The organism is Vreelandella janggokensis (assembly GCF_031451615.1).
GTDB classification, from domain to species: Bacteria; Pseudomonadota; Gammaproteobacteria; order Pseudomonadales; family Halomonadaceae; genus Vreelandella; species Vreelandella janggokensis.
Map to the genome: position 1 here is coordinate 342,437 of NZ_JARWAJ010000002.1, position 230,686 is coordinate 573,122.

Sequence of the window (230,686 nt, forward strand, 5' to 3'; positions counted from 1 at the left end):
GGCGTCGCGACACTCGATGGCACAGTGCTTGAATTGCCCCGCCGTGAGCTGCGCCTGCTTGAGGGGCTGCTGTTACACGCGGGCAATATCGCCCCGCGTGAGATGCTTGAAGGGCGAGTGTTCAGCTTCGGGGACGTTGGCTCCAACGCACTGGAAGTTTACGTGAGTCGGTTGCGCAAGCGACTTCAAGGAAGCTGTCTGCGTATCCGAACCTTTCGTGGCCTGGGCTATCGCCTTGAGGAAGCGCCCAGGTGATTCACGTTCAGGGCACGCTAAAAGCGCGTCTGGCTATCTGGCTGCTCGTCATGGTCTCGGGGCTCGGTACGCTACTGCTGATGGAGGCTTATTATTCCACCCAGCGCGCGGCCGAACGCGCCTATGACAGTCAGCTTGAAGCGGCTGCACTGACGACCGCCGAGTCGGTGCAATGGGAAGGCAGCGAACCTGTCGTCAGGATTCCGCCCGCTGCCCTGCAAATTCTGGCAACCTCTCATCAGGAACGGGTCTTCTACGCCGTGCTCGACCCTGACGGACGACGTATCTCGGCCAACCTCGATATCCCCATCCCCAGGGCAGGGCGTGACAAGGCGGCCATCGAGCCCACCTGGCTTGATCTGACGCAGGCGGGTACCCGCTGGCGGTTGCACGGGAGGGAATACGACTCAGCGGGATGGGACATTCAGGATCCCGTGCAGATCTGGGTGGGGCACACGGTCAATGGGCGTCAGGCATTGGCAAAAGAGCTGTTTGATCGAGCGGTCATTCGATTTATCGCCATGGTGCTGCTGGCAGGCATCCTGATGCTGTTGGCAATGCGAGTGGCATTGAAACCGATGCGCCAGTTGCGCCATCAATTGCGACAACGCACCGCCGATGACACGCGGCCACTCAATGGCAATGTGCCGGAAGAATTGCGTGAAACGGTCGAGGCGCTTGATACGCTGTTTGCCCGCCAGCGCGAGAGCCGCGACAACCTGTTGCGCTTCACGGCGGACGCCAGCCATCAGCTCAAGACCCCGCTAGCGGGCCTGCAGAGTACCAGCGAGCTGGCTCTGCATAGCCGCGACCCTGATGAGTGGTATCGAGCCCTGTCGGATGTGCACGACGGGGCGAAACGCACCAGCCGCCTTGCCAGCCAGCTGTTGAGCCTTGCGCGCCTGCGCCATATTGAAGAAGCTGACGAGCTCAAGCCGCTCGACCTGAAAACGACGCTCCATGACACCGTGCTGGAATGGGCCCAGCGCGAGGTGGCGATGCACCACGACCTGGGGCTGGACGAGCTGCCTGCCGGGCCTGCCATGATACGGGGTCAAGCCTGGGCCCTCAGCGAGCTGCTGGGCAACCTGATCGACAACGCGCTGCGCTATACCCCCGCCGGTAGTGAGATTACCCTGGGACTCAAGACCAGCGACGATCACATCGTGCTCTATATCGAGGATAATGGCCCGGGGGTGGAGCCCGACGTTCGTCAACGGATGTTTCAGCCCTTTGAACGCGGCGGACGCCAGGATACGCAGGGGTCAGGCCTCGGTCTGGCGATTGTGGATTCCATTGCGCAACGCCATGAGGCCGATTTGCAGGTCAAAGAGAGGCAACCGCATGGGCTTCGGATTGAGTTGCACTTCCTGGCGATAAGAGGGGAACCCTGATGCACCGCCTTTGGCTGACGACGGCCCTGCTGGTTGTCTTTTTATCATCCTCTCAGCGTTTGCAAGCGATGCCGCTGGTGGTGGAAGCCGCCTTGGATCGGCAGGTCGTCGCGCCTCTTTTGGCGGCTTTCGAGCAGGCCCACCCCGCTATCGAGCTCATCTACCGTGATCGTTCCACATTGGAAGTCAATGACTTGATAGCGACAGCGGACCCACCGCCCGACGTGGTGATCAGCTCCGCCATGCCCTGGCAGATGAACCGGGTGAACCAGGGCTATGCCCAACAGCTGGATTCGGCACAGGCCAGTGAATGGCCCGACTGGGCCAAATGGCGGAATGAGCTGTTCGGCTTCACCTTCGAGCCGATCGTCATGGCTTACCGGCTTGATCTGGCGCGCCACATCCTGCCACCGCAAACGCATGCAGACCTTCACACACTGCTAAGCGAACAGCGTGAGGTGTTACAGGGTAAGGTAACCACCTATTCCCCGTCAGAAAGCGGTATCGGTTATACCCTGTTCCAGCAGGATGCCCGTTATACCGAGAGGTTCTGGGATCTGGTGACGGTACTGGGGGATGCCGACGCCCAGCTCGAAGCCAATACCCGCTCGATGCTGGAGGGACTGACGGAGGGACGCTACTGGCTGGGTTATAACCTGCTGGGTTCCTATGCCATGGTGTGGGCTCAGGAAAATCCCGAGGTGATTGTGCAGGTACCTCAGGACTATGCCCTGGTGATGATGCGAACCGGGTTCATCCACCGTGATGCGCCGAATCTGCGGGCAGCTCAAGCCTTTATGAACTTTCTGCTCAGCCGGGATGGTCAGCGTGTATTGGCGGCGCAAACACCGCTGTTCAGCGTGCGGCCCGATGTGGTCGGGCCTTACACCGCTCAACGCTTGCGCGATCAGGTCGGCGATCGTCTCTATCCCATCACCCTTAACGCCTCGGTGCTTGCCTTTGTCGATGCCCTACGCCGGGATGCGTTTATGGCACGGTGGCAGCGTGAGTTTAGTCGCTATCAGCGCGGCGATGATTAATGCACTGTTATGCCGTTTTTGTTAACGCTAACCTAGCAGCAGTTCTTTATCGATATGTATAAAACTATTTGCCTCGTTTATCAGTGAGGCGGCTGTAAACTGAGGGACGCCGTAAACCTCAACGGTTTTACCATGTTGAGTGCGGATTTTATTGACGAGTAGGTCAAAGTCCCCATCACCGGTTACCAGCACGATAATATCGGCCTGTTCGGCGTACTCTATTGCATCAAGGGCAATGCCAACATCCCAATCACCCTTGGCGGAGCCGTCCGAGCGTTGAATGAAGGGCTTTAGCTTCACTTCAAACCCAATGGCCCTTAGTATCGTTTGAAACTCGCGTTGTTTTTTATCGCCTTTGTCGATGGCATAACAAACGGCTTTCACAACGTCTCTTCCTGTCGTTGCTTGAGCCCAAAACTTATTGTAATCAAAGTTTTTCCCGTATGCTGATCGCACCGTGTAATAGATGTTTTGAATATCCACAAATATGGCGACTTTTTTCATAAAATATAACTTTTATCCCGTGAGTGGTATTCAGTTCAAGCCGAACAGTTGGCTGATCAGCGGAATCAGCACGGAGCTGAATATCCCCGTCATGCCCATCGCCAGGCCGGCAAAGGCGCCCGCGAGGGTGTTGCGTTGCATGGCATAGGCCGTTCCGAACCCGTGTGCGGCCAGGCCGAGTGCGAAGCCGCTTGACGTATGTGAACGCACCTTGAGAACGCGAAATACCAACGGGGCTAGCAGGCAGCCCATCACGCCGGTGGTCAACGATAAACCGGCGGATAGGGATGGGAATCCGCCTATCTGTTCCGAGATGCCAATGGCGATGGGAGAGGTGACCGATTTAGGGGCCATTGATAGCAACAGCGCATCGCTGGCGCCAAAAAGCTGGCCAATCAGCAAGGTGGTCACGACGGCCGTCAGGCTGCCGCTTAGGCAAACGACCAGCAACGGCAGCAGCATTTGGCGGATACGTGCACGGTGGTCATAAAGGGGCACGGCCAGCGCCACGGTGGCGGGACCCAGCAGAAAATGAATAAACTGCGCCCCTTCAAAGTAGGTGTCGTAGTCGGTGCCGCTAAGGGTCAGCAGCAGGATGATCATCAACATCGCAACCAGCACCGGATGCAGCAGCGCAGTGCCACCTGCCTTACGATTAAGCATGCTGGCTGACAGGTAAGCCCCCAGCGTAATCACAATCCAGAACAAAGGCCGAGCGTTGAAGTAAACCCAAAAAGTGGTGAGCTCCATCGCTTATTCCTTATGCTTGTATTGACGTCTTTCAAACGCCTGCAGCATCCAGCCGGTTAGCGACAAGGTAATGAGGGTGCTCAGTAGCAGCGATGCCAGAATCGTGAGCCACTGCTGGGCGAGTGTCTCTGCAAATAGCATCAAACCGACGCCTGCCGGGACAAACAGCAACGATAAATGCCGAACCAAACCCTCGGCAGGTAAACGCAGGCTATCGGGCACGCGGCCATGGAACATCAGCCCAATCAGCAGGAGTAGCATTCCCGCTACCGGGCCTGGAATTGGCCAGCCGAACCATACCATCAGCCACTCGCCCATTAATTGGCAAATCAGCAGTATCAAAAAACCCTTAACCATATGGATGACCTCGCCAGTTGTTCGGAAAGGGTCAAGCGTTGTATGTCCCTGTGGCGAGTTCACCATATCAGGGATAGTGTTGATACTCAGGAATAGTGTTGATACATGCTATGAGATGACGGACAAAACGTAAGGCGCGCCTACCAGCGTCAGGAATTTGAGTATTCCAGAGACTGATAGACGCGCCCATCGTGATACATATGGCGTTAAAGGAACGCTAGACGTAGAAGTCCAGATCCTCCTGCGCTTTCAGTAGATCCCGCATCTTGATGGGATCGTCGCCAAAGAAGAAGAGCAGGCCCCAGTGCGTCCCGAAGGCCGACCGGTCTGGCACGGTCTCTTCCGTCGGCGCGACCAGTTCATGGGACTCGAAATAGGGATGCTCGATCGTTTCTTTGGGCATCTCCAGCTTGCTGACCACGCGGCGCCTTGGGTACACACCGAAGCAGCCTGCGTAGCCTTTTGCGTCGACCACCTCGCGTGGGAAGAAGGCGGCCACTTCCTCTTTAGTACTTTTCGGGTCGAACACCAGCATTGAGGCCTGGTACGCATTGAACCCGTAGGCTTTTTCGATAAGCTCGAACGCCTTGAAGCCGGGCGGACGATAGGCAACCTCGCCAAAGTACATCTCGCCGTCAGCGGTGACGAAGTACTCGGGGTGAATCAGGCCGAACTGGATGTCGAACGTTTTAATCAGCAATTCGATCTGCTTGGTAATCGCGTTGCGCCAGCTTTCGAGTTCTTGCGTGGCGGGCACGAAGACCGAATAGCCCAGCGTCACGTATTCCGAGATGTTAAGGAACTGGATCTTGCCATCGTGTATCCAGGCTTCAACGGCAAATTCCCATCCATCCAGGTGACTTTCCATCAGCAGCGGATATTCTTCGTCGGGAATGTGTTCAATTTCTTCCACCGTACGGATCATGCGGTGGCCGAGGCAGCCAGCTTTATCGAATGCCTTGACGTGAATCGGGTCGTCCGGGTCACCATCGAGCTTGAGCAGTGTCTGGTTGACGCGCTTCATGAAGCGGATAACGTCTTCTTTCTCGTGGGCTTCCTCGAAAATCCCCACGCGAATACCGCCAAGCTGAGCACGACGTTTCATGAGGGCCTTGTCGCGGAACAGGATGGATTGCCCATACATGCGTGGACTGTCCAGAAGGACAGAGTTTATCGCACCGGACCACTCAACGGTTTCTTCAAACAGTGGGATCGCAACGTCGACGCCTTCGGCTTTCAACCTTTCGGCGATTTCCATGGACCGGTCATTCAGCCGGATAAAATCCCAGGCGATGAAGGGGATATTGTTAGCGGTGCAGAAATCTTCGGCCCATTCCGGGGCCACTACGACATAACGGCGGTCAAATTTTTGCGCCGCCTTGATCGCGTTGACACTCCAGCCGAGCAGGGCGATGTAGCCCTTGTTAGGGTCCTTCGGGGTCTCGGTACCTTTAACCGAATCCATTTCGGGGTCGCGCCAAGCGGTTACCGATTCGGGTAACTGCTTTTCTGATGTTATCGACATTCGATGTTCTCCTTTGCGGGTTAACCGAGACAGACTGCGACAACATAGGGGTGTACAAGATGAAGCAAGACGCAGTCAGTGTGTTTAGAGATGATCGACCATGTCAGCAGTAGGAACTTTTCAACACATCTACTCTAACCCTAACCTAGTCGATTCCCATGTGGATGGCAATTTGATTGTAGTATTTTCGGAAAAAGGTTGTATAAGTTTTCCTGAATCAAGGCAGGCTGGTCGAGGCGGCAGGATGGTAATGCTATGTTGCTAACGTACCACCGACACGGAGTTTGATGAAAGCGGTATTGGTGGCTAACCTTGTAAAGGTTGTGTCAAATTAATCGCATTTCATTCAACAGGAGGTTGACGTTATGTCCAGCCCTGAGCATAAGCAGAAAATATGGAAGATGATCAAAGACATTAAAGTCGGCATGCTAGTAACGCTGGATGACGATGTCCCGCGAGCCAGGCCGATGCACCTGGTGCAGGATGACTATGACGGTACTCTGTGGTTCTTTACCCGGCGCAGTGCTGAAAAGGTAACCGAAACCGAGCGTGATCATGATGTATGCCTTAGCTTCTCTGATCAGGAAGAGGGTATCTACGTGTCGCTATCGGGCAAGGCCAACCTCACCGATAGCCGCGACCTGATTGAAAGATACTGGAACCCTTTCATCGCGGCCTGGTTCCCGGAAGGCAAAGACGATCCTGACGTGGCCCTGCTGGAAGTCAAGGTGCAAATGGGTGAGCACTGGAAAGCCAAGGAAAGCAAGGCGTTCCAGCTATATGAGGTAGCCAAAGCCAACGTCAAAAAAGACACGACACCAAACCTTGGCGAAAACGAAAAGTTCGGTGGCTAGTGCAGCCGGGCGGCAACCAAGCCGTCCGTCTGGTATTAGAGCTTGACGGTGGGGTCGCCAAAGCCTTGAGGCACATACAGGTTGTGCTCACCAAGGTTGCGGGTATCGGTTTCACCGCAAAGTGCCATGGTGGTGTCCAACTCCTTGTGGATGATCTCCAGCGCCCGAGTGACGCCGGCCTCGCCCGCAGCGCCTAGCCCATAGGTGTAGGCTCTACCGATGTAGGTGCCCTTGGCACCCAGCGCAAGCGCCTTGAGGACATCCTGGCCCGAGCGAATCCCCGAATCGAGATGCACCTCCACCTTGTCGCCCACGGCGTCCATGATGGCGGGCAGCATACGGATAGAGCTCATGGCACCATCCAGTTGGCGCCCCCCGTGGTTGGAAACGATGATGGCATCCACGCCGATTTCGGCGGCACGACGCGCATCTTCTGGCGCCATGATGCCCTTGACGATCAGTTTGCCGCCCCACCACTCCTTGAATTGAGCAATTCGATTCCAGTCCAGCGATACATCAAACGCTTCCGCCGTCCAGGTTGATAATGACGAAGGGTCCGTCACCCCTTTGGCATGGCCGACGATATTGCCAAATGAGCGCCGCTTGGTTTGCAGCATTTCAAGCCCCCAGGGAATCTTGGTGGCCATGTTGGCGATTGAGCGAGGGGTCAATTTGGGGGGCGCTGACAGCCCATTCTTGATGTCTTTATGGCGTTGGCCAAGCACCTGCAGATCCACCGTCACCACAATCGCGGAACACTTCGCCGCTCTGGCGCGTTCGATCAGACGGCGCATGAAATCGTCATCTTTGAGCGTGTATACCTGGAACCAAAACGGCTTGGTGGTGTGCTCGGCAACGTCTTCAATCGAACAGATCGACATGGTCGACAGGGTGTATGGCACGCCGAATTTCTCGGCTGCCCGCGCCGCCTTGATCTCACCGTCAGCGGACTGCATGCCGGTCAGCCCCACTGGCGCCAGGGCCACCGGCATGGCCACGTCTTCGCCGATCATCTGGTTGCGCGTGGTACGCCCCGACATGTCGACCGCCACTCGCTGCTTGAGGTGGATGTGCTGAAAGTCGCTGGTGTTTTCGCGAAAGGTCTGCTCTGTCCAACTGCCCGACTCAGCATAGTCATAGAACATCTTGGGCGTGCGGCGGACATAACGACGACGGAGATCTTCGATATTGGTATAGACCGGCATGTGTAATCCTATGAAGTGTAAGAATGGCAGCAGACGTTCTCGGCAGCAGACCCAGACCACCACCAATGACTTTTTTAACAGAATACCGCCTTGAATACATAGCCCGGCATAAAATTAAACGGCAGGATGATAAGGCGTCATCGCACTCCGGTTTTTTCGTTCGCGCTGTTGACGTGTGGGTTATGAAAGCGCAAGGTGGTGGCAGTTGGATAGCAAGTTGAACGTAGTCAGTAGCATCGAAGCATCTTTAGTGTTTGAGCCTGGTGAAAGTTTCTTGTTCTACCCATCGCAACTCGGGTATTTCCCCGGCATACATTTCGCTAAATCGAGGATTTCGATCATGGCAACTGGCACAGTAAAATGGTTTAACGACGCAAAAGGCTACGGCTTCATTTCTACATCAGAAGGCGGCGACGACCTGTTTGCGCATTTCTCCGAAATTCAGGCTGAAGGCTTCAAATCCCTGCAAGACGGTCAAGAGGTTTCTTTTGACGTCACTCAGGGTCAAAAAGGCCTTCAAGCTTCCAACATTAAAGTACTGTCGTGAACGACATGCTATAACGTTGGTTACCGACGCGTCGGTAAGCTTAAAACCCCGCCATGTGCGGGGTTTTTGCGTATCTACCCCGGCGTTTTTGTGTTGAAAAGTGTGCGTGCCGACCGCTCCAGCATGTATCAAAGCGTCACTTTACCCCGCAGATTCTTGGTTTTGCCTTTACGCGTTTTGGCATCCACCCGTTTGCGCTTGGCGGAACGGGTGGGTCTTGTCGGCTTGCGCGTTTTTTGCTGCTTGACCGCTGCGCGAATCAATTCGCGTAGCCTTGCCAGGGCATCTTCGCGGTTTTGCTCCTGGGTGCGATAGCGCTGGGCCTTGATGATGATCACGCCTTCCTGGGTGATGCGCTGATCAGTCAGCGCCAGAAGCCGCTCTTTGTAGAAGGGCGGCAAACTCGAGCGATGAATGTCGAAACGCAGATGGATGGCCGAGGCCACCTTGTTGACGTTCTGGCCGCCAGCTCCCTGCGCACGAATGGGGTGTAGCTCGATTTCCCATTCAGCCAGCTCCACATTGTTGGAAATACGTAGCATAGGACTCCTTGGCATACTGGGTTGATCGTAAAATGTCATAAATGGTTTGACTGGCGACGAGCGTCGCAATCCGTTTAGGGCCTTTTGACGTTTCATCGCGGTGCGAATGAAACGTCAAAAGATCCTATATGTTTATAATAGGTAGTTTTTTTATGCCATGGAGAAGCCGATGAACGACGTTATCAAGCTGCTGACCTCGCACCGTTCGATCCGCAAGTTTGAGTCGCGCGAGATGCCCGACGGATTATTAACTGAACTGATCCGCGCTGGGCAGGGCGCCGCGACGTCCAGCCATATTCAAGCCTACAGTGTGATGCGTGTCACCGATATGGCGAAACGTGAACAGTTGGTCGAGCTAACCGGCGGCCAGGGCTACGTGGCAAGCTGCAGCGAGTTTTTGGTCTTCTGTGCCGACATGAAGCGCCCGCTTGAAGCCGCCGAGCGCACTGGGGAGGAGGACGTCATCAGCGGCATGACCGAACAGTTGCTGGTCGCCACGGTGGATGTATCGCTTGTCGCGCAAAACGTGGCCATTGCGGCGGAGTCGGAAGGGCTCGGCATCTGCTATATCGGCGGGATACGCAATAATCCCCAGGCGGTCAGTGACCTGCTGGACCTGCCGACGCATGTCTACCCGGTATTTGGTATGTGCATCGGCTATCCCGCTCATGACCCCGATGTTAAACCACGTCTACCGGTTGAGGCGGTGCTCAAGGAAAATCATTACAGCGATGACTCTGAGCAAGTCGCAGCCTTCGACCAAACCATGCAAACCTACTATCAGGGCCGTAAAGGTGGCAACAAAGACACGGATTGGTCGCACAACCTGACGCCGTTATTTACCCAAAAGCTGCGTCCGCATATGCGTGAATTTCTGATTGAGAAAGGATTCAAGATGAAGTGAGGCGATCTACATACAAACAGCACCGTCGTGGATACGGATGTTGATTCGCTTCAAGCCCTGCGAACAAACTCGTTGGGCTTTTTGTTTTTATAAGAGCGACGTAGCCTTCGCTGCGATTCGCCACTGTTACCATCAGCTTCTTCCTATATACCTCAAGCGATCATCTTATGACTCGCCAAGTATCTGAGCCATCACATCATAGTGAGGTTTACGCTGAGTAATGGTGAGCATTTACTATCCCTCCCTTCGCCTAATAATACCTTGGATGATGCCGGGCTGAGCGAGTTCCACCATGCTTAACTTTGCGATAAGTCATGAATGGTGAAAACTCGAGAAGCCTCTTGCACTATTCATTACGACTAATGGCTAAGAGGAAAATCATTGATATGCAGCTATCTATTTTGTACAAATGTACAAAATATTGGTACAACTGCCTAAATTGAGGCGTGTAAATTAAGTGAAAACTGTAAACGTAAAAGAAAGAGTGCTTGAGGCCGCGCAAATGTTGTTCTCGAAAAACGGCTATAACGCCGTATCAATGAGAGCGATTGCCAAGGCTGCAGATGCCAATGTTGGCAGCTTGACCTATCACTTTGGTTCGAAGGCGAATTTGCTTCGTGAGATCTACTTGCGACACACCGGACCGATGAATCAGCGAAGAATGGAACTGTTGGGTGAGGCCCTTCGAATCGAAAATAAAGAGACACGGCTGGTTGCCATCCTGCGTGCCTACGTACTGCCTGCGTTCTCGATGTCAGAAAACGGTGTTGGTGGGGGGGCTGAATTTACGCGTATGCGTGCCGTAATGACCGCGGAAGGCAATGAGGACGCCAGTGCCATTATTGCCGATACCTTTGACGAGACCAGTCGTGCTTTTTTACGCGCTATTTCAGGCTGTGTGCCTGATGCAAGTACCGAAGGGCTCTTATGGTGCAGCCAGTTCCTCCTAGGGTCGCTTTATTACGCACTCATCAACCCAGGGCGTGTAACGCGGTTATCCGATGGCGAAGTCGACGGTTCCAACCGAGATGTTGCGATCGACCAACTTGTTGAAGCCAGTTTCGCTAGCTTCAGCAACCTTGCGTCCAAGGAGGACGTAAATCAGTAGCAAACGGAATCAATACAATAACCGGAGTACGACATGAAAATTTATAAAACGCTGCTCAGTGTCGCTGTATGCGCCACCCTTACGACAGGTGCTGCTCACGCCGAGGAACGCATCACGATCGGAACGGGTGGGACCGGTGGTCTTTTCTACGTGATTGGGGCTGGTATTGCCGAAACCCTTAACAATCACATGGAAGGTGCCACCGCACGTGCTGAGGTTACCGGCGCGTCAGTCGAGAATAATCGCCGCGTGTCGATTGGCCAAATGACGATGGGGCTTTCCTCGTCTTCGACACTTTATGAAGCCAAGAATGGTGAAGGTCCGTTTGCGGATAACCCGCAGAATGTGAGTGCCATGGCGTACCTCTATCCTGCCGTGCTTCAGATTGCCACGATCGACGGGACTGACGTCACCGATATCGCCGACTTGGCTGATAAACGCGTCAGCCTGGGCCCCCCGGGGAGCAATGCGTCAGTACTCGCGAAACGGGTTCTGGAAGCCTACGGGGTTTTCGATAGCATTAGCCCTCAGTTTCTCTCCTACAACGAAGGCGTCGGCGCGCTGATGGACAATCAGGTGGACGCGACGATGGTACTGGCGGGAGCACCGACTGCTGCGATCATTGACCTTGATGCACAGCGGAATATGCGCCTGCTGCCCGTCGAAGAGGCTAAGTTGACGGAGATGCTGGAGGATTATCCCTACTACCAGCTATATGACATCCCCGCAGGGACTTATTCAGACCAGACCGAGCCAGTTACGGCTATCAACGATCCGGCCATTCTATTCACCTCAGGCGATGCGTCCGAAGATACTATTTACGGCATCAGCGAAGCGATTTTTGAGCATCTGGATGAGCTAGGTGAAGTGCATCGTCAGGCTAAAGCTATTTCCCTCGAAAACGCTGGCAATACTCCTATCGATCTCCATCCGGGAGCCGAGCGCTTCTTTAACGAAGCCAGCGAATAGGCTTGAGAGAGACCATTATGTTTAACCAGGTGACAGAGAAACTCCTGCTTGACGTTGATGGAGCAGGAAGGCGGGAAAGCGTATTCGTCTCACTGCTTTTTTCCGCGATGGCTATCGCGGTCACAGCCCTGGTCGTATATGGCGCCTATTTTGGTGGTATTACGGCGCTCATCCTGCGTGCCATCTTTCTCTCGATCGTGGCAGGGGCCGGGCTACTCTATGCCGGCCTCCGGTCCAATAATTTGCTGGCCAAGCTAGCATTTTATAGTTTGGCTGCCATTGCATTGATACCAGGTCCCTACATTTGGCAGACCTATATGGACATCATCATGCGTGGTGCCTTATCCACGCTGGTAGATGAGTACATCTTTTTAGGTCTGTTAGTTGCTGTAATTGTACTGGTGCGTGCCTATGTCGGTTGGGCGCTGGTCATTCTGATTGCCGCTGCCTTGGCCTATGCCTGGTTTGGTGATGTTATTCCGGGGAAATACGGCCACAGTGGCTATGACCTTCCCCGGCTGACATCGACACTGCTGCTTTCGACTGAAGGCTTCTACGGCGTTCCCATGGGGGTGGCAGCAGAGTATATCTTCCTGTTTGCCCTATTCGGCGCGTTGTTGACCAAAATTGGTACTGGTGAGGTGTTCGTCGATATTGCCCGCGGCGTAACAGGGCGCATACAGGGCGGCCCGGGTCTCTCTGCCGCGTTATCGAGTACTTTGCTCGGTTCGCTGAACGGTAGCGCCGTCGCCAATGTTGTAACTACCGGCACCTTTACCATCCCGTTGATGAAGCGGGTCGGTTATAGCCCCAAGCTAGCAGCAGCGATCGAGGCGGCAGCCTCGTCCGCCGGCCAGATCATGCCGCCGGTTATGGGCGCCGCCGCCTTTCTGATGGCAGAGATCATTGGGGTACCTTATGCCGAGATCGCCTTGGCTGCCTTGATCCCTGCCTTGCTGTATGTATTTTCCCTCATGGTCGCGGTTTATCTCGAAGCCGGCCGCCTGGGGCTTGCCCGGGATGCCACCGGGGGCTTGAGATATCTAGGTAAGACACTGACGCAGCGTGGCTATTTATTGTTGCCGCTGGTGGCGTTGATTGTCCTTATGGTTCAGGGGCGTTCCCCTACGCAGGCGGCGGTCATTGCCATTGTTGTTGGTCTGCTCATCAGTCCATGGAAAAAACTCACCCGTGTTGGCCTGGTGGATCTTGTCGAGGTATGCAAAAGCACGCTTGAGGCTACTCTGCCCATCGTTGCGGCAGTGGCAGCTGCCGGTACCGTCATCGGTGTTCTTAACCTGACCGGCATGGGCCTAATGGTCTCCAGCTTGATCGTCGAAGTGGGTGGCCAGAATCTTTGGGGAGTTTTGCTGTTAACGGCCTTGGCTTCTTTCGTGCTGGGCATGGGGTTGCCGACATCGGCGGCTTATCTACTGCTCGCTGTTCTGGTTGCTCCGGCCTTGACTCGTCTGGGGATGCCTGCCATTTCAGCGCACATGTTTATCTTCTATTTCGGTCTGGTATCGGCGATTACGCCACCCGTAGCGCTTGCCGCCTATGCCGCAGCGAGTATCGCAGGCGCGCCAGCCAATGCCACAGCAGTTGAATCAATGCGTCTTGGGTTTGTGAAACTGCTGGTGCCTTTCCTGTTCGTCAATATGCCCGGCCTGTTGCTAATCGGCGGTCCTCTGGATGTCGCCATGGCCATCACGCTGGCGTTTCCGGCTGCCTTGGGCATTACAGTCGGCTTTGCTGGCTGGCTGACGCGACCTCTGCTGAGTATCGAGCGGGTGCTGTTGATTCTGGCGTCACTGATGTTGGCCTGGCCGGCCCCCGCGACGAGTTTCGACAGCCTGATTGTTGCCATTCGCCTGATGGGCGCATTGGTCATGGTCGCCGTTCTTGTGCGCATCTTTATGACGCGTTTATCCATTAAGCCCGAGCAACCTGAAGTTGAAGGGTCTCAACAGCCACCGTTAGCAGGGAGAAAATCATGAGTGTCGTCGTCCAGCATATTGAGCGTGTCGACCCTGAAATCATCGCCGGGCTTGCAGAGTGTGGTGTTGCCACGGTGCATGAGGCTCAAGGTCGCAAAGGCCTATTGGCCGCTTATATGCGACCCATCTATTCGAGCACCCGCCTGGCAGCCTCGGCGGTGACGATATCCGCCGCGCCAGCCGACAACTGGATGGTGCATGTCGCCATCGAGCAAGTAAAACCCGGCGACATTCTGGTCCTGGCGCCGACGTCGCCCTCGGACGCCGGTTACTTTGGCGACCTGCTGGCTACCTCAATGCAGGCGCGCGGTGGGAAGGGGTTGATTATCGATGCGGGGGTGCGCGACATCCATGACCTGACGCAGATGCAGTTTCCGGTCTGGTCGAAGGCGATTTTCGCGCAGGGTACCATCAAGGAAACCCTGGGCTCGGTTAATGTGCCGGTGGTGTGTGCCGGAGCGCTGGTCCATCCGGGCGACGTCATCGTGGCCGACGATGATGGCGTCTGCGTGGTGCGTCGCGAGGAGGCAGCTGAGGTATTGAAGAAATCCCGCGAGCGGGAGGCCAAGGAGGAGGAGAAGCGTCAGCGGCTGGCGGATGGCGAGTTAGGCCTGGATATCTATCAGATGCGCGAGCGTCTGAAAGAGAAAGGGCTGCGCTATGTCTGAGGGGACTATGTCTAAGAGGACTGTGTCTGAGGAGACCATCGGCGCTGAAGGCGTTGTATGCATGTGGATGCGGGGAGGCACGTCCAAAGGAGGATTTTTTCTCGCTGAAGATCTGCCCAGCGATAGCCAAGCGCGCGACGCCGTGTTGTTGGCCATCATGGGCTCGCCGGATGCGCGCCAGATTGACGGTATGGGCGGGGGCGATCCGCTAACTTCGAAGGTGGCGGTCGTCACTCGCTCCTCGCGTCCTGACGCCGATGTGGAATACCTGTTCTTGCAAGTCTATGTCGATCAGGCGTTGGTCAGCGATGCACAGAACTGCGGCAATATGTTAGCCGGCGTGGCCCCGTTCGCCCTTGAGCGGGGGTTGGTCCCGTCGCAGGACGGGCATACCGATGTGCGTATCTACATGGCCAATACCGACAAGGTGGCCAAGGCGCGGGTCGCCACGCCTGGCGGTGCGGCCACCTACCGGGGCGATAGCCAAATAGATGGGGTGCCGGGCAGCGCCAGCGCCGTGCTGATCACCTTTGAGGATACCGCTGGTTCGAGCTGCGGTGCATTGCTGCCCACCGGCCACGTGGTTGACGAGATTGAGGGCGTGGAGGTGACCTGTATCGACGATGGGATGCCTACCGTGCTGCTACGCGCAGAGGATTTCGGACTCAGTGGGCAGGAGTCGAGGGCTGATCTGGACGCTGACACAGCGCTCAAAGCCCGCTTGGAGAGCATTCGTCTAACCGCCGGGCCGATGATGAATCTGGGGGATGTCCGCGACAAGACCGTTCCCAAAATGACCCTTATCAGCCCGCCCCAAAGCGATGAAGGGTGCGTTTCTACCCGCACCTTCATTCCTCATGGCTGCCACGCCTCGATCGGTGTTCTGGGGGCTGTGTCGGTGGCCACGGCATGTGCTTTGCCGGGCTCGGTGGCCGACGCGTATGCCCGAGCGCCAAGCGATTCCAATCACCCCCTTCAAATAGAGCATCCCAGCGGCCAGACGGCGGTCGTTTTGCACCGAGACGGCGACGGCAACGTGACGTCCGCGGCTATCGTGCGTACGGCGCGCAAACTGTTCGACGGTCGGGTTTTTCCGTATTGACGTTATGTGTAATGGAGTTTTTATGAGTCCCGACTATCTACCTTTCCACCCGACCCCCCGGAAACCGTCGTTCCGGGCTCCCTGCGGAGCCGTGGATGCGCACTGTCATGTGTTTGGGCCGGAGAAAGAATTTCCCTATTCGCCACTGCGCAAATATACCCCGTGCGATGCAGGCAAAGAATATCTGTTCGCCTTGCGTGACCATCTCGGCTTTTCGCGCAACGTGATCGTCCAGGCCTCGTGTCATGGTACCGATAATCGGGCACTTATCGATGCGCTGAAAGCCGCGGGTGATCGGGCGCGCGGTGTTGCAGTGGTGGATGTTGATGTGGATGAGGGGAGTCTACGCGAAATGCACGAAGCGGGCGTGCGTGCTGTGCGGTTGAACTTCGTCAAACGTCTGGTCGATAGCCTCTCCTGGGATGACTGCTTGAACATAGTCGAAAAAATCAAACCGCTAGGCTGGCATGTGGTGGTTTATTTCGAGGCACCGGACCTTGAAGAACTCAAGCCGCTATTGCAGCAAATAGAGACCATCATCGTGATCGACCATATGGGCCGTCCGGATGTTGCTCGTGGTGTGGAGCATCCTGACTTCCTCAACTTCATCAAGCTCCTCGACGAGAACGACAACATCTGGACCAAGGTCAGCTGTCCCGAGCGGCTCACTCAGCAGGCGCCCGACTACAGCGATGTGGTGCCTTTTGCGCGGGCGCTGGTCGAACGCTTTCCCGATAGGGTGCTGTGGGGGACCGACTGGCCTCACCCAAATATGGCCTCCCATGTCCCTGACGATGGAGCGCTGGTCGATGTGATTCCAAACATCGCGGTTAGCGAACAGCAGCAGCGCTCCCTGCTGGTCGATAATCCAACCCGCCTTTATTGGCAAGGGCGATCATCGGGAAAGCCAACGTAAGCATTTAAAACGGATTGCTATTAAGGCGTCGTGATACGAGTGACGACGCCATGGGTGCCCCTTGGCCAAAAACAAGGTCAGCCTCTTTAAAACACTGGAGAAATGTCATGATCATCGACTGTCATGGGCACTACACAACGGCCCCCGATAAACTCGGCGAGTTCCGCGATGGACAGCGCAGCGCACTTTCGCAAGATCCGAATCACCAAGCCGCTAAAGGTAAGCTTGATATCAGTGATGACGAGATCCGTGAAAGCATCGAGAACAACCAGCTTAAGCTGCAGCGCGGGCGCGGGACCGATCTGACGATCTTTTCACCTCGGGCTAGCTGGATGGGCCACCATCTTGGCAATGTCAGCACCAGTATCGCCTGGACAGAGCATTGTAACGACCTGATCAAGCGAGTGGTTGATCTCTTCCCTGCCAATTTCGCCCCGGTTTGTCAGCTGCCGCAAAGCCCATGTGTGACACCGGAAGCGTGCGTGGCTGAGCTCGAGCGTACCGTTAATCAAATGGGGTTTATTGGCTGCAATCTGAACCCAGATCCGTCCGGCGGATTCTGGAGGGATAAGCCGCTGCATGACCGCTTCTGGTATCCCATTTATGAAAAAATGGTGGAGCTTGATATTCCCGCCATGATTCATGTCAGCGGTGCCTGCCATGACTGCTTCCACACCACCAGTTCGTACTATTTGAGCGCCGATACCACCGCCTTTGTACAGCTGATGATGTCGGATTTGTTCAAAGACTTCCCCGATCTTAAATTCATTATTCCACATGGCGGCGGCGCCGTTCCCTACCACTGGGGGCGTTTTCGCGGTATGGCCCAGGACATGAAACTGGGTGATCTCGAAGACAGGGTGCTTAACAACATCTATTTCGACACCTGTGTCTACCACCAGGAAGGCATCGATCTGCTGTTGGATGTTATCCCCACCAAGAACATCTTGTTTGCTTCAGAAATGATTGGCGCCGTACGTGGTATCGACCCAAGGACCGGGCACTATTTCGATGATACCAAGCGTTATATCGACGCCAACCAAGCGTTAAGCGACGCACAGAAGGAAATGATCTTCGAGAAAAATATACGTCGTGTTTTTCCGCGGCTAAGTAACGCGCTAAACAAGGCTACCTAAGAGAAGCCAGGGTTAACCTGTCTTTTAATATCAATTTTATATAGGGGGAGTGCTCATACCGATAAATAAACGCTAACGATGTGTCTTGCTAATCATTAATTTAAATACAACTACGTATAACAAAAGGGGCATGCAATGCTTCAGACAATTTGTAATAAAAAAATCCTATCAAGCGCTAGTTTACTGGCATCCGGACTGTTCTTTTCAGCAGGGGCTGCTGCCATAGATTTTCAGGCGGGTGAAACCAATGTCTCGGTGTACGGCTTTGCCAAGCTCGATATGCTTTATGACACTGGGGATGTTAGCGCAGGGGCTAAGGGCATGGGCGACTCTGTCAACTTCAGTAACATTGCCCTTAACGGTCAAGCCTCCAGAAGCGGTCACTCGAATCTACATGCCAACGAATCCAGGCTGGGTGTTAAAACACGCACGCCAACAGAGCGTGGCGATTTGTTGGTTAATATTGAAGGTGATTTTTGGACAGGTAATTTACGTTTACGCCACGCCTATGGCTCGTGGAATGGTATAACGGCAGGCCAAACGTGGAGTAACTTCCATACCTTCGCCAGCACGACACCAACACTCGACTTCACCGGGCCAGCGGGGCGGGATTCATTTCTACGTCAGGCCCAGCTGCGCTATAGCTGGGACAATGTGCATGTTGCTTTGGAAGACCCTAGTGGCGCTATGTCAGGTAGCTCCTTCGATGGTGGCTATCGCGGCGAATCAGGCGGGCGTTCCATTGCGGGAACCGATGTGGACCGGAAAGATAGCCTTCCTGATCTGACGCTTCGCTATGAGTCGGGCTTTGACAACGTCAAATACTCAACGGCTGCTCTATTACGCCAAGTGGCGCTAGACGATGGGCAAACGGATGATTCGGCTACTGGCTGGGGTGCGTTCTTGGCTGGGAGTATTGAGGTCGCTCCGGGCACGACACTGCGAGGCCAAGTCACCGCTGGGGATGGTCTGGGCGCGTATATGAAGCTGAACCCTTCGCCTGCAGCCTATCGCGTGGGTGATGATCTGGAGACTATCTTCTCGTGGGGCGGTACGCTGGGTATCAGTCATGATGTTGGCCCAGGCACACTGAACTTGGCCTACTCCTATGTTGAGGCAGATTGGGATGACGCTATTGAAGACGGTGTCTCGCTGTCAAACGGCCCTAATGGAAGTGCATATGATAGCGAACGTGACCTGATTCACCTCAATTATATGTGGAACCCCACCGAACGGGTTACTTATGGAGTTGAGCTATCGCACGCCATGCGCGAATCAGTGGATAACCGCGAGGGCGACATCACCCGCCTGCAAGGTAGCGTAATTTATCGCTTCTAACATGCCTGTTGTTGGACACCCCTGGCTTGTTTTAAGCGTGTTGGGGCATGCAGTTGGCAGCGTAAAACTACTCCAAAAGGCCCTGCGATGCGCAGGGCCTCATTGTTGTGGTGCGCCAGGCTTGGCGCGCGGCGCCTTGACTGGCGCTGTTCCCTCAGGATGACTTGGGGGTGAAAGTCCCGCTGCACGCCCGGCAAGGGGAAGTGCTAGCCGACGTCAAGGGTGTCCCTCGCGAGAGGGAATCTGAAGGAAACCCAAGCCAAAACGCTGGCCTGACGAACAGGAGGCGGATACGAGGCGTCATGGCGGGGTGAGATGGCCACAATCATCAAAGCCCAGTACTTGCACGGAACGCCATGACGTAGATCCGACAGACATAAGCGGGAAAATCGTGCGTCTTACCCTGGGAGGCCTGGTGGTCTGCAACAGTGCTGCCAGCGTCGAGAGGCGACGGGATGGACCACCATACATCAGCCTAAGCCACTGCTTCTGCTACTACGCCGATGACGTATAAGTGTATGTCAAAAGTCAGAGAGCAGGTGAGCGTGTCATGGACAGCTTGAGTGAGTATCTGGAGAACTCACTTCGGCTGACGGTCAATCGCAGCAAGAGTGCGTTGGACCGCCCATAGCGACGCGGCTACCTGAACTATAGTCTCACTTGGCACAAAAAGTCGAGACTGACGCTTGCCAAAGCCCGTCCTGCGAGGATGGCCCCACTACTTCAGCCCGTCTGATGTTCAGGCTCACCGCTAAACTCTGCATTGAGGCGAAAGAGCGCCAGGAGCAGCAAGAGCACCATTATCGCAAAGCGCGCTGGGAATAAGGCGTTATACATGACCCCTCATCTATTCCACCCGCTTGTGCTCCTGCCAGCCAGCAGTGTGGGAGACCGCATATCACGCTTTGTGTTTATTACCCAAAACGTGGCGCACGACACCGTGGCCGAGCTTTACAACTTCTTCAACTCATCTCAAGAGGTAGCTCAATGACCGTTTTAACCTTACCCGATATCGCCAGCCAAACTACTCGCTTACCGAGTACCTTGACCTGGGTGGGCATGGAGGGCATTGCGCTACCTGCACAGTTGGGTACTCGCATCGTGATAGTCAAACTGGACGCAGGGGTGAGCCTTGATGATAGCGAAGCGCGCGGTATCCATATGTCGCGGCTGTATTTGGCGCTGTCACCGCTTGAGGACGCACCGCTTACCTTGCCAGCCGTGAAAGACATATTGAGCGCGTTTTTAACTAGCCAGGAGGGGTTATCCCAGCATGCGTACCTGAATGTGGAAGGTGAACTGCCGCTCAAGCGGCAAGCCCTTATTAGTCCGCTCGCCGGGTGGAAAAGCTACCCCTTTTCACTGTGCTGCCAATTAACGCCTGATGGTTTTCAGGCTGAGCTAGGGGTGACGGTGGGCTATTCATCCACATGCCCCTGCTCGGCGGCGCTGGCGCGGCAGTCTATCCAGCAAGCCTTTAAGGAGGATTTTTCGGAAATTCCGTTAACCCAATCGGCGGTACTGGCATGGCTGGGCAGCGAAGAGGGTATATTAGCCACGCCCCACAGTCAGCGCAGCTTTGTCGAGTGTTCGCTGCGTTTAGCAGAAGGCGAAAACGATGAATTGCCCATTGCAGACTGGTTGGAGGGTACGATTGATCGTATCGAAACGGCGCTAGGCACCGCACTGCAAACCGCGGTGAAACGTATCGACGAGCAGGCCTTCGCCCTCGCCAACGGGCAAAACCTGATGTTCTGCGAAGACGCGGCACGGCGGGTCGATAAAGCCCTGCGGCAAGCACCGGGTGTAAGCGGTTTTCAGCTCAAGGTCGTGCATGCCGAGAGCCTCCACGCCCACAATGCGGTGGCACGCAGCGAGTGGAATGGGTAAATGTGACCGGGCGCTTGCTACTAGACGCTAAACGATTATTGGCCTTCCGTGCGGTGCTTGTTTAGGATCAGTAACGAACCTCAATAAAAAATAGCGAGCCGTCCTCATGAAGCCAGAAACCATTGCTCTCCACCATGGCTATTCGCCCGATTCCCAAAACGCCGTGGCGGTGCCGATTCATCAAACCACGTCGTTTTCCTTTGACAATGCGCAGCACGCGGCGGATCTGTTTGATCTTAAAGTGGAAGGCAACATCTACTCGCGCATCATGAACCCCACCTGTGCCGTGTTGGAACAGCGGGTCGCTGCGCTGGAGGGCGGTATCGCCGGGCTGGCGGTGGCGTCGGGGATGGCGGCGATCACCTATGCGATCCAGACCATCGCCGAAGCGGGCGATAACATTGTTTCGATCAGCGAGCTGTATGGCGGCACCTACAATCTGTTCGCCCACACCTTGCCACGCCAGGGTATTCAGGTGCGTTTTGCCGACAAGGACGATATCCAAGGCATCGAAGCACTGATCGACGAGCGAACCAAAGCGGTTTTCTGCGAAAGTATTGGTAACCCCTCGGGGGGAGTGGTCGACCTGGCGAAGCTCGCCGAGGCGGCTCATCGTCACGGGGTGCCGGTGATGGTCGATAACACCACCGCGACGCCGTTCCTGTGTCGGCCGATTGAACACGGGGCGGATATCGTCATCCATTCCGCCACCAAATATATCGGTGGCCACGGCACCACCGTGGGCGGCGTGATCGTGGATTCGGGCACCTTCCCCTGGGCCGCGAACGCCAATCGCTTTCCTCTACTCACTGAGCCCGATGTCTCCTATCACGGCGTGAGCTATACCCGCGATGTGGGCGATGCGGCCTTTATTGCGAGGGCCCGTGTCGTGCCTTTGCGCAATATGGGCGCGGCGCTTTCTGCCCAGGCGGCCTGGAACCTGCTTCAGGGGCTAGAAACCCTGTCACTTCGCATCGAACGCATCTGTGCGAATGCCCTGGCCGTTGCCAAGCACCTGGAAAGTCACCCATTGGTCACCTGGGTGCATTATGCCGGCTTGGAAAATCACCCCGATCACGCGCTGGCCAAGCAGTACATGAACGGCCACGCCTCGGGGATTCTCAGTTTCGGCATTGAAGGGGGCCAGGCCGCCGGTGAGCGCTTCTACGATGCCCTGGCGCTCATTCTGCGGCTGGTCAATATCGGCGATGCCAAGAGCTGTTCTTCCATTCCGGCGTCGACCACGCACCGCCAACTGAATGAGGAAGAGCTCAAAACCGCTGGTGTCACACCGGATATGGTGCGCCTGTCGATCGGTATTGAGCATATCGACGACCTGCTGGCGGATATTGATCAAGCGTTGGCGGCCTCACAAGGGTCGTGACGCTAATGGAAGCGAGCATGACGCTCCCACGTCAAATGGCTGTACCCTAAGCTTTATGCTGATAGGTGGCTTGATCAGAGTTTTGTGAGCTTGCTAACGAATTTAGACGTTGTCGGGGCCATCATGCACACTGGTCTGGGTCCATGTTGTAATTAAACAACGCAGTTGAATCAAAGGTTGAATAGTATCTGGCGATGATGGCGTTAGATCCTAGGCGGCTGAGAAGCGCTTTGACTAACGTCGAAAATGGACAGTGCCCAACGTTTGACCCGCGGCACTGCAGGAAGGTAAAGCTTACGTCATACAATAAAGGAGAATGCGAGTGAAAATAGGCGCACCGAAAGAAAGTGCCCGGGGGGAGGCGCGCGTCGCGCTCACCCCCGAGAGCGCCCAACATATTCAGAAGCTGGGCCATGAGTGCCTGATTGAAGCTGGCGCCGGTGAGGCGGCGGGCTTTAGTGACGCCGCGTATCGCGACGCGGGCGTGAGCGTTGTAGACGGCGCTGATGCGCTGTGGCGCGACGCCGAGGTGGTCATTAAAGTCCGCGAGCCTTCCGATGACGAAGTCAAGCAGCTGCACGAAGGTCAAACCCTGATTACCTTCTTCTGGCCAGCGCAAAACGAAGCGCTGCTGGAAGCCTGCAAGGCGCAGGGTGCCACCGTGGTGGCGATGGACATGGTGCCGCGTATTTCCCGGGCACAGAAGATGGACGCGCTATCGTCCATGGCCAATATTGCGGGTTACCGTGCCGTCATTGAGGCAGGCAACAACTTCGGCCGCTTCTTTACCGGTCAGGTCACCGCCGCCGGCAAGGTCCCGCCTGCCAAAGTGCTGGTGGTCGGCGCTGGCGTGGCGGGCTTGGCGGCGATCGGTACGGCAACTAGCCTGGGCGCCGTTGTGCGCGCCTTTGACGTGCGCCCCGAAGTGTCTGAACAGATTGAATCCATGGGCGCCGAGTTCCTGTTCCTCGAATTTGACGAAAGCCAGGACGGTTCCGAAAGCGGTGGTTACGCGGCACCTTCCAGCCCCGAGTTCCGCGAAAAACAGCTTGAGTGTTTCCGCGAGCAGGCGCCGGATGTGGATATCGTGATTACCACCGCGCTGATTCCCGGTAAGCCAGCTCCCAAGCTGTGGCTTGAGGATATGGTTGCCGCGATGAAGCCCGGCTCGGTGATTATCGACCTGGCAGCCGAGAAAGGCGGCAACTGTGACCTGACCAAGCCCGACGAGCGTGTGGTGAGTGATAACGGCGTGGTCGTGGTGGGTTACACCGATTTCCCCTCGCGCATGGCCACCCAGGCGTCGCTGCTGTACGCCACCAATATCCGTCATATGCTGACCGATCTCACCCCCGAGAAAGACGGTGTGATCAATCACAACATGGATGACGACGTGATCCGTGGTGCCACCGTCGCGCATCAAGGCGAGATCACCTTCCCGCCGCCGCCGCCCAAAGTGAAAGCGATTGGCGCGGCTCCGCCGAAGAAGAAAGAAAAGGAACCGACGCCGGAGGAGAAAAAAGCCGCCGAGCATGCGGCGTTCAAGGCTCAGACCAAGCGACAGGCAGGCTTGTTGGCGATAGGTGGTGCCCTCATGCTGCTGCTTGGCCAGGTGGCGCCCGTCTCGTTCATGCAGCACTTCATTGTGTTTGTATTGGCCTGCTTTATCGGTTTCCAGGTGATCTGGAACGTCAGCCACTCGCTGCACACGCCACTCATGGCGGTGACCAACGCAATCTCGGGCATCATCATTCTCGGCGCTATCCTGCAGATCGGCACGAGTAGCGTGATCGTCGGCATATTAGCCGCCATTTCGGTGCTGATTGCGACCATTAATATCGTGGGTGGCTTCCTGGTGACACGCCGGATGCTCGCCATGTTCCAGAAATCCTAAGCAGCGGAGAAACGATATGTTAGGTCAAGGATTCGTATCTGCTGCGGCGATCGCGGCAAGTGTTTTGTTTATCCTCTCATTGGGGGGGTTGAGTAACCAGGAGAAAGCCAAGCGAGCGGTGTGGTACGGCATCGTCGGCATGGCGGTAGCGGTGTTCTTCACTGCCTTTGGCCCCGGTATCGGTGGCTACTGGTGGCTGATTCCGATGATGATTATCGGCGCCGCCATCGGGGTATACCTGGCTAAAAAGGTCGAGATGACCGAAATGCCCCAGCTGGTGGCCGCACTGCATAGTTTTGTCGGTCTGGCCGCGGTGTTTGTTGCCTGGAGCGCGGATCTGGAGCGCCGCCGGGTGATGGCGGCACAGGCCGCCGATGGCGCGATGCAGGAGTTTTCCGCCTTTGCCGCGCTGGTGGCGACCAAAGCCCCCGATGAGCTGATGTTCCTGCAGATCGAGGTGGTGCTGGGGATCTTCATCGGCGCGGTGACCTTTACCGGCTCGGTAATCGCCTTTGGCAAGCTGGCTGGCAAGGTTGACGGTAAGCCGAAGCAGCTGCCGGGTGGGCATATGCTCAACGCCGGGGCAGCGGCGCTGTCGCTTCTGCTGGCGATCATGTACCTCAACGGCGCGGGCTTCTGGACGCTGATCCTGCTGGCAGCGCTGGCTTTCTTTATCGGCTATCACCTGATCATGGGCATCGGCGGGGCGGACATGCCGGTCGTGGTCTCCATGCTCAACAGCTACTCGGGCTGGGCGGCAGCTGCCATCGGTTTCACGCTATCCAACGACCTGCTGATCGTCACCGGCGCACTGGTGGGCTCATCGGGTGCCATTCTCTCGTATATCATGTGCAAGGCGATGAACCGTAACTTCATCAGCGTGATCCTGGGCGGCTTTGGCGGCACCCAAGGGCCGGCCGCCGAGATCGAAGGCGAGCAGGTGGCGATTGATGCAAACGGAGTAGCCAGTGCCTTGAACGACGCCGACAGCGTCATTATCGTGCCGGGTTACGGCATGGCAGTGGCGCAGGCGCAAACCGCCGTCAGCGACCTGGTACGCAAGCTTCGTGCGGCGGGTAAGGAAGTCCGCTTCGGTATTCACCCCGTGGCGGGACGTCTGCCGGGGCATATGAACGTGCTGCTCGCCGAGGCCAAGGTGCCGTACGATATCGTGTTGGAAATGGATGAAATCAATGATGATTTTGCCACCACCGACGTCGTCATCGTTATCGGTTCCAACGACATCGTCAATCCGGCTGCCGAGGAAGACCCCAACAGCCCGATCGCTGGCATGCCCGTGTTGAAGGTCTGGGAAGCCAAGCAGGTGTTCATCTGCAAGCGTGGCCAGGGCACCGGCTACTCGGGGATCGAGAACCCGCTGTTCTTCAAGGAAAACAGCCGCATGTTCTACGGCGACGCCCGCGACAGCATCAACTCGCTACTGCCGATGGTCGAATAGGTCGACCCACGCAGATAACGATTCAGAACGAAGCCCGCGAGCCATCGCGGGCTTTTTTATGCTGTGCAGGCCCTCGATACGCCTGCTATGGTCATTGACCGCCTTCTTTTTCGAGCACTCGCTACCATGAACCAACGCCCTGACCCCCGCGTGCTGCTGCGCCTGCTGGGGCTGCTTCGCCCCTATCGGGTGCGGCTGGCCCTGGCAGGCCTGGCGCTTTTGTTGGCCTCGGGGAGCGTTCTGCTGCTGGGCAACGGACTGCGTCTGGTGATCGATCGTGGGTTTCTGGCTGCGAATCAGCAGGCGCTGGCCCAATCGCTGGCGCTGATGCTGGCCGTGGTGACGGTACTGGCGCTGGCGTCCGCGCTACGCTACTACCAGGTGACCTGGATCGGCGAACGGCTGGCGGCCGACTTGCGCCAGCGCGTGTTTGACCATTTGCTGACCCTGGAGCCGAGCTTTTTCGAGAGCGCAAGCGACGGCCGCGCCGCTGGTGAGATCGCCTCGAGGCTGACGGCGGATACCAGCGTCCTGCAAAGCCTGTTCGGCTCGTCGGTGTCGCTGGCGCTGCGTAACCTGGTCATGCTGGTAGGCGCCGTGGTGCTCATGCTGGTGACCCAGCCGTGGCTGTCGGCGATGGTGCTGATCGGCATTCCGGCGACGCTGTTACCTATTGTGTGGTACGGCCAGCGTGTCAGGCGGCTGTCGCGCACCAGTCAGGATCGGGTGGCCGAGCTTGGCCGCTATGCCGAAGAAGCGCTGAGTGGCATCCAGACGCTTCAGGCGTTTACCCACGAGCCGGTGGATAAGACGCATTATAGCGAGCGTGTAGAGCAAGCTTTCTCCAGTGCCGTTGAACGCACCCAGCAGCGCGCCTGGCTGACCGGCATCGCCATGCTGGTGGTATTCACCGCCGTGGGCTTGATGCTCTGGCAGGGCGGTCAGGCCGTATTGGCCGGCACCATGAGCCCCGGTGAGCTCTCGGCGTTCATCTTCTACGCGGTGCTGGCGGCAGGAGCGATTGCCACCCTGGCCGAAGTGGCAGGCGACGTGCAGCGTGCGGCGGGGGCGGCGGAACGCCTGCTGGAGTTGCTCGATACCCAACCCAGGATCCAGTCCCCCGTGCCGCCGCAAGCCCTGCCCAGACCATCGCAGGGCGATATTGCGCTGGAAAACTTAAGCTTCACCTATCCTGGCCGCGAAACCCCGGCGCTGGTTGACGTTGACCTGCATATTCAGCCGGGCGAACGGGTCGCCGTGGTGGGACCCTCGGGGGCCGGTAAAAGTACCTTGCTGGCCCTGTTGCTGCGTTTTTACGATCCAAGTCAGGGGCAAGTCACCCTGGATGGCTACGATATCCGCACCCTGGATCTGGAGGCCTTGCGCCGTGTCATGGGGCTTGTGGCGCAGGCGCCGGTGCTGTTCAGTGGTACGGTGGCCGAGAATCTACGCTATGGTGACGCTGAAGCGAGTAATGAAAGGCTACGCATGGCAGCCCAGGATGCCAGCGCTCTGGACTTTATCGATGCGCTTCCGCAAGGTTTCGATACGCCCCTTGGCCCTGGAGGCGTGCAGCTTTCCGGCGGTCAACGTCAGCGCCTTGCCATCGCCCGGGCGCTGCTCAAAGATCCTGCCGTGCTGTTGCTGGATGAAGCCACCAGCGCGCTGGATGCGGAAAGCGAGCGCCTTGTCCAGCAGGCGCTGGATCGGCTGATGGTCGGGCGCACCAGCATCGTCATTGCCCACCGGCTGGCCACAGTGATCGCCGCGGATCGCCTGCTGGTGTTCGACGGCGGGCGGTTGGTGGCGGCGGGAACGCACCGCGAGCTGATCACGACCAGTGGGCTCTATCGCCATTTGGTCGCGTTGCAGTTTGGTGGTGAAACGTTATAAAACAGTTGCGTGATCAATACGGGAATTGCCATGTCGAGTTTTCTTCAACGCCTCCGCGCCGTCCGCGCCCCTTCGATCGGGCTTGGCTGCATGAACCTTTCCCACGGCTACGGTCAGCAAGTGCCCGAGCCGGAGGCGCTGCGCGCCCTCGATTCAGCGTTCGATATGGGCTATCGCCACTTTGATACCGCCACGCTCTACGGCGCCACGGCCAACGAAACGCTGCTTGGCCGCGCGCTGAAGGGGAAGCGTGAGCAGGTGCTACTGGCCAGCAAGTGCGGCATGGCGATTGGCCCCGAGACAAACAAGCGGGTGATCAATGGGCACCCCGACACGCTGCGTCGCCAGTGCGAGGCCAGCCTTAAACGTCTGCAAACCGATCACATCGATATCTATTACCTGCACCGCCTCGACCGCCAGGTGCCGATCGAGGAAAGCGTCGGGGCGCTGGGCCGTCTGGTGGATGCGGGCAAGATCGGCGGGGTGGGGCTTTCCGAAATTTCCGCGGCGACGCTGCGCCGTGCAGTGACGGAATACCCCATTGCCGCCGTGCAGTCTGAATACTCGCTGTGGACGCGCAATCCCGAGATTGCCCTGCTAGAGGCCTGCCGGGAGACGAACACGGCCTTGGTGGCGTTCAGCCCGCTGGGGCGCGGGTTCCTGGCCGAGGCGATCAGTGACCCGGCGAGCTTGCCCGAGGGCGACATGCGCCGTCATATGCCGCGCTTCAGCCCGGATAACTTTGCCCATAACCGGGAGTTGCTCGATGACGTCACACGGCTTGCCAAGCGTCTAGGTGTTACCTCTGCTCAGCTGGCGTTGGCGTGGGTCAATGCCCAGGGCGCCGACGTCATTCCGATCCCCGGTTCCACCTCGATGGCCCATATGCGCGATAATCTCTCGGCCGAGACGCTCTATCTGGATGCCGCCACCTGTCAGCAACTCACCGCGATGCTGACGCCCGAGCAGGTCGCTGGCGGGCGCTACAGCGACGCCCAGCAGGCCGACATCGACACCGAAGAGTTTACCGTCAACCGCTAGGCGAGTGTGCTTGACGGGTGAGTCATATTGCTTATAGGTCAAGGCTATTAAATCATTGGTTAAATGCAAATTGAGACTATGGCGATAGTGGTCTAAAACATTAACAAGACAAATGCGGTGTTGGCGGGGTCATATACGACTAGCGAGCACCCATCGATGGTTGTGCTGGTACTTGCCAGCGACAAAAGCAATTGAGGGGAGAGCAATATGAGCGGCAAATGTCCGGTAATGCACGGGGGCAACACCTCCACAGGTACGTCCAACAAGGATTGGTGGCCGGAAGGCATCAACCTGGAGATCCTGCATCAGCAAGATCGCAAATCCAATCCGATGAGCCCTGATTTCAACTATCGGGAAGAAGTCAGAAAGCTCGATTTTGATGCGCTCAAGCAGGATGTTCACGCCCTGATGACCGATAGCCAATCGTGGTGGCCGGCAGACTGGGGCCATTACGGCGGTTTGATGATCCGTATGGCATGGCACTCGGCAGGTACCTACCGTATTGCCGATGGTCGTGGCGGCGGCGGTACCGGCAGCCAGCGCTTCGCGCCGCTCAACTCCTGGCCCGATAACACCAGCCTTGATAAGGCGCGTCGTCTGTTGTGGCCGATCAAGAAAAAATACGGCAACAAGATCAGCTGGGCCGATCTGATGATCCTGGCCGGTACTGTTGCCTATGAATCCATGGGGCTGCCGTCCTACGGGTTCTCGTTCGGCCGTGAAGATATCTGGGAACCGGAAAAAGATATCTATTGGGGCGATGAGAAAGAGTGGTTGGCGCCTTCAGATGAGCGTTATGAAGATGTCGATAGCCCCGAGACCATGGAAAACCCGCTGGCAGCCGTCCAGATGGGCCTTATCTACGTTAACCCCGAAGGTGTTAACGGCCAGTCGGATCCGCTGAAGACCGGTCAGCAGATACGCGAAACCTTCGCCCGTATGGCGATGAACGACGAAGAAACCGCCGCGCTGACTGCTGGTGGTCACACTGTGGGCAAGTGTCACGGTAATGGCGATGCCTCTGTGCTGGATGCCGAGCCTGAAGCCTCAGACGTTGAGAATCAGGGTTTCGGTTGGGGCAATCCCAACATGGACGGCAAGGCCAGCAATGCCGTTACATCGGGTATCGAAGGCGCATGGACGACGAACCCAACCCAGTTCGACATGGGTTACTTTGACCTGCTGTTTGGCTACGAATGGGAACTCAGGAAGAGCCCTGCTGGCGCAAATCAGTGGGAGCCGGTGAACATCAAGGAAGAAGACAAGCCGGTCGATGCCAGTGACCCGTCGATACGTCATAACCCGATCATGACCGATGCGGACATGGCGATGAAGATGGATCCGACCTACCGGGCGTACTGCGAAAAATTCATGGCTGACCCGGAGTACTTCAAGACGACGTTCGCCAAGGCGTGGTTCAAGCTGACCCACCGCGACCTGGGGCCGAAAGCACGCTACATTGGCCCGGAAGTACCCGACGAAGACCTGATCTGGCAGGACCCCATTCCGGCGGGTAACACCAACTACTCCGTCGAGAAGGTCAAAAAGCAGATTGCTGAAAGTGGTCTCAGCCAGAGCGACATGATCACCACTGCCTGGGATAGCGCACGGACCTATCGCGGTTCCGACATGCGCGGCGGTGCCAACGGCGCGCGTATTCGTCTTGCCCCGCAGAAAGACTGGGCGGGTAACGAGCCTGAGCGGTTGGCCAAGGTGCTGGCAGTGTACGAAAAAATCTCTGCCGACTCGGGTGCCAGCATCGCCGATGTGATCGTGCTGGGCGGCAGCGTAGGCATCGAGAAAGCGGCTAAAGCGGCGGGTTACGAGGCGCTTGTACCCTTCACACCGGGTCGCGGTGACGCCACTGACGAGATGACCGACGCCGATTCCTTCGCGCCGCTCGAGCCGCTGGCCGATGGTTTCCGTAACTGGCAGAAGAAAGATTACGTGGTCAAGCCGGAAGAAATGCTCCTCGACCGCGCGCAGTTGATGGGCCTGACCGGGCCGGAATTAACGGTTCTGCTCGGTGGTATGCGTGTCCTGGGCACCAACTTCGGTGGCACCAAGCATGGCGTATTCACCGACCGTGAAGGCCAGTTGACCAATGACTTCTTCGTTAACCTGACCGACATGAGTTACGCCTGGAAGTCAGCAGGTAACAACACTTACGAAATTCGTGACCGCAAAACGGATGCCGTCAAGTGGACCGCCACGCGCGTTGACCTGGTGTTCGGTTCCAACTCTCTGCTGCGTTCCTACGCGGAAGTTTATGCCCAGGATGACAATGGCGAGAAGTTTGTGAACGACTTTATCGCCGCCTGGACGAAAGTGATGAACGCGGATCGCTTCGACGTTTAAGCGCGACGCCGCCATCGACAAGGCGCTGCCCTCGGGCAGCGCCTTTTTTTTGCCACTAGTGCCGGCTCTTTTCTGTGGTTTAGGTCGTCACGTTCAGCGCTGGAATGCGCAGTAGCTGGCGTAGCTGCGGCAAACGCTCTTCCAGCAGATCTGCCAGGGTGTAGCGATCGAGCACCGCAAAAAACGCTTCCAATGCCTCATTCAGTACAGGCGGCAGACGACAGGCGGGGGTGATAACGCAGGCGTTTTTGTCGCGAAAGCATTCCACCAAGCCAAATTCAGACTCGGTATCGCGCACCAGGGCACCGAGTTTGATGCTGGCAGGGTCGCGCTTCAGCCACAGGCCGCCGTGCTTGCCGCGTAGGGCGGTGAGGTAACCTTTTTGGTTGAGCTCCTGGACGATCTTCATCACGTGATGGCGCGATACGTTATACGTCGAGGCGATCTCGTCGATCGTTGCGCGCTCCTCGCCTTTTACCGCCAGATAGAGCAGCACGCGAATGGAATAATCGGTAAAGCTGGTCAGGTGCATAGACAGTCCGCGACGGGTCGAAGGGCGATCGCTCAAACCTCCATTATACGGTGAATTGGGGACAAGGCGAAGCGCGCTCAAGGACAGCGTCCAGGCCGGGTAGCCGGGTGATGTGGCAGATTGTCGCTGAAGGTTGGCGGCAACGCTTAAAGATGTATTATAGATACTACTTTAATAAAAAACGTCGCCCTATCACTCAATCAGCGAGGCTCACCATGCTTACCCAAGACCAAGAAGCGTTAATTGCTGTCACCGCGCCCGTCGTGGCGGAACACTTGAATACCATCACCCAGCGTTTTTACCCGCTGATGTTCGAGCGTTACCCCAGCGTGAAGCCGCTTTTCAATCAGGTTCATCAGCAAAACGGCGCCCAGCCCCGGGCATTGGCAGGCGCCGTATTGGCCTATGTAGGCTTGCGCGAAGACCCAATGAAAGCCCGTCAAACGCTCGAAACGGTGGTCAACAAACACGTATCGCTGGGCATTTTGCCGGAGCAGTATCCGATTGTGGGCGAGTGCCTGATGATGGCGATTGGCGAGGTGTTGGGCGATGCGGTTACCCCTGAGATCGCTGATGCCTGGGGAGCGCTCTACCAGGAGCTTGCCGATTTATTGATCGAGCTGGAAGAAAACCGCTATCAGGAGTTTGAGCAACGTGAAGGCGGCTGGCGCGGCACGCGGCGTTTCCGCGTGGCGGATAGCCAGCAGGAAAGCGCGGTGATTCGGTCGTTCATCCTTGAGCCCGAAGACGGCGGCCCGGTGGCGGCGCATGCGCCCGGCCAGTACATCGGCGTCAAGGTGACCATCGACGGCGAGCCGGTGCACCGCCACTATAGCCTGTCGGCAACACCCAACGGCCGCGCCTACCGGGTGTCGATCAAGCGCGAGAGCGATGGTCGCGTGAGTCGTTACTTCCACGATCAGTTAGCCAATGGCGGGGTTGTCGAGTTACTCCCTCCGGCGGGTGAGATGACGCTGGTACCCGGTGACGCACCACTGATGCTGATCAGCGGCGGTGTGGGGCAGACCCCGCTGCTGCCGATCGCCAAACAGGCACTTGGCCAGTGCCGCCGGGTGGTCTATCTGCACGCGGCACAAAGCCCTGAATATTGGGCCTTTGCCGATGAGCTACGCGCGCTTGAAAAGGCCTATCCGGCACAGTTCACGCTGGTGACCGTGTTTGAGCAAGGCGACGAAGGCGACCATCAAGGGCGTCTCCACCAGGCGCTGCTGGCCGATTATTTACCCGAAGGCGCGCACTGCTACTTCGTTGGCCCCCATGGCATGATGGAAGGTGTCGAGCAGGCGCTGAAGCAACTGGGCGTGGCGGATTCACATCGCCACTATGAGCACTTCGGTCCCGCCATGCCGCTTAACGCGGCCTAATCGGCGATCCAGTGGGCGAACTGTCGACGGTAGGCGGCTTGGGCCTGGCTGACGCTGACCGGCGTCAGCCATACCTGGGTGCCCGGCAGGCACTGGGCAAGCGTGGCACAGGCGATTGGTGTCAACGCCCCCAGGCGTGGGTAGCCGCCAATGGTCTGGCGGTCGTTCATCAGCACAATGGGCTGGCCGTCGGGGGGGACCTGTACGGCGCCCAGCGGTATACCCTCCGAAACGATGCCCTTTAGCGTGCCGCCAAGCACCGGCCCGGTCAGGCGAATGCCCATGCGGTCGGCGCGGTTATCGACCTGCCAGGGCGTATTAAACGCCTGATACAGGCTGTTGCCGGAAAAACTGGCTACCTGGGAGCCAAGCACGATGGGCAGGCGGCAGCCGGACGTTGGCATGAGCGGGGTCAGGTTTTCAGGCAGCGTGCGTGGTGGTTGAGAGCTTCCCCGCCACGTCAGGCGCTCGCCCGCCATGAGCGGCTGACCGTTCTCCTGCAGGCCGCCTAATTGCTCGCGGACCGTGCACGAACGGCTGCCAAGCACCTCGGGCGCATCCAGGCCCCCGGGAAAAGCCAGGTAAGCGCGTAACCCCTGACGTGGCTGCTTAAAGGCCAACTCCTGTCCTGAGCGCAAGCTGAAGCTGGCGTTGGGTGCGAGTGGTTTGCCGTCAAGGGTGGCAGCCAGGTCGGCACCGGCCAGTGCCAGCGTTACCTCGTCCTCGGCTTCCAGCGTCAGGCCACCTCCCATGACAATTTCAAGGGCAGCGCTGTTGAGCGGGTTGCCCAGTAGCCAGTTGGCCCAATGAAATGCGATCCAGTCGGCAGCCCCGCCCTGGGTGACACCCAGATGACCCACGCCAAAGCGTCCTGCGTCTTGAACCAATGCCAGCGGCCCTGCCTTTTTTACCACTAATCCTGCCTGGCTCACGAGCGTTCCTCCATTGGCGTGGTATCGCCACCCTGGGCCTCAAAGTCGGCGCGGGAGATAGACCGGAAGCGTACGCTGTCGCCTGGACGCAATAGCGGTTCCCCGCGTTTGGCGTGTTCGAATAGCGGCACTGCCGTGCGGCCCAACACGTTCCATCCGCCGGGAGAGGGGAGTGGGTAAATGGCCGTTTGACGATCGGCGATGCCGACGCTACCGGCGGCCACGTGCCGCCTGGGAGTGGTCAGGCGTGGTGTCGCAATGGTGTCATTCACCAAGCCCATGAAGCCGTACCCCGGCGCAAAGCCCAGCGCGAACACGCAGTAGTCGTCTTGGCAGTGCTGATCAACCAGCTCGGCAATGCTGATGCCCGCGCGCTTGGCCACCCGCTCAAGATCCGGCCCGACGCTCTCGTCGTACCAGACGGGGATCTCATGGTGCTGGCCTTGCTGGGTATCGGCGGGCGACAGGCCCGTCAGGGCGTCCTGCACGCGTGCCTGGGCGTCGAGGTGGCTAAGCGTTCGGCAGTCATAATGCAGTAACAGCGTCGTATAGGACGGCAGCAAATCGACCAGCGCCTCGCCAAAAGCATCGCGCAGCGCCTGGTCAGCCGCCAGAATCCAGGCCATGTTGCTGACGTCGATGGTATCGAAAAGGCGTACCATCAAGGCTTCCATCCCGGCGGTTTCGATACGCAGCTTCACGCTGCCCCCAGATTATTAAATGCATCGCGGATGGCGCGCACGGCGGCGACAGACTCGGGGTTGTCGCCGTGAACGCAAAGCGTATCGCAGGGTAACGACAGCGAGGTTCCGTCGCGGGCGGTGAGGGGTTCGCCTTTGGCCAGCATGACGGCCTGGTCGACGATCGTGGCCTGGTCATGGTGGACCGCATCGGGCAGCCGCCGTGAGGCCAGGTGGCCGTTGGCTTCATAGGCCCGGTCGGCAAAGGTCTCGAACCACAGGTTGACCCTCAGCTTGGCGGCTAACTCGCGGTGCGGCTCGGGGTTGGCAGTGGCCATGATCATGAGCGGCAGGCCGGGATCATAGGCATGCACTGCGCGCATCACGCCTTCAAGCAGTTCAGGGTTGGCCGCCATATCGTTGTAGAGCGCGCCATGGGGTTTGATGTAGCTCAACTGAGTGCCCTCCGCCTGGCAGATACCCGCCAGAGCGCCAATCTGGTAGAGCACCATATCCTCGACCTCGCTTTGTGAACAGGCCATGGAGCGGCGACCAAAGCCCATCAGGTCAGGGTAGCCGGGGTGCGCGCCAATACGCACACCGTGTCGAGCCGCGAGTTTGACCGTGCGGCGCATGACGTGGGGGTCGGAGGCATGATAGCCGCAGGCAATGTTGGCGCAGTCAACAAAGGGCATCACCTCGTCGTCCAGGCCAATCGACCAGTTGCCAAAGCTTTCACCCATGTCGCAGTTGAGAAGCGGAAGGGGCATAGGGCCTCCTGTAGTTATCAAAGAGCTATGGTCATCAAAGAGCTATTCTCATCAAAGAACTATGGTCATCAAAGAGCCATGGTCATTAAAAAAAGCGATCAAGCATTTATTCAATATATGAAGTCGTTGGCGGCACTGCCAAGCTTTTAGCTGGCGTTACGCCTTGATGCGCTATCTATCGTGCTGTTATTTCGTGGAAAAAAGGTTGACGACGAAATCTCATAAGATTATCAACGGCACTAGGCTATAGGCTTGAAGGTGATGAAAAGCACCGCCTACGTCAAGCGTGCAGTAACACCACAAGGTACTAACCTATCGACACGAGGGCTTAATCATGCGTACCCGCATTGCAACGCCGCTGCTTCTGGTCACGGCATGTAGCATCGCCGCGACCGCTCAGGCCGCCGAATGGACCATGGCAACGCCTTACGGCGATGCCAGTTTTCATACTCAAAACACCAAGCAGTTCGCCGAAGACGTTGCCGAGGCAACGGATGGGGACCTGACCATTAACGTGCAAAGCGGTGGTGCCCTCGTTTCTCACGGCGAAATCAAGCCATCGGTACGCCGTGGCACCATTGCCGCAGGGGAGATATTCCTCTCGGTACTCTCCAATGAAAACCCGATTTTTGAGGTGGATACCCTACCCGGTGTGGCCGGAGGCTATGAAGAAGCTTATGCGCTTTGGGAAGCCACCAAGCCAATCATCAGTGATCTGTTTGAGGAAGAAGGCCTGATTCCGCTTTACGCGGTACCCTGGCCTGCTCAGGGTATCTATACCGCTGAAGAGCTGACCGACCCGGATCAATTTGACGGCTTGCGTGTGCGGGCGCCCAATATCAATACTCAGCGGTTTATCGAAAACCTGGGGGGCAGCCCGACCGAAACGGAAGAGTCCGATATCCCCACAGCGTTCAGCACCGGCCGGGTAGATGCCATGATCACCTCGAGTTCCACGGGCAATTCGATGGCTGCCTGGGATTACGTCTCGCATTACACCGATGCCAACCTCTGGCTACCCAAGAACATCGTGTTCATCAACCAGCGCAGCTTTGACCAGCTGGACGAAGACACCCAGGATGCCTTGATGGAAGCGGCCGAGAAAGCCGAAGAGCGCGGCTGGGAAATGAGCCGCGAAGATAACCAGGAAAGCCTGGCGATATTGAAAGAAAACGGCATCACCGTTTCCGAACCCAACGAGGATGTGGGGGAGGCACTGCAGGAAGCGGGTGATGAACTGTTTGCCGATTGGGAATCCCGGGCTGACGATCAAGCCAAGGAAGCGCTGCAGTCATACCGTGATCAACTTGAGGATTGATGACCTGTGTTGAGCGGCGCAGATACTGCGCCGCTTTGCGCGCAAGAGGCCAAACCGATGACGTTCAAATTCGATAAGCTTTATCGCCTGGGTGCCTGGGGCGCTGCGCTTTGCATGATCGCGATTTGCGCGCTGGTCTCGACCCAGGTGTTTTCTAGGTTGGTCGATGCGCTACTGGTCATGGTCGGTAGCGCGCGACTAAACATCAGCATCACCGGCGTCTCTGAAATGGCATCTTATCTGCTGGTTGGTGCCACCTTTCTAGGCTTGGCGTATACCTTCGTCCACCACGCCCATATCCGGGTAACCTTGCTGATTACCCGGCTTCCCTCGACGCTCCGAGTCTGGTTCGAGGTGTTTGGCTTGATGGTGGCGATGACGCTTAGCCTGCTGCTCTGCTACGGGTTGATTGCGTTGATCCGCGAAAGCATCGCCTATAACGATGTTTCCTCAGGCTTTTTGTCGATTCCGCTGTGGATTCCCCAAGCCGTGTTGGTGACCGGCGTTGCCTTGCTGTGTTTGGCGCTGGGCGAGGCGCTGGTGATGGCGCTGCGCCTGGCATTCAAGGACCCATCACGTTTTCGCGAAGTCATGGCCAGCGAAGAAAACAACGACCCCTGAACCTTGTGGGAGATGCCCTGTGCTGCTACTTAGTGTCGTCACCATCCTGACCCTGCTGGTGCTGTTGGGCAGCGGCGTTTGGATAGCCTTTGCGTTGATTGGTACCGCCTGGATAGCGCTCTCACTGTTCAGCTCGTTTGAACCAGGCCCGGTGCTGGCGTCTGATTTCTGGGGGGCGAGTTACGGTTGGGATCTCACCGCGCTGCCGATGTTCATCTGGATGGGCGAGATCCTGTTCCGCTCGGGGCTGGCCGACAACATGTTTCGTGGGCTTTCGCCCTGGTTAAACCGGTTCCCCGGGCGTTTGCTACACACCAATATCATCGGCAGTGGCATGTTCGCGGCGGTGTGTGGCTCGTCGGCGGCCACCTGTGCCACGGTGGGCAAGATGACCTTACCGGAGCTGGAACGCCGGGGTTACGACCCGCAGATGGCGATCGGCACTCTGGCTAGTGCCTCGACACTGGGGTTGTTGATTCCTCCCTCCATCGTGCTGATTGTCTATGGCGTCGTGACCGAGCAATCCATCTCGCGGCTGTTCATGGCGGGTATTGGTCCTGGCCTCATGATTCTTTCGATGTTCATGGGCTATCTGGTGCTTTGGTCGCTGCTCAAGGGCAACCGTGCCGGGCTGACCGGCAATGACGAGTCGGGAATGAGCTTTGCCGAAAAGCTGCGTAATACCTGGTCGCTGATCCCCATCCTGTTGTTGATTGGCGGGATTATTGTGTCGATCTACGGCGGCTTGGCGTCGCCCACCGAGGCGGCGGCGGTCGGGGTGGTGCTATCGATGTTGATTGCTCGTTCGAATGGGCATTTCAACCGCGAGATATTTCAATCCTCGCTTTTCGCAGCGGTGCGCACGGCGTGCATGATCGCTTTTATCATCGCCGGGGCATCGTTTCTTACCTCGGCCATGGGCTTTACCCAGGTCCCGATGAAGCTGGCGCAAGCGATTGGGGAAATGGGCCTGTCGCCCACCATGCTGCTATTGGCGCTAACGGTGCTGTTGCTGGTGATGGGGTGCTTTCTGGACGGCATTTCGCTGATTCTGCTGGTCACCTCGATTATCATGCCGCTGGTCAGCGCTGCCGGGTTTGACCTTATCTGGTTTGGGATTTATCTGGTGATTGTGGTCGAGATGTCGCAAATCACGCCGCCCGTGGGCTTTAATCTCTTCGTGATACAAGGCCTCACCGGGAAGGATATCCTGACCATCACCAAAGCAACGCTGCCGTTCTTTCTCTTGATGCTGGTAGCGGTTGCCTTGCTGCATCTTTTCCCGAGTATTGCGCTGTACCTGCCCTATGCGATGAATCGCTAACCCCGGGCCCTGCGCAATGCATCGTTAGTGCCCATAAAGCGAAATGCCGCCGCGCCCATTGCGTTTGATGTAGTACATGCTCTGGTCGGCGGCATCGATAAGTTCTCTGCCGTTGCCAAAGCCGCCGTCGCTAAGGCAGGCAATGCCGATGGAAACCGATACGAAAAGGGGCTTGCCATCAACCGTTTCCATGGGCGTTTCGGCAAGGCGCTTGGCAATCCGCTTGGCGAAACGTTGTGCTCCCTTGGCCGACTCATCGGGCAGAATGATCAAAAATTCCTCGCCCCCGTAGCGGCCGGCTAAATCCCCCTCGCGAACCAGCGAGCCGAGTACGCGGCCGAAGCGCTCCAGTACGCGGTCACCGGTCTGGTGGCCAAAGCGGTCATTGAGCTTCTTGAAATGGTCCAGATCGATAAACACCACTGACATGGTGTGGTCGTGCGTTTGGCAATATTCAAAACGTTTGTGCAGCTGTTCTTCCAGCCAGGCGCGATTGGAAAGTCCGGTGAGCGGATCCCGTCGGCTACGTTCTTCCAGTTCCGTCTGGCGTTGCTGGAGCTCATCGAGCTCCTGCTGTTGGGCATTCAACCGGGCGTTGAGCACAAATGTCTGCTGAAAGAGTAACTGCTGTGCCTGGATGATCAACGCCTCGGTATCGTGCGAGGAAGGGACGGTAAGTTCGAAGAGATTGGTTAAAAGGGGCAGTTGGGATTGGACGTTTTTTAGCAAGTCGCTTAGTGAGATAGCAGGCGTCGTCACCACCGGACTCAACTGACGCAATAGGGTCGCCAACGCTTGACTGGGGTTGGCCGACAGCCACGTATCGGCGATAGGGCCTGAAAGACGCAGGCACAGTAAGTAAGTCTCTTTCTGAGTTCCAATCTCATCGTGGCTGGCGCTGATGGCTTGGGCCAGCGAAACCGGCACCCCCCACTTGGCGGCGAGCCAACTGCCAACCGATGAGTGGTCACAGCCGAAGCGCAGGTGTTCGCCACGACTGAGTTGCGCATGGGAAAAGGTGGTGTTTGCGTACAGGTCATGGGCGTCTTTGGGGTAAACCGCTAGCAATGCCAGCATGCCGATGTCCTGGAGCAGTGCCGCGGTAAATACAAAGCTGGCCTCCTCGGGGCACAGCTGTTCTGCAAGGGAGCGGGCCGCCAGGGCCGACACAATGGAGCGCCCCCAAATACGCTGAATCAGGTCACCTGACTGGCGGTCACGCCATAAGCTAAAACTCAGCACCGCGGCCAGCGTGGCGTCCAGCCCGAGTCGCGACGTAGCTTCCCGACACGAATGCGTTTCTGTTTGTTGACGGGCATAAAAAGCGCTATTGGCCAATGAAATCAACCGCAAGGTCAGTGCCGGATCCTGCTCGATGGCATTGGCATAATCATTCAGGGTCGCATCGGGGTAGCCCGCCACCTCCAGGACGCGAATGGCCACCGTGGGCAGCGATGGTAGCCTGGCGCATTGGTCTAGGTCGCTCTGCAGAAAACCCGGCAGAGCCGGTATGGCGAGGTGATGTGTGTTGTCGCTACTTATGATGCCCGTCATATCGGCTCCTTTGCTCATGCTAGCTTAAAGGGCCAATTGATTTTTTTCATCTTATATCGTTGGAAAGCAAGCTAATACCTTCGGTAGGTGTAGCCTATATTAGCCAAGCGTTTAGTGTCAGGGCTTCACCGTCAAGACGGTTCACTATAAGCTTGATTCAAACTGGGCAGCGAGACAACCAATGCAGACGGGGATTGAAGCGGCCGATATCTTTCGGCAGTTGGCTGAAGGTATGGGGCAAACGGGTACTCCTCAGTTTTACCCAACGCTAGTGGAGCGGCTGGCCACCTTGCTGGGCGTGGATCATGCATTGGTGGCCCACGTTAATACTGAAAATGGCACACAGGCGAGTGTCGTCGAAACACTGGCGGTTTGGTCCAACGGAATGCATATGCCCAATGTCGTCTACCCATTGGCTGGTACACCCTGTGAGACCGTCGTGGGGCGCGAACCGTGCTTATATCCCTGTGATGTGCAACAGCGCTTTCCTGATGATCATCTGCTGGCGGCGCTGGGAGCCGATAGTTACATGGGCCTGCCGTTGTTGGCAGCGGACGGGAGAACGATCGGACTACTGGCGCTATTAAAAAATGCCCCCATGGCGCTGGATGACCTCGCCAGGGAAGTGCTACGCATTGCGGCGGCGCAAGCCGGTGCCGAGCTTGGCCGCCAGCAGGCGGAGGAGGCGCTCAAGGCCAGCGAGGCCGTGGCAAGGGAAAGCGAGCGGCGCCTGGATACGCTGCTCAATCACCTGCCGGGGATGGCATACCGTTGCCTGAATGATGATCATTGGACCATGGAGTTGGTCAGCCAGGGCGCTCAAGAGCTAACGGGTTATCACCCCCATGAACTGGTAGGCAACCACCTCATCAGCTTCGCTGAATTGATCAATGAGCAAGATGCATCGCGATTGTTTGATGAGGTGCAGGCGGCGATTCGCGACAGGCGCCCTTACCAGGTAGTTTATCGGCTGCATCATCGCGATGGCCGAATCCGCTGGATGTGGGAGCAAGGACAAGCGGTTCTTGATGCGGCGGACAAGGTTGTCTGCCTGGAAGGGTTTATCACTGATGTGACTGATAATCAGGAAGCCCAGCGCGTTCAGCAGGCGGTGATGCAGGTGGCCTCAACGGTCACGTCACACGTGGGTGACGATTACTTTCAACAGTTGATCAGCACATTGGTGGAATTGTTGGAAGCTGACGGCGGCTTTATCGCACTGCTCAATCGGTCTCCCCATGAGGTTGGCGAGCGTTATCCCTCGGCGGGCACGGTCACCACGGTAAGCCTCATCGCAGACGGCACACCGCTAAGCAACCAGACCTTTCTGCTGAGTGGTTCACCCTGCGAACAGGTGGCAATTGAACGCGAGGCCGTTTCGCATAATGGCGATTACACGCCCCTACCCGGCAATGCCATCAAGGCCCAGGCCTGGATAGGCCGACGTCTCGATAACGCTCACGGTGAAGCGATTGGCGTGATGATGGTTTTCTACCGTGAGCCGCTTACGACCAATGCCTTCGCGACCTCAGTGCTCCGTATTTTGTCGACCGGCGCCGCGGCAGAATTAGAGCGCCGACGTGATCAGCGCCGTATGCACCAGCTGGCATATACTGACGGCACAACGGGGCTTGCGAACCGCGTTCGCTTCCTGGAGGTTCAAACCCGGATGCTGCGCGAAGCAGCCAGGCACCATCAGTCACTAAGCTTGATTCTGCTCGATATCCGCCGTTTCAAGGAGGTCAACGATACCCATGGCCATCAGGTGGGCGACCAGCTGTTGGCGACGATCGCAGGGCGCCTGCAGGATGCCATACCTGATAGCAGTACTCTGGCGCGTTTATCCGGCGATGAATTCGCAATACTGATGGATAACCCTGACGAGGCCGAATTGGCCGAAACGCTGGACAACCTTCGTGAGGCCGTCGCTGAAACCATCCGATTGGGGCATAACGCGTTCAATCTGGAAGTGAGCGTGGGTTTCTCCCGTTACCCTGCGGATGCGACGGTGGCGAGCGAACTGTTCAAGGCGGCCAGTATTGCCTTGCACCACGCCAAGCGTGATGGCAGCGTCTGCCCATTCAGCTACGACATGATGCGTCAACAGCGCCGCCGTCAGAAAATGACCGAGCGGCTCCACCAAGCGCTGATGGAAAACCGCTTGGCGCTTTACTACCAACCCCAAGTCAATCTGAAGACTGGCCAACTGGCGGGCGCGGAGGCGTTGTGTCGCTGGTACGAGCCCGACTGGGGGTGGATCAGCCCGGGGGAATTCATCCCATTGGCGGAGGAGCGCGGGCTGATTAGCGCGTTGGGTGATTGGGTGCTGGCGGAGGCTGCCAGGCAGCTCCTTGAATGGCAATCACAAGGGATGGCAGCACTGCCAGGGCGCTTGTCGATTAATATCGCCGCGCAACAGTTTGCCGATCCACAGTTGGCTCAGCATATTGCTGAACTGACACAAGGCGTGCCAGCGTCGGCGTTGGCCCTGGAGCTCACCGAGAGCGACTTCATGCGCGACCCCGACCAGGCGGTCGAGATTACCCAGAGGATGCGCGATGCTGGGTATGTCCTGTTTATCGATGATTTTGGCACCGGGTATTCATCGCTTGCCTATCTACGACGCTTTGCCGCCGACGCGCTGAAAATCGATATCTCCTTTGTACGCGAGATGCTCGACAATCAGCATGACCGCGCCATTGTGAAAACCATCATTGCAATGGCCGATGCCCTGGGAATGAAAACCCTGGCGGAAGGGGTCGAGCATCAGGCGCAGGCCGAGCTGCTGGCCGAAATGGGATGCCTCGAAGCGCAAGGGTTTTTGTTCGGTCGGCCCAAACCGGCCGATGAGTTTGCAGCGGTGTGGTTGGGCCGCTAGCCCAACGCTTGCCAAATCAGATTAAAACCGACTAAAAACATCGCCAGAATAACCAAGCGGTAGAACAACACTTCGTTGACGCGACTTTGCAGCCACAGGCCGTTGCGCACGCCGATCCAGGCAATGGGCACCAGTACCAGCGAGGCCCAGGCACTGGTCACGTTAATCTCACCAAGCCACATGTACGGGGCCAGCTTGATCACGTTTACCACGGCAAAGGTGACGGCGCAGGTGGCGATAAAGGTCTCTTTCGACAGCTTGCGCGGCAGCAGGTACACGTTGAGCGGTGGTGCACCTGCGTGAGCCATGAAGCTGGTAAACCCGCAGATGCTCGCCGCCGGTAATGCCCATCGGGAGGAAATGGGCTTTTTGGCGACGGGCTTGAGTAGCATGTAAGCGGCAAACACCAAGGTGATCACGCCGAGGGTCAGGCGCAAGCCCTGTTCGCTCAGGCTGTCGAACAGCAGCGTCCCTACTGCCACGCCGATGAACAGCCCCGGCACAAAACGCCATACCTCGGCTACCGCCTGCCTGCCCCACCACGCCTTCACCGCAAACACATCCATCACCAGTAACAGCGGTAATAAAAGGCCCGCTGCCTGAGCCGGGCTGATCGCCAGCGCCATCAGCGGCACCGACAGCGTGCCGAAACCACCCGCAAAGCCGCCTTTGGAAACGCCGGTCAGGTACACGGAAAATACGATTAACAGCCAGGCGATCACGGAGTAGTCGGGGAGCATACGCTTCTCTCGGTTATCAGTTCTCGGGTATCAGTGGTCAATAAAAAGCCCCGCAGAAGCGGGGCACCACAGTTTAGCATTAGATGAACGTTAGCGGGCGAAGCGTCACTCCATCAAGTTTTCATTAGCCACTCGTGGTCGGGGTCGTTGTGGAATTTCCACACCCGTTTGGGGCCGGCCATCACGTTTAAGTAATAAAGCGAGTAGCCATGGGCAGCACCAACAGGGTGATAGCCCTTGGGTACCAGTACACAGCAGCCGTTTTCTACCGCCATGGTGTCATCAAGGCTGCGGTCATCGGTGTAGACGCGCTGAAAGGCAAAGCCCTGAGCGGGATTAATGCGGTGGTAGTAAGTCTCTTCCAACTGTGACTCGTGGGGTAAGTTATCCACATCGTGTTTATGGGGCGGGTAGCTCGACCAGTTACCTGCGGGGGTGAATACTTCGACCACCAGCAGGCTATCGGCGGGCTCCGTCTCCGGCAAAATGTCGTGCACATGGCGGGTGTTCGTGCCCTGGCCACGGGTGCTCTGCTTGATGTTGTCCGGTGCAATCAAGCGTGGCGCATGATTGCCATGCCCTGGGGCCGCACACACCGCTAGCTCAAGATCGGTGGTCGCTTCCACCGCGTAGCTAACCCCATTGGGTAGGTACACCGCGTAGGGTGGAATCTGTTCAAAGATATCCATGCGCTTGCCGATATCATCAAAGCGATGCTCACCGCAGGTCACATTGGCGCGCCCTGTGAGCAGCACCAGGCAGACTTCCTGATCATCGCTGCTGGCTTCCAGACGCTGCCCCTTGGCGAGTTTATGCACCCGAAAGCCGACATGCGTCCAGCCAGCGGAGGCGGGGGTAACGTCAATCACGGTGCCTTGTGCGTCTGGGGCGGTGGGGCGTACCAGTAGTGAAGTCATTCTTCGCTCCTCTTGACGGTTCGGCGACGGTCTAGTCAGCCAAGCGTCTTGAAAATATAATCTGATGTGGCTGCTTAAACCGCAGCATCGAGCATAATTTTGCGGCCTTCACGTAGTGAGCGCTCCGCTGCATCGGCCAATCGCAATGCCTCTAACCCGTCCTGGGCGCCCGCAAGAGGCGTGCGCTTTTCCTGCCACGCATCGACGAAATCAAGAATCTCTAATCGATAAGCCTCGGCATAACGCTCTAAAAAGAACCATTTGGGTTTTTCTTCCACTTGCCCCGTCTCGCCGGTAAAGCGCAGCCGGGTATCAGACTCGTTCTGGGCCTGCAGCATGCCTTGGCTGCCAAAGGCTTCGATACGCTGATCATAGCCGTAGCACGCACGCCGTGAGTTGCTGATTTGACAAAGTTTTCCACTGGCGGTGGTAAGCGTGACCATGGCGGTATCTACATCGCCCGCTTCGCCAATGGCTGGATCGATGATGCTACTGCCGACGGCAAAAATGCTTTCAATCGGCTCATCAAGTAGCCAGCGCGCCATGTCCAGATCATGAATCATCATGTCCCGGAACAGCCCACCTGAGTCGCTGACATACTCGGCAGGTGGGGGAGACGGATCGCGGCTGATAATGGTCAGGGTTTCCAGTGCCCCAATACGCCCTTGGGTAATGGCCTTTTTAAGTGCAGAAAACTGAGGATCGTGGCGACGGTTAAAACCTAACGCGCAGGTCACCGGGTGTTCGCTAAGTACCTGCAGGGCATCGCGGGTGCGCGCTAAATCCAAGGCGATGGGTTTTTCGCAGAGAACCGCCTTGCCTGCGCGAGCGGCGCGCTCCAGATACTCCGCGTGGGTAGGCGTGCTGGAGGCAATCAGGACGGCGTCAATGTCGCCATCCGTAAAAATCTCATCAACGGAGGTCGCTTTGCTGCCGTACTGCTCGGCCAGCGCTTCTGCGGCAGGCTGATGAAAATCGGCCACGGCGGCCAGGGTAACATTTGGGTGTAAATGAATGGCTTGGGCATGCACCTTGCCGATGCGTCCAGCGCCGATCAGTGCGAGTTTCATGAGCTCTCCTGTTTTATTGTTGGTGTTGGCTTGTTTTGGTGTTTAGGTCTTACGCTTTTTTGTCGTTGTCCTTTCCTTTGTCACGAGTTTTGTCTTGCCGTACCCCTAGGGCAATGGCCAAGGTCTGGGCCAGGCAGAGCGATGCGGTCAAACTGCGGAAGCTTTTTACTTCAGCTTCATTGACAACGAAGGCAACATCCGCAAAGCGAGCCAGCGGGCTGAGGGTCGAGTCGGTAATCACCACAATAGGCAGACCACGCTGATAGGCGTCTTCGCAGGCTTTTTGGCTCTCTTCGGCATAGGGCGAGAAACTGATGGTCAGTAGAGCGTCATGTTGGCTCATGGCGCGCAGTTGCTCGCCGTACATCCCACCCAAACCATTGACCAGCAGCGCAGGTTTATCCACATGCGCCAAGGCATAGGTCATGTAGCTGGCCACCATAAAGCTCCGTCGGGCACCCATCACATGAATGGCATGGGCCCGCTCAAAAATATCCAGCGCGTTTTCAAGGTTCTCTGGGTCAATGCGGCTAGGCAGTTGCTCCAAGACGGCGCGATTAGCGTCGGCGAACTCCCATAGCAGCTGGGTACTGTCCGGTGTTTCCCCGGTGGCACTGCGCACCGCTCGAATTCGCTCGGTGTAGTTAGGCAGCTCATCGACCAGGCGGCTGCGAAACAGCTGCTGCATTTCAGAAAAGCCCTTAAATCCCAAACTATTGGCCAGGCGAATCAAGGTGGAGGGAGTAACATCCGCCTGCTCGGCAATTTTGGCCACGGTCGCCAGAGCCACCTCCTGAGGGTGATCAAGCATAAACCGCGCGGTTTGCTGCAAACGTTTGCTTAGCGTGGCGTACTCTGCGGTGATCAGCGTTTCCAACTCACGGTAGCTTTGAGGTGGCTGCGGCATACAATTTCCTTAGCGTTAACGCGTGTACCACTTAGCTGAGAGAAAACTAAGCAAAGGGACTGATTGTTGAGCAGTCTAGTTGATTGAAATAAATATTCCATTTATACCAAAGTATAGAATAAATAATTTGCCTGTATTGCTATTTGGAATCTATATTCCATAGCGCCAAGGAATTTAATGCCACTTCCCTACCAACAACGATAACGTTATGAGGAATTATTTATGGCACGTCTATCTCAATGGCTTCTAGCCTCCGTCGCCACCACGGCGCTCATGGCGGGTGCCGCACAAGCACAGGAAACAGCACAAGAAGAGAATCGCTTCGTCATGGTGACCCATGGCGTTCCCTCGGATCCTTTCTGGTCGGTGGTCAAAAATGGCGCTGAGGCAGCGGCTGACCTTGTAGGCGCGGAGCTTGAGTACCGCGCACCTTCCACCTTTGACATGGCCAAGATGCAGCAACTCGTCCAGGCGGCAGTGGCCTCTCAACCAGACGGTTTGATTCTCTCATTCACCGATGAAAATGCCCTGGGCAGCGTTGTGCAAGACGCAGTCGATAACGGCATTCCCGTCATCACCATCAACTCCGGTGGCGATGTGGCGCGGGATTATGGCGCCCGCTTGCACGTTGGGCAGAGTGAGTACGAAGCGGGCAAGCAGGCCGCCGAGCGCATGCAGGAAATGGGCGTTGAGAAAGGCGTTTGCGTCAACCATGAACAGGGCAACCAGGGCCTTGACCAGCGCTGTGATGGCTTTGTTGAGGGCTTCGACGGCAATGCTGAGCAGCTAGCGACCACCTACGACCCCACCAATATTCGCAATGCCATTATCGCTTACCTTAACGAGAACAGTGATGTGCGTGGTGTGTTGACCTTGGGTGCATTGGCCGCTGATCCGATGATTCAGGCCATGCGCGAGCAGGGGGCTACCGATATGTTCACCCTCGGTACCTTTGATCTTTCACCCGACATTTTGGAAGCCTTGGATGCGGGTGAACTGGACTTTGCGATCGACCAACAGCAGTACATGCAGGGGTACTTACCTGTCATGTTCCTCGACCAGTTCGTCAAGAACGGGCTGCTACCCGCTGGGGATGTTGCTACCGGTCCGGGGTTTGTCACTCAAGAAAACGCAGCGCAGGTTATTGAGCTGAGTAGCCAGGGTATCCGTTGATAACGACCTAATCGGAAAAGGCTCGGCGGTGCCGAGCCTTGGGAGTCGATCGCCATGAATTCCAATGAAAATAACCAAGCGGCTGCGCCAGCAGCGGCTGATCAAGACGAACGGATCCAGAAAGTCTCGTTTTGGAAGAAAGCGCTCAATCGTCCTGAGTTGGGGGCGCTGGCCGGTACCGTGCTGGTGCTTGCCTTTTTTATCGCTGCCTCCAGCGGCACCGGGATGTTTACCCCCGCGGGTATTATTAATTTTCTGGAAGTTTCAGCCCAGCTCGGCATTATCGCCACGGCGGCAGCACTACTGATGATCGGCGGGGAGTTTGATCTCTCGATTGGGTCGATGATCGGCCTGGCTGGCATTTTGATTGCGATCCCCGCCGTAGAGTATGGCTGGCCGCTATGGGCCGCTATCTTATTGGCATTCGCTTGTGCCGGGTTAGTGGGCTGGATTAACGGCAATCTGGTTAATCGCACTGGCTTGCCGTCCTTTATCGTCACGCTGGGTTTTCTGTTTATTCTGCGCGGCCTAGCGATTGGCGTCAGCCGGTTGTTGACGGGGCGAACCCAGGTGGGTGGCGTTGAAGAGCATATCCCCGGCGATTGGTTCGCGTCGCTGTTTTCCGGTGAGGTCGCCACGGGCCTGTTCTCTTGGATGGCCACGCAAGGCTGGATCGGCACTAATTTTGCGGGCAACCCCACCGTTTCGGGTATTCCGGTCTCCATCGTCTGGTGGTTGGGCTTAACGGCCGTGGCGACCTGGGTGCTGCTGTGCACGCCCTATGGCAACTGGATCTTCGCCAGCGGCGGCGACGCTAATGCCGCGCGCAATTCGGGCGTGCCGGTACGTCGGGTCAAGATTTCACTGTTCATGTTCACTGCCTTCTCCGCCACCATTTTTGCCTGCATTCAGGTAATGGATACCGGTTCGGCGGACACCATTCGTGGCTTGTTAAAAGAGCTGGAGGCCATTATCGCGGTGGTGATTGGCGGCGCTTTGCTGACCGGCGGCTATGGGTCTGCCATCGGCGCAGCGCTGGGGGCGCTGATCTTTGGCATGGTGCAAATGGGTATCTTCTACACCGGTGTTAATACGGACTGGTTCCAGGTCTTTTTGGGCGTGATGCTGCTGGTGGCCGTGCTGTTCAATAACTACATGCGCAAGAAGGCGATGGAGGCCAAGTAACATGACAACTCAAACGCCAATGATCGAAATGCGCAGCGTCAGCAAGCACTTCGGCAGTGTGATCGCCTTGAGCGATATTTCCATGCAGGTCTATGCCGGTGAAGTGATGTGCCTGCTCGGTGATAACGGCGCGGGCAAGTCGACGCTGATCAAAACCCTCTCGGGCGTTCATCAGCCCACCCATGGCGAGATGCTGCTGGATGGCGAACCCGCTCGCTTCAAGTCACCGGCTTACGCACTAGACGCAGGTATCGCGACGGTTTTCCAGGACTTGGCGATGGTGCCGTTGATGTCGATTACCCGGAACTTCTTTATGGGGCGCGAGCCGACGGTGGGCTGGGGGCTGTTCAAGCGCATCGATTGGAAATACGCCGACCGCATTGCCAAGCAGGAAATGGCCAAAATCGGCATTGATGTGCGCGACCCGAGTCAGCCGGTGGGCACGCTTTCCGGCGGCGAACGCCAGTGCGTGGCGATTGCCCGAGCCGTCTATTTTGGCGCCAAGGTGCTGATTCTGGATGAGCCAACGTCCGCCCTCGGGGTCAAGCAGGCCTCGGTAGTACTGCGCTATATCGCCAAGGCGCGGGCCGATGGACTGGCGGTCATCTTTATTACCCATAACGTCCACCACGCCTTCCCGGTAGCCGATGCGTTCACCCTATTGTCACGCGGTGGCAGCCTGGGGTCCTTCCGCAAAGAAGACGTCACCCGCGAAGAAGTACTCAACATGATGGCCGGTGGTGCCGAGCTGGAGAGCTTGGATGCAGAACTCGCTGAGTTCCAGCGCAGCGACCGCGAAAAAAAAGCCAATAGCGCTGCTGGCAACCAGACTACTCCGAAGGCCGCTGGCGGGAAGATTGATGAGCCCGCTGAAAACGTTTAGCGAACAGCTACCAAAGAGCCAATATGACTATGTCAGCATCTACTTTCTCATCGCCGTTTACGTTGGCCGTTTGTGCAGAAATGGTTTTTCGCGACCTACCGATGAATGAACGCGTTAAGCGTATTGATGCGTTGGGTTTTCAAGTGGAAATCTGGGACTGGACCCGGCACGACATTGAATCCCTGGCCAATAGCGGCGCGACGTTTTCATCCATGACCGGCTATGTCACCGGTACCCTGGCGGATGCCGCTGGGGCCGATGAGTTATTGCACACCGCCTCAGAGTCGGTTGACGTCGCCAAGCGCTTGGGCATTCCACGCCTTAACCTGCACGGAACGGGGCTGGATAGACAAGGCCTTCCTGTGAAACCTTGCCAGCAATTGACCGGCTCTATGTGGCTCAAAGCCCGCGACACACTTAATAGGCTTGCGGACTTAGGCGAGCTTAACGATGTCACTTTCGTGCTTGAAAACCTCAATACTGATGTTGACCACCCCGGCGTGCCGTTTGCCCGATTGGCAGACGTATTGGCGCTTGTAGAAAGTGTTGATCGCCCTGGCTTGCGCATAATGCTGGACGTTTATCACGCCCAGATTGGCGAAGGTAATCTGATAGAGCTGATTCACCGCTGTGCGCCCTACATTGGCGAAGTGCAGGTGGCTGATGTCCCCGGTCGCTGTGAGCCGGGAACAGGCGAGATTAATTACTCGGCCATTGCCAAAGCGCTGAGCGACATAGGTTATCGCGGCACAGTGGGTCTGGAAGGTTGGGCCTCGGGTGATGATGAGCTTGCGCTCGACCGATTCCGTGCGGCCTTTTCACTTTAAGCGCTGTTGGCTTCTTATTGATGAGCGCCTGCCGCTGGCCACCCAAGAAGCCCATATGTTCGAGCTACCTTATTGCCCAGTACCACGAACCTGTTACGTGGGGAGAACTTTATGCTAAACAACAATATGCAACACCGACCGCTTGACCTGATTTGCTTGGGGCGTGTAGCGGTTGACCTTTACGCTGAGCAAATCGGTAGCCGCCTGGAAGATGTTGCCAGCTTCGCCAAATACCTGGGCGGTAGCTCCGGCAATATGGCCTACGGTACCGCGCGACTAGGGTTGAAGTCAGCCATGCTCTCGCGAGTCGGCGATGAGCAGATGGGCAACTTTGTACGCGAGGAACTTGAGCGGGTAGGCGTGGATACCACGGCACTGCAAACCGATCCTGAACGCCACACCGGCTTGGTGCTGCTGGCACTGAAAGACCGCGAAAGCTTTCCGCTGCTGTTTTACCGTCGCGACTGCGCCGATATGGCCATCGACGCTGACACCATCGACCCTGAGTTTATTGCCCGCTCAAAGGCATTGGCGATTACCGGCACCCACCTTTCAACGGATACCACTCGGCGAGCATGTCGCAAAGCGCTGGACGCCGCTGCTCATTATGGCGTGAAGCGGGTGCTGGACATCGACTACCGTCCCGTACTGTGGGGGCTGACCAATCCGGGTGATGGCGAAACCCGCTTTATCGCCGACGAAACCGTCACCACCGATCTGCAGCGCTGGCTACCTGATTTCGACCTGATTGTGGGCACCGAAGAGGAGTTTCACATTGCCGGTGGCAGTACGGACACCTTAGCGGCCCTGCGTGCGGTGCGCGAAGTTAGCGAAGCCACCCTGGTATGCAAGCTGGGGCCCATGGGTTGCGTGGTGTTTGAAGGCGCTATTCCTGACCGCATCGAAGACGGTATTTTGGTCAAGGGCGTACAGGTTGAGGTGCTCAACGTGCTGGGTGCCGGTGATGCCTTTATGAGTGGGCTACTGCGTGGCTGGTTACGCGGTGAACCCTGGCAGACCAGTGCCGGTTATGCCAACGCCTGTGGCGCGTTGGTGGTCTCCCGCCACGGCTGTGCCCCGGCCATGCCCACCGAGGATGAGTTATTCGATTACCTGCAACGCCGCGATGAGGTACCCCGTCCGGATATCGATCAGCGCCTAAACCATTTACACCGCGTCACTACCCGAGTGCCAGCCCAATGGCCCGAAGTGCTAGGTCTGGCTTTTGACCACCGTCGCCAGCTCACCGATATGGCCCGCGAAGAGTATGCCGACAGCGCGCGGCTGCCTAAGCTTAAGAAGCTGTTGGTGTCGGCTGCCGAGGAGGGCGCAAAGCTGGGTGGTATTACCACGCCCGCGATTCTGGTAGACGACGTGCTGGGTCAGGAAGCGCTCAACCAAGCCAGCGGCAAAGGCTGGTGGATTGGCCGCCCGGTGGAACTGCCGGGCTCACGTCCGCTGCGCTTCCAGCATGGCGATGATTTAGGTGCCTGCCTGCGCCAATGGCCGCGGGAGCAAATCATCAAATGCCTGGTGTTTTACCACCCCGACGACGAGATTGCGTTGCGCCTGGAGCAGGAAGAGCGGCTGCGCCAGCTCTATCAGGCGGCCTGTGCTTATGGGTTGGAGTTGTTGGTTGAAGTCATTCCCCCTGTGAACATGCTCAATGACGACACCACCTTGCCGCGCAGTCTTCAGCGCCTCTACAACCTGGGTATCCGCCCTGACTGGTGGAAACTACCTGCCATGTCAGATGCAGCCTGGAAGGCGGTGGGCGAGACGATCGAACGGGAGGATGCCTACTGTCGTGGGGTCGTACTGCTTGGGCTAGACGCCCCCATGGACGATATGAAGCGCGGATTCGAAGCCGCAGCCAATCATGCCTGCTGTAAAGGTTTTACCGTCGGGCGCACGCTGTTTGCCAGTGCGAGCCGTGATTGGCTTGCCGGGCGTATCGACGACGCCAGCTTGGTAGAGCGGGTCGCCCAGAACTATGCCGAGCTTATAAAGGCGTGGCGGCAATTAAGGCAGTCGCTGCCGCAAACCCTGGCTCACACGGAGGAGGCGTAAGATGAGCACCATTCGACTCACCATGGCCCAAGCGCTGGTCAAGTACCTCGCTGCCCAGCGTATCGAAATAGATGGCCAAGAAGTGGCGTTGTTCGAAGGCGTGTTTGCGATTTTTGGTCATGGCAATGTGGCGGGGTTAGGTGAAGCGCTTTACCACGTGCAGGACACGCTGCCCACCTTTCGCGCTCATAATGAGCAAGCCATGGCACACGCGGCGATTGCCTTTGCTAAAGCCAATGGCCGTAAGCGGTTAATGGCCGCCACCAGCTCGATTGGTCCAGGGGCGACCAATATGGTCACTGCGGCGGCGCTGGCCCATGCCAACCGACTGCCCATTTTGTTGTTGCCGGGAGACACTTTTGCCACCCGCGAGCCTGACCCGGTTCTCCAGCAGGTGGAGCATTTCGGTGACCCTACCATTAGCGTCAACGACTGTTTTCGTCCCGTGTCGCGCTACTTTGACCGTATCAGCCGCCCGGAACAGCTACTCACCAGCTTGCCCCAGGCGATTGCCACCCTGCTTGACCCGGAACACTGCGGCCCCGCGACCCTGGCGATGCCTCAGGATGTACAAACCTTTGCTTACGACTACCCACAAGCCTTTTTTGCCCCCAGGGTGCATCGCATTCGGCGCTCGCCACCAGAGGCTTATGAGCTACGCCAAGCAATCGGCGCGCTACAACGGGCCAAGCGCCCGCTGATCATTGCCGGCGGCGGCGTGCATTACGCCACTGCTTGCGACGCCTTGGCCGATTTTGCCAAGGCAAGAGGCATTCCAGTAGCCGAAACCCAGGCGGGTAAAGGCGCGCTGGCGGATAGCCACCCCTGTGCGGTGGGGGCTATTGGCGTCACCGGCAGCGCAGCCGCCAATCAGTTGGCGGAGCAGGCGGATGTCATCCTCGCCATAGGCACTCGGCTCCAGGACTTTACCACTGGCTCCCGAGCGCTATTTGAAAACAATCATAAAACGCTCATCGCCCTTAATGTTGGGCGTTTCGATAGCGTTAAGCATCTGGCACTGCCGTTGACCTGTGATGCGTTGGCAGGACTTGAGCAACTTGATGACGCATTAGGCGATGGGTGCGGCAGCAATGAATGGCGCGAGCAGACCGATACGCTCAAGCGTGAATGGGCGAAGACAGTACACCAAGTGACGGCTGACCAAGGGGCCGCGTTGCCCACCGATGCCCAGGTGATCGGCGCGGTCAACCGCCAGGCCGGGAGCGATACCACTGTGGTATGCGCGGCGGGTGGTTTGCCCGGCGAGCTGCATAAGCTCTGGCAGTGCTCAGGCCCTGGCAGCTACCACGTAGAGTACGGTTTCTCCTGCATGGGCTATGAAATTGCCGGTGGTATGGGCGTCAAGATGGCCAAGCCGGAGCGAGAAGTGGTGGTGATGGTGGGCGATGGTAGCTACCTGATGCACAACTCGGAGCTGGCGACCTCGGTGATGCTGGGCCACAAGCTGATCGTCGTGGTGTTGGATAACCGCGGCTATGGCTGTATCAACCGCTTGCAACATGCCACCGGCGGCGCCGGATTCAACAACCTGCTGCAAGATTGCCGCACTGTGGAGGCGGGCGCTCCGAAAACCGATTTTGCCGCCCATGCCAAAGCCCTGGGCTGTGAGTCCGAATCGGTGAGTGGCATTGCCGAACTGGAACAAGCGCTGGTGCGAGCTCGTAGCGCCACCTCGACTTATGTGATTGCCCTGGATACCGACCCGTTACCCAGCACCGAGGAAGGCGGCGCCTGGTGGGACGTGGCCGTGCCCGAGGTCTCCGAGCGTGAGCAGGTTAATACTGCCTATCAAAGCTATCGCGAGGCCAAACAGCGCCAACACCATTAGGACTAATAAACAAAATATTGAGGAGCCACGCTATGCCATCGGTCACATTAGGTATTAATCCGCTCACCTGGACGAACGACGACTTGCCCAGCCTGGGTGGCGATACGCCACTGGAAACCTGCCTGCAAGAAGGGCGCGAAGCGGGGTTTAGCGGCTTTGAGCTGGGCAACAAATTCCCCCGCACGCCTGCCGCCTTGAGCCAGGCGCTGGGCGCTCATGATCTGGCGCTGATTTCAGGCTGGTACTCCGCACGCCTGCTTGAGCGTAGCCCAGAAGAAGAGATTGAGGCTGTGCAGGATCACATGAACCTGCTCAAGCAGTGTGGCGCCAAGGTCATGGTGTTGTGCGAAGTTACCCACTGTGTACACGGCGATCAGCAACGCCCACTCTCCCAGCGTCCGCATCTTTCTGATGAAGAGTGGCAGCGCCTGCAGCATGGCCTGGATGTGGTCGGCGACTATCTGAAATCACAGGGCATTCAACTGGTGTACCACCACCACTTGGGAACGGTGATCGAGAGCCAAGCCGACGTTGAGCGCTTAATGGACAACACCGGCGAAGGCGTTGGTCTGCTGCTTGATTTTGGTCATCTGCGCGGCGCTGGCGGTGACCCGCTCGCCATCGCCAAACGCTACAGCCAGCGTATCCACCATGTGCACTGCAAAGACTTGCGCTTCCCGGTGCTGGACGCCGTGCGCAACCGCGACAAAAGCTTTTTAAACGGCGTGCTGGACGGCCTGTTTACTGTGCCCGGGGATGGCGATGTGGAGTTTCTTCCCGCCTTAACTCACCTGTGTGAGCAGGGTTATCAAGGCTGGTTAGTGGTTGAAGCCGAACAAGACCCCGAAGTCGCCCATCCGCTGACTTACGCCCGCCTGGGTTATCGCAACCTTTGCCAACTTGCCGAGCAGGCGGGTTTTAACATTGCCAGCTAAACAGCGCCAGAGATGCCTTTAAATCAGGAGCTTGTATGAAGACGCTATCCCACTATCTCAATGGTCAGCTCTCTGCCGGTCAGAGCCAGCGCACTTCGCCGGTTTATAACCCGGCCACCGGTCAGCAGAGCGCTCAGGTAGCACTAGCTACCGCCGATGAAACCCGCGAAGCAGTGCGCATTGCCGATGAGGCCTTTGTCGCTTGGTCAAAAACCTCGCCGCTGAAGCGCTCGCGCATCCTGTTTAAGTTTAAAGCGCTGGTCGAGGAGCACACCGATGAGCTGGCGCGGCTGATATCCAGCGAACACGGCAAGGTGTTTTCTGACGCTAAAGGCGAAGTCACCCGCGGCCTGGAAGTGGTCGAATTTGCCTGCGGCATTCCCCACCTGCAGAAGGGCGAGCACTCCATGAACGTGGGTAGCGGGGTGGATAGCTACTCGATGATGCAACCGCTGGGCGTCTGTGCGGGTATCTCGCCGTTCAACTTCCCTGCCATGGTGCCCATGTGGATGTTTCCCATCGCCCTGGCCTGTGGCAACACCTTTGTAATGAAGCCTTCGGAAAAAGATCCCTCCACGCCGTTGCGCCTGGCTGAACTGCTTAAAGAGGCGGGTCTGCCAGATGGCGTCTTCAACGTCGTCAACGGCGATAAAGAAGCCGTGGATGTACTGCTCACCGATGAGCGAGTCCAGGCGGTAAGCTTTGTCGGCTCCACGCCCATCGCCGAGTACATCTACGCCACTGCTTCCGCCCATGGTAAGCGCGTCCAGGCTCTCGGCGGGGCCAAAAACCATATGGTGATCATGCCCGATGCGGATATTGACCAAGCCGTGGGGGCGCTAATGGGCGCCGCCTATGGCTCGGCGGGCGAGCGCTGCATGGCAATTTCCGTCGCGGTGCCCGTGGGTGAAGAAACCGCCAAACGCCTGCGCGAAAAGCTGGTAGCTGAACTGGAGAAATTGACGGTTGGGCCTGGTCTGGTCGATGGCCCGGATAACGATATGGGCCCGCTCATCACCCGCGAACATCGCGATAAAGTGGCGGGCTACATTCAAACCGGCGTGGATGAAGGCGCCGAGCTAGTGGTGGATGGCCGCCAGACAACGATAGAGGGGGCGGGCGATGGCTATTTTATGGGTGGAACACTATTTGATCATGTGACGCCAGACATGCGCATTCACTCTGAAGAAATCTTCGGCCCAGTGCTGGCGATTGCTCGAGTGGAAAGCTTCGACGAAGCCGTCAGCATGGTCAATGCTCACGAGTACGGCAACGGTACGGCGATCTTTACCCGGGATGGCGATGCGGCGCGTCAGTACTGCGAGCAGATCCAGGTCGGCATGGTTGGCGTTAACGTGCCGATTCCGGTGCCCATGGCGTTCCACAGCTTCGGCGGTTGGAAGCGCTCGCTGTTCGGCCCGCTGCATATGCATGGCCCAGACGGTGTGCGTTTCTACACACGCATGAAAACTATCACCCAACGCTGGCCCAGCGGCATTCGTGAAGAGACCAACCACTTCACCATGCCGACCATGTAAACAGTCTACTGGGCACGACACTATTCAACGCCGGGCCCAGCCCGGCGTTATTGTTTTAAAACAGGGATAATCACAATGAAAACCCTCAAGATTGGCCTGATCGGCACCGGTTTTATGGGTAAAGCCCACGCCGTCGCCTTTAATTCAGCGTCCAGCGTTTTTGATCTGCCCGCCAAGCCCGTTTGCGAACTGCTGGCGGACGTTAACCTTGCCACCGCGGAGAGCCGGGCGCGTGCCTGGGGCTTTACCCGCGCCACCGATGATTGGTGTGCCCTGGTGGCAGACAGTGACGTGGACGTGGTGGATATCTGCGCACCCAACTTTCTGCATAAAGAGATGGCCCTGGCCGCCATTGCCGCGGGCAAGCATGTTTACGCCGAAAAACCGCTGGCGCTGAGCACGGCAGACGCCGACGAGATGGTCGTTGCGGCTGAAAAGGCGGGTGTTAAAACCCTGGTAGGCTTTAACTATATTCGCAATTCAGCCACCCAGTTGGCCCGACAAATTGTCGCTAGCGGTGAGATTGGTTAGTTGATCCACTTTCGTGGACGGCACAACGAGGATTACCTGCTCGACCCGCAAAAGCCCCACGATTGGCATACACAGCGGGCAACAGCGGGTGCCGGTGCGTTAGGCGATGTAGGGTCGCATATTCTCAATATGGCCGAGTTCTTGACCGGGCAGCGTATTACAGAGGTATGCGGTCAGCTACAGATTGTTATCGCATCGCGGCCCAAGGTCGACGGCAGCGGCATGGCGGCAGTGGAAAACGACGACCAGGCCCAGGCCATGCTGAGCTTTGACCAGGGGTTAATGGGTAATATTGAAACTTCTCGGGTAGCCGCTGGGCGCAAAATGGGGCTGGCCTACACCCTTACTGGCACAAAAGGCGCTATCGTGTTTGACCAGGAGCGCATGAGCGAACTGCAGCTTTACCGCCACGGCGATGCCCCAGGGAGACGTGGCTTTACCACCTTGTTCGCTGGCCCTGAGCACCCTGATTATGCTTCATTTAGCCCTGCCCCCGGCCATGGCTTGGGCTATAACGATCAGAAAATTATCGAGGTTAGGGATCTTGTCGAAGGCATCATCAACCACCGCCCTCTCTATCCTGATTTTCGCGAAGCGGCCCGGGTCAATCGACTGATCGATGCCATCGAAAGGTCAGATCAGATAGGGCGGTGGGTGAGGTTATAGCCGTTCTAAGACACCAAGTAAACCAAGCGCTGGGGATGCTTTTAGAAGGCCCCGGCGCCTGCCTTGAAGAAGGGCGTCACAGAATAATCAGCGTCGCCAGCCCCAGAAAGGATAGAAAGCCAACCACATCGGTGACGGTGGTTAAAATGACTGCGCCGGACAGCGCTGGATCAATCTGCAGCCTTTTCAACACTAGCGGAATCAGCACGCCTGACAAGTTGGCGAGGCTCATGTTGATAAAAATGGCCAGGGTGATGACCAGCGTGATCAGTAAGTCACTGAACCACAGATAGGAAATGAACCCGACGACGAGGGCCCACACCAGACCGTTGCTCATGCCTACCCAGAGTTCCTTGTTATACAGCCACTGTTTGTTGTTACCGGCAAGTTGGCCCAACGCGAGGCCGCGGATCACGACCGTCAGGGTTTGGCTACCGGCAATGCCGCCCATGCTGGCAACGACAGGCATCAGGATGGCTAATGCCACGATTTGATCGAGCACTGCTTCGAACTGACCGATCACAAAAGCGGCTAAAAAAGCGGTCAACAGGTTAATACCCAGCCAAATGCCGCGGCTTTTAGCACTGCGCATGATGGGGGTGAATACTTCTTCTTCGTCACTGACGCCTGACATGTGCTTCAGGGTCATATCAGCGTCATCTTGGGTGATTTCTAATACATCGGCGGAGTTCAACTGCCCAACCAGCAATCCATCGCTATCGCACACGGGCACAAAGGGCAGCTCTTTGGAGCGCAATAACGCCGCTGCATCACTGACTTTCATTTGATCATTCAGGGTAAAAAAATCATCCATATAATCATCAACCACGGCACTTTGTGGTTGTTTGATCAAATCAATCAGCGTCAGTGTGCCGAGCAATCGCTTATCTTTATCCGTGATCATGATCTGCTGGGATTCATCGTCGAGCAGCTGGTGGATGCGTATATAGCGTTGCACGGCTTCTAACGAGACACCCTGCTTTACATTGACCGTCTCGGGGTCCATGTATCGCCCCACCACATCATCTTCATAGGCATGCAGGTTTTCGACCTGGGCGCGAATTTCCTGGTCCAGGCTGGCATAAACGCTGGTCTTGATGGCTTCGTCAGCAACGTCCAGTACTTCAGCCACTTCCTGGGCATCCAGGCCCTTGACGATCTGCTCAACATCGCTTGCCGATAAATCTTCGATATAGTCAGCACGGATGTCTTCATCGACTTCTGCCAATACCTCGCCGATGAGTTCGCCAGGGATGTACTCCCAAAGCCGATCGCGGGTTTTAGCGGGAAAAGATTCAAGGGTGCGCGCAATGGCCAGGATGTCCAGCTCGGCAAATAGCGCTTCCAGAGCGGTGCTATCTTCTTCATCCAGGCTTTTTTGAAGATAAAGCAACTGCTCTTCGGTATTGGTATATTTTTCATCATCGCGCATAGCGTCCATCCTTAGGCAAATTGATCGTCAACACAGCTACTTGAAAGCTCTTGATGGCGCTCTATCAATTTTATAGACAGGTCTGGTTAAAAGCTACGCGAACACCATGGGCCATGCGCTGCTGAGCAGACACAGGGGGTACATCGGTGCCGATCATTTCATCGGCGGCGTCGGCCCAGGTCAGCGTGCCGTGGGTGAAACCCAGCGGCGCCAAGGCACGGCCAATCCATTGCGTGCCGGTAAAACGTTGCGTTTCGCCATTCTCATCGGTGAGCAAACTGACAGCGTTGTCCCGATGCAAGCGAACGATATACCAGCCCATATCAAGTCCGTGAACTTCTACATCGGGCAGCGGTGTAGGCCATTGCGCAAGGTCTTCAAGGGTGACGTGAGCGGGAAGGGTAGAAGGCATGGCGTATCCTCATGTGTGAATATCCGATATGCCAAGACTAAAGACTGTACTTTATTTGTACAGCAGTAACCGCCAGATCCGCTCGTTCATGGGGCTGCGCCAGGTGGTGTCGACCCATAAGGTGGTAATTTAGGCGGTTTTAAGGTGAGGAAGAAGGCTCTGGTCGGGTAGCCAGCCAAAGGGCAATCAGCGCCAGTAGCGCTATTACCCCCCAGCGACTCCAACCGGGGCCGAGTGACCAGCCGGTAATCAGCGCGCTCAACGCGATCGTGCTAACGGCCGCCAATTTACCCCGCCTTGAGATGGCCCGCTCCTGCTCCCAGGTTACCAGCAGCGGTCCGACATAGTGGCGAGAGCGGATCCAGGCCTCAAAGCGCGGTGAGCCTTTGGAGGCGCAGTAAACCGCCATTAGCATAAAGACGGTGGTAGGCAGCAGGGGCAGAAAAATGCCGAGGACACCGATACTAAAACTCAACCCTGCCAGCACGATCCACATGAGGCGGATCAATCTCATTCTTGCTCCCGGTAGGCACGCTTCAATAAAGTCATCGTGCTGATTGTTAAATAAGTATGGACTTATGTCACTGCTTTGCCACTCCAGCAACTTTCATATAAATGCAGCCACGCCGTCATCGTCTTGTCATTCAGCTTCTCTAGTGTCTCCTAACGTTCAATCGTTGGTTTAAAAACGATCAGGGGGGAGACCAGAATGAGTAAAGAGATCGAAGATCATCGTCTGTTTAACCACAGTGGCAACCAACCTTTTGCCGAAGTATTGGCACGCCACGTATCCCGTCGCGATGTAATGCGCGGTGGTTTGAGCATGGCGGCTGCCTCGATGCTTAGCTTTGGCGGTACTGCTCAAGCGCTTGCCTCAAACGGCGCGCAAAAAAAGCCCCTGACGCTGGCATTTGAGGCGGTTCATGGGTCGCTGACCGATGCCGTGGTGGTGCCGGAAGGTTACGTGGCCCAAGTCTTAGTGCCCTGGGGGACGCCGTTAAGTGCTGGCGACAGCTGGCAGCCCGACCAGCCGATGACTGCCGAGCGCCAAGCCTCTAGTGTGGGAATGCATCACGATGGTATGGCCGGTTTTGCCCTGGATGCCAACAATGCTTCGCGTCGTTTTGTGCTGGCACTCAACAACGAATATATCGACCAGGCAGCGCTATGGGCGCCTCAAGGCGGACCCACCAATGCGGATGAGGGGCAACGGCCTGCGGATGAGTCGCGCACTGAAATCAATGCTCATGGCGTCACCATGGTTGAGATTGAAAAAGATGCCAACGGCCACTGGGCACATGTGCCGGGGTCGCGCTATAACCGCCGTTTGACGAGCGCAACGGTGATGGATTTGGCTGGTCCAGTGGCGGGCAGTGACTATGTCAAGACGCAGTTCTCACCGACAGGCATGCAAACACGCGGCACGAACAATAACTGCGGTAACGGCGTAACGCCCTGGGGCACCTATATTGCCTGCGAAGAGAACTGGCCCGATATCTTTGTGAACCGCGGCGAGCGCTTCCAGGACGATGCGCGGATTGGTATTCCCACCGATAAGAGCCGCTATGGCTGGGATACCTCAGCAGGTGATGTCTCTGAGCAGGACGACGAGTTCGCTCGCTTCGATATTACGCCGCGCGGCGAAAATGCTGAAGATGATTACCGCAATGAAGCACGCACGTTCGGTTATCAGGTGGAAGTCGACCCCTACAGCGATGCCCTCGCGATCAAGCGCACGGCACTTGGGCGTTTCCGCCATGAAGGGTGCTGGTTGGGCAAGCTGGAAGCCGGTCAGCCAGTGGTCTATTACTCCGGCCATGATGCCCGTAACGAGTACGTATACAAGTACGTCTCCGATGCCGCCTGGGATCCCGCCGATGCCAACCGCCCCGGCGAAGCGTATGACCGCCTCGCCATCGGTCATAAATATTTGGATAACGGCACTCTCTACGTGGCCCGCTTTCACGCCGACGGCAGTGGTGAGTGGCTGCCGCTGACACCTGATGCGCAAACACAGGACGGCCGAACGCTGGCAGCGGCGCTTGGTCTAGCCGACGACGATGCGGCAGGTATCATCATCAATACCTGCGATGCAGCGGATTTATTGGGCGCCACGCCAATGGATCGCCCTGAGTGGGCGTCTGTTGATCCCGCCTCGGGCGAGGTGTATCTCACCCTGACCAATAACTCACAGCGCATCGCTGAAGATACACAGCCAACCTATACCAACAGCGGTGAGCGCTTGGAACAGGTAGGCGTTGGTTATGACTTAGCGCCCACCAATGCCGCCAATCCTCGTGCCAATAATGAAGCGGGGCATATTATTCGCTGGCGTGAAAGCCGCTTGCCCAACGCCTTTACCTGGGAAGTGTTTGTATTTGGCGCCGCCGCTGACGATACAGATAACCATTCGGGCTTGACCGAAATGAACCAGTTCGCCAGTCCCGATGGGCTCTGGTTCGACGAGCGCGACGACGGGCAGGGCATTCTTTGGATTCAGACTGATAACGGTTATGAGGGGGTAACCGAGTACACCAACGATCAGTTGCTTGCCGTGGTTCCCAATGGGCTGGATGATATTCAGGGTACCGGACCGGTGATCAACAACAGCAACCAGCAACAGCTCAAGCGCTTTGCGGTGGGGCCGAATGGCTGCGAAGTCACTGGTATTTTTGCGACGCCGGATAAAACCGCGCTGTTCATCAATATTCAGCATCCCGGTAACTGGCCGGCCGATGGTAGCGCGTTGACCCAAGATGCCACCGTTGCCGCCAGCGGCCAGGTACGCCCTCGGGCATCAACCGTGGTGATTCAAAAGCGCGATGGTGGGCCGGTAGGCGTTTAAAAGCAAAATTTCAAAAGTTGCTAGCGGGTCTTACCAAGAGCTTCGAACCTATCAAGGTTCGACGCTCTTTTTGATGCTGGGTTTACTGTACACGATATTTCTCTTGTCGAGCTTATAACGCCTGAAGACCTCTGTGCTGGTCAGAAAGCCGCCATGCTGGCCGATTTAGCCGTGACGGCTTTCCCTAAAAGCTTGATCCGCCCGCCGCTCAAGCGCCTCCACAACGAATCGTTGCCCCCACTTGGTGATTATCAAGTGTCACTTGTGAAGCGCCCAGGCAGTGGTGACGCCAGCGAGGTGTTGGCCGAACGGGTGATCGAGGCGTTTCGGGAGGGGTGAGCCCGAATGGTTAATAAACGGTCATTATTTTAGTGGGCACGTTGAGAAATGCGCTGGCGCAAAGCAGGCAGAATTAACCGATTTCTCCTACGCTGAGTAAGTGCTTTGTAAATTTTTTATAGGGCTATCCAAAAATTAGCGCAATATATCTCTGCATTTGGCGCTGGATAACCCAGGTTATGTTAACAGCTGGTAAATGATTATATCGTCAGTGTAAATAAAGTGATTTTAATGTCTCCACTGTTTTCAATAGCACGGAGGCCACACCGAGTGAACCTTTCAACGTGGGTCAGTGCCGCTACGCATGTTGAGCAATACAAGCTCAAGGATGAGTAAATAGTATGTATCAGCACTATGCGCGACCAGGACCTGAAGAGGGTGGTGAGGCGACTGGCCATGCGGTGGCTATCTTCAACATGACCAGGGACTCGCGCAGTGCCCAAGTCATGGACATCAATACCGACTATCAGCGCTTATGGGGTGGGGCCCGGGAGGAGTGGGTGGGCGCCACCCCCAACGTGGTTGAGCAAGAAGCGGCCAATCAGCAAATTCTTGCCCAACTGCACGATGTGCTGAACACCAGTGTCGAGCACGCCTTCGAGGGTATCGGTGGGCGTGAGGTCTCACGCCGGCATGATGGGTCGTGCCGACACATCGAGTGGCGCATCACGGCAATGGGAGCCCATCAGCACGATGCCATCACGCTGGTGCTTACACAGCGTGATGTGACCGATCAGGTGGAAAATGAGGCTCAACTGAAGCGGCTTGCCACCACCGATATGCTGACAGGGCTTGTTAACAGATCGCAATTCGATACGATGTTGAAAAGCGAACTCAGCCGTCAGGATCGCTACGCACGCCCCCTCTCTTTGATCATGCTGGATATCGATTACTTTAAAGATATCAATGATCGCTACGGCCACGATGTAGGCGATCAGGTATTGGTCGAAATAGCCAATTTGCTGAAAGGCAATTTACGTCAAGTAGACTACTGCGCAAGGTGGGGTGGCGAGGAGTTCATGCTTCTGGCACCCGAAACACCCCTGGAACACGCGGTGCTTCTCGCCGATAAGATACGGTGCGTGATTAACACTGCGAGTTTACCCACATCAGGCCCCATCACCGCCAGCTTTGGTGTGGTTGAGGCACAGCCTCAAGAAGCGGTCAAAAGTATCATGAAGCGAGTGGATGACGCCCTTTATGTCGCTAAAGAGAAAGGGCGTGATCAAGTCTCACCTATCGAGTTAGTGACATCGACGAGGTTTGCCTAAGCAGGATCGCGATCAATCGCAAACGGCGCCCATGCCTGGCGCACCGGCATGATTTCAAGCCGATTGATATTGATGTGTGGCGGTAGAGTGGCCAGGTAATAAAGCTGTTCGGCAATGTCTTCGGCCTGCAGGGGCGTGGTGCCTTTATAAAGCGCATCGGAAGCCGCCTGATTGCCTTTGGTGCGAACCAGCGTGAACTCGGTTTCGGCCATGCCGGGAGCCAGATCGGTCACGCGGACCCCAGTACCCTGCAGGTCGCAGCGCAGGTTGTAACTGAACTGTTGAACAAAGGCTTTCGAGGCCCCGTAGACATGTCCGCCTGGATATGGCCACTGTCCCGCCACCGATCCCAGGTTGAGGATGCTGGCACCCTTGCCGGTAGCTAACAGGTGAGGCATGGCGGCGTGCGTCACGTTGACCAGTCCCGTGATGTTGGTGTCGATCATGGTGTGCCAGTCTTCCAGCGCCACTTTTTGTGCGGGTTCGGGCGCAAGTGCCAACCCGGCATTATTAATCAGGCAAGTGAGTGGCAGCAGCGTATCGGGGAGTTGGCTTAGCGCTTGTGAAACCGCGTCACTATCGCGCACGTCCAGAGGGATCGTCAGTACGGTGACGTGAGGTGCCAGTTCACTTTCCAGTTCAGCCAGTCGCTCCTCACGGCGCCCCGTCAGAATCAGCGACCAACCTGCCTTGGCAAATCGCCGTGCGGCGGCTTTACCAAACCCTGAGGTTGCCCCGGTAATCAATACGCTTGGCATGATGCTTCTCCTTCGAATCAAATCAAAATTGACGTCATCCTATAATGCTCGAAGCGACGCGCTTAGAGCCAGTTCATTTGGTCGTCTGTGACATTGGCTGTCCTGCGCGCATGCTATCTCAAACGCTATAGAATAGCGGGAACGTATCGCCAGGCGGGTATCTATTAGCGGATATCAATGTGTTCTCGATGAGGGGTTGAGGCTTGGAAAAACGAGTCGCTAGTGGCGAGGTTAGACAGTTACCCTAGCTGTCTGCGCCAGCGGTTCTCGATGGTATCCAACTCGGCAGCCCCGTAAAGCGCATTATCATGTTGCCCATAGTAGGCCCATAATTGATCGCCATAATCGAAGTGCCACCACTCGCTGGGCAGGTTGGTGAAGCCATGCTCGCTCATGATGTGATATAGCAGACGGCGGTGATCCCGCGCCTTATGTTGCTGAGGGGTCAGCGATTCCAGATGCTCGAAATAGTCGCTATGAGAGGCCGGTAATGCCTCGTCAAACAGGGTGCCCATATCCAGCGGCAAGCCATCGGCATCGCACAGCGTGACGTCGACAGCTCCGCCCGTCAGGTGTGGGCTGGGGGCGAGCGGGTCACGGCTGGGTACCGAGACAAACTCCCTGGTACGTTCCAGCAACTCGGCTTCACTGAGGTCGGGTTGGTGGTGGTGGATGGCTTCGTGCAGGGTATCAAACAGATACTGCTGCACCCGCCATGGACGCCATCCATCCAGTACGATTAAACCGATGCCGTCGGGCAAGCTGCGTGCTGCAGCGAGTAGTGCCCGATAAACCCCCTCTCGAACGAAACACTCCGGTACCGCGCCTGGGATGCCAAGCCGAGCATAGGCGGGAAAAACGCTGATCGGTGCGGGCGCAAGGCTCATCGGCATTAAACGTTCACTGTTATCGTCAATCGGGACGCGGCGCAGCTGTTCCCAGCACGGTGCTGGGTAACTGGGTACAGGCGGCAAGGCCTTCAAGAGTGTGTTCAAAGGCATCGTCTTATCCAAGCGGGTTATCAAAACTGAGTAGGTAGCCACAGCGTCAGCGGTGGGAAGAGAATCAATAAAATAAGGACGGCAATCGCCGTCAGTACAAAGGGCCAAATGGTTCTGAATAGCGACACAATTTCAAGACGACTGACCGCCGCCGCCACGAATACGCATGCGCCTAGCGGTGGCGTAATCAGCGCAATGGTGATGTTCAGCGTGATGATGATACCCAGATGGATAGGGTCGATACCCGCCATCATGGCGACCGGCGCGAAGATGGGCGTCAGTAGCATCAACGCCGATACCTCCTCCATGAACATGCCGGTGACAAAGGTGATGGCGCTGAGCAGTAATAAAATAACGACACTATTATCCACATAGGGTGATAGCAGTGACACAAACTGTTCCGGCACCTGGGCATAGGACAGCAGCCAGCTAATCGTGGCTGAGGCGGCCATGATCAGGAAGATGGCAGAGGTCAGGCGCGCCGTATCCAAGATGGCTTTCCAGCATTCCTTGAGCCGTAACCCTCCCAGCACGACGCCACATAAGGCGACATACAGCGCTGTCAACGCGCCCGATTCTGTGGGCGTGACAAAGCCCAGCACGATACCGGCAACGATAATGAAGGGAGCAATTAGCGCAGGCAGAGCCGCGATGAACGCCAAGCCTAGCTGACCCAATGAGGGAAATTGAGTGCTTTTGGGTAATCGGTGGCGCCAGGCATACCAGGCGTTCATGGCCATAAAGGCAATACCCAGCAACAGCCCTGGCACGACGCCCGCCAGAAATAGATCACCGACTGACGTATTCGTCAGTGAGGCGTAAAGAATCATGAAGATACTGGGCGGAATAATCGGGCCAATCAGTGAACTACCCGCGGTCAACCCGGCGGCAAATGCCCTTGAGTAGCCCTCTTTCTCCATGGCAGGTACCAGCAACGACCCAAGCGCCGAGGTATCGGCCACGGCAGAGCCGTTGACACCCGCGAAAAAAACGCTTGAAACCACGTTGACGTGACCCATACCTCCCCGCAAGTGCCCAACTATCAGGCGGGCGAACCCCATCAGACGCTCGGTCAAACCACTGACGTTCATCAGGTTGCCAGCAAGGATAAATAACGGAATGGCCATCAGTGAGAAAACATTGATACCACCGAAGAATTGCTGGGGCATCATGCGTGGAATCATCGAGAAGTCGACGAATAAAAAACCCACAAACGCGGTGGTCAACAACGCAATAAACAGTGGCAACCCAAGTAATACGTGGCCAAGGAAAACGACCAGCATGGTCAACGTCATAGGGAGTCCTCAACGGTTTTCATAGGGAGTCCTCAACGGGCAGCCCTCAGCGGTTTTCATAGAGAGTCCTCGACGGTCTTGAGGGGCGCCGGACCATAGAGAAGCACATGCCAAGCCAGTAGCAGGAAGCCAAGTGGTACCGAGAGAAGGGGAACCGTGCGGCTAATACCGAGCCCGGACGTGGTAAACATGCTGACCGACAATGCATAGCGATAGCTAACCCATGCGCCGCCCGCTGCAATCAACAGGGTAAGTAGCCACTGGTACACATTGAGCAGGCGAGCGAAGGGAGCTGGCAGCAGCTTCTCCAGTAGCCCGACGCGCATATGTCCGCCTTCCGACCAGACGGCGCCTGCCGCGAGCATCACGGTGGCGATAATCAAGAAGCGCGATAGCTCATCGGTCCAGATAGGGGCACCACCGGCAACATAGCGGGCGAAAACACCATAAAGAATGGCCGCCACATTAAGAGATAGCAGCGCTCCTGCCAGAGTCAGGGTGATGGGGCGGCTGATCGTGAGAAGACGGAGCCGAAGCGTTTTGAACATGGCAGCCTTCCATTAAATTCAGAAATGTGAAGTAAAAAATAGAGGGCCGGTAACGTACCAGCCCCTGTTGTTGCCACGATGATAGATACCGTTAGTCGAGCAGGTCGCTCATTCCGGCATCTTCCAGTGCCATATCGATCCAGCGTTGCTCGATATCACGCTCTTCGAGCCATTCAAGATAAGCAGGCTGACCGATTTCGCGGAAAGCGGTGAGCTCCTCTTCAGAAGGGCGAATCACTTCCATACCTTGTTCTTCCAGGTAGGCGATACGCGAGTCGACCTGCTCCTCGTTGTGCTCACGGGCATTTTGGTTCGCTTCGGCGACGGCTTCCTGAAAGGCATCACGAAGCTCGTCATCCCAACTGGCGATCATGTCGCTGTTGCCCACCAGGAATTGATTCGAATACTGGATGTTGGCAAGCGTCAGGTAGTCCTGTACTTCGTAAAGGCTGCCCAGGATGATATACATCGGCGGGTTCATCTGACCGTCCGCTACCCCGGTGCGCAGTGACATGTAGGTTTCTGTCCAGGGAATGGGCGTGCCGGAGGCACCGAAGGCCTCATAGAGAGCAACCTGGCTTGGGTCCATGGCCCGGAAGCGGAGACCTTCGAAGTCGTCAGGGTGACTGATAGGCTTCTCGTCATTGGTAAAGGCTAAAAAGCCGCCTTCCTCAACGACTGCCAGCATATCGATACCGGCGCGCTCCTTCAGCGCCTCACTGACTTCCTGCCAGTACTCCCCTTCATCAAAGAAGGTACGGGCTGCCGCAAAATCGTCGAACAGGAACGGGATAGCACTGACGAAAATCTCATCGACGAGGGGCGAGACACCCGCAAAGGACGCCACGTTGAGCATGGGCGTGCTCATGGTTTGCTCCATGCGCTCCTGCTCTTCGCCCAGCGAGCTATTGGGATATAGCTCTAATTGAATCTGATTGTCGGTTTTTTCCTCAACCAGTTCCTTAAGGTTAGTGGCAAAGACGTGTACAGCATTCTTGTCGGGGTCGGGGGCGCCGTTGTAACCCAAATTTATCGTGGTCTCGGCGACGGCATTGCCAGCCATCAGGGCAGAGCCGATCAGGCACGCCGAGATGAGATGCTTGGGTGAAAAGCGTTGGGTCAACACGGGGTGAGTCAACATAGTCAGTCTCCTGGTTTATTGTCGTGAGCTGTAGGGTGCTGAGTGAGCGCTATTAGATTTATAGGTGTTGCCTACAAGAAGACTATGTATTGAGGCGTTGACTATGCAAGACCCTTAGTGTGGACTTTATTGCAACAGTCGCGGCGCATCGGCCGAGAAAAAGCGCATGCCTTTGTGTAAATGATCGATACAGGCCGTGGAAGCCACAGGGAGTTCCTGCCCCTTCAAGCTAACGATCTGCGCACGGGTACCGTTCATCACCGGGTAGCGCATGGGTAGCGTGCAAATTTCGCCGCGTTCTATTTCATCGATGACAGTGATTTCCGGCATAAACGTAACGCCAATGCCTGAGCGAACGAAATTCTTCAACACGGAGACAGAGTTGGTGTGCAGGCGTGCTTCGAGATGAATACGCTCCTGGTGGGCCACCATATTGACCATTTGCCGCATACCGAAAGGATTGTCCATTAACGCCAGCGGCCAATCTTTTAAGTCATGCAGCGTCACAGGCCGGTCCAACTCAATGAGCGGGTGATTGGGTGGCACAATGACATCGAGTGGCTGGCGGGTTTCCACATGGCAGTAAAGCTGCGGGTCCACCGGCGGTGCATAAAGTAGTGCGATATCCACTTCACGGTCTTTGAGTAGCGACATCGCTTCATTGACGCCCGCCATGCGGACTTCGACATTAATACCCGCAAACGCCGACATAAACGTGCCTAGCGGCGCGGTGATCAGATCGGCGATAAACCCTTCCCCAACGGCAATACGCACTTCGCCTTTCGCCAGGCCCTGAAGTGCCATGAGCTGGGAGAGCACGGTCTCTTCTGAGGCCCGTTGGGCATGAAAATGATGCACCAGCAACTGACCGGCTGCGGTTGCGCGCATGCCGCGTCCGTGCCGTTCGCATAGCTGGGTATCCAATTCTTCTTCGAGTGCTTTTAATTGGCGGCTAACGGCGGAGGCATCGACATTTAGGTGGGCCGCGGCGCGCCTCAGCGAGCCGCGGCGAATAACTTCATTGAGGTAAGTTAATGCACGTTGATTAAGCATAAAGACACCTGACCATAAGATGTCATTCATATTAACGGATGACCGCTTGGCAAGTGCAATTGGTACAGGTCAGGCTAGGCGAGTGGTTGGGTCGATCGCTCGCCCTGTGCGTTTTTCGCCTCCACCGCATCCGCCAGCATATCGGCGGTAATGGCAGAGAGCGTCCAGCCCAGGTGGCCGTGACCAGTATTGTAGAACACGGTGGGCAGTTTGCCGGGGCCGACCTTGGGCAGCATGTTGGGGAGCATCGGGCGCAGGCCCGCCCAGGGCACCACGCGGCGGGTGCTGACACCAGGGAAGCACTCTTCCACCCAGCGGATAAGCGGGCGGATGCGGTTGTCGCGAATATCGCGGTTGAAGCCGTTGAACTCGGCGGTACCGGCAATCCGAAAACGTTCATCCCCGAGGCGGCTGGTGACCAGTTTGGTTTCATCATCCAGCAGGCTGACCGTTGGCGCAGCCTGCTGGGAGGCGGCATCATCGAGCTGCACGGTAATCGAGTAGCCTTTGACCGGATAGATATTGACCCGGTCGCCCAGCTTGGCGGCCAAGGCGCGGCTGCCCACCCCGGCGCATACCACCACGCTATCAAAGGTTTCGCGCACCGGTTCGCCGTCAGCCTCGCCTTCAAGAGAGGCGGTGATCCAGGCGTGCTGTGCGTCCGCGCCGATATCCTGCACGCTATGGCCGTATTTGAGGGTTACACCGCGACGTTCGGCGGCTTGCGCCAGGCCGTGGGTAAACTTGTGAATATCGCCGGTGGCGTCGCTTTCGGTAAAGAAGCCGCCGTAGTAGTTACCCGCCAGGGTGGGTTCGATGGCACGCATTTCCTCGGGCGTCATCGGCTGGCGCTCCAGACCACCTTTGCTGAGCAGTTGCGATACCTTGGCGGCGTGGTCATAGCCCGCTTTGTCGCGATAGATATGCAGAATGCCTTTCTGCTTTAAGTCGAAATCGATCTGCTCGTCTTTTGCCCACTGAAACAGGTGCTCGCGGGCGGCAATGGCCAGCCGTGCGGTCTCGGTGGTATTGGCGGCGTACTTGGGAATCGCGGCAATAAATTCGCCAAACCAGCTGAGCTTGTGCCAACTCGGGCGGGGATTGACCAGTAGTGGCGCGTCGTTTCTGAGCATCCAGCGCAGGCCCTTGATGACCGTCGGCCAGTGGTTCCACACTTCGGCGTTAGAGGCTGACAGCTGGCCGCCGTTGGCAAACGAGGTTTCCATCGCGGCATAGCGATGCTTTTCAAAGACGGTGACCTCATAGCCACGTTTGGCCAGGGCGTAGGCGCTGGTAATGCCGGTGATACCACCACCGATAACGGCAATGCGTTGCATAAGTCTCTCCGGTTTTCATGAGCGTCGGGAATCCCACCTAACGGCGTAATGGCTGCTGGGCGTACCCCTTCCGTCATGGAACCTGAGAGATTCGCGTGCCCTGTGGGGCGCGCTTGCTCCTTCGGTGGGCTGAGTGACGCAGTCATCAGCCGCTCTTCGGAAAGTGTGAGCAATAGCGGTCCGGTTGCCTGAGAGTTTCCGGGGTTGTTGCTCCTTCGGCGCTGGCGTCATCCTTGTGAGATGCGCCAAGCTCTCCCGCTACTACCAAGTCTTTTATAAAGCATTATGTTTTAACGTTACCAGTCTGGTAATTAAAGTCGACCATGGTCGTGAACGATGATTCCACGGGCTGAGCCCGCTATCGTCCATCATGCCTCCGCGGTCGAAAGAGGCAAAAAACCTGGCTTTGCTCAGCCAGCGTATTTGGCCGACAATGCCATACGTATTCTTTTCAGCGGTGGAAATGACCCATGCAGGTAAATGGATTTTTTGACGGGATAGGCGAGACCATCGGTGAGGTCATTCGCGTCGTGGTGGCGTTTTTGATGGGCATTTTTACCAACCTGTTTGGCGCGTTCGACGACTTCTTCGACGGCTTGACCCGCTCACTGGGAATCAATGATTCGTTTCTGAGCATTGTGGTTCTGGTCATTGGCTTGCTGATCCTGTGGGGAGGGCTGCGGGCCTTTTTCCGCGGTTCCGTGCTCGGCGGGATTATCCGCACCGTGCTGGGCCTGTTCATTCTCTCGTGGCTGATGATGTAAGCAGGCGACAGCGCCTCAGACCAGCTGCTTTTCCAGTTCGAAAATATGGGTGTCCTCCGCGCCCAGGTCGCGCAGTGCCTGGGCCAGGTTGACCAGATACTCGCGGTTCGAGCCGCTTGGCCCGTGGGCGTTGGCGATCTGCCGGGCAATCACGTCCAGCGGTGCGTCACCGAGAAAGGCGGGGTTGTCCTCGCTTGCCAGATAGATGAGCCCCTCGCTCTGACCGTTGGCGCGGCCCGTTTCGTCAATGAAGGTCAGCGGTACTTTTTCGCGCAGGTAGCCATTTTTCTCGCGTACATCCAGTGGGGCCAGCACATCCGGGGTAATACGGTACGCCATGCCGTGACAAACTGCGCCCGGCGCCGGGATCAACGTAGCAACGCGCCCGGGGGCTTCTAGCGTGCCGCGGTGATCGTGGGAGGCTTGCCAAAAGCGCCTTGCCCAGCCGGTAATGTAGGCCGGCTGGCGATCCAGGTAGGTAAAATCGGCTTTCCAGATCAACGAGCCATAGCCAAACAGCCACAGGTCGTCGTGGTCGCTGAAAAAGTTTCTTTGCTGGTTTACGGCAGTGGTATCAAGCAACATAAGGCCTTTAGGTCAATTACCCGAGTGGCAGCACGCAATGGCGTTAATGATCGTCCATCATCCTGGTTATACGATTGATTTACCAGCCAGCCACCCCTTTCCGATGGAGAAGTTTCGCGTCCTTCGCCAACAGCTTGGAGAGCAGGCGCTGGCGACGCCAGTTGAGTGGCTAACCCCCCGGCCTGCCAGTGTCGGTGCGTTGGCGCGCGTGCATACTCAGGCGTACCTGGACGCTTTTTTGAGCGGTACGCTTGATCGTGCCGCACAGCGCCGTAGTGGCTTTGTGTGGTCTGACGCGCTGGTCGAACGGGTAAGGCTGGAAACCGGTGGCACGCTGCTGTCGCTGGAAGTCGCTTTGGCAACAGGACTTGCCTGCAACTCAGCCGGTGGCACCCATCATGCCCATGCTGATGCAGCGAGCGGTTATTGCTTGATTAATGACCTTGCTGTTGCGGCGGCTCATGCCCTGACAAAAGGCTGGGTCGAGCGGGTGTTGATCGTCGATTGCGATGTTCACCAGGGCGATGGCACGGCACGCCTCTTCGCAGGTGTACCTGGCGTCTTTACGTTTTCAATGCATGCCGGTCGCAACTTTCCCGCCCGCAAGGCGAAAAGCGATCTAGATGTCGCCCTTGCCAATGGGATGGAAGACAATGCTTATCTGGCGGTGCTGGCATCGCGATTGCCAGGCCTGTTGGCGGCTTATCAGCCGGATGTGGTGCTTTATGACGCCGGCGTGGATGTTCATCGTGATGACCGCCTGGGCTATCTGGCGCTGAGTGACGAAGGGCTTTATCAACGAGATGCCTATGTACTGACGTGCTGTCGAGAAGCTGACATCCCCGTCGCGGCGGTGATTGGCGGCGGCTATGATCGTGATATCGTCACGTTGGCAAAGCGCCACGCCCAGCTTCATCGAGCAGCGGCAGATGTGCTTGAACGTATCGGTGAATAGCAATGAAGAAATAGGGATGAAAAAGGAGACAGGCATGCGCGCGATTTTTCTGGTGGATAACGGCTCCCTGCGGCCCCAGGCAACCCATAACTTGCGGCGTGTGGCGGCGTCCCTTAGCGAGCTCATGGGCGAAACCGTGCAGGCGGCTTCGCTGCTGCACTCCAACAAGATCCCAGTGGAAAAGGTTGATGGCATTCCTGCGATAACGCTGGGTCCTGCTGCCGAGCGGGCGGCTGAACAAGGCGCTGACGACATTATCGTGCTGCCGTTCTTTTTCGGCCCCAGTAAGGCACTGACCGGCTACCTGCCGGAGCGAATGGCCACCCTGCAGGAACGCTTTCCCCACGTTAACGTGCGCGTGGCTCAGCCGCTGGTCGATGAACTGGGCGATAATGACCTGCGCCTTGCCGAGCTGCTGGCCGACAATGTTCGTGAGCAATACGCAACAGGCCAAACGCCGAGGGTCGCGCTGGTGGATCATGGCAGCCCGATCCCCGACGTTACCGCTGTGCGCAATCGCCTGGCAGGCCAGCTGAGTGTGCTGCTGGGCGATGACGCTGCCAGCGTCGTCGCCGCCTCCATGGAGCGCCGCGAGGGCGATGAGTACCGCTTCAACGAGCCACTGCTGGAAAATCTGCTGGATAGGTCCGAATTTCACGCCGGACCGGTGATCTTGGCGATGCTGTTTCTGTCACCCGGTCGCCACGCAGGGGAAGGCGGCGATATTGCCGAGATTTGCGCGGCCGCTGAACAGCGCCACCCAGGGCTGAGTGTCGTCCCCACCAAGCTGGTAGGTGAGCATCCAGGCATTGTCGATATCCTGCACACACGCCTGCACCAAGCGCTTGATGGCCAACGTTTTCTGCTGGCGTTGCCAGCTCCCAACAACGCGGCTCACTAGGCGATGGGTGTAACAGGGCTCAAGAGCGCGTAGAATCGCGGGCCTTTCGATGCGCACTCTACATACTCAGGGCCCAGATCTTGATCGCAACCGCTAATATCACCATGCAGTTCGGGGCCAAGCCCCTGTTTGAAAACGTCTCCGTCAAGTTCAACAACGGCAATCGCTACGGCCTGATTGGCGCCAATGGCTGCGGCAAATCCACCTTCATGAAGATTCTGGGTGGCGAGCTTGAGCCGACATCCGGCCAGGTGATGCTGGATAGCAGCACGCGGCTGGGTAAGCTGCGCCAGGACCAGTTTGCGTTTGAAAACGAGCGTGTCATCGATACCGTGATCATGGGCAACGACGAGCTTTGGTCGGTCACCGCCGAGCGCGAGCGGATCTATTCCCTGGCGGAAATGAGCGAAGAGGACGGCATGGCGGTGGCGGATCTGGAAGTGCGCTTTGCCGAACTGGATGGCTACACTGCCGAAGCCCGTGCAGGCGAGCTGCTCCTTGGACTGGGCATTCCCATCGAACAGCACACCGGCCCGATGAGTGAGGTGTCACCCGGTTGGAAACTGCGCGTGCTGCTGGCTCAGGCACTGTTTTCGGACCCGGATGTCCTGCTCCTCGACGAGCCCACCAACCATCTGGATATCAATACCATCCGTTGGCTGGAGGACATGCTCAAGGCGCGCAACAGCACCATGGTGATCATTTCCCACGACCGCCACTTCCTGAATAGCGTGTGCACCCATATGGCGGACCTGGATTACGGCGAGATTACCCTGTTCCCCGGTAACTACGACGACTACATGACCGCCGCTACCGCCGCACGCGAGCGTCAGCACTCGGACAACGCCAAGAAAAAGGCCCAGATTGCCGAGCTGCAACAGTTTGTCAGCCGCTTCTCGGCCAACGCCTCGAAAGCCAAGCAGGCCACCTCGCGGGCGCGCCAGATCGATAAAATCAAGCTGGAAGATATCAAGCCGTCGAGCCGGGTGAGCCCGTTTATCCGCTTTGACCAGAATAAGAAGATCCACCGTAACGCGGTGAATGTGGACAACATCAGCAAAGGCTATAACGGTGAGAAGGCGCTGTTTGAGCGGTTGTCGATGACCGTCGAAGCCGGTGAGCGGATCGCGATTATCGGGCCCAACGGCATTGGAAAAACGACCCTGCTGAAAACCCTGGGCGGCGAGCTGCACCCTGATGCTGGCGAAGTGAAGTGGACAGAAGCCGCCGAGCTTGGCGTATTCGCTCAGGACCATACCGACGATTTTGCTGTTGATGCCACCTTGTTTGAATGGATGGGTCAGTGGACACAGGGCGGTGAGCAGGTGGTGCGCGGTGCGCTGGGGCGGATGCTGTTTTCCAGTGATGACATCGATAAATCGGTCAAGGTGATTTCCGGCGGCGAGCAAGGGCGAATGCTGTTCGGTAAGTTAATCCTCACTCAGCCCAATGTGCTGCTGATGGACGAGCCCACCAACCACCTGGACATGGAGTCCATCGAGGCGCTGAACCTGGCGCTGGAAAACTACCCGGGGACCCTGCTTTTTGTCAGCCACGACCGCGAGTTCGTGTCGTCGCTGGCCACGCGTATTATCGATATGCAGCCGGACGGCATCGTCGACTTCAGCGGCAGCTACGACGACTATCTGCGCAGCCAGGGCGTGGCCTGATTCGCCAGGCGCTAGCCAATAATGCGCTCGAAGGTGGTGTCGGTGGCGGGTTCACGGTCGCCATCGAGCATATCGCCGGTAAACAGCGTCTGCATTTCTTTGGCAAGCGCTACATAGACGTGCATCTGCTGATTGCGACGCTTGCGCAGCGGTGGCTTCACCAACAGGCTGATGCCCTTGATCGGCTCGTGCGTTTCATTGCGTAGCAGGTCGGGCATTTCCCCGGGCGGAAACGCATTGGCGATGGTGATCGGGTTCGAGGGTTGCTCGCCGGCAATATGGAAGACCTTCTTGATCGGGTCGAAGGTGGCATCTTTATCCCTCAGCCAATCGGCAAGGCGCTGGTCGGTATTTTCATCCGGGTGCGAAAAAATCACGAACAGGGAATGCTGAGCCACTTTGCCGGACTGCTTTGCGGGTGCCGACGAGGATGCTTCCTCAGGCGGTGTCGACGAGGAGGGTGCATGCGTGGCGCGCTCCATGGTGGCGGTGTCCATCGGCGGTTGACGACGCTGCCGCATCACATAAATGAACAGCGCCAGGGCCGTTAACGCTAATACGATAGAGCCGATTGCCAATAAGGTGACTAACGGTGTTGTCTCCATAGTTTTTATCCTTTTTTGCGCGCCAATCGCGGGTTAATTGCGTCGCCAGATAGTCGCATTGAGGGCAAGTGCCAAGGCTACCCAAAGGGCGTAGGGCACCATTAACCACGCTGCTAATGCGCTTACCTTAGCAAAAACAATGATGGCGAGCATGATCAGCATCAGTAGTAGTGCGATATCGCCAAGTGCGGCGGCTATTTGCTTCCGGCCAAAAAACAGCCACGACCAGGCGGCATTTGCCACCAGTTGGAGGGCATAAATGGTCAAGCCAGCGGTGCGCCAGGCCGAGTCGTCAGCCATATAGATGCGCCACGCGGCAATCGCCATCAAAAGGTAAAGAATGCCCCAGGCAATGGGAAACGCGATATCCGGCGGTGTCCAGTCGGGTTTGTTGAGCTCGCGGTACCAGCTATCGGGCCTGAACCGTGCCCCGGTGCTGGCGGCAATGCCCACCAGAGCCAGCGATATCAGTAAAACGAATAGCGAATGGAGCATTCATCACCTGTGTTTCAAACGTAAGAATCAACAGCCTAGCAGCGTTTTGCCACCATCAGACCCAAAAAAAGCACCACCGAAGTGATGCTTTTCATTATTAAGCGACTTTTTGAAGGTCGCCACTTACTCCATGCGGTCGTAACCATTATTCATGAACGGGTAGTCGGTATAGCCTTTTTCGTCGCCGCCGTAGAAGGTTTCATGATTGGGCTCGGTGAGCGGGGCGTTCATACGGAAGCGCTCGGGCAGATCCGGATTGGCAATGTAAGGACGGCCAAAGGCCACGGCATCGGCAGTGTTGTCGCCGATACGTGCTTCTGCATGCGCGGCATCGTAGTTGCCGCAGTAAATCAGGCTACCGCTGAAGCGCTCACGCATCTGCTCGCGGAAGCCAGCAGGGAACTGAATGTCGCCGCCGGCCCAGTTGGGCTCGTTCAGGTGCAGGTAAGCCAGGCCGCGCTTGGAAAGCTGATCGGCCATGTAGAACGCCATGGCTTCGGGCTCATCGTCCGTCAGACCGAATAGCTCGATAAACGGCGTCATGCGAATGCCCACCCGGTCGGCACCGTAAACGTCGATCACGGCGTCGACCACTTCCAGCGGAAAGCGCGCCCGATTTTCCAGCGAGCCGCCGTACTGGTCAGTGCGCTGGTTAGTGCCGGTGGCGAGGAACTGGTTGAGCAGGTAGGCGTTGGCCGCGTGGACTTCGACCATGTCAAAGCCAGCCCGCTTGGCGCGCTCGGCCGCCTGGCGATAGTCGTCCACGATGCCGGGGATCTCGTCGGTTTCCAGCGCGCGGGGCGTGCTGGTGGGGTGCTGACCGGCAGTACCGTCTTCAAATTCAACGAAACACTGGGCGCCTTCGCCTTTCAGCGCACTGGGCGCAACCGGCTGCTGACCATTGGGTTGAACCATTTCATGGGAAACCCGCCCAACGTGCCAAAGCTGTAGCGCCATCCGGCCACCTTTAGCATGTACCGCGTTGACCACGCTTTTCCAGCCGGCTTCCTGCTCGTCGGTCCAGATGCCGGGGGTATACACATAGCCGCGTGCCGTAGGCGAGATATTGGTCGCTTCGCTGATAATCAGCCCGGCCCCGGCGCGCTGGCCGTAATAAGCCTCCTGAATCTTGCCCGGCACGCTGTCTGGGGTGCGCGCACGTGTCAGTGGCGCCATGATCACCCGATTGGGGACCGACAGGCTGCCAAGCTGCGTTGCAGCGAGAAGCGATTCGTAAGCCATTAAACAAACTCCTTTTGAACTCTGTAATTGAGTAGTGGCGAACAGAATAGACCAGTTTACTAGCTAATGCCAACTCTATATTCCCTTCGCGTTTCAGACGTCCAACGCTGGCGAAACGTCTTGCTCTCATTGGGCGCTGGCTCTGTTACCCTAACCCTCTTCATAGACAGGCAGTGATCGATAGCATGGTAAAAAAAGCATCACCACGGCGTCCCTATCAAGTGGCCGAAACGATCAAATGCTGGATCGTGGATCGCCATCTGAAACCAGGGGATCGGCTTCCCAGCGAGGCAGAACTCATTGAAACACTTAACGTATCGAAAGGGACGGTGCGCGAAAGTACTCGGGTATTGGAAGCTCAGGGGTTGGTAGAGACGCGTACCGGCCCGGGTGGTGGTGCCTTCGTGAAGGCAATGAGCGATGAAAAAGCGGTGTCTCTATTAAGCAATTATCTGTTCTTCAAGGATATTTCTATTCAGGATATTTATCAGATCCGCCTGGCACTGGAGCCTGAGTTGGCCGCTTCGTTAGCCGGCAAAGTCAGCGAGGAAGATATGGCGCGCTTGCGCGAGAGCCTGCACAGCTATGCCACACCATGTGAAGACAGTGAAACCGAACGGCAGCAGCACCTCGACTCGCTGAATTTTCATTTGATGCTCGCCGAGCTGGCAGGCAGCAATCAGCTGCTCACTTTTATCATTCGCTTTACCATTCAAATACTGTCCGACCTGACGATTTATCATCGCCTTTACGAGCCCGTTACCCACGACCTTGGTCAGACGGGCTGTCGGTATCACGCCGAAATATTGGATGCGATTGAGCTGGGAGACGCCGACAGCGCCTTTCGCATAATGCGCGAGCACATGCTGGACGCCCAGCGGGTCATGAACCATCAGGAAGCCCAGGTCAGGCGCGCTTTCCTGCCGGAACTATTGGCCTAGCGGCATTGAGAGGTATCCAGTTGCTGCAGAAATGCCATCATGACGCGCACCGCCGCCTCTCCATCATCGGCTGAAATACTTTCCTCGGGATGGTGGCTCAAGCCATCTTTACAGCGCACAAAGAGCATGCCGATATCAGTGACATCCTGCATGGCCAGGCCATCATGCCCTGCGCCGCTGAACATCCGCTCGGTGGGCTGCTCCACGCTCGCGCAGGCTTGCTCCAGGCCACGCATGATCCATTCGGCGCAGTGGGCGCCATCGGCGCTATAGGTGTTGTCCATTGAAAGAGTCAGTCCCCGGCGTTCAGCCACTTCGTGCAGGGTGGCCTTAATCGTCTCATGGCCCTGTTGCCTGGTTTCCGACTGCGGGGAACGAAGCTCGACCGTAAAGGTGACCGAAGCGGGGATCACATTCACTGCGTTGGGGTGAACATCCAGTTGCCCGATGACGCCGACCAGGTCCTGCGTTGTTTGGAGAACTCTGTCCACGGCCAGCACCATTTCGGATGCCCCAACCAGGGCGTCGTGACGACCCGGCATGGGGGTCGTGCCCGCATGTCCCGCCTTGCCGCTTACCGTCACTCGGTGCCTCTCGATGCCCGTGAGCGAGGTGACAACGCCGACGGCATGATCGCGTTGCTCCAGTCGAGGGCCTTGTTCGATATGCACTTCCACAAAGCCCAGTGTATTGGCAGGGTCACGGGCCAGGGCAGGAATGCCATCGGGGTCTACGCCGAAGCTGCGCAGCGCTTCCTTTAAAGAAATCCCCTGTTTGTCGCGTGCCTCGAGTTGCTGCGGGTCAATGGTGCCGGCGAGCGCACGGCTGCCGACGAGCGTGGTGGGAAAACGCACGCCTTCCTCATCGCCAAAGGCCACTACTTCCACCCCATAAGGCAGCGTGACGCCTGCATGGCGAAGTGCTTCTAGCGCGACAAGAGGCACCGCGATGCCCAGCATGCCATCATACTTGCCCCCTTCAACGACTGAGTCCTGATGAGATCCCATGATCAAGGTCGGCTCGCCGGACAGGGCTTTAGAGCAGCGGCCGACCAGATTTCCCGCTGCATCCCGTTCGGGGGTGAGTCCTGCGCGGGTCATCCACTGCTCGATGAGCGGTAGCACCTGGCGATGTTCGGGCGAGCAAAACAGGCGCGTGACGCCGGCACCGGGTTGAGAATGCTGGGCGGCTTCATCCAGACCGCTCAATAGATACTGCCCTATCTTTCCTTCCGCGAAGGCAGCGTGTGAGTGTTGTTGAGACATAGAAACTCCATCGAAACGCCATTAGCGCAGCGGCAGCTGTTGCCAAAACGCTTGAAAGTCGTCCGCTCTGAAACGCGCTTCAAGTGCTCTTAGTGACGCAATGACGTCGTCGGACCAGTCGACCCTGAGGTCTATGGGCGCGTGAAAAAAGGACTCGATACGTAGCGCGGCCGAGCGTGTACCACGCGCGTCGCCGCCCTCATCGAGTGCGGCCTCCAGTGCGGTGAGTAAATGGCCGAGCAGTTGTTGCGCGTGATCGGCGGGAAACTGAGGGGCCGCTCCGTTTTGAAGGACAGCCTGGCTGTTGAGTGTGCTCACTTTGATGAAACGCTGAGCCAATACCTCTACAACCTCAGCGCTATGCAGCATATTCCCTATGGCGGCAATGCCGGGGTAGAGGCTAGCCGCTATGCCGGGAAGGTTAGCAGCGCCGGTATGCACATCGGCTCGCCCATCGCTGCCCATCACTAAACACTGGCGCAGCTCAGGATGGGCGTCGCGACGGGTGGCGGCATGCAAGGCCTGGGACGCCGAAGCGCCGTTACGGAGTGCCTCGTGAATCGTTGCGGGGTACCAGGGATTGGTATAACGCCCCTGGGTGACGCACGCCCCAAGGCCGCGCCAGCAATGATGCACATAGCCGCCCACCGCTACACCACCCGTTGCAGTGAGCGTCGCCACGGTGCCTGTGTCAGGTTGAACGTGAACCAGTGACAGCGTCATAAGATTACTTATCAATAGCCGGCATAGTGGCCAATGATCAAGCCTACCCAGGATAGTAAATAGACAACGACCATAAAGGGCAGAATGGCTTTTAACCACTGCGCATAGGAAACGCGGCCAAGAGCCAGCATTGCCAGGGTACCGCCTGAGGTAGGCACAATCAGGTTGGTCAAGCCGTCGCCAACCTGGAAGGCAGTGATCATTAACTGACGGCTCATGCCCACCAGGTCGGCCACAGGAATCAGAATCGGCATGGTGACCAACGCTTGACCTGAACCCGAGGGTACGAAGAGATTGATAACGCCTTGGACCACACTGGCACCTATCGCTGAAAACAGTGGGGGAATGTTGTCGATCAAGGTGCTCAGCGAGTTGACGATGGTATCGATAATCACCGCCTGCTCCAGAATGACCTGAATAGAAGCCGCGACCCCGATCACCAGCGCGCCAGCGGTGACACCCGCTGCCCCTTCCATCATCTGTTTGACAATGCCATTGGCCGAAAGGCCGTTGAGCGCCCCGATAATGATCGCCAGTAACAGGAAAGTGGCGGCGATCTCGTTGATATACCAGCCGCGGGTAAAGACGCCGATCAACATGCCAATCAGGCCGGCCACAAAGACGGCAATGGTCAAGATGTTGCGCTTGGTCAGGTGGTACTCGCTTAGGGGCTTGCTTAATGCTTCGGCGTTGTCCGGCTCTTCAAAGTCCATCTTGACGACGCGCTTGCAGATATACAGCGACAGTAGAGCGAGTGATGAAACCACCATCAAGGTGCGCAGCCAGGCGCCCGAAAACGTGGGTAACTCGGCAATACCCTGCGCCACGCCAACGGTGTAGGGATTGATCGGCGACAGCGCGAAACCGATACCGATGCCGCCCACCGCCATTGTGGTACCTACCAGGCTCGAGCACCCAATCGCGCTGGCAATGAGCACAGCAATGGGGACGAGGGCGATATTATTCTCAAACCCCACCGCAACACCAAAAAAACCGTAAATGAAGGTGCCAACGGTAATGATCATGTTACGGCGTTCGATCCCGACGCGGTGAACCGCGACGCCAATGGCGTTTTCGAGTGCACCGGTTTTCTGCAGGATGTGAAACAGACCGCCGGCGATAAAGACAATAAATAGGTATTGCGAGGCGGAAATAAGGCCTTCTGGTATCGCCACAAAAATATTGAAGGGCGACATGGCGGCCACGTCGTTTAAGTACTTGAACGAGTCTGCGATGACGACGGTACGTCCGTCCTGGGTCGTTCGCTCAAACTCACCGGGCGGGATGATGAAGGTCAGCAGATAGGTCGCGACCAGTATCATGAAGATCAGCACCATCGGGTCCGGAACCGTTTGGTACCACTTTTTTTGCGGACGGGCTGCCGCCGCCGTGTTGTGTTCTGTCATGAGAGACCCCTTGCGTATTGTGTGTCGCAGCGTGGTGCTCGTAGGTGGCACCTTATATTCAATTTATCATGATAAATTCAGCGGTCAAGAAAACGACAATACGCAAGCACAACGGCTACCTGTCCACTGATGGTCAGGAGGCAGTGCCTATAGATGAATGATGATGTGTAATGTTTATCCCCGCTGCCAGGGCCAGCGGCGTTTGGCGGGCGTATCAATCTGCTGTAGCGCGCTGGAGAGTGGCAGCATGATAGCGGTTAGCTGGCGGTGGCAGACGGCGCTGCTGAGAACCCCGGGGCACTGTCTTAACAGCAGCTCGCACTGCTGCGAGGCGATATATAGTTGTTCGGTAACGGCGGGGGCAAACAACGGTTTTGCCTGTTGGCAGCAGTGGGTGAGCTCGCGGGATAGCATCGAGAGCATGCCGGTATCCAGCCAGCAGGGGAGCGGGTCGTCCAGGCGTCCGGCAATGGAGTGCTGGACGGCTTCAAACGAGGTGCGCAGGAACATGATGGTGTGGCGAAGCTGCCGCTGCTCGCTGTTCATGGTAATAACCTAACACTGTCGCCAATGGTTAAATGCGAAAAATAGTAGTTCTCATTTAAGGATGACGATAGCGCTAGTCAATCAGCCTGTCAATGCAGCGGCTATAAGGGGCCGCTTTCAGGCTGAATTCGCCGCCTGGTAAAGCTGCCAGTCGTTAGTGGTCAGTGGCTTGGCGCCCTGCTCGGTGACGACCACCGTATCGCTCAGCCCGACGCCCCATTGCCCCGGCACTCGCAGGCAAAGCGGCAGGTGAAAGACCATGTTGGCCTCAAACTGACGCCTTTGCCCCTGGGCGATATAGCCCGTGCCTTCCACCCAGCTTGGCGGAAACTGCGCGCCCACGGCATAACCAAACACGCCGGAGAAAAACAGCTGGTCGCGCTGGGGTGCCAGCAGCGCATCGGCAGCCTGGGCGGCATCGTCAAAGGTGTTGCCAGGGCGCATAGCGGCGCACAAGGCCTCAAACATCGAACGGCACAGGTCACGGGTGGCGGAAAGCGCGAAACTGGGTGTGCCGGTGACCGCCGTGCGCATCATGGGGGCGGTATAGCGCTGATAGGCGGCGCCGAACTCCAGAAAGACGGGTTCATCGGGCTGAATAATGCGCCGTTTGTGATTGACGTGAATCACGCCGATACGGTGTCCACTGGTCACTATCGGCTGCAGGCTCATAAACTCGCTGCCATTTTCCAACAGCGCTTTGGCGCCTACGGCAGCAATGTCGTTGTCGGTCATGCCGGGGCGAATAACCTGCATGGCGGCCTCCAAGCCGGCGGCGGTGATGCGGGCACTTTCCCGCAGCATGTCGAGCTCGGCGGGGCTTTTCACAATCCGGATCGCATCCAGCAGGTCGCCCGCTTCGCAGAAACGTTCCTTGCCCACCGCCTCGGCGAGGGCGTGCATGACGCCCACGCGCAGCCCGCTGCTCCAGCCATCGATGCCGATGCGCTGGCAGTTGGCAAGCAGGTCGGCCAGTGGCGTGAGAATTTCATCCGCATTTTCCCAGCGATAGCCAATGATCTCGTCCACCCGTGCGGTGACAACCGCTGCGCCGGTTTCAATCGAGGCGACTTGAAGCACCAGGCGCTCTGGCGTGCACACCAGACACGCATGCACCGAGACTTCAAAGGTGTGGTAGCCGGTCAGGTAATTGATATCGGCGGGGTCGGTAAGTAGTAACGCATCGACCCCGCGGCTCGCCATCGCATGGCGCACCTTGTCCAGACGCGCCTGATATTCGACGTGTGCAAAGGGCAGTTCACTCTGGGCGAGTGTCTCGGCAAGGGCTTCGCGGTAGTGATGATAATCCATGGCGACCTCCGGTATCAGGTAGGGTCAGTATAGGAGCCAACCACCGGAATGCACCCGCTAATCTGTGCGGCAGAACGGCCACACCTGATAAAACTTGCGGCACTGGAATTCCGCCTCGCAGCTGTTGAGTTGCGACTGGTAGCGGCTGGCCCGCGTGGCCACCTGCCTTGCCGCTCTCTGTACGGCGGGTTTGCCCCGGTAGCTGCCGCGTTGGTAGCCGCCCGCGCCTTCGTGATAGGCCAGATAAAGATGTTCGGGATTGGTCAGTGAAATACCGGTTTGTTCCCGGGTGCGCTGGTTGTACCAGCCGATAAAGTCGGTGGCGTGCTTCATGTGTGTGCGGCGAGCAAACAGGCTACCGGCCTGATCCTCGTATTCGCCCCAAACCGGATCTTGTGCCTGGGCGTAACCCTTGGCGGAGGAGGGTCGCGGGCCCGGGATAAAGCCCAGGTAGTATTTGCGGTCCGGACGGACATGGCTGCGAAATGACGACTCCTGCTGGATAAACGACATCTGCGTGGCAATGGGCGTCCCCCACCGCTCCTGAGATTCCTGAGCGTAGTCGTACCAGGTTGGCTGCTCGCGGAAAATTTCGCAGATATTGCTTTGATCCTGAGGCGGGTTGGGCGCGAAGGTGGCGCAGCCCGAGAGCAACAGCACCAAGGCGAGTGCTACCCAGAGGCGGAGCGTTGGTAGCGCCGATGTATTTATGCGAAAACCATCAACAGGGCGAAGCATGAAAGCGTCCTTGTGAATAAATTATTGTCGATAACGGGTTGTGGATAAGTTTTGGAAAGTCTGTGGGTAAATCACCAGGCGCGTTTTTCAGCCTTAGCGCAACAACGTTTCTAAACTGCGACGCAATCGTTGGGCTTCACGCACTAATGTCTCTCCCGAGAGCATCCCCACACCCATCACCAGGCCAACCCTTGGGTCGTGCTTGGCGCATACCGGGCTCAGGGGGCGCACTACCAAATGGTCTTTTAATAATGCTTGGGCGATCTGTACATCATTGATGCCCGGCTCAAACTCGACGCACAGACTGATAGCGCTGCTTGGCATTGAAACACTGCGCACCTGTGGCAGGGTGCGCAGCTGATCATGCAGCACCTGCTGGCGGCCTAGGTAGTCGCGTTGAATACGGTGGCACCAGGTATCCAGGTCGCCGTCAAACATGAACTGCGCCAGCACGGCTTGATCCAGCATACGGCCTTCGCGAAAAAGTTCACTGCGCAGGCGGTTCATCGGCCCGGCCAGATGCCGGGGTACCACCAGGTAGCCCAGGCGCAGCCCAGGAAACATCATCTTGGAAAACGAACCGACCAGCAAGTGGTGCTCGGAACGCGGGTCGAAGAGCAGGTTGGCGTGATCGTTGCGGTTAAACTCGTAGTCGTCTTCAATCACGTAGGTTGGCGATAAGGCATCGCAGAGGTGGCGTTTATGCTCAGCGTTAGTGGGTACGCTGAGCGGGTAATGATGAGAACCGGTCAGATAGACCAGGGTGCTAGCATTTAGCGTGCTGGGCAGCCGATGGCCCTCGCCAGGCCGCCACGGCAGCATTTCAATCGTAAGCCCCGCGGCGCTGAACACATTGCGCGCTCCCCAGTAACAGGGGGATTCAATGGCAACGGTATCCCCTACGTCTGCAAGCGCCATGGCGCATAGCTCAATGCCATTATGGGTACCGTCAGTGATAATGATTTGTTCGGTATCGCAGTGAACGTTGCGCCAGCGTGCCAGAAAGTCTCGAATCGCTCGCTTTAGCGGGCCATAGCCGCCAGTGGAGTAAGACAGCAGGAGAGCGTTCTGCGGCACCGTCACACTCGCATAAAGTTGACGCCACTTGCGCATCGGGAACTGGGCGATATCGGGGATGCCAGGGACGAAGGACCCGTTTTGAATCATGCTGGCCCCGGCGTCATTCAACACGCGCTGGGCACGCTCGGAAAGGTGGAGGCGGGTTGGCACTTGGGTCGCCGTTGCCACGGGCTTGTTGGTCCAGGTTCCCTGACCATGGGCCGTTTTCAGCAATTGTTCATCGAGTAGTGTCTTGATGGCCTGGGCCAGGGTTTGGCGGGCCACACCCACGGTGCTTGCCAGGGCACGGTGAGAGGGTAGACGAAGCCCGGTGGGCCATTGTTGGGTGATCGCCTGACGCAGCGCCAATTCAATGCGTACCTGCTTGCTTAGCTGCTGGGGCTGGTGGGCATACAGATGTGCAAAGTGGTGCAAAGCCTCCTTGTGGTCCATGTCGAAGGTCTCCTGTTGTGCGTTACGGCGGCTATTACCGAGCCTTGCGACGAACGTCGCCGATATAGTTTGCACCTATTCTGTGCATCAGAGTAGTGGTCTAGTCGAAAGCCGAAGTGGTCCATTCGTGTTCTGTCTGCCGCCTGCTAGCGTGCGGCTATACTGTTTTCGACAGGATTCGGATACTGCGCCTCAGAGCGCCGATGATAACCTCCAATAACTTGCAGGACTCTGTGCTATGACAACGTCTTCTTCAGAACAAGCCAAGCTCGTCCGGGTGCTGGCCCGCGGTGACGTATTAGCCCTGGCATTTGGTGCCATGATCGGTTGGGGCTGGATTGTCCTCACCGGTACCGCGATTCAGTCAGCCGGCAGCGTCGGTGCCATTCTAGCTTTTATTGTCGGCGGGTTAGCGATTGTACTCGTCGGCCTGACCTATGCGGAGCTGGCCTCGGCCATGCCCAAAGTCGGCGGCGAGCATGTCTATAGCTACCGGGCGCTAGGTCATTGGCCCTCTTTCTTCTGTACCTGGGCTATCATATTGGGCTATTTGAGCGTGGTGGCGTTCGAGGCGGTGGCCTTGCCGACGGTCGTCGAGCACTTGGCGCCAAATTACGCAGTGGGGCACCTCTGGACCATCGCCGGGTGGGAAGTCAAAGCTACCTGGGTCGCGGTGGGCGTGGGCGGCTCGATTGCCATGATGATCATCAACTACTTCGGCGTGAGTACCGCGGCACTGCTGCAGAAAATTGTCACTGGCGTCATTCTGTTGGTCGGGGTAATGTTCGTCACCGGCTCGCTGTTTGAGGGCAATACCGCCAACATGATGCCGCTGTTTTCGCAGTCTGAAGGCAGTGTCATGGCCGGGGTTATTGCGGTCATCGTGATGGTGCCGTTTCTGTTTGTCGGCTTTGATGTCATTCCGCAGGCTGCCGAAGAGATCAATTTGCCGTACAAGGCAATCGGCAAGGTGCTGATGGTATCGGTGATTCTGGCTGTGGTGTGGTATTCGCTGATTATTCTGGCCACCAGCCTGGCCCTGGATAGTGACGCGATCGCCGCCAGTTCGCTCAGCGTACCCGATGCCATGGAACGTCTATTTAATGCTTCGTGGGCCGGTAACCTGATGGTGATAGCCGGTATTGCGGGTATCATTACCAGTTGGAATGCTTTCTACATTGGTGGCTCGCGGGCCATTTATGCGCTTGCCAATGCGGGCATGTTGCCTGCCACGTTCGCCAAGCTGCACCCCCGCTATAGAACGCCCACCAACGCTATCTTCCTGATGGGCTTTCTTTCCTGCCTGGCGCCTCTTTTCGGCCGCCCTGCGCTTGTGTGGATCGTCAATGCGGGTGGGCTGGGGATTGTGCTGGCGTACCTGTTTGTGGCGGTGTCCTTCATGGTCTTGCGCGTACGCGAGCCGGATATGCCCCGTCCTTTCAAGGTAAGCAACGGCAAGCTGTGCGGCACGCTGGCGATCATCCTGTCCTTCGGTATGGCGTGTCTCTATCTACCGGGTAGCCCGGCGGCGCTGGGCGTCGCGGAATGGACGATCCTTGCCGTTTGGGCATTGCTCGGCATCGGCTTTTATATCCACGCGCTGCGTACCTATGGGCGTGACTATAGCGATCGCCATATGCAAGCGGATCTATAAACCTTTGCCAAGTCGTCGAGATATATTTTCAAGACCAGGGCTTTTCAGGAGCAATATATGAGTTTTATCGAACAGTGGTTGCATGATGGCGTACCTGCCTTGGTGGGCGGCGAATGGCGTAAGGGCCAGCAGACCTTCTTGGTGGATAACCCCGCCACCGGCGAGACAATCGCCCAGGTGGCCGATTTAGGCGCCGACGATACCCGTGATGCCGTAGCGGCCGCCTACGATGCCGGGCCTGCCTGGCGCGCGACACCAGCGAAACAGCGCTCGGCACTGCTGCGCCGCTGGTTTGAGCTGATCCATGAGCACGCCGATGATCTGGCACGTCTGATGACTCTCGAGCAGGGCAAGCCGCTGGCGGAAGCCAAGGGGGAAGTCATCTATGGCGCCTCCTTTATCGAGTTCTTCGCCGAAGAAGCCAAGCGTATGGCCGGGGAAACCCTGCCCAGCCACGGCGCGGACAAGCGCCTTCTGGTACTGCGCGAGCCGGTCGGTGTGGTCGCTGCCATCACTCCTTGGAACTTCCCGCTGGCGATGATTACCCGCAAGTGCGCCCCGGCCCTGGCCGCGGGCTGCACCGTGGTTATCAAGCCCGCTGAAGCCACACCTCTCACCGCCCTGGCGGCAGCGTACCTGGCGCTGGAAGCGGGCTTGCCGACGGGCACCATCAATGTGGTGACGGCATCGAAACCGGCAGCGGTGGGTGAGGTACTGACCACTGATCCACGGGTGCGCAAAGTCTCGTTTACCGGCTCTACCCCGGTGGGCAAACACCTGCTTGCCCAGTGCGCCAGCACAGTGAAGAAAACCGCCATGGAACTGGGCGGCAACGCACCCTTTATCGTCTTTGACGACGCCGATATCGATGCCGCCGTGGATGGCGCGATAGCGTCTAAATTCCGTAACACCGGGCAGACCTGTGTGTGCACCAATCGCTTCCTGGTGCAGGACGGTATTTATGAGGCGTTCGTCAGCAAGCTCACCGAGCGTGTCAATGCCCTGAAAGTCGGCGATGGCCTGACCGAGGGCAGCGTCATCGGCCCGCTGATCAACCAGGCGGCAGTCGACAAAGTTCAGCGCCATGTAGACGACGCCTTGAGCCATGGCGCGCGCCTGTTGTGCGGTGGCAAGCCTCACGCCGCCGGCGAGCGTTTCTTTACCCCCACGGTACTGGCGGACGTGACCACCCAAATGGCCGTGGCCGATGAAGAGACCTTTGGCCCGGTGGCGCCGGTGTTCCGTTTCCAGCGCGATGAAGAAGCTATCCAGATGGCCAACGACACGCCCTTTGGTTTATCCGCATACTTTTACGCCACGGATTATCGCCGCATCTGGCATACCATGGAGCAGTTGGAGTACGGCATGGTCGGCGTCAATGAGGGACTTATCTCAACCGAGCTGGCGCCGTTCGGCGGTGTGAAAGAGTCTGGCCTTGGCCGCGAAGGCTCCCACCATGGTCTGGATGAGTTCACCGAGCTCAAGTACGTCTGCGTGGGCGGCTTATAAGGCAGCATTGTTTTAAGACATTGCTAACCAGTGGCTAAACGTTATCGAGCCCGCCATCGTCAAACAGCGAGAGTTGCTGGCGATTGGCGGGTTTTGCTTTTTTAGCGCGTTTAGCAAATGGTCGTCTCTGGCTGGCAAGCTTATCCACAATGGCCTGGCTGTCTTCTCTTGCCTCGGGCGTGCGCCTGAGGTCATACAGCATCTTCTTCCAGTGGCGCGCCTCGGCTTCAAAGTCGTGGGGCAGCGGGTAGTGTTCGCCGGGCTGAAAACCGAACCGCCGACGCAGGCTTTCGGGCAGTGCCCAGGGCTTGGCGCGCCACTCTAACGGCAGTGCCGTTAATTCGGGCACCCATCGGGCAACAAACGCGCCGCTGGGGTCATTATCTTCTGCTTGCTTGATGGGGTTGTAGACCCGCAGCGCATTGGTGCCCGTGGCACCAGCCTGCATCTGCACCTGGGGGTAGTGGATACCGGGCTCGAAGTCGGTAAACAGCCGTGCCAGGTGCAGGGCGGGCTCGTGCCAGTGTAATCCAAGGCCAAACGTGGCGTGGGAGATGAGCATGGCGCGCATGCGAAAGTTGAGCCAGCCGGTGGCGGTCAGGCTGCGCATGCAGGCATCCACCAGCGGCACGCCGGTTTGGCCGTTTTTCCAGGCAGTCAGGTTGGGGTGGTCGGGGTCGCGTTCGCGCAGGCCACGCAGCGCGGGGTGCAGCGTCTGGTGCTCCATGCTCGGCTCACTTTCCAGCTTTTGAATAAAGTGGCAGTGCCAGTAAAGCCGCGAGGTAAAAGCGCGCAGGGAGCGTGACCACTGTGAATCTTCTGCATGTTTTTCCCGCTGGCGGCGCAGCGACTGGACCACTTCACGCATGGAGAGCGTGCCCCAGGCCAAGTGGGGCGAAAGCCGTGAGCCAAACTCCCAGGCTAGAAGCGGCTTGGATAGGGAACCGCGATAGCGCCGCCCGCGTTGAGTGACAAAACTGCGCCATAGCGCACGTCCTTCGTTGCGGCCGCCTGGCTGACGCTCTGGGCAGGGCGTGGTATCGAAACCCAGCGTCAGCCCGCGAAGCTGCGAGGTGTCGAGGTGGTGAAACTGCTCCCAGCCTTGAGCCACCCGGGCATTGCGCGGAGCAGGTTCCGTGGGCGCTGTCATTAATGTTTCCCAATGTGCTTCCCAGCGGGTTTGCTGTCCGGTACGGCGGGTAAGCCCTCGAATGACGCCGTGTTGGCGGGATTCCTGCCAGGCAATACCGTGTTGACGACACCAGAGATGGACCCTTTTATCGCGTTCAAAGCTCCAGTCATTGCCGGTTTCCTGGTGGGAGTGAAGAACAAGGTCTCCATAGTGCGCTTTTAACCCAGCAAGCAGTTCAACAATACTGCCTTGGTAAAGGCACAGCGGCAGGCCCAGTGTCGCCAGTGCGGTAGAAAGGTCGACAAGTGAATCAGCGGCAAATTGCCAGTGGCGCAGTGCGCTGTCCGGCGTTTGCCACTGCTCGGGTTCGATGGCGAAGACAGGCAGCACGGGACCTGCCATGGCGGCGGTGGCGAGCTGCGCGTGATCATGGATACGTAAATCGCGTTTGAACCAAACAACCTGAACAGGTGCCTTAGCCATACCTTACCTTGGCGGTTGAGGGCTATTCGCCACTAAGGCTATTCGCCGCTAGGCCACGACGTTACCATCAAGTCACCGTTTGCGTAATCAACTCAACAGGACCCGTTCAAAAGGAGAGTCATCATGTATATCGCCATGAACCGTTTTCGCATTGCCCCCGGTCGTGAAGAGGACTTTTTAGAGGTGTGGCGCAACCGTGATTCACATCTGGAAGACGTGCCGGGCTTCAAGCAGTTCCATATGTTGCAGGGTGAAAGCCAGGAAGACCACACCGTGTTTATTTCCCACAGCGTTTGGGAATCGGAAGAGGCTTTCCGCGACTGGACTCGCTCAGACGCCTTTCGCAAGGCTCACGCCAATGCCAAGTCGCCCGAGGGTATTTATCTAGGTCCGCCCAAATTTGAAGGTTATGAGGTGGTGCTCTAAGGCGCTCGTTAATCAGTTATCGCATGGCCGTTTGGCCATGCTTATCCACCCTTCGGTCGAGCCATCACAGGTAGCGGTTTGAAAACGACATCGAGCGTTTTATTTGCGACTCGCCGCCAGATTTTCGAGATAAAATTTGTCGTGTTTTAAACGATTCGTGCCAATATACGACTAAAGAGCAGTACCCATGCGTGAGTGACAATCTGACTCAGCAACGGGAAGCCGAACAACGCCAGCGACACCTATATCAACAAGAAAACTTGATAACTGAAAGGTGACCGAGGTAGGAAAGATGGACTCTCATCAAGCAAATGACCAGACAGCAACACCGAATCGTTCAGGCGAACCTCAAACGCTGGGCTTTTTACTGTTAGACAACTTCACGTTGATTTCTCTGGCCTCTGCCATAGAACCTTTGCGGATGGCCAATCAACTGGCCGGGCGCGAGCTGTATCGCTGGTATACCCTGACCCAGGACGGCTTGCCCGTGCGTGCAAGCGATGGTTTGCAGGTAACGCCTGATGCCTCCATGCATTCCCCGCTATCGCTCGAGTGGGTGGTCGTTTGCGGCGGCGTAGGCCCTCATCGTAGTGTCACCCGCGAGCACGTACGCTGGCTTCAGTCCCAGTCGCGCCAATTGAGGCGTTTAGGTTCGGTATGCACAGGCAGTTGGGCGCTTGGCCAGGCGGGGCTGCTTGATCATTATGAAACCAGCATCCACTGGGAGTGTTTGGCGTCCATGCAGGAGGCGTTCCCCAACGTTATCCTGAACGCCAATCTCTTCTCAATTGACCGTGATCGATTCACGTCTTCGGGGGGCACCGCGCCGCTCGACATGATGCTCCACCTGATCGGTCATGATCATGGGCGCGAGCTGTCGGCGGGTATCTCCGAAATGTTCATCTGTGAACGCGTGCGTAACGAACAGGATCAGCAGCGTGTCCCTCTTAAACACGTGTTGGGCACTACCCAGCCCAAGCTGCTTGAGATTGTGGCGTTGATGGAATCCAACCTTGAAGAACCGATCGAACTCGATGAGCTGGCACGTTACGTCAATGTGTCACGTCGCCAGCTAGAGCGTTTGTTCCAACGCTACCTGCTCTGCTCACCGTCTAAATATTACCTCAAGTTGCGGCTGGTGCGAGCCCGGCAATTACTTAAGCAAACCCCCTTGTCGATCATCGAGATTGCCTCCGTTTGTGGTTTCGTTTCCACGCCCCATTTTTCCAAGTGTTACCGCGAGTATTTCGGTGTGCCGCCGAGAAATGAACGTCTGAGCGGGCTTGAGCGCAAGAGCGATGGGAGCAAGTCACCACCGTTAATCAGACAGTGGGGGAACGGATCGAATGCATTGGAGCCTTCCTCGGGCGCTCAGCAGGCGCTTGCCAATGCACAGGGAGAGCCGACGTTTGCCAGTGTACTGCTGGTGAACTGATAGCCACTGCGTGATCCCCCATAACGTGCTGTCCCGTGTCGGGCAGCACGTTTTTTTATGGCCGCTACTCGCCATGTCAGCGTGACGCTGCGATAAATGTTTTGAAGGTGCGCGACGAGTGGTGGTGTTCGCGACACCATGACGCTTTTGGAATTTCCGCTGTCGTTTCCAAGAGCAGCCCACCCCGACGTCAGCGCTATGCTCGCTACATTCATCAATGTCGGAGCTTAGCCATGTCCCCTACAGAATTGCACGATGACGCTATCGTCATCGATGGTCTGATCATAGCCAAATGGAACCGTGAGCTGCTTGAAGATATGCGGCGCGGCGGTCTGACCGCTGCCAACTGTACGGTTTCGGTATGGGAAGGCTTCCAGGCGACCGTCGATAATATCGTCAGGTCCAACCAGCTGATGGCCGAATGCAGCGACCTGGTGCGTCCGGTGCGCACCACGGCGGATATCACCCGGGCCAAGGAAGAGGGCAAGACGGGCATCATTTACGGCTTCCAGAATGCCCATGCCTTCGAGGACCAGATCGGTTATGTCGAGATCTTCAAGCAGCTCGGGGTGGGCATCGTGCAGATGTGCTACAACACCCAGAACCTGGTGGGTACCGGCTGCTACGAGCGCGATGGCGGTCTTTCCGGCTTTGGCCGTGAGATCGTCGCCGAGATGAATCGCGTCGGCATCATGTGCGACCTCTCTCACGTCGGTGCCAAGACGTCCGAGGAAGTCATCCTCGAGTCCAAGAAGCCGGTCTGTTACTCCCACTGCCTGCCCTCTGGCCTCAAGGAGCATCCGCGTAACAAGTCTGATGAAGAGCTCAAGTTCATTGCCGACCACGGCGGCTTTGTCGGCGTCACCATGTTTACCCCGTTTCTCAAGAAGGGCGTCGATTCCACCATTGATGATTATTGCGAGGCCATCGAATACATCATGAACATCGTGGGGGAGGATGCCATCGGTATCGGCACCGACTTTACCCAGGGGCATGACCATGAATTCTTCGAGTGGTTGACCCATGACAAGGGCTATGCCCGCCGCCTGACGGACTTTGGCACGATCATCAACCCTGAGGGTATTCGCACCATCGGGGAGTTTCCCAATCTGACCGAGGCACTCCTGAAGCGCGGCATGAGCGAGTCCCAGGTGCGCAAGATCATGGGCGAGAACTGGGTGCGCGTGCTTAAGGACGTTTGGGGGAGCTGATGAGCCCGACTCACGCGGCTTTACCGGCGATAGGCCTACGAGGGGGCGCTGTGAATCCCTCCCTGGACGCTACTTTTGCCATCCATGGCAAAAGACCTCCTCTACGGCCTATCCCCGGCGCCGCTCCCCTTGCAGAACGGCTAATTAGCCACTTCATAACAATCAGCAAGATCTGAGGAATACAACCGTGACCAAACTGGCCCCCGCACTGCCTATCGAAGTGGATAGCGAGACCGGCGTCTGGACGAGCGACGCCCTGCCGATGCTGTATGTGCCGCGACACTTCTTTATCAACAACCATGTGGCCGTCGAAGAGGCGCTGGGTGCCGAGAAGTACGCAGAGATCCTGTACCACGCTGGCTACAAGAGCGCCTGGCACTGGTGCGAGAAAGAAGCCGAATGCCATGGTATCGAGGGCGTGGCCGTCTTCGAACACTACATGACACGCCTCTCCCAGCGTGGCTGGGGACTCTTTATTACCGAACAGATCGACCTCGAAGCCGGTACGGCGAGAGTGCGGCTGGAGCACAGCGCCTTTGTTTACCAGCTTGGCAAGACAGGAAAAAAAGAAGAGTACATGTTCACCGGCTGGTTTGCCGGGGCCATGGACCAGATTCTTGCCGCGCGTGGCAGCGACCTGCGGACCGTCGCCGAGCAGACACAGAGTGCCGCTGAGCCTGGTTGTGATGTAGGTGTCTTCAACGTTGGGCCGCTGAACGACGCCACCCGCTAATCGCGGGAATGAGGAGAGAAGATCATGGCATTTGACGCAATTTTCGAGCCGATCGAGATCGGCAAGCTGACCATTCGCAATCGCGTGGTCAGTACCGCCCACGCCGAGGTACACGCCACCGACGGGGGCATGACCACCGAGCGCTACGTCAGGTACTACGAGGAAAAGGCCAAGGGTGGCTGCGGCCTATCCATCTGTGGTGGCTCCTCGGTGGTGTCCATCGACAGCCCCCAGGGCTGGTGGAGCTCGGTTAATCTTTCCACCGACCGTATCATCCCGCACTTCCAGAACCTGGCGGACGCCGTGCACAAGCATGGCGGCAAGATCATGATCCAGATCACCCACATGGGGCGCCGTTCACGCTGGGACGGCTTCGACTGGCCGACCCTGCTATCGCCTTCAGGGATCCGCGAACCGGTGCACCGCTCCACCTGCAAGACCATCGAAGAGGAAGAAATCTGGCGCATCATCGGTGACTTTGCCCAGGCGGCTCGCCGGGCAAAGGAAGGCGGGCTCGACGGCGTTGAGCTTTCCGCGGTGCATCAGCACTTGATTGACCAGTTCTGGAGCCCGCGGGTCAACAAGCGCGAGGACGAGTGGGGCGGCAGCTTCGAGGGGCGCATGAAGTTCGGCCTGGAAGTGCTGAAGGCCGTACGCGCCGAGGTGGGGGACGACTTCTGCGTCGGCATGCGTATCTGCGGTGACGAGTTTCACCCGGACGGCCTCTCCCACGACGACATGAAGCAGATCGCCGCCTACTACGATGCCACCGGCCAGGTGGATTTCTTTGGCGTGATCGGCTCCGGCTGCGACACCCACAACACCCTGGCCAACGTGATCCCCAACATGTCCTACCCGCCGGAGCCTTTCCTGCACCTGGCGGCGGGCATCAAGGAAGTGGTCAATGTGCCGGTGATCCACGCCCAGAACATCAAGGATCCCAACCAGGCTCAACGCATCCTTGAAGGTGGCTATGTGGACCTGGTGGGCATGACCCGGGCGCATATTGCCGACCCGCACCTGATTGCCAAGATCAAGATGGGCCAGGTGGACCAGATCAAGCAGTGCGTGGGCGCCAACTACTGTATTGACCGTCAGTACCAGGGCCTTGATGTGCTGTGTATCCAGAACGCGGCGACATCCCGGGAATACATGGGGCTGCCGCATATCATCGAGAAGACCGAGGGCGCCAAGCGCAAGGTCGTGGTGGTGGGCGGTGGCCCCGGCGGTATGGAAGCCGCCCGCGTTGCCGCAGAGCGCGGCCACGATGTCACCCTGTTCGAGGCGGCTGAAGCGCTGGGTGGGCAGATCACCATTGCCGCCCAGGCCCCGCAACGCGATCAGATTGCCGGTATCACCCGCTGGTTTCAGTTGGAGCTGGCGCGTCTTGATGTCGACCTGCGCCTGGGTACCCGTGCCGACGAGGCGACGCTACTCGACCTGCATCCGGATATCGTGGTGCTGGCAACGGGGGGTCAGCCCTTCCTCAGTCAGTACCCGGAGTGGGGCTACTCTGAGGATACCGGGGAAAGCCTGGTGGTCAGCACCTGGGATGTACTCTCCGGCAAGGTGGCACCCGGTAATAACGTGCTGATCTATGACGCCATTTGCGAATTTTCCGGCGTCTCGGCGGCGGATTTTCTCGCCGAAAAGGGCGCTAAGGTGGAGATCGTCACCGACGATATCAAGCCCGGCGCGGCGGTGGGCGGCACCACCTTCCCCACGTACTACCGCAGCCTCTACGAGAAAGAGGTGATCATGTCCTCCGACCTGATGCTGCATAAGGTCTACCGTGAAGGTGACGGCCTGGTGGCGGTGCTCGAGAATGAGTACACCGGTGCCCTGGAGGAGCGCGTGGTCGATCAGGTGGTGGTGGAGAACGGCGTGCGCCCCGATGAGGCGCTCTACTACGCCCTCAAGGACCAGTCCCGCAACAAAGGCCAGGTGGACCTTGAGGCGCTCTACGCCGCCCAGGCGCAGCCCTGCCTGATGGAAGAGGGCGACGTAAATAGCGATGGCTTCCTGCTTTTCCGTCTGGGCGACTGCACGGCGCCGAGGAACACGCACGCGGCCATTTACGATGCTTTGCGAATCTGCAAGGACTTTTGACCAGAGTGAGAGCCGGGGCGCCGGGGGTAGACCGTAGCGAGGGTCTTTTGACAGGGATGTCAAAAGTAGCGCCCAGGGATGGGTTTACAGCGCCCTCGCAGAGGTCTGCCACCGGCGCCCAGCTGCCAAAGATGAGGTGAGCACCATGCTCGAAACGCTCTTGCCGATACTGATTTTTACTGCCCTGGCCCTGGCGGTGATCGGCGCCTTGCGCCGTATACGCCTGTGGCGTCAGGGGCGGTCGTCGCACGTTAATCTGTTCAAGGGGCTGGCGGCGTTGCCGCGCCGTTACCTGGTGGACCTGCACCATGTCGTCGCCCGCGACAAAATGATCTCCAATACCCACGTGGCCACCGCTGGTGGCTTCGTGGCCGCCGCTGTGCTGATGATCCTGGTGCATGGCCTGGGTATCGCCAGCCCGCTGCTGGGTGGGTTACTGCTGCTTGCCAGTGCCTCCATGTTCGTTGGCAGCCTCTTCGTGGCGCTGCGGCGTATCAATCCTCCGGCGCGCCTCTCCAAAGGCCCCTGGATGCGCCTGCCCAAGAGCCTGATGGCGTTTTCGGTTAGCGTCTTCCTGATCACCTTGCCCACGGTGGGCCTGCTACCCGAAGGCTTGCTTGAAGGAAGCGCTAGTTGGTTCCTTGTGGTGGTGCTGGTTGGCTTAGTGGCCTGGGGCCTGGGCGAAATGTTCTTCGGCATGACCTGGGGCGGGCCCATGAAGCACGCCTTTGCAGGCGCCTTGCATCTGGCTTTCCACCGTCGGCCGGAGCGCTTTTCAACCAAGAAAGGGGGCGGCGGCCGTTCAACGGGCCTCAAGGCGCTGAACCTGGAGGACGAGGCGGCGCCACTGGGCGTGGAAAAGCCCGCCGATTTCACCTGGAATCAGTTGCTGGGCTTTGATGCCTGTGTGCAGTGTGGCCGCTGCGAGGCGGCGTGTCCGGCCCTAGCCGCAGGCCAGCCGCTTAACCCCAAGAAACTGATTCAGGACATGGTCGTCGGCATGGCCGGTGGCAGTGATGCCAAATACGCTGGCACGCCTTACCCCGGCAAGCCGGTGGGTGAGCACCAAGGTACCCCCCATGGGCCGATCGTGGCCCCTGCCGCATTGCCGGAGGGGGCGTCGCTGGTGGACGCCGAGACGCTGTGGTCGTGTACGACATGCCGCGCCTGTGTCGAAGAGTGCCCGATGATGATCGAGCACGTGGATGCGATTGTCGATATGCGCCGCCACCTGACGTTAGAACGAGGCAAGACCCCCAACAAGGGCGCCGAAGTGCTCGACAATCTGATTGCCACCGACAATCTCGGCGGTTTTGATCCCGGCTCACGGCTCAACTGGGCAGCGGATCTCAACCTCCCTCGCATGGCAGACCTCCAACAGGTCGATGTGCTGTTGTGGCTGGGTGACGGCAGCTTCGATATGCGTAATCAGCGCACCCTGCGCGCACTGGTCAAGGTGCTGCGCGCCGCCGAGGTGGATTTCGCGGTCCTGGGAGACGAAGAGCGTGACAGCGGTGACGTGGCACGGCGTCTGGGCGACGAAGCAACGTTCCAGTCCCTGGCGAAGCGCAATATTGCCACCCTTTCCAAGTACCGCTTCCAGCAGATCGTCACCTGTGACCCCCACAGCTTTCATGTGTTGGGCAACGAGTATGGCGAGCTGGGTGGCGTCTATGAGGTACGTCATCACAGCACCTTCATTGCGGAATTGTATGACGCGGGGCGGCTGGCCTTCTCGCCCTGGAAGGGCGGCAGCGTCACCTATCACGACCCCTGTTACCTGGGGCGCTATAACGGCGAGTTTGAGGCGCCTCGCAACGTGCTCAAGGCGCTTGGCATCGAGGTCAAGGAGATGGAACGCTCCGGCTCCCGCTCTCGCTGCTGCGGTGGCGGTGGCGGCGCGCCGATCACCGATATCCCAGGCAAGCAGCGGATTCCCGACATGCGCATGAATGACGTCAAGGAGAGCGGTGCCGAGCTGGTCGCGGTGGGCTGCCCCCAGTGCACGGCGATGCTGGAAGGCGTGGTGGATACCAGCGCCGAGGTTCGCGATATCGCTGAACTGGTGGCGGATGCCCTGGTGGAGCGCCCCGCCGGGGAGGCGTCCGGCGCGTCCCGCCAGCCCGCTGCAACGCCGACAGCTGAAGAGGTGATCGTATGAGTGAGACTATTGGCCACAATCAGCGCCGCGATCCGCGTCGCGAGTGGATCGCCCGGAACCGTCTGCATCCCGAGCATGCCAGTGTGCTTGCCGAGATGGGCAACGGAGGCGCCAGTGAGTGGTTTGGGCCCAACGGTGTGGTGCGCAAGAACCCCCGTGCGGTCGGCTTTATCGGCCCCAATGGCATCAAGCGTATTGACCGTAGCGGCCTTCAGCAAGGCGGGCAGGCCGCCGCGACAACAGCGGCTCCTCAAGACAGCCGCCGCACAGTGACGATTGAAGATCCCGCCTTCCTGGTGGCCGTGGTGCCTGATCTGACCGGTGGGCGACTGTCAGGTCACGATAAGGACCTGCTGGGGCTGGCCCGGCAAATGGCGGATGCCGATGTCGACCATCCCGGCGCCGTGGTGGCGATTCTGTTTGGCGAACATAAAGAAGCGGCACTGGGCGACGCTGGTATTGATCGCGTTGTGCACCTGGATGACGAGGTCTACATGGGGTTTGCCCCCGAGGCGCGTCTGGCCGCCTTGAGTGCCGTAGAGCGGGAGATGGCACCACGCTTCTGGCTAGTGCCCGACTCACTGCTCGGTGGCGGCGAGCAGGGGCGGCGCCTGGCCGTGCGGCTGGGCGAGCGTCCAGCGACCCAGGTCTGGCAGGTCGAGGCGGATGAACATAGCGCCACCGGATGGCGTTGTACGGCACGCGGTGCCGCCGGTACGAGCGATATTACCCGCCACCTGCCACGCGTTGTGCTGGCGCTTGCAGAATGCGCCGAGCCGGTCAGCGAGACCCGTCATGCCGCCCAGCCGGTCGAGCTGAACCAGCCTATGCCCGACGTGCTGGGACGTATCGAGGACATGGGCGAAGTCCCTGTCGATCCGGCCAGCGTGTCACTGGCAGAGGCGGAGTTCATTCTGTCGGCCGGGAATGGTGTCAAGGATTGGGAGGGCTACCACCACGCCGCCCAGGTGCTCGGTGCGGCCAAGGGAGCATCACGCGTCGCCGTGGACGATGGGTTCATGGCCCGCGATCGTCAGGTAGGCGCATCGGGCACCTGGGTGTCCGCGCGCGTCTATGTGGCGGTGGGCATCTCGGGGGCCATACAGCATCTTCAGGGTATTCAGACCTGCGATAAGGTCGTCGCTATTAATCTGGACGAGCGGTGCGATATGGTCAAGCGCGCCGATCTTGCCGTCATCGGCGACGCCAGCGAAATTCTCGCCGCGCTGGTCGCACGTGTCGAGCGTTATCGAGAACAGCAGCAGGAGAATCGCGATGCCGCCTAACGTCAACACATTGAATAACGCTGTTCTCAGCGTTGCCGTTTTGGTGTCGGTGGGGCGTCATCCGCTGACCGCGCGGGCGCGGCGTGCTGACCATGATGCTCGTGCGGTGGAAATGGCGCTGTCCCTGGGTGATGCCAGCGTTCAACTCATGCATGCAGGCGATGGTGGTGACGCCTGCGAAGACGCCATGCGTGGCTATCTGGGGATGGGCATCAGCAGGGTCAAACGCATTCAGCAGGACCCGGATGCCGACGTCGTTCCGGCCTTGGCCAACATACTGCGGTTCGCCGCGCCGCAACTGGTGCTGACGGGAACGCGCGCCGAGACGGGAGAGGGCTCGGGTCTGGTGCCCTATCTGCTGGCCGAGACACTCGGCTGGACGGTGGTCAGTGGCCTGGCGGAAATTGAAAGCATCGAGCAGGGTGTCGCCACGGTGCTGCAGGCCCTGCCACGGGGCAAACGCCGCCGCCTGAAGGTACGCTTACCGGCCATCGCCACGGTGGATAGCAGTGCCCCGGCCGCGCGCCAGAGCGCCTTCGGCCCGGCGCGACGCGGTGAGTTGGCGGATTGTGCCTGCGCCAGCGTGACCGATGAACTGCAAACCCAGTGGCGTGTGCAGCCCGCACGCAAGCGGCCCAAACGGCTAAAAATCGTCAAGTCAGCCTCGGCGCGTGATCGTTTCAAGGCAGCGGCGGCCAAGGCCGACAGCGGCGGCGGGCAACTGTTGAACGATGTGACACCTGAACAAGGCGCCGAGGCGGTTTTTACGCTACTCAAGGAGGAAGGCGTGCTGCGTTGAGGTTTCTTTATCTCACAGCATTCAATTGCCTTTTAAGCTCGCCCTCCGCGGCGGGCTTTTTAATGGCGTTACTGGCTATTTGCCAATCAATCCCGGATACAGCTGAAGGCGCTGCCTTTCCAGGTGCAAGCCGCGCCAGGCGTGCAGCACCAGCACCGTGATCACGACCGCCCCTCCCATGAGCGTCGACACACCAGGCGTCTCGCCCAATAGCCACCAGACCCAGAGCGTGCCCAGTGCGGTTTCGACCAGATAGAACAGCGCCACCTCAGTCGACGGCAGGTAGCGGGTGGCGCTGTTGATCAGCACCGTTGCCAAGGGCATCTGTATCAGTCCCATTACTGCCAGTACGCCATAGCGCTCAGCGTCCAGGGTCAGCGGCGACGCCATGGGCAGGGCAATCGCCGCCGAGAGCAGCCCGCCACCGGCAATCACCGTCATGGGGTCAATCGCTGGATAGCGGCGCAGAAGCGTCAGGTTGCCACCGATGGCCGCCGCTGCCGCCAGGGCGTAGAGGTTGCCGGCCAGCATTCCCATGGCCCCTTTCCCCATGAACACCAGGCCCATGCCCAGCATGCAGACGGCAATAGCCACCAGGGTTCGCAGCGCGACGCTTTCGCCCAGGAAGATCCGCGAAAAAAGCGCGGCAAACAGCGGCGCGGTACTCAGGATCACCACCACGTTGGCCACGTTGGCGTTCATGACCGCCAGCACAAACAGACTGGATATCAGCCCCAGCAGCAGGGCCGAGGCCAGTGAGGAAAACGGATTGCTGCAGAGTGTCGCCAGCCGCTTGCCTGCCCAGCACAATAGCCCCAGCACGCAGAACATCAATAACCCGCGCCAGAACACGATGGTCCAGCCGTCGGTGCGCGCCAGGCGTATCAGCAAGCCGTCGAAGCTGAGGCACACTACGCCCAGCACCACCATGACGAGACCGCGTTGGTAAAGGCTTGCCTGCATTGTCCTGCTCCCGGCGGAGAAAAGATAACGCCCGCCGTTCAGGCGGGCGGTTGAAAGGTGCGCAGCGGACCCATGGTGCCTGGCCCGTCAGGGTGCTTAGCGCCTAGTGGCTGTCGGCCGTGGCCGTATGCGCCGTAGAGGCGCTACGAGAGCGGGGACGCGCCACGCGATAGCCGACGGCGCCGGCAAGCAGCAGCATGCCGCCGCAGCCGACCGCCAGCAGGTAGCCGCCTTGAATCGCGCCGGATGAGAGCCCGAAGCGCTCGGCGTAGCCTGCCAGGGTGACCGCGTATTGTTGCCATAAAAATACCCCGATGGCGACCCCGGACAGCATGGTGCACAGCGCAATCCAGCGGGTGCCGGACACCCAGCCACTTAGCGCCTTGGCATCGAACTCATGCAGGAAGGCCCGATAGTCGGCCTCGGACGGGCTGACGCGGGTCAGGGCGGATGCCAGCACGATGGCTGCCAGCGCCATCAGCGTGCTCAGCAGCACCGGGTGCAGGTATACCGGCAGGCTGACCCACTCGGCCTGTACCATCAGCGACAGGATCAGGTTGCCGACAAACCCCACCGCCAGGCCCCAGCTGGCGCCCGCAGCGGTAATCCGCCGGCTCCAGATGCTCATCAGGGCCACCGGCCCCCAGGAGGAGGCAAACAGCGTGGCGGCAAACCAGACCACCGCCATGACCGCTGGCGGTTGGAAAAGCGCCAGCAGCAGCGCGATCAGTCCCGCTGCAAGCACGGCGATGCGGCTCTTGCGCAGGGCCGATTTTTCGTCCAGCGAGGCGGGGAGAATGTCGTTGGACAGGCTAAAGCCGATGATCGACAGGAACGTCGAGCAGGATGACAGCCCGGCTGCGAACACCCCGGTGAGAATAACCACCCCAAGCCAGGCGGGCAGGATATTGAGCGCCACCCAGACCATGGAACGTTCGGGGTCGAGGGTCGGGTCGTAGAGATTGATCGCCGCACCGGTCATCATCATCAGCGCATAAAAGACACCCAGGGCCACCGCCGTGAGCATGGCCGAGCGCATCACCACGTGCTCGTTACGCGCCATCAGGTAGCGGCTCGACTGCCAGGGGCTGGCCGCCAGCACTGCCGCCCAGACAAGGCCCAGGGTCAATCCCCAGACAAGCGCTTCGCCGGGGGAGGAGAAGCTGGCGTCAGGCCCTTCGATCACCCCATGCCATAGGGCAATGCCGGGCTTGTCGGTCTGGGTCAGCAGGCCTTCAACCACGCCGCTCCAGCCGCCCAGGTCCTGGATCACGTAGAGCGACCCGCCTACCGCCGCCAGCGAGAAGATCACGAACATGATGGTATCGGTGAGCATCACGCCGGGCGAGCCCGAATACAGAATGAAGCCGGTATAGGTCGCCCATACCAGCACCAGGCCCACCCAGTAGGGCATGCCGGTCAGCTCGGCGAACATGATGCCCGCGCCCTGCATGACGCCCAGCAGGTACGCCCCCAGGCCGATGACCGTGGTAAGCCCGGCAATGACCTGGACGCGCCGCGAGGCAAAGCGCTTGCCAAAAAATTCCGGTACGGTCTTGGCGCCGCTGCGGCGCAGATAACGGCCGAATACCAGGGCGCCCAGCAGGCAGCCCGAGGTACTCACTGCGGCAAAGATCAGCATGACGAACGGATAGCCCTGATAGGCAAAGCCCGTTTCGCCGAGAAAGGCGCTGGTGCTCAGGTAGCTGGCCACCAGCGTACCCAGGATAAAGAAGGTGGGCGCATTGCGGCCGGCGACCAGGTAGTCATCCAGTCCCTTGACGCGCCGCCCGGCCAGATGCCCGATGACAAAATAGCCGACCAGGCTCAACAGTATTGCGATGGTATAAATCATGAGCATAACCATGGGGTTGTTAACATTGTGACGTCATGGTGCAGCGCTTTATCGGCGCGCTCATTGTTGCCAGCGGCACCCAATGCAGCAATTACGACACGAAAAAAGGGCGCCATGATAATGGCGCCCCGATAACAGCCGCTGCGCTGATCAGCGGGCAGGGGTGGGCACGGCGTTGAGCTCGCGCCACTCCTTGTGAAGCCCCATGTAAAGGCTGAAGCACATCACCAGCAGCACCAGCGTGAAGGGCAGACCGGTGGCGACGGCGCCGGCTTGCAGCGCGCTGAGTGCCGTGTTGCCGCCGCCGTACAGCAGCACGCCGGCGATCACGCCTTCAAGTGCGGCCCAGAATACCCGCTGGCCCTTGGGCGCATCGGTCTTGCCGCCCGCGGTGATGTTGTCGATTACCAGGGAGCCGGAGTCCGACGAGGTAATGAAGAACACCAGCACCAGAATGATCGCCAGCGTCGAGGTGATGCTGGTCAGGGGCAACTGCTCCAGCATGTGGAACATGGCAAGCGAGACGTCGCCAATGCCGTTGGCCAGCTCGCCCACGCCGCTGGAGGCCTGGAAGAGTGCCGTGCCGCCAAAGGCGCTCATCCACACCAGCGTCACCACTGTGGGCACCAGCAGTACCGCGATCAGGAACTCACGCACTGTGCGTCCCCGGGAAACCCGGGCGATGAACATGCCGACGAAAGGAGACCAGGAAATCCACCAAGCCCAATAGAAGACGGTCCAGCCGTGGTACCAGGTATCGTCCTCGCGGCCAATCCAGTTCGACAGCGGCAGCAAGTGGCCCACGTAGTCCAGCGCCGTGGTGCCAATCCCCGTCAGAATCATCAGGGTCGGCCCCGCTACCACCACAAACAGCAGCAGCACCGCCGCGATGACCATGTTGATATTCGAAAACAACTTAACGCCACCGTCGATACCCCGCCATACCGAGATCAGCGCAATTACCGTGACTGCGACGATAATTGCCAGCTGGGTACCGATGGTGTTGGGAGTGTCGAACAGGTAGGCAAGCCCACCAGCGGCCTGGGTGGCGCCAAACCCCAGCGAGGTGGCCAGGCCGAAGATGGTAGCCAGCACGGCAAAGATGTCGATGATATGGCCCGCCCAGCCCCGCGTCCGCTCGCCCAGTATCGGGTAGAAGGCGGAACGCAGCGTCAGCGGCATGCCCTTGTTATAAGCGAAGAAGGCCAGTGACAGGGCGACCACGCCGTAGATTGCCCAGGGGTGCAGCCCCCAGTGGAACATGGTCGCGCCCATGGCGGCGCTGGCACCCTCCGGGGTCCCCGCCGGTGCATTCAGGGGGGTGCCGTACCAGTCGGTGTAGTAGGCCACCGGTTCGGCCACGCTCCAGAACATCAGGCCGATGCCCATGCCCGCCGCAAACAGCATGGCGAACCAGGAAGCGAGCGAGTATTCCGGCTTGGCGTCCTTGCCGCCCAGGCGAATCCGGCCAAGCGGCAGGCAGATCAGCACGAGGCAGAATACGACAAAGATATTGCCCGCGATCATGAACAGCCAGTCGAAGTGCTCGATCGACCAGTTTTTGGCAAGCCCTAGGTGAGTATTAGCAGCATCTGGATAGACCAGCGCGTAGATAATAAACAGTAAGATGGCTAGAGCGGAAAGCGGAAAAACGGGGTTATGAAAGTCCAACCCCAATATCTGGGTATTGTCCTGTCCAGGCGACAGAACCGGGTCGTCATTGTTTTTCATTGGGTTTCCTTGGTGGCTCTTGTTAGATGTCGGCGTTGCATTACATTGCCGACGCTATGAATTGTTGGGCCTGTCGCAAAAGGGGAGTGTCGTGAAAGCGACCTCTATCTATTCATCTTGGCTAGGATGTCTTGAATAGATATGTGAGTGCCTTTTTGGGGTAAGTCCTAATAATTATTAATAAATGGATATGTTATCAATAGAAAAGATCGACTTTGCCACCAAGCCGGCGATCGCCCTCCAGCAGGTGCGTGAGACGCTGGATGGCGGTATCACGACCGGTATCGTGCTGGTAGGTGCGGCTTATTACGGTACGGTGACTCTTTGGAGAGAACAACTTGCAGAATGGGGCTTGAGTTATTGCGTTGACGTGCCAGAGGGTATCAGTGCCTAGCCGCCCGGCAGACCCTGCATTGAACCGGCAAGGGGCGGCCCAACACGGTGGCAACAGACCACGGGGCATCCTCAGTGTCGGCGCAGGCACTGGCCGACAATGACTCTTAAGACATCTTAGAGTAAGCTGATTGGGATTACCCTTATTAGGGTGCTTACTGATCTACAAGCCGTATTAGTTCTGATCATCACCACCGTAATGGATAATAGAAAGTAGTTTAATGGGCACTTCTAACAGTTGCTCTGGCCCATGCGGTACGGCGGCATCGAATGCCAGGCTGTCGCCGGGGCTCATTTCGTAAAACTGTTTGCCGTGCCGGTAAAGAAGCCGCCCTTCGAGCAGGTAGATAAACTCGTGACCGGCATGACTGAAGTTAGGGAAGACTTCGCTGGCATCGTCCATGGTGATCAGAAAGGGTTCGTAACGCTTGATTGGCCCCTGTCGATAGCTGAGCAGATGGTAGGTGTGACCGACTTCCGTACCGGTGCGCACAACTTCCATGCCTTCGCCAGACTTAACGTGTTGCGCGCCCCGGCCGCCGATATCGAAATCGCTGAAAAGCTTGGATATTGGCAGGTCGATGGCGTTGCAGAGGCGGCTTAGAGTATCCAGGCTGGTCGACACCTGGGCGTTTTCGACCTTGCTGATCATCCCTTGGCTGAGTTCTGCAATGCGCGCCACGTCGGATATCTTGTAGCCTTGCGAGATGCGCTTACGTTTCAAAGCTCTGGCGATATGCTGCTCCAGGCTAAGGCGCGTTTCATTCTTGTCGGTGGTAATTTTTTCGCTCATAACCTTTCAGGGCAATGTTTGTGCCACATTAGACGTGAATATGAAAAATAAAATACGTATATGAAATTATAAACCACTGAACGAAGCAGTGCCGCGTTATTGCTTGCTCACATCCACGCTATAGGGGCTGTTACATTAACCGGCTGACGAGAAGCTTATGCGCCTTTTTGGTGCGTTAAGCCCTCAGCTGCGCCTTTCAATGCTGCCCAGCTCGAAGGAAATACGCTCGGCGGTCGCTAATAATTGTTGTTTAAGAGCCGTCATGTCGTCGTCGCTGTCGATCAAGGCGTCAGGGCCTGAAACGTTGATGGCAGCTACAACGCGCCCCTGATAATCCTTTAGCCCGGTGGCGATAGCGGTGGCATAGTCGGAGCGGTGAATGACCCAGCCTGTCGTGCGGTCGTTGGCAATCGTCTGTTTCAATTCGGGGAGCGTGCGGGGCGCCGGGGCAGGGTAGCCATCCAGGCGCACGTGCTGATAAAGGGCATCGAGTTCGGGCTCGTCAAGATCCGTCAGCAGGACTCTGCCCATGGCGCAACTGTGGCAAGCGATACGCGTACCCACGGGCACATTCACGGAAAGCCGCTGCGACGCAAAAGAGCGGTAGATATACACCGCATCCTGACCTTCGCGCACACTAAGGTGGCAAGACATCGACACTAAATTGCGCAGAGCACTTAGATGCGGCATAACGATATCAACAATGTCGCGGCTAGCCAGATAGCTGAAACCGTGGGAAATGACCTGGGGGCCAAGCTGATAGGTATTCTTGGCGACTTTGTCTAAGTAGTTCATCTCGGTCAGGGTGGTTACGATGCGGTAAATGGAGGACGTCGTGACCTCCAGCGCATCGGCAAAATCCTGGGTGGTGAGTATCCGGTGCTGACTGTCGAAGAGTTCGAGGATTTTAAGACCTCGATAAAGCGCGGGAACCGTATAGTCGATCTCTTTGCTGGAATGTGTCGCCATAGCCGTAATAAGGTTCCTGACTGAATGGGTTCAATGTGTGAATGGCCCGGTGGCTTCCCACCGCCACCAGGCCGTTCAGCTTGCATTACGCTGGGTGGTGATGACGCAACGCTATGATACTAAGCTCTTTCCCCTCGAATTCCTGCATCGCATCAAGAAGAATAGGCCAGAGATAACATGCCGAGGCGCTATCCACCAAGAGATAGAGGCAGGAAAGATCCGCTTGACTGGCGTTGATGATAATGGCATTGGCCCGTGCGACAGATGTTTGAGCGACGTGGCCTGGGGCAAACGCTTCAGGTGACAAATCAACACCGCACAGCTTCGCCATTACATCGCTGACATGGGCGCCGGTCAAGGCAAGCCAGGCGTGTGTATCCTGGCGGGGGAGAAGATAAGCATCAGGTAGACGATGGGCGCGTTCGGCTGCCTGCCACGCCAGCTCATCGCGGCTGATGCGCTCGCCGTCATCGGCAAAGCTACTATTGTCTAAACCACTATCAGCTAAACTACCCAGCAGCAGGTATTCGCTGGCGGATAGCTTGGCGACCAGGCTGCCATCTTCTTGGCGTAGCGCTTGATTGGGTGCAGCGGGGACCTGGTAGTGGTACTCGCTGAGTATCGTCGCTGCCTTCTTGCCACGTAACCCGCCCCGTGCCAACGCGGACAGATCCGTTAGCCCGCAAGCGGGCGCGCCGGTAGTGGGCTCGAACAATGCTTCATCCAGCGTAGCCTTGATTGCATAGCCGCACAGGTGTTGCCACCCGGTCGCGTCAGGCTGGTTGGCCTGGTGAAGATGGTAAAGCGGCGTTCGCTTGGCGGTGAGAGTGTCTTCCAGAGTCGCCATGGTTTACATCTCCTGTCGGCTGTTGTTGGCATCGTAGAAAGGCAGTTTGACGACCTCTGCGTTAACTTCATCGCCGCCTTCAACCCGAATGGTGATATGGCTGCCGGGCGTTGCTTTATCGGCGCCAGCGTACGCCAGGCCGATGATCGCGTCCTGGCTGGGTGAGTATTCGCAGGAGGTCACGTTGCCGGTGATATCGCTGCCTTCCAGCACAAGGTGGCCTTCCAGCGGCTTGGCGGAGGTTGCCGGTAGCCGGAAGCCGACTAGGCGGCGCTTGGAGGGCTGCTCATCGAGAATATCCACGGCACGGTGGCCGACAAAGAACGGCTTTTTGCGGTTGACCGCCCAGCTCATGCCGATCTCGGCAGGGTGGCTCATGCCGTCGGTATCCTGGCCAATGATGACATGGCCTTTTTCAAGGCGAAGCAGTCGCTGGGCTTCGACGCCAAAGGGGCGAATACCGAACTCTTCGCCCGCTTTCATCAACAAGTCCCAGAGGTACTCGCCATAGCGTGACGGAACATGCAGCTCATAGCCCAACTCACCGACGAAACCTACCCGCAGCAGGCGCGCTGGCGCTTCACCGGCCTTGCCTTCACGCAGCTCCAGGTAGGGGAACGCTTCAGGCGAAAGATCCACCTCGGTGCAGACTTTTTCCAGCACCTTGCGCGATAACGGCCCGGCGACATTTACCGCCGCGTACGCTGATGTGACATTGGCGATATCCACGTCCAGGCGCCATTGGGCATTCCACTGCAGCATGCTCTGGTAGACACGCGCCAAGCCACTGGTGGTGGCGGTGACGTAGAAGTGATTCTCGCCAAGGCGGCAGGAAACACCGTCATCAACCACGACACCCTGCTCATTGGCCATGGCGGCGTAACGGGTGCGCCCCACCGGCTGCTTGAGAAAGCCGAAGGTGTAGATACGGTTGACGAACTCCGCGGCGTCCGGCCCGCGTACCTCGATGCCGCCCAGGGTGGAAACATCGATCAGGCCGACCTTTTCCCTGACATGGAGCGCCTCTTCCTGCATGCAGCGGTAACGCTCCAGGCGGCCATTCGTTGCCGAGGGGTAAAAGGCCGGGCGTTGCCAATCGCCCGCGGGCATCATCTTAGCGCCGAGTTGCAAGTGGCGCTGGTGCAGTGGCGTGACCCGGAAAGGGTCGAAACTGCGCCCGGCCAGGTGGGAAAGGGTTTCAGCGGCAAAGGGCGGGCGTGCAGTAGTAACCCCGGTTTCGCTGACGGTGCGATCCGTGGCGTCGGCGACCAAGCGCGCGGTGGGCAGCGCCGAATGGCGGCCTTGCGAAGGGCCCATGCCGGCGGTCGAGAAGCGCTTGACAAGCTGTACGTCTCGATAGCCATGGCGCGTGGCGTTGATGATGTCGCGAATTTGCAGATCTTCATCAAAATCGACGAATTCCTTGCCCTTGGGGTGGGCAAAGATGGGCCAGGGAAAGTTGACCTGCTTCGGCGCACCCGCCAGGGGGGCGGCTTCAGCCGCTGGCAGACAGAGGCTTTGCAGCGCCTGGGTACCGGCGATGACGCCGTCTTGCAGTACCTGGTCAAGATCGTGCAAGCCGTTGACCGAGCCCGCCACGTACAGGTGCTTGGGCAGGTTCGAGAGGGAAAACTCGGCTACGTCATCGTTATAGGTCAGCTTGCCACCCGCCTGACACAACAGCTGATACATCGGCATATAGCCCACGGTCATGCACAGCAAGTCGCATTCCAGCGTCAGGCTATCGTCAGCTACCTCGCCGCGGCGGGTGATGCGTCGCACATCAACACCGGTCACGTGGTGCAGGGTTTTGTCGTGTAGCGCCTCGAACACGGTGTGCTCAACATGCAGTGGAATGCCATGCTGGTTGATCGCTTGGGCGAGGTGGGTGTCGACCGGCCCTGCGCGCATATCCACCAGCGCCGCGACCTCAATGCCCTGTTCGTGCAAGTCAAGTGCTGCCAGGTAGCCATCGTCATTGCCGGTAAGCACGACGGCGCGTTTGCCGGGGCGTACCGCGTAATGACGAATCAGACGCTGGGCGGCGCTGGCGAGCATGACGCCGGGCAAGTCGTTGTTGCGAAAAATCGCCGGTTGATCAAACGCGCCAGCGGCAACGATGCACTCCTGGGCGCGAACCTTGTACATCCGCGTGCCCTGGATCACGGGCAGGAAGTTGTCGGCAAACCAGCCATTGCAGGTGGCTTTGCACAACACATGAATCTTGGCATGCGCCTCAACCGCCGGGATCAGCGCTTCGCGCACTTGATCGGCACGCACGCCTGCATCATCGAAGCGGGCGTAGGTTAGCGCGCCACCCAGCTGGGATTGCTGTTCAACCAGCAACACCTTTGCGCCCCCTTCAGCGGCGGTCAAGGCCGCCTTGAGGCCCGCCGGCCCACTGCCGACCACTACCACATCGGCAAACAGGTAGGCCTTGTCGTGATAACCACCGGTGGCATTAAGGTCGTATCTGCCCAGCCCGGCCTTCTTGCGAATCAGCGACTCCCAGAACTTCCAGGCACCTTTGGGCTTATAGAAGGAGCGGTAATAGAAGCCCACCGGCATGAACTTGGAGAACTTGCCCAGCTTCATATCGCTGTCGTGATCCAGGCTGCCGCTGTAGTTCTGGCCGGTGACGGCCAGGCCTTGGCTGAGCGGGTGCGTGTCGGCCAGCACGTTGGGCTCGTCGGGTAGTTGAACCAGCGTATTGGCGTCTTGGCCTGCCATGGTCAGCGGGCCGCGGGGCCGGTGATACTTGAAGGAGCGCGAGAGCAGGTGGCGGCCGTTGGCGATCAGCGCGCTAGCTAGTGTGTCACCTTCAACCCCATGGTAATTCGTGCCTTCGAACTGAAAGGTGATCGGCTGCTGGCGATTGATGAGACTGCCCATCGGGGCCGGGAGGCGTGTTGGCATGGTCTGAATATCGTCAGGTGAGACATGGCGGTTCATAAGCGTTTCTCCTCGACGGCAAACTCGATGCGCGCCTGGAAAATTTCCTGGGGATCAAAGGTGCGCAGAATTTCATCGGTGACGGTGTGCCGCTCGGCAAGAAACCAGTAGCTGGAGGCAACATGCATCCACCATTCGGTGATAACGCCCGCTGTGTTGTCGCTGTAAAAAACGTAGTCTGCCCATTCGCGGTCGCTACAGGTGGTGGGGTTCGGCATGGTTTTTAGCTCCCCGCCATGGATGAATTCGCTGATGTTGCGTGGCCCGTTGAGCGGGCAATTCATGATTTTCATTGCGTTTGCCCTCTCGTTAGTGGCTGGCCGCCGTGGCGCCCATTTCATTGACTTGCTGGAAGTTGGCAAAGCGCTCCAGGCGGAACGGTTGAATCAACTCGGGCACTTTGCCGCCGCTGGCGACCATTTCCGCCATGGTCTTGCCGCAGATGGGCGTCGCCTTGAAGCCCCAGGTGCCCCAGCCGGCGTCGAGGTAATAGTTCTCGATCGGACTCTCGCCCATGATCGGGCTGTAGTCGGGAGTCATATCGGTAACCCCGCCCCATTGGCGCATTAGCTTGGCCTTGGCCAGAAACGGGAACATCTCGATGCCGCTGGCAATCAGGCTTTCCTTCATTTCCAGCGTGGAGCGCGTGTTGTAGAGGGGGTAGGGGTCAGACCCACCGCCGAAGACCACTTCGCCGCGGCTGGTCTGCTGAACGTAGCAGTGCAGGGCGGAAGAGCTGACCAGCGGATCCAGAAAAGGCTTTACGGGTTGGGTGACCATCGCCTGCAGGGGGTAGCTGATGATGGGGAGCCGGAAACCGGCTTGCTTGGCCAGCACGGAACTATGGCCAGCAACAGACTGAACGGCGCAGCCGCACTGAATGGTGCCGCGGTTGGTCTCGACGGCGGTGATACGCCCGCCTTCGATGACAAGATTGCGAACTTCCGTCAGCTGATGAATTTCAACGCCACGCTTGGCTGCTTCCTTGGCATAGCCCCAGGCCACGGCGTCGTGGCGAGCCGTGGCACCGTCGCGGTGCCAAAGCCCCGCGAGTACCGGGAGATGGCCAGGGTCGAGGTTTAGAGAGGGCACCAGCTCACGAATCTGCTGACGGTCAATCATGTCGGTACGCCCACCGAAATGCTTGTTGACCTCGGCCCGCTGGCGGAACGAGCGCACCGTGGCGTCGGTATGGGCGAGTGTCAGCTGGCCGCGCTCCGAATACATGACGTTGAAATCGAATTCGTTGGATAGGTTCTGAAAAAGCTTAACCGACTCGCTATAAAACCTGACCCCTTCCGAGGTTAGATAGTTGGAGCGGATCACAGCGGTGTTACGCGCCGTGTTGCCACCGCCAAGATAGGCTTTCTCAAGTACCGCAACGTTGGTGATGTTGTGATACTTGGCCAGGTAATAGGCGATCGCAAGGCCGTGGCCACCGCCACCAATGATCACCACATCGTAGGAGGGCTTGAGCTCCTTGGGTGGCGGCAGATCCACATCAACGGGGTAGTCCGATGACAGACCATATTTAAGCAGTCCAAAAGGCATGGAGATGCCCTCCTGTATCGCATTAGGTAAGTGCTGGCTGGGCCGCTTGACGGTGCTGCAGCTTGGTCGCTGTGACGGTATTTTGCATCAAGTAGGCAATCGTCATGGGGCCGACACCGCCGGGCACCGGCGTAATGGCTTTCGCTACTTGGCTGGCGCTTGCGAAGTCCACATCGCCGACCAGTCGTGTCTTGCGCTCGCCCTCATTCTCGCCATCAATTGCCTGCTCAACGCGGTTGATCCCTACATCGATCACCACCGCGCCGGGCTTGAGCCAGCTGGCATCGATCATTTTCGGGTGACCCACCGCGGCGACGACAATATCGGCCTGACGGGCGATGGTTTCGGCATTCACGCTACGCGAGTGCAGCAGCGTCACCGAGCAATGGGCGTGCAACAGAAGCGATGCCATGGGCTTGCCAACGATATTGGAGCGGCCCACCACCACGGCATGTTTGCCGCTTAGGTCGCCACAGGTTTCCTGCAGCAATCGCAGACAGCCGCTGGGGGTGCAGGGCGTCAGCACATCGCGCCCCTGCACAAGGCCACCCACATTGGCGTGATGGAAACCGTCGACGTCTTTCAGCGGGTCGATGGCCTGAATAACGGCTTCTTCGTCGATCGTGTCCGGTAGCGGTAGCTGCACCAGAATGCCGTTGACTTCGGGGTCTTTGTTTAGCTTGTCGATCAACGACAGCAGTTCGGCCTGGCTCAATGTCGTGTCGAAGCGGTGTTCGAATGAACGAATACCGACCGCTTCCGCCTTTCGAATCTTGTTTCTGACGTACACGTGGCTTGCGGGGTCTTCGCCAATCAGCACAACGGCCAAGCCGGGGGTGGTGCCTTCGGCCGCCAGGTGTTTAACACTTTCGGCGACTTCGGCAAGCACCCGCTCGGCACAGGCTTTGCCGTCGATGAGGGCCGCAGAGGCTTGGGTCCCAGGGGCTTGGGTCGTTGCGCTCATTGGAAAATCACCGTCTTGTTCTGATCGAGAAAGACGCGGTGCTCAAGGTGGTACTTGACCGCACGAGACAGGGCGATGGTTTCGGTGTTACGGCCAACAGCGACAAGATCCTGGGGGCGATAGGTATGATCGACGCGTTGAACTTCCTGGTCGATGATCGGCCCTTCGTCAAGATCTGAGGTGACATAGTGGGCGGTAGCACCAATCAGCTTCACGCCTCGCTCATGCGCCTGATGGTAGGGCTTGGCGCCTTTGAAGCCTGGTAGGAACGAGTGGTGAATATTGATCGCACGTCCGCTCAGCTTCTGGCACAAATCATCCGATAGGATCTGCATGTAACGCGCCAGCACGACCAGTTCGGTCTGGGTTTCCTCGACGATATCCATGATGGCCGCTTCCTGTTGTGGCTTGGTCTCCTTGGTGACAGGCAGGTAGACAAAGCGAATCCCCTCACGCTCGGCCATGGGGCGAAGATCCAGGTGGTTGGAGACGATGGCGGTAATCTCCATGTCCAGCTCACCCTTGCCATGGCGGTACATCAAGTCACTTAGGCAATGGTCAAACTTGCTCACCATCAGCAAGACCCGCATGGGCTGGGAGGAGCTGTGAATCTGCCAGTCCATCTCGAAAGGCTGCGCTACCCCCGCGAAATCATTGCGCAGCGTCTCGATGTCCGGCGTAGCGCCCTCGTTGAAGCGAAACTTGGCGCGTAGAAAGAAGCGTTTCAACTCTTCATCGTCGTATTGGGCCAGTTCACTGATATAACAGTTATTTTCGCTTAGGTACGAGGTCACTGCCGAGATGATGCCGGATGTCGCTGGGCAAGAGACGCGAATAATGTAGTTGTCATCATGAATGTTCATTTTTTCTCCTATATAAAATAATATATTTATATGTGGATAATAATTGGTTGTTTTTATCCGAAAAATAGAAATTAAATCCTTATTTAATAGAGTAGCTTTTTATTTGGTTTTTTGTCGAGATGGTTATCTAAGCACTCTATTCGTTCTGCTCACATCCATCCGGCCGCGCTACTCAAGTCATCAAAACCCGCTTTCCCAAGCGAGGCCATTGGCGTAACATCGACGTTGCATTCTTTTAAGGAAATAATAATTCCTTTCAGTAAAGCAAGAAGCTTGCCATGTGCGGGCGTGACCAGGACAAACGGTGCATACCTTTTTTATTTTATATAAAAAACAATTAATTAATGGGTGGATTTTAAGTCATAGAAAATGGCTATTTTCAGGAATAAATTTTCATATGTGTTTATTATGTTCGTTCCTGGTGCGATTTTTAGATGATATGCACTGTTACGGCGCAGGATACATAAAAGCGACGGCGCGGAAGAGAGCTGGCAGGGGGTTGCTGATAACAAGCAATAAAATATTTAATTTTTTATAAACAATCGCTTAGGGTTTTTTTATAGCGATGTAGAAGGCAGCCAAATGATATTGGCACACTAAGTGCTTTTCCTTTTGGGAAATATAGTTTCTTGAAAGGAATTATCACGAGGGTAATAATATGTCTCCAGAAGCTGCCGTTAAATTTATCAAAGATAACGATGTGCGCTATTTGCTGGCTCAATTTGTTGATATTCACGGCGCGGCGAAAACCAAGTCAGTGCCGGCGAATTGTTTGATGGACGTGGTAGAAAAAGGCGCTGGTTTTGCAGGCTTCGCTGTTTCTGGCCTAGGTATGAAGCCGCATGGGCCTGATTTTATGGCAAAAGGGGATTTGAACTCTCTTTCGCTGGTGCCGTGGCAGCCGCGCTATGCGCGTATGGCCTGCTGTGGTTATGTCAACGATGAGCCTCATCTGCTTGATAGCCGTGTCGTATTGCTTAAGCAATTAGAGCGGTTAAGTGACAAGGGATGGACGCTAAACACCGGTTTAGAGCCTGAATTTTCATTGTTTAAACGTGGGGCCGCAGGAGAACTGTTGCCTGTAGATGAGAGTGATACGCTAGCAAAGCCCTGTTACGACTATAAAGGCTTGTCGCGGTCTAGAGAGTTTCTGGAACGTTTAGTGGAAGCACTACAAAGCGTTGATTTCGATATTTATCAAATCGACCATGAAGATGCCAATGGTCAATTTGAGATCAACTATACCTACAGCGATGCACTGACATCCGCTGACCGTTTCACCTTTGTACGCATGGCCGCCGGTGAGATTGCCAATGAACTGGGCATGGTGTGCTCCTTTATGCCCAAACCGCATGCCGACCGGCCAGGCAACGGGATGCACTTCCATCTCTCGATTGCCGACCAAGAAGGCAATAACGTCTTTGGCGATGACAGCGATCCGCAGAATCTGGGGCTTTCCCCCACGGCGTATCACTTTCTTGGCGGCCTGCTGCATCACGCGCCAGCGCTGTGTGCCTTCGCGGCGCCCACGGTTAACTCTTATAAGCGTCTCGTCTCGGGCGGTTCCAACAGCGGCGCAACGTGGGCACCTGTGTTCATTACCTATGGTGATAACAACCGTTCAGCCATGGTGCGTGTGCCCTATGGGCGTTTGGAGTTTCGTCTACCCGATGCTGGCTGTAATCCTTATTTGGTGCATGCCGCGCTTATTGCTGCTGGCCTCGATGGTATTGACCGTCAGTTGGATCCCGGCAAAGCAAAAAATATCAATTTGTATGAACTGACGCCCGAGCAGTGTCGCGAACAAAAGATCGATATTTTACCCCAGTCACTCACTGAGGCGATTGACGCCCTGGAAGCAGATTCCGTACTGCGTGAAGGGCTTGGGGAAGAAATTACCGATGAATTCATCAAGGTCAAGCGTGAGGAGTGGGCTGACTACAGCAGCCAGGTCAGCGATTGGGAAATCCAGCGCTACGCGGAATTCTTCTAATGATTGCGTCTTATCGAAACGTAAGACATGCACTGACGAATAAGCCGAGGTAATGCTATGTGCGGAATTGTTGGGCTTTATCTGAAAAAACCTGAACTAGAAAGCCGGCTGGGTGAATTGTTCGAGCCGATGCTTATTGCCATGACAGACCGCGGGCCGGACAGTGCCGGCTTTGCTGTTTACGGCGATGAATACGACGCTGGCGTTAAACTGACGTTGCAAAGCGACGATGCCGATTACGATTGGCAGGACTTGGCCGATCGCCTGGGCGCTGCCTTTGGTAGCCTGGACGCGTGGTTCCAGAATGCCAACGTGGCCGTGCTCAAGCTGGCCAGTGAAGAGAAGCAGGTACTGAGCTGGGTGGCTGAAAACGCCCCGAATGTCAGGGTGATGAGTGCCGGACAAAGTATCGAAATTTTAAAGGGGGTCGGGCTTCCTACTGAAGTGGCGGCGCGTTACAACCTGAAAAACATGCGTGGCAGCCATGCGATTGGTCACACGCGCATGGCCACCGAAAGCGCTGTCACGCTACAAGGCAGCCACCCGTTTTCGACCGGGCTGGATCTTTGCCTGGTGCATAACGGCTCGCTTTCCAACCACAACCGCCTGCGCGATAAGCTTAAGCGCCAAGGCATCAGCTTTCAGACTGACAACGACTCTGAAGTGGCTGCTGGCTACTTGACGTGGCGTATGGCCAAGGGCGAATCCCTCAATCAAGCCCTCAAGAGTGCGCTTAAAGATCTGGATGGCTTCTTTACCTTCACTATTGGCACCCGCGATGGTTTCGCCGTGGTACGTGACCCTATCTCCTGTAAACCTGCGGTGATCGCCGAAACCGACGATTACGTCGCAATGGCCTCCGAGTATCGCGCGTTAGCCGGTCTGCCAGGCATCAAGGAAGCCAAGGTGTGGGAGCCGGAACCGGCGAAAATCTATGTGTGGGAACGTGATGGTGCAAAGGTGGAGGCCGCCTAATTTATGAAAACATACGACCTTTCAAGCGACAGCCTGCGTGAACTCAACCAGGCACTTCACGATGCGGACATAACGGCCAGCGAGCGTGAATGGCGCGTTGCTAATCCGAACGGGGCGCACAATATTGCGTGCGGATTAAATGATGCTATTAGCGTCGATATTGACGGCCACGCCGGGTATTACTGCGCGGGGATGAACCAGAAAGCCAATGTCACCGTGCATGGCAACGTCGGTGTTGGCGTCGCTGAGAACATGATGTCCGGCATGGTGCATGTCAAGGGCGATGCGTCCCAATCGGCTGGCGCCACGGCTCACGGCGGCCTGCTGGTGGTTGATGGCAACGCTGCGGCGCGCTGCGGTATCTCCATGAAGGGTGTCGATATTGTCGTCAAAGGCAATATTGGGCCAATGAGCGCCTTTATGGGGCAATCGGGATGCCTGGTGGTGTGCGGCGATGCGGGAGAAGCGCTGGGGGATTCGATTTATGAAGCGCATATCTATGTCAAAGGGTCGGTCACTTCCCTGGGTGCTGATTGCATCGAAAAAGAAATGCGCCAAGAGCACTTGGATGAAGTAAGCGACCTGCTTAAGCGTGCCGGGGTTGAAACGGATCCTGCTGCCTTTAAGCGCTATGGGTCGGCACGCCAGCTATACAACTTCAAAGTCGATAACGCCTCGGCCTACTAATCAGGAGCCTGACATGACCGATAAACAGAGTAATCCGGCACTGAGAGAGTCCGCGACCTTTGGTCGAGACGTCATCGCCGAGATCCAGCGCGCCGCCGATACCGGCATCTATGATATTCGCGGCTGGGGAGCTAAGCGCAAGGTTCCGCATTTTGATGACCTGCTGTTTCTGGGGGCGAGCATGTCGCGCTACCCGCTGGAAGGCTATCGTGAGAAGTGCGGTACCGACGTTACCTTGGGGACTCGCTACGCCAAGAAGCCGATCGTGATTGATACCCCGGTAACCATAGCGGGCATGAGTTTCGGGGCCTTATCAGCACAGGCAAAAGAAGCCCTGGGGCGCGGCGCATCAGAGGTGGGCACGTCAACGACCACTGGCGATGGAGGCATGACTGCCGAAGAGCGTGGCCAGTCCACTAAACTGGTTTATCAGTATCTGCCGTCGCGTTACGGTATGAACCCTGATGACCTGCGCAAAGCCGATGCCATTGAGATCGTGCTGGGCCAAGGCGCCAAGCCGGGTGGCGGTGGCATGTTGTTGGGGCAGAAAATCTCGGATCGCGTCGCACAGATGCGCAACCTGCCCATGGGTATCGACCAGCGTAGCGCTTGCCGTCACCCTGATTGGACCGGCCCGGACGACCTAGCCATTAAGATCGCTGAGCTGCGTGAGATCACCGATTGGCAGGTGCCTATCTATATTAAAGTGGGTGCCACTCGTACCTACTATGACGTCAAGCTCGCCGTCAAAGCGGGCGCCGATGTGGTGGTGCTCGACGGTATGCAGGGCGGAACGGCGGCAACCCAGGATGTGTTTATTGAACATGTAGGCATTCCCACCATGGCTGCCATTCCGCAAGCCGCCCAGGCGCTGCAGGAAATGGGGGTTCATCGTGAAGTGCAGTTGATCGTTTCAGGTGGGATACGTAACGGTGCTGACGTTGCCAAAGCCATTGCCCTGGGGGCTGACGCTGTGGCAATCGGTACCGCGGCATTGATCGCGCTTGGCGATAATCACCCGCGCTACGAAGAAGAGTACCAGAAGCTCGGGTCTGCAGCGGGCTACTATGATGACTTCCAGGAAGGCAAATGCCCAGCGGGTATTTCCACCCAGGATCCCGAACTGAGCAAGCGTCTGGATCCGGTGGCTGCCGGTAAGCGGTTAGCTAACTATCTGCGAGTAATAACGCTAGAGGCGCAGACACTAGCAAGAGCCTGTGGAAAATCTCATCTCCATAACCTGGAACCGGAAGATTTGGTCGCTTTAAATATCGAAGCCGCAGCGATGGCCAGGGTTCCGCTTGCCGGTACCAACTGGATTCCAGGGCAACAATTCTAAGCCATGCGCGTTCAAGGACAAGGCACCGTTATATAGCATGTAGCCTTCACCTGTTACGGGTGAGGGCTTTTTAATGTGATTTTGCACCAAAAGGTGCTGTTTAAAACCTAAAAATCACTAAAACGGCTCGTGGTTATCATGCGTGGCTTCTACGTGTTTGGCAATCAAGCGTTTTGTTTCTTGGCATGAATAATGCTTCTTTAAATACTTTTTAGTAAAAGAGCTGAAAGAGCACTGGCGTGATTGCTGCTTTTACAAGCGCTTCGCTTAGCAGAAAAGGGGGTAAGTGATTATGCCCGACCATTTCAACTTACAACGTTAATGATTGTTTAAGGGGAATAAAATGAATGAATTAAGTTTAGAACTTAGTTATGCGCTGGATACTTTCTATTTTCTAGTCTGTACGGTGTTTGTCATGTTTATGGCCTGCGGCTTTGCCATGTTGGAGTCAGGGCTCGTCAGGTCGAAGAACACCGTCGAAATACTCACCAAGAATGCGATGTTGTATTCGGTGGCCTGTATCGTCTTTCTGATAGTGGGCTATAACGTGATGTATCCCGCTAACCCGATCAGTAGCGTGATCCCTGGCCTGGATTTCATGTTGGGCAGTGATCATAGCTTGTCGGATATTTCCGCTGGGGAGGGGGCGCCTTATTACTCTTCCATGGCCGACTTTATTTTCCAGGCAGTGTTTGCGGCAGCCACCATGTCAATTGTTTCTGGGGCGATTGCTGAACGTATGAAACTGTGGCCGTTTTTGATTTTTGCCGTGTTCATGGTGGGGGTGATTTACCCGGTGAATGGCTTTTGGAAGTGGGGCGGTGGCTTCCTTGATGAGATGGGCTTCCAGGATTTTGCCGGGTCTGTCGTTGTGCACATGGCGGGCGCCTCTGCCGCGCTGGCTGCTGTCTTGCTGGTCGGCCCGCGCAAGGGGCGGTTTGGCCCCAATGGCGAAGTCAGGGCTATTCCGGGAGCCAACCTACCCATTGCCATGCTGGGCATGTTCATTTTGTGGATGGGCTGGTTTGGGTTCAATGGCGGTTCAATGCTGAAAATTGCCAGCGTAGATGATGCCAATGCGGTCGCCCGTATCTTCGTCAACACCAATACGGCCGCAGCATCAGGCATGGTAGCGGCCGCGCTGCTCTACCGTTTGATATTTGGTAAAGCGGATATGACCATGGTGATAAACGGCGCGCTAGCCGGACTGGTATCGATTACCGCGGAGCCACTCTTGCCCAACCCAGGAATGGCAGTAGTGATTGGTGCTATTGGTGGTGTTGCGGTGGTGTTCTCTGTATTGGGGCTTGATCGGTTGAAAATCGACGACCCCGTCGGCGCCATTTCAGTACACGGAAGTGCTGGCGTTTGGGGGATACTGGCCGTCGTCCTTACGAATCCAGAGGCGGCTTTCATGACCCAACTGATCGGCGCCGCTGTTGTCTTTGCCTGGATGTTTGGGGCTAGTTTGCTCGTTTTGTGGATTATCCGTATGACGATGGGTCTTCGCGTCAGCGAACAAGAAGAGTTCGAAGGAATGGATATTCACGAATGCGGTATGTCTGCCTATCCCGAATTTGCTTCTTCCAATACTCAGGAAACGGGCGCGGAGGATAAGCGGGATAAGCCTGCTAAGAATAGGTTATCCGAGAAAAAACCAGCTTTGCGCTAATGTGTTAAATAACACCAAGAACTCTTGGTAAAGCGCTGTGAGTTCTTGGTTTCTTTTTGCGCGAATGAATGAAGAGCTTATCGATATATGAAACTAACTATTATAAGCCCTCCAAAATGACGACATCTACATCAGCAGCACCCTCGCGTGCTGCTTTGGCGCGTTGATATTCTTCAGAGTGATAGCAGGCTAGGGCCTGCTCGTAACTGGGAAATTCCATGATCACACTGCGGGTATGAGAAGTATTCCCTTCCAAAGTGACTCGTTCGCTGCCCCGGGCCAGGAAGTTGGCACCGTATTGCGCAAGTGCTGAAGGTGCTAAGGCCTGATACTCAGCATAACGTCTTGCATCAAGGACAGTGACATTGGCTATCCAGTAACCTTTGCGCATTGATTTCTCCAGAGTCTATGGTTGTTTGTATTATGGTATGCCAGAATACAGAAATACACCACAATAATAGGTAGGACTTAAACCATGGCATTCGATCGTATAGAAGACATCATTGAAGATATGCGTAGTGGGCGGATGGTCATCCTTGTCGACGATGAAGATCGTGAGAACGAGGGTGATCTGGTCATCGCCGCTGAGGCAGTTACGCCTGACGTGATCAACTTTATGGCGACTCATGCCCGTGGGTTGATCTGCTTAACGTTGACCGGCTCACGCTGTGAGCAGTTAGGGTTGGCTCCCATGGTTGAAAATAACGGGGCGAGCTTCGCTACGGCGTTTACCGTATCCATCGAAGCGCGCGAAGGGGTAACGACGGGGATTTCCGCAGCAGATCGGGCAGCGACTGTGCGGGTGGCTGTGTCTCCAGAGGCACATCCTCGCGACTTGGTACAGCCGGGTCATATTTTCCCATTACGTGCCCGCGATGGCGGCGTGCTGAGCCGGGCTGGTCATACTGAGGCAGGCTGTGATCTCGCACGTTTAGCTGGGTGTGAGCCAGCGGCGGTGATTGTTGAGATAATGAATGAAGATGGCAGCATGGCTCGGCGCCCCGAGCTTGAGAGCTTTGCTCAACACCATGGAGTGCGCATTGGCACTATCGCTGACTTGATCCAGCACCGTTTAGCGACAGAAAAAACCATTGTGTCTACCGGTCAGGAGACGCTGCAAACCATACATGGAGAGTTCAACTTACATGCCTATGAAGACACTATCAGTGGGGAAGCTCACCTGGCTTTAACAATGGGAAAAATGGCTCTTGATAAGCCTACGCTGGTTCGCGTACATGCTATGGATCCATTGCGTGATTTAGTGGGGGCGGAGTATTTGGGCCCAACGGCATGGTCATTATGGTCTGCGTTGGAGGCCGTAGCAGCGGAGGAGCATGGGGTAGTGGTGGTTCTCGCCAGCCATGAATCCTCCCAGAGTCTATTGTCGCGTGCTACAAAACTTAATAAGCCATCGGGGGATGTTCCAAAGCGTCGCTATTCTAATACGGGCACCGGTTCGCAGATCCTCGCGGATCTCGGTGTCAGCAAGTTACGCTTGATGGGGGCGCCGCTAAATTACAAGGGACTGAAAGGCTTCGATCTAGAGGTAGTAGAGATTGTTTCGCCTCCCACCCAGCCTTCTAGCGCATGAAGTGAACTGTACCGGTTTCCATGCTACCGGTATAGATGCCATAGGTGCCCCCAGCATGTTCGTCTATATAGCGCTCTAGAATTTGTCGAATGGCCGGATAGAAGATATCCGGCCAGGGAATGTCCTTGGCGTTAAACCATTTCACAGCGAGGGTCTCGTGCCCCGGAGTGTCTTTCCACTCCTTCAAACGTGCACGATAAATAATATAAAGCTCATTGGTCGGTGGCACGCTGAAAATTGAGTAGGGGGAAAGAATTTCAGCGTTGATGCCAGTCTCCTCCCAGACTTCTCGATAGGCGGCTTCCTCTACGCTTTCTCCACGTTCCATAAAACCTGCTGGCAAGGTCCATGTGCCTACGCGCGGAGGAATGCCACGCTGGCATAAGAGCAAGCGTCCTTCTTCTTCAATAATGGCCCCCGCGATCACTCGTGGGTTATCGTAGTATATGAGCCCGCAAGTGTTGCAGTACTGACGTGGATGCGTATCACCTTCAGGAATTCCGTAGCTCAGTGAACGCTGGCCGCAGTGACAACAATATTGATGCATAAATCGCCTCTTTACAGGCTGTTTTGGACACGTAATGGGGGCGTAATCGGTTCAACTGGCTCGCCGCTCTTAGCCGCTAATGCGGACAGCGCTACCTTTGCAGCCGCTTGGATGTGCTCCACGCAAGCTGCATGTGCTGCAACTGAATCACGTGCCTTGATCGCTTCAACGATACGGGCCATCTCTCGGAAGCTATCCAAGTAACGCTCCTGTTGAGACAACGATGTGGCTCGCAGATAGCTGACTCGTGCCTGTAGCTGACCGAGGACTTGCCCAGCAACGCGGTTGCCCGCGCCATCGTATAGAACACCGTAGAAGTCGCTGACCGCTTCAACGATCTCGTGGCTCTTGCCGCCGCGAAGGGTATCTTTAAGCACTTCCCAAGCACGGTCTAAATCCGCCATTTGTCGGCGGCTCGCTTTCTGGGTAAAAAGCTGCACGACCATACTTTCAAGAACGCAGCGCAATTCATAAATATCACGTGCATCCTCCAGCGTAATAACCGTCACACGTGGGCCATTGCCAACATACTCTACCAATCCTTCTGCTTCTAGTTGGCGCAATGCTTCCCTTACCGAGGTGCGACTAACTCCCAGACGATCACACAGGTCGCGCTCGATTAAACGATCACCTGGCAACAGCTGGAAGCCCATAATTGCTTGCCGCAGCTTGTCGAAAACCATTTCACGCAGAGTGGGCTGGTTGCGTGTGACCCTCAGGCTGTCGTCTAAAGGTTTTCGTTCCATCTTCTAGTTCCTCGGTGATGGTGGTGTTTGAGCCGCTAGAGTTTACCCATCTCAACGAGAACTTCGCGGGCTTGGCGGAAGGAATCAATGGCCGCCGGAACACCACAGTAAATTGCCGTTTGTAAGAGAACCTCACGAATTTCCTCGACGCTGAGGCCATTGTTGATAGCACCTCGGACGTGGAGGCGCAATTCATGAGGGCGGTTCAGGGCAGTAATCATGGCTAAGTTTATCATGCTGCGCTCGCGATCGCTGAGCCCCTTGCGTTGCCACACTTCGCCCCAACAGTACTCAGTGACTAATTGCTGAAGGGGGCGAGTGAAGTCGTCGGCATTGCGAATTGATTGGTCGACGTACTCGGCACCGAGCACGCGGCGGCGTTTTTCGAGACCTTTTGCGTAACGTTCTTGTGTCATTCGAGTACTCTCTTTTTGTAATCTTTAAATTGTTACTGGCATTAGACGTAGGCTCTCAGGAAGCTTATCCATTTTGCCTCGGCAATACAGCAAGGGGTCGGCTTCGTCTTTAGAGATCCATAGTCTTTGTACTTCTCCGACCACGATAGCGTGGTCGCCGCCTGGATACGCCTCCCATAGCCGGCACTCAAGGTAGGCAGCAGTTCCATCAATAATGGCGTTGCCATGGTGAGAGCGGTGCCAATTGATCCCTGATAATTTGTCAGGCCCCTTGCCAGCAAACTGATAAGCAATTGATTGTTGATGGTGGCTGAGGATGTGTACTGCAAATTGCCCACTGTGCTGGATAACCGGATAGGAGTCTGAGTTCAGGCTCGGGCATACCAGTATAAGCGGTGGATCCATGGAAACTGCTGAGAAAGCACTGGCGGTAAAGCCTACAAGTCGATCATTTTCATCGAGGGCGGTAATAACGGTGACGCCAGTAGGGAAGGCGCCAAGAACCTGCTTGTAGTCTTGTGAATTAATCATTGACATCTCCTCGCTCAACGCATAATGAAAGGATCGGGCATGGGCTGTGTAGAAAGGTTGATCCACAGGGTCTTTAGGTCGGTATAGTCGCGCACCGAATCTATGCCACTCTCGCGTCCATAGCCGCTGGCACCGAAACCACCAATGGGGGCCATGGCAGAAACCGCGCGATAAGTATTAACCCAAAGAATGCCAGCCCGAACATCACGGGTAAGGCGATGGGCTCGACCAATATCTTGCGTCCAGATGCCGGCGGCCAAACCATAGTCGGTATCGTTGGCCAAATGCAGCGCCTCGGCCTCATCTTCGAAAGGAATCACTGCGACTACTGGGCCGAAGACTTCTTCTTGCATGATGGGCAGATCGTGAGAGTCGCATGCCAGAATGGTCGGGCAGTAATACCAGCCCTGCTCGATGTCCGCACGCTTGCCGCCGTGCACTAAGCGTGCACCATCGGCCTGAGCCTGGGCGACCATGCGCTCGACGCTTTCTAGTTGGGCTTGAGTCGCCAGAGGCCCCATCTCTGTTGCAGCATCATTAGGATTGCCAATCTGGATAGACTGCGCACGCTCGCAGAGCCGTTTGATCACTTCGTCATAAATGCCGCGCTGTACTAGCAGGCGTGAGCCAGCGACGCAGCTTTGCCCGGAGGCAGCAAATATCCCAGCCACCACGCCGTTGATCGCGCTATCCAAATCGGCGTCTTCGAACAGTATGTTGGGTGATTTGCCACCCAGCTCTAGCGAAAGCTTAGCGAAATTTTCGGCACTGTTGCGTACCACGTGGCGGGCGGCATTGGCACCGCCAGTAAAGGCAATTTTACGTACCAGGGGGTGGGCAGTCAGTGCTGACCCAGTGGCCCCAAAGCCAGTGACCAAATTGACCACGCCTGGCGGAAAGCCAGCTTGCTTAACAAGTCGCATTAACGCAATGAGGCTCGCCGAAGCATGCTCAGATGGCTTAATGACCATCGTGTTCCCAGCGGCCAGGGCTGGAGCCAGTTTGATAGCGGTCAGATAAAGAGGGCTATTCCACGGGATAATCGCAGCCACTACGCCGAGCGGTACACGCACGGTGGCGCCAAACATGTCTGGCTTGTCCAAAGGCAGCGTCTCACCCACCACCTTATCGGCCAGCCCAGCGTTATAATAAAAAAACTCGGGCAGGTAGCTGACCTGGCCACGAGTTTCACGCATCAGCTTGCCGTTGTCGCGACTCTCTAAGCAGGCGAGCTCATCAGTATGCTCCGCTATCAGCTCGCCGAGGCGGTAAAGTAGCTTCCCACGAGCGGTAGCGGTGAGGCCCGACCAGGCGGAGCCCTCGAAAGCGCGCTGGGCTGCCTGTACTGCGGCATCAACGTCTTGAGCATCGGCTTCTGGTAAACGACACCACACCTCACCCGTCGCGGGATTGTAGCTATCGAAAGTGGCACCGGTGTGGGCTTCAACCCATTCACCGTCGATATACATCTGCAGTTTATCCAGGCTCATTGATGTGCCTCCTCAAGTGAATCATGGAAATAAGCCTTGGCAAAGAAGCTTTGGATCAGTTCGTTGACTGCCACGGGGGCTTCTATGGGGGCCATATGTAGTAAGCCGGGCAGGATTTTTACTTCGGCGCTAGGGATTTGTTCGGCAAGCGTCCTAGCCATCCGAGGGGTGGAGCCCGTGTCCAGCTCGCCGGTGGCGATCAGCACCGGTACGCGAATGGCAGCTAGCTGTTCTGTGCCGAAGTTGTCCTGAGTGCCGAATAGCGCGTAACTGCGGTAGTACCCCTGTGGATGGTTGTTAATGACGGTTTCGCGAATCGCAGCAATATGATTAGGATGTTTCTGACGAAAATCCCGGCTAAACCAGCGCTGTAATGCTTCGTCGACGTTTGCCGCAGGGCCTTGATTGTGAGTCTGGACAATGCGTTGACGAACACCCGCCCGCTGACTTTCATCACGATCGTAGACGCTGGAAAGCACCACCATTGCCGCTATTCGATCTGGATGGCTTAAGGCAAAAGCGCGTGCCACTAACCCGCCCATGGAGAAGCCTACTACCGCCACCCGCTTTATACCCAAGTGATCAAGTAGCAGTGCTAGTTGATCAGCATAGGCATCTAACCCGTCATTCTCATTAGGCAATGCGCTATCGCCGTGCCCGAGCATGTCGTAGACGATGATTTCATACTGCTCTGCTAAAACATCGATCTGCGACTGCCACATAGTGGCATCAAGGCCTACGCCGTGAATGAGCACGACGGGCGAGCCGCTTCCCTGCCGCCAGTAGCGTGTGCCATCGGGGCTCTTGCGTGAATTGGTGAGCTCCATGCAGTCTCCTTGGACTCAGTGGTTACCGTCCTGTTCTGCCTCAGCGGCCAGTTCTTGCAGATCTTGATAGCGATTGCCGATACGCGGATGCAGTCGTCCGCCATCAGCGGCTCCAAGCGCGACAATGATTTCGTCATGGCGAGGAGCGTCTTCGATGTGCATTTCCAGTGTGATGTAATGCGAACGAAAGCCCTCGTCATGCTTATGCATCATCGGTATCTGGATCGACGTGCCGGGAGCACCACGTTTGTTGGTGAAGCTCAAGTAGCTCTTGGCCCCGACTGCATCACGGAAATGATTGCCAAAGCGCAATGTATGAATGATCGCTGACGCATGCTCAATTTCACCGTCAGTGCCCACAATAGCTGCTTTTCCATACGCCTCTATGGTGTCGCCATCCATCTCCTTTAATACTAGCTCGACGATGCGCTCGCCCAAAGAAGAACAACCTTTACGAATTTCAGGGGATAGGTCCTCGACAAAGCCTTGTCCGCTCCAGGGGTTTGCGATGACGGCAGCCACGCCAAGCATGGTGACCGGGCGCACCCCTTCCTTGCCTCCTTCTATAAATGTCGTTTCTCGATAAGTCACGATTTTGCGAATTGTGAAGCTCATTGGCGTTTCCTTATTACTGGGCAGGCCTGCATAGCCTTATGGACAGAGTATTCCTTAGGTTCTTGGTATACCATAATACCAATGGTTGGTTTTAGCAATAAATGGCGATCTAAGAAGCGTTGTAAAGTCTGGTTAAGAAATTTATTTTTTTTATAATTTACTGAAATTTATGTATTTTATTTTATTTCCGTAGGTGTTGACATGTAAAAAATAAAATAAGTTCTTGCATGTCGTATTATGGCATACCAATATTGCTACTGAGCCGTTTGCTCCATTAGACAGGCTATCTGCCGACAACGGCTCGGTTGATTCTTTAGTTACGGCGGCGTTGGTAACGCCATAAAGACAATGACAAGAAATCCAATTAAGGAGAGCTTTTCTATGCAAGACTCTCGACAGGACACACCAAGCAAGGGCGTGTTCGCTGGTGTTGATAAGACGATGGCGATAGCCTCGATAACGATGGTATTTGCCTTCGTACTCTTCTCAGTACTTCAGCCAGAACTGGCCAATAGTATCTATCAGTGGGTGAAGCAGTTTATTGAGCAGGAGCTCGGCTGGTATTACATCCTTACGGTAAATGTGGTTCTACTCGTTACCATCGGCATCATCATCAGCCCTTATGGAAAGCTACGGCTTGGGAGTGACGATGAACGGCCTGAGTTTTCCAACTTTACCTGGTTCGCGATGCTCTTTAGTGCTGCCGTTGGCACTGGGCTTTTATTCTGGAGTATTGCCGAGCCTCTTACCCACCTTCAGGGCAACCCCTTTATTGCGATGGCTGGTGTCGAGCCCAATACATTGCCGGCTGCGCAAGCTGCCCTTCGCATCACTATTTTTCATTGGGGTCTACACGGTTGGGCTATCTATATCTTGGTTGGCACCATTCTGTCTTATTTCGCCTATCGGCGAGGCTTGCCGATGACGATACGCTCGGCCTTCTATCCGGTGCTGGGTGAGCGCATTTATGGGCCCATTGGACATGCAATCGACCTGTTGGCGATCTTTGCGACGTTATTCGGTACTGCCACCACGTTGGGTCTCGGCGTTTCACAAATGAATGCCGGTCTCAACACGCTTTTCGGCCTGGAAATTTCCAGCACCAATCAAGTGTTGCTAGTGATAGGCGTTACCTTAGCGGCCACTGTTTCGGCAGTGACTGGTTTGAAGAAAGGGATTCGGCTGCTAAGTGAGTGGAATATCCATCTCAGCATGATTCTTTTCGCTTTCTTCATTTTGGCGGGCCCCACTGTTTTCTTACTGACCGTTTTCACTACTAGCGTAGGAGACTATTTGGCTAACATCGTCAACATGGGGTTCTGGACCAATCCTGATCCTGAGAGCCAGTGGCAAGGTTGGTGGACGCTGTTCTATTGGGGGTGGTGGCTGTCTTGGGGCCCCTATGTCGGTATGTTCATCGCCCGAATCTCACGCGGTCGTACTATCCGAGAAGTGTTGTTAGGCGGCATGTTGGCAGCGACCCTAGGTGCAACTGCATGGATTGTAATTTTTGGTGGTACCGCCTTGCACTTGCAGCTTTTTGGCGGCGCTGATTTGGCTACGGTTGCTAATGAAAACGTCACGCAGGTGTTGTTCCAAACTATCCAGGCACTGGATGTCTCCTGGGCTACTGGCTTTATGACTGCCATGGCGACGCTAATGATTGTCACGTGGTTTGTTACATCTGCAGATTCAGGGACTCTTGTCATCTGTACGATCCTTGCCAAGGGCAGCCCACATCCTCCGCAACTCTATCGTGTGATTTGGGGGCTAGGACTTGGTGCTACAGCAGCCGTTCTTTTGCTAGCTGGTGGACTGGTGGCCTTACAGACGGCAGCAATAGCCGCAGCCTTACCATTTTCCGTGGCCCTCTTGGTGATGTGCTATTGCATGGTTAAGGCACTTCGCGAAGAAGACATCAGTGCCGCAGGTACTGCCCCCTCGATTGAAACTCGCTAACAAATACTATCAGGAGAGTCAGAGATGCATTTTTCTCTATTTATACATATGGAGCGTTACAGCGAGCAGGAGAATCATCAACAATTGTTCGATGAACTCTGTGAGCTAGTAAAAATTGCAGAAGCGGGTGGTTTTCGAACGGCTTGGATTGGTGAGCACCATGGTATGCAATTTACCTCCTCGCCGAGTCCGGTAGCCCAGTTAGCCTACCTTGCCGCCAAGACTGAGCGGATACGTCTGGGAGCAGGCACCTTTGTAGCTCCATTTTGGGATCCAATTCGCCTAGCCGGTGAAGCAGCCATGCTTGATGTGATCAGTAATGGCCGTCTTGAATTTGGCATCGCACGGGGGGCGTATCAGTTTGAGTTTGACCGCCTTACCGATGGAATGTCTGCAGCAGATGGTGGCCAAGCACTGCGCGAGATGGTGCCGGCGATACAAGGTCTTTGGCAGGGCGATTATGCCCATGAGGGCGAGGTCTATCGCTTCCCCACGACAACCAGCGTGCCCAAGCCCTTACAGTCGCCACGGCCTCCAATTTGGATCGCTGCACGTGACCCTAATTCCCATGAGTTTGCGGTTAAAAATAACTGCAATGTCATGGTGACGGCCTTAATGAAAGGGGACGAAGAGGTGGATGATTTAGCCAGGAAGTTCGATACCGCTTGTAGCAACAATCCAGAAGTTGCAAGGCCCGAACTTATGCTACTACGTCATACCTATGTTCATGAAGAAAGTGATCCAGAGGGGTGGCGAAAAGGTGCAGAGGCTCTGAATCTCTTCTATCGCTATTTCCTTGCTTGGTTTAAGAACGATCAGCCAGCAGTTAACGGCTTCTTCGAGCCCGTTACACAAGAATCAGTTGCTGATAACCCTGAGTTCTCTCTAGAGGGGCTGCGGCGGAATATGATGATAGGCACACCTGATGAAATTGTTGGGCGGCTAAAGAACTACGAAAAGCTAGGCATCACAGAGTATAGCTTTTGGACAGATAATACTTTGCCCTTTGAAGAAAAAAAGCGCTCGCTTGAGCTGTTTATTAGCAAGGTTGTACCACACTTTCGTTAATCGGGTGATGGGAAACTATTGTCGAGATGCGACCTGTATCGGGAACTGAAAATGACATTACAGCTAAAAGATCCTGGTCTGTTAAAGACTCAAGCTTATATCGATGGCCAGTGGGTAGATGGAAAACAAAGTACACACTTTGAGGTGATCAATCCTGCTACTGGAGAAGTGGTTGCACAGGTAGCAAACGCTGGTGCGGATGATGCCCGAATGGCCATTGAAGCTGCTCACCGTGCTCTTCCTGCCTGGAGGGCAAAAACCGCTAAAGAACGTAGCACTATTCTGCGTCGCTGGCATGATTTGATGCTTGAGCATCAAAATGACCTAGCGATGATTATGACTTATGAACAGGGGAAGCCTCTCGCCGAAGCCAAGGGCGAGGTGGCTTATGGGGCATCCTATATTGAATGGTTTGCTGAAGAGGCTAAACGTATCTATGGCGATGTTATTCCGACCGTTGCCAATGACCGTCGGCTGATTACGATTAAGCAGCCGGTGGGTGTGGTCGCGGCTATTACGCCCTGGAATTTCCCCAATGCTATGTTAGCTCGCAAGGCGGGCCCCGCACTGGCGGTGGGATGTACTTTCGTCATGAAGCCAGCCAAGGAAACACCTTTGTCTGCTCTGGCAATGGTAGAACTCGCTGAGAGGGCAGGCATTCCAGCCGGTGTGTTGAATCTTGTGGTGGGGGAAAACTCCAGTGAGATTGGCAGCGAGCTGACTGGGAACACAACTGTACGCAAGGTGACATTCACAGGCTCTACGCCGGTAGGCAAACTATTGCTAAAACAGTGTGCTGATACGGTTAAGAAGGTCTCGATGGAGCTGGGTGGGAATGCTCCAATCATTGTATTTGATGATGCTGATTTGGATCAGGCCGTTGCTGGGGTGCTGGCTTCAAAGTTTCGAAATGCAGGCCAGACCTGTATCTGCGCAAACCGGATCCTGATACAGGATGGGGTATACGAGGCCTTTGTTGAGAAATTTATTGCTGCTGTGAGTGAGCTTAAGGTAGGCAATGGGCTTGACGCAGGCATAACGATTGGCCCGTTGATACATGAACAGGCGGTTAAAGATGTTCATGCGATGGTGGAAGAGGCTTTAATGAAAGGCGCTAAATTGATGACGGGTGGTGCTATTGATAGTCATGGCACATGCTTTTATCAGCCAACAGTACTGATCAACGTTACCAGTGACATGCGTGTCTTCCGTGAAGAGATATTCGGTCCAGTAGCCCCGCTATTTAGGTTCAAAGATGAAACTGAGGCAATAGCGATGGCAAACGATACCGAGGTTGGTCTTGCTTCTTATATCTATACGCGTGATGTAGGACGAGTATGGCGTATTTCAGAGAACATTGAGTATGGGATGGTTGGCGTCAATGAAGTGGGAATATCGAGCGAAGTGATACCCTTCGGAGGCATTAAAGAATCAGGGCTTGGCCGTGAGGGCTCTAAGTATGGTCTCGATGATTATTTAGAGATCAAATATATCTGTATGGGAGGGTTAGATCACTAGGCTTTGTCTGAAAAGTCGGCGAGCGAGGGCCGATCTTTAACGCTGTATGGTCGAGCGCAGTCAGTTTTCAGACAGGCCTAGGCGCCGTTAAAACTGGATAGTAATGTATATCTACTAACGACATCTTGGTCAGCTGTGCCTGCACATGAGCGATTATAGTAGTGGCGGGCGACTGCAGAACGGTGTGGCGCCCGAACATGGCGCAAGGCGATTTTTACGCTATTCAAGGAAGAAGGCGCGCTGCGCTGATAAGAGGCCTCTTATGTCTTGAATAGATATGTGAGTGCCTTTTTGGGGTAAGTCCTAAGGCGCGGAGGGGATAGGGTGGGATAGCGCAATCAACCATCATGAACAGAACAATAAGCCACAGGAGCTAGCCATGAATGCAGCCAACCGCGGAGTGGTCTACAAGGGGCCGGGAGAGGTCGCCGTTGAGTCCATTGCCTATCCTGAACTCGCCATCGGCAATCGCAAGTGCGATCACGGCGTGATTCTCAAGGTAGTTACCACCAACATCTGTGGCAGCGACCAGCACATGGTACGCGGCCGCACCACTGCACCATCGGGCCTGGTGCTTGGTCACGAAATCACCGGCCTGGTCGTCGAGTGCGGTCGCGACGTCGAGTTTATTCAACCCGGCGACCTGGTTTCTGTGCCGTTCAACATTGCCTGCGGTCGCTGCCGCAACTGTAAAGAAGGCCGCACCGGTATCTGCCTCAACGTCAATCCCGCCCGTCCTGGCGCCGCCTACGGCTACGTGGATATGGGCGGCTGGGTAGGCGGCCAGACCGAATATGTCATGGTTCCCTATGCCGACTTTAACCTGCTGAAGTTCCCGGATGCCGATCAGGCCATGGAGAAGATCAAAGATCTGACCCTGCTCTCCGATATCTTCCCCACGGGGTTCCACGGCTGCGTGACTGCCGGAGTCGGCCCCGGCAGCACTGTCTATATTGCCGGTGCTGGCCCCGTAGGTCTGGCGGCTGCGGTTTCCGCTCAGCTGCTGGGGGCGGCCTGTGTGATCGTCGGCGATATGGTCGAAGAGCGTCTGGCCCAGGCGCGCAGCTTTGGTTGTGAGACCATCGACCTGACCCAGGACGGCGATATGGCCGACAAGATCGAGGTGATCCTCGGCGAGCGTGAGGTCGATGCCTTTGTCGATTGCGTCGGCTTCGAAGCTCACGCCTGTGGCTGCAATCACGGCAAAGAAGCGCCCGCCACGGTGCTCAACTCGGCGATGTCGTTGACCCGCGCGGGCGGCCAGATTGGTATTCCGGGCCTCTATGTGACCGAAGACCCGGGTGCGGAGGACGAGGCCGCCAAGCAGGGTGCTCTGAGCATGCGCTTTGGTCTTGGTTGGGCCAAGTCTCACAGCTTCCATACTGGACAGTGTCCGGTGATGAAGTACCATCGTCCGTTGATGCAGGCAATCCTGTTTGGCAAGGTCAATATTGCCGATGCGGTGAATGTCCAGATGATTACTCTGGATCAGGCACCCCAGGGCTATGCCGACTTCGATGGCGGCGCTGCTAAGAAATTCGTCATTGACCCCCATGGCAGCGTAGCTTAATAGCTTATTTAAGAAGTACTGAGTAAGTACTGAGCAACAAGGCCTGAGTAACAAGCCCTGACCCCTGGCTTAGGGCAGGTTAGTGCGACCCTAGACGGCGCCCCGCGGGGTGCCGTTTTTGTTCATCCGGTATAAAACCGATCAAGATAATAATGAGTACCCCATGACCGTCCAGACCGTGACCCCCAAGCGCCGCTTTCGCGGCAAGCCCCGCGGCCGTGATCTCGATCCCAGTCTTCTTGAGGGGTTGCGTGAACTGCTGGGCGACGAACGACAGAACGCTACGCTGCGCCGCCGCGACCTACTCATTGAACATTTACACAACATTCAGGACACCCGGGGCCATCTACTGCTGGCGGATTTGCGTGCCCTGGCGGCTTACATGAACCTGCCTATGGCGACCGTCTACGAGACGGCCACTTTCTATGCCCACTTCGATGTCATCCACGATGATCAGTTGCCGCCGCCGGCAGTGACCATTCGCGTTTGCGACTCCCTCACCTGCCAGTTGGCCGGTGCTGAGGCGCTTAAGGCACAGCTTGAAGCGAACGTGGATATCGAGCAGGTACGGGTGTTGAGGGCGCCCTGCATGGGACGCTGCGACACGGCGCCGGTAGTCGAAGTAGGCCACCATCATGTGCCGTTCGCCACCCAGGCGCAGATCGCGTCGGTGATCGAAAAGGGCCACTTTCACCCGGATCCCGTCGACTGGCAGCGATTGGATGACTATCGCCGCGAGGGCGGTATGGCGTTGCTCCAGGCCTGTCACGACGGCAGCGTTACAGTAGAAGCGTTGATGGAAGCGATGCAGCAGGCCAATCTGCGCGGCTTGGGGGGCGCGGGTTTCCCTACCTTCAAAAAATGGACTTTCGTGCGCCAGGAGGCCGGCCCCCGCTACTGCGCTATCAACGCCGACGAAGGCGAGCCCGGTACCTTCAAGGATCGCTATTACCTGGAAAATTCGCCGCACCAGTTTCTTGAAGGGGCCTTGGTCAGCGCCTGGGCGGTAGAGGCCGAGGCACTGTATATCTATTTGCGCGATGAGTACCCGGCGTTACATGGCGTACTGCGCGAGGCCATTGGCGAACTTGAGGCTGCGGGCCTGGTGACGCCGGGTTACATCGTGCTGCGCCGCGGCGCGGGGGCTTATATCTGCGGCGAAGAGTCGGCGATGATCGAGTCCCTGGAAGGCAAGCCGGGCAAGCCCCGCCATCGTCCTCCGTTTGTGGCCCAAAAAGGGCTCTTTGACCGCCCAACGCTGGTCAATAACGTCGAGACCGTCTACTGGATTCCCATGATCTGGCAGCGCGGCGCAGAGGCTTTCTCCAGCCAGGGCCGCCACGGCCGCGTAGGTCTGCGCAGTTTCTCGGTCTCGGGTCGGGTCAAGCAGCCGGGTGTGTATTTGGCGCCCGCGGGGATAACACTACAGGAATTAATTGACGAGTATTGCGGCGGCATGGCCGACGGCCACCGCTTGGCGGCCTACCTGCCCGGCGGTGCCTCCGGCGGCATTCTACCCGCGGCCAAGGCCGATATCCCCCTCGACTTCGACACCCTCCAGGAGCACGGCTGTTTCATCGGCTCCGCCGCGGTGATCGTGCTTTCCGACCAGGACGATCTGCGCGGGGCCGCGACCAATCTGCTGGCGTTCTTTGCCGACGAGTCCTGTGGTCAGTGCACGCCTTGCCGGGTGGGCACGGAAAAAATGCTCACCTTGCTCGAACGCAACGAGTGGGACGCCGGGCTGATGACGCAACTCTCCCAGGTGATGGTGGACGCCTCCATCTGCGGGCTTGGCCAGGCGGCGCCCAATCCGGTGCTTGGGCTGCTCAAGGATTTCCGCGGTGAACTTGCCGCCCAGAACGTCATCGTCAAGGGATAAAGGAGGCCACCATGAGCGAACAGAACGCCAACAACCGCTTTACCCTGACGCTGGACGGCGTTGAGGTCAGCGCATACTCCGGCGAAAGCCTCTGGCAGGTCGCCAAGCGCGCCGGCGAGACCATTCCCCACCTGTGTTTCAAGGACGCCAGCGGCTATCGCGCCGACGGTAACTGCCGCGCCTGCATGGTGGAAATCGAGGGCGAGCGGGCGCTGGCCGCCAGCTGTCTGCGCGAAGCAGCGCCCGGCATGGTGGTCAATAGCGCCAACTCCGAGCGCGCGCATACCGCCCGCAAGATGGTCATGGAAATGCTGGTGGTCGACCAGCCCGAGCGGGAAGCGAGCCCCGACCGTGCCAGCCACTTCTGGGACATGGCCGACCAGTTGGCCATCGATGCCACCGCGGTGCACCGCAAGTTGCCCAGGCGCGACGAGCGCGAGGCGCCCACCGTGCACCATGTGGCGTCCCGGGCGGACAGCCTGGTGCAGGACAGCAGCCACTCCGCCATGCGCGTCAATCTTGACGCCTGCATCGAGTGCAACCTGTGCGTGCGCGCCTGCCGGGAGGTTCAGGTCAACGACGTCATCGGCCTGGCGAACCGCGGCGCGGCCTCGAAGATCGTCTTCGACTTCGACGACCCCATGGGGGATAGCACCTGCGTGGCCTGTGGCGAGTGCGTTCAGGCCTGCCCCACCGGCGCGCTGATGCCTGCCACCGTGGTCGATGAGGCAGGCCGCGGTGATTCTACCGCCGCCGACCACAAGGTCGATTCGGTGTGCCCCTATTGCGGAGTGGGCTGTCAGCTCACCTACCATATCAAGGACGACGAGATCCTGTATGTGGAGGGCCGCGAAGGCCCCTCCAACCAGAACCGATTATGTGTCAAAGGGCGCTTCGGCTACGACTATCCGCGCCATCCATCGCGGCTTGTTACCCCGCTGATTCGTCGCGAGGGTGCCGCAAAGGGAATCGACCCGGACTTCGACCCCGCCCAGCCCCTGACGCATTTCCGCGAGGCGAGCTGGGACGAAGCCCTGGAAATCGCCGCCGGCGGGCTTGTGGATCTTAAAACGGCCCATGGCCCTGACGCCCTGGCCGGTTTCGGCAGCGCCAAGTGCTCCAACGAAGAGGCGTGGCTGTTCCAGAAGCTGGTGCGTACCGGCTTTGGTTCCAACCACGTGGATCACTGTACCCGTTTGTGTCACGCAAGCTCAGTGGCGGCATTGATGGAATGCATCGGTTCAGGCTCGGTCACCGCCTCCTTCATGCAGGCCGAGCAGGCCAACGTGGTAATCCTTACCGGCTGCAACCCGGCGGTGAACCACCCGGTGGCGGCCACTTTCTTCAAGCAGGCCGCCAAGCGCGGCACCAAGATCGTGATCCTTGACCCTCGCGGTCAGTCACTGGATGCCTATGCCCACCTGAGCGTGCGCTTTTCGCCGGGGGCCGACGTGGCCCTGTTCAACGCCATGCTCAATGTGGTGATCAGCGAGGGGCTGTATGACGCGGCCTATATCGCCGAGCATACCGAAGGCTTCGAGGCGCTTAAAACGCACACTGTGGACATGACCCCGGAAGCGATGAGCGGGCTGTGTGGGGTCGAGCCCGAGACCATCCGCGAGGTGGCCAGGCTCTACGCCAACGCCGAGCGGGCGATGATCTTCTGGGGCATGGGCATTTCCCAACATACCCATGGTACCGACAACGCCCGCTGTCTGATTTCGCTGGCCCTGGCCTGTGGTCAGACCGGGCGCCCCGGCACCGGCCTGCACCCATTACGTGGGCAGAACAATGTTCAGGGCGCATCTGATGCGGGCCTGATTCCCATGGTGATGCCCGACTACCAGCCGGTCAGCGATGCCCAGGTTCGCGCCGCCTTCGAGGAGCTGTGGAATACCGAGCTCGACCCGGCGCCGGGCCTCACCGTGGTGGAAATCATGGACGCCATCGCCGCAGGCACCATTCGCGGCATGTATATCCAGGGCGAAAATCCGGCGATGTCCGACCCGGACCTCTACCACGCGCGGGCCGCCCTGGCCAAGCTGGAGCACCTGGTGGTGCAGGACCTCTTCGTCACCGAGACCGCCCAGTTTGCCGATGTCATCCTGCCGGCCTCCGCCTGGCCCGAGAAGGACGGTACCGTCACCAACACCAATCGTCAGGTCCAGATGGGGCGTGCTGCCCTGCCGCTGCCCGGCCAGGCCAAGCCGGACTGGTGGATTATCCAGGAAATCGCCAAGCGCTTCGGTCTGGGCTGGAATTACCAGCATCCAAAGGACGTCTTCGCCGAGATGAAACAAGGCATGCCTTCCCTCGATCACATTTCCTGGGCGCGGCTGGAGCGCGAGCAGTCGGTGACCTACCCCTGCCCGGCGGAGGACGCGCCGGGGCACGATGTGGTCTTCAGCGATGCGTTTCCCACCGCCAGCGGTCGGGCGAAATTTGCACCCACGCGCCCACTGCCCCCGGATGAGCCGGTGGACAACGACTACCCGACAGTATTGACCACCGGGCGTCAGTTGGAGCACTGGCATACCGGTTCCATGACCCGGCGTGCCAAGGTGCTCGACGACCTGGAGCCGGAAGCCGTGGCCAGCCTGGCGCCCGCTGAGTTTATCCGACTGGGTATTGCCCCGGGCGATGATTTGACCATCGCCACCCGGCGAGGATCCATCACCCTCAAGGCGAGAACCGACCCGGGCATGCCCGAGGGCATGGTCTTCGTGCCCTTCTGTTATGGCGAAGCGGCGGCAAATCTACTCACCAATCCGGCGCTGGACCCGTTTGGGAAAATTCCCGAATTCAAGTATGCCGCCTGCCGGTTGAGCCGCTCGGAAATGCCGACCCCGGAAGAGGTGGGCGTTTAGAGGAAAGAACCCTGCGATTGCCAAGGAAGGCAGTGCAGAGAGTCGACGAACAGACAACGGAGTTGCATTGTTTGCGGAGGTCGACGTGACAGAGTGGACAGCCACACACACGCAACGGGCCCGCATTGGCGGGCCCGTTGCGTTACCGGCATTTGGCGGTGCTGCTTAGCCTTGCGCCAGCTTCAGTGAGGGGGCGTCATGCTCCAGATTCTCGAGCATGCGCTTGGCGTACCAGTCGACAAAGTCGATAACGCCAAATTCGTAAGTCTCGGAGTAGGGGCCGGGCTGGTAGGCTTTGGAGTTGATGCCGCGCTGGTTCTCCTCGGCGAGTTGACGATCCTGGTCGTTGGTGGCATCCCACACGCGGCGAAGCTCTTCAGGATCGTAGTCCACACCCTCTTCGGCGTCCTTGTGCACCAGCCATTTGGTGGTCACCATGGTCTGCTGTGGGCCAAGCGGCAACACGCGGAACACGACGGCGTGGTCGCCCATGAAGTGGTTCCATGAGTTGGGCAGGTGCAGAATGCGCAGGGAGCCCATGTCGGGGCTTTTCAGGCGGCCCATCAGCTTCTTGCAGCCGGGCTGGCCGTCCATGGTCATCGACACGATGCCATCCAGCAGCGGCGTGCGGGTCAGGCGGTTCTGCTGGCCAACGCGCGTCAGTTGGTAAGGCACCTGCTCCTTATCCCAGTCGGCCTGTTTGCGTGCCACCAGCGCCTTGTAGGCCGGCGTGGCGCGGGGGTCGTCGGTGTCATCAAATTCCTGCAAAGAGTTCAGCAGCTCAGGGTGAGCCCCGTTGCAGTGATAGCACTCGCGGTTGTTTTCAATCACCAGCTTCCAGTTGGCTTGCTCGACGATGCTGGACTCCGTGGCGACCTTGACGTTGTCCATCTGGTACGGCTCCAGGTAATGCTCAAGCGTTTCCAGAAACTCGTCAATGGCGGGCGGTTCCTCGTTTAAGTTGATAAAGATGAAGCCTCCCGCCGTGCGGGCATGGACCGGCTTGAGGCCAAACTGATCAAGGTTGAAGTCGCTACCCATATCGCTGCCGGCGAAGAGCAAGCGTCCATCAAGCTCGTAGGTCCACTGGTGGTAGGGGCAAACCAGTTTTGCCACCTTGCCCTTGTCCTTTGTGCAGAGCCGCGAACCGCGGTGGCGGCAGACATTGTGGAACGCATGAATCGTTCCCTCACTGCCGCGCACGATGACGATCGGATTATCACCGATGTCCAGCGTCATGAAGTTACCCTTGGTCGGTATCTCGCATGTCATGCCGGCGAACAGCCACTCTTTCTCGAAAATTTCCTGCATATCAAGCGCGAACAGGCGGGCATCGTTATAAAAAGGCTGCGGTAGCGAAAAGGTGCGCTCTCTTGTCTGCAGCATCTCGGCCGTTGACTCACGAGCCGCGGCAAGTGGGTCGTCCATCATAGTTAAAACACGTTGTTCCATACCAGTATCCTCGTAAACCACTGCTTCCCCCTCGAGGGCTGCGAGTCGGCCGTTAGTCAAGATTGCTCAATCTTGTTGTTCTGTCGCGTAACCTGGCGCTTTGTTAATACCCGACCTGCATCGAGTGACAGATTGTGTGGCAGGCACCTCCCTGCCAGTTATCCAGCCGCGACATCAGGTGATGTAGTGACGACTAAAAAGGTGGTTTGCAGACGATAAAGAGTGTCACGAGGTAAGCGCGCGTCGCTGTCAGGTAAGTCGGTTAGCAGGCGCGTCCCCAAAATGCAGCTCAACGGTACTGGCTGCATGAAGAATGCGGTCCGGTGATGCATAGCGATGAAGGCTGGTCAGGCAGAGGCGACAATGACAACTAACTACTTCAACCCGGTCACGACCCAAACCTGGACCAACGGTCGGCATCAGGTACGTTGCGTGAAGGTGATCCAGGAAACCCAGGATGTACGCACGTTCTGCTTTATGGCCGAACAGCCTGTGCTGTTCTTCTTCAAGCCGGGGCAGTTCGTGACGCTGGAGCTCGAGATCGACAATGAGTCGGTCATGCGCTCTTATACGATCTCCAGCTCGCCGTCCATTCCTTACAGCTTTTCGATCACCGTCAAGCAGATTCCGGGGGGCAAGGTATCCAATTGGCTGCATGCCAATTTAAAGGTCGGCGACGAACTGGTCGTGCATGGGCCGGTCGGCGATTTCAACTCGATCGATTATCCCGCCGAGAAAGTGCTGTTTCTTTCGGGCGGCGTCGGCATTACCCCGTTGATGTCGATGACGCGCTGGCTGTTCGACACCAATGCCAGCGTCGATGTTGAATTTGTGCATAGCGCCCGGGCCCCCCGCGATGTGATTTACCATCGCGAGCTGGTGCATATGTTTTCGCGCATCCCTGAGTTCAAGCTGCATATCATTTGCGAGAGCAAAGAGGATATCGGCGAAGCCTGGGCGGGCTACCGTGGCTATCTCACCCAGCCGCTGTTCGAGCTGATGGTGCCGGACTTCATGGAAAGGGAGATCTTTTGTTGCGGTCCTCCCCCCTACATGAATGCCATCAAGAACATTCTTCGTGCCAACAACTTTGACATGAATCACTACCACGAGGAGTTGTTTGGCGCCACGCCGCTTGATGTCCGTGAGGATGTGCGCGAGCTGGCCGAGCAGGCAGAGGTCGAAGCCGAGAATGTCGACACCAGTGACTTGCACAGCATCGAATTCGCGTCTTCAGGCAAAAGTGTCCGCATCCAGCCCGAAGAGACGGTTCACTCGGCAGCAGCCAAGCTTGGGCTGCATATTCCCAAGGCCTGTGGCATGGGGATTTGCGGCACTTGTCGAGTCGCACTCAAGTCGGGCGAAGTGGAAATGGAGCATAACGGAGGGATTACCGAAGAGGACATTGAAGATGGCTACATCCTGTCTTGCTGCAGTCGTCCGAAGGGCAATTTAATCGTGGATTTTTAGTGGCACATGATAGGTGTATTCGCTGATGACGACGCTGTTGAATAAGCCACTGGCCATTGGGTTTGTGCTCTTGCATCGCTTTACGCTCTTTCCTTTTGCTGCCTTCGTCGACTGCCTGCGCCTGGCCGCCGACGAAGGTGACCGGAGTCGCCAGCTACGCTGCCACTGGAATTTCATGACCAGCGGTGGGCAGGCAGCACTCTCCAGTTGTGGCGCGACGATCTCGCCCTGTGAGACGTTTCGCGATCCCGGTGAGTTTGACTACATCGTGGTTATTGGTGGCGTCCAGGAGGAGCAGGACGCCACGGATAGCGTTGCTCTCGCCTACCTTCGCCAGGCGGCCAGCGTGGGGGTGCCATTGATAGGCGTGTGTACTGGCGTATTCGCCCTGATTCAAGCCGGCTTAATGACGGGGCGTCGCTGTTGTATCAGTTGGTATCACCATCGCGACATGCATCATCGTTTTCCTGATACGGAACCTGTTGCGGATCGTCTGTTCATCGACGATGGCGACAGGATTACCTGTGCAGGGGGAGCCGCAGCGGCGGATCTGGCGGGCTACCTGGTGGAAAAACATCTGGGTAAGGCGTGGGCGATGAAGAGCCTGAACATCATGCTGCTTGATGAAGCCCGCAAAGGCGCCCACCCCCAACCGCAACCCGTCGTATTCGGCAAGGTTGACGACCGACTGGTACGCCGCGCCATCGCTGTGCTTGAACAGCACCTCGGAGAAATCATCTCGATGGATGAGCTGGCTGGGCGGGTGGGCACCTCCCGTCGCAACCTGGAGCGTCGCTTCAGTGACGTTCTGGGCGTTGGCCCCCAGAAATTTGCACGGGATTTGCGCCTTCGGTACGGCGCCTGGTTGCTGCATTACACCGGCAAAAGTATCACCGAGATAGGTGAGCGCTGCGGCTTCGCCGATACGGCCCATTTCTCACGTCATTTCCGTAGTGCCTTCAGCATGACGCCGTCGGAAATGCGCAAACGTGCTAGCTCGCCTGGCAATGATCAGGTTGATCCTTTCTTTCTTCATATTGATGGCCGTCTGGCGGTCTGAGATGGCTTTTTCAGGGTTTCTGGGAAGCCCTCCAAAACCGTCTTTCGAACAATGGGCTGGTGTTTCCCGTTCCAGGCGTTCATGAAATATGTCGCATTTGTTCAATTTATTTCAGCGAGCTTTGCGTATTAATAGTAGACAGCGAAAGCACTGGCATACCCGGGACGGGGAGCCATGGGGACCCCGGCTCAACCGGCCGTCAATTCAGCAACCAGATCGTCCATGTCGCAGCTGCCGATAACAACAGGAGACTTTTATGAACCCTTCCACACTTGCCAACTTCGATTCCCAGATTTCGGCGGCCATCGCTGATGAGGTAGCGCGTCAGGAAGCGCATATCGAACTGATTGCCTCCGAGAACTATGCCAGCCGGGCGGTGATCGAGGCGCAGGGCACGGTGCTCACCAATAAATATGCCGAGGGCTACCCGGGTAAGCGCTACTACGGTGGCTGCGAACATGTGGATGTGGTCGAACAGCTGGCGATCAGTCGTGCCTGCGATCTGTTTGGTGCTGAGTATGCCAATGTTCAGCCACACTCCGGTGCCCAGGCCAATGCCGCGGTTTTCATGGCGCTCATCAAGCCCGGCGATACGGTGTTGGGCATGAGCCTGGCCCATGGGGGGCACTTGACCCACGGTGCCGCCCCCAATTTTTCCGGCAAGCATTACCATGCCGTGCAGTACGGTCTGATTCCGGAAACTGGCGAAATCGACTATGCCGAAGTTGAGCGCCTGGCACGTGAGCACCAACCGAAGATGATCATTGCCGGCTTCTCGGCGTATTCGCGGGTCGTCGACTGGCGTCGTTTCCGCACCATTGCCGACGAAGTCGGTGCCTGGCTGATGGTCGACATGGCCCATGTCGCTGGCCTGGTGGCTGCCGGTCATTACCCGAGCCCGGTTCCCTACGCTCATGTCGTCACGACGACCACGCATAAGACCTTGCGCGGCCCAAGGGGCGGGCTGATTCTTTCCGATCACGGCGACGCCGCACTGTATAAAAAGCTCAATGGTGCCGTCTTCCCGGGCCAGCAGGGTGGCCCGTTAATGCATGTGATCGCCGCTAAAGCGGTCGCCTTCAAAGAGGCGATGAGCCAGGACTTTGTGCAATACCAGCAGCGTGTGATCGGAAACGCCCGTGCCATGGCGAATGTGTTCATGGAGCGCGGCTTTGATGTGATCTCCGGCGGTACCGATGATCACCTCTTCCTGTTGTCGCTGATCAAGCAGGGCGTCACCGGCAAGGACGCGGATGCGGCCCTGGGCCGGGCGCATATCACCGTCAATAAGAACGCCGTGCCCAACGACCCGGAAAGCCCCTTCGTCACCTCGGGGCTGCGTATCGGCACGCCCGCTGCGACATCGCGCGGTTTCGATGAAACGGAGTGTGCAGAACTGGCCGGCTGGATCTGCGACATCCTCGACGTGCTGGCCGAGCGCGGCAACACAGACGCCGTGGAAAGCGAAGTGCGTGACAAGGTCGCCGCGTTGTGCGAGCGCCACCCGGTTTATGGCGAGAGCCGCGAACCCCAAGTAGCGGCCGAGACGGCGCTGTAACGCCATTACGAATCAGGAGACAACCATGCAACGTTATTCAGGATTCGGGCTGGCCAAGCACGCGCTGAGCCATCATGAAAACTGGGAGCGCCAGTGGCGTAACCCCACCCCCAAGAAGCAGTACGACGTGGTGATTGTCGGCGGTGGCGGCCACGGCCTGGCCACGGCCTACTACCTTGCCAAGGAGCACGGGATTACCAATGTCGCCGTGGTCGAGAAAGGTTGGCTGGGTGGCGGTAATACCGCGCGTAACACCACCATCGTGCGTTCCAATTATTTGTGGGATGAGTCGGCGGCGCTCTACGAGCACTCCATGAAACTGTGGGAAGGACTATCCCAGGATCTCAACTACAACGTGATGTTCTCCCAGCGTGGGGTGATGAACCTGGCCCACACGCTCCAGGACATGCGCGATGTACAGCGCCGGGTCAACGCCAACCGCCTGAACGGTATCGATAGCGAGGTGCTCACGCCGGAGCAGATCCAGGCCATCGTGCCGGTGATGGACTGCTCGAAAAACGCCCGTTACCCCATCCTGGGCGCCTCATGGCAGCCGAGGGCCGGCGTGGCACGCCATGATGCGGTGGCCTGGGGCTTTGCCCGGGCGGCGGATGCGCTGGGCGTGGATATTCTGCAGAACACCGAGGTAACCGGCTTCAAGATTCGCGATGGCCGTATCTATGGCGTGCATACCAATCGCGGTGATATCGAAGCGAAAACCGTGGGCTGCGTGGCCGCGGGCAATTCGGGCGTACTCGCCAAGATGGCAGGCTTCAGGCTGCCGCTGGAATCTCACCCCTTGCAGGCCCTGGTGTCTGAACCGCTCAAGCCGGTGCTGGACACGGTGGTGATGTCCAACCATGTGCATGGTTATATCAGCCAGACCGACAAGGGCGACCTGGTTATTGGTGCGGGCATCGACGGCTACAACGGTTACGGTCAGCGTGGTAGCTACCCAACCGTCGAGCACACGTTACAGGCGGTGATCGAGATGTTCCCCATCTTTTCGCGGGTGCGCATGAACCGCCAATGGGGCGGCATTGTGGATACCTGCCCGGATGCGTGCCCGATTCTGTCCGCCACACCGGTCAAGGGGCTTTACTTCAACTGTGGCTGGGGCACCGGCGGCTTCAAGGCCACGCCGGGATCAGGCCATGTATTCGCCTGGACGTTGGCGAAAAACCAGGCGCATCCCATTGCGGCGCCGTTCTCTATCAATCGCTTCCACACCGGTGCGCTGGTGGACGAGCACGGCGCCGCCGGCGTGGCCCACTAATCGGAGTCAGTACCATGTTGCATATTTACTGCCCCTATTGCGAAGAGCTCCGCGAAGAAGAGGAGTTTCATCCCAAGGGCCAAGCCCATATCACACGGCCTGCAGACCCCGACGCCTGCAGCGATGAAGAGTGGGGCGACTATCTGTTTTTCCGTGATAACCCGCGCGGCATCCACCATGAAATGTGGGTGCACGCCATCGGCTGTCGCAAGTTCTTCAATGTCACCCGTAATACGGTGACCTACGAGATTCTTGAGACTTACCCCATGGGCGAACAGCCACACTTTACGGCGGAGTACCCCGAGGGCAAGCCCGCCGATCAGCTCAATGACGCACAACAAGAGCCGTCGCGCCAGGAAGGAGTTCACGTATGAGCCAGTCGCTGAAACAGCCGAATCGTGTTCGCGAAGGGGGGCGAATTGATCGCGCCCAAACGTTGAGCTTTACCTTCAATGGCAAGCAATACCAGGGCCATGCCGGTGATACCCTGGCCTCGGCGCTGCTCGCCAACGGGGTGAACATCGTCAACCGCAGCTTCAAGTATTCACGGCCCCGGGGGATCGTCGCAGCGGGGGCTGAAGAGCCCAATGCACTGGTGCAGTTAGGCAGCACTGAAGCCGCCCAGGTGCCCAACGTGCGGGCCACGCAACAAGCCCTTTTCGATGGCCTGGTGGCGCGCAGTACCAACGGTTGGCCGAACGTCCAGCGGGATGTCATGAGCCTGGTCGGCAAGCTTGGCGGGCAGTTTATGCCGCCGGGGTTCTACTACAAGACGTTCATGGCCCCCGCCTCCATGTGGATGACTTACGAGAAGGTCATCCGGAAAGGCGCGGGGCTTGGTCGCAGCCCGATGGAGCGCGATCCGGATCATTACGATCACCTCAACCAGCATTGCGATCTGCTGGTCGTGGGTGCCGGTCCGGCAGGGTTGTCCGCGGCGCTGACGGCGGCGCGAAGCGGTGCCCGAGTGATTCTGTGCGATGAACAGGAGGAAATGGGTGGTTCGCTGCTCGATAGCCGCGAACAGCTCGATGGCCAACCGGCCAATCACTGGGTCGAGCGCGTTGTGAACGAGCTTGCCCAGATGGCAAACGTCACCCTGCTGCCGCGTACCACGGCGAATGGTTACCACGACCATCACTTTGTCACGCTGCATGAGCGGCGCACCGAGCACCTTGGCGAGACCGCGCCGCTCACCGATGGGCAGCGCCCGAGCCGTTCGCGCATGCATCGCGTGCGGGCCGGGCAAGTGCTGCTGGCGACAGGTGCCCATGAACGGCCTCTGGTGTATGGCAATAACGATGTGCCGGGCAACATGACCGCTGGCGCGGTGTCCACCTACATCCGCCGCTATGGCGTGGTGCCCGGCAACAAGCTGGTGCTTTCGACCACCAACGATTACGCCTACCGCGCGGCCCTGGACTGGCTCGATGCCGGCCGTGAAGTGGTCGCCATTGTCGATGCCCGCAAGGCCCCGGAAGGTGACCTGGTCGAGCAAGCCCGGGTGCGCGGTGTGCGCATTATCGAAGGCGCCGCGGTGCTGGAAGCGAAGGGCAGCGACCGGGTGACCGGCGCCCGCGTCGCCACCATCGATGCAGAAGCCTTCAAGGTGACCGGCGCCTCAGACACCTTGTCGTGCGACACCATCGCCAGCTCCGGCGGCTATAGCCCGGCGATTCACCTGGCGTCGCATACCGGGGCACGGCCGACCTGGAACGACGAGATTCTTGGTTTTGTGCCCAGCCTGGTCAAAGGCGTGCATGCGGCGGGCAGCGTGCGGGGCTTTCATCAGCTCGCGGATGGCCTGGCAAATGGCTGTTCCGCAGCGGTTGAGGCGCTATCGGCGCTGGGCTTTGCGGCAACGCCTGTCGAGCTGCCAAAGGTCAACACTTACCGGCAGGGTGCTGCCTGCGCTTTGTACCAGGTGCCCCATGAAAAGCCGACACTGCGCGGTCCCAAGCAGTTCGTGGATATGCAGAACGACGTGACGGCGGCAGCGATCGAGCTGGCGACACGCGAAGGGTTTGAATCCATCGAGCACGTCAAGCGCTATACCGCGATGGGCTTTGGCACCGACCAGGGCAAGCTTGGCAATATCAACGGGATGGCGATTGCGGCACGTTGCCTGGGTAAAACCATCCCGGAAGTGGGTACTACCGTGTTCCGGCCCAACTATACGCCGGTGACCTTTGGTGCCATTGTGGGCCGTCACTGCCGTGACCTCTTTGACCCCGAGCGCTATACCGCCATGCACCAGTGGCATGTCGAACAGGGCGCCGAGTTTGAAGAGGTGGGGCAATGGAAGCGCCCCTGGTACTTCCCGCGAACCGTCAATGGCAAAACGGAATCGATGCACGACGCCGTGGCCAGAGAGTGCCTGGCGGTCCGCCAGGGGGTCGGCATTCTGGATGCCTCGACGCTGGGCAAGATCGATATCCAGGGCCCGGATGCCCGCGAGTTCCTGGGGCGGGTTTACACCAACAAGTGGGCCAAGCTGGCGCCAGGGCGGGTCCGTTACGGCCTGATGTGCAAAGACGACGGCATGCTGATGGATGATGGTACCACCAGTTGCCTGGGCGAGAACCACTTCCTGATGACCACCACCACCGGCGGTGCAGCGGGTGTGATGGAGTGGCTGGAGCTGTGGCACCAGACCGAATGGCCCGACCTCCAGGTGTATTTCAATTCGGTGACTGACCACTGGGCGACGATCACAGTCACCGGCCCTGAGGCACGCAAGCTGCTTGCCGAGATCACTGATATCGACCTGGATCGCGAGACCTTCAAATTCATGGACTGGCGCGAAGGCACGGTGGCCGATGTTCCCGCCCGGGTCTTCCGTATCTCCTTCACGGGCGAGCTGTCCTTCGAGATCAATGTGCAAGCCAACTATGCGCTGCATGTCTGGAAGACGCTGTTCGCGCATGGCGAAAAATACGATCTGACCCCCTATGGCACCGAGACCATGCACGTGCTCCGGGCTGAAAAGGGACTGATCATTGCAGGGCAAGAGACGGATGGCTCGGTCACGCCGGAAGATCTCGGCATGCAGTGGGCGGTGGGCTACGACAAGCCTTTCCCGTGGATCGGCAAGCGAGCCCTGACCCGTTCGGATACGCGGCGCGTGGATCGCAAGCAGATGGTCGGGCTTATGCCCAAGGACCCCTCGGTGGTGCTGGAAGAGGGCGCACAGATCGTGTTTGACCCTGATCACGCCATCCCCATGCCGATGGTGGGCCATGTAACGTCCAGCTATTACAGCCCGATACTCGAAAGCGGCTTTGCACTGGCGGTGGTCAAAGGCGGGCATCAGCGGATGGGCGAGATCGTCTATTTGCCGATGGTCGATGGCAAGACCCATGCCGCCGAAATTGTCAGCCCCGTCTTTTACGACCCCAAGGGAGAGCGCCAGCATGTCTGAACATACGTCTGCAAACACGGCGACCGGTATCAATATGTACGATGTTCGTCCTACCACCGAGGTGCCGGCGGAATCCCCGTTGGCCTGGTCGTACCGCCGCACGGGGCGCCCCAATGTTTCACAGCGCAGCCGCGTGGTGATCCGTGAGCGTGCCATTTTAGGCCATGTGGTGCTGCGCGGCGGTGCCATTGTGCTTGATGAAGCGGTCCGGCAGGTGCTCGGCTTTGGCCTGCCGGCACGCCCCAATACCCTCAGCCAGGATCAAAGCGGCGAGCGCTCTGCCCAGTGGCTCTCGCCGGACGAGTGGCTGGTCATCGTCCCCGGTGGCGAAGAGTTTTCCCTGGAAGCCAACCTGCGCGAGATGCTGGGCGACGCCCACTATGCCATCGTCAACGTCAGCGGTGGTCAGACGCTGCTTGAGCTCGAAGGCGAGGCCGCCACTGAGCTTCTGATGAAGTCGACGCCTTACGATGTGCATCCGGCGGGATTCCCCGTTGGCAAGGGCGTCACCACGGTCTTTGCCAAAAGTAACCTGATCCTGCGGCGTCCTGCCGAGGACCGCTGGGAGCTGGTATTGCGCCGCAGCTTTGCCGATTACCTGTATCGCTGGCTGCTGGATGCGGGCGAAGAGTATGCCATCGGCGTCGATGACTGATGAGTGGAGGCCGACCAGTGTCGGCCTCCACTCTTTCTTCACTGGGGGGAGACCTGCTATGCAAGATAAAAATAACCGTTGGATATTGGCGGCTCAGTGTACGAGTAGGCTTGGCACGGTCGATGTTGTCACACGATTTTTAAAAGAGCAGCGGTGTTACATCACCGAGCAGCAGTCGTTTGACGACCGACTCAGTGAGCGCTTTTTTATCCGCACGGAGTTCCGTCCCGAGGACGAGACGTTCGATGCCGACGCCTTTCAATCGGCGTTCGCCGAACGGGCAGCTGACTTCGAGATGAGCTTCGAGCTGACGGCACCCGAGACGCGTATACCGGTGGTCATCATGGTTTCCAAGGCGGATCATTGCCTCAACGACTTGCTCTACCGTTACCGCATAGGTCAGTTGCCCATCGATATCCGCGCGATTGTTTCCAATCACCCGGATTTGGCGCCCCTGGCTGAGTGGCATGATATTCCTTATCGCCATTTGCCGATTACCCCCCAAACCAAGCCGGAGCAGGAAGCGCAGGTCTGGGCAGAAATAGAAGCAGCCGGGGCTGAACTGGTCATTCTTGCCCGCTATATGCAGGTGCTCTCTAGCGGCATGTGCAAAAAGTTGACGGGTAAGGCGATCAATATTCATCACTCGCTTCTGCCAGGCTTCAAGGGGGCTCGACCTTATCATCAAGCCTACGAGAAGGGGGTCAAGCTGGTGGGGGCGACGGCTCATTATATTAACGATGACCTCGATGAAGGGCCTATCATTACCCAAGGGGTTGAGCCCGTCAGCCACACTGACTATCCGGAAGACCTGGTGGCCAAGGGGCGGGATGTCGAATGTCTGACACTCGCTCGAGCCGTTACCCTCCATGTGGAGCGACGTGTCTTCCTGCATGCCAATCGCACCGTGGTTTTTGACCGCTAGTCGTATAATGACAACACCGCTGGAAGGTAGATAAGCATGTCAATTAGTGTTTTCGATCTCTTCAAGATCGGCATCGGGCCATCGAGCTCGCATACTGTCGGCCCGATGCGGGCCGCGTTTGACTTCATCGGTGAGCTTGAAGCAAGTCAGCTGCTGAATGACGTCACCCGCGTCGAGGTGCACCTCTTCGGCTCTCTCTCTGCCACAGGCGTTGGTCACGGAACGGATCATGCCGTCATCATGGGCCTGATGGGGAAAAGGCCTGACGAAATCGACCCGGATGTTATTGGTCCCTCGATCAGCGCGTTAAAGGCCTCTGAGGTACTGCTTCTGAACAGCCAGTACAGCGTGCCCTTTCAGTGGCAGCGAGACATGCAGCTGTTCGAGGAAAGCCTGCCGCATCATCCCAACGCCATGCGGCTGATCGCCCATGGACAAAAAGGTGAGCTGTACCGCAATACCTATTACTCGGTCGGCGGTGGCTTTGTGGTGGATCAGGCCCAGGCAGAGCAGGGCCAGTTGGATAGCGATACCACGACGCTTCCCTATGACTTCCACTCCGCCGCCGACTTGTTGAATATGTGCCAGGAGAGCGGCTTGCGGATCAGTGAGTTGATGCTCGAAAACGAGCGTGCCTGGCGCAGCGAAGCCGAGATACGCAAGGGGCTTTGCGATATCTGGGAGGCGATGAAAGCCTGTGTGAACAAAGGACTTGAGGCTGAAGGCCTTTTGCCCGGCGGGCTGAATGTTCGTCGGCGCGCGCGCTTGCTGCATCAAAGGCTGCAGGCGGTGGATGAAAATCCGTCCGTGATCACCACGACGATGTCGGCGATGGACTGGGTCAACCTCTATGCGCTGGCGGTCAATGAAGAAAATGCCGCGGGAGGTCGCATGGTGACGGCGCCTACCAATGGCGCCGCTGGCATTATCCCCGCGGTATTGCACTACTACATGCACTTTCGCGAAGGGGCCAGCGAGCGGGATGTTGTCGACTTCCTGCTAGCGGCAGGTGCCGTGGGCATTCTGTGCAAGAAAAACGCCTCTATCTCGGGTGCCGAAGTCGGCTGCCAGGGAGAAGTTGGCTCTGCGTGCGCGATGGCGGCCGCTGGCCTTGCGGAATTGATGGGCGGCAGTGTGGCGCAGGTCGAAAACGCCGCTGAAATCGGCCTGGAGCATAACCTGGGGCTGACCTGTGACCCTGTCGGTGGCTTGGTGCAGGTCCCCTGTATCGAGCGCAACGCCATCGCGTCAATAAAAGCCATTAACGCCGCACAGATGGCACTTCGAGGTGATGGTGAGCACTTTATTTCGCTGGATAAGGTGATCCGCACCATGCGCGATACCGGCGCTGATATGCAGGATAAATATAAGGAAACCTCGAAAGGCGGGTTGGCGGTTAATACGATCGAGTGTTGATGAGGGGCCCGCCCAAGTTTGCAGGCGGTGAGAGGTGGCTTAACAATGTTACCTTACGTATGGATTCCCTAACGTGAGAAAAAGAAAAACATGATTTTATAAACGTGTTCATTCGGCCATGCTGTGGCAATGCCTCACAGCGATGGAACTGGACACCATGTTTGGACTAACAAGCACAACCACCTCTCAGGCTTCAGCGGATGCTGCTGGAGATCACGCGCCTGATGGCGTGCTGAATCAACATTATTGGATGCCGTTTAGCTCCAATCGAGATTTTCGTGCCAACCCGCGTATCATCACCGGAGCGGAAGGGCGTTACTACATTGATGACCAGGGCCGTAAGCTTTTCGATTCGCTTTCCGGCCTCTGGACCTGTGGGGCAGGCCACAACCGCGAAGAAATCCAGAAAGCCGTGGCGGCGCAGCTCGGCACTCTCGATTTTGCCCCCGGCTTCCAGATTGGCCATCCGCTGGCCTTCAAGCTAGCGGAAAAGGTGGCCAGCCTGACGCCTGCCGGGCTTGACCATGTGTTTTTCACCAACTCGGGCTCCGAGGCGGCCGATACCTCGGTCAAAATGGCCAAGGCCTACTGGCGCCTGAAGGGAAAGCCCGAAAAGACCCGCATGATCGGCCGCGCCAAGGGTTATCACGGGGTGAACATCGGCGGCACCAGCCTCGGCGGCATCGGCCCCAATCGTAAGCATTACGGCCCGCTGATGGACGTGACGCACCTGCCGCATACGCTCCAGGCGGGTCATGCCTTCACGAAAGGCCAGGCGGACTCAGGCGCTGAGCTTGCCGATGCGCTGCTCGACCAGATCGCGCTCCACGACGCCTCGACGATCGCGGCCGTTATCGTTGAACCGATGTCCGGCTCGGCGGGGGTGATCGTGCCGCCAAAAGGCTATCTGGATCGGCTGCGCGAGATCTGCACCGCCCACGATATTCTGCTGATTTTTGACGAGGTGATCACTGCCTTCGGGCGCAGCGGCGCGACCACCGGTGCCGAAGCCTTTGGCGTGACGCCGGATATCATGAACGTCGCCAAGCAGATCACCAACGGCGCCATTCCCATGGGCGCGGTAATTGCGTCCAGCGAGATTTTCGACACCTTCATGCACGCGGGCGGCCCGCAGCACGCCGTCGAGTTTCCCCATGGCTATACCTACAGCGCCCACCCGGTGGCCTGCGCCGCGGGGCTTGCTGCGCTTGACATGATGGAGCGCGACAACTTCCCCGCTCAGGTCAATGCCATTGCACCTACCTTTGAGCAGAAGCTGCACGCGCTGAAAGGCCGTCACCATATTGTCGATATTCGCAACTACGGCCTGGCCGGGGCGATTCAGTTGGCCCCCCGGGATGGCGATCCCACGATCCGCCCCCGCGATGCGCACATGGCGCTTTGGGAGGCAGGTTTCTATGTGCGCTACGGCGGTGACACGCTGCAGTTCGGCCCTCCGTTTGGTACCACCGAGGCCGAGCTGGAACGACTGTTCGACGCGGTGGCGACCACCCTGGATTCGCTGGCATAACCTATTTCGGAGCTTAAAAAATGAGTGTTGTTTCCCACCTGATTAACGGCGAGCTGGTTGAAAGTCAGCGCACGCTGGACGTGACCAACCCATCCACAGGCAAGGTGATCCGCCAGGTGGCAGACGCAAGCGCTGCCGACGTCGAGCAAGCAATAGCTGCCGCCCAGGCCGCGTTCCCTGCCTGGCGAGATACGCCGCCCAACAAGCGCGCCCAGGTCATGTACCGCTTCAAGCAGCTGCTCGAAGATAACGCCGACCGCCTGGTACAGCTGGTCAGTGAAGAGCATGGCAAGACCCCGGAAGACGCCATGGGCGAGCTCAAGCGCGGCATCGAGAACGTCGAGTACGCCTGCGGGGTGCCGGAACTTTTGAAAGGCGAGTACTCCCATAACGTAGGGCCGGGCATTGATGCCTGGTCCAACTTCCAGCCGTTGGGCGTGGTGGCGGGGATTACTCCGTTCAACTTCCCGGCCATGGTGCCGCTGTGGATGTACCCCATGGCCATCGCCTGCGGTAATACCTTCATCCTCAAACCCTCTGAGAAAGACCCTTCGGCATCTCATGCCGTGGCAGAGTTGCTGTTAGAGGCGGGGTTGCCAAAAGGCGTGATGAATGTGGTGCACGGTGGTCGCGAAGCGGTGGAAACGCTGCTGGATGCCAAGGCTGTTAAAGCGATTTCGTTTGTTGGCTCGACCCCGATTGCCGAGACGATCTATAGCCGAGGTTCCGCCGCCGGCAAGCGCGTTCAGGCTCTGGGTGGAGCAAAAAACCACGCCGTGGTGCTGCCGGATGCCGATCTGGAGAACGCCGCCAATACGCTGATGGGCGCCGCCTACGGCAGTTGCGGCGAGCGCTGCATGGCGATCTCTGTCGCCGTATGCGTGGGCGATGAGACCGCCAATCGGCTGGTGGAAACCATGCTGCCCAAAATCGCCCATCTGAAAGTCGGCCCTGGCACCGAGACAGGCCTGGATATGGGCCCACTGGTGACGGCAGAGCATCGCGATAAAGTGCTGAGTTTCATCGAAGACGGTGTCAATGCCGGGGCAACGCTGGTTGCCGATGGGCGCAAGCTGACAGTCCCCGGGCATGAGGAAGGCTACTTTGTCGGCGGTTGCCTGTTCGATAATGTCACTGCCGAGATGCGTATCTATCAGGAAGAGATCTTCGGCCCGGTGCTTTGCGTGGTGCGGGTCGGCAGCCTGGACGACGCCATGCAACTGATCAACGACCACGAATACGGCAACGGTACCTGCCTGTTCACCCGCGATGGCGAAGCCGCCCGCCGCTTTACCGATGGCATTGAAGTGGGCATGGTCGGTGTTAACGTCCCGCTCCCTGTACCGGTGGCCTACCACAGCTTTGGCGGCTGGAAGCGCTCGCTGTTCGGCGACCTGCACGCTTACGGACCTGACTCGGTGCGCTTCTACACCCGCCGCAAAGCCGTGTCGCAGCGCTGGCCTTCCGTGAGTGAAGCGACACAGGCTGAGTTCTCATTTCCTGCCAATCAAAGTTGACGCGCCACAGTAACTAAGACATCTTCTCAGCACCGTCGCCCAGCGATGGTGCTTTTTTTGGTATGTACTTCAGGTCGACAAAGGGCAAAAACGGCGTGGCAAGAACTCAGGACGAAATTCGGCAAACCAACGTTAAAAAGATTCTTCAGGCGGCGGAACAGCTGTTTGCCGAAAAGGGCTACGCGGGAGCATCGATGGGCGAAATTGCCCAGTTGGCCGATATTCCCAAGTCCAACGTGCATTATTACTTTTCGACCAAAAAAGCGCTTTACCAGGACGTCTTGCTGGAGTTGCTGGAGGTATGGAAACAGGATGCGCTGTGTTTTGAGCTCTACGATGACCCCCGGGTCGTGCTTTCCACCTATATTCGCGCCAAGATGAACCACTCCCGCAATCGCGCCCACGGCTCAAAGGTATGGGCGGCCGAGGTGATGCAAGGCGCACCGATTCTGAAAGAATGCCTGCGCGACAACCTCTACGAATGGACCAAGCTCAAGGAAGCCAAGATCAGCGAATGGATCGAGTCGGGCCAGATCAACCCCGTCGAACCTTCCTACCTGCTCTATATGATCTGGGCCTCGACCCAGCACTACGCCGATTTCGACTACCAGATCTACCTGCTCAACGACGATCAACCGCTGGATGACCTGCAGTTCGAAAAAGCCGTGCAGTCGGTGACCACAGTGATTTTAAAAGGCATCGGCCTGACGGCGTGAGCCAGTAAGATACTCCCTTATAGTCAGTTCGATTAACCTAGTGGCCCGCCTGTCACCGTGGTCTTCAAGCCATCAATGATGGCTTGGCCATCTTCGTTCTTGAGCTCATCGTACCAGGCTTGGGTGTGAGTGGCGTCGTGCCCATGGATCATCGCGGCGCGCTTGCGGGCGCGCTGGACGATTTCGCCCACTCGGTCGACGCGCGCCCGGTCGTACTGGGCCAATGCACTGGCAATGGCCGCTGACGCATCCGCATTTTCTTCAAGTGACCGCTGCACTGCTTGGGCAAGTACCCAGGCATCTTCCATGGCTTGGCAGCCGCCCTGGCCTAGGTCAGGCGCCATGCCGTGAGCGGCATCACCCAGCAGGGCAACGCGGGGTGCGGTTAGTGAATCGAGCGGCGGGATATCGTAGATTTCCACCCGGGCCATGCGCGCCGGGTCAAAGTGTTCAATCAGCGTCTGTACAGGCTCGGCCCAGCCCGCGAAGTGTTCGCGTAATTCATCGCGGTAGTGGTCGGGGTCGTTTGTCGTACCGACAGGGAGAGGCACGTCGAAGAAGCAATAAAACTCCTGGGCGCCGTCATCATTACCACCTCTGCCCATGGGCATGAACGAGACCCGCTTAGCGTCCCCCACGTACTGGTCCCAGTGACTCAGCGGTGCCAAGGCTTCATCAGCAGGCACGCGGACGTTCCAGTTCACGTAGCCGACGTATTGGCGCTCCACGGGGTGGCCTACCAACTTGCTGCGCAGCTTTGAATGCGTACCTTCTGCCACGACCAGCAAGTCAGCATTCAGACTTTCGCCGTCATCAAAATGCGCCGCCACGCCGTCCTGGGTGACCGTGTAATCGTCACCGCGACGGCCAAACTGAATATTTTCATGACCTACTGCGTCCAGCAGTGTCTGTTGGAGGGCGGCGCGGGCAATCGGGCAGACGCGCTGGCCGACATCGCCAAACAGCGGTGCCAGGCTGAAGTCGGTCAAGGTCTGGCCGGTGTGGGTCAGGTAGCGCATCTGGGTCATCTCGCCGCTCAAAGCCTCGATGGTCTCACCCAGGCCTAGCTGGTGCATGACCTTGACGCCATTCGGCCATAGCGAAATCGCCGCGCCGACAGGGCGAATGGTCGCCACGCGTTCGACAACCGTGACGCGGTGCCCTTGCTGCTGGAAAGCCAGAGCGGTGCTTAGCCCGCCAATGCCCGCGCCGATAACGAGAATATGGAGAGAGGTGGTAAGAGGGCGGGGCATGACAAACTCCTAGAGCAGTGAAAGAGCACAATGAGCATTAATTCGACAAACCGGTCAACAGCCACATTGCGAAGGCTAACTGTATACAAGATTGAGGTTTAATGTACAGGTAATGGTCGGCCGGGCAGGCATTTACGGTGTGCTGGATAACTGAATTAAAAAGCAAAAAAATGCCTGTTACCCCCCTTGAAAACTGTCTGAATGCTCCTATTTTGCGATTTAAGAGGCGCTGCGATGGGATGTGGCGGCCTCTCTTCCCACAATCTGCTTAACGTAGGAGGTGTTCGATATGTTCGATGATCTCAAGCGTTTTGACGTTGGCTCGCCTCAGCGGCTGGACTGGTTCCGCCAATTGCTGGACGACTTCTTGCCCGACGGCAATGCGATGGATATTCGCGCTGTGCCCCATGGCAGCTTCCCTATGATCAATGTGGCCCGCAGCGACGAAGCCGTGCATGTGTATGTGTTTGCGGCGGGTCTGGCACCCTCGGATCTAGCCATTGATGTCCAAGACAATGTGCTGACCCTGCGTGGTAAGCGTGAGTCCGTCGTTGGCAATGAAGAGCGCGAGGGTTCTCGCCCGGTCTTCCGCCGCGAACGCGTCAGCGGTGAGTTCGTACGCGCCATTGCGTTACCGGATGGCGTGGATGCAGACCGAGCCGAAGCCCGCCATGCCCATGGTGTGTTCGAGGTGGTGCTGCCCAAGCGTGAGGAGCTCAAACCACGTCGTATCGATGTTCAAGCGGCTTAAGTCATGTTTATTGCTTGATAAGGAGGGATAAACCATGAATAACGTTGTTCGTTCATCAGATCGTTCACCGCTCCAACAGCGTACCGAGCAACGCGAGCAGGAAACGCTACTACCGGCGGTGGACATCATCGAGGAGTCCAGCGCCCTTACGCTGGTGGCGGATATGCCCGGCGTTACCCACGACACGCTGAAAGTAGAACTCGATAATAATGTACTGAGCTTGGAGGGCGAGATAAACCTGAACATGCCCGAAGGACTGAGTGCGCTTCACGCTGAAGTCCGCGGCCAGCGCTTTGCACGCCGCTTCAACCTCAGTCATGAAATAGACGGTGATGCGATTTCGGCACGGATCATCAATGGTGTGTTGACGGTAACGCTGCCCAAGAAAGATAGTCATCGCACGCGCCGTATCGAGGTACAAGCGGCCTAAAAGCTTGTGCTCTGCCGCCCCCGTACTCTGCTACTGCGTGGGGCGGTACTTTCCATCGTCGCAATTTAAGCTCTATGCTCTACATAAGGAGTGTTCGATACTTCCCTTATCGATAGAGAGGATTGCGTCATGACAGATATAACCGCGTTGCTCGGCAGCGATGCCGAGAGTTTGCTTAATCACACCTGCCAGGGCGTTCCCCGCGATAGCTTACACCTGCCCGGCCCTGATTTTATTGACCGCGTCATGGTGGATAGTGACCGCACGCCGGCGGTGTTGCGCAACATGCAGAGCTTCTTTAACCATGGGCGCCTGGCGGGCACTGGCTACCTTAGCCTGTTGCCGGTGGACCAGGGCATCGAGCATTCGGCAGGTGCCTCTTTTGCACCGAATCCGCGTTACTTTGACCCGGCCAATATTGTCGAGTTGGCGCTTGAAGGGGGATGCAATGGCGTCGCATCGACGCTTGGGGTGCTCTCTTCCGTGGCACGGCGCTACGCCCACAAGATACCGATGATGTTGAAGCTCAACCACAACGAAACGCTGAGCTACCCGGCCATGTATGACCAGACGCTGTTTGCCGATGTTGAGCAGGCACACGATATGGGCTGTGTGGCGGTGGGGGCGACGATTTACTTTGGTTCCCATGAAAGCCGTCGGCAAATCATGGAGATCAGCGAGGCTTTCGAGCGCGCCCACCAACTGGGAATGGTCACCGTGTTGTGGGCCTATCTGCGTAACCCGGCCTTCAAGCAGGAGGGGGCCGATTATCACGTTGCCGCTGACCTCACCAGCCAGGCCAACCACATGGCCGCCACGCTCAAGGCGGATATCGTCAAACAGAAGCTGCCGGAGAACAACGGTGGCTACAAGGCGGTCGGCTTCGGACATACCCATGAGAAAGTCTACAGTGAGCTGACCACTGATCACCCCATCGACCTGGCCCGCTACCAGGTCGCCAACTGTTTCATGGGCCGCGCCGGTTTGATCAACTCCGGTGGCGGCTCCAAAGGTCACTCCGATCTTGGAGAAGCGGTGCGCACGGCGGTGATCAACAAGCGGGCTGGTGGCATGGGCCTGATTTCCGGACGCAAGGCGTTTCAAAAAACGATGCCGGAAGGCATTGAGCTTCTGCATGCGATTCAGGATGTTTATCTTTCCAAAGACGTGACCGTCGCCTGACCATTAGACCCTCACGAATCAAGTTCGGGCAAAGGTGGGGCGCTTAGCATTTATCACTCATTGATTGATGTATTTCATAAGCGCCCCTGCCCACGACTAACGCGTCACCGCCCACCTGGACAAAACCGGCCTTGATGTCGCCATTGGCGGCAGTGTAAATAGCACTAGGCCGCCCCATCTCAACCCCCTGGTGAATCTTGCACTGCAAGGCATCTGGCTGAAGAGAGGCCAAATAGCCGGTCAATGCGGCGGCGGCGCTGCCGGTGGCGGGGTCTTCGCAAAGACTGTTCTCCATGGAAAACATGCGACTTCGAATCCGCATATCGGCATGGTGTTGCTGCACAGCGACATATAGGTAGACCTGCTCGGCACTGCTGTTGGCGACGGCATTTGCCCAACTGGTCGTTGAAATGCGCACGCTCTCTAAAGCGGTAATATCTGCAAGCTCGATCAAATGAAAGGGTAGTCCAAAGGAGGCCAACACAGGGTTACCAATCACCTGATGCTCCTTAAGCCCTAATAGCTCGGCGGCGGTTGCGTGATCAATACTGCTGGCCATCACTTTGGCCGGTTTTGCGGTCGTAAACGTCGCCCTTCCTTGGTCATAGCGTATCGCCAGTTCGCCAATGGGTGGCTGGAGCAACAAGGTTTGATCACGGTTCACAAGATGTAAAGCGGCCAGTAGATGCGCGGTGCCTACCGTGGGGTGTCCTGCAAAGAGCAGTTCCTGAGTGGGAGTAAATATCCGCATGGGGAAATGGTTCGGCCCGTTAGCGTCACCCAGGAAAACCGTTTCCGCTAGGTTCAGTTCATTGGCAAGTGCTTGCATGGTGCTTGTCTCAAGCTCTCCAGCCTCTAAAAAGACGGCCAATGGATTGCCGGTAAACGGCTGGTCGGTAAACACATCCAGCAGGTAATACTCAACGGTTTTCATAAGGCCCCCTGTTAACAGAAGAGTGCTTCCAAAACGGTTTACGGCCCTCGCTGTGGGCCTGTTCGCGGCTAATGCCGATATCCTCCAGCAGCCGGTCATCGAGCGTTAACAGATGGCGGCGACTGCGGCGGCATTGTTGATAGTAGCGAAGTTGATAACCTAGCTGGTAGCGGAGCAGGGTAAGGCTGAAGCGCGGCATGGCGAGTCCTCCGTGTTATTTGCCTGACCAGATTACTAAGTGCCGCTTTTTTGATACAGATATAGAATTTATTCTTTTTAAGATACAGATGGGCGTGATATACCTCTGTATGGCGGTTTTGGGGTACGTCTGTATCGTTGCCGGGCTGTGGGGAGTAGGGTGATATGACGCGCTATGAAGAAGTCGCGACCATTTTGCGGGAGCGTATCGAGCACGGTATTTACCGCGTGGGTGATCGTCTGCCGTCGATTCGTGCGGTCTGCCAGGAGCTGGACGTCAGCATTTCCACCGCCCAGGAGGCCTACCGGCAACTGATGGATGTGGCATTGATCGAGTCGCGTCCGAAGTCTGGCTACTTTGTGCTGCCAAGCCGGGTTCCCTCGGTACTGCCGTCGGTCTCTCGCCCGGCGCAGCGCCCGCTGGATGTTTCCCAATGGGATCAGGTGCTGGAACTCGTTGCGACTCAACGCGATGACGACCGGCTTCTGCTGGGGCGTGGGGTGCCCAATCTCGAGTATGAAACGCTGCGGCCACTGTCAAAAATCCTAGCTGGCCTGCATCGCAGCACTGATCTGAACGGATTCAACTACGACAAGCTGAATGGAAGCCCCGAACTGCGTCAACAGGTGGCGCGCTTGGCCATTGCGTCCGGCTGCTTGCTGCACCCGGACGACATCATGGTGACCACCGGCTGTCAGGAGGCGCTGGCCATTGCGCTGCGAACGCTTACCCAGCCCGGCGATGTAGTGGCCGTGGACTCACCCAGCTTTTACGGCACCATGCAGATTCTCAAGGCCAACGGCTTAAAAGCGCTGGAAATCCCTACCGACCCGCAAACGGGCATCAGTCTGGAAGCCCTGGAGCTGGCATTGGAACAGTGGCCGATCCGCGCCATACAGGTCACGCCCACCTACAATAACCCGCTGGGCTACACCATGCCTGAAGCACGCAAGCGGGCACTGTTTCAGCTCGCCCAGCGTTTTGACGTGGCGATTATCGAAGACGATATCTACGGCGATTTGTCATTCTCCCTGCCCCGGCCGCGCACTGTGAAATCCTTCGATGACGATGGCCGCGTCATGTTGTGTAGCGGCTTTTCCAAAACGGTGGGGCCGGGGTTGCGGGTGGGCTGGCTGGCGCCGGGGCGCTACCGCGACCAGGCGATGCATATGAAGTATGTCTCCACGGGTGCCTCGGCGACGTTGCCGCAGCTGGCCGTGGCGGAATTTGTTGCCAAAGGCCATTACGAACGCCACCTGCGTTATGCCACTCGCCAGTATCAGCGCCAGCGAGACATTATGATCAGCTGGGTGCAGCGCTACTTTCCTGAGGGGGCGGGCATCAGCTACCCCCAGGGCAGCTTCCTGCTCTGGGTAGAGCTACCCGCCGCGGTGGATTGCGTGCGTCTAAACGAACGCTTGGCAAAGCAGGCTATTCATGTGGCGCCAGGCTCGCTGTTTTCCGCCTCGGGCAAGTTTCGACAATGTCTGCGCCTTAACTATGCGTTTACGTTAACGCCTGCTATCGAAAGTGCCGTTAGAACAGTCGGGGAGCTTGCCTCCGAGATGGTGGAAGAAGCGCTGGCCCACGAAGCAAATCTCATAGATTAAGGGTGCTGCCACGTACCGGCGTCAAGCGGCCATGGTCGATAATAGGACCGGTTGGCTGGCCTCCGGGAGCGCCCCCCTGGGGCTCGACACTGACGGCTAAATCGGCAGTAAATAATTGCGCACGCAGCTCGTCACTGGGTTCCAGACGATGGCTACCTTGCTCGGGTAACAGGCCCAGCGAGACGGGCGTACCATCGGCAATCAACCACAGCTCACCGGTCTGTTCGCTGTCGACCTGGGTCGGTTGAACCGCTTGTACAATCAACTCACCCTCCTGGGTCGCGCTAATGATCCAGCCTGGCGTGCGTGATTCGTCCTGAACCACGAAGACGGCTTCTCCGTCTGGTAGTTGGGTCCGTTCAGCTTGTTGCCAAAGAAGGCCCAGCGCTAACGCGATCACCCCAAAACTGGTCGCCATGGTCTGCCATGCACCCAGGCGCTGCCACCAACGTAAGGGGGACGCGCCTGTCGCCTGTGTAATGCGCTGCCAGACCTCCTTGGGCGGTGTTTTAGGGTCCAGTTGCTCGTTGAACAGGTGCAGATATTCACGCCAGTCTTCCACATCATTACGTAGGTCATGGCTGACCGCCAACAGCGCTTCAAAGCGAGCTTTCTGATCGCTATCCAGCACGCCCAATACGTACTCACCAGCCGCAAGGTGGCGATCGTCAGGGTCGCTTAAATCCCATTGGTTAGACATGTTTTTAACCTCTCGAGTCCACGGCGGATCCAGCTTTTAACGCTGCCCAGCGGTTGGGACAGAGAGTTAGCAAGCTCGCTGTGCGTCATGCCCTGAAAATAGGCCATTTCCATTAACTGGCGCTGATGTCGACTGAGTGTGTCGAGGCAGTCGTTCAGTTTGTCATTTTGCTGATGACTGATGCTGTCATCTTCAGGGTCGTCGGTGCCTAATAGCGCTGCTAACAAGGGTTCATCGGTGGTGGTGTCCTGTGGCTTCTGGCGGCGCAGCCAGTCGATGCCAATATTGCGAGCGAGTGTGGAAAGCCAGGTCATCGGCTTGGCTCGCGTGGCGTCATATTGATCGGCGGCATGCCAGATTCTGATAAAAACATGTTGAAGGCAGTCCTGTGCAGCACTCTCGTCTCTTACTATACGCAGCAGTTGAGCATATAGATGCGCACTGGAGACGCGATAGAGACGTTCGAATGCGTTGCGGTCGCCCTGGGCGCAGCCGTTGAGTTGCTCGATAAGATACTGCTGGCGTTGTGTGGCATCTAGCATTCAGGCATCTCTGCACAGTTAACCGAAACGCCAGTCTTCGGGAGTCAGCCGTTGAAGGCAATAGGAGAGTGCTCAGCGGTGAATAAAAAAAATGTTGAGATGTTTGCATCCACTGATGCCTTGGGGCCGTAAGTATCAATGAGCTTGCATTGCTGAGCTCTTTTAATGACAACCAGGAGATGCCCCAATGAAACTCAAACTACTTACCGCTGGCGTTTGTGCCGCTGCCCTATTTACTGGCGCTGCCGTTGCTGGTCATGGCCCTACGACGGTAGGCGGCGCCAATATGCTTCCTGAGCGTAACATTATCGAAAATGCCGTTAATTCGGATGACCATGAGACACTCGTCGCGGCTGTTCAAGCCGCTGAGTTGGTTGATGTGCTGCAAAGCGAAGGTCCTTTTACCGTATTCGCGCCGACGGATGACGCCTTTGCGAAACTTCCCGATGGCACCGTTGATACGCTGCTGCAACCAGAGAATCAGGAACAACTTCAAACGGTTCTTACCTACCACGTCGTACCTGGCAATATGAACCGGGAGGCATTGTGGGAAGAAACCATGGAAAACGATGGCGCCGTGGCCTTTAAAACCGTCCAGGGCGAATACCTTACTGTATCGCGCAATGGTAATAACCTGATGGTCATGGATGCCCAGGGCAATAGTGCCAACATTACCGTTGTGGATGTCGCACAGTCGAATGGTGTTATCCACGTTATCGATAGCGTGTTAATGCCCTAAAGGTCTCGCTCACATCGGATAGTGACAATTATTCGTTTGAGGTTACGTTTGCCCACCGCCTGGCTTGCTAGGCGGTGGGTTTTTGCTGGCCGGTCGGCCGCAAAAATCCCTCCCGGGCGCGAGCTGCTTGTTCGCGAACGATACATCCTTCCGCGTGATCATTGAGCAGCCCCATCGCCTGCATAAAGGCAAACGCGGTTGTAGGGCCGAAGAACTTCCAGCCACGCTTTTTCAACGCCTTGGCAAGGGCAATAGATTCAGGCGAGGTGGTCTGGGACTGTGGTGGTGGTAGCGAAGAGGGGGCTGGTTCAAAACGCCAGAAAAACGCGGCCAGTGAGCCTTCCTGTTCGACCATTTCCTGGGCCCGCCTGGCATTGTTAATCGTTGCTTCAATCTTGCCGCGATGGCGAATAATGCCCGCGTCTTGAAGTAAACGCTGCACATCGTCTTCGCCAAAGCGGGCAACCTGATGGAAGTCGAAGTGGTGAAAGGCGGCACGAAAGTTGTCGCGCTTATTGAGAATCGTGCGCCAGCTCAAGCCTGACTGAAAGCTCTCCAGGCACAGCTTCTCGAATAGCCGCTGATCATCATCTACCGGAAAGCCCCACTCATTGTCGTGATAGGGTAATAATTCCGGCGCACCGCCACACCACTGGCAGCGGGGGTATCCATCGGGAGCGATAAAGTCGTTAGCCATCAGTGACCTGTCAATCGAACCATTCTTTCGCGGTACGCCACAGGCAGATACCCACGAAGTACACAGAGGTGACACCCCAGCCCCATAGTGCCCAGGCCGCGTGCTCGGGGGTGGAGAGTACCAGTGACGTGGCACAGACAAACCATGCAAGCGTCACGGCGATATTGAGCGGCATGAACAGGCGCACCCGGAACGGGTGAAGAAACTTCATCCGTGTCACGGTGAGGGCGGCCAGCAGGACAATCACGGCAAACGTGAACCAGGGCGGCAGATCGAGAATATAGACATAGACCGCGACGACGTTCCAGGCAGCAGGAAAGCCAACAAAGAAATTATCCTGGCTTTTCATATTGACGTTGCAGAAACAGAACATCGAAGACAGCAGGATGATGAACACTGTCAAAAGCCCAAGGTTGGGCGGTAGCTCAATAAAGGAGTAGATGAAAAGCGCCGGGATAAAGGCCCAGGTAAGGTAATCGATGACCATGTCGAGGGTTGAACCATCGAAATGGGGCAGCACGGTCTTGACGTCGAACTTGCGGGCCAGGGTGCCATCGAAGCCATCGACCAGCATTGCTGCGCCCAGCCAGAGAAGACAGGCAACCGGATTATTGTCGACCAGGGCGAGCATCGCCATCGTGCCGAGCAGAACGCCGCTGGCCGTGAAGGCATGCACGCCCCAAGCCTTACTTATCGAAGCGCGAGACTCTGTTTGCGAAGAGAACGGTTGAACCACGTTGACCCCATCGGGAACGCGTTGTCCCCTTGCTGGTTGATAGAAAGATGCGTGCGTAAAGAGCATTACCCTACTACAGGAAGGTACTCGGAGAATACGCGGCAGGCCATCAATTGATGGAGGGCGACGTTTGCTGTCATGTACTGCTAGGTAATGGTCACCGATTGCTTTATGGCCAAGTAGGCGTCGCTAAGCCATGCACCGGCGTTGGTAAGCTCGCATTCCGTTGAGCCCGCATAGCCGAGCACTAAACCAGGGCGCTTGTTCTCAGCAAGGTAATAGCGGGAAAGTGGCGAAAGCGTAATACCTTGCTTCTCGGCGCGTCTTACAAGCATGTTTTCTTCTTCTATGGTGTCGAGTTCGGCTAACAGGTGCATGCCCGCATGGCCGTCAGAAAGCCTAAGCCCTGCGGCCACTGCAGGCGCTAACGCCGCTCGCAAACAGGCTTGGCGCTGGCGGTAAGCGGCCCGCATCCGAGCGATGTGGCGAGTAAAGTGCCCGTTGGCAATGAATTCGGCGAGGGCCGACTGTACAGGGTAGTTACCCTCTCGGTGTAGGCGTGCGTGGGCCAGTCTGACGTCTTCGGCAAGCGCTTCAGGCACGACCAGATAGCCCAGGCGTAAGCCTGGATAGAGCACCTTACTGAAGGTGCCTACATAAATGACCGATGCCTGTTCAGCGAGGCCCTGGAGCGAGGGCGTTGGCGGCGTGTCGTAACGAAATTCGCTGTCGTAATCGTCTTCAATGATCCAACTGCCGGTGCGAGACGCATGCTCGAGTAACGTCAGCCGCCGGGGTACCGGCATGGTCACGCCGCTGGGATACTGGTGAGAGGGTGTCACGTAAATAAGCCGAGGGGCTGGCGCATTCTCTGGGGCAAGTGACGGGTTTACCCCTTCTTTATCGACGGGTATGGGCGTGACCGCCAAACCTGATGCCAGAAAACAGGCCTGAGCGCCGCCGTATCCCGGCTCCTCCATCCAAACCGAATCCCCATGATCGGTGAGTAATTGGGTAATCAGTTCAAACGCCTGCTGGGCGCCCTGGGTAATCACAATCTGTTCTGGTTGGCAGCGCACCGCGCGGGATAGTCTTAGATAGTCACAAAGAGCCGCCTTGAGAGCAGGTAGCCCGCCGCCGGTTTGATAATCCATCCATGACCGTTCCGCCTGATAATAGTGCCGACGTAACAACCGCTGCCATTGCTTGCGAGGGAACAGGTCGAGCGCAGGGACGCCAGGCGCGAAGGCGCGATGACCGTGGCTTAACGTTCCGCTTAGCGCTAATAGTTTGTTGCCTCGGTTTGAGTAGCGAACAGGCACAGGGGTTGGTGCCTCAGCCCTGGTTAACAGCGTAGGTAGGTCTGCTACATAGAGCCCTGCCCCTTGGAGAGCAATCAGCAGACCTTCCGCTAATAGCCGATCTGTGGCGGCTAGCACGGTATTGCGGCTAATACTCAAAGCGCGGGCCAAGTAGCGGGACGAGGGGAGCGCATCGCCTGCCGACAACTCGCCGTATTGAATCCACTCCTTTAGCGAGCGATAGAGCTGCTCAACCAGCGTAGCCGCTTCGTGCGGGTTTAGCCTTAGCGCCAGCGCTTCCGCAATCCAGTCGCCAGCCGCATCATGTCGTTTCACTGGTTCCCTCAAAATAGCGTTAAGTGGCTCTTTATCGTAGACCACTATAGCGGCAATCTGTGTTGAATCACCACCCAGTTGGAGTAGTCGTTATGGTTAACATTCGTTCGGCGGTACTCGAGGATCTGGAACCACTCAGTGGTTTACTCGATGGCTATCGTCAGTTTTATAAACAACCGAGTGATATTGACGCGGCGCGTGATTTTTTAGATCAGCGCATGGGGCTGGGAGATTCATTTATTCTGGTGAGCGAGAATAGTGAAGGAACGCTCACTGGTTTTGTGCAGCTTTACCCTGGGGTTTCCACGGTGGGCCTAAATGCCCGCTGGACGCTGAACGACCTCTTTGTGCTGCCTGACTGTCGTGATAAAGGCACCGGAAGGGCATTAATGGAAGCCGCTACACAGCTGGCTCACGATCACGGCGTCGCACGTTTGATGCTGATGACACAGGTCGAGAACGAGCGCGCCCAGCACCTTTATGAATCATTGGGCTGGCAGCGCAACGACGCGTTTTACGGCTATTTACTCGATATCAAATAAGGGCCAAGCGATGAAAAGCGAACATCAATCCGCCGTATTGGCGTTTCCGCCTGCTAACCCTACCGCCATGGCCGCGGCGATGGTCGACAAGCTCTGCTGGCACACGGATGCCTGGGATGTGGCGCAGGATTTGGCCAATGGCATTGCCGATATTGTGGTGATCGATACCCGCAGTTTTGAGCACTACTGTGCCGGGCATATTCCTGGGGCAATCAGTTTGCCGCATAAAGAGATGACGCCAGAGCGCTTGGCTGAGCTGGATAACACCCTTGTCTATATCACTTACTGCGATGGCATTGGCTGTAACGGCTCAACCAAAGGCGCCTGGAAGCTGGCAAGCGCAGGGCTGAAGGTAAAAGAATTGCTCGGAGGGTTGGATTTTTGGCGTCGTGACCAACACCCCATCCAAACAGGTGAGCAACAGGGAAGTTTAATCAATGCAGAGCCTGTGGCATGCGGGTGTTAGCTTAGTAATGGTAGCGGCAGGCAATAATAGTGAGAGTGGATGCATCAACGGCATAAACCAAGCGATGTGTGTCGTCGATGCGTCGCGACCATAAGCCTGAGAGGTTTTCCCTGAGGGGTTCTGGCTTTCCAATGCCCTCGAAGGGAGAGCGTTGCGTATCTGAGATAAGTTTATTGATGCGCTTTAAGGTCTTTTTATCCTGCCCTTGCCAATAGAGGTAGTCACTCCAAGCTTCATTCGTCCAGCACAACAAACGACTATTCATCTATTAGTTCCCTTGATTGCGCCTGCCCCGCACGGTACTGAGCAATGGACTTATTTAAGTGCTCCGCGTTAGCGGGTGAGCGCATCAAGTAAACGGTTTCCATAAGGCTGTTGTAGTAGTCGAGTGACATGACCACTGCATCTTCTGCGTCGCGGCGGGTAATAATCGTGGTATCGGCATCATTGACGACACCGTCCAGTAAGCTTTTCAGGCCGTTCCGCGCTTCGGTAAACGATATAACACGCATACTTTATCTCCTGTACATTGAATGGTACAAGTATAGCGCTCTACTCCAACATGTACAGTATAAAAGACATCTTTATTGTTGTGATGGACTGGATTACTCCACCTTCTCCGGCAGCTTGCACACATCTACCCACTGGCCATTGACCAGCTCGGCCAGTCGCTTGGGGCTCAGGCGCACGGCGCTATTGGATGAGCCGGCGGCGGGGAGCACTTCTTCAAAGGCGTGGAGCGATTCATCGCAGTACACCGGCAGGTCGGTGGCGAGGCCAAAGGGGCAGACGCCGCCGACCGGGTGGCTGGTGAGTTCCATGACGGTGTCGGCGTCGAGCATCTTTGCCTTGCCGCCGAAGGTGTCGCGAATCTTGCGGTTATCAATGCGCGCGTTGCCGCTGGCGACGATCAGCAGCGGTTTTTCACCCACCCGAAACGCCAGGGTCTTGGCAATTTGACCAGGGGCCACTCCATGGGCATCAGCGGCGAGCTGCACCGTGGCCGTGCTGGTTTCAAGCTCCTCGATGGTCACATCCGGGGCATGCTCGGCAAAAAACTGGCGAACGGTCTCGACGCTCATCGTGAAATCCCTGTGTTGGCTGAATGGTTAACCTAACGCGATTGGATTGTGTTAGCCAAGCCACGGTGGCGTGGTGATTCTGGCCGGCTCGCGCTGCATGATGATCTCGCCGTGGCGTACCGAGAGCAGCACCTCGCCCTGGGTGCGCAACACGCTGTAATCGTCCTCGCCGTCCAGCAGGTTGAAGCTGGCGGGTTTGCCCACTTCAATGCCGTAGCGTGATTCGATATCGAGGGTGCGCGCACTGTTGTCGGTGATCAGCGAAAGCGACTGGCTGAAATCCTGATAGCCCATCATGTGGCAGATATGCAGGCCAAAATCCAGCGTGCGCAACAGTTTGCCGTTCCCCAACGAGTACCAGGGGTCGACGATGGAATCTTCGGCAAAGCACACGTTGATGCCTGCCTCGTTGAGCTCTTTCACCCGGGTCACGCCGCGTCGCTTCGGGTAGCTGTCGAAACGCCCTTGCAAGTGAATGCTTTCGGTGGGGCAGGAGACAAAGTTGATGCCTGAGCGCTTGAGCAGCAGGAACAGCTTGGAGCAATAGGCGTTGTTATAGGAATGCATCGCCGTGGTATGGCTGGCGGTGACACGGCTGCCCAGGTCGTGAGTCAGCGCTTCATGGGCCAGCACTTCGAGAAACCGCGAGTTGGGATCGTCGATCTCGTCGCAGTGGACATCCACCAGGCGGTCGTACTTGATCGCCAGCTCGATCACCCGCTGCATGGAGGCCACCCCCAGCTCGCGGGTGTATTCGAAGTGGGGGATGCCACCGACCACATCGGCACCGATGTCCAGCGCTTCTTCCAGCAGTTTTTCGCCCCCAGGGTAGGAGAGCAGGCCATCCTGCGGGAAAGCGACCACCTGAATATCAATCTTGTCTTTCAGTTCGTCGCGTAGGGCGCACAGCGTTTTGATGCCAATCAGGCTGGGGTCGCTGGTATCGGCGTGGGTGCGTACAAACTGAACGCCGTTGCCGATCAGCAGGTTCAGCGTTTTAAGTGCCCGCTCGCGAATATCGGCTTCGGTGAGCATCGGCTTACGCTCGCCCCAGCGCTCGATGCCTTCAAACAGGGTGCCACTCTGGTTCCAGCTTGGCTCGCCCGCCGTCAGCGCCGCATCCAGATGAATATGCGGCTCGATAAACGGCGCACAAAGCAGTTTACCGCCTGCATCAATCTGTTCTTCGCGAATTTGGTCGTCGCTTGTGGTTAGTGGTGCGTCCTGGGCCGTAATCGCTGTGAATATACCGTTCTCGATCTCAATACGGTAAAGCTCGGGGCGTTGGCGTAGCCGGGCGTTGATAATCTGTATGCTCATATAAAAAAATGGCTCACTTATTGTTTGGCAACAGAGGGAAGGCTATCACCCAGCGTAGCGTGATTGATGCGCAACAGCACAGCATAGCTTCCTGCTGCGACCACGACGCCCACTAGCGGCGGCAGTAACGGCGAGAAGTAGGCGGCGCCAGCGCCTAGCGCATAGGCGGCTAAGCCACGGCGGTTAAAATCGGGTAGCTGAGCGCGTTCAAGCGCTGGATAGCGACCTTTATGCTTGAGCCAGAAGTCCGCCATGATCACGCCGCCCATGGGCGGAATAAAGGTGCCCAAAAGCACCAGGAAGGGGATCAGCAGGTTGTACATGCCGCCGACCGCCAGCACGGTCCCTATCGCCGCACCGCCTACCGTGACCAGGCGGCGTTTTTCGGTGCGTAGCAAATTGCAGCCCGCGACGGCAAAGTTGTAAATGGTGTTGTCCTGGGTGGTCCAGATATTCAGAAACAGCATCAGCACGGCGATGGTGACAAAGCCCTGGGCGATCAATACATCAACAATATCTGCTTGCTGGTAGATCATGGTGCCAAGTGCCCCGGTCAGTACCATTAAGCCGTTACCGATAAAAAAAGCCGCCATGGTAGAGATGACGGCAATTTTGGGTGTCTTGGCGAAGCGGCTCCAGTTGGTCGCCTGGGTGCCGCCGCTGATAAAGGTGCCAATGATGACGGTAATCGCCGCGGCCACGCTCATGCTCTCCGTGGGTGTTTGCTGGCTTAACCCGGCAAAGCCGCGCGCATCCACCAGTCCGGTGAAAAGGCTGATCAGGATAAACAGCATCATGGCGGGCACGGCAAAGCGTGAAAGCCAGTCCATCCCCTTGTAGCCGATCATGGCGGTGACGCAGAAACCAAAGCCAAACAGCACCATTAAGGGGATTTCCAGCCATTCGGGCATCCCGGTGGTGCGTACCAATACCAGAGCGATCGTTGCCGTGCCCCAGGCGTACCAGCCAATCTGGGTAAAGCCGAGGATGAAATCAGACAGCTTGCTGCCTTTTTCGCCGAAGCAGAAGCGCCCCATCAGCACTGAATTAAGCCCGCTTTTACAAGCGATATAGGCAAGTGTAGCGGCGTAGGCACCCAGTAAAAGATTACCCACCAGAATGATCCACAGCAGTTGGCCGATCGAGAAGGCCTGACCCAGGGTGCCCCCTGCCCACATGGTGGCGGTAAAGAAGGTAAAGCCGAGCAGTACCGCTGAAGTGGAGAGCAGGCCCTTGCGGGCGCTTAGGGGGACTTCGCTGAGGGGGTAATCTGAATGATGCATGGCAAGCTCCAGGAGAAAGAACATTCATCCAGTGTAGGAAGCAAACCGTATGCCAAGGTGGTTAAATTTAGTGTGATTTCTCCAACAGGAGTCCGCGCATCAATGTTTCGACGATGCTGCCACGGTCGGCATCCAATGAATACTGATGGGTGTCTTGCAGCCAATCAAAGCAGGTGCCAATCAAGAACCCGTGAAACTGTCGACGAGCGCTTGCGGGCGTCAAGTCTGCACGCAACTGGCCCTGCTGCTGGACCTGTTCGAACAGTTGCTCGACCCTGGCTTCTGCATGCTCGGAAAGCCGTGTAATCATGCTGATACGCGGGTGGTCGTCTTCAAGTTTTTCGCAGCGGTGCAGCACGATGGTGGCAGCCCGTTGCAGCGGCAAATCGTGGCAGATACCCGCCAGCGAGCGTTGAGCGATGTCGCGCAAACACTCTACCGGTGTCGTGCCAAGCTGTTGCACGGCGTGGTCAACGATTTCATCCAGCGGAATGCGCACCCGCTCGAGTAACGCATCAAAAAGTGCGGCCTTATCCTCAAAGTGCCAATAAATCGCCCCACGGGTAACGCCCGCTGCCTGGGCAATATGCGCGAGTGTGGTGCGAGAAACCCCCTGGGCGAGAAAAGTGGTTTCTGCCGCGTCCAGGATAGTTTCCCGGGTGCGTTCCGCGTCGGCCTTGCGGCGGTTCATGGCGGCTCCTGATCCAATACGTGACATTATTCTGGCATTGATCGCTGGCAAAGTCGCCAGCGAGTGATTAGTATACACTTCACTGACATTCATGAATGTCAGTGAAGTGTATACCACTGTCTGTTCATTGGGAATGCGGCGTTTGATCGTCATCAAGGAGCTTATCGTGCCCGTTACTTTTCTTCGCTTGCTGCCGGTTATGATGGTCTTGCTCGTGCTGGTGGGTTGTGATCAGCCTGAGGCGCAGTCAAACGAGGCGCCCAGGCCAGTGAAATTGGTAACGCTGGAAGCGGCGAATGCCACGGCGCTTAGGCAGTTTCCGGCACGCGTTGAAGCCACCACGCGCAGCAACCTCTCGTTTCGCATGGCAGGCGAACTGATTGAGCTCAACGTAAGTCCCGGTCAAAAGGTGTCGGAAGGCGAGGTCATTGCGCGTATTGATAACCGTAATGCGCAAAGCGAGCTGGATAGCGCCCGCTCACGCCTGGAGCTTGCCAAGGCAAACCTGGAACGCATGCGTTATACCCTGGAGCGTGGCGCGGTTAGCCAGTCTCGGTTTGATGAGGCAGAGAGCGAGTGGCGGGCGGCCCGCGCCACCTTTGAACAGGCTGAAGAGCAGGTCGAGCATACCCAGTTGCGTGCGCCCTACGATGGTGTGATTGCCCAGGTGCCGGTGGATAACCGGCAGATTGTCCAGGTGCAGGAAACAGTCGCCGTCATCCAGCAGCCGGGGCAACTGGACGTGGTCTTTCACCTTCCCGAGCAGATTGTCCAGCGCATGCCGCGCCGCAACGGCATGCCCTTTGGTGATGCGTTAGCCTATGAAGTGAGCTTTGGTAACAGCGATAACCTTTACCTTGCCCAGCTAGCTTCCTATACCACTCAAGCCAGCGCGCAGAGTCTGGCGTATGAAGTCACGCTGACGCTGCCCCAGCCGGATGACATCACGCTACTGGATGGCATGAGTGCCACCGTGCGCCTGGATTTGAGCGATCTGTCGTCTGAACCTTCGGCGCCACTATGGTACTTGCCTGCCGAAGCCGTGAGTTATGCAGGCGATAATCCTGATCAGGCCCAGGTATGGCGCTTTATCAAACCACAAAGCGTTGAGGCAGTGCCTGTCGATGTTGGCCGCCTGACCTCCAAAGGACTTGAGGTCAGCGGCGATTTGTCCGCGGGTGACCGGATTGTGGCCGCCGGTGCACATCGCTTGCACGCGGACATCCAGGTGACCCCGTGGGAAAAAGAGCGGGGGCTATAACATGGTTGATTATTTTTTACGCCACCGGGCCGCCAGCTATTTGATGACCGTAGTACTGCTCGCCGGCGGCGCGCTTGCGTTTTTAGGTATGGGGCAGCTCGAGTTCCCCGAGTTCACCATCCGCAATGCGTTGATCACCACCCAATATCCCGGCGCGACCCCTGAAGAAGTAGAGCAGGAAGTCACTTCGACGCTGGAAGAGTCGATCCAGGGGATGTCGTCGATCAAGCGTATCAGCTCGGTAAGTTCCGACGGCCTCTCGCAGATTACCGTCGAGCTTGAAAGCACGGTACAGAACGAAGAGCTGGAGCAACTTTGGGATTCGCTGCGTCGTAACGTTCAGGACGCCCAGGCAGCGTTACCGCCGGGAGCCAGCCAGTCCCGAGTGAACGACGATTTTGGCGATGTATTTGGCTTTATGGTCAACCTGACCGGCGAAGGCTATAGCATGCCCGACCTTGCTGACCATGCCGATTTTCTCAAGCGTGAGTTGGCGCTGGTCGACGGGGTTGAAAAGGTATCGCTCGGCGGCGAGCACGAAGAGCGCATTTTTATCGAGGTCGACCGTGAGAAACTACGCGCGCTCAATATTCCGTTAACCCGCCTGCAACAGTTGCTCGACACGCAGAATGCGGTCGCCGACTCGGGGCATCTCGAACAGGATGGACGCCGCTTCCGTATTACCCCCACTGGCAGCGCGGCAAATATCGATGACCTGCGCGCGCTTATCGTCAGCGAGGGCGATGGCGAACTGGTACGGCTCAGCGATATCGCTGACATATCGCGCGAACTGGCGGAGCAGCCCCAGCAGCTTTACCGCGATATGGGTCGGCCGGCGATGTCGCTGGGCGTCTCCTTTGAAAGCGGTGTAAACGTGGTCGAGGTGGGAGAGCGACTGCAGCAGCGTCTGGATGAACTTCAGGCCCGCACGCCACTGGGAATGGAGCTCAACGTGGTTTACGACCAGCCCCAGGTGGTCGATGAAGCCGTATCGGGCTTTTTGGTCAGCCTGATCCAGGCGGTGGCCATCGTCATCGTGGTGCTGATGCTGTTTATGGGATGGCGCAGCGGCCTGCTGATGGGGTTCATCCTGCTGATCACCATTATCGGCACCTTCATGCTGATGCGCTTCCATGGGTTGCAACTGGAAAAGATATCGCTGGGCGCGCTGATCATCGCCCTGGGTATGCTGGTGGATAATGCCATCGTGGTCACCGAGGGCATGCTGGTGGGCTTGAAACGCGGTAATACGATCCGCGAATCGGCCCACCAGGTGATTCGCCAGAACGCCTGGCCGTTGCTGGCCGCCACGCTCATCGCCATTGCCGCCTTTGCCCCGATTGGCCTGTCGCCGGATACCACCGGCGAGTTCATCGGCTCGCTGTTTTTCGTGCTGCTCTACTCGCTGCTGCTCAGCTGGATTACCGCACTGACGCTGACCCCTTTCTACTTCAAGCTGTTCTTCCGCAATGTGGCGCCTGGCGATGGCCAGGAGGACCCCTATAAAGGCATTGTGTATCGCGTTTTCAGCCGGGTGATTATCACCGGCATTCGGTTTCGCTGGGTCACGCTGGTGTTGGTGGTGGCGATACTGGCCGGGGCGGTGGTCGGCTTTGGCTCGGTGAAAAACGCCTTCTTTCCGGCGTCCAACACACCGATCTTTTTTGTCGATTACCGCACGCCGGAAGGCACGGATATCCTCGAAACCCAGCGGCGCGTTAGTGAGCTGGAAGATAGCGTGATGGCGATGGACGGCATTCGCCATCTGACCACCACCGTGGGCGGCGGTGCACAGCGTTTTACGCTCACCTACTCGCCGGAAGACCGCTACTCGAGCTACGCGCAGCTGATTGTCGAAACCGACGATAAAGCCACCCAGCGTGAACGGATGGCCGATGTTGAGGAAGTGCTGAAGCGCCACCATGGTGATATCGACTATAAAATCGCCCCGCTGGAAGTCGGCCCCGCGCCGAAAGCCAAGCTGGAGGCGCGCTTTTACGGCAGCGACCCGGAAGTGTTGCGTCAGCTGGGTTATCAGGTTGAGGCCATGTTCCGCGATACGCCGCATATGACCAGTGTGCGGACCAGCTGGGGTAATCGCGTTCAGGCCATCGAACCGGTATTTATGGAAGACACCGCGCGCAGACTGGGCGTGACCCGCGAAGACCTGGCCGCCACGCTCGCGTTGAGCACCAGCGGCAGCCAGGTGGGTATTTATCGCGACGGTAGTGACCTGATTCCCATGGTGGCGCGGGCGATCCCCAGCCAGCGCCACGACGTGGACAACCTCGGCTCGCTCAATGTGTGGAGCGAAGAGCAGGGGCGTTATATCACCGCCGACCAGGTGATCAGCGATATCAGGACCCAGGTGGCAGACCCGCTAATCAAGCGTCGCAACCGCGAACGCATGCTGGCGGTATATGGCGAGCCGGACCCGTTAAGCGGCGTGACCGCCGCCAGCGTACTGGCCGAGGTTCGTCCCGAGGTGGAAGACCTGGAGCTGCCGCCAGGCTACCGACTGGAGTGGGGCGGCGAGTATGAAACCGCCGGCGAAGCCCAAAGCGGGTTGTTCTCTTCGCTACCGCTGGGGCTGGTGATGATGTTTATCATCACCGTGGTGCTATTCAACAACTTCCGCCAGCCGCTGGCCATCTGGTCGCTGGTGCCGCTGACGATTATCGGCGTGGTGGGCGCGCTGCTGCTGACCGGCTTGCCGTTCTCGTTCATGGCGCTGCTCGGCACGCTGAGTTTGATCGGCATGGTGATCAAGAACGCCATCGTGCTGGTAGAGGAAATCAACGTACAGCTACCGTTACACCAGGACCGCTACCATGCAGTGGTACGCGCCGCCATCAGCCGTGTCAGGCCTGTCGCCATGGCCGCGCTGACCACCATGCTGGGCATGATCCCGCTGATCAGCGACGCCTTCTTTGCCAGTATGGCGGTCGCGCTGATCGGCGGCCTGGGCGTCGCCACCTTGCTGACCCTGGTGGTGTTGCCGGTGGTCTACTGCGTGCTATACCGGATCAAGGTTCACGCCGACGCATAATCCTGCCAACGGTTTTGTGCTCTTCGCTGCCCCCGTCGCTACGGCCACGGGGGCAGCGCTGTCTCTTCCCGCCATGACGCCGTTATTTCATTGTTTTCTAGGCGCAATCGTGCGCCCGACGTGATGAAGCGGCAGTGCCAAAATTATATTAGTAAATAATGGAATAAGCGCCGTTATAGTTTAAATACACATTATTGAATGTTATTCGATAACATAGGTTAAGTTTAAAATTTTGTTCATAGATAAACAGTTTCTGGCTCTTGGTTGTGTAAAAGAGTTGGGTACTTAAAGAAGTTTGGGTTTTCGCTAAAGTGGCATTTATCTCGGCCGATAAAGTTTTGCGCACAAGATAAAAGATTGTTCTTATAATCCAAGCCATCGTTCAGTCTGCGGCTAGGTTATCAAGATCATCTAAAGTGAATATACCTAGCCAGGAGCAGTACCGAACTATGAACCGTCTACTCAGCAATGTGTCCGTCAAAATGGGGTTAACCCTCGTTCTTGTTATCTTTTCGTTATTAATTATCGTTATCGCCTTTCTTGGTTATCGAGCGGGCGAAGAGGGTAGCTCTTCGCTTAGAGAAGTGGACCGTGCGGCGGATCAAATGCGCGCGGTTAACCAAGGCCAGTTATCGGTAGCAAACGCACAGCTTTTCTATGTAAACAGTTTTGTCGCGAGTTATGAAGGCGATGCTCGCTCGGCCCGTCAATACCTGGCGGAAGCTCAGGACATGCAGGAAAGTGCACGAGATCATTTTGACCAATTTGAGTCGATCGCGGTGCCGGCGCCTCGTGTAGACACCTTGATAGCAAGCTTCGAACGCCTGATCGAACAGGGGCTGATGCCCCAGGAAGTGGCGCTGGCCGCCAGTAACGAGGACGCTTTTCGCAACGCAAGAGAAACGGCCAGTGATTTGAATCAGCAGTTCATCGAGGTGAGCAGGGCTTACAACGATTACATGGCAGAGCACAACGGCATTATGGTTGCTGACTATGAAAGCGACATGCAGCTGATTGGCTATATCGATATCGCCGTGTTGATACTGGCGGCATTAATGGTGCTGTTCGTTCGCATCGCCATGGTGGGGGCGATTGTCAAGCCGCTCAATGAAGCGGTAGGACACTTTGAACGTATTGCGCAAAATGATCTCTCCGGCAGTGTCAGTTCGCGGGGCCGCAATGAAATTGGCAAGCTGTTTAGTGCCATGCAGCATATGCAGAGCAACCTGGTTAAAACAGTCACCGAGGTGCGCAATAGCAGCGGTTCGATTCATATTGGCGCGCGGGAAATTGCCAGCGGCAACGCCGATTTGTCCTCGCGTACCGAGCAGCAGGCGGCATCGCTGCAAGAGACCGCAGCAAGTATGGAACAGCTAACGACAACGGTGAAACAGAACGCCGATAACGCTCGTCATGCGACCCAGTTAGCGCAAGATGCGTCCACCACGGCAAGCAGTGGCGGCGAGGTGGTAGAGCGAGTCATTACCACCATGCACGGCATCTCGGACAGCTCCAAGAAAGTCACGGATATTATCAGTGTTATCGACTCTATTGCCTTCCAGACCAATATTCTGGCGCTTAATGCGTCGGTGGAGGCAGCACGCGCGGGTGAGCAGGGTCGCGGCTTTGCAGTCGTGGCAAGCGAAGTACGTAACCTGGCCAGCCGCAGTGCTGACGCTGCCAAAGAGATCAAGGCATTGATCGAGGCGTCATCAACCCAGGTGAAAGAAGGTTCGGTATTAGTCGAAAACGCCGGGGAAACCATGCGCGAGGTGGTGTCGTCGGTGCGCCGCGTGACCGATATCATGGATGAAATATCGGCCGCTTCTCAGGAGCAGAGTTCAGGTATTGAGCAGGTGAACCAGGCGGTTAGCCAGATGGACGAAGTCACCCAGCAGAACGCCGCGCTGGTTCAAGAAGCTTCATCGGCGGCAAGCTCGTTGGAAGATCAGGCGGCCAAGCTGGAAAGTGTCGTTTCAGCCTTCCGTCTGGCGGAAGGGGAAAGCCGCACCCAGCATGCCCCGCTCGCCGCGCCCCAAACGCAACCGGTGCTCAGGCAGCCCGCCACCCAAGGGGTGAAAAAGGCGAAAGTAGCGGCAAGCGCGGACCAAGAGTGGGAAGAGTTTTAGTATCAAGCCTGCAGGCTGACTGGTGAACCCTTGGTTTAATTCGCCTAGTGCTGGATAACCAGTGATCGCACGCAAAACGCCACCGCCCTCACTCTGTGCGGGCGGTGGCGTTTTATAGGGCGTTGATCAAGAGGAAGTCGTCGGACTAAAAGTCGAGGCCATGCGCCTACCGTCTGCTAAAGTGCCTTCCTCAGACTCCATTGATACGCTAAATGCTGGGCTGATGACGGAAGCTTAAAACACGGAGGCCTCACTGGTGTGCTACCCACCCCCTTCAATGAAGTCGCTAATTGCCTTCGAGGCCACGGCGCGTCTGGGTTCGATGACGGCGGCGGCTGACGAGGAGCGCGCGACCCAGCCGACGATCTCGCAGCGTATTCGCGCGTTAGAAGAGACGCTTGGACTGCCCCTGTTTGATCGTCAAGGCGGCCGCCTGGTGCTTACCCCTCTGGGAGAGCGTTTCTATCGGGAGATGGCCCCCAACCTCAAGGCGATTCGTGAAGCCTGCGAAAGAGTCATCCACCAGGGAGCACGGCCCGCGCCCAGCGTGTCGATCGCGGCGGGTGCGGGGTTTACCCACCTGTGTTTGTTACCATTGCTGCCAACGCTCAAACAGGCGTTTCCGACGTTGACGTTCAAGCTGGTGACGGTTGATCGTGCTGACGACCCTGAACTGCAAGCGGCAGATATAGCGATCCGTTTTGGCCCTTATATACCCCAGGAAGAGGCGGTGTTGCTGGCCAAAGAAGCGGTGTTCCCCGTATGCAGCCCTGACTACGCGCATTCGCAGGGTTTGACGGGCACGCTGACGACAGCGCAGCTTTCCCGTCTGGCGCTATTGCACCAGGATATCAAAGATCCCCGCTGGCTCGATTGGGCACAGTGGTGTCAGCAGGCGGGGATGGGCCTGACGACGCCAAGAGACGAGGTCTTTGCCTACCATAATTATGCCCTGTTGCTGAATGCGGCTCTCGCGCACCAGGGCGTGGCACTGGGTTGGTCACCTCTCGTCAAGGAGTATCTGGCAAGCGGTCAGCTGGTGGCGCTCTCCCCGTGTGTGACCCGTGATGATTACGGTTACTGGCTCAGCGTCAAGCATCACCGCAGTGCCGTCATTGCGCCGGTCAGCGATTGGCTCATCAAAGCCATCGGTTAGCCGGTCTGCCCGACCGGCTATTGCGTTCTCCCGTCTGCTCAGGAGAAAGGGTGAATGCCACGCCACGCCAGTGGCGAGCGTCATCATTACGCCAACGGATGCTCTTCCCCAATAACGGCGGGATCGAAGGGTGTGCGTGAAAACACGCTGCGCAACATGGGTTCGAAGTACTCCAGCGGAGGCGTGGGGTAGTCAGGGTCGAAGGCCGCCTGATCATAGCGCTCGCAGAAGTCCACGCAGCTCTGGTACCAGGGATGATCCCGGTAGCGGTCACGCTCGTTGGGATCTTCGCCGAAGTGATGGGCGTAGTAGACTTTCTGGAAGAGGCCATGGTGGTGCACGATCCAGGTGACCTCGGCGCGGACGTAGGGGCGGATGATCGACGCGGCCAACTGCGAGTGATTATAGGGCGCCAGTTCGTCGCCAAGATCGTGTAGCAGGGCACCAATGATCATATCCTTATCGGCGCCGTCTGCCTCGGCACGGGCGGCTGTCTGGAGCGAATGCTCCAGGCGTGTTACCTGATAGCCGCTCAAACCGAGCTCGAGATGACGCAATGCCTGCAGGATGCGGTCGACCAAGCCTTGGTTGAACTCGTCTTCAAGCTGTTCGAGGAAGACGTATTCCTCGCGAGTGCCGTCTTTCATTTGCCGAAACTGAACCTGTTCCATGTTAAGCCACCTTTCCCATTAAACCTTGCTGTTTCATCAGGCTTGCGAAGCGTTCGCGCGGACCATCGGTGTCGAGATAGCACCCCTGTACATGGCGATGGCCCTCGTCGGTGTTGTAACTCGTTCGCCCGTGCAGAACTCGGCTGTTGTCGAACATCATCAAATCGCCAGCGGCGAGGGGAAAACGCACTTCGTAGGCGGGATCCGTCAACAGTTCACCGAGGCGTTGACGCGCCCGATGAAAGAGCCGTGTCTGGGCATCGGAGAGGAGCGGCAGGGCATCCAGGCGAGGACTGTAGTGAACGCCGGTGGGATGGCCGTCGTCGTTGGTCTGGATCATGGTGCGATGGGTGACCAGCTCAGTACCGGCATCAATGAAGCGAAAGCGCACCGGGGTACGCTTGAGCAGCGCGTAACCCTCGGGGTTTTCCGCGCGCAATTGCTCGAGCACCTTCAGGCTGTCGGCGAGCGTAGACAGCCCCCCCGTGGTTTCGTTAACCAGGCAGTGCAGCAGTTGAATACCCGGCACCGGGCTGCGGTAGGGATTATCGGTATGCGGCCCCAGTGCGACGCTACGATAAGCCAGGTCGTTGCCGGTCGGGCGGGAGTAGACCTCGAAATAACGGCCAAAATTGGTTTCCTTGACGTAGCCGAAGTGGCTGCCGACCTGGAGGATTTGCTCCGGGTCTGTCGGCACGCCTTGAAGGATGATGTAGCCGTACCGCAAGTAGGCGTCCAGTGACGCCTGGAAGTAGGCTGGATCGTCTAGCGTTCGGGGCCAGTCAAAGCGCAGCCGGTCTTGATTGAGGCTCGCGTCCCAAGGCTCGGCGCAAGGGAAGTGGCTGTTGTCGTCCAGCTCATCGGCGAGTACGCGAAGATCATAGGTCTCCTTGTGGCCATCGCTAAACGCCAAAACAACATGATGCTCGTCGACCAGGACTGCACTCTCGAGTGTCAGCGCCGAATCGATGGCATGGGAGTCGAATAGGCGTTGCTGTGTCATTGACTCTAACTGATCAGGCGCGCGTGTTCGCTCACGTAGCCACAGTGGGCTGATTTCCTGAGAGTGATCTCCTTCGTCAATGACAATGGAGGGGGGCTGTTCATGGACGATAAGTGCATGGCGGTTGGGCATGGCGGTCCTCCTCGATGGGTTGCGATTAGCTCGTTTGCTATGACGGGGAACATAGCGATTGAGCAACCAAGCGAGTAGCGCCTTTCTCTTATGCCATTCCATGCATTTTTTTTATACCCGCCCGGGATAATTCGATAGGTCCTGAAGAACGGAGTGGTGAAGGGACCCGGAGGCCAATGTGTGCTTGGGCTCAGGTGCCGAATAAATCGTTGGTCTGTTGGCGACAAGCACGTCATCGTACAGAGACTTACGTCGACCCGATGAACTGTTTCAACGCTGGCAATCCGCGCCAGTGAGGTTTCCCCATGACAGCACCCCCAATAGGGATAAGCCAGTCTCCTGGCGTGCCTTTCAAGACAACTGACGTTTCCCTACGTCACCGTTGTCTCGCCGAGAGGCAGGGCGGCTCGCATGACGTCCATGACCCCAGTGAACGGAAATCTCTTGTGCGACGTGCGCGTGCCGCGAAACGTCTCCCGGAGATACCGCGATGACGTCGCCACCCCGTAGGAACCGGTCAACAGTCGGCTGGCACGGTTTGCCGTTTCTACAATGGCTGCCACAGCAAACGACGCGTTCACTGCGCATCGATGCCATCGCGGGATTGACCGGCGCAGTATTGGTGCTTCCCCAAGGCGTTGCCTATGCGCTACTGGCCGGTCTTCCCCCGGAGTACGGCCTTTATGCGGCCATTGTGCCGGTCATACTGGCGGCGCTGTTCGGTTCGTCCCGGCAGATGGTCAGCGGGCCGGTGGCTGCCCTGTCGATCGCGCTCTTTTCCACCCTGCAGCCTTTTGCCGACGCAGGCTCCAGCGAGTTCATTACGCTGGCGATGACACTGACGTTCCTGGCGGGTCTCTTTCAGTTGCTGTTAGGCCTGGCGCGCTTGGGCGCGCTGGTCGAGTTGGTGTCGCATTCCGTCATCACCGGATTTACGGCAGGGGCCGCGCTGATCATTGCCGCCAGCCAGTTACCCCATGCGCTGGGGCTGGCGCAAATCGAAAGCGGCAACTTTCTTGCTATCTGGCCTCAGTTGATTGCTCGCTTCGAGGCGATAGAGCCCACGGCACTTTTCATCACGGTGTTTACCGTTGTCATCTGCTTGGTATTTCAGCGCTGGCTGCCACGCTGGCCGGGGATGATCGTGGCGATTGTGGCGGCCGCGCTACTGGCCGCCTGGCTGGATCCAAGCCGTGAGATCGTCCAGCGCGTCACGTCTGTCCAGGCCGGGCTGCCTCCGCTATCAACCCCCGACCTTTCCCTGGAAAACCTGCGTTTGCTGACGCCAGGCGCCATCGCGTTGGGCCTGCTTGGGCTGGTGCAGTCGATTGCCATCGCCCGGGCCATCGCATCGCGAACGGGTCAACGGCTCGACAATAATCAGGAGTTCATCGGCCAGGGGCTATCTAACCTGGGCGGGGCTTTCTTCTCCGGTTTTATCTCTTCAGGATCACTGACGCGTTCTGGGCTCAACGCCAGCGCAGGCGCCTGTTCACCCCTGGCCGCCCTGTTCTCGGCGCTGTTTCTGGTGCCTATTCTGCTGGTGGCCTCTCCATTACTGAAATACATGCCGATGCCGGCCATTGCTGGGCAACTGCTATTGATCGCCTTCAAGCTGGTCGACTGGAAAAGTATCCGCGAGTCACTGACGCTAAGCCGCTCGGAAGCCACGGTATTGCTGATTACCTTTTTAAGCACGCTGATCGTGGCGCTGGAGTTCGCGATCTACCTGGGCGTGCTGGCCTCGTTGATACTCTATTTGCGCCGCACCACTCGGCCACCGGTGGTGGAGAGCGACCTGTCCCAGGCGCCGTTGATGATTCAGCAAGTCGTGGAAGCGCAGTACTGCGATGTTGTCAGGATCGACGGCTCCCTGTTTTTCGGTGCTTGCGACTCGATAGCCCGCAGGCTGGAGCGTTGCGAACAGCCCGATCTTGTCATCCTGGCGGCGGGCATCAATTTCATCGACCTCAACGGCATTCATCTTCTACAGCGCCAGGCGCGCCTCTGCCATGCCCGGGGCGGCAAGCTGCACCTGGCCTGGATCAAGCCCAGTGTCGTCGCCCGCCTGCAACGCGTGGGGCTGGTCGGCGACGCGCAACCGAACGGGCCATTTGTGGCCATTACCTTGTGAGAGACGTGGTCAGGGTTTTTCTGATGACAACGTTTCGAGCAATGCGTCATTTCACTTCGCAAGGCGGTCTTTAATGACCATAAGAGAGTAGCGACAACTCGATCACTACAATAAGGAGATAGACCCTATGGGCTTCTTAAATAAACGGGCTTCGTCGACGTACGACGATAGCGACATGCAGACGGATTATGTTGTCGGGCAGGACAACATCAAGGGCAGTGTGGGGCCCATCGGCTTTGACATTCACAACCGTGTCTTTGTCCTATCCGCCCTCGCCTCGTTGATTTTCATCGTGCTGACCCTGATGTTCCCGGCGCAGGCAGGGGCGCTTTTCCAATCCATCGTCAGCTTCTCGACGCGCACGCTGGACTGGTACTTCATGATCCTGGTGGATTTCTTCGTTCTCTTCTGCCTGGTGCTGATCGTGCTTCCCCATGGCAAGGTGAGACTGGGTGGGCCGGATGCCCGGCCGGAACACAGTTACCTGTCTTGGTTCGCACTGTTGTTTACCGCGGGTATCGGGATCGCCTTGCTGTTCTTCAGCGTGCTGGAACCGGTTTATCATGCGAATGTGTCGTCGCCCTTAGGCACCCCTTCACCCTTCGGCGCCGACGGTGCGCTGAATCTGGCCGCGGTTGACGAAGCCTCGGCCATGGGGTTGGCGGGGACCTTTCTACACTGGGGGCTGCACGGCTGGGCCGTCTACGCGGTGATGGCGCTCGCCCTGGCGATCTTCAGCTATAACAAGCAACTGCCGTTTTCTATTCGCTCGATCTTCTTTCCCATCCTGGGGGATCGCGTATGGGGCTGGTGGGGTCACGGGATCGATATCCTGGCGGTGTTTTCCACCTTGTTCGGCTTGGCCACGGCACTGGGCTTGGGCGCCCAGCAGGCCAACGCGGGACTGAATTTCGTCTTCGGCATGGCCATCAATACCACGACCCAGGTCATTATCATTGCCCTGGTCACCGCGGTGGCGCTGGTGTCGGTATGGCGCGGCCTCGAGGGGGGCGTCAAGCGACTCTCCGAGATCAATATGGGGGCATCCGTGTTGTTCTTCCTCTTCGTGCTGTTCGCCGGCCCGACCCTGATGGCGATCAGCGGCATGTGGACAGGAATCAGCCATTATGTGACGGAATTCATTCCGCTATCGGCACCCTTTGGTCGTGACGATGACGCCTATCGCCAAGCCTGGTCGGTCTTTTACTGGGCTTGGTGGGTCAGCTGGGCGCCTTTTGTCGGCATGTTCGTCGCGCGGGTGTCCAAAGGACGTACTGTGCGTGAATTCTTGCTGTGCGTGCTGATCGTGCCGAGTCTTTTTATCTTTATCTGGATGGGGGTATTCGGCAGCATCGCGCTGGATCAGCTCTATACCAATCCCGCCGCCAGTCTGGTCAAGGAGTACGTGATCGATAGCTACCGTCCCGAATTGGCCCTGTTCGGCATGCTCAATGAGCTACCACTGACGGGCTTGATGTCGACCCTTGGGATCATCCTGGCGCTGACCTTCTTCGTGACGTCATCGGATTCCGGCTCTCTGGTGATCGATACCATCACCGCTGGCGGCAAGATCGAAGCACCGCGGCCTCAACGCATGTTCTGGGCGACGGTGGAGGGGCTGATTGCCATTGTATTGTTGATCGGTGGCGGATTATCGGCGCTTCAGGCGGGTGTCACGGCGACGGCCATCCCCTTTTCCATCTTGATGCTGCTGATGTGCTACGCGATCATCCGCGCCCTGAACGGCGAGCTGCGCCGTATGCGCCACGCAAGTTGACGTGATCTTCCCTTTGCCGGACAAGACGTCCGGTAGAGGGGCTTTTACCATCCTCACAAGAAAAAACGCCCGTACCTAAGGTACGGGCGTTTACGTTGCTTGCCGAGTCGGCTCAGGCGAGGTGATTCGCCATGGCCTTATTCGCCACGGGGAAAGCGCTGGGCTTCTTCGACTTCGTTGAGATCCATGTGGTTACGCATGTAACGCTCGGAAGCGTCCTGAAGCGGCTGATAGTCCCACGGGTAGTAGTGGCCATTGCGCAGGGCCTCGTAGACGATCAGGCGCTGCGCCTGGGAGGCGCGCACGTCGGTATCGAAGGCTTTCATGTCCCAGCGCTCGTGCACCTTGGCCTGATAGTCGGTCACTACCTCGGCGTAGTCGGGATGCGCCGCCAGGTTGTGCTGCTCCAGCGGGTCGGCCTCCAGGTCGAATAGCTGCGGCGGGTCGATCTCGCAATAGTTGAATTTCCACTTGCCCTCGCGGATGGTCACGATGGGCGAGTAGCTGGCCTCGGCGGCGTATTCCATGTATACCGGCGCGTCGCGCTTCTCGCCTCGGGTCAAGGGAAGCAGCGACTGGCCGTCGGTGTAGGGGGCGATCGAGGTGAGATCGATGCCGACCAGGTCGGCGATGGTGGTATTGATATCGATGATCGATACCGGATCTTCGACATTGCGCGGTTCGATCCCTGGGGCAGACAGCATCAGCGGTACCCGCGAAGAGCCTTCATAGGGACTCATCTTGAACCACAGGCCCTTCTCGCCCAGCATATCGCCGTGGTCGGCGCAGACCACGATAATCGTGTTGTCGAGCATGCGGGTGCGTTCGAGCACGTCGAGAACGCCGCCGATCTTGTCGTCGATATAGGAGATGTTGGCGAAATAGCCCTGGCGAGCGTTGCGCACGTCCTGGGGCTGGATATTGAACTTGGTATAGTCGTTGGCTTCGAAAATCCGCTGGGAGTGCGGATCCAGCTCATCGAAGGGTACGGGCCCTTGCTGTGGCTCTAGATACTCGCAGTCGTTATATAAATCCCAGTATTGGCGACGCGCCACATAGGGGTCGTGCGGGTGGGTAAAGCTGACGCACAGCGCCCAGGGACGCTCGTCGTGACCACGCGACAGGTCGTACAGCTTCTGCTCGGCGTGGAACGCGACTTCGTCGTCGTATTCCATCTGATTGGAAATTTCGGCAACGCCAGCGCCTGTCACCGATCCCAGGTTGTGGTACCACCAGTCGATACGCTCACCTGGCCTGGTGTAGTCAGGTGTCCAGCCGAAATCAGCCGGGTAGACATCCGTGGTCAGGCGTTTCTCGAAGCCATGGAGCTGGTCCGGGCCGACGAAGTGCATCTTGCCTGACAAGCAGGTGGAATAACCGGCGCGGCGCAAATGGTGCGCCCAGGTCGGCACGCTTGAGGGAAACTCCGCCGCGTTGTCGTACACCCCGGTGCGGCTTGGCAGCTGGCTCGACATGAAGGCGGCTCGCCCCGGTGCACACAGGTAGCTTGGCGTATAGGCATTGTTGAAGTTGACCGAGCGCTTGGCCAGTTTCTTGAGGTTGGGCGCATGCAAAAAGTCGGCGGGGCCATCCTTAAAGAGTGTGCCGTTGAGCTGGTCGGCCATTAGCACCAATACATTAGGCTTTGTCATATGGGAATCTCCCTGGCGAGTATGGTTGGCGTTCGAAGCTGCGTATAAGCGCAACTTCTATCCCCGTACAATGACGTGCCCGGAGCAGGTAAACCAACGATTTATTCGCCCCCTGAGCCCTAACTCACATTGGTCTCCGGCAGAACCGACGTTGAAGTGATCGTCTCTGTTACCGTCATTAATGTTTCAAGGCGTACTGAATTGATCAGTCAAGCGAGGAGGCCCACGCGCATCGACGTTCGGGGGGAGCCGTTCAATCAGGCCGAGGCCCATATGGATGAGGAGGCACAGCAAAACGCCACCGCCCTCACTCAGTAGGGGCGGTGGCGTTTTATAGGGCGTTGATCAAGAGGCCGCGCGGAAGGGGTTGCGCGGGTCGTCATCCCAGGCCAGGAAGGGCTTGCCGGTTTCCTGGGGCACCATGGTGATGCAGTTCTCCACCGGGCAGGTGATCTGGCACAGGTTGCAGCCCACGCACTCTTCCTCGATGACTTCGTAGCGGCGCGCGCCATCCTGCTCGGTGAGCTTGGCAATCGACTGGTGAGAGGTATCCTCGCAGGCGATATAGCAGCGGCCGCACTCGATGCACAGGTCCTGATCGATCTTGGCGATGGTCTTGAAGTTGATATCCAGATGCTTCCAGTCGGTCGTCTGGGGGATCGCCTTGCGCGAGAACGCCTCAATGGAGTCGTAGCCTTTTTCGGCCATCCAGCGGGAAAGGCCGTCTTTCATCTCCTCCACAATGCGAAAGCCGTTGAGCATCGCCGCGGTACATACCTGCACGCTGCCAGCCCCCAGGGCGATAAACTCTGCTGCATCCCGCCAGGTGGCAATGCCGCCAATGCCAGAGATTGGCAGCGTGGGCGTCGCCGGGTCGCGGGCAATTTCCGCCACCATGTTCATCGCGATGGGTTTGACGGCGCTGCCGCAGTAGCCGCCGTGGGTGCTCTGGTGGCCGACGGTGGGTTTGGCGACCATGTTGTCCAGGTCGATGCTGGTGATCGAGTTGATGGTGTTGATCAGCGACACCGCATCGGCGCCGCCGCGCAGTGCCGCTTGGGCGCCCACGCGAATATCGGTGATGTTAGGCGTCAGCTTGACGATCACCGGTTTGGAGTAGTGTTTCTTGCACCAGTAGGTGACTTTTTCGATCAGGTCCGGGTTTTGGCCCACCGCCGCACCCATGCCGCGTTCGGGCATGCCGTGGGGGCAGCCCAGGTTGAGCTCGATGCCGTCGGCGCCGGTGGCTTCCACGCGCGGCAGTATATAGGCCCAGGCCTCTTCATTGCAGGGCACCATAATGGAAACGATCAATGCCCGGTCGGGCCAGTCCTTCTTCACCTGGGTGATTTCTTCGAGATTGATCTCAAGCGAGCGGTCGGTAATCAGCTCGATATTGTTAAAACCGATCACTTCGCGGTTCTTGCCGTAGTGGGCCGAATAGCGCGACGACACGTTCACTGCGGGCGGCTCTTCGCCGAGGGTTTTCCACACCACGCCGCCCCAGCCCGCTTCATAGGCGCGTACCACGTTGTAGGCCTTGTCGGTGGGCGGGGCGGACGCCAGCCAGAACGGGTTGGGGGCTTTGATGCCGGCGAAATTGACTGATAGATCAACGCCGTTGACCACGCTATCGCCGCTGTCGTGCTTGCCCGGTGGGGTAAAATTGAGGGTGTTCATGCGGCCTCCTGCTTGGCGACGAGCGCCTGATGAATGGCGTGGGCGGCAAGCTTGCCGTGCTGCACGGCCTGAACGGTGAGGTCCTGGCCGGGTTTTACACAGTCACCGCCGGCGTAAACGTTGGGCAGCGAGGTGCGCAGCATGTCATCGACCTGAATGCGCTCGCCGTCGCGGGCGAGTTCGGCGGCGGTGGCGTCGCGAAGGCTTGCCCCTTCAAAGCCCTGACCAATCGCCTTGAAGATGGCGTCGGCGGCAATCTCGAAGGTGTCGCCGGTCGCCGTCAGTTGCCCCGCTTGTTCCTGGGTCTTGGCAAAGCGCATGCCGGCTACCCGGCCTTGGCTATCCAGCAGGATGTCGTCGGGCTGTGCCCAGGTGACCATGCGCACGCCGTTGGCTTTGGCGATCTCCTGTTCGTGGTCGGTGGCTGACATCGCCTCGACGCCGCGACGGTAGACCAGCGTCACCTCGGTGGCGCCCAGGCGGGCCATCTGGGTCGCCATGTCGATGGCGGTATTGCCTGCGCCAATCACGATGCAGCGCTTGGCCACGGCTAGGCTGCCCAGGTCATCGGTTTGGCGCAGGGTCTTGATGTAGTCCACGGCGGGCATCAGGCCGGGTGCTTCATCGCCGGTAAGCACCAGGGCGCGGCTGGTACCTAGCCCAAGGCCGAGAAATACACTGTCGTACTGTTGATGCAGGGCGGCCAGTTCCAGGTTGTCGCCCAGGCGCTGGCCGTACTGGATGTCGATGCCGCCGATCTCGAGCAGAAACTCGACTTCCTTACGGGCGAAGTCATCGGTCATCTTGTAGCGGGCGATGCCGTACTCGTTAAGTCCACCGGGCTTTTGCTCGGCCTCGAAGATGGTTACCTGATGGCCGAGCATCGCCAGTCGGTGCGCGCAGGCGAGCCCAGCGGGGCCGGCGCCGACCACGGCAATATGCCGACCGGTGGTGGCAGCCCGCTTGAACGGGTGGCCATCGAACTGCATGTTGTCGGTGGCGTGACGCTGAAGCAGGCCGATCAGCACCGGTTGGCACTCGGCGTCGTGGTTGCGCACGCAACTACGCTCGCAAAGGATTTCGGTGGGGCACACCCTGGCGCAGCTGCCGCCCAGGATGTTGGCTTCCAGGATGGTTTCCGCCGCGCCGTTGATGTTGTTTTCGCTGATCTGGCGAATGAAGCTCGGGATGTCGATCTCCGACGGGCAGGCCTCCACGCAGGGCGCATCGAAGCAGTAGAGACAGCGCTGACTTTCGATCATCGCCTGGCGATGGGTCAGCGGCGGGTGCAGATCGCTAAAGTTGCTTGCCAGCGTAGCTGGGTCGTAGGTGCCGACCTCTTTGGCGCTGGGTAGATGGTTCAGTTGGCTAGTCACGGTAGAGCCTCCGCTGTTGTTATGGGCACAGCTGTTGGTCTTGGTCGTTCTTTATGGGTCAGCGCTTGACTGCCATCGGCGCATTTAGCTCGGCACGCTTGGCCAGCAGCTCAAACATGCCAGGGTAGGCAGGGCGTTCTAAATACCGGCCTGCACCGCGCTCGGCGCGTAGGTCACCGTCGCGCCACACCCATTTGCCCTGGCTGATGGTGTGGCGGGCGATGCCGCGTACCGTCTTGCCTTCGAAGATATTGAAGTCGACGTTCTGGTGGTGGGTCTTGGCGGAAATCGTCCGCGTGCCATTGGGATCCCACACCACGATATCGGCATCGGCACCCACCTGAATCGCGCCCTTGCGGGGGTAGAGATTGAAAATCTTGGCGGTGTTGGTCGACGTCAGCGCGACAAACTCCTGGGGCGACAGCTTGCCGGTGTTGACGCCTTCATCCCAGAGTACGGCCAGGCGGTCCTCGACCCCGGCAGTGCCGTTGGGAATCTTGGTGAAGTCATCCTTGCCTGCGGCTTTCTGATCGGCACAGAAACAGCAGTGGTCGGTGGCGGTGGTTTGCAGGTTGCCGGACTGCAGACCATGCCAAAGCGCTTCCTGATGGCCTTTAGGGCGGAAGGGCGGGCTCATTACATGCGCCGCGGCGCGGCCCCAGTCGGTATCCTGGTAGACGCTGTCGTCGATCACTAGGTGGCCGGCCAGACACTCGCCGTAAACCTGGTGCCCCTGGTCCCGGGCGTAGGCAATTTCGTCCACGGCGTCCTTGGTGGAAACGTGCACCAGATAAATCGGGGCACCCAGGGTGCTGGCGATACGAATGGCGCGGCTGGCAGCCTCGCCTTCTACCTGGGGCGGGCGCGAAAGCGGGTGGGCCTCCGGTCCGGTAAGGCCCTGGGCGAGCAGTTTCTGCTGCATGTGGTAGACCAGCTCGCCGTTTTCAGCGTGAACCGTCGGCACCGCGCCCAACTCCAGGCAGCGCGAAAAGCTCTCCACCAGGATGTCATCGGTGGCCATGATGGCACCTTTGTAGGCCATGAAGTGCTTGAAACTGTTGACCCCGTGTTCGTGCACCAGCGTGCCCATTTCCTCCCGTACACTGTCGTCCCACCAGGTGATCGCCACGTGAAAAGCAAAGTCGGTGGCGGCTTTTTCGGCCCACCCCTGCCAGGTCTCGAACGCCTCCAGCAGCGACTGCCCCGGCTGAGGAATCACGAAGTCGATAATTGAGGTGGTGCCGCCCGCCAGGGCCGCGGCGGTGCCGGTGTAGAAGTCTTCGCTGGCCACGGTACCCATAAACGGCAGCTGCATATGGGTATGGGGGTCAATACCGCCGGGCATCACCAGCTGGTCGCTGGCATCGACGATTTCACAACCATCGGGTATGTCTAAATCAGTGCCGATAGCGTGAATCTTACCGTCAACGCAGAGCACGTCGGCGCGGTAGGTATCGGTATTGGTGACGACAGTGCCGCCCTTGATCAATAGGCTCATTGCTTGCTCCTTTGCTTGTCAGGTGGCCGGGCTATTCGCCGTCGGTCAGGCGGGTGTAGGTTTCCGGGCGGCGGTCGCGGAAGAACTGCCAGTTGTTGCGTACCTCGCGAACCATGTCCAAATCGATTTCGTGCACCAGCAGTTCGTCTTCTGTTTCGCTGGCCTGGGCCTCGATCTTGCCGCGCGGGTTAACGATATAGCTGGAGCCATAGAAATTGCCGATATTCCAGGGTGCTTCGGTACCAACGCGGTTGATGGCGGCAATAAAGCAGCCGTTGGCCGCGGCCGAGGCGGGTTGCTCAAGCTCCCAAAGGTACTGCGAAAGCCCGGCGACAGTAGCGGAAGGGTTGAAGATCACCTCGGCGCCGTTGAGGGCGAGCGCCCGCCAGCCCTCGGGGAAGTGGCGGTCATAGCAGATATACACACCAATCTTGCCAAAGGCGGTATCGAAGACCGGCCAGTTGGATTTGCCCGGCTTGAAGAAAAACTTCTCCCAAAAGCCTGCGATCTGGGGGATATGCGTTTTGTGGTACTTGCCCAGATAGCTGCCGTCGGCATCGAACACCGCGGCGGTGTTGTAGTAAACGCCGGTCTCGGTTTCTTCGTACACCGGGACGATGATCACCATGCGGTGCTTGGCGGCGAGTTTCTGCATCATCTGGCAGGTGGGGCCTTCCGGCACCTGCTCGGCGGCGGCATACCATTTGCCGTCCTGACTGGGGCAAAAATAGGGCTGGTTGAACACTTCCTGAAAGCAGAGCACCTGCACGCCCTGTTCTGCCGCTTTCTCGATCATCGGCAGATGGGCTTCGTTCATGGCGTCGCGGATGGCCGCGGGTTCCAGGTCGGTGCTGGTTTTCAGGCCCATTTGAATCAGGCCGATTTTCATCTTCTGCATTAGCGTCTCTCCCGTTATTAGTGTTAGCTCACGGCATCAGGATTAATTAATGATCTGACGGTGGGTAGTGGAGTCTAAAGCTGACTGTAAGGGCAGCTTTTAAGAAAGTATCGTCAGGATGTGATTTTTAGCAAGTTAGTTGAATATTTTTTTAATGGCCTTTTTAACTCGTTGAGTTAATTTGCTATTTTTCTTTTTGATTTGCGTTTTCCCTAATATGGTGAGTCATTGCACTGCTTTGATGTTTTTTTATATGTCTTTTAAATCATGTGTTTAGTTATTATTTTGGGTCTTTAGGCATAATTTTAATGTTGAAAATTGGTGCAAATATTTTTTTTGATCTAGCCTTTTTGAATCCGTCGGGTATGTAGTGTCCTAAAGGGCAGCAAGATGAAGACAATAATAAAATTCTTGTCCCGGAAGACAGTTTTCCATCAATAAGTTAAGTGATAGTGCCGGGCGGTCGGCATGCTTATTGCTTGGGAGCCTCAGACCGTGAGGGTTTTCCGGGAAGCAGATGACACTGAGGAGAGACCAATGACGAAAACAACCTCTCAGATGGTAGACCGAGAAGGGCTGATTGAATTGGATGTGGGGGACGATGTTCGCGATAGCTCGCGCTTCAACAAGGACATCGCGCCTACCCAGGCGAGTGAACGAACCTGGACTAAGTGGAATATCGCCGCGCTTTGGGTGGGGATGGCGATTTGTGTACCCACCTACACACTTGGGGGTGTGTTGACCGCCTACTTTGGCTTGAGTGTGGGGGAGGCGTTGTTCGCGATATTACTGGCCAACGTGATTGTCTTGATTCCACTCACGCTCAACGCTTTTCCGGGTACTAAATTCGGGATTCCTTTTCCCGTTGTGCTTCGCTCTTCGTTCGGGATTTTTGGATCCAACGTGCCGTGTCTGGTGCGCGCCCTGGTCGGGTGTGGGTGGTTTGGTATTCAAACCATGTTCGGCGGGCTGGCCATTCACTTGCTGCTCTCGGAACTGATACCCGCGTGGGCGGCACTGGGCGGCGTTGGTGAAGTCATCGGCTTTTTCGTGTTTGGCGCCATGAATCTTTATGTGGTCATTCGCGGTGCGGAGTCGATCAAGTGGCTGGAAACCCTGGCCGCACCGTTGCTATTGGCGGTGGGTATTGGCTTGATGGTGTGGGCGTGGCCGCACACCTCGATGACCGAGCTGCTGGCTCAGCCGCCATCGCGTCCAGAAGGGGCGTCAGTGTATGGCTACTTCTTTGCCGGGTTAACCGCCATGGTAGGCTTTTGGGCGACCCTGTCGCTGAATATTCCCGATTTCAGTCGTTTTGCCAAAAGTCAGAAAGATCAGATTGTCGGGCAGGTGATTGGCCTGCCGTTGACAATGTTTTTCTTTGCCTCACTGGGTGTGGTGATGACCGCTGCCTCAGAGACGCTTGTCGGTCAAACCGTGGCCGACCCGGTGCGGCTGATCGGCTATATTGATAGCCCGTTCTGGGTAGTGCTGGCGATGCTGCTGATCATCATCGCCACGATTTCTACCAACACGGCCTCGAATATTGTCTCGCCGACCAATGATTTTCAGAATATTGCGCCTAAAATGATCAATCAGACCCGTGGTGTACTGATGACCGGTGCGGTGGGTGTGTTGCTGATGGGCTATGACCTGCTCCAAAAAGCGGGCATCATCCCGCCAGGGGTATCGCTGGAACAGATGTACTCCAACTGGCTACTGGGGTATTCCAGCCTGCTTGGCCCGATCGCGGGGATCATGGCGGTGGATTACTTTTTGATTAAAAAACAGCGCCTGGATGTGCCCAGTCTGTATATGGACAGCCATGTTTATCCCGCGGTGAACATTGCCGGTTTTATCGCCTTTGGCGTGCCCGTTGCGCTAACGCTAATCTCGCTGACCACCGGTACGATGTACTGGTTCTACGACTACGGCTGGTTTACCGGCTCGGCGCTTGGCGCGATCGTTTACTATGTCGCAAGTCAGGTGCTTTCCTCCGCACCGTCGGTGGGTCCGGCGCCGGTGGCTGACAAGGAGCCGGCCGAGCAACTACCTTAGTTCGCGCGACGTGCGCTTCTCCAACATATCTCACCAACACCCGTCTAAATGCCGGGTGTTGGTGTTTGTGGCGTATTGATGAAGTGTAAAAAGGCGTCAACCACACGATTGGGGCGGCGATCGCGACGTGCAATAAGCACAAAGGGAATAAGGTAGTGCTGACTTGTGGTATTCAGGGCGCGCATTTTGCCCGCCGAGACCCACTGGTCGGCGACGTGTTCGGGAAGAAATCCCATAAAACGCCCGGTGAGAATCAAAAACGCCGCGCCCTCACGGTCTGACGCCGAGGCGCGCAGGTTGAGGTCATCGTGGGCCTGGCGTGCCTCAGCAGGTAGCGGATAGCGTGGTGATATGGCGGGATGCTGTGCAAGCTCGTCCAACGTGAGGCGGTCACTGGCCTTATCGAACAACGGGTGTCCCACCGAGCAGTACAGATAGGAAGGTTCGTCGTAGAGATGCTGAGTACTCAGGCTGGTGGGCAGGTTGACCGCTGGCACCACGCCGACGTGCATGTGGCCGTCCATCACGCCGCGAATCACCGCATCCGAGGGCTCCATGTGTATGTTCAGTGTCACATCGTGTTCCGGGCCGCTGAGCCTGGTCAGCGCATGGGTGACATGCATGGCGGGTAGCGTCACCAGGTTGTCGGTAATGCCAATATTCAGCTCCCCCTTGATGGTTTGATGCAGCGCGTTGACATCGCTTTTGAAGGTTTCAAGCGCGGAAAGCAGCGTCAGGCCTGCCTGATAAATCTCTTTGCCCTCCTCGGTTAGGCTGAACCCGCCACGCCCACGCTGGCACAGCGAAAAGCCTAGCCGTCCTTCCAGATCGTTCATGTGCTGGCTGATTGCCGACCGGCTTATGCCCAGCGTGGTCTCGGCCGCCGTAAAGCCACCGCACTCCACCACTGTTTGAAAAATACGAATCAGGCGAATCTCATAGTCGCTCATTTGACCAAGCGCGGGCATATCAAGCTCTCATGGCGGGTAATCAGTTGATTTAATGATAGAGGAATTGAAAAAGGCCGATGTACTTTTCAAAAATAGTTCTTCAATATCATCGACGTTTAAGCTTATGTTAGGGCGGTTCCGTTTGTTTAGTGCCACTTTATGACAAGGCGTCCGCGCAATGCCACAACCTGTTGCCCCGTTAACATCCGACTTGGCGAAAAAGTATCGCCAACAGCGCCGCGGAGCTTTAACGCTTTACGGGGTAGCGCTGTTGCTGCTCCTGAGTATTTTTGCATGGATACTCTACGAACAATATCGCCAGGAACTCCAGACGCTTGAGACGCGCAATGCGGCCAGAGCCGACGTCGTGGTCGAATGGGCAAAAGGCGTTTTTGCGCAAAGCGGTCAGGCCCTTTTTAGCGTTGCCGAGTTGGTGCAACTGGAGGGCATGCCGACCGAGGGAGAGTCTTCTGCTATTCAACAGGCATTACGCAACCGAACACGCTCTGTCGACTGGGTCGATGATATTGGTGTTATCGATGCTGAAGGAATTGTTCAGGCCAGCGCACGTAGCGCTGACTCAATAGGTCGCGACCTAAGCAGCAGCTCGTTTTTTCAAAAATTTCGTGATCAGGACGATCGCACGGAGCTGGTGACGCCGCTTTATTCGACCGCCCCTGACGAGCGCTACTATCTTTATCAAGCTCGCCGCTTGACCCGTGATAACGGTGAATTCGACGGCATAGCGGTCGCACGTATTTCCCCTGCGGTTTTTGAACGCGCCTTGCAGCGTCTAGGCGTGTCCAACGGCGAAAGTATTGCGCTGGTAGATGGTGAACTCAAGCTGATTGCCCGTTTACCTAGTCTTGAGGATCCCTTCACCGCTGGATGGCAGGTGGACAGTCCCGAGACCCTGGCGATGCTTGAACGGGATGTCGATAAGTGGTCGTTACGTGTGACCTCACCGCTGGATCAGCGCGAGCGGCTGTTTCAGATGCAGTGGATAGAAGAACTGCCGCTTTTGGTGGTCGTGGGCGAGGATGTTCATCTTCAATTGGCCAACTGGCGACAACGTGCCGGGATTCTGGCTGGGGTGATGCTGTTGATCGCAATATTGGGCGCCTGGGGTGTGCGTCACTACCTTAACCGGCTGCGCTTTGAACATCGGTTACATCAAAGTGAAGCGGAGCTGCGAATCTCTGCCACGGCGTTCCAGACCCATCTAGGCATGCTGATTGCCGATGCAAACGGCCATGTGTTGAAGGTCAACAATACCTTTACGCGAATCACCGGCTATAGCGAAGCCGAACTGGTGGGTAAAAGCCCGCGGATGTTGAACTCAGGCCGACACGATGCCGCTTTCTACCGCAAATTATGGCAGCGGGTTCAGGTAGCCGGTAGTTGGGAAGGTGAAATCTGGAGTCGCCGCAAGAATGGCGATGTGTTTCCCGAATGGCTGACCATTAGTGCCGTTTACGACCCGCAAGGCACCTTGACGCATTACGTAGCCACCATGAGCGACATTAGTGAGAGCAAAGCGGCAGAGCAGGAAATTCATCAACTGGCGTTTTACGACCCGTTGACCGGGCTTGCCAATCGGCGACTGTTCATGGACCGCATGGAGGCAGCTTTAAAGGACGTGAATCGTCATTCTCGCTGGGGGGCCTTGCTGTTTATCGATATCGATAACTTCAAGCAAATCAACGATACCCTGGGGCACTACGTTGGTGATCAACTGCTTCAACATCTTGCACGTTTAATGGGGCAAATGCTGCGTGAAACGGACACCCTGGCGCGGCTGGGAAGCGATGAATTTGCCGTGCTGATCGAAGGCCTGGGTAAAAGCCGGGAGCATACCGCTGAACTGGCCGAAAATATCGCGCAGAAACTTCAGGATATGATCAGCCAGCCGATGACGGTCCGGGATGACTGTCTTAGCGTCACGGCAAGTATCGGGATTACCGTGGTAAGTGATCATACCAGTACAGTCGATGATTACTTGCAGCAGGCGGACATGGCGCTTTTCCAGGCCAAAAGCAGCGGTCGCTGTGCGTTGAGCTTTTTTGACCCCACCATGCAAGCCGAATTGTTGGCGCGGGTTCGCCTGGAAAACGAACTTCGCCAAGCGTTGGCGAATGAAGAATGGCAGCTGTATTTCCAGCCTCAAGTTGATCAGGACGGCCGCTGCATAGGGGTCGAAGGCCTGCTGCGCTGGCAGCATCCTGAACGCGGCTTGGTCATGCCGGGCGTGTTCATTCCCCTCCTCGAATCGACCGAGCTGATTAACCCGGTAGGTGATTGGGTGCTGGAGGCTGCCTGTCAACAGCTGGCGCAGTGGGCCCACCAGCCTGGGTTTGCCGAATTGAGCGTGGCGGTCAACGTCAGCCCGCTGCAGTTCCGGCAGGTTGATTTTGTTAACAAGGTGGAGTCGATATTGCAGCGCACAGGCGCGCCGAGTCACAAGCTTAAACTGGAGGTGACGGAGTCGCTATTTGTGGAAGAGCGCGATGATGCCCGTGAGAAAATGCTGCAACTCAAACAGCAGGGGGTGCGTTTTGCGCTGGACGACTATGGTACTGGTTACTCGTCGCTGGCCTATCTGGCACACCTCCCTCTGGATCAGTTAAAAATTGATCAATCCTTTGTTCAGCAGGTGATTGACAGTAAGGCGAATGCTGCCATCGTGGAAAGTACCATTGCGCTGGCACAAAGTCTGTCGCTGGAGATCGTGGCCGAAGGCGTCGAGAGAGACGACCAGCAGGCGTGGCTTTTGGCCCATGGTTGCCGAGCTTATCAAGGCTTCCTATACGGAAAAGCAATGCCTCTGAACGTGCTTGAGATGTGGCTTAGGCATGAGCATTTAGCTTTGTAAGGTGCCGGCGAGCGCCTCTTTTAGCGTGTCCGCATCGGGCATATGTGGGCTGGACGACTCGTGGGCAATGATCTCCAGACGTGAGTCCTGACGCCAGGTGGATGGCGTGACGCTTAGCGTGCCATCAGCTCGGTTGAGCTGTCGCCAGCCATCCTGGGTGTGAAACACGCCCTTGACTCGCACGTCCCGGGAAAGCTCACTGAGATAGGCGGCCAGGCCGTCCAGGTCAAAGCAATCACTCGGATGCCAGCGCAAGCCGATACTTGCGTAACCCAGCGAGGCACCGGTTTCACATTGCGGCGTGCCGGGGGCAGGCGGGACGTCGAAAAAACCGCCGTCCAGACTGGGGGGAACAGGTAGTGGCTGATGGGCCTCAGGCGTTTCAATCGCGTTACGTTGAGCGCTGTCGCTTTCCAGCAAAAGCGACAGCGGCAGCCGACCATGGTCGGCCTCATGGACCCACTTGCGCGGTGGCCAGCGCTCGGCAACAAAGGCGTGGGCCGCACTGAGTTGCTCGGCGGTGCTTAGGTCGCGCATGGTCAAGGCAATAGCGTCGGCGATCTCGAGCTGGTCGCGGAAGGTTTCGTGGTCGACCACGCGTGGCTCATCCAGGCGACGTGGATCGAGCGTCGTCACAATATCGCGTACGTCTACGACACCCTGAAACGCCTCGCTACGCAGCAGATCCACCAACCCTGCCGGATGACCAAGGCCGGAAGGCTCGATGATCACCCGGTCAGGTTGGCTACGCGACAACAGATTGACCAGAGCGGCCTGCATCACGAAGGCCAACTGGCAACACAGGCAACCACCCGGCAAGCCTTTAACCACCACATCGTCGCGCGCTTCAAACATTGCCTGGTCGATGCCGATCTGGCCAAACTCGTTGACCAGAATCGCCCATTTTTCATCCACAGGCTTTTGCTCGATCAGGCTGTGGATAAGCGATGTTTTGCCACTGCCCAGAAAGCCGGTGATGATATGCACCGGCACATTGGATAACGCTGACACCATTAGCCGCCGGTCATGTTCATGAAGCGCACCACCTGAACATCACCGTCGGTGGTGAAATGATGACGCTCGGGTTTAAGTGGCAAGGCATTGATGATGGCATCCTTGAGCGCCTGCATATCCGCCGGGTGACGACGCAATACCGCACGCAAGTCGACCGAATGCTCGTTGCCCAGGCACAGCAGCAAGCGACCTTCGACGGTCACGCGAACGCGGTTGCAGGTATCGCAGAAGTTATGGCTGTGTGGCGAAATAAAGCCGATACGGCTGTTGCTGTCGGCCATGCGGAAATAACGCGAAGGGCCGGGCGTGGTTTCCGGGGTGGCGATCAGCGGGTAGCGGGTTTCGATCAGCGCCTGGACGTCATCGCTTGAATAGAAGGTTTCCGCGCGGGAGTGGTCGGAGACATCGCCCAGCGGCATTTCCTCGATAAAGCTGATATCCAGCCCTTCGCGGCGGGCAAAGTCGACTAGGTCGAGCACTTCATCCTCGTTGCGGCCCTTGAGGATGACCGCGTTGAGCTTGATGCGCTCGAAGCCGGCTTCCTTGGCGGCATGGATGCCGTCGATGACTTTATCCAGATCGCCGGTGCGGGTGAGCTGTTTGAAGCGTTCCGGATCCAGCGAATCCAGGCTGATGTTTAGACGCCGCATGCCGCCAGCGTATAGCTGCTTGGCATGCTTGCGCAGGCTGGCACCATTGGTGGTCATGGTGAAGTCGTTGAGTCCCGGCATCGAGCCGATTTCATCCACCAACTGGGTGATGTCACGGCGTACCAGGGGTTCGCCGCCGGTGAGGCGAATTTTCTCGACGCCGAGCTCGGTAAAGGCGCGGGCGACCATGGCCAGCTCTTCCAGTGTAAGAACCTGCGCGCGGGGCAGAAAGGTCATCTCCTCGCTCATGCAGTAAACGCAGCGGAAGTCGCAGCGGTCGGTTACCGATATACGCACATAGTTGATGCGGCGGCCAAAGTTGTCGATCAGTTGCTCGGTCATAGCCAATCCGTTAATGGTTGTATGCTGACGACCTCACCTGGTTGCACGCCGTCCTGGTCATCGGCTAACTCTATCAAACAGTTAGCGGCCACCATTGAGGTTAAAATGCCCGACCCCTGGGCACCGGTGCTGCGTACGTGTAGCCGTCCTTCTTTATCATTATGGTAGATGCCACGGATAAAGTCTGTCCGTTGAAAGCGACTTTTCAAGGCGTCGTCGGCAACCGCCTGGAGGCGGCGCGGGGACGTCACCGGCCGACCCTGGAGCCGCTGCAGCAACGGCACCACAAACTGCAGGAAGGTTACCATGACGGCCACGGGATTGCCGGGCAGGCCGACGAAAGGCGTATGCGCCGTGCCCAGCCAGCCGCAGGCCATGGGGCGCCCAGGGCGGAGGGCCACCCGCCAGAACGTCAGGCGCCCAAGGTGCTCGAGAGCGTCACGGGTAAAATCGGCATGGCCGACCGAAACCCCGCCGCTGGAAATCACCAGGTCACTTTTCGCCGCGGCGTCTGCCAGGGTATCCGTCAGTGCGGTAAAGTCATCCGGCAAGATGCCAAGGTCAATGACCTCAGCGCCATGTTCAATGAGCAGCCCCGTCAGGGTAAAGCGGTTGGCGTCGTAAATGCCATCGCTTGGCAAGGTATTGCCTGGGGCTGTGACTTCATTGCCGGTCGAGAAAATCGCCACCCTGGGGCGCTGATAAACGGGTACTTGTGCCCAGCCCAACGAGGCGACCAGCCCCAGGGCGGCGGCGTCTAAACGAGTACCGGCGGTAAGGGCGACGTCGCCGATCGTGATGTCCTCTCCCGCTTGGCGCACGTTCTGGCCACGTTTGACACGCTCAGGCGCTTCAATCACGACGCTGTCGTGCTGCTCGACCAGCTGCTCGCGCATGATGACAGTATCGGTGCCGGGCGGGAGCGGTGCGCCGGTCGTAATGCGCACACACTGCCCAGCAGCGACGTTGCCCGCAAACGCCTGGCCGGCAAAGGCATCGCCTGCCAGTGCCCACTGGGTTTGGGCATTGTTCTCCCAGGCCAGGGCCACACCGTCCATCGCCGCATTGGTATTCTGCGGCACGTTAATCGTGGCGGTAATGTCTTCTGCAAGGCGCCGACCATGGGCATTCGCTAGGGCGACGCGCTCACTGACAAGGGGCCGTTCGATCAGGGTGGCAAGCGCCGTTCGCGCCTCGCTCACACTGAGCATCTGCTCGCCGAGCTCGAAACAGGACAGCGTCATGTGATGGCCTTTTTCGCGCTGGCGTCATTGCCAAGCGCTGTTTCCAGGCGAATTTTCTCTTCTTCGGTGTTCAGGTTGGCAAAGGCTTCCGCGCAGTCTGACATATCGACCCTGCACCAGGCATGGCGGGCATACCAGCGGTCGATCTTGCGTTCCCCATCGGCCAGCGTTGTTGCCAGATCATCAGCCAGAGAGGTGCGAATCAAGGCTACCACGGGGTGCATGCGTTCACCGTCAAAGGCAACGGCAATATCATGCTCGCCGATGCCCGCCACCATGCGTGCCACCAGGTCGTTGGGCAGCGCAGGGGAGTCACAGGGCGCCACCAGCAGCCAGGGGGTTTTAGCGGCGCGCAAGCCGCTGTAGATACCCATCAGCGGCCCCTTGAAACCGCCCTCGGCGTCTTCAATGACACGGTCAGCGAACAACTCGTAGGCGTCGCTGTTGCGGTTGGCGTTGATCAGCAGTTCGGCTACCCGGCCATCGAAACGCTGAATGACATGAGCAATCAACGGCAGGCCAGCAAAGGGTTCGAGGCCTTTATCGCGGCCGCCCATGCGGCGGCCTTCACCGCCGGCGAGAACCATGCCGGTAAGTTGCTTTGCGGAAATCATTGGCGTGCCTCCTGTTTGGCTGCACGGGCGCGAGGCGGGCGTGCGGGAATGGCATCCAGCGTGAGGCGGTCTTGAGCGTTAATGGCTTGAAAGTGCTTGCCTTTGGCGCGGGCAATCAGCATGACGCCAAAGCGTTTCGCCAACTCGACGCCTTTTTGGGTCACGCCGGAGCGGGATACCAGGACGCTGATACCCATCTGGGCGACCTTGAGCACCATTTCTGAAGTTAATCGCCCCGTGGTATAGAAAATATCCGCATCGGCGCTGTCTGCCTGTTGCAGCCACTGGCGGCCTGCTAGTGTATCCACGGCGTTGTGCCTGCCGACATCTTCAACGAAATCCAGCACGTCGCTTTGCCAGCATAGCGCGCAGCCGTGCACCGCCCCGGCGCTACGGTAGGTTTCATTATAGGCATTGAGATTTTGCAGCAATTGGTAGAGCGTGGACTGGGCCAGCCGCGTGTCAGGCAGCTCGGTCAGGTCAGTCTGATCGAGGAGCTTGCCGAATACCGTTCCTTGCCCGCAACCGGTGGTAACGGTGCGAGTGCTGAGGCGAGCCTCAAGGTCGTCAGGTAAGTGGCCGGTAACGACCACAGCGGCTTCAACCTCCCAGTCCACCTGAACGACCGAAAGGTCAGCCGCGGCGCGCAGCAGCCCCTGATTACGTAGATAGCCGACTACCAGCGCTTCGGGGTCGTCACCCAGCGTCATCAGCGTGACAATCTCACGCTTGTTGAGATAAACGGTCAAGGCCCGCTCGGCGGCAATCGCCTGCCGACGGGTATCACCAAATTCGTCTACCACGTCAATCTCGGTGGTGGCCGGTAAGCGGGCTCGGCTTAGCTCCAGGGCGGGCATCCGTGATCCTCATGGTGCGTACAACGTTTGAGTTGACGATGATGGCGCTCGAAAGGCTTACTTGTCTACCTGAACCTTTCGTTCCGAATAAAGCATAAGGGCCGCCGTAATGACCGATAATCTCCGCCCGTTAAGTATTACGCTGGTCGCCGAGAACAAGCAGATCAACCGGTTTAGCCAGACACAATGGCGTATCGGTGAGGTGACGCTAGGTGAGCAGGGCCCACACGTGCTGTTTTTGCAGCTGTTCATGACCGAGCGCGCTGCCTATCGCTTTAACCTGACGGCCACCACGCCACGATTGTTCGTGCGTGCCGGTTTTACTGGACAGGCCCCTGAGCCTGCGGCGATGACGGCGAGTCAAGATGTCGCAGCAGGTTGGATGGATGGCGAGCAGCAGGTGCTGGAAGTGGCGATGCCGATGGCGATCCAGATATGGATCGAAAGCTATCTGGCCCGCCACGGTGAAGCGCCGATGGAAATTCGCAAGAAGAAACACAAGGGGGCCGGGCGCGCCAAGGAAACGCCCACCCAGGAGAAACCGCAATGAGTCGTTTAGAGCGCTGGTCGCGTATCAAGCGAGGTCTCGAGCCGGACGATCAACCATCCGCAGCAGCCCCCGAGACGAAAGACCGCAGCGAGTCACCACCACTTCCGCTGGATGAAACGGACCCGGCTAACAGGGCTGGATCGGCGGAAAATCATGAAGCAGACGATACCGAATCTGGCGAGCCCATACGACCTGCGCCACCCCCGCCCGGTAGCCTGGATGAAACCTTGCCCGACCCCGAAACGCTGGAGGCGGGCAGTGATTTCAGTGGCTACATGGTACCCGGTGTCAGTTCAGCGTTGCGGCGCCGGGCGTTAAAACGCCTTTGGGCAACAGGGAACTACAATGTGCGCGACGGTCTGGATGACTATGACCTTGACTATCGCCAGCAGTTGAAGCCCATGGCCTCCGAGCTGGCGGGCAAGTTGCGTCGGTGGGCCAAGAAAGCCGATGAATCCGTGGCCGACAAGGCCAACGATACCCAGGCCGAACAAGCACCGGCAGAGGGCGACAAGGAGCAAGTATCTTCTTCCAATGGAGATGCATCCAATCCGACTGGCTCTGAGGGAAAGGTGGCGCAAGACGACCAGTCTGATGGCTCTCATACCAAAGCATGAGATGAGTTTTAGTTTTTTTAAAACAATGACTTGAATAAATATCGGAACAACAGCGTTGAAAGTGCAAGGCGCGTTTTTCTTGGCATAGATGACGAAATCGCCATAAGCTGAGCGAATAGGCTTAAAAAAATGGAAAATGATTTTATCGCTGTGCACTAATGTTATGTATTGGTGCAGCCGATATGCCAAAATAGTTAAAAAATATGACCCACTAATATAATAAAAAATGATCCTCTGACCGTGAGAATGCATGAACCAAAGAATCCAACTGGCGTCCCTGGACGACCAGCGTAACGCCGAAGCCAGAGAAGCTGTACGCCAACGCATCTCATGGCCGGCGAACCTGACGCCCGCGAATGTGACCTATCACAGCCGTGGTCATGCGTTGGTGATTGGTCCAAGCGACGCCGCCGAGAAAGCTGCCCATGCCTTGAAGGGCAGCGGGCTCGCTTCGTTGACGTTGCTGACCATCAATACCCCCGCCGGCTCCGGTGAATCGCAAGATACCGGTTCCGAGGACACGCTGTCGTCCGACTCATCGCCACAGGGACATGCTCAACCGCTTGTCCGCTATCAAATGACGCCTGAGCAGGCCGAGGTGTTAAGCATTTCAGGCTACCTTGGCGCTTTTGCTGTCCAGTTTGATAACGACGGTACCCCGCTTAATCTGGCTCGGGCACTCATTGATCGTGATCACTTCGATCTTGTACTGGACCTGAGCGCCCGCCCGGTGATGGCGCGCGAGTTGCCACCCCCGGGGTATGTCACCCTCGACTGGACCGATACCGAGCGGCGCCGCGAGGCGCTGGACAGCGTCGGCGAGCTGATCGGGGAGTTCGACAAGCCGCGTTATTTCCAGGTCAACAGCGATCTCTGTGCGCATTCCGCCAGCGGCAATGTTGGCTGCACGCGCTGCCTGGACGTGTGCCCTGCCGATGCCATCAGCAGCCATCAAGGGCGTATCGAATCACAGATCGAGATTGATCCCTACCTGTGCCAGGGCGTAGGCAGTTGCACGAGTGCCTGCCCCACCGGCGCGATCGAATTTCGCTTGCCCGATACACGCCGCCAGCAGGACACGCTCTCAAGCTGGCTGGCCGCCTACCGCGAGGCGGGCGGTCAAGCACCGGTACTGCGCTTTATCACTCACGATTCCCAGGACGCCGAAAAAGCGGCGGGTGTAGTCCCCGCCGGGCACGTGCTGGATATTCCCCTGGAAGAACTGGGTGCGGCCGGTCATGACCAGTGGCTAACCGCCCTTGCCAGCGGCGCGGCAGAGGTGCGCATTCAGCGACATGCCGATATGCCTCAGCGCCTTAGCGCCTTCCTGACCGATCAGTTGGCCCAGGCTCGGACATTGCTGTCGGCGCTGGGGCATAACCCCGAACGCGTGCAACTGCTGGATACTGACGCTGCTCAGGCACGCGACGCGCTGCCATTGCTAACGCCACTGACCGACCAGCCACTGTCGTTGAATGAGCCTGAGAAGCGTGCTCGCCTGAATATCGTGCTCGCGCGCCTGGGCGAACTTGGCGAGCCCAGTGGCCAGCGACATGCCATGCCAGAGGGTGCCGCCTACGGCGGCATTCAGGTCGACAGTGATGCCTGCACCCTGTGCCACGCTTGTGTCAGCAATTGTCCAACCCCTGCGCTGTCATCCGGTGGCAATACGCCGTCGCTGAACTTCCGCGAAGCGGATTGCGTGCAGTGTGGGCTCTGCGAGCAGGCCTGCCCTGAAGATGCCATTACCCTGACTCCCGGCTTTCTGGCCACTGCCGAGCGTGAGGCTCGCCATGTGTGTCACGAAGAAGCGCCCTTTGAGTGCATCGGCTGCGGCAAGCCGTTTGCCACGGCGAGCACGGTCGCCAATATCAAGGCCAAGCTGGCTGATCATCCCTATTTTGCAGGTGACGCCATGCTGCGGCTGGAGATGTGCGAAGACTGTCGGGTGAAAGACGTATGGAAAACCATGATTCGTGATCCCGACGCCCAGTTGAAGGTATAAGCCATGACGCAAGCTGCCCCGACATTAAGCGAAGCCGATGCGTTACGAGCAGATATCTACCGGCTTATCGCCGCGCTATTGCGCGAAGCGCCCACCGAAGAGCTGCTTGGCTGGCTGGCGTCGCTCGATATCGAGCAGGACGGCAGCCGCCTGGCCGAATGCTGGCATGGGCTCAGTCAAGCCGCGAACAGCGTTGACGCAGCGAGCCTGAAGCGAGCGCACTTTGGTCATCTGGTCGGCGTGATCCAGGGCGATGTGGTGCCCTATGCCTCCTGGTACCGCAACGGTGAACTGATGGAGGCGGCACTGGTCGCGCTACGTCGCGATCTTGGTGCGTTGGGCTTCGAGCGCAGCGAGCACACAAAGGACCCCGAAGATCACCTGGCCGCGCTGTGCGAGGTGATGGCCATGCTGATCGACGCGACGAGCCCCGACCAGGCGCACTTCTTTATGCATCACCTTGCCCCTTGGGCAAGCGACTGTTTTGACGACTTAGGGCAAGTCGATACCGCTTTTTATGCAGCGCTCGGGCAGTTGGGCAGTGCTTTCATGACAAGCGAAGAGGATCGTCTGGCAATCGAGGCGAGCCATGCCCCAGTCAACATTGTGGAACCTTGACGTGACGCGCTAATGCGTTGATTCGCCCACCGGTGAGCGCGCAGCAGCCATAGCATAAGATAAAACGGCCAACGGCCATGGCAAGAGAGGAGAGCACCATGCAACAGTCACATAATCCTGAGCGCCGCCGGTTCATGAAAACCGTAGGTTTGGGAACAGCCGCTGCAGGCGCGGCCGCTACGGTCGGACACGTCACCCTGGCGCAAGCCGATAGCGCTCCCAGCGACGTTGAAAAACCAACAACCAATTATCGTGAGACCGATCACGTCCGTGCTTTTTACGCTTCCTTGCGTGACTGACGGCGGAATGCCAGGAGAATTGCCATGCGTTTAACTCGCAAAACAGACACTCCCAAAGCGCCCGGCCTGGGTATTTCGCGCCGCCAGTTTATACAGCGCAGCGGCGTAGCGACGGGCGGTGTGGCCGCACTAGGCTTTATGGGCGCGCCCATGATGCGTCGCGCGGAATCGGCTGACAAAACGCCGGTGCTGGATTCCCCCGTGGAAACCAAGCGCACGATCTGTTCGCACTGCTCGGTGGGCTGCGGCGTGTATGCCGAAGTGCAAGAGGGGATCTGGACCAAGCAAGAGCCGGCCTTTGACCACCCGATCAACCGTGGTGCCCACTGTGCGAAAGGCGCTTCGCTACGCCAGCACGGCCATTCCAGCCGCCGTTTGAAGTACCCCATGAAGCTGGTGGGCGGCGAATGGGAGCGCATGAGCTGGGAAGATGCCGTCAACGAGATTGGCGACAAGCTGCTTGAGCTGCGCGACGAGCACGGCCCCGACAGCGTTTACTGGCTTGGTTCGGCCAAGTTCAACAACGAGCAGGCGTACCTGATGCGCAAGCTTGCCTCCATGTGGGGCACCAACAACACCGACCACCAGGCGCGTATCTGTCACTCCACGACCGTGGCCGGGGTTGCCAATACCTGGGGTTATGGGGCGATGACCAACTCGCTCAACGACACGCACAACAGCAAGGCGATCCTGTTCATTGGCTCGAACCCGTCCGAAGCGCACCCGGTGGCAATGCAGCACTTCCTGATTGCCAAGGAACGCAACAACTGCCAGATCATTGTGGCCGACCCGCGCTTCACGCGTACGGCCGCCAAGGCCAACAAATACGTGCGCCTGCGTCCGGGTTCCGACGTTGCCTACGTCTGGGGTCTGCTGTGGCACATCTTTGAAAACGGCTGGGAAGACAGCGAATACATCAACCAGCGCGTTTACGGCATGGACGATGTACGCGCTGAGGTAGCCAACTTCCCGCCGAGCGTCGTTGAGGACATCACCGGGGTCAGCGAACAGGACATGTTCGACGTGGCCAAGACCCTGTCCGAAAACCGTCCGGGGTGTGTCGTCTGGTGCATGGGCGGTACCCAGCACACCACGGGTAACAACAATACCCGCGCTTACTGCATCCTCGAGCTCGCGCTGGGTAACATCGGCGTGGCCGGTGGCGGTGCCAACATCCTGCGCGGTCACGACAACGTGCAGGGGGCGACCGACCTGGGGCTGGGTTCCGATTCGCTGCCAGGGTACTACGGTCTCTCGGAAGGCGCTTGGCAGCACTGGTCCAACGTCTGGAACGTTGATTACGAGTGGCTGCAGGGCCGCTTCGACGATACCGAGTACAACGATGGCAAGCCCATGAACAGCGCCGGTATCACCGTGTCGCGCTGGGTGGACGGCGTGCTGGAAGAAGACGAGAACATCTCCCAGCGTACGGCGCTCAAGGCCATGTTCTATTGGGGTCACGCGGTCAACTCCCAGACCCGCGGCGTCGAAATGCAGCAGGCCATGAAAAAGCTCGAAATGATGGTCATCGTCGATCCCTACCCGACCGTTGCGGCCGTCATGCACGACCGCACCGACGGTGTGTACCTGTTGCCGGCCGCGACCCAGTTCGAAACCACCGGCAGCGTGACGGCGACCAACCGTTCCCTGCAGTGGCGCGACAAGGTCATCGACCCGCTGTTCGAGTCCAAGCCCGATCACGAGATCATGTACCTGTTCGCCCGCAAGCTCGGCTTTGGCGACGAGCTGGTCGCCAACTATGAGATGAACGGCGACGAACCGCTGATCGAAGATATCCTGCGGGAAATCAACGCTGGCATGTGGACCGTCGGCTACACCGGTCAAAGCCCGGAGCGCCTGAAGGAACACCAGCAAAACTGGCACACCTTCAGCTTTGAAAACCTGCGCGCCCAAGGCGGCCCGGCGGATGGCGATTATTACGGTTTGCCCTGGCCCTGCTGGGGAACGGCCGAGTTCAATCATCCCGGCTCGCCCAATCTTTATGATCCAAGCGTACCGGTGATGGAAGGCGGCATGGGCTTCCGCGCTCGGTTTGGCATCGAGCGGGACGGCGTCAATCTGCTGGCTGAAGGTTCCGCGCCGGTGAATGGCGATATCGACGATGGCTACCCGGAGTTCAACGACCAGCTGCTGAAAGACCTTGGCTGGTGGAACGACCTTACCGACGCCGAGAAACAAGCGGCGGAAGGCAAGAACTGGAAAACCGATCTGTCCGGCGGTATTCAGCGTGTCGCGATCGAGCACGGCTGCGCCCCGTACGGTAACGCCAAGGCGCGGGCAGTGGTGTGGACCTTCCCTGACGCAGTGCCGAAGCACCGTGAGCCGCTCTACTCAACCCGCCGTGACCTGGTCGACAAATACCCGACCTGGGACGACTTTGACTCCATCATGCGCCTGCCGACCATGTACAAGAGCGTACAGGACGGTGCCCCCTCGGTGGATGACTACCCGATCATCCTCACTTCCGGGCGACTGGTCGAATACGAAGGCGGCGGTGAAGAAACGCGCTCCATGTCGTGGCTGGCCGAGCTTCAGCAAGAGATGTTTGTGGAGATCAACCCGGCCGATGCCAATGATATCGGCATCAGCGATGGCGACCAGGTATGGGTCGAAGGGGCCGAAGGCGGACGCGTGAAGGTGAAGGCGATGGTCACGCCACGCGTGGACCGCAAGGTGGCCTTCATGCCATTCCACTTTGGCGGCATGTTCCAGGGCGAAAGCCTGGAGGGCATGTACCCTGAGGGCACTGCTCCCTACGTAATCGGCGAAGCGGCCAATACCGCGACCACTTATGGCTACGACCCGGTGACACTGATGCAAGAGACCAAGTGCACCATCTGCCGCATCGAGCGTGCCTGAGGCTCGCCTAGACCTGACAGCATCCACGGTGCGGGCGACATCCCGCACCGTATAAGGAGAACACCATGGCTCAAATGAAATTTATGTGTGACGCCGAGCGCTGCATCGAATGCAACGGCTGCGTGACCGCCTGTAAAAATGCCAATGATGTCGAATGGGGCATTCAGCGTCGGCGTGTTGTGACACTGAATGACGGCGAAGCCGACGAGATGTCCATTTCGGTCGCCTGCATGCACTGTGACGACGCCCCCTGCATGGCGGTGTGCCCGACCGACTGCTTCTACAAGACCGACGACGGTATCGTGCTGCACGATAAAGACCTGTGTATCGGCTGTGGCTACTGCCTCTACGCCTGCCCCTTTGGCGCCCCGCAGTTCCCGCAGCAGGATGCGTTTGGCGAGCGCGGTAAGATGGACAAATGTACCTTCTGTGCGGGCGGCCCTGCCGAAAGCAAGGAAGAAGAGTACGAGAAGTACGGCGCCAACCGCATCGCCGAAGGCAAGTTGCCGCTGTGCGCGGAAATGTGCTCCACCAAGGCACTTCTGGCAGGCGATGCCCAGGACGTGGCGGATATTTTCCGTCAGCGTGTGGTGCATCGTGGCCATGAAGATGGCGCCTGGTCCAACAACCCTCAGGCCAGTGCCGACAACCTAGCCTATGATGCTGCCCGTAAAGGGTAAGGAGGCTCTCCATGAACCAGTTGACTGCTCAGGCACCCGGTGGGGTGCCGCACCTGTCTCAATGGCAAGGAGTCTGGCGCTGGCTGCTGTTGGCCTTCGCCCTGGTGTTCAGTCTGGGCGTGGCGCAGGTAGCTCATGCCCAGGAAGCTGACCCCAATCGTGAAATGAGCACGGCGGCGCCCGGCATCGATGCGGACCAGTGGCGACAAGTCCGTAGCGGCGAGACCGGTCCCAACTACCGTGATTCGCGAGCCGACAGTAACTACAACCTGATCAACGCCAGCGGTGAAACCTGGCGTCAGTGGCGTAACCGCTGGGTGTCACCCTTCGGCCTGATCGTGATTGGCGGCATGATCGTGATCATTACGCTGTTCTACCTCATCGTCGGGCGTAAACACCTTGAAGAGCCGCGATCGGGACGCAAGCTGTTCCGCTGGCCGCTATTCATGCGTGCCTTGCACTGGTCCGTGGCGTCGCTGTTTATCGTCCTGGCGCTCACCGGTCTCAACCTGCTGTTTGGCAAGTTTGTCTTTCGGGGGCTGTTTGGCGATGCCTTCTGGGGCTGGATGGTCTCGTCCTCTAAGTTGCTGCACAACTATCTGGGGCCGATCTTCAGCGTGTTGTTGATCGTGATGCTGGTCAGCCTGATCAAGGACAACATGCCCAAGAAGCACGACCTGGAATGGTTCAAGAAAGGCGGTGGCCTTGTTGGTAAAGGCCACGTGGATGCGGGCTTCGCCAATGGCGGTGAAAAAGCCTGGTACTGGCTGCTTGCGTCGGTGGGACTGCTGGTAGTTGCCAGCGGCTTTGTCCTCGACTTCCCCAACTTCGGTCAGGGACGCGACACCATGCAGTGGGCGAACCTCGTCCACGCGGTGGGCGCCCTGGGGCTGACGGCCGTGTCGGTCGGCCATATCTACATCGGTACCCTGGGTACGGAAGGCTCGCTGGAAGGCATGACCACTGGCTACGTCGATGAAACCTGGGCCAAGGAGCACCACAATCTGTGGTACGAAGAGGTCAAGGATCAGGCGGTCTCCGAGCAGGAGCTGGCTGACCGGAAAGCCTCAAAAGACGCAGGTGAATCACCCGCTCCTCGCTCCTCGTAAGGCGCGCTGGAATGTTGCAAAAGACACCGCCTACGGGCGGTGTCTTTTGTTATGCTGAACTTAATTTCACACCATAGAGGTCACAGAGATGGACAAGTTTGACGATACCACCCGTACCGAGCTTGAAGCCGCTGCGTTTCGCCGCCTGTTACAGCACCTGGATGACAATAAAGACGTGCAGAATATCGACCTGATGATTCTGGCCGACTTTTGCCGTAACTGTCTGTCCAAATGGTTGGTGAGTGCGGCAGAAGCGCGGGGTGAACAGCTGACTTACGAAGAAGCCCGCGAGTACGTCTACGGCATGCCTTACGATGAGTGGAAAGACCTCTACCAAGGCAAGGCAACGCCGGAACAACTGGCGGCGCTTGAGGCCCGGCAAGCGCAAAAGCGCGCCAAGGAGTAGCCCATGGAGCCGATGATTCCGCTGCGTATCGCGGTACTGACGATTTCCGATACGCGCACCGATGAGACCGATCGCAGTGGCCAGGCCCTGGTCGAACGGCTGACCCAGGCCGGTCACCAGCTGGTAGAAAAGCGTATCGTGCCGGACGACGTGTACACCATTCGCGCCGTGGTGGCCCAATGGATTGCTGACCCTGCGGTGCAGGGCGTGATCACCACCGGCGGCACCGGCTTTACCGGCCGCGATTCGACGCCGGAGGCGGTACGGGTGCTGCTCGACAAACCAATTGAAGGCTTTGGCGAGCGATTCCGTCAGCTGAGCGGCGAGGAAATCGGCAGCTCCACAATTCAAAGCCGCTGTCTCGGCGGGCTGGCCAACGCCACGGTGATCTTCTGCCTGCCGGGTTCGACCGGCGCCTGTCGCACCGGCTGGGACGGCATTCTTGCCGAACAGCTCGACAGCCGCCACAAGCCGTGCAACTTCGCCAACCTGGTGATCCCCGAGCGAGGCCAGCATGGCTGAGCTGCACTCCATTGATGATGCCCTGTCAGCGCTGCTGGCAGATGTCACGCCCATGACGGCGGAGCGCGTGGCGCTTCCCGACGCGGCCGGGCGGGTGCTGGCTGAAGACGTTACCGCGCAGCTTGATGTGCCGCCGTATACCAATAGCGCGATGGACGGCTACGCGCTGCGGGCGGGGGATGCCGGGCAGCGACTGTGGGTCAGCCAGCGGATTGCGGCGGGCACGCCTGCCACGCCGCTGGCGCCGGGCAGCTGCGCGCGGATTTTTACCGGCGGTGAAATCCCCCCCGGGGCCGACTGCGTGGTCATGCAGGAGCGCGTCGAGGTGGATGGCGATGTTGCCACGATCCCTGCGGATATCCCCGCTGGCGACAATGTGCGTTTGAAGGGGCGCGATGTGCGCCAGGGGGATGTGCTGCTGAGCGCCGGTCAGTGCCTGGAGGCCGCAGCGCTAGGCCACCTGGCCGGACAGGGGGTGACAGAGGTTGGCGTTCGCCGTCGGCCGCGGGTAGCGCTGTTGTCTACCGGCGATGAAGTGGTTGACCCCGGTACGCCGCTCAAGCCGGGACAGCTGTATAACTCAAACCGCCCCATGCTCACGCGGTTGCTTACAACCTTTGGCGCTGAGGTGGTTACCCAGGTCAGCGTGCCCGACGATGCTGAACGCACTCGGGAGCTGCTCGCCCAGGCGGCGGAAGATGCCGACGTCGTCGTCAGCACCGGCGGGGTGAGTGTCGGCGAAGAGGATCACGTGAAAGCCTCGCTCGAGGCACTGGGTAAGCTCACGATGTGGAAGCTCGCCATTCGGCCGGGCAAGCCGTTGGCGCTGGGGCACTTGCCGCGACGCGAAGGCGGGCAGGCGCACTTTGTCGGATTACCCGGTAATCCCGTTTCCGGCTTTGTCGGCGCCTGGCTTTTTTTACGCCCGCTGATGGGCGCGCTATTAAGCTGCCCCGATCTGACAGCGCTGCCTTGTGTCACCGCGCGAGCAGAGTTTTCAACATCCACTGGCCCTCGGCAGCACTATATGCGCGTGGTCCTGACGTTTGATGCTCAAGGTGCGCATGCCAAGGCGTTTGATGATCAGAACTCGTCGGTTCTGTCCTCGTGTATTCAGGCCAATGCGCTGGCGGTCATCCCGCCGCATCGCGATATCGCCCAGGGTGATTCGGTCAGCTGTTTATGGCTGATGGGCTGAAGCATGATCAACCGTTAGACAATGGCGTGGGGCACAAAGCAGGAAGAATCCTTGGTGATGTGCCCGACGTCTTCGCGAATGCCCATGCCGCAGGCACGGTCGCCGACGACCCAACTGCCGACCAGGGCGTGATTATCACCGAAGCGTGGCATGGGGTGATACGCCTGCCGAATCCAGGGGCTATCGGTATAGGGGCCACCGACCGCTTCGCGCTGGCCCGAAGGGGTAATCAGTTCGATGTTGCTGCCTTCCCGCGAGAAAAACGGCTTGCGCACCCAGCCGGCGGGTAGCGGTGAGCTATTGGCTTTCTCGAAAAATGCCGGTAACAGGTTGGGGTGTCCTTCGAAGTGTTCCCACAGCAGCGGCAAGATACCTTTGTTGGATAACACCGCCTTCCAGGGCGGCTCAAACCAGTGAGTGTTTAACTGGGGGATCAATTCACCAAAAGCGTCGTCGGCCATTTCTTCCCAGGGATACAGCTTGAACAGTGCCTGAATGGGCTGGTCGTCGAGGTCGACGAAGTGATCGGCCGCCGGATGCTGGCCAATATCTTCGGTGTAGATAAAGGGGGCGTTGAGGCCTGCCTGCACCGCGACATCCTGAAGGTAGTGCACCGTGGCACGCTCTTCGGCGTTATCCTTGACGCACGAGAAATATAGCGTGCGGCCCTCGAGGCGGTCGCCCAGATGTGCCATGGCATTGATCAGCCGCTCCTGTATCGAGTTGTATTGATCGGCGTGACGCGGCAGGATGCCCTGTGCCATGGCTTGCTCGAGCCATACCCACTGGAAGAAGCCCGCTTCGTAAAGTGAGGTCGGGGTGTCGTAGTTGAGTTCCAGCAGCTTTGCCGGGCCATCGCCGGAATAGGCAAAATCCATACGCCCGTAAAGGTGCGGCTGACCGGCTCTCCACGAGTGATGGATGCTGTCCCACATGTGCTCGGGTAGCGCTAAACGCTGCATCAAGGCATTGGAGTGGCAGACCTTGTCGACCAACTCCATGCACATCTCATGGATTGCCTCGGTGGGTGCCTCTATGTCGCGCTCTACCTGCTCCATGGTGAACTGGTAGTAGGCGTTTTCCTTCCAGTAAGGCTCGCCCTCAATGGTATGGAAATGAAAGCCCAGTTCGTGGGCCAGGGCTTTCCAGTTTTGCCGCTCAGGGATATCGATTCGTAGCATGGTGAGCTTTGCTGGCGGTTAAGAGCCCCAGCCACTCCGTGTGGATGAACGCGAGCCAAAGCCACTACGCTGTGAAGACGCGCGCACCGAACTGCGCATGGCGTCGTTACGCTGAGAGATCCGTTGGGTAGCCTGGCTTGACGCGGTGTTCCAGTTGCCCTGGTTTTGGCGATTGCGGTACACCGGCTCTTGATAAACCCGCTCGAACGAACGCCCGCGGCTGGTGTTGGACATCATGCTGCCGACCATATAGCCCATCATGGCAGGCATGAACCAGCTGCCGCCGCTGCTACCGGTTGCCGCCTGTGACTGCTCATCTGTGGGTTCGGTACAGGCGCCTTCGCCATGTTCCGCCTCACATTCTTCCAGGGTGTTAAAGCGCGGCACGTCCTCAAGCGAAGCCTCGTAGGCAGCCTCGCAGGCATTGCGCGTATAAACATCTGCGGCGACACAATCCTCGACGCTCTGGAAACTGCGCGGCTCATCAAACTCGATGTCGGTAATGTGTTCTTCCTGGGGTGGTTGTCCGCAGGCAGTCAGGCCAAAGGCGCTGGCGCCCATCATCGCGAGTGACAGGCGTGCGCTGCGTTTGCGTCTCGGCAAATGCGGTGTTTGATCGTATCTGGACATGTCAGCGGCTTCCTTTTACCACGTCATCGAGGCGGCGTTGAGCAAGCCAACGGCCACGGCGATGCTTGCCATTAAAATGCCGTAAGCCTGGTGGCCTTCGGTAATATGTTGCGAGAGGCTTTCTCCCTGCTTGCGTAGGAACAGCTTCACGCCGAAGAAGGTTGCCAACTGGACGATAAACGCAACCACGCCCCACAAAATGAAGTCGACAAAGCTGATGGAGTTGGCCATGGCGCTGTACAGCGGGATGGTAAAGCCCAGGATAGAGCCGCCGTAGGCGGTCGCGGCGGCCGCGTTGCCCTCGCGAATCAGCTTCCATTCGTGGTGCGGCGTGATGCGGCTATAGCAGTACATGAATGCGACCAACAAAATGATCGCCGCGACCAGGTAGGCAATAAAATACGGTAAACCCTGCAGATAATGCAGCATGGACGTTGTTTCCTTCGTGAAGGTTGAGAAAAGTCAAAGGGCGTCGATATCCATCGGGGCAACGTCAACGCCGACGTTATACACCACCATGAAACCACCGTCGCCATCGTTTTCGGCGCTGACCAATGCGTATTCCATGCGCTCAGCGTCCTGGATAGCGCGTTCAAAAAGCATGGCGTGGTGGGTAACGTAGCGGCTGCTAATACTGTCAGTGGTGACTACCTGTTCCTCGAATACGGCCGGCGGCGACCATTCTTGAGCGTCATCACCCCACACGCGTTGGTAAGTACAACGACGTTCGGATGTATCGGTCGAGGTAATCGTAACGGTTTGCGCGCCTGTTGGATTGGTGTGCGGGTCAGTGCCGTTGACCAGCGTATCAAACTCGACAGGGGATAGCTGCGCGACGCGATAGAAATCGAACAGTTTGTATTCGACTACCTGCTCTTGCTCGATATTGGCTTGCAACCAAGTGTCGTTATCCAGGTAAAAGCGCACCAGGTGGGCACCTTGGCCGAGATCAACATGCCCGACAGCGGCGATATGATGAAAGGCCTCGTTGTCCCAGTGAAACAGGGCATCGGGGTAGGTGCACAGGTCAATCAGTTGGATGTTGACGCGACCATCGAGGCGCAAGCCTTCCAGCGCTGCTGGGGGCATACCGTTGGGCAAACCCGGTGCTGGAGGTGGCGCAGAGGGAGCGGTGGTGGCGCGATATAACCTCTTAAGCGTCTTGAGCATCAGGCGGCCCCCTGCGCAGCAGACTGAAACAAGCGAGTTAGCTCGGCCTCTGTAAGTCGTTTGTCACCCATATAATACAGAGTGTCGCCTTTGCCTACCGCGAAATCAGCCGGAGGGTTGAGCATTTGATGCGCCTCAATGGATGGGCGCCACACCCCTAACAGTGTGATGTTGTCGCTTGATTTGGCCAGGCTCATCAGGTCGCCGTAGCGAGCTGTTTGATCGGCTGGCAGTGTGTTGGGTAAGCACCCCTGGAACTGGGTTGCGCCGTGGTCAATGGCGAGCAGCTCATTGACCACACGGCTGATGCCTGCGTCGGTGGCGGAGCGGACCAGCATTTCGATCGATAACCCCTGAGTACACTCAATACCCGGTAAGGTACGCCGCAACATGTTGGCCGTTGCCGGGTTATCGCAGTGGGCGACGACGTGGCAGCCAGCCGGCTTTTGATCGAAGACCGATAAGGCAATGGTGGCCACGCGCTCATCGGTCTCATCGTAAATAATGATGCGGCTGGCTCCTTGAATGCCCGCTCGTGCCAGCAGTTCAGTATCGGAAAAGCTATCGCCTTTGACGAACTTGATGCTGCCCGGCAATGGGTTGTCGATATCTTTGGCGACGCACAGCACAATATCGTCGGGGAGGTTGGTGTCGGCCTGCAGGATGCGAATAATATGCGCTGTTGGCTCGCCATGCCAACCGACGACGAGGGTATGTCCGTTAAGATGGCTGTAATCAGCATTACCCTGCACCAGCATTCTCCATGTTGAACTGATATTAGCGGTTGCTTTACCGATAAACGCGGCAAACAGCATAATGCCGCCGGGAATCACCCATAAGGCGGCGGCCCACTGGCCGCTGGACGTTACCGGACTATAGTCGCCATAGCCCACCGTTGTCGCCGTGGTGACGTAAAAGTACACCCATGTTCCGAAAGTCTCGGCTACCGCTTCACTGCTCATCGCCATAAAGGCCCATGAAAGTGCCGCATGGCTGATGACCATCAACAACAAAAACATCCAACTGACATTGATCGTAGACGCCTGAAGCGCCTTGAACAGACGTAATAGAACAGGCACTGCGAGCCCCTTTAGAACAGGCCCACCCGGCAGGGCGGGCTATACCAGCAGGTTAATACTGCGTGGCATGTTTCTTGGCTTTCAGGCGTGCCAGCAAGTCGCCGCCCTTGCTGGCTGCCGCCGATACCGGCCGATTCAAGGCGTTCCTCCAGTGAGCTTCCGCTCTCTGAAGCGGCCATTTCATCAGCGGCTTGTATCTTGGCCAAGTTAGATAGCTGGCGTTTCTTGATGCGTTAAAGCGATTCCATAGCGCCACTCTAACACTGTGAACGTCCAGCGACGTAGTGAAACGCGGCAACGGGCAGTCAGTCGATAGGTGGGGTACAAATGTCTGATATTTAGAAAATTTTGTTAGAAAAACACCTCTTTAGGCGCTTGATTGCGACTAAAGACGAATAGCAGAATCGAGTCACCGTTCTAAAATCCAACGCCACTCGGTAAATTTACCTAAATCCACTGCGCTGATGTTTTGTGTAGCACGCGAGCATGCGCGACCGCCCCGAAGGATGTTCTTATGCATGCCCTCACCCTGGCGTCATTTCTATTCTTCACTTGTTTAGTGGCCTTTATTACCTGGCGCATTACGCGAAGGGATGATCACAGCAGCACCAGCGGCTATTTCCTGGCAGGTCGGACGCTGACGTTTCCCTTGATTGCCGGGTCGCTGTTGATGACCAATCTGTCCACCGAGCAGATGGTGGGGCTGAACGGCTCAGCCTTCAGCGATGGCCTGAGCGTAATGGCCTGGGAAGTGGTAGCAGTCATTGCCCTGGTGGCGCTGGCGCTGTTCTTCCTGCCGCGCTTTTTAAAAAGCGGTATTGCGACGTTGCCCCAACTATTGCTGATCCGCTTTGATAAAGGCACGCAACTGATCGCCAACGTGATCTTCCTGATTGCCTACGCGGTGATTTTGCTGCCGATTATTCTCTACTCGGGTGCGATAGGGCTGCAGGGCATGCTCGACCTGCCCGCGCTGACGGGTATCGAATCACCGACCACGCTACTCTGGCTGACGGTATGGGTCGTAGGGATTGTGGGCGCCATCTATGCGCTGTTCGGCGGGTTACGCACGGTCGCGGTATCCGACACTCTTAACGGCGTTGGTCTTTTGATCGGTGGCTTTGTGATCGTCTACTTCGGCCTGCAAGCCGTCAGCGGTGGTGAAGGCATCATGGAAGGCTGGAATACACTGAAAACCAGCAATCCTGACAAGCTCAATTCGATCGGCGGTAGTGATCAACAGGTGCCGTTCTTCACGCTTTTCACCGGTGTCTTCCTGATCAACCTGTTCTACTGGACGACCAACCAGCAGATCATCCAGCGGACCTTTGCCGCTAAAAACCTGGCGGAAGGCCAGAAGGGTGTCCTGCTGACGGGTTTCTTCAAGCTGCTGGGCCCAATTTATCTGGTACTGCCAGGGATCATTGCCTACCACCTGTACGCCGATGATGGCATTCGCGCCGATGAAGCTTACGGCCATCTGGTGTTTAACGTGCTGCCGCCGTACCTCACCGGTTTCTTTGCCGCGGTGATGGTCGGGGCGATCCTGTCGTCGTTCAACTCCGCGCTGAACAGCACGACGACCATCTTCAGCTTGGGTATCTACAAGCAAGTCCTCAAGAAAGACGCCACAGAGGAGCAGGTGGTGAAGTCGGGCAAGGTGTTTGGTTGGATCATGGCCATTACCACCATGACCATTGCGCCCTTACTGGCAGGTCAGGAAAGCCTGTTCGGCTACTTGCAGAAGATGAATGCCATCTACTTCATTCCTATCCTGGCGGTGGTGCTGGTGGGGCTTTTGACCAAGCGTGTACCGCCGATGGCGGCGAAAATTGGCTTGGTAGGTGGCTGTTTGCTGATCGCCGCGGGCTATTTCGTGCCACCCTTCGACAAGCTACCCGCCGTCATGCATGAGTTCCACTTTGTCGCGGCGGTATTCGTGCTGCTGGTGGCGGTGATGCTGGTGATTGGCAAGCTACGTCCGCGCGAGACCGACTGGGTCCAGGAGCACTCTGGCGATGTTGACCTCACCCCGTGGAAAGGGGCGGTGCCTGCCGGTATCGTACTGGTGCTGCTGGTCATCATCATGTACGCCTCGTTCGCCGGTTAAGCGCGCCACGACGATTCGACCAACCGACAAACGCCCCGTTTCCTGTGCCTTGCAGGGAGCGGGGCGTTTGCTTTACTGCGTCAAGCTGACTGGTAAGTATCGTGGAAGCGTTTGCGTAGCTCGTTCTTTTGCACCTTGCCCATGGTGTTGCGCGGCAAGGTATCGATGAAGAACACGCGCTTGGGCTGCTTATACTTGGCAAGTTTTCCCTGCAGGTGGTCTAGGATGGTGGCTTCGTCGAGGTCCGCCCCCGGCTGGGTGACCACGGCGGCGGTGACGCCTTCGCCAAAGTCCGGGTGGGGCAGGCCAATCACCGCAGACTCGGATACCCCTTCCAGTTCGTCGATGACCTGTTCTATTTCCTTGGGATAGACGTTGTAGCCACCCGAAATCACCAGGTCTTTATCCCGTCCAACGATATGCACATAGCCCTGCTCGTCGACCTGGGCAAGATCGCCGGTAATGAAAAAGCCGTCTTCAAGCAACTCCTCGCGGGTTTTTTCCGGCATTCGCCAGTAGCCGATGAACACGTTGGGCCCACGAATCTGCAGCATGCCGATCTCGCCGGGGGCGACCTCATCGCCGGTTTCCCTGTCGGTGATGCGTATTTCCACGCCGGGCAGCGGCCTACCCACGGTGCCCGCGCGGCGCGCACCATGGTAGGGGTTAGAGATGTTCATGTTGGTTTCGGTCATGCCGTAGCGTTCGAGAATGGCATGCCCGGTCTTGGCCTCGAAGGCCTCGTGGGTTTCGGCGGTCAGCGGTGCTGAACCGGATACGAACAGCCGCATGTTGGCGGTGACGTCAGGTGTCAGGCGCGAGTCCTGAACAAGGCGCGTGTAGAAGGTGGGTACGCCCATCATCACGTTGCCGCGGGGTAGTTCCTCGAAAATCACGTCGGCGTCAAACTTGGGCAGAAACAGCATGCTGGCACCGGCCATCAGGGTGACGTTGCACGCTACAAACAGCCCGTGGGTATGAAAAATCGGCAGCGCGTGGATCAGGCGATCCTCGGCGCTGAAGTGCCAGGCCTTGGCCAGGGTTTCGGCATTGGAGGCCAGGTTCTGGTGGGTCAGCATGGCCCCCTTGGAGCGCCCGGTGGTGCCCGAGGTGTATAGAATCGCCGCCAGGTCGCGAATATCCAGCTCGGCGATTTCATCATGGGGGGCGGCGCTCGCCGCTTCGTCCATCAGGCTACCATCGGCTGCGCTGCCCAGAGTGACAACCGCCGGGCATCCGGTGTCGGTGGCAATGCGGCGTGCCTCGTCGACGTCGGCAGGCCGACAGACAAACAGCGCGGGCTCGGCATCGCTCAGAAAATAGCGAATTTCATCGCCGGTGTAACCGGTGTTGAGGGGCAAATAGACACCGCCCATCCGCAGGCAGGCAAGGTATAGCAAAATGGCTTCGGGGCTTTTGTCCACCTGGACCGCCACACGATCCCCCTGGCGTACGCCAAGAGCGGTCAGAGCGCCGGCAAGGCGGGCGCTTTGGCTCAGCGCATCGGCGTAGGAATAGCGGCGGCCTTCGCGGGTGGTGATAAAGTCGGCGTCCCCGCGCTTGCGCATCTGAGTGGCAAAGGTGGCAAACAGATTGTGGTTCATTTGGCAGGTTCTCCCTTGGCCAGCTTGCGCGCCCGCTTGGCGAGGTCGCGCACGTCGCTCGAGCAGGCAATGGTGCCCTTGGCGGTATAGTTTTCGTGGTTACGCTCGATGTCGTCGAGCACATAGAGGTAGTTGACCATCAGACCGGCGGCCTGCTTGAGGCCTTTTTCGGAAATATCGCCAAGCCAGTTGATACGCTGAAGCTTGGCGCCATTGCCCAGGTGAAAGCGGGCAACGGGGTTTAGGGGCAAACCATGGCGGTTTTTTTCGTCGGCCAGATAGTGGGCAGCGAGCGGTTGTAGCGTTGCTTTGAGACGTTCCTGACGCTGTGTATCCTGATGCCATCCCGGCGTATCGAGCTCTGCCAGGGTGTCACGGACGCTGGACGGCCAGTGGTCGTTTTGGCGCTGTTCGCTGAGCCATTGAGCAAACCCGGGTACCGGTGAAAGCGTCACGAAGTACTTCAACTGGGGAAGCTCCTGGGAAAGCTCCTGTACCACCTGCTTGATCAGGAAGTTACCAAACGAAATACCACGCAAGCCGGTTTGGCAGTTGCTGATGCCAAAGAAGGCGGCACTGTCGGCATCGTCGGGGTCATCCACGCCATCCTGCCCGGAAAGGATGGGCTGAATGCGGCTTGGCAGACCTTTATGAAGGGCGACTTCTACAAAGATGAGCGGTTCATCGCCGATGGCAGGGTGAAAGAACGCAAAGCATCGGCGATCACGGGCGTCCAGGCGGCGCCGCAAGTCGTCCCAATCCTGAATTTCGTGTACCGCTTCGTAACGAATGATTTTCTCGAGAATCGATGCGGGCGTGTTCCAGTCGATGCGCTTGAGCATCAAAAAGCCGCGGTTGAACCAGGAGCCGAACAGGTGCGCAAAGTCGTCGTCGATGGGCGCAAGGTCGGGCTGATCGCGCAGCATACCCAATAAATCCCGACGCATGTTGACCAGTTCGTAGGTGCCGTCGCTGGCGAAGTTGAGCCGCCGGAAAAGCTCCTGGCGAAGCGGCTCGCAGGCTTCGAACAGCGTCTGCAGGGAGCGGTTGTCCCGCGCGTCGCGGTAGGCTTCGTAGGCGCTGTCAATCTGCTCGGGCTCGGCGGCGAAGTCCTCGGCGAGGCGTTTGAAGAAACGCTGCTTTTCTTCTTCGGAAAGGCGCCGGTAGATCGCCAGGGCGCGGCTGGCCAGGGCGATGCTGGAGGCTTCGCCGTCGCTCTCCAGTAGCGCCTGGCAGGCCTTGACCAGATGCGTATGGTCCACCGCTGAGGCGACAGACTGACGCCGCCGCAACAGTGCGTCGCGCTGGGTTATGTTGTTGAACAGTTCCTGAAGAAACATCATGTTCATGATCGTACTCCTTTCAGCCCATGATCAGGTTGGGCAGCCATAGAGCTAGGCCGGGGAACAGGCACAGCAATAGAATGGCCAGCACCATGCACAGCGCATACGGCAGGCTGCCCATCAGGATGTCGCGCAGCGAGATATCCGGTGCAATGCCCTTGATGATGAACAGGTTGAGCCCGACCGGCGGGGTGATAAGGCCGATTTCCAGGTTGATGGTGAGTACCACCGCGAACCAGTAAGGATCGAAGTTTGCCGCCAGGATGATCGGCAGCAAAATCGGCGCGGTCATCACGATCACGGCCACTGGCGGCAGGAAGAAACCCGCGACCAGCAGGAAGACGTTGATGACCCCCATCAGCACCCAGCGATTGACCTCCAGGTCGGCGATTGCTGCGGCGACGGTCTGAGTAATGAACATCGACGACAGCGCATAGGCGAACACCTCGGCGCAGGCGATAACCAGCATGATCATCACGCTTTCGCGCAGGGAGTCGCGCATGATCAGCTTGATCGGACCGATCTGCCACATGCGGTAGATCAGGATAGCCAGCATCAGACACAGGAAGGCGCCGACGCCCGCCGCTTCGGACGGTGTCGCGACGCCGCCGTACAGTGCGAACAGAATACCGGCCACCACCCCGAGGAAGGGCAGGACACGCACCACGGCTTTCATGTTGCTGTCGACATTTTGCTGGACGGTGTTCTTGAGCTTTTCCGCGGAGGCCGCCAGAGGATTGGCGTAGCCGCCCGCCAGCTTGCAGGCGATGATCGTCCAGATCATGAACAGCCCAGCCAGCATGAAGCCCGGCACAACGCCGGCGATAAACAGACGGCCGATGGAGGTTTCGGTGGAAATACCGTAAATGATCATGGTCACGGACGGTGGAATCAGTATCCCCAGCGTGCCACCAGCGGCAATACAGCCGGCGGCGACGCCGTCGGGGTAGCCCCGCGTGCGCATTTCAGGAATACCCATCTTGCCGATGGCCGCACAGGTGGCGGGGGAGGAGCCGGACAGCGCGGCAAAAATCGAGCAAGCACCAATATTGGATACCGCAAGCCCCGCCGGTAGCCGTCCCATCCACAAATCCAGCGAGCGATACAGATCGCGCCCGGTGGGCGAGGACGCCACGGCCGCGCCCATCAGAATGAACATGGGGATCGCCACAAAGCCGAATTCGGCAATACGGTCGAAAAACGTTTCCCCGAAGTAAGTCAGTTCGGGAAGGCCGCGGTCATAGAGCAGCGCCATCAGTGAGACACCGCCCAGGGCAAAGGCAATCGGCGTGCCGATGGCCATCAGCACGATCAGGCCCACGGCCACGATAATACCCAGCGTAATCGGATCCATGGTCAGCCCTCCCCGCGCAGAATGTCGGCGACGTACTGTAACGCCAGCAAGGTCGTACCGACCGCCACAGGAAGCAGCGCCGGCCAAAGCGGTGGGTTCCACACCGAGCCGGTTGTCCATTCGCCGTGGAGCGCTTCGAAGAGGTAGACCCAACTGGCGTAGGCAAGCGCGGCGCAGAACGCGAAGCCAAACAGCGAGGCGATGGTAAGCATGATCTTGCGGCCCAGGCCGCCAATGGCATCGGGTAAGATGGTGATGGCCACGTGGCCTCCGGTCATGAGTACATAGGGGCTGCCCATCAGCATCGCCCCAGTCACGGAAAAAATCGTAAATTCGGTTTGCCAACTGGTGCTCCAGCCGAGCACGTAGCGCGTGAACACCATGTGACAGATGGCCAGCACCCCGGCGATAAACAGGGCGCAGGCGATGTAGGCTGAAAAGCGAGAAAGCTGGTCCATTGTCCGGATGTAGCCACCTATCAGGCCGCTGCGTGTTGCCGGAGTGTGCGTTGTTGTTGCCATACGTCCCTCATCAAGCGGTGTCATCAAGCGGGGTCATCAGATCGGGCAAGTCGTCAATCATGCCAACCATCCCGCAGGATGGTCGGACAGGTTGAATGCTGCGTGACTTATTCGACGGCTAGCGCCGCATCGATGATGGCTTGGCCGTTAGGGACGTTTTCGGCGAAGTTTTTATACGAGGTTTCACGGGCGATCTCGAGCCAGGCGTTGTAATCCTCTTCGGTCATCTTGACGACCTCAACGCCGTTTTCCTCGTAGACGTCGACCATCTGCTGGTCAATGGCGGCGGCCTCTTCGGCAAAGAACGCCTCGGCTTTTTCGCCAGCGTCCATCAACGCCGCCTGCTGCTCATCGTTGAGGTCCTGCCAGACTTGCTCGGAGATCAGGATGGGTTCGTACATGAACCAGAGGGCAAAATCGCCGGGCTCGGTCAGGCACTCGACCTGTTCGTAAAGACGATAGGACACAAACGACATGGAAGAGGTGTTGGCGGCGTCGAGTACGCCGGTTTGCATGGCGGTGTAGATTTCCGATGACGGCATTGAGGCGATGGACGCCCCGGCGGCCTCGAGCATTTCTTCAAATGCCGGCCCCGCTGCACGGAAAACCTGACCGTCCACGGTATCGGGCGAGGTGATGCACTGCTCGCTGGAGGCAAAGCCGCCGGACAGCCAGGCATCGGCCAGCACGCGCGCACCGCCTTCCTGAATGACATCCTTGATCATGTCCATGTATTCCGAATCATTAAGACGCTGGGCGTGCTCGTGGTTGCGCACCAGCCCGGGCATCAGCGTGGCGGAAAACTCCGGGTGACGGCCGCTGGCATAGTCGAGCGGCAGTGAGGTGATATCCAGCCGCCCCCGCGCCAGCGCGCCCCATTGCTCGCGCGCCTTGAACAGTGATTGGCCAGGGTAGACTTCTATTTCAAGGCCGACGTCAGCGTTGGCCACTTCCTCGGCCATCATCTGGACCATTTCGTCGCGCACATCGCCCTGGCCACCAGGAAACTGGTGGGATGCGCGCAGTATGGTATTGGCTGAGGCGTGCGAAGCGGCGATTGCCAGTCCTAAAGCGGCGGCAGTGACTAGGTGGTTACGTTGCATGTGGCGTCTCCAACGATTGTTGTTGTGGTCTTGGATTGGCTTTTATGTATTCATCAGCCGAGCTGATATATACATCAATAGGCGCTACGTATGCTAATGTCAACTTTATGACATATTCTTTATGTACAATTTAGCGCTGCCAATAAAGGGGGTGACGCATGCCAGGCTCGAAACGCTCCAACGCCCAGCGGCTCAAGGATTCACTGGAAGACGACATCATTAACGGACGCCGTTCGCCCGGCGAGCGGCTTGATCCGGAAACCCTGGGGGCGGAGTTCAACGTCTCACGCACCCCGGTTCGAGAGGCGATTCAGCAACTGGTGGCCAGTGGTTTGGTGACGGTCTCCCCCAAAAAGGGCACCTTCGTTGCCAGGGTAGGCATCGACCAACTGATCGAGATGTTTGAGGTCATGGCCGAGTTGGAGGGCATGTGCGGTCGGCTGGCCGCCCGGCGCATCACCGAACAGGAGCTTTCCGCCCTGCGCGAGGCGCATCAACGCTGCGAGGCAGCAGCGCTGGCGGGGGACACCGACGAGTATTACTACGAGAACGAAGGTTTTCACGACTGTATCTACACGGCGAGCCACAACACCTTTCTCGCCAGCGAGGCACGCCAGCTCAAGCAGCGCCTGAAGCCGTATCGACGGTTGCAACTGCAGGTTCGCCAGCGCGTGCACAACTCGCTCAGCGAGCACCAGGCTATTTTCGATGCCATCGAATGCGGCGATGCGGTACGTGCCCAGCAGGCGCTCAGCGATCACGTATTGATCCAGGGCGAGCGCTTCAGCGACTTTGTGTCCAGCGTGCGCCGGATGGAAGGCGCGCCCGTCAGCCAAACGGGCTAATCGGCCAATGTCTTAATCGGTGGGGTAATCGTCCTTGCCGACATTCTGCCAAACGGTGACACTCTCTTCTATCTGCTGAAGGGAGAACCACCGTGTCCCGCCATATTGCGCTAATCGCTTATCCCGACTGCCAACTGCTCGATGTGAGCGGCCCCTGGCAGGTATTTGCCACGGCTAATGAACTGAGCCAACGTCCGCTCTATCAATTGACGCTTGCTGCCGATGTGCCCGGCAAGCTGATGACCAACGGCGGTTTGGCGCTTGATGCCAGTCATTCCCTCGACCAGTTGGCGTCGCTAGTGCCGCTGGATACCCTGCTGGTGGCGGGCGGCAGCGGCGTGGCCCGTCAATGTGAGATACCCGAGGTGCTGGCCACGCTGCGCGCGCTTGCCCCGCAGGTACGCCGCCTGGGATCTATCTGCAGTGGCGCTTTTTTGCTGGCGGCGGCGGGACTGCTGGATGGCCTCCGCGTGACGACCCATTGGCGATACGCCGACGCGCTGGCCAGTGCCTACCCGTCACTCAAGGTAGCGCCGGACGCACTCTACGTTGAAAGCGGTGGCCGTTATACCAGCGCGGGCGTGACGGCGGGGATCGATCTGGCACTCTCGTTGTTGGAAGCCGATCACGGCGCCGAGCTTGCCGGGCGCGTGGCCCGCGAGCTGGTGGTGTTCTTGCATCGCCCTGGCGGGCAATCCCAGTTCAGCGAGATACTGCGCGGCCAGCAATCCGCGGGCCCGCTGCGCCGCCTGCTTGACCACTTGCATGCCGACCCCGCTGGCGAACATGCCGTGGATCAAATGGCGGCTTTCATGGCCGTTACGCCGCGCCATCTGTCTCGGTTGTTCAGGCGGTATCTGAACACCACACCGGGCGCTTATCTGACGCAGTTGCGGCTCGAACAGGCTCGCCTTGCCTTACTCGACACGCATCAGCCCGTCGCGTTGGAGCGGTTAGCAGCGCGCTGGCGGCTGGGCGGTGCCGAGCAGCTGCGCCGACAGTTCCAGCGCTACTACGGGGTATCCCCCTCCGTCTATCGCCAACGCTTTGCGTCTTCACATGCGGATTAAACCCTGGAGCATCACTCATGCCTTTAACCGTCACTCTGTTATCGCTCTGCCAGGCGCTGCTGGTCACCGGTAATGTCCTGCTGATTGCCGTTTCGCCGTTGATCGGGGCCTCTCTGGCGCCCAGCGCGTCATTGTCCACTGCACCGGTTGCCACCCAGTGGCTGGGATTGATGTGCGCCACCATTCCCGCCTCGCTGATCATGGCCAGGCTGGGCCGCAAGCGCGGGTTCATGCTGGGCAACATAGTGGGAATGGTGGGCGCGCTGGTGGCCGTTCAGGCGTTGATGAGCGAACGTTTTGGGCTGTTCTTGCTGGCGACCTGGTTGATCGGCATCGGCATTGGCTTTGGTCAGCTGTATCGCTTTGCCGCCGTGGAGGCGGCGCCTGCGCACCTGCGTGATCGGGCGATTGGCTTGGTGATGGGCGGCGGTGTCCTGGCCGCGTTTGCCGGGCCGTGGCTGGCGAG

General features: G+C 57.7%; 203 protein-coding genes, 1 pseudogene and 1 riboswitch (2 of these 205 cut by a window edge). Of the genes and pseudogenes, 110 read left to right on the top strand and 94 right to left on the bottom strand.

Going from position 1 to position 230,686, the window contains the following annotated elements; translation table 11 throughout:
- The 3 genes in view from QC816_RS08360 to QC816_RS08370 are tightly spaced (each overlapping or abutting the next) and all read left to right on the top strand, a layout consistent with a single transcriptional unit that may run on beyond the window.
- On the top strand, positions 1-255 hold the end of the coding sequence (locus QC816_RS08360) for a response regulator (protein WP_309781591.1). 414 nt of this gene lie to the left of the window's left edge; only the last 255 of its 669 coding nucleotides appear in the window; its start codon lies off the left edge, out of view; the stop codon is at positions 253-255.
- Positions 252-1,649, top strand: a complete 1,398-nt coding sequence (locus QC816_RS08365) for a sensor histidine kinase N-terminal domain-containing protein (protein WP_309781592.1) — start codon at positions 252-254, stop codon at positions 1,647-1,649. Before QC816_RS08360 ends, QC816_RS08365 begins: the two co-directional genes overlap by 4 nt.
- Positions 1,649-2,689, top strand: a complete 1,041-nt coding sequence (locus tag QC816_RS08370; RefSeq protein ID WP_309781593.1) for an ABC transporter substrate-binding protein — start codon at positions 1,649-1,651, stop codon at positions 2,687-2,689. Before QC816_RS08365 ends, QC816_RS08370 begins: the two co-directional genes overlap by 1 nt.
- A 27-nt stretch (positions 2,690-2,716) precedes the next feature.
- Here QC816_RS08370 and QC816_RS08375 read toward each other — a convergent pair whose 3' ends face one another.
- The 4 genes from QC816_RS08375 to QC816_RS08390 form a co-directional block, all read right to left on the bottom strand.
- Positions 2,717-3,193, bottom strand: coding sequence for a LabA-like NYN domain-containing protein (locus QC816_RS08375; RefSeq protein WP_264824714.1), 477 nt, complete (start codon positions 3,191-3,193; stop codon positions 2,717-2,719).
- A gap of 30 nt (positions 3,194-3,223) precedes the next feature.
- A complete protein-coding gene (locus tag QC816_RS08380; RefSeq protein ID WP_085919665.1) occupies positions 3,224-3,943 on the bottom strand; it encodes an LrgB family protein in 720 nt (239 codons plus the stop codon).
- Positions 3,944-3,946: 3 nt separating this feature from the next.
- On the bottom strand, positions 3,947-4,300 hold the full coding sequence (locus QC816_RS08385; protein ID WP_309781594.1) for a CidA/LrgA family protein: 354 nt from the start codon (positions 4,298-4,300) through the stop codon (positions 3,947-3,949).
- Between the two features lie 217 nt (positions 4,301-4,517).
- Complete coding sequence (locus tag QC816_RS08390) at positions 4,518-5,825, bottom strand: ATP-grasp domain-containing protein (RefSeq protein WP_092824581.1); 1,308 nt, start codon at positions 5,823-5,825, stop codon at positions 4,518-4,520.
- A gap of 365 nt (positions 5,826-6,190) precedes the next feature.
- On the opposite strand from QC816_RS08390, the gene QC816_RS08395 reads away from it, so the two are divergent.
- Positions 6,191-6,679: a pyridoxamine 5'-phosphate oxidase family protein gene (locus tag QC816_RS08395; protein ID WP_085919670.1), complete on the top strand. Its 489-nt coding sequence runs from the start codon at positions 6,191-6,193 to the stop codon at positions 6,677-6,679.
- Between the two features lie 35 nt (positions 6,680-6,714).
- On the opposite strand, the gene QC816_RS08400 is transcribed toward QC816_RS08395, so the two are convergent.
- Positions 6,715-7,884, bottom strand: coding sequence for an alpha-hydroxy acid oxidase (locus QC816_RS08400; RefSeq protein WP_085919671.1), 1,170 nt, complete (start codon positions 7,882-7,884; stop codon positions 6,715-6,717).
- 340 nt (positions 7,885-8,224) lie between these two features.
- On the opposite strand from QC816_RS08400, the gene QC816_RS08405 reads away from it, so the two are divergent.
- Positions 8,225-8,431: a cold-shock protein gene (locus QC816_RS08405; protein ID WP_085919672.1), complete on the top strand. Its 207-nt coding sequence runs from the start codon at positions 8,225-8,227 to the stop codon at positions 8,429-8,431.
- Between the two features lie 128 nt (positions 8,432-8,559).
- Here QC816_RS08405 and arfB read toward each other — a convergent pair whose 3' ends face one another.
- Entirely contained in the window at positions 8,560-8,973 is a 414-nt protein-coding gene (gene arfB / locus QC816_RS08410) for an alternative ribosome rescue aminoacyl-tRNA hydrolase ArfB (protein ID WP_085919673.1), read from the bottom strand.
- Between the two features lie 169 nt (positions 8,974-9,142).
- On the opposite strand from arfB, the gene nfsA reads away from it, so the two are divergent.
- From nfsA to katG, 17 genes are all read left to right on the top strand, one after another.
- On the top strand, positions 9,143-9,877 hold the full coding sequence (gene nfsA, locus QC816_RS08415; protein ID WP_309781595.1) for an oxygen-insensitive NADPH nitroreductase: 735 nt from the start codon (positions 9,143-9,145) through the stop codon (positions 9,875-9,877).
- Positions 9,878-10,334: 457 nt separating this feature from the next.
- Positions 10,335-10,985 (top strand): TetR/AcrR family transcriptional regulator, encoded by a 651-nt coding sequence (locus tag QC816_RS08420; protein WP_309781596.1) that lies wholly within the window; start codon positions 10,335-10,337, stop codon positions 10,983-10,985.
- Positions 10,986-11,018: 33 nt separating this feature from the next.
- On the top strand, positions 11,019-11,954 hold the full coding sequence (locus QC816_RS08425) for a TAXI family TRAP transporter solute-binding subunit (RefSeq protein ID WP_309781597.1): 936 nt from the start codon (positions 11,019-11,021) through the stop codon (positions 11,952-11,954).
- A gap of 17 nt (positions 11,955-11,971) precedes the next feature.
- Positions 11,972-13,951 (top strand): TRAP transporter permease, encoded by a 1,980-nt coding sequence (locus QC816_RS08430; protein WP_309781598.1) that lies wholly within the window; start codon positions 11,972-11,974, stop codon positions 13,949-13,951.
- On the top strand, positions 13,948-14,619 hold the full coding sequence (locus QC816_RS08435) for a 4-carboxy-4-hydroxy-2-oxoadipate aldolase/oxaloacetate decarboxylase (RefSeq protein WP_309781599.1): 672 nt from the start codon (positions 13,948-13,950) through the stop codon (positions 14,617-14,619). Before QC816_RS08430 ends, QC816_RS08435 begins: the two co-directional genes overlap by 4 nt.
- A 22-nt stretch (positions 14,620-14,641) precedes the next feature.
- Positions 14,642-15,721, top strand: coding sequence for a 4-oxalomesaconate tautomerase (locus QC816_RS08440; RefSeq protein ID WP_309781600.1), 1,080 nt, complete (start codon positions 14,642-14,644; stop codon positions 15,719-15,721).
- Positions 15,722-15,743: 22 nt separating this feature from the next.
- Positions 15,744-16,637 carry an amidohydrolase family protein gene (locus QC816_RS08445; protein ID WP_309781601.1) on the top strand — a complete coding sequence of 298 codons (894 nt, stop codon included), beginning with the start codon at positions 15,744-15,746 and terminating at the stop codon, positions 16,635-16,637.
- Positions 16,638-16,687: 50 nt separating this feature from the next.
- Positions 16,688-17,773 (top strand): amidohydrolase family protein, encoded by a 1,086-nt coding sequence (locus QC816_RS08450; RefSeq protein ID WP_309781602.1) that lies wholly within the window; start codon positions 16,688-16,690, stop codon positions 17,771-17,773.
- A gap of 135 nt (positions 17,774-17,908) precedes the next feature.
- Entirely contained in the window at positions 17,909-19,111 is a 1,203-nt protein-coding gene (locus QC816_RS08455; protein WP_309781603.1) for a DcaP family trimeric outer membrane transporter, read from the top strand.
- 835 nt (positions 19,112-19,946) lie between these two features.
- The gene (locus QC816_RS08460) at positions 19,947-20,102 is read left to right on the top strand and encodes a hypothetical protein (protein ID WP_309781604.1); all 156 of its coding nucleotides are present in this window, start codon (positions 19,947-19,949) and stop codon (positions 20,100-20,102) included.
- On the top strand, positions 20,099-21,001 hold the full coding sequence (gene folE2 / locus QC816_RS08465) for a GTP cyclohydrolase FolE2 (protein ID WP_309781605.1): 903 nt from the start codon (positions 20,099-20,101) through the stop codon (positions 20,999-21,001). Before QC816_RS08460 ends, folE2 begins: the two co-directional genes overlap by 4 nt.
- Positions 21,002-21,107: 106 nt before the next feature.
- A complete protein-coding gene (locus QC816_RS08470; RefSeq protein ID WP_085919678.1) occupies positions 21,108-22,385 on the top strand; it encodes an O-acetylhomoserine aminocarboxypropyltransferase/cysteine synthase family protein in 1,278 nt (425 codons plus the stop codon).
- 322 nt (positions 22,386-22,707) lie between these two features.
- Positions 22,708-24,279: a Re/Si-specific NAD(P)(+) transhydrogenase subunit alpha gene (locus QC816_RS08475; RefSeq protein WP_085919679.1), complete on the top strand. Its 1,572-nt coding sequence runs from the start codon at positions 22,708-22,710 to the stop codon at positions 24,277-24,279.
- 16 nt (positions 24,280-24,295) lie between these two features.
- The gene (locus QC816_RS08480) at positions 24,296-25,738 is read left to right on the top strand and encodes an NAD(P)(+) transhydrogenase (Re/Si-specific) subunit beta (protein ID WP_085919680.1); all 1,443 of its coding nucleotides are present in this window, start codon (positions 24,296-24,298) and stop codon (positions 25,736-25,738) included.
- Between the two features lie 126 nt (positions 25,739-25,864).
- A complete protein-coding gene (locus QC816_RS08485) occupies positions 25,865-27,631 on the top strand; it encodes an ABC transporter transmembrane domain-containing protein (RefSeq protein ID WP_309781606.1) in 1,767 nt (588 codons plus the stop codon).
- A gap of 30 nt (positions 27,632-27,661) precedes the next feature.
- Positions 27,662-28,672, top strand: coding sequence for an aldo/keto reductase (locus QC816_RS08490; RefSeq protein ID WP_264824721.1), 1,011 nt, complete (start codon positions 27,662-27,664; stop codon positions 28,670-28,672).
- A 207-nt stretch (positions 28,673-28,879) separates the two neighbouring features.
- The gene (katG, locus tag QC816_RS08495; RefSeq protein WP_085919682.1) at positions 28,880-31,030 is read left to right on the top strand and encodes a catalase/peroxidase HPI; all 2,151 of its coding nucleotides are present in this window, start codon (positions 28,880-28,882) and stop codon (positions 31,028-31,030) included.
- Positions 31,031-31,109: 79 nt separating this feature from the next.
- Here the strand turns inward: katG and QC816_RS08500 are convergent, their stop codons facing one another.
- Entirely contained in the window at positions 31,110-31,562 is a 453-nt protein-coding gene (locus tag QC816_RS08500; protein WP_085919683.1) for an Rrf2 family transcriptional regulator, read from the bottom strand.
- A 215-nt stretch (positions 31,563-31,777) separates the two neighbouring features.
- Between QC816_RS08500 and hmpA the strand changes: the two genes are divergently transcribed.
- Complete coding sequence (gene hmpA, locus QC816_RS08505) at positions 31,778-32,947, top strand: NO-inducible flavohemoprotein (RefSeq protein WP_309781607.1); 1,170 nt, start codon at positions 31,778-31,780, stop codon at positions 32,945-32,947.
- Here the strand turns inward: hmpA and QC816_RS08510 are convergent.
- Genes QC816_RS08510 through QC816_RS08520 form a run of 3 tightly spaced genes read right to left on the bottom strand, consistent with a single transcriptional unit; the run spans position 32,944 to position 35,329 of the window.
- Entirely contained in the window at positions 32,944-33,879 is a 936-nt protein-coding gene (locus tag QC816_RS08510; RefSeq protein WP_309781608.1) for a 5-oxoprolinase subunit C family protein, read from the bottom strand. The two genes, hmpA and QC816_RS08510, sit on opposite strands and share 4 nt — an antisense overlap.
- Positions 33,876-34,580, bottom strand: a complete 705-nt coding sequence (gene pxpB, locus QC816_RS08515; RefSeq protein WP_309781609.1) for a 5-oxoprolinase subunit PxpB — start codon at positions 34,578-34,580, stop codon at positions 33,876-33,878. Before pxpB ends, QC816_RS08510 begins: the two co-directional genes overlap by 4 nt.
- Positions 34,577-35,329 carry a 5-oxoprolinase subunit PxpA gene (locus QC816_RS08520; protein WP_309781610.1) on the bottom strand — a complete coding sequence of 251 codons (753 nt, stop codon included), beginning with the start codon at positions 35,327-35,329 and terminating at the stop codon, positions 34,577-34,579. The genes pxpB and QC816_RS08520 overlap by 4 nt, the downstream gene beginning before the upstream one ends.
- Positions 35,330-35,663: 334 nt before the next feature.
- Here QC816_RS08520 and QC816_RS08525 point away from each other — a divergent pair, with 334 nt between their 5' ends.
- Genes QC816_RS08525 through QC816_RS08535 form a run of 3 tightly spaced genes read left to right on the top strand, consistent with a single transcriptional unit; the run spans position 35,664 to position 38,592 of the window.
- A complete protein-coding gene (locus QC816_RS08525) occupies positions 35,664-36,647 on the top strand; it encodes a TRAP transporter substrate-binding protein (protein ID WP_085919688.1) in 984 nt (327 codons plus the stop codon).
- Between the two features lie 57 nt (positions 36,648-36,704).
- Positions 36,705-37,268: a TRAP transporter small permease gene (locus QC816_RS08530; protein WP_092824555.1), complete on the top strand. Its 564-nt coding sequence runs from the start codon at positions 36,705-36,707 to the stop codon at positions 37,266-37,268.
- A 19-nt stretch (positions 37,269-37,287) separates the two neighbouring features.
- On the top strand, positions 37,288-38,592 hold the full coding sequence (locus QC816_RS08535) for a TRAP transporter large permease (protein ID WP_092824553.1): 1,305 nt from the start codon (positions 37,288-37,290) through the stop codon (positions 38,590-38,592).
- Positions 38,593-38,616: 24 nt separating this feature from the next.
- Here the strand turns inward: QC816_RS08535 and QC816_RS08540 are convergent, their stop codons facing one another.
- Positions 38,617-40,146, bottom strand: coding sequence for a sensor domain-containing diguanylate cyclase (locus QC816_RS08540; RefSeq protein ID WP_092824551.1), 1,530 nt, complete (start codon positions 40,144-40,146; stop codon positions 38,617-38,619).
- A gap of 181 nt (positions 40,147-40,327) precedes the next feature.
- On the opposite strand from QC816_RS08540, the gene QC816_RS08545 reads away from it, so the two are divergent.
- Positions 40,328-43,024, top strand: a complete 2,697-nt coding sequence (locus tag QC816_RS08545; protein ID WP_309781611.1) for an EAL domain-containing protein — start codon at positions 40,328-40,330, stop codon at positions 43,022-43,024.
- Here QC816_RS08545 and QC816_RS08550 read toward each other — a convergent pair.
- The 4 genes from QC816_RS08550 to QC816_RS08565 all read right to left on the bottom strand — a co-directional run bounded on the left by QC816_RS08550 (position 43,021) and on the right by QC816_RS08565 (position 46,658).
- The gene (locus tag QC816_RS08550) at positions 43,021-43,764 is read right to left on the bottom strand and encodes a sulfite exporter TauE/SafE family protein (RefSeq protein ID WP_085919693.1); all 744 of its coding nucleotides are present in this window, start codon (positions 43,762-43,764) and stop codon (positions 43,021-43,023) included. The genes QC816_RS08545 and QC816_RS08550 overlap by 4 nt on opposite strands.
- A 113-nt stretch (positions 43,765-43,877) precedes the next feature.
- A complete protein-coding gene (gene iolB, locus QC816_RS08555; RefSeq protein WP_199284144.1) occupies positions 43,878-44,681 on the bottom strand; it encodes a 5-deoxy-glucuronate isomerase in 804 nt (267 codons plus the stop codon).
- 74 nt (positions 44,682-44,755) lie between these two features.
- Positions 44,756-45,751, bottom strand: a complete 996-nt coding sequence (gene iolG, locus QC816_RS08560) for an inositol 2-dehydrogenase (protein ID WP_199284143.1) — start codon at positions 45,749-45,751, stop codon at positions 44,756-44,758.
- Positions 45,752-45,800: 49 nt separating this feature from the next.
- On the bottom strand, positions 45,801-46,658 hold the full coding sequence (locus QC816_RS08565) for a MurR/RpiR family transcriptional regulator (protein ID WP_199284142.1): 858 nt from the start codon (positions 46,656-46,658) through the stop codon (positions 45,801-45,803).
- Between the two features lie 222 nt (positions 46,659-46,880).
- Here QC816_RS08565 and QC816_RS08570 point away from each other — a divergent pair, with 222 nt between their 5' ends.
- From QC816_RS08570 to QC816_RS08615, 10 genes are all read left to right on the top strand, one after another.
- Positions 46,881-47,831 (top strand): sugar ABC transporter substrate-binding protein, encoded by a 951-nt coding sequence (locus tag QC816_RS08570; protein ID WP_199284141.1) that lies wholly within the window; start codon positions 46,881-46,883, stop codon positions 47,829-47,831.
- Between the two features lie 54 nt (positions 47,832-47,885).
- On the top strand, positions 47,886-49,016 hold the full coding sequence (locus tag QC816_RS08575; protein ID WP_199284140.1) for an ABC transporter permease: 1,131 nt from the start codon (positions 47,886-47,888) through the stop codon (positions 49,014-49,016).
- 1 nt (position 49,017) lies between these two features.
- Positions 49,018-49,899 carry an ATP-binding cassette domain-containing protein gene (locus QC816_RS08580; RefSeq protein WP_199284139.1) on the top strand — a complete coding sequence of 294 codons (882 nt, stop codon included), beginning with the start codon at positions 49,018-49,020 and terminating at the stop codon, positions 49,897-49,899.
- A gap of 23 nt (positions 49,900-49,922) precedes the next feature.
- The gene (locus QC816_RS08585; protein ID WP_268902389.1) at positions 49,923-50,726 is read left to right on the top strand and encodes a TIM barrel protein; all 804 of its coding nucleotides are present in this window, start codon (positions 49,923-49,925) and stop codon (positions 50,724-50,726) included.
- 111 nt (positions 50,727-50,837) lie between these two features.
- Positions 50,838-52,796, top strand: coding sequence for a bifunctional 5-dehydro-2-deoxygluconokinase/5-dehydro-2-deoxyphosphogluconate aldolase (locus QC816_RS08590; RefSeq protein ID WP_309781612.1), 1,959 nt, complete (start codon positions 50,838-50,840; stop codon positions 52,794-52,796).
- A gap of 1 nt (position 52,797) precedes the next feature.
- Positions 52,798-54,645, top strand: a complete 1,848-nt coding sequence (gene iolD, locus QC816_RS08595) for a 3D-(3,5/4)-trihydroxycyclohexane-1,2-dione acylhydrolase (decyclizing) (RefSeq protein ID WP_264824728.1) — start codon at positions 52,798-52,800, stop codon at positions 54,643-54,645.
- A gap of 32 nt (positions 54,646-54,677) precedes the next feature.
- Positions 54,678-55,580 carry a myo-inosose-2 dehydratase gene (iolE, locus tag QC816_RS08600; protein WP_264824729.1) on the top strand — a complete coding sequence of 301 codons (903 nt, stop codon included), beginning with the start codon at positions 54,678-54,680 and terminating at the stop codon, positions 55,578-55,580.
- Positions 55,581-55,615: 35 nt separating this feature from the next.
- Positions 55,616-57,118, top strand: coding sequence for a CoA-acylating methylmalonate-semialdehyde dehydrogenase (locus QC816_RS08605; protein WP_309781613.1), 1,503 nt, complete (start codon positions 55,616-55,618; stop codon positions 57,116-57,118).
- A 75-nt stretch (positions 57,119-57,193) separates the two neighbouring features.
- Positions 57,194-57,649 carry a Gfo/Idh/MocA family protein gene (locus QC816_RS08610; protein WP_309781614.1) on the top strand — a complete coding sequence of 152 codons (456 nt, stop codon included), beginning with the start codon at positions 57,194-57,196 and terminating at the stop codon, positions 57,647-57,649.
- On the top strand, positions 57,650-58,315 hold the full coding sequence (locus QC816_RS08615) for a Gfo/Idh/MocA family protein (RefSeq protein ID WP_309781615.1): 666 nt from the start codon (positions 57,650-57,652) through the stop codon (positions 58,313-58,315).
- Positions 58,316-58,391: 76 nt separating this feature from the next.
- On the opposite strand, the gene mgtE is transcribed toward QC816_RS08615, so the two are convergent.
- From mgtE to QC816_RS08630, 3 genes are all read right to left on the bottom strand, one after another.
- Positions 58,392-59,747, bottom strand: a complete 1,356-nt coding sequence (gene mgtE / locus QC816_RS08620; protein ID WP_085919694.1) for a magnesium transporter — start codon at positions 59,745-59,747, stop codon at positions 58,392-58,394.
- A 70-nt stretch (positions 59,748-59,817) separates the two neighbouring features.
- Positions 59,818-60,159 carry a DUF6482 family protein gene (locus tag QC816_RS08625; protein WP_309781616.1) on the bottom strand — a complete coding sequence of 114 codons (342 nt, stop codon included), beginning with the start codon at positions 60,157-60,159 and terminating at the stop codon, positions 59,818-59,820.
- Between the two features lie 139 nt (positions 60,160-60,298).
- The gene (locus QC816_RS08630; RefSeq protein WP_233337289.1) at positions 60,299-60,673 is read right to left on the bottom strand and encodes a YbaN family protein; all 375 of its coding nucleotides are present in this window, start codon (positions 60,671-60,673) and stop codon (positions 60,299-60,301) included.
- Positions 60,674-60,868: 195 nt separating this feature from the next.
- Between QC816_RS08630 and QC816_RS08635 the strand changes: the two genes are divergently transcribed.
- The 3 genes from QC816_RS08635 (at position 60,869) to QC816_RS08645 (ending at position 64,614) form a co-directional block, all read left to right on the top strand.
- The gene (locus QC816_RS08635; protein ID WP_309781617.1) at positions 60,869-63,004 is read left to right on the top strand and encodes a PhoX family protein; all 2,136 of its coding nucleotides are present in this window, start codon (positions 60,869-60,871) and stop codon (positions 63,002-63,004) included.
- 153 nt (positions 63,005-63,157) lie between these two features.
- The gene (locus tag QC816_RS08640) at positions 63,158-63,343 is read left to right on the top strand and encodes a hypothetical protein (protein ID WP_233337288.1); all 186 of its coding nucleotides are present in this window, start codon (positions 63,158-63,160) and stop codon (positions 63,341-63,343) included.
- A gap of 341 nt (positions 63,344-63,684) precedes the next feature.
- Positions 63,685-64,614 carry a GGDEF domain-containing protein gene (locus tag QC816_RS08645; RefSeq protein ID WP_309781618.1) on the top strand — a complete coding sequence of 310 codons (930 nt, stop codon included), beginning with the start codon at positions 63,685-63,687 and terminating at the stop codon, positions 64,612-64,614.
- On the opposite strand, the gene QC816_RS08650 is transcribed toward QC816_RS08645, so the two are convergent.
- The 7 genes from QC816_RS08650 to QC816_RS08680 all read right to left on the bottom strand — a co-directional run bounded on the left by QC816_RS08650 (position 64,611) and on the right by QC816_RS08680 (position 71,747).
- Positions 64,611-65,372 carry an SDR family NAD(P)-dependent oxidoreductase gene (locus QC816_RS08650; protein WP_268901703.1) on the bottom strand — a complete coding sequence of 254 codons (762 nt, stop codon included), beginning with the start codon at positions 65,370-65,372 and terminating at the stop codon, positions 64,611-64,613. The two genes, QC816_RS08645 and QC816_RS08650, sit on opposite strands and share 4 nt — an antisense overlap.
- Positions 65,373-65,611: 239 nt before the next feature.
- Positions 65,612-66,373 (bottom strand): M15 family metallopeptidase, encoded by a 762-nt coding sequence (locus QC816_RS08655; RefSeq protein WP_175474672.1) that lies wholly within the window; start codon positions 66,371-66,373, stop codon positions 65,612-65,614.
- A gap of 20 nt (positions 66,374-66,393) precedes the next feature.
- Complete coding sequence (locus QC816_RS08660) at positions 66,394-67,668, bottom strand: TRAP transporter large permease (protein ID WP_309781619.1); 1,275 nt, start codon at positions 67,666-67,668, stop codon at positions 66,394-66,396.
- A 56-nt stretch (positions 67,669-67,724) separates the two neighbouring features.
- Positions 67,725-68,216, bottom strand: coding sequence for a TRAP transporter small permease (locus QC816_RS08665; protein WP_085919700.1), 492 nt, complete (start codon positions 68,214-68,216; stop codon positions 67,725-67,727).
- A 91-nt stretch (positions 68,217-68,307) separates the two neighbouring features.
- Positions 68,308-69,357 (bottom strand): TRAP transporter substrate-binding protein DctP, encoded by a 1,050-nt coding sequence (gene dctP / locus QC816_RS08670; RefSeq protein ID WP_199284129.1) that lies wholly within the window; start codon positions 69,355-69,357, stop codon positions 68,308-68,310.
- 126 nt (positions 69,358-69,483) lie between these two features.
- A complete protein-coding gene (locus QC816_RS08675; RefSeq protein ID WP_085919702.1) occupies positions 69,484-70,410 on the bottom strand; it encodes a LysR family transcriptional regulator in 927 nt (308 codons plus the stop codon).
- Between the two features lie 74 nt (positions 70,411-70,484).
- Positions 70,485-71,747, bottom strand: coding sequence for a D-amino acid dehydrogenase (locus tag QC816_RS08680; RefSeq protein WP_309781620.1), 1,263 nt, complete (start codon positions 71,745-71,747; stop codon positions 70,485-70,487).
- Between the two features lie 166 nt (positions 71,748-71,913).
- Positions 71,914-72,015, bottom strand: a riboswitch (glycine riboswitch).
- Between the two features lie 202 nt (positions 72,016-72,217).
- On the opposite strand from QC816_RS08680, the gene QC816_RS08685 reads away from it, so the two are divergent.
- Complete coding sequence (locus tag QC816_RS08685) at positions 72,218-72,511, top strand: hypothetical protein (RefSeq protein ID WP_309781621.1); 294 nt, start codon at positions 72,218-72,220, stop codon at positions 72,509-72,511.
- A 15-nt stretch (positions 72,512-72,526) separates the two neighbouring features.
- On the opposite strand, the gene QC816_RS08690 is transcribed toward QC816_RS08685, so the two are convergent.
- A complete protein-coding gene (locus QC816_RS08690; RefSeq protein ID WP_309781622.1) occupies positions 72,527-73,096 on the bottom strand; it encodes a gamma-glutamylcyclotransferase in 570 nt (189 codons plus the stop codon).
- Between the two features lie 37 nt (positions 73,097-73,133).
- Between QC816_RS08690 and QC816_RS08695 the strand changes: the two genes are divergently transcribed.
- The 3 genes from QC816_RS08695 (at position 73,134) to QC816_RS08705 (ending at position 76,622) form a co-directional block, all read left to right on the top strand.
- Positions 73,134-74,051: a histone deacetylase family protein gene (locus QC816_RS08695; protein ID WP_309781623.1), complete on the top strand. Its 918-nt coding sequence runs from the start codon at positions 73,134-73,136 to the stop codon at positions 74,049-74,051.
- Between the two features lie 34 nt (positions 74,052-74,085).
- Complete coding sequence (locus QC816_RS08700) at positions 74,086-74,952, top strand: sirohydrochlorin chelatase (protein WP_309781624.1); 867 nt, start codon at positions 74,086-74,088, stop codon at positions 74,950-74,952.
- 80 nt (positions 74,953-75,032) lie between these two features.
- Positions 75,033-76,622 carry an ABC-F family ATPase gene (locus QC816_RS08705; protein WP_085919713.1) on the top strand — a complete coding sequence of 530 codons (1,590 nt, stop codon included), beginning with the start codon at positions 75,033-75,035 and terminating at the stop codon, positions 76,620-76,622.
- Positions 76,623-76,633: 11 nt separating this feature from the next.
- Here the strand turns inward: QC816_RS08705 and QC816_RS08710 are convergent, their stop codons facing one another.
- The 3 genes from QC816_RS08710 to QC816_RS08720 form a co-directional block, all read right to left on the bottom strand.
- Positions 76,634-77,227, bottom strand: a complete 594-nt coding sequence (locus QC816_RS08710; RefSeq protein WP_085919714.1) for a cell division protein ZipA C-terminal FtsZ-binding domain-containing protein — start codon at positions 77,225-77,227, stop codon at positions 76,634-76,636.
- Positions 77,228-77,260: 33 nt separating this feature from the next.
- A complete protein-coding gene (locus QC816_RS08715; protein WP_085919715.1) occupies positions 77,261-77,722 on the bottom strand; it encodes a TspO/MBR family protein in 462 nt (153 codons plus the stop codon).
- 123 nt (positions 77,723-77,845) lie between these two features.
- Positions 77,846-78,964, bottom strand: coding sequence for an alkene reductase (locus QC816_RS08720; protein ID WP_199284124.1), 1,119 nt, complete (start codon positions 78,962-78,964; stop codon positions 77,846-77,848).
- Positions 78,965-79,149: 185 nt separating this feature from the next.
- Between QC816_RS08720 and QC816_RS08725 the strand changes: the two genes are divergently transcribed.
- On the top strand, positions 79,150-79,905 hold the full coding sequence (locus QC816_RS08725; protein WP_085919717.1) for a FadR/GntR family transcriptional regulator: 756 nt from the start codon (positions 79,150-79,152) through the stop codon (positions 79,903-79,905).
- On the opposite strand, the gene QC816_RS08730 is transcribed toward QC816_RS08725, so the two are convergent.
- The 7 genes from QC816_RS08730 to QC816_RS08760 all read right to left on the bottom strand — a co-directional run bounded on the left by QC816_RS08730 (position 79,902) and on the right by QC816_RS08760 (position 87,406).
- Positions 79,902-81,170 (bottom strand): M20 family metallo-hydrolase, encoded by a 1,269-nt coding sequence (locus tag QC816_RS08730; protein ID WP_085919718.1) that lies wholly within the window; start codon positions 81,168-81,170, stop codon positions 79,902-79,904. The two genes, QC816_RS08725 and QC816_RS08730, sit on opposite strands and share 4 nt — an antisense overlap.
- Positions 81,171-81,191: 21 nt before the next feature.
- Positions 81,192-81,893, bottom strand: coding sequence for a DUF1028 domain-containing protein (locus QC816_RS08735; RefSeq protein WP_199284122.1), 702 nt, complete (start codon positions 81,891-81,893; stop codon positions 81,192-81,194).
- 11 nt (positions 81,894-81,904) lie between these two features.
- Entirely contained in the window at positions 81,905-83,299 is a 1,395-nt protein-coding gene (locus tag QC816_RS08740) for a YfcC family protein (RefSeq protein WP_085919720.1), read from the bottom strand.
- A gap of 174 nt (positions 83,300-83,473) precedes the next feature.
- Positions 83,474-83,845 (bottom strand): hypothetical protein, encoded by a 372-nt coding sequence (locus QC816_RS08745; protein ID WP_085919721.1) that lies wholly within the window; start codon positions 83,843-83,845, stop codon positions 83,474-83,476.
- A 117-nt stretch (positions 83,846-83,962) separates the two neighbouring features.
- Entirely contained in the window at positions 83,963-85,156 is a 1,194-nt protein-coding gene (locus tag QC816_RS08750) for a M24 family metallopeptidase (protein ID WP_309781628.1), read from the bottom strand.
- Between the two features lie 57 nt (positions 85,157-85,213).
- Positions 85,214-85,894 (bottom strand): transglycosylase SLT domain-containing protein, encoded by a 681-nt coding sequence (locus QC816_RS08755; protein ID WP_268901687.1) that lies wholly within the window; start codon positions 85,892-85,894, stop codon positions 85,214-85,216.
- Between the two features lie 93 nt (positions 85,895-85,987).
- The gene (locus tag QC816_RS08760) at positions 85,988-87,406 is read right to left on the bottom strand and encodes an aminotransferase-like domain-containing protein (RefSeq protein WP_309781631.1); all 1,419 of its coding nucleotides are present in this window, start codon (positions 87,404-87,406) and stop codon (positions 85,988-85,990) included.
- Between the two features lie 238 nt (positions 87,407-87,644).
- On the opposite strand from QC816_RS08760, the gene QC816_RS08765 reads away from it, so the two are divergent.
- Both QC816_RS08765 and QC816_RS08770 read left to right on the top strand, forming a co-directional pair.
- A complete protein-coding gene (locus QC816_RS08765; protein ID WP_085919725.1) occupies positions 87,645-89,060 on the top strand; it encodes an APC family permease in 1,416 nt (471 codons plus the stop codon).
- Positions 89,061-89,117: 57 nt separating this feature from the next.
- Complete coding sequence (locus QC816_RS08770) at positions 89,118-90,569, top strand: NAD-dependent succinate-semialdehyde dehydrogenase (protein WP_085919726.1); 1,452 nt, start codon at positions 89,118-89,120, stop codon at positions 90,567-90,569.
- Between the two features lie 34 nt (positions 90,570-90,603).
- Here the strand turns inward: QC816_RS08770 and QC816_RS08775 are convergent, their stop codons facing one another.
- Positions 90,604-92,184: a cryptochrome/deoxyribodipyrimidine photo-lyase family protein gene (locus QC816_RS08775; protein WP_309781633.1), complete on the bottom strand. Its 1,581-nt coding sequence runs from the start codon at positions 92,182-92,184 to the stop codon at positions 90,604-90,606.
- 123 nt (positions 92,185-92,307) lie between these two features.
- Between QC816_RS08775 and hmuQ the strand changes: the two genes are divergently transcribed.
- From hmuQ to etfB, 8 genes are all read left to right on the top strand, one after another.
- Positions 92,308-92,610, top strand: coding sequence for a heme-degrading protein HmuQ (gene hmuQ / locus QC816_RS08780; RefSeq protein WP_066314808.1), 303 nt, complete (start codon positions 92,308-92,310; stop codon positions 92,608-92,610).
- 292 nt (positions 92,611-92,902) lie between these two features.
- Positions 92,903-94,045, top strand: coding sequence for a choline metabolism transcriptional regulator GbdR (gbdR, locus tag QC816_RS08785; RefSeq protein ID WP_085919728.1), 1,143 nt, complete (start codon positions 92,903-92,905; stop codon positions 94,043-94,045).
- Positions 94,046-94,278: 233 nt separating this feature from the next.
- The gene (locus QC816_RS08790) at positions 94,279-95,256 is read left to right on the top strand and encodes a dipeptidase (RefSeq protein WP_268901682.1); all 978 of its coding nucleotides are present in this window, start codon (positions 94,279-94,281) and stop codon (positions 95,254-95,256) included.
- 187 nt (positions 95,257-95,443) lie between these two features.
- Complete coding sequence (locus tag QC816_RS08795; RefSeq protein WP_085919730.1) at positions 95,444-95,989, top strand: DUF5943 domain-containing protein; 546 nt, start codon at positions 95,444-95,446, stop codon at positions 95,987-95,989.
- A 24-nt stretch (positions 95,990-96,013) separates the two neighbouring features.
- Complete coding sequence (dgcA, locus tag QC816_RS08800) at positions 96,014-98,098, top strand: dimethylglycine demethylation protein DgcA (RefSeq protein WP_309781637.1); 2,085 nt, start codon at positions 96,014-96,016, stop codon at positions 98,096-98,098.
- A 145-nt stretch (positions 98,099-98,243) separates the two neighbouring features.
- Entirely contained in the window at positions 98,244-100,259 is a 2,016-nt protein-coding gene (locus QC816_RS08805) for a (Fe-S)-binding protein (protein WP_309781640.1), read from the top strand.
- On the top strand, positions 100,256-101,545 hold the full coding sequence (etfA, locus tag QC816_RS08810; protein ID WP_264824745.1) for an electron transfer flavoprotein subunit alpha: 1,290 nt from the start codon (positions 100,256-100,258) through the stop codon (positions 101,543-101,545). The genes QC816_RS08805 and etfA overlap by 4 nt, the downstream gene beginning before the upstream one ends.
- On the top strand, positions 101,535-102,344 hold the full coding sequence (gene etfB, locus QC816_RS08815; RefSeq protein WP_309781643.1) for an electron transfer flavoprotein subunit beta: 810 nt from the start codon (positions 101,535-101,537) through the stop codon (positions 102,342-102,344). The genes etfA and etfB overlap by 11 nt, the downstream gene beginning before the upstream one ends.
- 75 nt (positions 102,345-102,419) lie before the next feature.
- Here etfB and QC816_RS08820 read toward each other — a convergent pair whose 3' ends face one another.
- The 3 genes from QC816_RS08820 to QC816_RS08830 form a co-directional block, all read right to left on the bottom strand.
- Entirely contained in the window at positions 102,420-103,307 is an 888-nt protein-coding gene (locus tag QC816_RS08820) for a DMT family transporter (protein ID WP_309781645.1), read from the bottom strand.
- A 103-nt stretch (positions 103,308-103,410) separates the two neighbouring features.
- Entirely contained in the window at positions 103,411-105,162 is a 1,752-nt protein-coding gene (locus QC816_RS08825; protein WP_309781646.1) for a sodium:solute symporter family protein, read from the bottom strand.
- A 150-nt stretch (positions 105,163-105,312) separates the two neighbouring features.
- Positions 105,313-106,893, bottom strand: a complete 1,581-nt coding sequence (locus tag QC816_RS08830) for a BCCT family transporter (RefSeq protein WP_309781648.1) — start codon at positions 106,891-106,893, stop codon at positions 105,313-105,315.
- Between the two features lie 205 nt (positions 106,894-107,098).
- On the opposite strand from QC816_RS08830, the pseudogene QC816_RS08835 reads away from it, so the two are divergent.
- Positions 107,099-107,267, top strand: a pseudogene (locus tag QC816_RS08835) (transposase); the annotation flags it as partial.
- A gap of 194 nt (positions 107,268-107,461) precedes the next feature.
- Here QC816_RS08835 and QC816_RS08840 read toward each other — a convergent pair.
- From QC816_RS08840 to purU (QC816_RS08875), 8 genes are all read right to left on the bottom strand, one after another.
- On the bottom strand, positions 107,462-108,079 hold the full coding sequence (locus QC816_RS08840) for a helix-turn-helix domain-containing protein (RefSeq protein ID WP_309781651.1): 618 nt from the start codon (positions 108,077-108,079) through the stop codon (positions 107,462-107,464).
- Between the two features lie 183 nt (positions 108,080-108,262).
- Positions 108,263-109,048, bottom strand: a complete 786-nt coding sequence (locus tag QC816_RS08845) for an IclR family transcriptional regulator (RefSeq protein ID WP_309781653.1) — start codon at positions 109,046-109,048, stop codon at positions 108,263-108,265.
- Positions 109,049-109,133: 85 nt separating this feature from the next.
- The gene (locus tag QC816_RS08850; protein WP_309781655.1) at positions 109,134-109,895 is read right to left on the bottom strand and encodes a hypothetical protein; all 762 of its coding nucleotides are present in this window, start codon (positions 109,893-109,895) and stop codon (positions 109,134-109,136) included.
- 3 nt (positions 109,896-109,898) lie between these two features.
- Positions 109,899-112,847: a 2Fe-2S iron-sulfur cluster-binding protein gene (locus tag QC816_RS08855; protein WP_309781658.1), complete on the bottom strand. Its 2,949-nt coding sequence runs from the start codon at positions 112,845-112,847 to the stop codon at positions 109,899-109,901.
- Positions 112,844-113,140, bottom strand: a complete 297-nt coding sequence (locus tag QC816_RS08860) for a sarcosine oxidase subunit delta (protein WP_309781660.1) — start codon at positions 113,138-113,140, stop codon at positions 112,844-112,846. The genes QC816_RS08855 and QC816_RS08860 overlap by 4 nt, the downstream gene beginning before the upstream one ends.
- A gap of 16 nt (positions 113,141-113,156) precedes the next feature.
- Positions 113,157-114,398 carry an FAD-dependent oxidoreductase gene (locus QC816_RS08865; RefSeq protein ID WP_309781662.1) on the bottom strand — a complete coding sequence of 414 codons (1,242 nt, stop codon included), beginning with the start codon at positions 114,396-114,398 and terminating at the stop codon, positions 113,157-113,159.
- A gap of 22 nt (positions 114,399-114,420) precedes the next feature.
- On the bottom strand, positions 114,421-115,362 hold the full coding sequence (folD, locus tag QC816_RS08870) for a bifunctional methylenetetrahydrofolate dehydrogenase/methenyltetrahydrofolate cyclohydrolase FolD (RefSeq protein ID WP_309781664.1): 942 nt from the start codon (positions 115,360-115,362) through the stop codon (positions 114,421-114,423).
- A complete protein-coding gene (gene purU, locus QC816_RS08875; RefSeq protein ID WP_309781665.1) occupies positions 115,359-116,225 on the bottom strand; it encodes a formyltetrahydrofolate deformylase in 867 nt (288 codons plus the stop codon). The genes folD and purU (QC816_RS08875) overlap by 4 nt, the downstream gene beginning before the upstream one ends.
- A gap of 658 nt (positions 116,226-116,883) precedes the next feature.
- Here purU (QC816_RS08875) and glnT point away from each other — a divergent pair.
- The 5 genes from glnT (at position 116,884) to QC816_RS08900 (ending at position 122,891) form a co-directional block, all read left to right on the top strand.
- Positions 116,884-118,218, top strand: coding sequence for a type III glutamate--ammonia ligase (gene glnT, locus QC816_RS08880; protein ID WP_309781666.1), 1,335 nt, complete (start codon positions 116,884-116,886; stop codon positions 118,216-118,218).
- A 57-nt stretch (positions 118,219-118,275) separates the two neighbouring features.
- A complete protein-coding gene (locus tag QC816_RS08885) occupies positions 118,276-119,193 on the top strand; it encodes an amidophosphoribosyltransferase (protein WP_309781668.1) in 918 nt (305 codons plus the stop codon).
- A gap of 3 nt (positions 119,194-119,196) precedes the next feature.
- Positions 119,197-119,880, top strand: coding sequence for a GltB/FmdC/FwdC-like GXGXG domain-containing protein (locus QC816_RS08890; protein ID WP_309781670.1), 684 nt, complete (start codon positions 119,197-119,199; stop codon positions 119,878-119,880).
- Between the two features lie 13 nt (positions 119,881-119,893).
- Positions 119,894-121,219 carry an FMN-binding glutamate synthase family protein gene (locus QC816_RS08895; RefSeq protein WP_309781671.1) on the top strand — a complete coding sequence of 442 codons (1,326 nt, stop codon included), beginning with the start codon at positions 119,894-119,896 and terminating at the stop codon, positions 121,217-121,219.
- Between the two features lie 343 nt (positions 121,220-121,562).
- Positions 121,563-122,891, top strand: a complete 1,329-nt coding sequence (locus QC816_RS08900) for an ammonium transporter (RefSeq protein WP_309781672.1) — start codon at positions 121,563-121,565, stop codon at positions 122,889-122,891.
- A 100-nt stretch (positions 122,892-122,991) separates the two neighbouring features.
- Here the strand turns inward: QC816_RS08900 and QC816_RS08905 are convergent, their stop codons facing one another.
- Complete coding sequence (locus QC816_RS08905) at positions 122,992-123,282, bottom strand: DUF1330 domain-containing protein (protein ID WP_309781674.1); 291 nt, start codon at positions 123,280-123,282, stop codon at positions 122,992-122,994.
- An 84-nt stretch (positions 123,283-123,366) separates the two neighbouring features.
- Between QC816_RS08905 and ribBA the strand changes: the two genes are divergently transcribed.
- Positions 123,367-124,482, top strand: a complete 1,116-nt coding sequence (gene ribBA, locus QC816_RS08910) for a bifunctional 3,4-dihydroxy-2-butanone-4-phosphate synthase/GTP cyclohydrolase II (RefSeq protein WP_309781676.1) — start codon at positions 123,367-123,369, stop codon at positions 124,480-124,482.
- Here ribBA and QC816_RS08915 read toward each other — a convergent pair.
- The 7 genes from QC816_RS08915 to QC816_RS08945 are packed head-to-tail and all read right to left on the bottom strand — an operon-like array spanning position 124,472 to position 129,654.
- The gene (locus tag QC816_RS08915; RefSeq protein WP_309781678.1) at positions 124,472-125,029 is read right to left on the bottom strand and encodes an NUDIX domain-containing protein; all 558 of its coding nucleotides are present in this window, start codon (positions 125,027-125,029) and stop codon (positions 124,472-124,474) included. The genes ribBA and QC816_RS08915 overlap by 11 nt on opposite strands.
- An 11-nt stretch (positions 125,030-125,040) precedes the next feature.
- Positions 125,041-125,775 carry a GntR family transcriptional regulator gene (locus QC816_RS08920; RefSeq protein ID WP_309781680.1) on the bottom strand — a complete coding sequence of 245 codons (735 nt, stop codon included), beginning with the start codon at positions 125,773-125,775 and terminating at the stop codon, positions 125,041-125,043.
- A 35-nt stretch (positions 125,776-125,810) separates the two neighbouring features.
- Entirely contained in the window at positions 125,811-126,191 is a 381-nt protein-coding gene (pcaC, locus tag QC816_RS08925; RefSeq protein ID WP_308320741.1) for a 4-carboxymuconolactone decarboxylase, read from the bottom strand.
- A 24-nt stretch (positions 126,192-126,215) separates the two neighbouring features.
- Positions 126,216-126,722 (bottom strand): flavin reductase family protein, encoded by a 507-nt coding sequence (locus QC816_RS08930; protein WP_309781684.1) that lies wholly within the window; start codon positions 126,720-126,722, stop codon positions 126,216-126,218.
- 14 nt (positions 126,723-126,736) lie between these two features.
- The gene (locus tag QC816_RS08935) at positions 126,737-128,212 is read right to left on the bottom strand and encodes an aldehyde dehydrogenase (RefSeq protein WP_309781687.1); all 1,476 of its coding nucleotides are present in this window, start codon (positions 128,210-128,212) and stop codon (positions 126,737-126,739) included.
- On the bottom strand, positions 128,209-129,039 hold the full coding sequence (locus tag QC816_RS08940; protein WP_309781689.1) for an alpha/beta fold hydrolase: 831 nt from the start codon (positions 129,037-129,039) through the stop codon (positions 128,209-128,211). Before QC816_RS08940 ends, QC816_RS08935 begins: the two co-directional genes overlap by 4 nt.
- Positions 129,040-129,054: 15 nt before the next feature.
- Complete coding sequence (locus QC816_RS08945; RefSeq protein WP_309781691.1) at positions 129,055-129,654, bottom strand: amino acid synthesis family protein; 600 nt, start codon at positions 129,652-129,654, stop codon at positions 129,055-129,057.
- A 381-nt stretch (positions 129,655-130,035) separates the two neighbouring features.
- Between QC816_RS08945 and QC816_RS08950 the strand changes: the two genes are divergently transcribed.
- From QC816_RS08950 to fdhF, 6 genes are all read left to right on the top strand, one after another.
- Positions 130,036-131,613: a BCCT family transporter gene (locus QC816_RS08950; RefSeq protein WP_309781693.1), complete on the top strand. Its 1,578-nt coding sequence runs from the start codon at positions 130,036-130,038 to the stop codon at positions 131,611-131,613.
- Between the two features lie 24 nt (positions 131,614-131,637).
- Positions 131,638-132,681, top strand: a complete 1,044-nt coding sequence (locus QC816_RS08955) for an LLM class flavin-dependent oxidoreductase (RefSeq protein WP_309781696.1) — start codon at positions 131,638-131,640, stop codon at positions 132,679-132,681.
- Between the two features lie 51 nt (positions 132,682-132,732).
- Positions 132,733-134,199, top strand: coding sequence for an NAD-dependent succinate-semialdehyde dehydrogenase (locus QC816_RS08960; RefSeq protein ID WP_309781698.1), 1,467 nt, complete (start codon positions 132,733-132,735; stop codon positions 134,197-134,199).
- Positions 134,200-134,578: 379 nt separating this feature from the next.
- The gene (fdhA, locus tag QC816_RS08965) at positions 134,579-135,769 is read left to right on the top strand and encodes a formaldehyde dehydrogenase, glutathione-independent (RefSeq protein ID WP_039857462.1); all 1,191 of its coding nucleotides are present in this window, start codon (positions 134,579-134,581) and stop codon (positions 135,767-135,769) included.
- Positions 135,770-135,932: 163 nt separating this feature from the next.
- Positions 135,933-137,651, top strand: coding sequence for an NAD(P)H-dependent oxidoreductase subunit E (locus QC816_RS08970; protein WP_309781702.1), 1,719 nt, complete (start codon positions 135,933-135,935; stop codon positions 137,649-137,651).
- An 11-nt stretch (positions 137,652-137,662) separates the two neighbouring features.
- Entirely contained in the window at positions 137,663-140,518 is a 2,856-nt protein-coding gene (fdhF, locus tag QC816_RS08975) for a formate dehydrogenase subunit alpha (RefSeq protein ID WP_309781705.1), read from the top strand.
- A gap of 165 nt (positions 140,519-140,683) precedes the next feature.
- Here the strand turns inward: fdhF and QC816_RS08980 are convergent, their stop codons facing one another.
- Positions 140,684-141,970, bottom strand: coding sequence for an aromatic ring-hydroxylating oxygenase subunit alpha (locus QC816_RS08980; RefSeq protein ID WP_066314849.1), 1,287 nt, complete (start codon positions 141,968-141,970; stop codon positions 140,684-140,686).
- Positions 141,971-142,333: 363 nt separating this feature from the next.
- Here QC816_RS08980 and QC816_RS08985 point away from each other — a divergent pair, with 363 nt between their 5' ends.
- The 12 genes from QC816_RS08985 (at position 142,334) to QC816_RS09040 (ending at position 157,515) form a co-directional block, all read left to right on the top strand.
- Positions 142,334-143,440 (top strand): FAD-binding oxidoreductase, encoded by a 1,107-nt coding sequence (locus QC816_RS08985; protein WP_066314852.1) that lies wholly within the window; start codon positions 142,334-142,336, stop codon positions 143,438-143,440.
- 25 nt (positions 143,441-143,465) lie between these two features.
- Positions 143,466-144,500, top strand: a complete 1,035-nt coding sequence (locus QC816_RS08990) for a GlxA family transcriptional regulator (RefSeq protein WP_066314856.1) — start codon at positions 143,466-143,468, stop codon at positions 144,498-144,500.
- A 256-nt stretch (positions 144,501-144,756) separates the two neighbouring features.
- A complete protein-coding gene (gene glyA / locus QC816_RS08995) occupies positions 144,757-146,058 on the top strand; it encodes a serine hydroxymethyltransferase (protein ID WP_066314858.1) in 1,302 nt (433 codons plus the stop codon).
- 25 nt (positions 146,059-146,083) lie between these two features.
- Positions 146,084-147,334, top strand: a complete 1,251-nt coding sequence (locus tag QC816_RS09000) for a sarcosine oxidase subunit beta family protein (protein WP_066314860.1) — start codon at positions 146,084-146,086, stop codon at positions 147,332-147,334.
- A gap of 14 nt (positions 147,335-147,348) precedes the next feature.
- Entirely contained in the window at positions 147,349-147,708 is a 360-nt protein-coding gene (locus QC816_RS09005; RefSeq protein ID WP_066314862.1) for a sarcosine oxidase subunit delta, read from the top strand.
- On the top strand, positions 147,705-150,755 hold the full coding sequence (locus tag QC816_RS09010) for a sarcosine oxidase subunit alpha (RefSeq protein ID WP_268901643.1): 3,051 nt from the start codon (positions 147,705-147,707) through the stop codon (positions 150,753-150,755). The genes QC816_RS09005 and QC816_RS09010 overlap by 4 nt, the downstream gene beginning before the upstream one ends.
- Positions 150,748-151,410, top strand: coding sequence for a sarcosine oxidase subunit gamma (locus QC816_RS09015; protein WP_422823562.1), 663 nt, complete (start codon positions 150,748-150,750; stop codon positions 151,408-151,410). Before QC816_RS09010 ends, QC816_RS09015 begins: the two co-directional genes overlap by 8 nt.
- 58 nt (positions 151,411-151,468) lie before the next feature.
- Complete coding sequence (gene purU / locus QC816_RS09020; RefSeq protein WP_085919744.1) at positions 151,469-152,335, top strand: formyltetrahydrofolate deformylase; 867 nt, start codon at positions 151,469-151,471, stop codon at positions 152,333-152,335.
- A 36-nt stretch (positions 152,336-152,371) separates the two neighbouring features.
- On the top strand, positions 152,372-153,751 hold the full coding sequence (locus QC816_RS09025; protein WP_268901642.1) for an L-serine ammonia-lyase: 1,380 nt from the start codon (positions 152,372-152,374) through the stop codon (positions 153,749-153,751).
- 157 nt (positions 153,752-153,908) lie between these two features.
- Positions 153,909-155,282, top strand: a complete 1,374-nt coding sequence (gene aptA / locus QC816_RS09030; protein ID WP_217808043.1) for an omega-aminotransferase AptA — start codon at positions 153,909-153,911, stop codon at positions 155,280-155,282.
- A gap of 20 nt (positions 155,283-155,302) precedes the next feature.
- Positions 155,303-156,799: a CoA-acylating methylmalonate-semialdehyde dehydrogenase gene (locus QC816_RS09035; RefSeq protein ID WP_085919746.1), complete on the top strand. Its 1,497-nt coding sequence runs from the start codon at positions 155,303-155,305 to the stop codon at positions 156,797-156,799.
- Positions 156,800-156,894: 95 nt separating this feature from the next.
- On the top strand, positions 156,895-157,515 hold the full coding sequence (locus QC816_RS09040) for a TetR/AcrR family transcriptional regulator (RefSeq protein ID WP_199284096.1): 621 nt from the start codon (positions 156,895-156,897) through the stop codon (positions 157,513-157,515).
- Positions 157,516-157,547: 32 nt separating this feature from the next.
- On the opposite strand, the gene hpxO is transcribed toward QC816_RS09040, so the two are convergent.
- On the bottom strand, positions 157,548-158,768 hold the full coding sequence (gene hpxO / locus QC816_RS09045) for an FAD-dependent urate hydroxylase HpxO (RefSeq protein WP_309781718.1): 1,221 nt from the start codon (positions 158,766-158,768) through the stop codon (positions 157,548-157,550).
- Positions 158,769-159,057: 289 nt separating this feature from the next.
- On the opposite strand from hpxO, the gene QC816_RS09050 reads away from it, so the two are divergent.
- From QC816_RS09050 to QC816_RS09060, 3 genes are all read left to right on the top strand, one after another.
- Positions 159,058-159,519 (top strand): Hsp20/alpha crystallin family protein, encoded by a 462-nt coding sequence (locus QC816_RS09050; RefSeq protein WP_085919749.1) that lies wholly within the window; start codon positions 159,058-159,060, stop codon positions 159,517-159,519.
- 34 nt (positions 159,520-159,553) lie between these two features.
- The gene (locus tag QC816_RS09055; protein ID WP_085919750.1) at positions 159,554-159,949 is read left to right on the top strand and encodes an Hsp20/alpha crystallin family protein; all 396 of its coding nucleotides are present in this window, start codon (positions 159,554-159,556) and stop codon (positions 159,947-159,949) included.
- 129 nt (positions 159,950-160,078) lie between these two features.
- On the top strand, positions 160,079-161,131 hold the full coding sequence (locus tag QC816_RS09060) for a class I fructose-bisphosphate aldolase (protein WP_264824757.1): 1,053 nt from the start codon (positions 160,079-160,081) through the stop codon (positions 161,129-161,131).
- A 43-nt stretch (positions 161,132-161,174) separates the two neighbouring features.
- On the opposite strand, the gene QC816_RS09065 is transcribed toward QC816_RS09060, so the two are convergent.
- Positions 161,175-162,065, bottom strand: coding sequence for a PhzF family phenazine biosynthesis protein (locus tag QC816_RS09065; RefSeq protein ID WP_085919752.1), 891 nt, complete (start codon positions 162,063-162,065; stop codon positions 161,175-161,177).
- A complete protein-coding gene (locus QC816_RS09070) occupies positions 162,052-162,264 on the bottom strand; it encodes a DUF1127 domain-containing protein (RefSeq protein ID WP_264824759.1) in 213 nt (70 codons plus the stop codon). The genes QC816_RS09065 and QC816_RS09070 overlap by 14 nt, the downstream gene beginning before the upstream one ends.
- A gap of 164 nt (positions 162,265-162,428) precedes the next feature.
- Here QC816_RS09070 and QC816_RS09075 point away from each other — a divergent pair, with 164 nt between their 5' ends.
- Positions 162,429-163,874: an aminotransferase-like domain-containing protein gene (locus tag QC816_RS09075; RefSeq protein WP_309781725.1), complete on the top strand. Its 1,446-nt coding sequence runs from the start codon at positions 162,429-162,431 to the stop codon at positions 163,872-163,874.
- Here the strand turns inward: QC816_RS09075 and QC816_RS09080 are convergent.
- Both QC816_RS09080 and QC816_RS09085 read right to left on the bottom strand, forming a co-directional pair.
- On the bottom strand, positions 163,864-164,574 hold the full coding sequence (locus tag QC816_RS09080; RefSeq protein WP_264824762.1) for an anti-sigma factor: 711 nt from the start codon (positions 164,572-164,574) through the stop codon (positions 163,864-163,866). The two genes, QC816_RS09075 and QC816_RS09080, sit on opposite strands and share 11 nt — an antisense overlap.
- Complete coding sequence (locus tag QC816_RS09085; RefSeq protein ID WP_085919756.1) at positions 164,553-165,116, bottom strand: sigma-70 family RNA polymerase sigma factor; 564 nt, start codon at positions 165,114-165,116, stop codon at positions 164,553-164,555. Before QC816_RS09085 ends, QC816_RS09080 begins: the two co-directional genes overlap by 22 nt.
- 187 nt (positions 165,117-165,303) lie before the next feature.
- Here QC816_RS09085 and QC816_RS09090 point away from each other — a divergent pair, with 187 nt between their 5' ends.
- Positions 165,304-165,855 carry a fasciclin domain-containing protein gene (locus QC816_RS09090; RefSeq protein ID WP_085919757.1) on the top strand — a complete coding sequence of 184 codons (552 nt, stop codon included), beginning with the start codon at positions 165,304-165,306 and terminating at the stop codon, positions 165,853-165,855.
- Positions 165,856-165,922: 67 nt separating this feature from the next.
- On the opposite strand, the gene QC816_RS09095 is transcribed toward QC816_RS09090, so the two are convergent.
- The 3 genes from QC816_RS09095 to pdxR all read right to left on the bottom strand — a co-directional run bounded on the left by QC816_RS09095 (position 165,923) and on the right by pdxR (position 168,925).
- Entirely contained in the window at positions 165,923-166,552 is a 630-nt protein-coding gene (locus QC816_RS09095) for a DNA-3-methyladenine glycosylase I (protein WP_199284089.1), read from the bottom strand.
- A 10-nt stretch (positions 166,553-166,562) separates the two neighbouring features.
- Entirely contained in the window at positions 166,563-167,246 is a 684-nt protein-coding gene (gene pcsA / locus QC816_RS09100; RefSeq protein WP_369596867.1) for a phosphatidylcholine synthase, read from the bottom strand.
- A gap of 188 nt (positions 167,247-167,434) precedes the next feature.
- On the bottom strand, positions 167,435-168,925 hold the full coding sequence (gene pdxR, locus QC816_RS09105) for a MocR-like pyridoxine biosynthesis transcription factor PdxR (protein ID WP_309781730.1): 1,491 nt from the start codon (positions 168,923-168,925) through the stop codon (positions 167,435-167,437).
- A gap of 92 nt (positions 168,926-169,017) precedes the next feature.
- On the opposite strand from pdxR, the gene QC816_RS09110 reads away from it, so the two are divergent.
- A complete protein-coding gene (locus tag QC816_RS09110) occupies positions 169,018-169,467 on the top strand; it encodes a GNAT family N-acetyltransferase (protein ID WP_199284087.1) in 450 nt (149 codons plus the stop codon).
- A 10-nt stretch (positions 169,468-169,477) separates the two neighbouring features.
- Positions 169,478-169,933, top strand: a complete 456-nt coding sequence (locus tag QC816_RS09115) for a rhodanese-like domain-containing protein (RefSeq protein WP_199284086.1) — start codon at positions 169,478-169,480, stop codon at positions 169,931-169,933.
- 1 nt (position 169,934) lies between these two features.
- On the opposite strand, the gene QC816_RS09120 is transcribed toward QC816_RS09115, so the two are convergent.
- From QC816_RS09120 to QC816_RS09145, 6 genes are all read right to left on the bottom strand, one after another.
- On the bottom strand, positions 169,935-170,198 hold the full coding sequence (locus QC816_RS09120; RefSeq protein ID WP_199284085.1) for a Txe/YoeB family addiction module toxin: 264 nt from the start codon (positions 170,196-170,198) through the stop codon (positions 169,935-169,937).
- Positions 170,191-170,445, bottom strand: coding sequence for a type II toxin-antitoxin system Phd/YefM family antitoxin (locus tag QC816_RS09125; protein WP_264824765.1), 255 nt, complete (start codon positions 170,443-170,445; stop codon positions 170,191-170,193). The genes QC816_RS09120 and QC816_RS09125 overlap by 8 nt, the downstream gene beginning before the upstream one ends.
- 93 nt (positions 170,446-170,538) lie before the next feature.
- The gene (locus QC816_RS09130; protein WP_264824766.1) at positions 170,539-171,015 is read right to left on the bottom strand and encodes a YbaK/EbsC family protein; all 477 of its coding nucleotides are present in this window, start codon (positions 171,013-171,015) and stop codon (positions 170,539-170,541) included.
- A 51-nt stretch (positions 171,016-171,066) separates the two neighbouring features.
- On the bottom strand, positions 171,067-172,335 hold the full coding sequence (codA, locus tag QC816_RS09135; RefSeq protein ID WP_309781737.1) for a cytosine deaminase: 1,269 nt from the start codon (positions 172,333-172,335) through the stop codon (positions 171,067-171,069).
- Positions 172,336-172,352: 17 nt separating this feature from the next.
- Entirely contained in the window at positions 172,353-173,618 is a 1,266-nt protein-coding gene (gene codB, locus QC816_RS09140) for a cytosine permease (RefSeq protein WP_085919762.1), read from the bottom strand.
- A 67-nt stretch (positions 173,619-173,685) separates the two neighbouring features.
- Complete coding sequence (locus QC816_RS09145; RefSeq protein WP_085919763.1) at positions 173,686-174,309, bottom strand: TetR family transcriptional regulator; 624 nt, start codon at positions 174,307-174,309, stop codon at positions 173,686-173,688.
- Between the two features lie 166 nt (positions 174,310-174,475).
- Here QC816_RS09145 and QC816_RS09150 point away from each other — a divergent pair, with 166 nt between their 5' ends.
- From QC816_RS09150 to QC816_RS09165, 4 genes are all read left to right on the top strand, one after another.
- Positions 174,476-175,570 carry an efflux RND transporter periplasmic adaptor subunit gene (locus QC816_RS09150; protein ID WP_085919782.1) on the top strand — a complete coding sequence of 365 codons (1,095 nt, stop codon included), beginning with the start codon at positions 174,476-174,478 and terminating at the stop codon, positions 175,568-175,570.
- Between the two features lies 1 nt (position 175,571).
- Positions 175,572-178,619 carry an efflux RND transporter permease subunit gene (locus QC816_RS09155; protein WP_264824769.1) on the top strand — a complete coding sequence of 1,016 codons (3,048 nt, stop codon included), beginning with the start codon at positions 175,572-175,574 and terminating at the stop codon, positions 178,617-178,619.
- Positions 178,620-179,068: 449 nt separating this feature from the next.
- Positions 179,069-180,748 (top strand): methyl-accepting chemotaxis protein, encoded by a 1,680-nt coding sequence (locus tag QC816_RS09160; RefSeq protein WP_309781743.1) that lies wholly within the window; start codon positions 179,069-179,071, stop codon positions 180,746-180,748.
- A gap of 256 nt (positions 180,749-181,004) precedes the next feature.
- Entirely contained in the window at positions 181,005-181,904 is a 900-nt protein-coding gene (locus tag QC816_RS09165; RefSeq protein ID WP_309781745.1) for a LysR substrate-binding domain-containing protein, read from the top strand.
- A gap of 86 nt (positions 181,905-181,990) precedes the next feature.
- Here QC816_RS09165 and QC816_RS09170 read toward each other — a convergent pair whose 3' ends face one another.
- Positions 181,991-182,575 (bottom strand): HD domain-containing protein, encoded by a 585-nt coding sequence (locus QC816_RS09170; RefSeq protein ID WP_309781747.1) that lies wholly within the window; start codon positions 182,573-182,575, stop codon positions 181,991-181,993.
- A 1-nt stretch (position 182,576) separates the two neighbouring features.
- Positions 182,577-183,710, bottom strand: a complete 1,134-nt coding sequence (locus QC816_RS09175) for a TauD/TfdA family dioxygenase (RefSeq protein WP_264824773.1) — start codon at positions 183,708-183,710, stop codon at positions 182,577-182,579.
- 490 nt (positions 183,711-184,200) lie between these two features.
- On the opposite strand from QC816_RS09175, the gene QC816_RS09180 reads away from it, so the two are divergent.
- The gene (locus QC816_RS09180; RefSeq protein WP_264824774.1) at positions 184,201-185,844 is read left to right on the top strand and encodes a SulP family inorganic anion transporter; all 1,644 of its coding nucleotides are present in this window, start codon (positions 184,201-184,203) and stop codon (positions 185,842-185,844) included.
- Positions 185,845-185,971: 127 nt separating this feature from the next.
- A complete protein-coding gene (locus tag QC816_RS09185; protein ID WP_309781748.1) occupies positions 185,972-187,621 on the top strand; it encodes a BCCT family transporter in 1,650 nt (549 codons plus the stop codon).
- A gap of 137 nt (positions 187,622-187,758) precedes the next feature.
- On the opposite strand, the gene betC is transcribed toward QC816_RS09185, so the two are convergent.
- From betC to QC816_RS09210, 5 genes are all read right to left on the bottom strand, one after another.
- The gene (betC, locus tag QC816_RS09190) at positions 187,759-189,273 is read right to left on the bottom strand and encodes a choline-sulfatase (RefSeq protein ID WP_264824776.1); all 1,515 of its coding nucleotides are present in this window, start codon (positions 189,271-189,273) and stop codon (positions 187,759-187,761) included.
- A gap of 345 nt (positions 189,274-189,618) precedes the next feature.
- Complete coding sequence (preA, locus tag QC816_RS09195) at positions 189,619-190,953, bottom strand: NAD-dependent dihydropyrimidine dehydrogenase subunit PreA (protein WP_085919774.1); 1,335 nt, start codon at positions 190,951-190,953, stop codon at positions 189,619-189,621.
- Positions 190,950-192,329, bottom strand: a complete 1,380-nt coding sequence (locus tag QC816_RS09200) for an NAD(P)-dependent oxidoreductase (protein ID WP_309781749.1) — start codon at positions 192,327-192,329, stop codon at positions 190,950-190,952. The genes preA and QC816_RS09200 overlap by 4 nt, the downstream gene beginning before the upstream one ends.
- A 58-nt stretch (positions 192,330-192,387) precedes the next feature.
- Positions 192,388-193,827 carry a dihydropyrimidinase gene (gene hydA / locus QC816_RS09205; RefSeq protein WP_309781750.1) on the bottom strand — a complete coding sequence of 480 codons (1,440 nt, stop codon included), beginning with the start codon at positions 193,825-193,827 and terminating at the stop codon, positions 192,388-192,390.
- Between the two features lie 31 nt (positions 193,828-193,858).
- Positions 193,859-194,725 (bottom strand): nitrilase-related carbon-nitrogen hydrolase, encoded by an 867-nt coding sequence (locus QC816_RS09210; RefSeq protein ID WP_085919777.1) that lies wholly within the window; start codon positions 194,723-194,725, stop codon positions 193,859-193,861.
- Positions 194,726-195,262: 537 nt separating this feature from the next.
- Here QC816_RS09210 and QC816_RS09215 point away from each other — a divergent pair.
- A complete protein-coding gene (locus QC816_RS09215; RefSeq protein ID WP_085919778.1) occupies positions 195,263-196,783 on the top strand; it encodes an NCS1 family nucleobase:cation symporter-1 in 1,521 nt (506 codons plus the stop codon).
- Positions 196,784-196,827: 44 nt separating this feature from the next.
- On the opposite strand, the gene QC816_RS09220 is transcribed toward QC816_RS09215, so the two are convergent.
- Complete coding sequence (locus QC816_RS09220; RefSeq protein WP_309781752.1) at positions 196,828-197,751, bottom strand: LysR family transcriptional regulator; 924 nt, start codon at positions 197,749-197,751, stop codon at positions 196,828-196,830.
- Between the two features lie 160 nt (positions 197,752-197,911).
- On the opposite strand from QC816_RS09220, the gene QC816_RS09225 reads away from it, so the two are divergent.
- The gene (locus QC816_RS09225; protein ID WP_309781753.1) at positions 197,912-200,605 is read left to right on the top strand and encodes a bifunctional diguanylate cyclase/phosphodiesterase; all 2,694 of its coding nucleotides are present in this window, start codon (positions 197,912-197,914) and stop codon (positions 200,603-200,605) included.
- On the opposite strand, the gene QC816_RS09230 is transcribed toward QC816_RS09225, so the two are convergent.
- The 5 genes from QC816_RS09230 to QC816_RS09250 are packed head-to-tail and all read right to left on the bottom strand — an operon-like array spanning position 200,594 to position 205,326.
- Positions 200,594-201,619 (bottom strand): CobW family GTP-binding protein, encoded by a 1,026-nt coding sequence (locus QC816_RS09230; RefSeq protein ID WP_085918937.1) that lies wholly within the window; start codon positions 201,617-201,619, stop codon positions 200,594-200,596. The two genes, QC816_RS09225 and QC816_RS09230, sit on opposite strands and share 12 nt — an antisense overlap.
- Entirely contained in the window at positions 201,619-202,611 is a 993-nt protein-coding gene (gene moaA / locus QC816_RS09235) for a GTP 3',8-cyclase MoaA (protein WP_309781756.1), read from the bottom strand. The genes QC816_RS09230 and moaA overlap by 1 nt, the downstream gene beginning before the upstream one ends.
- On the bottom strand, positions 202,608-203,855 hold the full coding sequence (gene moeA / locus QC816_RS09240; protein ID WP_085918939.1) for a molybdopterin molybdotransferase MoeA: 1,248 nt from the start codon (positions 203,853-203,855) through the stop codon (positions 202,608-202,610). The genes moaA and moeA overlap by 4 nt, the downstream gene beginning before the upstream one ends.
- On the bottom strand, positions 203,852-204,469 hold the full coding sequence (gene mobA / locus QC816_RS09245) for a molybdenum cofactor guanylyltransferase MobA (protein WP_085918940.1): 618 nt from the start codon (positions 204,467-204,469) through the stop codon (positions 203,852-203,854). The genes moeA and mobA overlap by 4 nt, the downstream gene beginning before the upstream one ends.
- Complete coding sequence (locus tag QC816_RS09250; RefSeq protein ID WP_085918941.1) at positions 204,466-205,326, bottom strand: formate dehydrogenase accessory sulfurtransferase FdhD; 861 nt, start codon at positions 205,324-205,326, stop codon at positions 204,466-204,468. Before QC816_RS09250 ends, mobA begins: the two co-directional genes overlap by 4 nt.
- A gap of 109 nt (positions 205,327-205,435) precedes the next feature.
- Here QC816_RS09250 and QC816_RS09255 point away from each other — a divergent pair, with 109 nt between their 5' ends.
- The 11 genes from QC816_RS09255 (at position 205,436) to QC816_RS09305 (ending at position 216,210) form a co-directional block, all read left to right on the top strand.
- Positions 205,436-205,876, top strand: coding sequence for a DUF3305 domain-containing protein (locus QC816_RS09255; protein ID WP_085918942.1), 441 nt, complete (start codon positions 205,436-205,438; stop codon positions 205,874-205,876).
- Positions 205,873-206,493 (top strand): DUF3306 domain-containing protein, encoded by a 621-nt coding sequence (locus QC816_RS09260; protein WP_085918943.1) that lies wholly within the window; start codon positions 205,873-205,875, stop codon positions 206,491-206,493. The genes QC816_RS09255 and QC816_RS09260 overlap by 4 nt, the downstream gene beginning before the upstream one ends.
- A gap of 250 nt (positions 206,494-206,743) precedes the next feature.
- Positions 206,744-208,498 carry a 4Fe-4S binding protein gene (locus tag QC816_RS09265; RefSeq protein ID WP_309781766.1) on the top strand — a complete coding sequence of 585 codons (1,755 nt, stop codon included), beginning with the start codon at positions 206,744-206,746 and terminating at the stop codon, positions 208,496-208,498.
- Positions 208,499-208,501: 3 nt separating this feature from the next.
- The gene (locus QC816_RS09270; RefSeq protein WP_085918945.1) at positions 208,502-209,116 is read left to right on the top strand and encodes a TorD/DmsD family molecular chaperone; all 615 of its coding nucleotides are present in this window, start codon (positions 208,502-208,504) and stop codon (positions 209,114-209,116) included.
- A gap of 98 nt (positions 209,117-209,214) precedes the next feature.
- Positions 209,215-209,415, top strand: coding sequence for a twin-arginine translocation signal domain-containing protein (locus tag QC816_RS09275; protein ID WP_085918946.1), 201 nt, complete (start codon positions 209,215-209,217; stop codon positions 209,413-209,415).
- Positions 209,416-209,439: 24 nt separating this feature from the next.
- Complete coding sequence (locus QC816_RS09280) at positions 209,440-212,295, top strand: formate dehydrogenase subunit alpha (RefSeq protein ID WP_085918947.1); 2,856 nt, start codon at positions 209,440-209,442, stop codon at positions 212,293-212,295.
- A gap of 65 nt (positions 212,296-212,360) precedes the next feature.
- The gene (gene fdh3B / locus QC816_RS09285; RefSeq protein ID WP_085918948.1) at positions 212,361-212,975 is read left to right on the top strand and encodes a formate dehydrogenase FDH3 subunit beta; all 615 of its coding nucleotides are present in this window, start codon (positions 212,361-212,363) and stop codon (positions 212,973-212,975) included.
- Between the two features lie 11 nt (positions 212,976-212,986).
- The gene (locus QC816_RS09290; protein WP_309781770.1) at positions 212,987-214,084 is read left to right on the top strand and encodes a formate dehydrogenase subunit gamma; all 1,098 of its coding nucleotides are present in this window, start codon (positions 212,987-212,989) and stop codon (positions 214,082-214,084) included.
- A gap of 88 nt (positions 214,085-214,172) precedes the next feature.
- On the top strand, positions 214,173-214,490 hold the full coding sequence (locus QC816_RS09295) for a DUF1244 domain-containing protein (protein WP_268901604.1): 318 nt from the start codon (positions 214,173-214,175) through the stop codon (positions 214,488-214,490).
- A gap of 3 nt (positions 214,491-214,493) precedes the next feature.
- A complete protein-coding gene (gene moaB / locus QC816_RS09300) occupies positions 214,494-215,012 on the top strand; it encodes a molybdenum cofactor biosynthesis protein B (protein WP_085918951.1) in 519 nt (172 codons plus the stop codon).
- The gene (locus tag QC816_RS09305; RefSeq protein WP_264824780.1) at positions 215,005-216,210 is read left to right on the top strand and encodes a molybdopterin molybdotransferase MoeA; all 1,206 of its coding nucleotides are present in this window, start codon (positions 215,005-215,007) and stop codon (positions 216,208-216,210) included. Before moaB ends, QC816_RS09305 begins: the two co-directional genes overlap by 8 nt.
- Positions 216,211-216,224: 14 nt before the next feature.
- Here the strand turns inward: QC816_RS09305 and QC816_RS09310 are convergent, their stop codons facing one another.
- Genes QC816_RS09310 through QC816_RS09330 form a run of 5 tightly spaced genes read right to left on the bottom strand, consistent with a single transcriptional unit; the run spans position 216,225 to position 220,270 of the window.
- The gene (locus QC816_RS09310) at positions 216,225-217,391 is read right to left on the bottom strand and encodes a glutathionylspermidine synthase family protein (RefSeq protein WP_268901603.1); all 1,167 of its coding nucleotides are present in this window, start codon (positions 217,389-217,391) and stop codon (positions 216,225-216,227) included.
- Positions 217,392-217,409: 18 nt separating this feature from the next.
- Positions 217,410-218,021, bottom strand: a complete 612-nt coding sequence (locus tag QC816_RS09315; protein ID WP_085918954.1) for a DUF1190 domain-containing protein — start codon at positions 218,019-218,021, stop codon at positions 217,410-217,412.
- A gap of 15 nt (positions 218,022-218,036) precedes the next feature.
- The gene (locus tag QC816_RS09320) at positions 218,037-218,450 is read right to left on the bottom strand and encodes a DUF350 domain-containing protein (RefSeq protein ID WP_085918955.1); all 414 of its coding nucleotides are present in this window, start codon (positions 218,448-218,450) and stop codon (positions 218,037-218,039) included.
- A gap of 33 nt (positions 218,451-218,483) precedes the next feature.
- Positions 218,484-219,191: a DUF2491 family protein gene (locus QC816_RS09325; protein ID WP_085918956.1), complete on the bottom strand. Its 708-nt coding sequence runs from the start codon at positions 219,189-219,191 to the stop codon at positions 218,484-218,486.
- The gene (locus tag QC816_RS09330) at positions 219,191-220,270 is read right to left on the bottom strand and encodes an ion channel (protein ID WP_268901602.1); all 1,080 of its coding nucleotides are present in this window, start codon (positions 220,268-220,270) and stop codon (positions 219,191-219,193) included. The genes QC816_RS09325 and QC816_RS09330 overlap by 1 nt, the downstream gene beginning before the upstream one ends.
- A gap of 514 nt (positions 220,271-220,784) precedes the next feature.
- Here QC816_RS09330 and QC816_RS09335 point away from each other — a divergent pair.
- Entirely contained in the window at positions 220,785-222,380 is a 1,596-nt protein-coding gene (locus QC816_RS09335; RefSeq protein ID WP_085918958.1) for a solute:sodium symporter family transporter, read from the top strand.
- A gap of 80 nt (positions 222,381-222,460) precedes the next feature.
- Here QC816_RS09335 and QC816_RS09340 read toward each other — a convergent pair whose 3' ends face one another.
- From QC816_RS09340 to dctP (QC816_RS09360), 5 genes are all read right to left on the bottom strand, one after another.
- Entirely contained in the window at positions 222,461-223,984 is a 1,524-nt protein-coding gene (locus QC816_RS09340) for a malonate--CoA ligase (RefSeq protein ID WP_085918959.1), read from the bottom strand.
- Positions 223,981-225,333, bottom strand: a complete 1,353-nt coding sequence (locus QC816_RS09345; protein WP_264824783.1) for a malonyl-CoA decarboxylase — start codon at positions 225,331-225,333, stop codon at positions 223,981-223,983. Before QC816_RS09345 ends, QC816_RS09340 begins: the two co-directional genes overlap by 4 nt.
- Before the next feature lie 13 nt (positions 225,334-225,346).
- The gene (locus tag QC816_RS09350; protein ID WP_085918961.1) at positions 225,347-226,681 is read right to left on the bottom strand and encodes a TRAP transporter large permease; all 1,335 of its coding nucleotides are present in this window, start codon (positions 226,679-226,681) and stop codon (positions 225,347-225,349) included.
- A gap of 2 nt (positions 226,682-226,683) precedes the next feature.
- Positions 226,684-227,202, bottom strand: coding sequence for a TRAP transporter small permease subunit (locus QC816_RS09355; protein WP_085918962.1), 519 nt, complete (start codon positions 227,200-227,202; stop codon positions 226,684-226,686).
- A 107-nt stretch (positions 227,203-227,309) separates the two neighbouring features.
- The gene (gene dctP / locus QC816_RS09360; protein ID WP_309781782.1) at positions 227,310-228,305 is read right to left on the bottom strand and encodes a TRAP transporter substrate-binding protein DctP; all 996 of its coding nucleotides are present in this window, start codon (positions 228,303-228,305) and stop codon (positions 227,310-227,312) included.
- A gap of 158 nt (positions 228,306-228,463) precedes the next feature.
- Here dctP (QC816_RS09360) and QC816_RS09365 point away from each other — a divergent pair, with 158 nt between their 5' ends.
- From QC816_RS09365 to QC816_RS09375, 3 genes are all read left to right on the top strand, one after another.
- Positions 228,464-229,150 carry a GntR family transcriptional regulator gene (locus QC816_RS09365; protein ID WP_264824787.1) on the top strand — a complete coding sequence of 229 codons (687 nt, stop codon included), beginning with the start codon at positions 228,464-228,466 and terminating at the stop codon, positions 229,148-229,150.
- 92 nt (positions 229,151-229,242) lie between these two features.
- Complete coding sequence (locus QC816_RS09370; protein WP_264824788.1) at positions 229,243-230,220, top strand: GlxA family transcriptional regulator; 978 nt, start codon at positions 229,243-229,245, stop codon at positions 230,218-230,220.
- Between the two features lie 17 nt (positions 230,221-230,237).
- Positions 230,238-230,686 carry the beginning of an MFS transporter gene (locus tag QC816_RS09375; protein WP_264824789.1) on the top strand. Its footprint extends 721 nt past the window's final position, so 449 of the gene's 1,170 nt are visible here — the first part of the coding sequence; the start codon lies at positions 230,238-230,240; the stop codon falls past the right edge of the window.

Bases quoted from the DNA above. Each gene is read 5' to 3' on its own strand.
- QC816_RS08370 (WP_309781593.1), top strand. From the start codon at position 1,649: ATGCACCGCCTTTGGCTGACGACGGCCCTGCTGGTTGTCTTTTTATCA.
- QC816_RS08375 (WP_264824714.1), bottom strand. From the start codon at position 3,193: ATGAAAAAAGTCGCCATATTTGTGGATATTCAAAACATCTATTACACG.
- QC816_RS08380 (WP_085919665.1), bottom strand. From the start codon at position 3,943: ATGGAGCTCACCACTTTTTGGGTTTACTTCAACGCTCGGCCTTTGTTC.
- QC816_RS08385 (WP_309781594.1), bottom strand. From the start codon at position 4,300: ATGGTTAAGGGTTTTTTGATACTGCTGATTTGCCAATTAATGGGCGAG.
- QC816_RS08390 (WP_092824581.1), bottom strand. From the start codon at position 5,825: ATGTCGATAACATCAGAAAAGCAGTTACCCGAATCGGTAACCGCTTGG.
- QC816_RS08395 (WP_085919670.1), top strand. From the start codon at position 6,191: ATGTCCAGCCCTGAGCATAAGCAGAAAATATGGAAGATGATCAAAGAC.
- QC816_RS08400 (WP_085919671.1), bottom strand. From the start codon at position 7,884: ATGCCGGTCTATACCAATATCGAAGATCTCCGTCGTCGTTATGTCCGC.
- QC816_RS08405 (WP_085919672.1), top strand. From the start codon at position 8,225: ATGGCAACTGGCACAGTAAAATGGTTTAACGACGCAAAAGGCTACGGC.
- arfB (WP_085919673.1), bottom strand. From the start codon at position 8,973: ATGCTACGTATTTCCAACAATGTGGAGCTGGCTGAATGGGAAATCGAG.
- nfsA (WP_309781595.1), top strand. From the start codon at position 9,143: ATGAACGACGTTATCAAGCTGCTGACCTCGCACCGTTCGATCCGCAAG.
- QC816_RS08425 (WP_309781597.1), top strand. From the start codon at position 11,019: ATGAAAATTTATAAAACGCTGCTCAGTGTCGCTGTATGCGCCACCCTT.
- QC816_RS08430 (WP_309781598.1), top strand. From the start codon at position 11,972: ATGTTTAACCAGGTGACAGAGAAACTCCTGCTTGACGTTGATGGAGCA.
- QC816_RS08435 (WP_309781599.1), top strand. From the start codon at position 13,948: ATGAGTGTCGTCGTCCAGCATATTGAGCGTGTCGACCCTGAAATCATC.
- QC816_RS08445 (WP_309781601.1), top strand. From the start codon at position 15,744: ATGAGTCCCGACTATCTACCTTTCCACCCGACCCCCCGGAAACCGTCG.
- QC816_RS08450 (WP_309781602.1), top strand. From the start codon at position 16,688: ATGGGTGCCCCTTGGCCAAAAACAAGGTCAGCCTCTTTAAAACACTGG.
- QC816_RS08455 (WP_309781603.1), top strand. From the start codon at position 17,909: ATGCTTCAGACAATTTGTAATAAAAAAATCCTATCAAGCGCTAGTTTA.
- QC816_RS08460 (WP_309781604.1), top strand. From the start codon at position 19,947: ATGACCCCTCATCTATTCCACCCGCTTGTGCTCCTGCCAGCCAGCAGT.
- folE2 (WP_309781605.1), top strand. From the start codon at position 20,099: ATGACCGTTTTAACCTTACCCGATATCGCCAGCCAAACTACTCGCTTA.
- QC816_RS08470 (WP_085919678.1), top strand. From the start codon at position 21,108: ATGAAGCCAGAAACCATTGCTCTCCACCATGGCTATTCGCCCGATTCC.
- QC816_RS08480 (WP_085919680.1), top strand. From the start codon at position 24,296: ATGTTAGGTCAAGGATTCGTATCTGCTGCGGCGATCGCGGCAAGTGTT.
- QC816_RS08485 (WP_309781606.1), top strand. From the start codon at position 25,865: ATGAACCAACGCCCTGACCCCCGCGTGCTGCTGCGCCTGCTGGGGCTG.
- QC816_RS08490 (WP_264824721.1), top strand. From the start codon at position 27,662: ATGTCGAGTTTTCTTCAACGCCTCCGCGCCGTCCGCGCCCCTTCGATC.
- katG (WP_085919682.1), top strand. From the start codon at position 28,880: ATGAGCGGCAAATGTCCGGTAATGCACGGGGGCAACACCTCCACAGGT.
- QC816_RS08500 (WP_085919683.1), bottom strand. From the start codon at position 31,562: ATGCACCTGACCAGCTTTACCGATTATTCCATTCGCGTGCTGCTCTAT.
- hmpA (WP_309781607.1), top strand. From the start codon at position 31,778: ATGCTTACCCAAGACCAAGAAGCGTTAATTGCTGTCACCGCGCCCGTC.
- QC816_RS08520 (WP_309781610.1), bottom strand. From the start codon at position 35,329: ATGCCCCTTCCGCTTCTCAACTGCGACATGGGTGAAAGCTTTGGCAAC.
- QC816_RS08525 (WP_085919688.1), top strand. From the start codon at position 35,664: ATGCGTACCCGCATTGCAACGCCGCTGCTTCTGGTCACGGCATGTAGC.
- QC816_RS08530 (WP_092824555.1), top strand. From the start codon at position 36,705: ATGACGTTCAAATTCGATAAGCTTTATCGCCTGGGTGCCTGGGGCGCT.
- QC816_RS08540 (WP_092824551.1), bottom strand. From the start codon at position 40,146: ATGACGGGCATCATAAGTAGCGACAACACACATCACCTCGCCATACCG.
- QC816_RS08545 (WP_309781611.1), top strand. From the start codon at position 40,328: ATGCAGACGGGGATTGAAGCGGCCGATATCTTTCGGCAGTTGGCTGAA.
- QC816_RS08550 (WP_085919693.1), bottom strand. From the start codon at position 43,764: ATGCTCCCCGACTACTCCGTGATCGCCTGGCTGTTAATCGTATTTTCC.
- iolB (WP_199284144.1), bottom strand. From the start codon at position 44,681: ATGACTTCACTACTGGTACGCCCCACCGCCCCAGACGCACAAGGCACC.
- iolG (WP_199284143.1), bottom strand. From the start codon at position 45,751: ATGAAACTCGCACTGATCGGCGCTGGACGCATCGGCAAGGTGCATGCC.
- QC816_RS08565 (WP_199284142.1), bottom strand. From the start codon at position 46,658: ATGCCGCAGCCACCTCAAAGCTACCGTGAGTTGGAAACGCTGATCACC.
- QC816_RS08570 (WP_199284141.1), top strand. From the start codon at position 46,881: ATGGCACGTCTATCTCAATGGCTTCTAGCCTCCGTCGCCACCACGGCG.
- QC816_RS08575 (WP_199284140.1), top strand. From the start codon at position 47,886: ATGAATTCCAATGAAAATAACCAAGCGGCTGCGCCAGCAGCGGCTGAT.
- QC816_RS08580 (WP_199284139.1), top strand. From the start codon at position 49,018: ATGACAACTCAAACGCCAATGATCGAAATGCGCAGCGTCAGCAAGCAC.
- QC816_RS08585 (WP_268902389.1), top strand. From the start codon at position 49,923: ATGACTATGTCAGCATCTACTTTCTCATCGCCGTTTACGTTGGCCGTT.
- QC816_RS08590 (WP_309781612.1), top strand. From the start codon at position 50,838: ATGCTAAACAACAATATGCAACACCGACCGCTTGACCTGATTTGCTTG.
- iolD (WP_264824728.1), top strand. From the start codon at position 52,798: ATGAGCACCATTCGACTCACCATGGCCCAAGCGCTGGTCAAGTACCTC.
- iolE (WP_264824729.1), top strand. From the start codon at position 54,678: ATGCCATCGGTCACATTAGGTATTAATCCGCTCACCTGGACGAACGAC.
- QC816_RS08605 (WP_309781613.1), top strand. From the start codon at position 55,616: ATGAAGACGCTATCCCACTATCTCAATGGTCAGCTCTCTGCCGGTCAG.
- QC816_RS08610 (WP_309781614.1), top strand. From the start codon at position 57,194: ATGAAAACCCTCAAGATTGGCCTGATCGGCACCGGTTTTATGGGTAAA.
- mgtE (WP_085919694.1), bottom strand. From the start codon at position 59,747: ATGCGCGATGATGAAAAATATACCAATACCGAAGAGCAGTTGCTTTAT.
- QC816_RS08625 (WP_309781616.1), bottom strand. From the start codon at position 60,159: ATGCCTTCTACCCTTCCCGCTCACGTCACCCTTGAAGACCTTGCGCAA.
- QC816_RS08630 (WP_233337289.1), bottom strand. From the start codon at position 60,673: ATGAGATTGATCCGCCTCATGTGGATCGTGCTGGCAGGGTTGAGTTTT.
- QC816_RS08635 (WP_309781617.1), top strand. From the start codon at position 60,869: ATGAGTAAAGAGATCGAAGATCATCGTCTGTTTAACCACAGTGGCAAC.
- QC816_RS08640 (WP_233337288.1), top strand. From the start codon at position 63,158: ATGCTGGCCGATTTAGCCGTGACGGCTTTCCCTAAAAGCTTGATCCGC.
- QC816_RS08645 (WP_309781618.1), top strand. From the start codon at position 63,685: ATGTATCAGCACTATGCGCGACCAGGACCTGAAGAGGGTGGTGAGGCG.
- QC816_RS08650 (WP_268901703.1), bottom strand. From the start codon at position 65,372: ATGCCAAGCGTATTGATTACCGGGGCAACCTCAGGGTTTGGTAAAGCC.
- QC816_RS08655 (WP_175474672.1), bottom strand. From the start codon at position 66,373: ATGCCTTTGAACACACTCTTGAAGGCCTTGCCGCCTGTACCCAGTTAC.
- QC816_RS08660 (WP_309781619.1), bottom strand. From the start codon at position 67,668: ATGACGTTGACCATGCTGGTCGTTTTCCTTGGCCACGTATTACTTGGG.
- QC816_RS08665 (WP_085919700.1), bottom strand. From the start codon at position 68,216: ATGTTCAAAACGCTTCGGCTCCGTCTTCTCACGATCAGCCGCCCCATC.
- dctP (WP_199284129.1), bottom strand. From the start codon at position 69,357: ATGTTGACTCACCCCGTGTTGACCCAACGCTTTTCACCCAAGCATCTC.
- QC816_RS08675 (WP_085919702.1), bottom strand. From the start codon at position 70,410: ATGCTTAATCAACGTGCATTAACTTACCTCAATGAAGTTATTCGCCGC.
- QC816_RS08680 (WP_309781620.1), bottom strand. From the start codon at position 71,747: ATGCAACGCATTGCCGTTATCGGTGGTGGTATCACCGGCATTACCAGC.
- QC816_RS08685 (WP_309781621.1), top strand. From the start codon at position 72,218: ATGCAGGTAAATGGATTTTTTGACGGGATAGGCGAGACCATCGGTGAG.
- QC816_RS08690 (WP_309781622.1), bottom strand. From the start codon at position 73,096: ATGTTGCTTGATACCACTGCCGTAAACCAGCAAAGAAACTTTTTCAGC.
- QC816_RS08695 (WP_309781623.1), top strand. From the start codon at position 73,134: ATGGCGTTAATGATCGTCCATCATCCTGGTTATACGATTGATTTACCA.
- QC816_RS08700 (WP_309781624.1), top strand. From the start codon at position 74,086: ATGCGCGCGATTTTTCTGGTGGATAACGGCTCCCTGCGGCCCCAGGCA.
- QC816_RS08710 (WP_085919714.1), bottom strand. From the start codon at position 77,227: ATGGAGACAACACCGTTAGTCACCTTATTGGCAATCGGCTCTATCGTA.
- QC816_RS08715 (WP_085919715.1), bottom strand. From the start codon at position 77,722: ATGCTCCATTCGCTATTCGTTTTACTGATATCGCTGGCTCTGGTGGGC.
- QC816_RS08720 (WP_199284124.1), bottom strand. From the start codon at position 78,964: ATGGCTTACGAATCGCTTCTCGCTGCAACGCAGCTTGGCAGCCTGTCG.
- QC816_RS08725 (WP_085919717.1), top strand. From the start codon at position 79,150: ATGGTAAAAAAAGCATCACCACGGCGTCCCTATCAAGTGGCCGAAACG.
- QC816_RS08730 (WP_085919718.1), bottom strand. From the start codon at position 81,170: ATGTCTCAACAACACTCACACGCTGCCTTCGCGGAAGGAAAGATAGGG.
- QC816_RS08735 (WP_199284122.1), bottom strand. From the start codon at position 81,893: ATGACGCTGTCACTGGTTCACGTTCAACCTGACACAGGCACCGTGGCG.
- QC816_RS08740 (WP_085919720.1), bottom strand. From the start codon at position 83,299: ATGACAGAACACAACACGGCGGCGGCAGCCCGTCCGCAAAAAAAGTGG.
- QC816_RS08745 (WP_085919721.1), bottom strand. From the start codon at position 83,845: ATGAACAGCGAGCAGCGGCAGCTTCGCCACACCATCATGTTCCTGCGC.
- QC816_RS08750 (WP_309781628.1), bottom strand. From the start codon at position 85,156: ATGGATTATCATCACTACCGCGAAGCCCTTGCCGAGACACTCGCCCAG.
- QC816_RS08755 (WP_268901687.1), bottom strand. From the start codon at position 85,894: ATGCTTCGCCCTGTTGATGGTTTTCGCATAAATACATCGGCGCTACCA.
- QC816_RS08760 (WP_309781631.1), bottom strand. From the start codon at position 87,406: ATGGACCACAAGGAGGCTTTGCACCACTTTGCACATCTGTATGCCCAC.
- QC816_RS08765 (WP_085919725.1), top strand. From the start codon at position 87,645: ATGACAACGTCTTCTTCAGAACAAGCCAAGCTCGTCCGGGTGCTGGCC.
- QC816_RS08770 (WP_085919726.1), top strand. From the start codon at position 89,118: ATGAGTTTTATCGAACAGTGGTTGCATGATGGCGTACCTGCCTTGGTG.
- QC816_RS08775 (WP_309781633.1), bottom strand. From the start codon at position 92,184: ATGGCTAAGGCACCTGTTCAGGTTGTTTGGTTCAAACGCGATTTACGT.
- hmuQ (WP_066314808.1), top strand. From the start codon at position 92,308: ATGTATATCGCCATGAACCGTTTTCGCATTGCCCCCGGTCGTGAAGAG.
- gbdR (WP_085919728.1), top strand. From the start codon at position 92,903: ATGGACTCTCATCAAGCAAATGACCAGACAGCAACACCGAATCGTTCA.
- QC816_RS08790 (WP_268901682.1), top strand. From the start codon at position 94,279: ATGTCCCCTACAGAATTGCACGATGACGCTATCGTCATCGATGGTCTG.
- dgcA (WP_309781637.1), top strand. From the start codon at position 96,014: ATGGCATTTGACGCAATTTTCGAGCCGATCGAGATCGGCAAGCTGACC.
- QC816_RS08805 (WP_309781640.1), top strand. From the start codon at position 98,244: ATGCTCGAAACGCTCTTGCCGATACTGATTTTTACTGCCCTGGCCCTG.
- etfA (WP_264824745.1), top strand. From the start codon at position 100,256: ATGAGTGAGACTATTGGCCACAATCAGCGCCGCGATCCGCGTCGCGAG.
- etfB (WP_309781643.1), top strand. From the start codon at position 101,535: ATGCCGCCTAACGTCAACACATTGAATAACGCTGTTCTCAGCGTTGCC.
- QC816_RS08820 (WP_309781645.1), bottom strand. From the start codon at position 103,307: ATGCAGGCAAGCCTTTACCAACGCGGTCTCGTCATGGTGGTGCTGGGC.
- QC816_RS08825 (WP_309781646.1), bottom strand. From the start codon at position 105,162: ATGATTTATACCATCGCAATACTGTTGAGCCTGGTCGGCTATTTTGTC.
- QC816_RS08830 (WP_309781648.1), bottom strand. From the start codon at position 106,893: ATGAAAAACAATGACGACCCGGTTCTGTCGCCTGGACAGGACAATACC.
- QC816_RS08840 (WP_309781651.1), bottom strand. From the start codon at position 108,079: ATGAGCGAAAAAATTACCACCGACAAGAATGAAACGCGCCTTAGCCTG.
- QC816_RS08845 (WP_309781653.1), bottom strand. From the start codon at position 109,048: ATGGCGACACATTCCAGCAAAGAGATCGACTATACGGTTCCCGCGCTT.
- QC816_RS08850 (WP_309781655.1), bottom strand. From the start codon at position 109,895: ATGGCGACTCTGGAAGACACTCTCACCGCCAAGCGAACGCCGCTTTAC.
- QC816_RS08855 (WP_309781658.1), bottom strand. From the start codon at position 112,847: ATGAACCGCCATGTCTCACCTGACGATATTCAGACCATGCCAACACGC.
- QC816_RS08860 (WP_309781660.1), bottom strand. From the start codon at position 113,140: ATGAAAATCATGAATTGCCCGCTCAACGGGCCACGCAACATCAGCGAA.
- QC816_RS08865 (WP_309781662.1), bottom strand. From the start codon at position 114,398: ATGCCTTTTGGACTGCTTAAATATGGTCTGTCATCGGACTACCCCGTT.
- folD (WP_309781664.1), bottom strand. From the start codon at position 115,362: ATGAGCGCAACGACCCAAGCCCCTGGGACCCAAGCCTCTGCGGCCCTC.
- purU (WP_309781665.1), bottom strand. From the start codon at position 116,225: ATGAACATTCATGATGACAACTACATTATTCGCGTCTCTTGCCCAGCG.
- glnT (WP_309781666.1), top strand. From the start codon at position 116,884: ATGTCTCCAGAAGCTGCCGTTAAATTTATCAAAGATAACGATGTGCGC.
- QC816_RS08885 (WP_309781668.1), top strand. From the start codon at position 118,276: ATGTGCGGAATTGTTGGGCTTTATCTGAAAAAACCTGAACTAGAAAGC.
- QC816_RS08890 (WP_309781670.1), top strand. From the start codon at position 119,197: ATGAAAACATACGACCTTTCAAGCGACAGCCTGCGTGAACTCAACCAG.
- QC816_RS08895 (WP_309781671.1), top strand. From the start codon at position 119,894: ATGACCGATAAACAGAGTAATCCGGCACTGAGAGAGTCCGCGACCTTT.
- QC816_RS08900 (WP_309781672.1), top strand. From the start codon at position 121,563: ATGAATGAATTAAGTTTAGAACTTAGTTATGCGCTGGATACTTTCTAT.
- QC816_RS08905 (WP_309781674.1), bottom strand. From the start codon at position 123,282: ATGCGCAAAGGTTACTGGATAGCCAATGTCACTGTCCTTGATGCAAGA.
- ribBA (WP_309781676.1), top strand. From the start codon at position 123,367: ATGGCATTCGATCGTATAGAAGACATCATTGAAGATATGCGTAGTGGG.
- QC816_RS08915 (WP_309781678.1), bottom strand. From the start codon at position 125,029: ATGCATCAATATTGTTGTCACTGCGGCCAGCGTTCACTGAGCTACGGA.
- QC816_RS08920 (WP_309781680.1), bottom strand. From the start codon at position 125,775: ATGGAACGAAAACCTTTAGACGACAGCCTGAGGGTCACACGCAACCAG.
- pcaC (WP_308320741.1), bottom strand. From the start codon at position 126,191: ATGACACAAGAACGTTACGCAAAAGGTCTCGAAAAACGCCGCCGCGTG.
- QC816_RS08930 (WP_309781684.1), bottom strand. From the start codon at position 126,722: ATGATTAATTCACAAGACTACAAGCAGGTTCTTGGCGCCTTCCCTACT.
- QC816_RS08935 (WP_309781687.1), bottom strand. From the start codon at position 128,212: ATGAGCCTGGATAAACTGCAGATGTATATCGACGGTGAATGGGTTGAA.
- QC816_RS08940 (WP_309781689.1), bottom strand. From the start codon at position 129,039: ATGGAGCTCACCAATTCACGCAAGAGCCCCGATGGCACACGCTACTGG.
- QC816_RS08945 (WP_309781691.1), bottom strand. From the start codon at position 129,654: ATGAGCTTCACAATTCGCAAAATCGTGACTTATCGAGAAACGACATTT.
- QC816_RS08950 (WP_309781693.1), top strand. From the start codon at position 130,036: ATGCAAGACTCTCGACAGGACACACCAAGCAAGGGCGTGTTCGCTGGT.
- QC816_RS08955 (WP_309781696.1), top strand. From the start codon at position 131,638: ATGCATTTTTCTCTATTTATACATATGGAGCGTTACAGCGAGCAGGAG.
- QC816_RS08960 (WP_309781698.1), top strand. From the start codon at position 132,733: ATGACATTACAGCTAAAAGATCCTGGTCTGTTAAAGACTCAAGCTTAT.
- fdhA (WP_039857462.1), top strand. From the start codon at position 134,579: ATGAATGCAGCCAACCGCGGAGTGGTCTACAAGGGGCCGGGAGAGGTC.
- QC816_RS08970 (WP_309781702.1), top strand. From the start codon at position 135,933: ATGACCGTCCAGACCGTGACCCCCAAGCGCCGCTTTCGCGGCAAGCCC.
- fdhF (WP_309781705.1), top strand. From the start codon at position 137,663: ATGAGCGAACAGAACGCCAACAACCGCTTTACCCTGACGCTGGACGGC.
- QC816_RS08980 (WP_066314849.1), bottom strand. From the start codon at position 141,970: ATGGAACAACGTGTTTTAACTATGATGGACGACCCACTTGCCGCGGCT.
- QC816_RS08985 (WP_066314852.1), top strand. From the start codon at position 142,334: ATGACAACTAACTACTTCAACCCGGTCACGACCCAAACCTGGACCAAC.
- QC816_RS08990 (WP_066314856.1), top strand. From the start codon at position 143,466: ATGACGACGCTGTTGAATAAGCCACTGGCCATTGGGTTTGTGCTCTTG.
- glyA (WP_066314858.1), top strand. From the start codon at position 144,757: ATGAACCCTTCCACACTTGCCAACTTCGATTCCCAGATTTCGGCGGCC.
- QC816_RS09000 (WP_066314860.1), top strand. From the start codon at position 146,084: ATGCAACGTTATTCAGGATTCGGGCTGGCCAAGCACGCGCTGAGCCAT.
- QC816_RS09005 (WP_066314862.1), top strand. From the start codon at position 147,349: ATGTTGCATATTTACTGCCCCTATTGCGAAGAGCTCCGCGAAGAAGAG.
- QC816_RS09010 (WP_268901643.1), top strand. From the start codon at position 147,705: ATGAGCCAGTCGCTGAAACAGCCGAATCGTGTTCGCGAAGGGGGGCGA.
- QC816_RS09015 (WP_422823562.1), top strand. From the start codon at position 150,748: ATGTCTGAACATACGTCTGCAAACACGGCGACCGGTATCAATATGTAC.
- purU (WP_085919744.1), top strand. From the start codon at position 151,469: ATGCAAGATAAAAATAACCGTTGGATATTGGCGGCTCAGTGTACGAGT.
- QC816_RS09025 (WP_268901642.1), top strand. From the start codon at position 152,372: ATGTCAATTAGTGTTTTCGATCTCTTCAAGATCGGCATCGGGCCATCG.
- aptA (WP_217808043.1), top strand. From the start codon at position 153,909: ATGTTTGGACTAACAAGCACAACCACCTCTCAGGCTTCAGCGGATGCT.
- QC816_RS09035 (WP_085919746.1), top strand. From the start codon at position 155,303: ATGAGTGTTGTTTCCCACCTGATTAACGGCGAGCTGGTTGAAAGTCAG.
- hpxO (WP_309781718.1), bottom strand. From the start codon at position 158,768: ATGCCCCGCCCTCTTACCACCTCTCTCCATATTCTCGTTATCGGCGCG.
- QC816_RS09050 (WP_085919749.1), top strand. From the start codon at position 159,058: ATGTTCGATGATCTCAAGCGTTTTGACGTTGGCTCGCCTCAGCGGCTG.
- QC816_RS09055 (WP_085919750.1), top strand. From the start codon at position 159,554: ATGAATAACGTTGTTCGTTCATCAGATCGTTCACCGCTCCAACAGCGT.
- QC816_RS09060 (WP_264824757.1), top strand. From the start codon at position 160,079: ATGACAGATATAACCGCGTTGCTCGGCAGCGATGCCGAGAGTTTGCTT.
- QC816_RS09065 (WP_085919752.1), bottom strand. From the start codon at position 162,065: ATGAAAACCGTTGAGTATTACCTGCTGGATGTGTTTACCGACCAGCCG.
- QC816_RS09070 (WP_264824759.1), bottom strand. From the start codon at position 162,264: ATGCCGCGCTTCAGCCTTACCCTGCTCCGCTACCAGCTAGGTTATCAA.
- QC816_RS09075 (WP_309781725.1), top strand. From the start codon at position 162,429: ATGACGCGCTATGAAGAAGTCGCGACCATTTTGCGGGAGCGTATCGAG.
- QC816_RS09080 (WP_264824762.1), bottom strand. From the start codon at position 164,574: ATGTCTAACCAATGGGATTTAAGCGACCCTGACGATCGCCACCTTGCG.
- QC816_RS09085 (WP_085919756.1), bottom strand. From the start codon at position 165,116: ATGCTAGATGCCACACAACGCCAGCAGTATCTTATCGAGCAACTCAAC.
- QC816_RS09090 (WP_085919757.1), top strand. From the start codon at position 165,304: ATGAAACTCAAACTACTTACCGCTGGCGTTTGTGCCGCTGCCCTATTT.
- QC816_RS09095 (WP_199284089.1), bottom strand. From the start codon at position 166,552: ATGGCTAACGACTTTATCGCTCCCGATGGATACCCCCGCTGCCAGTGG.
- QC816_RS09110 (WP_199284087.1), top strand. From the start codon at position 169,018: ATGGTTAACATTCGTTCGGCGGTACTCGAGGATCTGGAACCACTCAGT.
- QC816_RS09115 (WP_199284086.1), top strand. From the start codon at position 169,478: ATGAAAAGCGAACATCAATCCGCCGTATTGGCGTTTCCGCCTGCTAAC.
- QC816_RS09120 (WP_199284085.1), bottom strand. From the start codon at position 170,198: ATGAATAGTCGTTTGTTGTGCTGGACGAATGAAGCTTGGAGTGACTAC.
- QC816_RS09125 (WP_264824765.1), bottom strand. From the start codon at position 170,445: ATGCGTGTTATATCGTTTACCGAAGCGCGGAACGGCCTGAAAAGCTTA.
- QC816_RS09130 (WP_264824766.1), bottom strand. From the start codon at position 171,015: ATGAGCGTCGAGACCGTTCGCCAGTTTTTTGCCGAGCATGCCCCGGAT.
- codA (WP_309781737.1), bottom strand. From the start codon at position 172,335: ATGAGCATACAGATTATCAACGCCCGGCTACGCCAACGCCCCGAGCTT.
- codB (WP_085919762.1), bottom strand. From the start codon at position 173,618: ATGCATCATTCAGATTACCCCCTCAGCGAAGTCCCCCTAAGCGCCCGC.
- QC816_RS09145 (WP_085919763.1), bottom strand. From the start codon at position 174,309: ATGAACCGCCGCAAGGCCGACGCGGAACGCACCCGGGAAACTATCCTG.
- QC816_RS09155 (WP_264824769.1), top strand. From the start codon at position 175,572: ATGGTTGATTATTTTTTACGCCACCGGGCCGCCAGCTATTTGATGACC.
- QC816_RS09160 (WP_309781743.1), top strand. From the start codon at position 179,069: ATGAACCGTCTACTCAGCAATGTGTCCGTCAAAATGGGGTTAACCCTC.
- QC816_RS09170 (WP_309781747.1), bottom strand. From the start codon at position 182,575: ATGGAACAGGTTCAGTTTCGGCAAATGAAAGACGGCACTCGCGAGGAA.
- QC816_RS09175 (WP_264824773.1), bottom strand. From the start codon at position 183,710: ATGCCCAACCGCCATGCACTTATCGTCCATGAACAGCCCCCCTCCATT.
- QC816_RS09180 (WP_264824774.1), top strand. From the start codon at position 184,201: ATGACGTCGCCACCCCGTAGGAACCGGTCAACAGTCGGCTGGCACGGT.
- QC816_RS09185 (WP_309781748.1), top strand. From the start codon at position 185,972: ATGGGCTTCTTAAATAAACGGGCTTCGTCGACGTACGACGATAGCGAC.
- betC (WP_264824776.1), bottom strand. From the start codon at position 189,273: ATGACAAAGCCTAATGTATTGGTGCTAATGGCCGACCAGCTCAACGGC.
- preA (WP_085919774.1), bottom strand. From the start codon at position 190,953: ATGAACACCCTCAATTTTACCCCACCGGGCAAGCACGACAGCGGCGAT.
- hydA (WP_309781750.1), bottom strand. From the start codon at position 193,827: ATGAGCCTATTGATCAAGGGCGGCACTGTCGTCACCAATACCGATACC.
- QC816_RS09210 (WP_085919777.1), bottom strand. From the start codon at position 194,725: ATGCAGAAGATGAAAATCGGCCTGATTCAAATGGGCCTGAAAACCAGC.
- QC816_RS09215 (WP_085919778.1), top strand. From the start codon at position 195,263: ATGACGAAAACAACCTCTCAGATGGTAGACCGAGAAGGGCTGATTGAA.
- QC816_RS09220 (WP_309781752.1), bottom strand. From the start codon at position 197,751: ATGCCCGCGCTTGGTCAAATGAGCGACTATGAGATTCGCCTGATTCGT.
- QC816_RS09225 (WP_309781753.1), top strand. From the start codon at position 197,912: ATGCCACAACCTGTTGCCCCGTTAACATCCGACTTGGCGAAAAAGTAT.
- QC816_RS09230 (WP_085918937.1), bottom strand. From the start codon at position 201,619: ATGGTGTCAGCGTTATCCAATGTGCCGGTGCATATCATCACCGGCTTT.
- moaA (WP_309781756.1), bottom strand. From the start codon at position 202,611: ATGACCGAGCAACTGATCGACAACTTTGGCCGCCGCATCAACTATGTG.
- moeA (WP_085918939.1), bottom strand. From the start codon at position 203,855: ATGACGCTGTCCTGTTTCGAGCTCGGCGAGCAGATGCTCAGTGTGAGC.
- mobA (WP_085918940.1), bottom strand. From the start codon at position 204,469: ATGATTTCCGCAAAGCAACTTACCGGCATGGTTCTCGCCGGCGGTGAA.
- QC816_RS09250 (WP_085918941.1), bottom strand. From the start codon at position 205,326: ATGCCCGCCCTGGAGCTAAGCCGAGCCCGCTTACCGGCCACCACCGAG.
- QC816_RS09255 (WP_085918942.1), top strand. From the start codon at position 205,436: ATGACCGATAATCTCCGCCCGTTAAGTATTACGCTGGTCGCCGAGAAC.
- QC816_RS09260 (WP_085918943.1), top strand. From the start codon at position 205,873: ATGAGTCGTTTAGAGCGCTGGTCGCGTATCAAGCGAGGTCTCGAGCCG.
- QC816_RS09265 (WP_309781766.1), top strand. From the start codon at position 206,744: ATGAACCAAAGAATCCAACTGGCGTCCCTGGACGACCAGCGTAACGCC.
- QC816_RS09270 (WP_085918945.1), top strand. From the start codon at position 208,502: ATGACGCAAGCTGCCCCGACATTAAGCGAAGCCGATGCGTTACGAGCA.
- QC816_RS09275 (WP_085918946.1), top strand. From the start codon at position 209,215: ATGCAACAGTCACATAATCCTGAGCGCCGCCGGTTCATGAAAACCGTA.
- QC816_RS09280 (WP_085918947.1), top strand. From the start codon at position 209,440: ATGCGTTTAACTCGCAAAACAGACACTCCCAAAGCGCCCGGCCTGGGT.
- fdh3B (WP_085918948.1), top strand. From the start codon at position 212,361: ATGGCTCAAATGAAATTTATGTGTGACGCCGAGCGCTGCATCGAATGC.
- QC816_RS09290 (WP_309781770.1), top strand. From the start codon at position 212,987: ATGAACCAGTTGACTGCTCAGGCACCCGGTGGGGTGCCGCACCTGTCT.
- QC816_RS09295 (WP_268901604.1), top strand. From the start codon at position 214,173: ATGGACAAGTTTGACGATACCACCCGTACCGAGCTTGAAGCCGCTGCG.
- moaB (WP_085918951.1), top strand. From the start codon at position 214,494: ATGGAGCCGATGATTCCGCTGCGTATCGCGGTACTGACGATTTCCGAT.
- QC816_RS09305 (WP_264824780.1), top strand. From the start codon at position 215,005: ATGGCTGAGCTGCACTCCATTGATGATGCCCTGTCAGCGCTGCTGGCA.
- QC816_RS09310 (WP_268901603.1), bottom strand. From the start codon at position 217,391: ATGCTACGAATCGATATCCCTGAGCGGCAAAACTGGAAAGCCCTGGCC.
- QC816_RS09315 (WP_085918954.1), bottom strand. From the start codon at position 218,021: ATGTCCAGATACGATCAAACACCGCATTTGCCGAGACGCAAACGCAGC.
- QC816_RS09320 (WP_085918955.1), bottom strand. From the start codon at position 218,450: ATGCTGCATTATCTGCAGGGTTTACCGTATTTTATTGCCTACCTGGTC.
- QC816_RS09325 (WP_085918956.1), bottom strand. From the start codon at position 219,191: ATGCTCAAGACGCTTAAGAGGTTATATCGCGCCACCACCGCTCCCTCT.
- QC816_RS09335 (WP_085918958.1), top strand. From the start codon at position 220,785: ATGCATGCCCTCACCCTGGCGTCATTTCTATTCTTCACTTGTTTAGTG.
- QC816_RS09340 (WP_085918959.1), bottom strand. From the start codon at position 223,984: ATGAACCACAATCTGTTTGCCACCTTTGCCACTCAGATGCGCAAGCGC.
- QC816_RS09345 (WP_264824783.1), bottom strand. From the start codon at position 225,333: ATGAACATGATGTTTCTTCAGGAACTGTTCAACAACATAACCCAGCGC.
- QC816_RS09350 (WP_085918961.1), bottom strand. From the start codon at position 226,681: ATGGATCCGATTACGCTGGGTATTATCGTGGCCGTGGGCCTGATCGTG.
- QC816_RS09355 (WP_085918962.1), bottom strand. From the start codon at position 227,202: ATGGCAACAACAACGCACACTCCGGCAACACGCAGCGGCCTGATAGGT.
- dctP (WP_309781782.1), bottom strand. From the start codon at position 228,305: ATGCAACGTAACCACCTAGTCACTGCCGCCGCTTTAGGACTGGCAATC.
- QC816_RS09365 (WP_264824787.1), top strand. From the start codon at position 228,464: ATGCCAGGCTCGAAACGCTCCAACGCCCAGCGGCTCAAGGATTCACTG.